Raw genomic sequence first — 230,686 nt, 5'->3', positions numbered from 1 at the left:
GGTTTATAAAGCTGGGTTTGCTGTGCATAAACCAGACAGATATACAGAATTTAGCACATTTAATAAATGCTTGCTGTATCTAGGCGGTAAACGATGAGTGACTGATTTTGAATAGCGTTCTTTAGCAATGGCGAGCTATAGTGTGATGATTGTAGTTAAAGGATCACGATTAGGAATTGGGCATCACCAACCGACAGGATCGACATCCAAAGTAAGCTTCAGATATTTGGCGCTTGGCAAGGCGAGTACCGGTTGCCACCATTGATTTAATACTTGATGTAACTGTCGTCGATCTTTGGCTAGCAGTAGCAATTGTGCATGGTAGCGGCTGTTCTTCTTGCTCATCGGTGCGTCGATAGGACCAAGCACAGCAAGATTATGGCCATTAGGTAGACTGGCAATCGCATCTTTCAATGCTTGCGTCGTAGCGGCAAGCGTTTTGCCTTCGCAGCGTATCAGGGCAGCATGGCTATGCGGCGGTAACCCCATCATTTTACGCTCTTGCAATAGCTCGCGAGCAAAGGACAGATAACCATCTTTTACTAGCTTTAATAACAGCTCATTATCTGGCTGCAAGGTTTGAATCAATACACGACCAGACTTATCACCGCGTCCAGCACGACCAGCCACCTGAATCATTAATTGCGCGGTATGTTCTGGCGAGCGAAAGTCAGCGGATAAAAAGCCACGATCAGCATTGGGCAAGCAGACCAAGGTAACATTGGGAAAGTGATGACCTTTGGCTACCATTTGCGTGCCGACTAAGATAGCAGGCTTGCCTTCATTAATACGCCGATAGATATTCTCCCAGCTGTCTTTCCGTCTGGTCGTATCGCGATCGATTTGGATAATGGGATACAACTCTTTACTGGTTTGCGGATTGGCAAAAATCGCATGCAGGTTTTCGCTGAGTCTTGTGGTACCCATCCCTTTGGCATCTAGGTTTTGACTGCCACAATCAGGGCAAACGGTGGGAATATAGGCTTGCCAATCGCAATGATGGCATTTTAAGTACGAGCTGCTTGAATAGGAATTGGGTTGCGATTGACTATTATAATGAACGGTTAAATGCGCGTCACAGCGTGGACAATCTGCCTGCCAACCACAAGCTTCGCATAACAAAACTGGCGCATAGCCGCGACGATTTAAAAATATCAATACTTGATCGCCCGCTTCGAGCGTTTGCCGTATCGCACCAATTAACGCATCGGTCAGCCCCGTATCATAGCGTGCACCATCATCTTGAGTCTGTTGATGGGTACTTTGCAGGCGCGCATCAATTAGTTGCATGGTTGCAGGCTTTGCGTTGCCAGGGCGAGTCTGTAGTTGGCATTCTACTAATTTGCCGTCATCGACCAGTTTTAAATGCTCAAGAGACGGGGTCGCGGTACCAAGTACGACAGGAATGTTGCATTGCAGGCCGCGATAAAGCGCGACGTCAGCGGCATGATAACGTAGAGTATCTTGTTGTTTATAAGAACCATCATGTGCTTCGTCGACGACGATAAGTCCTAAATCAGCAAAGGGATATAGCACTGCTGAGCGCGTCCCGATAATGATTTGAGCATGACCCGTGCGGCAATCTTGCCAGCCTTGTAGACGATGGGTGTTGGTCATGCCGGAGTGTAGCAAGACAATATGGGCAGCAAAACGACTGGCAAAGCGCGCGCGCGTCTGCGGGGTCAAACCAATCTCCGGTACTAAAATCAAAACCTGCTTGCCCGCTTCTAATACGGCTTGCATCGCTTGCAGATAAACTTCGGTCTTGCCACTACCAGTAATGCCGTTCAGTAAAAACCCCGTGTAGCGCTCAGCTTCGTGCGCCGCAACAATAGCCGCAACGGCAAGCGCTTGCTCATCATTGAGATCGAGTGGCATTTTTGCGAGTTTGACAGGAGCAGGTGCTTGTTTTGGCTCAATATAGCGCTCGATAAGGCCTTTATCTTCCAGCGTTTTTAAAAAACTGCGCTGCATACCTTCTAACAGCAGCACATCTTCGCTCGCACCGCGCTCTCCGTGTAATTTTAACATATCAAATTGTTGCTTCTGCTTTTTGGCATTGGCACGAAAATCGCCATCAGCGATATGCGGCAAAATTCGCCAGTGCGTAATCAGCAAGTCTAGCGGCTTGCCTTGACGAACGAGGCTGGGCAAGATGACGGCTAACACATCACCAAGCGGATAGTGGTAATAGCTTGCCAGCCAATAAGCCAGCTTTAGCATGCTGGTATCCAAAATCGGCTCAACATCTAAGCACTTATTAATAGGTTTGAGTTTTTTCATCGGTACGCTGCTATCCGCTTCAGCGATATGAGCGACCACGATACCGATTAAGGTTTGACGACCAAAGGACACCTCGACGCGGCTACCAATTGGTGGTATCCATGGTGAGTTATTATCTGGCAAAGCATTCATATCTGCCGGTAAGCTATAGTCAAACACCCGGTAAAGGGGCACGGGTAGAGCAACTTGTACCAACATAAAATACATCTCTATTGTTTGGGTATTTAAATAATGAGAATAATAGTAAGCCCAAATAGTGATATTTGGGCTTACGCTAACAACCGTTATTTTTACTCAATTACTTAAGAATTGAGTGTGATGAGGCTCAAGATTATTCAATATATAGAATAGACTCAATTTCGACCACACCGCCTTTTGGTAGAGCAGCGACTTGTACGGCTGCGCGGGCAGGGTATGGCTCAGATAGATTGGCCACGAAAACTTCGTTTAAAACGGCAAAATCACTTAAGTCTGTCAAAGATACATTGAATTTAACCACGTCATTTAGACTGCCGCCAGCTGCTTCACAGATAGCTTTGATGTTTTCGAACACTTGCTCAGCCTGTGCTTTAAAACCTTCTCTCAACTCCATGGTTTCAGGGTCGAAACCTAACTGTCCTGAAATATAAACGGTGTTACCGACTTTGACGGCTTGTGAGTAAGTGCCAACAGCGGCAGGGGCTTTATCAGTTTGAATGGTTTGACGAGTCATATTATATCCTTAAGGTGTTTTTTTCGTTTGATTGATTGGCTTTACTGACTAAAAACGAAGTAGCAAAGTTTATCATTGTTTTGGGTTGTTCTGAAAATTCGAGATTAAAAGTAAGGGTATTTAACACTTCTATCTACAGCTGATAGAGTCGCATGATATTGGGAAAGCCCAGCAGCGAGCGCAGTTCGCGAATGCCTTGTGCTAAATGATTGCGACTACGGACCACAATATGAATGATAGTGTCAGTATGGCGCACATCGACCGTTTCGACACCCATATTTAACTGGCGCAGATGATAGATAACCTCACTAATTTGTTCGTCGCTGAGGGCAAGAGACAGCTTCAAATAAGCCGAAAAACGGACTTTGCTAGCGTGCTCGCCGGATTCATTTTGTTTGATGGCCTTGTCATTGCGCCAGCGCAGCTGTATCACTTGATAAGGGTTGTCCTTACGAATATCATCGAGCGAGAAGCATTTATGGCGATGTACCACCAAGCCGTGACGGGATAAATGACCAACGATAGGGTCGCCGTAGATCGGATGGCAGCAATTGGCAAAATCAAGCTCTACCCCTGAGGCATTGACAATCAATTGTTGCGGTTGGGCATCATCATCATTTTGTTCTTTAGCCTGCAAGTCGCTGACTTCGTCGCTAAATAAGCGAGTGACCACCAGTTGTGGCAGTAGCGTGCCCGAGCTAATCTGTTCAAATAGCGCATTTTTTTCTGTTAGACCACGCCATTCTGTCAAGTTTTTCCAATCGCTGTCCGTTAAATCATCGAGGCTTTTTTGATAGGTCTTTAGCGCGCGATCCAAGGCTTGTTGACCATGATGCTGTTTATCAGCAGCAGATAAATCCTTAAACCAGCGTAAAATCTCTTCACGGGCTTTATTGGTCACGACAAACCCGAGCCATTCTGCCTTTGGCTCTGAGTGGCTATTTACTTCAATTTCGACCAATTGCCCGTTTTTGACCACCGTGCCCAGCTTGGCTTTGTTGCCATCGATATTGGCACCGACGGCCACATTACCAACCATAGGTCCAACAGCATAAGCAAAATCAAGCGCTGTGGCTCCTTGTGATAGCTCATAAGCGCGACCTTTGGGACTATAACAAATAATTTTGCTTGAATGTAGGTAATCCATCAGCTCGCTAATCGTCGAGACGGCAGCAGTAAAGTCAGGGCTGTTTTGATTTAAGCTGTCTTCATCGACCAAGTCTTTCATATTGCGTAGTGACGCCTGAATGACTGATTGACTGACATCGGAAGCGTGTTCTGCCCCGATAACGCCAAGCCTTGCCGCATTTTGCATTTGCTTGGTCAAAATAGTGACTTTTACAAAATCATTATCCCGCTCATAAATAAGGGTCAGGGATTGATTGCCACCCGGTAGTGGGCGACGAATATTGTCAGCGATATGGGTATCATCGATTTGATATTTTTTGATAAGGTAATAAGCCAGTTTGTCGCAAGCTTCAATATTGTCGAGCACAATCTCAAAAGCATAGTGACGAAGTAGCGCATTAATCTCACCGCGATTGCGGAAAAACTGTCGATATATCACCACGCGATTGTCTAATACTTTGACGAGGCCATTGAGCCCTAAATTGTTTAAGACAATAGTCAGATAGCTATGAATAGCCTCTCTTTGAAAATTACGTCCCAGCCCGTGTTGCAGCAGCTTATCTGAAATCTTGTTATACATACCAGAATCAAGATTGCGATAACACAGCACCTCAATATAATCAGCGATGTCATTGAGACCCATCAGACGGGCAAATGGCACATAAAAATCTAACGTCTCTTGCGCCGTCGTGCGCTGTTTTTCAGGACGTACTGCATCTAGCGTCGACATATTGTGTAAGCGGTCGGCAAGCTTAATGATTAACACCCTTGGATCAGCAAGGGTAGCCGTCAGGATTTTATGAAAAGTCGCCGCTTTATTTTGTTGCTTATTATGGGTTGAAGATTTTAATTTGGTGACGCCATCAACCAGTCTAGCAACCACTTTGCCGTAACGTTGCTCGATTTGCTCATCGCTAACGTCGGTATCTTCGACGGTATCATGTAAAATCGCTGCAATAATGGTATCTCGATCTAAACGAAAACCTGCCAATATTTCAGCGACTGCAATCGGATGAGTGATATAAGGCTCCCCTGATTTACGCTTGTCTTTAATATGCGCAATATCACCGAACTCACAAGCATCAACAATATCACGGCGTTCAGCAGCAGTCAGATAGCCAACTGAACGGAGCAAATTATATTGAGCATCATCGACTAGATGATGACTGAGTTTGGGAAGGGTTTGACTCATAAAGTGACGATCCTATTTTCCATTACCTATAATTGATTAAGCCCTGTTAAGGTAAATGGTGACTGAATGAATACTAATCTATCGTTAAAGCAAGATAATATCGATGTATGGATATATGGATAAAAAAGCAACCGGATGCAAGCTGTACCAGCGTATCGTTTACAGGGTCGATGCTGTCACGCTTTTAAATTGCAGCGACCATATTATAAAAGAAAACGATTATTGTAAAAAAGAGCAATAATTATAATAGAGAGCAGTAGAAAGGCGAGACCACTCTCTAATTAATCGTAAATCGTATTCAATGTCAACTGCTAAGCGCTGGTGCCAGAAAAAAACTTATAAATTTATACCCAGTGGTATGATTTTGGGCGCAAATGGCTTTCATGATAGCCAAAAGCATACAGTTGTAAACGAAAAACCACAGCATAAGCTGTGGTTTTTATCATCAATATGCATTTGCATGTCAAACAGCTTTTACTAGAAGCTATGATCGCCTGACAGTGCTAAATCCATTGAGCTAGTAGCAAAATTATGCTCTGGCTGATTTAGAATATCGCGAGTGATTTTGCCCGCGGCAATTTCACGTAGAGCCAATACCGTAGGCTTGTCGTTATCGACTTCAACCAACGGTTCAGCGATACCTTTGGCCAGCTGACGGGCGCGCTTACTTGCGACCAAAACCAGCTCAAAGCGATTATCAACATTATCCAAACAATCTTCAATCGTCACTCGTGCCATAAATAGCTACCTCGGTTGTTTTTATTAGTCACAGACATGGTCCGTCACTCAAATAAAAATAATATCAAAAATATAAAGGGGAATAGCTAGACATTGTAGCATTTTTTGCCTAGGTAGGTGGTTGCTTTTTATGTCTGCTTGCCAAATTAAACCCTACTGACAGGCAGTAATAACCTTACTCTTGTACTTTATTGCTTAGCAAGTTGCTAATCGTACGATGATAACGCTGCTGTTGGCGTTTTAGCGTCTGTCTATCAGCGACGATAATGGCTTTTAGCTCAGTCAAAGCGACTTCGAAATTGTCATTGATTATCACAAAATCAAAATTCACGTATTGCGCCATCTCAGTCACTGCGCCTGCTAAGCGCTGCTCTATGACTTCTATCGTGTCTTGCGCGCGAGTTGACAAGCGCTGGCGTAACGTGGCAATGCTTGGTGGTAGAATAAAAACCATCGTCGCGTCAGTAAATATTTTTTTGACTTGTAGCGCTCCTTGCCAATCAATCTCCAAAATCACATCGACACCGGCCTCTAATTGCGCACGTACGCTTTGTTCTGAGGTGCCATAATAATTACCAAACACTTCGGCGTGCTCCAAAAATTTATTGTCGCCGATGGCAGTCACAAATTTATCGACATCGGTAAAATGATAATGATGACCATCAATTTCACCCGGACGCGGGACGCGAGTCGTATGGGAGACACTGACGGTCAAGTCATTGGTGGTGGCAAGTAGCTGCTTCACCAGTGAGGTCTTGCCCGTACCAGAGGCGGCAGTAATAATAAATAATGAACCTGTCATACAAAGTGTCCTAATGGGGTGTGCCCTAATAAAGTGTGTGCTAATAAAAGGCGAAAAGATATGGTAGTGAACCGCCAAAGCATCAAAGGCTGGTAAAAATATAAAATGTCATCATGTAGGGTTAGAGAAACCATAACCACTGCCTAATTATAAACTGCTTTTGACACTTTTGTTTTTTTAAAGACCGACTGCATCTATAGCGACTGGAACGGTGGTATTTTAAAAGGCAATAAAAGCAAATTATGCTAAAGTAGCGTATTGAATGCATCCCAACTTTTGACGTTAAGCTTTTGACGTTAAGCGATAAATACAAATTATCTAATGATAGGCCATCTTATGCAAATTTATCTTGCCAATCCACGTGGGTTTTGCGCTGGTGTCGATCGCGCGATTGCGATAGTCAACGAAGCATTGACCCGCTTTGAGCCCCCTATTTATGTCCGTCATGAGGTCGTCCATAATAAATTTGTGGTCTCGGATTTGGCCAATCGTGGCGCGGTATTTGTCGAAGAGCTTCACGAAGTACCCGATGGCGCAATCGTTATTTTCTCTGCGCATGGGGTCTCAAAAGCGGTCGAAGATGAGGCAACTCGTCGTGATCTAACCGTCTTTGATGCCACTTGTCCGCTAGTTACTAAGGTACATATCGAAGTCGCTAAATTTGCGCAAGATGGTATGGATGCGGTATTGATTGGTCATGCTGGACATCCTGAAGTTGAGGGCACAATGGGGCGATTTAACCGTCGTCATGGTGGAGAGATTCATCTGGTCGAAAATGAAACCGATGTCGAAAAGCTGACTGTGCAGGATGGTGAGCGTTTGGCATTTGTTACTCAGACGACCTTGTCGATGGACGATACGGCACGCGTCATCGATGCACTGCGCGATAAATTCCCTAGTATCGAAGGACCGCGTAAAGATGACATCTGTTACGCCACCCAAAACCGCCAAGATGCGGTCAAAGATTTGGCCAGTCGCTGCGAGATAGTATTGGTGGTAGGCTCACCAAACTCATCAAACTCAAATCGTTTGCGTGAATTGGCAGAGCGGATGAATTGCCGTGCTTACTTGATAGACAACGCCAGCGAAATGGACAGTAGCTGGTTTGATGGCGTAGAGAATGTGGGTGTCACCGCGGGGGCTTCAGCGCCAGAAGTATTGATTCAAGAGGTGCTACAGCAGTTGCAAGATTGGGGCGGTGACTTGCCAAGTGAGCTGTCAGGTATCGAAGAGAATGTCATATTTAGTCTGCCCAAAGCCTTACGTATTCCGGTCACGCAAGTAGGTAAGTAACATGAAAAAGCACAAAAAAAAGTTCGTATTGGCCGAAGCCACAGTCGATGACATTAATAAGCAATTGAAAATTAATATGTTTGTGATTGTTATTTTGGTATTGATGCTTATGCTTAATACGGCACAATTTACGAAAGATTATAGTGTCCTATATGGTGCGCTCATTGCCATCATGGCTTTTTTCCTCTTTATAATGGCTAAGAGTCGCACGTTGCTCAATATGAGAAAGCAAGAGCTTACCAAATAAACAATAAAGGTAAGCCACGCCTGAAAATTACTAGGAAGTGATTAACACGCTCTAGTAACGCATAACTTTTTTATACAACCATAACCACTTCTCACAACAGTTAAAAAATACTGGATGAATGAGCAAGATTTGAGACAACATTAAGGATGGTTAATGTCAGCTTATTACAACTTTATCAAACGTGAACAGCAAGACGATGGTGTGATGATCGCACACTATCAGCCCACCAAGAATGCCCAAGGCGCTTGGAATGAGCACGAGCAGCATATGGCACCAGCGACAGGATTACTGACCGCTGAGCTTAGTAGATTTGCTCCACAAGAGAATATGAGAATTGCCCGTATTAGTCTCGATATTTTGGGACTCATACCGCTCGATGAGTTTACTGTTACTACCCGTTGTATTCGTCCGGGTAGAACCATCGAGCTGGTTGAGTCGGTGCTGAGCAGTCGTGGCCGTGATGCTATTATTGCTCGTGCATGGCGCCTGATGACTCAAGACACCAGTGAGATTGCAGGGCTAGAGGATCAAATAGCACAGTACCAACCTGAAGAATTGGCGGTCTGGGATGGTATGAAAGGTTGGCCAGGTGGTTTTATTAAAACAGTGCGCTTAGTCACTGATGCTGATCGTCGCGCTGGGCGTGGTATGGTTTGGATCACCAATGATGTTGAGATGGTCGAGGGCGAACCGACAAATGATTTGGTGCATTTATTGGGTATGGTCGATACTGCCAATGGCGTCGTGCCACGACTTGGTCTCGGACTCTCAACGTTGGAGTGGATGTTTCCCAATACTGATTTGCAGATTCATATGCATCGCGCACCGCAAGGACGTTGGCTCGGCATTGACGCGGTACAACAGTATGGCGCTGATGGGATTGGGGTGACCAGCGCAGTGTTGCACGATATATATGGGCCGTTTGGTCGCAGCGAGCAGATTTTGACCATTCGTCCGATGCCACGTTAAATGTTGAGTAATTTTATTGTTTTAAAAAACAAAACAAAAATATGTATTTAATATATTTTACAGAATTATAGTAATCGGTTGTAATGGTGTCTATCAAGACAATATTACTGCACTGAAGGTTACTATGAATAAGAACAATCGTTTTTCAAAAAAATTGACTACTATTTGGGATTTATTGATAGAAGCTTACTCAGAATAAAGTTTAATATAGTCAGTTCAATATAATTTCGATACAAGGAAACCGAGTGCAAGTTATACATTAGTATGCTTAGCGAGGATGACGATGTAGCGGATTTATATAGACTTGACTATATGCCTTTTTAAATGATTATGTGAGTATATGGCTCACAAAAAACACCGCCTTAGCAAACTAAGACGGTGTTTTTTATTGAATAACCCTTTTGCGCTTGAAATTTTCTTCTATGCCCCTATTAGTATAAACAGCTTAACGGTATCCAACAGGCTAGCTTTGATAATGCTATTAAAGCGGTCTTGGCAGGTTCATCGTTATTTTATAATAAGTACTTAATAGAATTCAAAGGAGTGTTTTATGAGTGAAGCAACTCAAGCTAAAGGTCTGAATCCAGAATTAAAAAAACATACGTTTGAAGCGGAAGTGGCACAGTTGCTGCATTTGGTGACGCATTCGCTATATTCTAATGCCGATATCTTTGTCCGCGAGCTAGTATCAAATGCCTCTGATGCCTGCGATAAACTGCGTTTTGAAGGGACTAATGATGACAGTCTTTATGAAAACGATGGTGAGTTAAAAATTCGCATCGCCGTCGATGAAGATGCTAAAACGATTACCTTTACCGATAATGGTATTGGTATGAATGAAGCGGATGCCATCGAAAACTTAGGTACGATTGCTAAGTCTGGCACCAAAGCATTCTTAGACAAGCTTTCTGAGTCACAAAAGCAAGAAGGTCAATTAATCGGACAGTTCGGTGTTGGTTTCTATTCAGGCTTTATCGTGGCAGATACGATTAGCGTAGAATCACGCAAAGCGGGCGAGCCTGCAGATAAAGGCGTACGTTGGGTATCTGATGGCACTGGTAGCTTTACCGTTGAGCCTATTACCAAAGACGCGCGCGGTACTGCCATCACGTTGCATCTAAAAGAAGAGTACGTTGAAAGCGAAGACAGCTATCTAGACCGCGCCAAAATCAAGCGCTTGGTGAATAAATACTCTGACCATATCAGCCTACCGATTCAAATGCGTAAAGAAGTTTGGCAAGAAGACGTAGTCGATGACGAAACTGACAGCGCTGATGCACAAGCCTCTGCTGGCGGCGAAATGGTATTGACTGATGAATGGGAAACCATCAACAAGGCCAGTGCTCTGTGGACTCGCTCAAGCTCTGAGATTGAAGACGAGGAATACGTCGATTTTTATAAAAACATCTCTTATGACATGGATGCACCGCTGACGTGGACGCATAACCGTGTCGAAGGCCGCGTTCAGTATACGCAGCTGCTATACATTCCTAAAAAAGCGCCTGTAGATTTATATACTCGTGAGCAGCAGCATGGTCTCAAGCTTTACGTCAAGCGCGTCTTTATTATGGACGAGGCCGAGCAGTTGCTACCGATGTATCTACGCTTTGTCAAAGGGGTTATCGATTCAGCCGACTTGCCATTGAACGTCAGTCGCGAGCTATTGCAAGAATCGCGTGATGTGAAGTCTATCCGTGATGGTAATGCGCGTCGTATTTTGACCTTGCTGGCAAGTTTGGCCAATAGCGAAGACAGTGATAAGCAAGAGAAGTTCGCGCAGTTCTACGCCGAGTTTGGTGATGTCATCAAAGAAGGTCTGGGCGAGGACATGGGCAATCAAGAACGTATTGCCAAATTGCTACGTTATGCGACCAGCACGCAAGACAGTGTGACGACCAGCTTTGAAGACTATAAAGCGCGCATGAAAGACGGTCAAAAGGCCATCTATTACATAACGGCTGATAATTTGGCAGCGGCAAAGAATAGCCCGCAGCTTGAGTTGTTCAAGAAGAAAGGCATCGAAGTTATCTTGATGACCAGCCGTGTCGATGAATGGGCGATGAACTTCTTAACCTCATTTGATGAGACACCGCTACAAAATATCGCCAAAGGCGCGGTTGATTTGGGTGATTTGCAAGACGAGGCCGAAAAAGCCGAAGCCGAAAAAGCCGAAGAAACCATGAAGCCTGTGGTTGGTAAGCTAAAAGCAGCGTTAGGCGAGCGTGCGAAAGACGTGAAAGTGTCTACGCGCTTGGTTGATAGCCCAGCCTGTTTGGTCGTTGGTGAAGGTGAGTTGTCGCCGCAAATGATTCAAATGCTTCAGCAAATGGGTCAAGATGTACCAGCGAGTAAGCCAACGCTTGAAGTTAACCCTGATCATCCATTGATTAAGAAGTTAGAGGGTAGCGAGCAATCTGATGTTGATTTTGACAAGCTGGCGCAAGTCATCTTTGATCAAGCATTGCTAGCGGATGGCGGTCAATTAGACGATCCAGCAGCTTACCTAAAACGCGTCAATGAGTTATTGATGAGATAGTATTGAGTCGTTGATACAGAAGGAGGTCTTGTATTCAAGGCCTCCTTTTTTTAATTGATTTTCGGTCAGATTTGAGCGATTTTTTACAAATCAGCCTTATCCTCTTGACCGACAATCCGTTACAATCGCGTTAGATTGGCGAGCCATACTATTGACTCATGCTATTCGTTTTTTTGCTTATTCTATAGTGAATCAAACATAACGTCGCTGTGTGTAAGCCGCGCAAAAAATGTAAATAAATAACATTGAACGGCTGCTGCATCAAAATACTTATCATTGATTCACTTTATTTCTTTCGACTGGCTAGAGGTCTAAGTCTTTGTCACTTACGTCGCTAAAAACCGTATCGCTTCAGCGCTTTTCACTCAATTTCGCTGCCAATATTATTGCAACTTTATGGATGCTAGTGGGGTCAACGCGCGCATTTTCTTGGGTTAAGCCCACCTTTATTCAGTTTGCGGTCTTCGCACTATTGGCACTTGGTAGTAACGTGCTTTTCTCATGGCTGGCTGCTGAAGGCGGCAGTATTTTTAATGAGCAAGGATTGGTCAGCTATCTCATTTGGCCGATGATTATTTTATTGAGTGGCATTATTTTGGCACGGCGAGCGGGCAATCAAGCGCTGGTTTTTGTGCCTGTGGTGCTATGGTTGGTTGCTGACACCTTGTCGGCATTGTTACAAAGTCTGGTGCAGTTTTTTGGCAGTTATGGTTGGCTGCCGGACTGGAGTTATTCATTTTTACCCATTCTGTTTTTAGTGCTGTTCTTATGGCAGACGCTTGCCTTATTGTGGATTTTTTCTCGTCGCATGCGCACGCCATGGTGGGAGCGTATTATTGTGCTCGTAGGCGCAGTGGCGCTGTTGACTATTTGGCAGCGTAATGTCGCTGACCAACCCATATTTAAGCAAATTCCTGTAGAGCCGGTGTTAGAAGAGGCTGCATTGTACGAGCAGCCACGTCTGTTGCAACAAGCGCTTGATGGCATTGATCCAAGTATCGATGGCAAGACTGACTGGTACTTTATGGGTGTGGCTGGGTTCTCTGATCAAAATGTTTTTCGCTCCGAGATTAATAAAGTACGTGAGCTGTTCGATGTGCGCTTTGGCACCAGCGGTCATTCGCTCTCACTCATTAATAATCAGTACAGCTGGCTCGATGAACCAATTGCGACTAAGACCAGTATTTTGCGCGGCTTAAAAAGAATTGGTCGGCAGATGAATGCCGATGAAGATGTGCTATTTCTCACGCTATCCTCACACGGTACTGAAGATATCGTGCAATTGGCGAATCCACCGCTTGCGATAGATAATTTAGATGCTACCTGGTTGCGTGAATCTTTGGATGCTTCAGGTATTCGCTGGCGTGTCATCGTCGTATCAGCGTGTTACTCAGGCTCGTTCATCGATGAATTGGCCTCACCGACCACAGTGGTGATTACTGCCTCAGCAGCTGATAAAGCTTCGTTTGGCTGCACCAATACGGCAGAAATGACTTATTTTGGGCAAGCGTTCTTTGCTGAAAGCCTGCGTGAAAATACCAGCTTCGAATCTGCCTTTAAGGATGCCCGCTTACGAGTGACTGAGCGCGAGAGTGTGATGGGTTTTGAGCCATCAGAGCCACAGATGGTGATTGGTAGCCTAATGGAGACGGCGCTACCTGCGTTTGAGCAAGTATTGTTTGATAAAACCCGTCCACCAGTCGCTAGCATTACGAATAATGCGGGCTCTACTACCGTTAATATTTTACCCAGTAATACTGCAAACATCGCTTCCAACAGTACCTCTAACTTGCCAGTGGATGCTACCAGTGATATTGATTAAAATTTGAGCGTTATTTGACTTGTTATCAATGTGCTTTTTGCCTTATAAAGCGCTTTTTATAAGTCATCGTTTATTTTACCTTGGACAAAGAGGAAGTTACTCATGAATAATACTTATAATAAAAGCTTGTCTGCTAACAGCCAGCTCACGCAAAAGAGTGTGAACCGCTGCTTTGATGGCGAGCAGCATTACTATAGTCATCAATCGACAGCGACGAAAACGCCGATGACGTTCAGTATTTATCTGCCTGATGAAGCGCTCGCAGGGCGGTTATGTCCTGCCGTTTTATATCTATCGGGTCTGACCTGTAATGCTGATAACGTCACCCATAAAGCGCATTTTCAACAAAAATGTAGCGAGCTTGGTATGATATTTATTGCTCCAGATACCTCTCCTAGAACTGGTAAAGGCAGTGACGGTGACAGTAGTGAAGTGCCGAACGATGAACGCTATTTTGTCGGTCAAGGCGCAAGCTACTATGTGGATGCGACACAACAGCCGTGGGCAGAGCATTTCAATATGCAAAGCTATATCGTCGATGAGCTATACGATTTGCTGCGCTCAGAATTTCCCATTCATAGCATGGGTATCACTGGACACTCCATGGGCGGTCACGGGGCGTTACTGTTGGGTTTTAAATTCCCAAGTAAGTTTGTCAGTGTCTCCGCCTTATCGCCCGTCTGTGCTGCCAGTGAGTCGGCATGGGGGCAAGCCGCCTATACTGAGTATTTCGGCGATGACCAATCACTATGGTCGCAAGCCGATGCATCGAAGATGATCGAAAAGGTCGGTCAACAGTATGCCAGTATCTTGGTCGATCAAGGCGCTGCGGATAATTTTTTAGCAGAAGGTCAGTTGCAAACAGTCAAACTTCAAGACGCTTGTACAAAAGCCAAGCAGCCTTTAACATTGCGTTATCAGGCAGGTCATGACCATAGTTATTATTTTATTCAGAGCGTTATCAACGACCATATCGAACATCATTGGCGCATGGCACAACTTAGCTAAGCGTCGATATCGAACTCTTTTCACTAAGCCGCTTAACACGCGCTAATGTTTAAAAGGTAAAATTATGGCAAGTTATCAAGATTTAACAGTATCTAATTCCGATGCGAACTCAATACGTGATACCCATTCAATAAATGACACCTATTCAGAGTCTAAAAATGCGCAATCAGCGCTGGCAACCATGCAAGCTGATATGGATGCGGCGCTAAAAAATAAGCAGCATAGTAACAGTGATCCAGTCTCTAAAGCTAACTCAGATGAGTTCATCGCAAAAAATATCAATGACGCTGGTGACAGAGTACTTGATGAGACCCAAGTCTCACGAGTGATAGAGATGGCATGGGAAGACAGAACACCATTTGGTGCTATCGAGCATAGCTACGGTCTTAATGAAGCTGGCGTGATTAAGCTCATGCGCCAAGAGCTAAAGCCGTCGTCTTTTCGATTATGGCGTCAGCGCGTGAGCAACCGCGCTACCAAACATCAAGCGAAACGAGATTTTGGCGTTGGTCGTGCTTATTGTAAAACCCAATATAAACAGCGCTAGTGGTTTGACTCCTTAAGATTATTGCTTTAAAGGCTTAAGTTTTTTAAGTCAGTTCTTAGTATTCTTTTATTCCAACAAAATTAGGTAGCTCAATTATGATCAGTCCTTCTAAACCATATCTTATTGCACCGTCGATACTCTCAGCTGATTTTGCACGTTTAGGCGAAGAAGTTGAAAAGGTATTAGAGTCAGGTGCCGATGTGATTCATTTTGATGTAATGGATAATCATTACGTACCCAATTTGACGTTTGGTAGTATGATTTGTAAGGCACTGCGTGACTATGGCATTGATGCACCTATCGACGTACATCTGATGGTGTCACCTGTCGATAGTATGATTGAGCAGTTTTTGGAAGCGGGTGCGAGTATTATTACTTTTCATCCAGAAGCCAGTGGACACATTGATCGTTCGTTGCAGCTCATTAAAGATGGTGGTGCTGAATGTGGTCTGGTATTGAACCCAGCAACGCCATTACATTATCTCGACTATGTCATGGATAAAGTGGATCAGATTTTACTGATGAGTGTCAATCCTGGCTATGGTGGTCAGTCGTTTATTGAAGGTACTTTGGACAAGGTGCGCCAAGTTCGTCAACGAATCATTACCAGTGGTCGTGATATTAGGTTAGAAGTCGATGGTGGTGTCAAAGCCAGTAATATCCGAGCCATCGCTGAAGCGGGCGCTGATATGTTTGTCGCTGGTTCTGCGATATTTAATCAAGAAGACTATAAGGCTGCTATCGATGCCATGCGTGTAGAGCTTGCATTGGCCAATAACAGTTAATGACTGCTAATAACTGCCGTATGACGTGATAGCAAAATTGACCCAATACCACTGGGGCAAAAAAGTATTAACATGTGCTGTATAACTTATAATGATGCCTAACAGCAAGTTCCGTAAAGGTAGGTGAAATATGGACACAAAAAATTCAATCAACTCGTCAGCATCACCTGAACCAGTGGCAAGCACAGCGCAGCAACGCAGTTTAGTACCAAAAGGTATTACCATTGGCTTGGCTATGTTTGCGCTTGTCTTAAGCTTGGCAGGTTACGGCTTTCGTCTCATGGTAGGTGATGATACTGGAGAAGTATTACGCCACGCTGCGGTCATCGTGCCTGCATTTATGCTGGGTATTCCGCTGTTATTCTGGATAGGGTCACGCATATTTAACAAGGTCAAAGGCACACATATAGAAGGCTGGAATGCGATTAGCTTGGGCTACTTAACCTCTTGTATATCGATACTATGGTTGATGGGCACTTATAGTTAATTTTTTAGTCGCCAAGATGAAGTTGCTGAATAGCTATAACCTTATGAATATAACGTGGCAATATTTTTTATAAGCGGTTTTTACACACTTTTTCATCATTAAGTCATGCTCTATAAGCATGACTGGAATTTTACATGCGAATCATACCGACCAAGATTGCTAACATTATTTATCCAAAAGACTTACCAAATGGTTTATTTACCAGCTTAATTATCGCGTGTCTGCTGTTAGGGCTGGCATCACTGCGTCATGGTACAGATTTTCAAGGCTGGCTAAATGTCATCGAAAACTGGCTGCTTATGCTGTTAATATTTCCGACTGCCACCGCCACCGTTGCCTTACCGTTCAAATATCGAGATCCAACGCTAGAGTTAAAGCTCATGTATTACCTTGGCATGTTTGTGGCTTTCTTATTCACCATCGCAAAACTACGCTATTGGCGTTAATTGGTTTGCAGCGTCAGCAGGCGAAAGTTGCATTGATATGTAAGACTTGCGTGACAGCCCTTGAATTCTAAGGTCAAAGCGTCCATTGTATGAGTAAGATAGTTTTACCCGCGTTACTGTCAAATGCTAGCTTTATTAAATGAATTATTAGGGTTTCTTTGCAGCGATAAACGGGATAATAAGGATAACGTGAATGCCATACGACATTGATAATGAAATAGAAGTAGACAACGAAAGTACCGATCAATTTGCAGGATTTGCCAAAGAGACCACACTCGAGCTAGTAGAGGCGGATGATGGTCGATTGTTATTGCGTGACGCTGAACAAGATGAAGCGCCGCTGATGACCATTGATTTTTCTGAAAAACTAAAAGAGTTGCTTGGTAGTGATACGCAAGCGATAGGTCAGCACATGATTCATGCAGCGATTCAGGTCATTATGCAAAAGCAGATGAGCCAATGGCATGCGCATGTCTATGATAAAGAGCCAACACACTACAGTTAATCTGCATGGCTGTTTCTGCATGGCTATTAATAATAGCGAGCAAGTTAGTAAAGCAAGTTAAGCACAAATAGTCAAAACGTCAACAATAAAAAAGGGTATATCAATTGATATACCCTTTTTTTGTTCAAATAACAGCAATTATTTGATTTTAGCTTCTTTAAAGATCACATGCTGGCGTACTTTTGGATCAAACTTTTTGATTTCCATTTTGCCAGGCATAGTGCGCTTGTTTTTGGTAGTGGTGTAGTAATACCCAGTACCAGCAGTTGATACTAACTTAATTTTATCTCTCATGATAGCTTTCCTGTAAATGAGGGGTCTTCAAACGATAGGTACGGATCTAAAGAATTAAGTGGCTACAATAAATGTAGCAGAATGGTAGCTTAAGTAACAAAGATAATCGATGTCCTTAAGCTACCAGTCGTCACTTATACTTTTTGACCTTGTGCGCGCATATCTGCTAACACTTTGTCGATACCAAGTTTGTCAATGGTGCGCATACCTTTGGTAGACACACGTAGACGTACAAAACGATTTTCAGACTCTACCCAAAAACGATGGTTATGAAGGTTTGGTAGAAAGCGACGACGGGTTTTGTTGTTTGCGTGCGAAACATTATTACCCACCATAGGGCGCTTTCCAGTCACTTGGCAAACTCTAGACATGGCGAACTCCTAATCTATGAGGTATGAGTTTTTCTCATACCAGTCTGGGCAAGTTGCACGTATTTGCGGCATGGACACAGCAAGCGGCAGCTTTGCACCAAACAAAACTATATGAAGGTTGAGCTGATATGACTGTCATCTAAAGGCAAATAACAGGCTAACCAATTCAGAAAATTTTAAAGCCGACATTTATACCATAAAAGTAATGAATACTCAAATATTTTTATGATAATTGTCTGCTTCAACGCGAGCTATTATACCTGAATTGAGGGAACTATGTGATTGATTATTTAACGGTAAAGGTTAATTTTTAGTTGTAAGTTATAACAAAAGTCAGTAAAGTTGCTGTTATAAAATTAATACAATCTGTTAATACAACTGGCTTTAATGTAAATCTATGTATCATTGCCAATCTATTAAGATTCTGTGTAATGTTATTTTACTTATTTGCTCGAAAAAATTACTGCTCATGCGGAGTTCAAAACATGTCATATAGCTCATTACCCCTTACATCTAAGTTGTTTCAGCTCACTTCTTTGACTTGCGCATTGGCACTAGCAGGTTGCGGCGGTGGCGGCGATAGTGACACAGTAGACTCTATTGCACCTGCACCTGATTTGGGTGTGACGCAACCTGGCACGGGTGATAATGGTAACAATGGTGGCGGTGAGCAAGTCCCAAGTGTTGAACCTGATTTCTTTTTACAAAAGCTCAGTACAGCGCCTACTATCATTGAGCTATCCAATGAGCAAACGAACTTTAGTGTCACTGTCAAAGCTGCCGAAGTGAGTTCTGGTGGCGCGATGGCTGGTAAAGCAGTGACCTTGCAAGTAGTCAATTCTGAAACTAATGGTATTACCATCGAGGGCCAGAGTACCCAAACGACTGATAATGACGGTAATGCTGTATATACGCTTAAGCTCAACCCGCAAGCTGTCGCTGATAAAGATAGGCTAATAGCAGAAGGCTTTACTTTAGTGGCGACTGCCAATAAAGCAGATGGTACAGCTATCGCACCGCAAGAGTTAAAAGTTTCGGTAAGTAGAGAAGGCAGTGGTGATGGTACTCAAGTTATCGAAAGTGAGCTTGATATAAGTACTTCGTTGACTACCAGTTCAGTCTCCAATAACGTCTTAAACGTATATGGTGACACAGCAACCCTTAGTGTGATTGCCAAAAATAGCAAGGGTGCTCGTGTCAAAGACGTAGCGGTTGGTTTGGGTATTGCCAACGTCAAAGGAGTTGCTATCGTTGGTGGTAGTACTACAGTTACTGATGCTAACGGTTTAGCTACTTTCACGATTCAAGTTGATGATAAATTATCAGTCGCTGATCGTACAGCGCTAGTAGGTAAAACCATCGCTTATGCTATCAATATTGCAGAAGAAAATGGTGCTACTAAAGAAACCAAAGGTGAGTTTAAAGCCGCGCTCCCCGTTTCTGATTATGCTTTAACAGTGATTGGTAGTTCTAGTCGTCTTAGTGCTTATGGTGACAGCCAAACTATTGCTATTACTGCTACTGCCAAAAATTCCAAAGTACCGACAGCTATCAATGGATCAACGGCTACCATCAAACTTAATAATGGATTGACCGGAGTAAGCCTAAGCACTAATAAAGTGACTTTAGACGCTCAAGGCCAAGCCAATGTGACTTTGAATGTTGATGCTACTGTGAGCGCGGCTGACCGCAAAACTCTTATCAAAGACGGCATTAGTTATACGGTTGTTTTAACTGAGCCTAATCGTTCGTCAACCTCAAAAACAGCTTCTAGCACAGTTTATCTACCTACTGCAGAATATAAAATCAACTTTAATGAAAGCAATAAGAAGGAACTATCAAGCTCAGGTGGTAGTGCCGTTATTAGCTTCCGTGTCAACAATGATCGCGGCGGCATCATTGCAGGTCAGAAAATTACAGCAAGCTTACCGAAAGGCTTAGCTGATGCTGGTCTACTAACGCTACAGAATAACTCTGAGCAAGTAACAGATAGTAAAGGTGAAGTTAGCTACACAGTACGAGTGCCTAACAACTTGACAGAAGATCAGAAACTGCAGTTAGAAAAGGCGACAACATTTGCTTTAACAGCAAGCATCATAGAGTCTTCAGGAGTACCTAGCTCTGTCAGTAGCGAAAAGATTCGTATTGGTTCAGACATAGGCCAGAGCGATATCCAATTGTCAGTACAAAGCTTGCCTGCAACGGTTAGCGCGCTAGCAGAGCAGTTCAAATTGCAGGTTGCTGGTAAACGTAAGAACGGTAGTGCAGCAGTGGGTCGTACAGTCAAAGTAGTGTTAGATCAAAGTACAAGTACTGGAATTACTATTATCGGTAATGAGCTGATTACTGATAGTAGTGGAATAGCAGAATTTAGTATTGGCATCAGCAAAAACTTAACGCCAACGCAACGTGAAAATTTGATAAAGTCGGGCATTGGTTATACAGCGGTAATAACGGACGAGGATGGCACTCAGTCTAGGTTGCCAGGAAATATCAAAGTTGAGCAGCCAGTAACCAGCATTCAGTTTGCTTCTATTGCGACACCATCTATCAGTGAGCTAGGTGGTAATGGTAATATCAATGTTAAGCTTACGACTAAAGGTAGCAATGTTAAGCCAGTTTCAGATAAAGAAATTACTATTCAATTGGGAGCCAAGGCACTTAGTTATGGAGTCACTGTCACTCAGTCGGCGATGACTGACTTTAATGGTGATGCCTTATTTGCGGTTAATATACCAAGTGATCTAACAGCCGCTGAACGTGCCGACCTTAAAAGTACTGGTATTAACTATCAATTGTCTTATGTCGAAAACGGTATTGTCTATAACTCTGCAGCCACAAAAGTCACCATTATCACTCCAGTGGTCACTCTAAATATTCTGAATGCTACCAATAATATTAACAGCCAAGCAGGCTATATCCTCAATAACGTTGGTAGTAATGCTAGCATACAAGCCCAGTTGAATGACCAGTCTTCTGGTGAGCAAATTGCCAATCAGCCTATTAAGTTAGTGTTTAATAATAGTGCATTAGCAGGATTGCTGACGGTCAACGGTCAAATCGGCTCTTCTAATATCACTGCAAATACGAATGAAAATGGTCTCGTTAGCTTCAATGTCGTGGTTTCAAACGATCTGACTACTGAGCAAAAAGCTGCGCTAAGTACAGAAGTTTTGACAGCGACTTTGACTGAGACACTGACAGGTAAAAAGCAGCAAGTTAATGTCAAAGTCCAGTCTATGGCTTCTGCTATTTCTTTGCTTGTTAATTCATTAAAAGCTTTAAACTTAAACGGTGGTGAAACACAGATTGAAGTAGTGGCAAAAGACAAAAAAGGTAACGTAGTTACTGGTCAAAAAGTTTTCCTTGCACTGCCAGCTTCTGTTGCTAGTAAAGGAGTTACCTTGGTATCTGACAGTCAAACGACTGACAGTTCGGGTAAAGCTGTATTCACTATCGCCGTGCCAAATAACTTAACTGATGATCAAAAAACGAAAATCCATAATAATGGTAAAGGGTTCGAAATTGGGTTGTCAGCAGTTGATGCTAATAACAATATAGTGGCTAAATCTAGCACAGTCGAAACAGTGACTCCAGAATTAGGAGTGAACGAAGAAGTCCTAGCAATCGGCGCAAACAAAGTCGTTAATACGAAGGGTGATACCTTCAAGGTATTTGTGCGTGTACAGAATAAAAAGGGCAGTATTGCCAATCGTGAAGTAAGTTTAAATGTTGATGATCCTCTAAGAACAGGCGTTAGCGTTTCCAATGGTACTGCTAATACTAACAGTGATGGTGTGGCGACATTTAACCTGACACTTGAAAGTGGTGCTAACGTTAATCAAGCGATTTTAGAAGCTGGCATTCGTTTGACGGCGACCACAACGACTGCTGAAAATGTTGAGTTAGAGCAAAACTACATTGTCGCAGTAGATACTGCAACAATTGAGAGCTATCAGCTATTGGCATCATCTGATAAGCCAACATTGACTACAGGCGGCGACCAAACGCAAGCCTCGTTTGTCGTAACAGACAGTCAGGGCGGCATACTCATAGGCGTACCAGTACAGCTAAGTATCGAAAACTTAGAGTCAAGCGGTGCCGCACTGACCACATCAAGTACAGTTACAAGCGATGAGGCTGGTAGGGTTGATGTCGGTGTATTGTTGGCAGCCAACAGTATCAATGCTCGCCTAAATCACAGTGTCGTTATCAATGCTAAGATCGTCACGCCGCAATATGATGCTAATGGTACTGTCAGTATGCAAGTACGTGAACAAAAATCCCTAAGCTTATCTGCAATAGGGACTACGCTCACACTAACGGCATCTGAAACAAACCTAAAAGATAATAGTACGACCACTTTGTCATCTATCTTAACGGATGGAGCAGGACGCGCGATTGCCAATGCCAAAGTAGAGCTTGTTGATAGCGAAGGTGAAGTCATTGCAGATGATATGACTACTGATACAGATGGTAAAGCCAGCTTTACTGTCAACGAAAGTGACTTGGTTTTTGATAATAACGGTAATTTACGTGTCTTCGTGAGAGCCTCGGGTGAGCGTGCATTAACGATCCAGCGCAGTACAAGTAGTGTTGATTTGGTCAAGGTATCGCAAGCAGGTATTAGCTTCATCAATATCGAAGACGTTTATGATGTCAATGTTGCCCAAAATATCAACATACAAATTCGTACTAACTCTACAGCCGAAGCGACTGCGTTGCTTGGTAAGCGTTTGGAAGTGCAGACGACGATTGGAACATTTGGCAATAATAGTGTCATCTCAACCAAAGCGATAACAGCTGCCAATATTCAAGGTAATATCATTACAGTTCCAGTCGTACTGACATCGACACTTGCTGGTACTGCAGTATTGCAAGCGACAGTGCTTGGTGAGATGAGCAATGGTCAGCTCAAGTATCAAACAACCGTAGATACGCGTTTTAGAGCCACCACGCCAGCTAAGATGTTGTTCCAAGCTGTCAAATCAGTCATCACGCCAGGCAGTAGCACTGAGCTTGTGGCAACGGTCAAAGATAAAAATGATGTGCCTGTTGAAGGGCAAACCGTGGTATTCAGTCGCGATGCTGATTCGTCAGCAGGACGTTTGTCTGCAGCCACTGCCATCACTGATAGCAAAGGTCAGGCACGTGTGGTGTATTTGGCAAACGCCAGCTCACCGATCAATGGGGTGACTATTAACGCTCGTCTACTGAGAGACCCTACCAATATTGGCAGTAAGCCTATTAATATTACCGTCTCAAAAGATGCGGTTTATACGACATTGACGTTCGCTAACAAGATATCCTCTGACGATATTTACTATACCGTACGTGGCTCGATATCGGTTATGGATGGCTCAGGAAAAGCGGTCGCTGACAAAGAGGTATCCATTAAATCTTATGCAGTTGAATATGCACAGGGTCGAGTGTGTTTACTTGATAGCAGTATCTTGTATCAAGAGGCTGATACTGTAGATGTAGATGGCAATGTCAATACGCCAGAACCTAAAACGTTCTCTGAGAAGACATCTGTCCTACTACAGTCTAACTGGATCACAAGTGAGGACAGCCCAGAATATAACTACATCTTAGATAACGATGATGATGTAAACAATAACACTGTACTTGATACTATTAATCCAGTCGCTATCATCGGCGGAACATTCGCTGACGACGGTTACTCGTTTGTGACGGATGAAGAAGGTCGTGCTGATTTCGAAATTCGCTATCCTATCCGCTATTCAAACTGGGTAAAAGTAAGGTTTGATGCCTCAACCTTCCTAAATGGGAGTGAGAATACTCAAAGTTTGAATTACTCGCTACCATATTTGGAAAGTGATTTAGATATCACTGGCGATACCTTATTCAGTCCTTGGATCGCTGATGCCAGTCCATTCGGTCCAGGCAACGCAACCTGTGTGAATAGCTTAAGTGTCAATATCAACGCTGAAAAAGATACCACGAAAGTTATACTTTCTCCATATCAGCCGAGCTATGCTGTATCGATAAATGGCATTAGCCCAGATGCACAGTCACAGGGTTATAACAGCTATATTGTAGACTTCAATCAAGCGTTCGAATTAGGCGCTACGTTAGGAATCGTTAGTAATGGCGCAGGTTTTACCAAAACCATCAAAGTCGAATAATACTAGCAATGAGTTGATAGGCTAAATGGCCCTATTACCAAAACCCCTAACCTCGCGTTGGGGGTTTTTACGTTATGAATCTTAATAACTAAAAACAACCAACTCAGTCAGCAAAATATCGTAAAAGCGACTAAAATAGCTGTTTTCTTATACTACGAATAGATTCTAAAACCAGTAGTAAATTTTGATTTATTTTTTAGATTGGGCGCACTATGTTAAGTAATAAGACATCAGATACCACAATAACAGCTTCATCTTCTAACAATACCTCTGTTAACCCTGCCATTGATACCGCTACTCTTTTGATTAAATGTAAAGATCAAGCCGGTATCGTACAAGCGGTATCCGAGTTTATTCATCGCTATGGTGGCAACATCATTACTCTTGATCAGTATTCAACCGCTCATGAAGGCGGACAGTATTTTATGCGCTTAGAGTTTGCGCTATCAGGGTTAAGCGACATCATTGATAATTTTGAAGCCAGCTTTGGGCATACGGTTGCCAAGCGTCACAATATGACTTGGCGCTTACACGATAATGCTATTCAAACCAAAGTCGGTATTTTGGTCTCCAAGTTTGATCACGCTTTATTAGATTTGTTATGGCGCCACCAGCGTGGATTGCTCGATTGCGAGATAACCTCTGTCGTTAGCAACCATGAAGATTTACGCCAAGCGGTAGAAAACTTTGGTATACCTTTTCATTATGTGCCAGTGACCAAGGACAATAAGGCAGAGGCAGAAGAGCAGATTCATGAGCTAATGGCAGGCAATGACTTGCTAGTATTGGCGCGCTATATGCAGATATTGTCGTCTGATTTTGTGAAGCGTTGGCCGATGCAAATTATCAATATCCATCATTCGTTCTTGCCAGCTTTCGTCGGTGCTGACCCGTATCGTCAAGCTTATGATAAAGGCGTCAAGCTTATCGGTGCGACTGCGCATTATGTCACTGCAGAATTGGATCAAGGGCCTATCATTGAGCAAGATGTGCACCGTGTCACGCATCGTCAAGGTGTGGTAGAGTTGCGGGCTATTGGTCGTGATATCGAGCGCAATGTGTTGGCACGTGCCGTCAACTGGCATGTGCAAAATCGCGTCATTGTGACCGGCAATAAAACAGTGGTTTTTAATTAGAGCGGTTTTAGAGTTAGAAGAAAGCATTAAAAATAGAGTTAATGAAAAGCCGCCAGTAGTATTATCTAATACTACTGGCGGCTCCGCTTGTAATCACATTACGGTTTTAAAGCTAAGTTTATAAAAGCATCTCTAACACAAATTTGCTGCCGACAAAGCCAATAGCCAGTAGGATAAAGGCATAAATGGTGATGTTAGCCGCACGTTTACCACGCCAGCCAGCGCGCCAATTACCGAACAGTAGCGCGCCAAATAACAACCAAGACAGCAGGCTAAACACGGTTTTATGCACGATATGCTGCGCCATCAAGTCTTCTACATAAATAAAGCCGATGCCCAGAGCAATACTAAGTAGGACAAAACCGACCAGCAGCATATCGAACAATAGACTCTCCATACTTTGCAGTGATGGCAGTTTATTGACCCAAAAGCGATGGATAGTTTGATGCTTCAGTTCACGGATTTGTAGCCGCAAAAATAGCGCTTGCAGCGCTGCCATCAGCAGCACACAATAGGCGGCCAGTGATAATAAGATATGCGCCTCAAGACCAACGCTAATATCCGTGAGCGGTTGATAAGGAGCGCGGCCGATATAGCCGATCGTCATGCCTATCAGGGCAGTCGGTGCTGCCAAAATGCCGAGGCTAAGAATGGGGCGATAAAGACAGAACAGCACATAAAAGAATAAGAAAAATAGACTGGTCAGGCTAAACACATTAAATAAATTAAAATTTAGCCCGTATAAGGTAACGACGTACGGATAGAGTAGCGTCGCGTGTGCGAGCATGCCGACCAATAGCAAGCCCAAACTGATGCTTTTATGGATAGGTTTATCCTGAATAAGCGCCCAGCCGATGTGGAAGCTGACGATGATATAAGCCATACTAGCAAGTAAGAATGCAAGGTGCACAGGTAAAAAGCCTCATCTCTTTATGAGCGTAAAATAGCCGCTCAATATAATGCTAAAGTGATCGTGTCAGAATGATTAGAATAATCGTCCAATTTATCATAAAATGGCAGCCAATTGAGTGTCATCTTATTTATTCCTCATAAATGCTGAGCGATGGCATGATAAATAAGATCTTGTATCGGTAACTGATGAGTTTACCCAGCAACTATTTTGCAAAACGTCTATAAGTTTTTAATCACCTTAATGCTATAGTATTGATAATATGCTGTTTTATTTGCTTAAATTGCGACCATTAACGTAAAAACACACCCTAATATTATTTATAAGCCATTGGCATGGTTTACCTAACAATTATTTTAATTGCGAATTATTTTAACTGAGAGTTATTTATGTTTGATACCTTAACAGAACGCTTATCGTCGAGCCTACGCAATATCGTAGGGACTGGGCAACTGACCGAAGACAATATCAAAGACACGCTGCGTGAAGTGCGCATGGCGCTGCTAGAAGCCGACGTGGCGCTACCAGTCACCCGTGACTTTGTAAAGCGCGTCAAAGAGCAAGCGCTTGGCGCAGAAGTGCTCAAAGAGTTGGCACCGGGGCAAGCCTTTGTCAAAATCGTCCACGATGAGCTGACGGAAATGATGGGCAGCGCCAATCAGCAGCTTGAAATGACAGGTAAGCCGCCAGTGGTTTATCTACTGGCTGGTTTGCAAGGTGCGGGTAAAACTACAACTGCCGGTAAATTGGCAAAGTTTTTACAAGAGCGTCATAAGAAAAAGGTGATGCTAGTCTCGGCTGACGTTTACCGTCCGGCAGCGATTGCCCAGCTTGAGCAAGTGGCTGGTCAAGTGAATGCTAAGTTTGTGAATTCAAGTACCGATGAAAACCCCATTGATATCGCACTACGCGCTATCGAAGAAGCCAAGATTCAATATCAAGATATTCTAATTATTGATACCGCTGGTCGTCTGCATATTGACGACAATATGATGGATGAGATCAAGGCGTTAACGGCAGCGGTCAATCCATCTGAGACCTTATTCGTCGTCGATGCGATGACCGGTCAAGATGCCGCCAATACTGCCAAAGCCTTTAACGATGCGTTGCCATTGACGGGTGTTATCTTAACCAAGACGGACGGCGATGCTCGCGGCGGTGCGGCGCTTTCTGTACGCGCCATTACTGGTAAGCCGATTAAGTTCTTAGGTCGTGGTGAAAAATTAGACGCGTTAGAGCTGTTCCATCCTGAACGTATTGCCCAGCGTATCCTTGGTATGGGTGACGTACTGAGTTTGGTTGAAGAAGTCGAGCAAAAAATCGACCGTGATAAAGCCGAAAAAATGGCGAAAAAGATGCAAAAGGGCGGTGATTTCGACCTTGAGGATCTTTTGACCCAGTTCCAACAAATGAAAAGCATGGGCGGCATGGCAGGTTTCTTAGATAAGATGCCAGGTATGGGCGGCTCAGACATGCAAAAAGCCGTTGAAGATGCCAAGCCAGAAGAAAAAGTGCGTGAAATGGAAGCGTTGATTAACTCGATGACGCCATTTGAGCGTAAAAACCCTGATAAGATTAACCCAAGCCGTAAGCGCCGTATCGCTGCTGGTTCTGGCCGCGAGATTCAAGACGTCAATCGTTTGCTCAAGCAGCACAAGCAAATGGCAAAAATGATGAAAATGATCTCCAAGCCTGAAGGCATCAGTAAAATGATGAAATCTATGCAAGGGTTGATGGGCGGCGGCGGTGCTGGTGGCGGCGGTGGCGGTCCTTTATTTGGTGGCGGTGGTCAGCAAGGCGGCGCTAAAGACGTCAACCCACAACAAATGGCGAAGCAAATGGGTCTGGATCCAAACAATATGCCAAGCACCGAAGAGATGCAAAAGCAAATGCAAGAAATGCAACATCAAGCACCAAAGGATTTCAAAAAGCGTTTTTAATTAATATCTGCTCGGATCAATAAGCCGTTTTAATGATAGCCCCATGGCAAAAATAGCCTTGGGGTTTTTTATGTCTGCTACATTCTGATGGATTAAGTATGAAAAACGCAGAAAGTCATAAAATTTGCTTATCCTAAATGCTATGATAGGCGCTGTTTTATAATGCTAAGCGAATAGGCTGAGGTGAAGATGTTTTTAGCAATGGATACCGTGTTTGATCAGTGTTCGATCGCGATTTTAGATGCCAGCGGTCAAGTGCTGTCGAGTCATACGGAGACGGGTAAACGCCAGCAAACCCAACAAATTCTGCCGATGATTGATGCCGCTTTGTCCGAGGCTAAGCTGAACCTTGCTGATTTGCAAGCCTTGATATTTAACCGTGGCCCTGGTGCCTTTAGCGGTATACGGATTAATACGGCAGTGGTACAAGCGTTGTCTGTCGCTCATGATATTCCTTGTGTGGGTGTCTCAAGCCTACAAGCGATTGCGCAAGCGGCGTATCAGAAATATGGTGTGACCAACGTGTATAGCGCCCTTGATGCCCGTATGCAGCAAGTTTACTTTGGGCAATATGTTGCAACAGGTAATCTGATGCAGGCAGTTAATCAAGAAAATGGTGAAGATACCGAGCAGCTGCTCGATTATGACAGCCAGACAGTGCTTAATATTCCTATTGCTGGTAATGGTGCATCGCTATTAGCATTACATGACGGTCAGATCATTCAGGCAGATATTCACCCTGATGCTACTGTGATAGGGCAGCTTGGTATTGCTCAGTTCGTGGCGACAGGTGGCACAGAAGCCTCGCAAGCTTTACCAAAGTACTTACGTAACCAAGCGTGGAAAACCCTTAAAGAGCAAGGTAAAGCATAGCCATTATTAGCGCTATATAAAATATAGTCAGTTCAATATAAAAAAGAAACAGTGTGACTGATATAAATTTTTTGTAGCCTCTGTCTGCGTAGGCACAGCAAGCAAGAAAAATTTGTACCAGTCACGCATTATAATGTCATGTATCTATTTTATTTAATATCGACTACATAACAACACGCTAAAAACGCTATTAACCAACCGGTCCATATTTAGGAAAGCCATCGTGGATATCATTTTATTAATTCAAGCTGTCATCATGGGTATCGTTGAAGGTATCACTGAATTTTTACCCATCTCTAGTACTGGCTACTTGATTTTATCAGCGGATTTGATGGGCTTTTGGACCAAAGAAAAAGTCGATTTGTTTGTGGTAGTGGTGCAGCTTGGTGCTATCTTAGCGGTCATTTATGATTACTGGGGCAGACTCTGGCAAGCGCTCATGGGTCTACTGACTGGTAAAGCTGAAGGCATGAGTAATCCACGCCAGCTTGGATTGAGCTTAATTGTTGCGACTATTCCGGTGATGATCGTTGGTTTTACCTTCGCTGACGAAATCAAAGCCTATTTATTTAATCCTATCGTCGTGGCGATTATGCTGATCATCGGTGGTCTACTGATATTCTATGTAGAAAATCGTCCTAAAGCGATTATTGCGCAAGAAGCAGAAGACGTTAGTCTAAAAACAGCATTGATGATTGGTCTGCTGCAATGTCTGGCATTGATACCAGGGACATCACGTTCAGGCGCGACGATTATTGGCGCGCTATGGTTGGGTGTCTCTCGTAAGGCTTCCGCAGAGTTTTCCTTCTTTTTGGGTATTCCGGTCATTATCGGTGCGGCATTATTGGATTTGCTCAAGCACCACGATGTGTTGACTAATAGTGCAGACTGGTTGGTTTTAGGCATAGGTACGATCGTATCATTTGTGGTGGCTTTACTTTGTATTCGCCTGCTGGTCGCTTGGGTCAGTCGTCGTGATTTCAAAATATTTGCATGGCTACGTATCATCACTGGCGTCATCGTTTTGGTCGCTGCTTGGGGTTTTGGCTATCAAATGGCTGGCTAGATTTTCACTATATTTTTTAGCCTTAGAAGCAGTAAATAGGGTGGAGCAGTTATGACCGTTTTACACCAAGAGTCTAAAAAAGCTAGTACCTTTATGCATTGCCAACTTCTCTACGTTAGAGAGTCTCAGCAAGCCCAAGCCGAGCGCATACAAGCGCTGATTGCGGTACATCAACTGTCAATTATTTTAGACATTGAGCTGTTTACTGATAAGCTCAATCAGAAACGTCGCCAGCAATTAAGCCAGACATCAACTCAACCTATTCTCTTGTTAGATGAGAAAAACAAGCTTGCATGGCTGAGTGATGGATTGAGCGTTGCGCCAGAATGGGATAAATTACAACGCCGTGTAGTGAGTGCGGGGCGTAAGTCTGAGCTATTATTGCAAGCGGCCAAAGTCACATCGGATAGTATAGTCATTGATGCGACGGCTGGTTTTGGTCATGATAGCCTGATATTGGCCAGCACGGGTGCACAGGTCATCATGCTAGAGCAGCAGCCCTTGATGGCATTGTTATTGTTAGTAGAACAGCAGCGTATGAGTGGGCTAGCAAATTGGCAAAAGCTGATGAGCCGTTTGCAGATTATCAATAACGATGCGCTCAGTTATTTTGACAGCTTGAATAATGTATCGGCAGCTGACTATAGTAAGCTGATCGATGTGGTTTATTTGGATCCTATGTTTCCAGAGAACAGCTATCAAGATAGCAAGACAGGTAAAGGCGCTAAAGTAGGCAAGCATATGCAAGCACTACACCAATTAGCGCTCCCGCCCACAGCAGACGAAGAGCTGCAATTGCTACAAAGTGCGCAAGCCGTCGTCCGTCAGAATGGGCGAAACACACAAGTACAGGGCCGTGTGGTTGTTAAGCGTCCACAACTTGCACCACAACTTGCGCATCAGCCAGCAAGTGAAAGCTGGCATAATGAAGCCGTACGTTTTGATGGCTATTTTGTTTGATGGGTTTTTGACGATGACAAGTCTACTTATTTAATAAGCTTAATGGACACGCGTAGAGATATTACGCTCAGATACTGAATATTTAGAGATGACACTGCAATGACTAACACTCACTCCGCTTTGAGTTTTAAAGAAAAGCTATATGCCTATATGCAGCTGACGCGCTTTGATAAGCCTGTGGGTATTGAGCTGTTACTGTGGCCGACGCTATGGGGTGTGCTACTGGCCGCCATGGGTCAGGCGCAGCAGAACGGAGCGACGGCAGGTCTGCCAAGTCTTAAAATATTTTTGCTTTTTGCCCTCGGCGCGATTTTTATGCGGGCGGCAGGTTGTGCGATTAATGACTTTGCCGATCGTAAGGTGGATGGTCATGTGACCCGCACCAAAGGACGTCCATTAGCTGATGGGCGTCTGTCTGCTAAAGAAGCAATCGCTGCTTTTTTTGTGTTGGTGTTATTAAGTGCCAGTTTGCTGTTTTTCCTGCCCGTTGAAGTGTTCTATTGGTCGCTTGGTGCGATCATACTGGCATTCATTTACCCATTTATGAAGCGTTTTACCCATTTGCCGCAAGTGTTTTTGGCAGCGGCTTTTGGCTGGGCGATACCCATGGCTTACGTGGCGGTACAAGGTGCTCCTGATATTTGGTGCTGGCTGTTGTTTATCGCCTATATGTGCTGGACAGTGGCCTATGATACTCAGTACGCTATGGCTGACCGCGAGGATGATTTGCAGATTGGGGTCAAATCAACGGCCATATTATTTGGGCGTTATGATGTGATTATCATCTCAATACTTCAAATGCTGTTTTTATTGATCATGGGCGGGGTCATGTGGCATTATTTTGCACCGACAACGTTAGGCATAACACCAGTATTTGGGCTCGCGTTAGTGGCGATGATGTTTTCCAAACAAAACAGCGCTTGTGCCAGTCGCAATGCTTTGGCTTGCTTTCAGGCGTTTTTAGCCAATATATGGGTGGGACGTTACGTCTTTGCTCTCATAGCAATCGCTTGTATATGGACGACTTTTAATGGATAACTTTAAGAAGCTCTCAAAGTCAAAAGCGAAAAAGGGCGCTGATATTAATGCGCCAGTTATCGATTATCAGGCAAAGCTAGCCGCACATGGTCTAACACGTGAGCAAGTCATCGCCACCGAGCGTAAACTGGCTAAGTTTGCTAATACGATGGATTCGCTCGTACGTGTGCCTTTTACCAAACAAGGAATGGGTGCCGATGCGGCGCTTTCGACCATTCCGTTGGCAGGAGATTTGGCAGGATTGGCATTAACCAGCTATGCCTTTATATTAGGTCGTCAACTGGGTGTGCCTGCGCACAAAATGACGCCAGCTGTCAGATTGGCACTCATCGATATGGTGGTTGGCATCGTGCCTGGTATTGGGACGCTGCTCGATATCTTTATTCGTCCCAGTCGCAAAACCTTAGGTATCGTGCATGAGCATCTACAAGACGAATATGGCATCACTGAAACCATGCATCTTGATCGGCCGTTTTTGCATCAATCACTAGAAGACAAGCAACAGCGCAGTCGCTTTGGTTTTTTTTGGCGCAATCCAGTCGTTGCTTGGTTGTATTTACATATCCCTGATATGCTTGGTTTAATGGTCATTGTAGTGATTGGCTGGGGACTGTGGGCAATGATTAGCTGGCTCGTAAGTCTGTTTGGCAAGACCACTGGTTTTGGCTAGAGGAAAGTAAAAAGACCAAAAAAGGCGGCACACGTTATTATCTAATATTAACGTGCGCCGCCTTTTTTATGACAAATTTTTATAAGTATTCAGTCTCAGATATTACTCAGTGATGACCTCTGCTTCAGCACTGATTGCATCGAAGCTGATGACTTTATTATTCCGAATAAGATCAATAGTGCCGCCACCCGCATGACTGACCAGCTGAATACTGCCGTCACTTGATCGATAAGTTGGGTTATTGCCTTGACCTTCAGGCGCGCTTAAAGTCATTTTCGGTTTGTTCGGTAAGGTGACGATAGCGTTGAGCACGCCCGCTGCCGAGGTTTCAAAAACGACAGAGAGTGATTCGCCAGCCGCATTTTTATAACGGACATCAGTGATTTGCGCGCCTTTAATGGCTTGTTCAGGGCTGGGTGCTATGCCAGCATTATTCACTGACGGCTCAGTTGCACCAAGGTCGTTTTCTAGCTCAGTTAAGCTTACATCTTGTTCTGAGTTTACTTCAGGCTTTGCGGTATCCTCACCATTATCAGCGGCCGTATCAACATTAATATTGGTAGTCACGGGTGTGGTTTGTACTGCTACGTCAGAGATTGTCTCGTTATCTGTCTCAGGCTCTGGTGTTTTTTGACAGGCACTCAATAGTGAGATACTCAAAAAAATAGCAGAAACAGCCTGAAAATAGAGGGTAGGTTTAGTTGGGTTAAATGTATGGGTTTTCATAAGGAGAGGAATATCCGTAAAGAGTGCTTTATTTAAGCACAGTAAATGGTCAGGAACAATCTACCATTTATTAAGTATTCACAGTAATAATGACTTTTCTATTGCCATTATATTTTTAAAGATAGTCTCGATGTTTACATAAATAAATGCCTTGCCACGTTCCTAGTCTTAGCGCTCTATTTACCAGCGGTACAGTCAAACTGACTCCAAACAGAATGCTTTAATGAACTGGCAGATCAGTTGGATTTTTCAAGTCAGCGGTGTTTGTAAACGCGTACGATTTGGTGACAGGCGCGCAAGCATCGCCATTGATAAGGGGGCAAATGCTCCTAACATCATATCTGTTAACGCTTCAGCACATATTGGTGCAATGGCATACCCTTTAGCACCCATCGCACTCATGACCCACATCCGTTTGCTTTGATCTAATTGTCCAACGATTGGATGATAATCAGGCGTTTGAGTGCGAATACCCGCCCGTCCTTGCCACAAACTGAGATCTGTTGGAATGACAGAGTCCATCTCAGGAATGGCAGTCACTAGTTTATCGCGGCTAATCTGATGTTCTTCTTTACGGATATCTATATCTGTGTCATTACGTATAAAGCTCGCGCCTAGTAATAAATAGGGCGCACTCACTATCACATTATTCAAAGTTTCATCGCCAGTTTTAGCAGTAAATAACGCACAGTAGCCACTATATTTAAGCGGTATTTTGGGTAGGCTTGTGAGCTGTGCGACTGTGGGCGTAAACCAAGAAAGCTGACCACGAATTTTACGGCAATCAAAAATACGCTTGTCCAGCTCATGACTCTCAAAAGCAGCGCAAATCACCACATTTTCTGCGCTAATGGATATCGTCTGCTTATCCTGATTATTGCCTTCGATACAGACACTTTCTTCTGTTTCGCTAATACTCTTAACGTCTAACTGCTGAAAGCGAATGAGTGGGTGCGCTAGTATGATGTCTTTCAATGCTTGTGGATTGACCAATCCAGACTGTGGTAAGTACAAATTCTCTGATAAATCTTGCGCTTTGAGGCCGCTCGCGTTTTGTGCCTGCTCGCAGGATAGTGTGGTTGCCATGTCGTCAGGATAATCAGCAATTTGCTTTGTACCGATATTGGCTTTGATCAATAAGTCGAGCGCGCCAGTTGGCTCTAGTATTGATGCCCCGCTTTCTTGCTCAGATTTTTTATTCAGCAAGCGATATAATCTGCTGCTATAAAGATAACCTATGGTATGCAGATGTTCGTCGACATGATGAATGGGCGTCATCTTGGGAGCGAGCAAGGCACGCGGGTTACCTGAAGCGCCTGCTAAGGGGGCTGATTTATCTAATAAGGTGACCTGAATACCGCGATTGGCCAGCGACCAAGCCACTGATAGCCCAGAGACACCAGCACCAATAACGATGGTATGGGCGGGCAGGTTGCTAGTGGGTTTGGCAGACTCGCTATCGCTATTATTGTCTGTGGCGGGCGCTACAGTGCTAGCATGATTGTAAAAGGGTATATCTTTACTATTATTAGCGTTTAAATCTATAGTATCTAGCATGATTGCCGTTAGCATTTCATTCTTACGACCAAAGCCTTTTACTTTTTTAATCTGAAAGCCACAGTTTTGCAGCCCACGTTTTACGATACCGGCACAGCTATATGTGGCAGCGGTGGTCATTGGTCGCGATAAACGCTGCATTTGTGCAAAAATACTATCTGTCCATAAGGTACTATTGCAGGAAGGTGCAAAACCATCTAAAAACCAAGCATCGACGTAGGGCGCAGGCTTAATAGACGTATTTACGGCTAATTTGGCTAAGCTATCGGCGGCATCACCCAACCATATATCGACGGTCAGATTGTCCTCAAAGAAGTTTAGACGATGACAGCCAGCGGTGAGAGGTGGGTATGCTGTTAGTAGTGGCTTAATGAATTCAGCAAGCTCAGGCGCACGCTGTCCCCATAGGGCAAGGATCTGCGTTAAATCTGCAAGCGGGATGGGATATTTTTCAGTCGTTATAAAATGCAAGCGAGCAGTCGCTAATTGAGGGTGCATATCCCGCAGCTGTCGCCATAGCTGCCAAGTCGCTAAGAGGTTCAACCCAGTACCAAAACCCAGTTCAGCGATCGTAAAGCACTGCTTTTCTGCAAGGTTTGCTAGTCGCTCTGGCAGTTGATTGTGCGATAAAAACACATGACGTGACTCTGCTAAACCATCAGCATTTGAAAAGTAAACATCACCAAACTCGCCCGATACAGGCACTTTATTACCCGTATCATCCATCTGCCAGTGAATCTTGGCAGGGGTAATGACGTTTGGCTGTTCAGCGTTATTTAGTTGAGCGTTAGACATGGCGAAGTTCTTAGGAGCGTTGCTAGCTACAGCCTGACCAAAATAAAATCACTACAGCGTCAACCTCGCTGACCATACTCATGTATGGCTTACACTCGGTTTTTGTTGTAGATGTTATTTTAGGTTGACTGTATATGTGAAGAGTCAGAAAAATCGAATTCCATCAAGTGCCGTTAAGCTAAGTGTCGTTAAGCCAAGTGCCGTTAAGTATAGACAGACAATCAAATAATTTTAATCAATAAAAACAGATATTACCAACGTTCGCGGCGTACAAACACCAACCAAGACACAAAAATACCCACCAATAAACTGATTAACACCGTGAACGCGCCATATAAAAACAGTTGACCTTTACTCTCATAGACCAAGACATTGGCTTGGGTTTGCAAGTCATTGACCTGTCGTTGGAGTTGGGCATTACGACTGAGTAACTCTTGATTGGCGGTATTTAGCGCCTTGTTAGAGGGTTGCAGCTGTGCCGCCAAGGTATTGTTAATATCAAGATTTGAATTTGGAGTCGTTACTGGCACGGTAGCCGCTTGTTCCGCCAACGGATCAGTCGTACCTGTATTCGCACTCGTATTGGTAACGGTGGGGGCAGCGTGCGCTGACATAGCCGCGATTAATATGACAGCAGCAAGGCTACATTGATAGTGGCGACTTTTTGACAAGGATGCGCACTGATTCACGACTGTGCTACTTTATCTGATACGCTGTCATCGGGCTTGGGTAAGGTATGGATAAAGGGTCTGATATCGACATGACTGTACACACCGTCACGCAAGTAAGGCTCAGCGTTCGCCCATGTCTGTGCTGCTTCAATAGAGTCAAAGTCAGCAATGATTAAGCTGCCTGACATCTCGCTTTTACCATGTTCAATAGGTGTCGGACCGGCGATAATTAACCGTTGTTCGCGATCTAATGCTTGCAGGCGCTCGACGTGCTCTGCACGAGTAGTCTGCCGTTGTACGCTACTATTAGCGACGTCGTGACCAATAATGGCAAATAAAGACATAATAATTCCTTAATAAATAGTAATAATAAATCGTATCATCATTAATGAGTAATCATTATCAATATTAGGATTTTGCAGTAATGAGTTATTATAAGACAGTAAACTTGCATACCGAATGGTGAATCATTCTAGCGGCTAATTATTTAGCGGCTACTTATCTAGCGGCTACTTATCTAGCGACTACTTATCTAGCGACTACTTATCTAGCGACTACTTATCTAGCGACTACTTATCTAGCGACTACTTATCTAGCGCTTATTTAGCCGTTTTATCGGTCAGCGCTGGATTGATATGTTTTTTTAGCAGCGCAAACTGAGCGACTACGAACACCAACATAATAGGAATCCAGCCATAAGTTTTGAAGTTGATCCAAGCCTCATCCGACATGGTAAATGCCGTGATATAATGCAGTACACCCATAAAGGCAAAAAACAGCGCCCAAGCGACGGTTAGTTTTTTCCAACCGCTAAGCGTCAAGGTAAAGACTTCTTTCATCGCTAGCTGCATCAACGGCTTATTGATAGCGGCACTGACAAGCAGTGTCAAAGCAAAAATGCCATTAATAATCGGTGATTTCCAACGCAAGTAAATGTCATCGCGTAGCAAAAGCGTACCGCCACAAAATACGATGGTCAATAATAAAACCACCCATTGCTGCTTATCAAATTTGCCTTTTTGGCGGATAAAATGAATGGCGTAGACAACAATAGTGGCAATCAGTAAAGCGCCTGCTGCCGCCAGAATACCTTGGGTACGGGCGACAATAAAAAAAGCGATCAAGGGAACAAAGTCTAATAGGGCTTTCATAGCGTGTGGCATGTCCAACGAAACGTATGGGGTAGTTTACACGTCTACTGCGCCAAAAAAAAGCAATCAACACGATAATCGTTTTATATGACATCCCTTAGCCATTTTTTGGCATTTTATTGATACCATACTCATAAGCGTTATCACATTCAAAACCTTAAGGCCACTTTATATGAAAATCGACTTACATTGTCACAGTACCTGCTCAGATGGCACTTATGCGCCAACAGAAGTGGTGCAACGCGCCCATGCGGCTGGCGTCGATGTATTGGCATTGACAGACCACGATACATTATTGGGTATCGATGACGCGAGAGCCACTGCCACTGCCTGTGGCATGACGCTTATCAATGGTGTTGAAATCAGTTGTGAACATACGCTGAATGGTGGTTACGGTAAAAATAAATCCACCAACAAGATTATTCATGTGCTGGGACTGGATTTTACTGACCGCGAAAAAATGCATGCAACGCTGCAGCAATTACAGGATAGCCGCGCCACGCGTGGTCAACGAATCACTGAAAAGCTCAGCGAGCTATTAGATATCAACTATGATGAGCTGTGGCAAGCCGTACTGGACAAAGCGAGTGGTAATCCACAAGCAGTTGGACGTGCACACATTGGTCAAGTGTTATTTGAGCGCGGCGAAGTGAAAACGGTACAAAAAGCCTTTGATAAATACTTGGCAGACAATAAACCCGCTTATGTGGCGATTGATGCACTGAGCATGGCTGACGGCATTGAGCTGATTCACGCGTGCGGCGGCAAAGCAGTACTGGCGCATCCAACGCGTTATCAGCTCTCAGCGACGCGAGTGCGTAAGCTTATCGAAGAGTTTGCTCAGCTGGGCGGTGACGCTTGTGAGCTGCCTGCGAATAGTGAGCCGATTAGCACTCGTAGAATGGTCGATCGCAGCATAGCCGAGCACGAGCTCGTTACCTCGATAGGGAGCGACTTTCATGGTAGTAATATGCCGTGGCGACGGATAGGGGATGTACCGACATTGCAGCCAGAACAACAAGGCATTTGGCAGTCTTTTACGGCATTGGCTTAGTCCAAAATAAGCTATTACTCAGACCCAATAGATAAGCTAAACTACCTTTATTTAATAATGCTTAAATGTTATTTAATATTTTCAAAGGGCCACTCTTGATTATATTAAGTCATGAACGATAATAATCGTTAAAATTTGACTCGCAATTATCAAGTAACGCGATGACGCAAAGCCACGCCGTAAAACAAGATGCCAGATATTGACGTATAAATCACTTAAACAGATTGATAGTTAAAGGAAAGATTGCCACACTAAATGCGACAATTTGGGTTTAATATAAGTTAGCCTTTTTATTTTCTTGTTTGGTTTTAGCTCAATCACTTTTATTATCTGCGGTAGCCCAATTATGGCTGTAAAGATATCTCATTTAGGCTATAAAAAACTCTCCCGAGTTATTTTTGAATGGCAGGCGGCCGATAGGGCGTCGCTGCTGGCCTTATTTGTGTTGATAGAAGTGTTTTCGCATTGGCTATGGTGCTTGATGGTCTGGTGGTGTCGAGATACGCTCAATGATTATGTCAATATTCAACTGTTATATCCACTATGGTTAGGGGTGACGGTAACAGGATTGTTTATTTGGTGGCTGATTGGCTGCTTATCTCGTAGCGGAGACAACGGTAAAGATTTGGATAAATGGCAAATAATGTTCATTGTGCCTTATACCATTTATATTGCCGTGATCATCGTGATGATAGGCTACAGCAGTTTGTTTGCAGGGGTATCGCTGGTTGGTGGTGCGATGCTAGGAATGGTGTTGATCAAGCGTCGTTATGCTTGGCGAGTATTTTTGCTGCAAGTTTTTCTGATTTTGTTGGCTATCGTATCGCCTTATTTTGGTATTGATTTGCCTAGCTTGCGTCAGCTAACGGTGATTTATCCCATGCTTGATACTCCAAGTTATTTGAATTACAACGAAGTCATGGCTATCGAAAATGCCGTTGCCGCCTCCGCTTTTGAAAGTGCGACATTGGACTGGGACAGCATGAGTGAATTACAGCTCTCTTCAACATTTTTTTGGCGATTAACCCATGTGTTTTTGGCACTGCCCAAAGCTATTTTTATCGTTTATATGTTTCGCACCTTGCTATTGATATTGGATGACAGCAAAAAAGAAGTGCTGCTACATGCCAATCAAGACGAATTGACCAAGCTAAAAAACCGCCGTTATGGTTTGACACAAATGAAGCAAGTGCTGAAGTCAGTAGAAGACCATCAAGATATCAGCGTTATTTTATTGGATTTGGATTGGTTTAAAGAGGTCAATGACAATTACGGTCATGAGATAGGAGACCGAGTTTTAGTGGAGGTCGCACAGACGCTCTTGCAGTCTTTAACTGATGAAACCATCATTAGTCGTTATGGCGGGGAAGAGTTTCTGATTGTATTGCCAGATACGAATCACGACACGGCTATGATCATTGCTGAACAACTACGATTAAGCATTGCCAAGCAAACCATCATTGTCGATGATAATATAAGTTTTAATGTGACTGCCAGCTTAGGGCTATATACGCTGACGCATGACGAGCGCAATTGCATAAAGCAAGCGTGCAAAACACCCATCCAAAAAGAAGCGTCGCAGTCGCTTGTAATACCGCGGATCATCAAATCGTACAGCAGTAAACGAGCGAATCGTCAAACTCCCACAGCGCAGCTACCGCATGATATTTGCCAACGTTTAATTTGTATGGCGGATAAAGCTTTATACGAAGCCAAAGGCTGTGGTCGCAATCAAGTGGTGAGTGCCAACGAGATGTTGGCGGCAGAAAATAATAATATTAAGGTGCTCTACGGCACATGACTAGCGACCATAGTCGAAGGACCGCATACGCTTTAGTGTATTAATTGTTTTGTTATGCTTGCCAAGACACTGGTGGCAAAGCTGCCTGTCGTTAAAGTGAAATTTAGCACCAAGGTTTGCGTCTCATCTTTATCCTGCCATTCCCAAGATAGCGCTTCAATAGGTAGGCGTAGCGCACGTCGTTGTGCTTTTACATCGCGCTGCTCTAAGCCATTTGCCAAGCGAGCCAATAGCGGATTTTGCTGAATCAGAGCATTCTCGATATCTGCCGCCACACCGCTGACTTTATCATTGCCTGCACCCCATAGCACAGCAGTGGGATGGATATCACCCGTCTCAAGGCGTGTACGCAACGTATCGTCTATGGCTTCGCTAGTAAATATTGACCCTGAACCATCTAAGTTAAACACTTCGCCTGCCAATCCAGTATTCCAGCTGCCATCACGCACTCGTGCTGCCAATATCTCGTTGAAAATCAAACTACGTGCAGCAGACAACTCCATGCTGTTTTGCTCTCGTGGTACGCGCTTACTTTTGCTCTTTTTGGATTGTGGTCTGCTTTGTTGCGGTGGACGCGCAAACAGCGATAATGCTTCTCTAATATTATTGCCATTACGTCCAAAACGCTGAGGACCAAAATAGTTGGGCACGCCAGTTGTGCTGATGTTTGCTAAATGCTGCTCGACACCTTGCTTTGCCAATACTAATTGCTCAGGCGTTGGCGATATCGTATCAAAATCAGTAAATTGGATATCACGCAAGGTAATGACAAATTGGTTGGCACGATGCGTGCCGCGATTGAGCTTTTTATTGTGCCATTGCTGGTCGATGATAGTGACCGATTCATTGGCTCCGATATCTATCGGTGCAAACTCAGCCGCTGGCAACTGCTTTTTAGGTATCCGTAAGCTGAACCACTGCGTTGTCAATGCATGGCGATCTTTCAGGCCTGAATAGCCAACATCGCGCAGAGGAACCTCTGCCCACTCTGACAGCAGTTTTGCCAGATAGGCGGTGTTCATCCCTGATTTTTGGATATGCAGCCATAAGTGCTCACCTTTACCTGTGAATTCGAGCGGCAATAGCTCATTAACGATGAAATCAGTTGCGCTGGCTTTATAGGTTGCTTGCTGTACAGGTGGTTGAATAGGCTGGGGTAACTGCGTAGTATCCGTCGCTGCGGTAATATCGATGCTTGCTATATCAAACTGCTCATTATCTTGAGTGCTTTCAAGAGCGGATTGAGGGCTAGCATTAATATCTGTGATGGCATTAGGAGAAGTCATAAAATCGTCTTTTATTTTGAGGATAAATTTTAGAGAAAAGTAATGGATAGATGGATTAAAGGTTAAAGATTACGTTTTGCAACGCAGTAAACATACAAAAAAACAGCGTGTGCGAAAGGGTCTGCTACTATCAATGCATAGCGTTTTAAAACAGCATTAAAAAAACAGAGAGAAAATAATGTTTTTCGTTGAGACTGACTGATGCGATAGGGTTATTTTCAACACGTTTGATTCAGGAAACCATTATAACTGTTAAGGAAGACTTATGACCAATGCAACGATTCACACAGTGACTATTAATAAGGCCGATATTGCCAGTGGCGGCATGAAATCGTACAAGCAAGATGATGATAGTATCATCTTAATTACCCGCGACGACGATGCGTTTCAGGCGTTCGATGGCAAATGCCCGCATGCAGGCGCAGATTTAGGCACAGGATTACGTTGTGGCAATCGCGTGGTCTGTCCTTGGCATCATGCGACGTTTGATAGCCGTGATGGGACGCTATTAGAGCCAATAGCGACAGAAGGCTTGACTCAATATGAAGTGACCGATAACGGTGATAGCTTGACGGTGAATACCTCAGCTAAGATAGATAAACAGATTGCAAATGACAAACTGACGGATACACATACCCTCATCGTGGGCGGTGGCGCGGCTGGTTTTATGACAGCGCATCAACTGCGTAACACTGGCTATGGTGGCAAAATCACCTTGATTAGTTCTGATGAGAAAGCCCCTTATAACCGTCCATTATTGTCCAAAGCATTTTTAGCGGGCAATATGCCTGAAGAAAAGCTGCTACTGGGCGGTGCAGATTGGGCGAGCAAACACGATATTAATTTGCGCCTAAATCAAACCGTCAGCGAAGTATTACCCAATGAACGTACGATTGTCATCAAAGATAAAAATAATCATAGCGATACACAAACCGCCGATTTTTTAGTGGTCGCAACAGGCGCTGAGCCAAAGATACCGCCTTTTAAAGGGGCTGAGCTTGATGGCGTTTATACACTGCGTAGTATGGATGATGCCAAATTGATTAAAGCGGCCAGTCACGATCAGCGTGTGGTGATTGTCGGTACTGGCTTTATCGGTATGGAGGTCGCTTCCGCATTGGCGCAAGCAGGCACGACGGCTTCTATTACGGTCATCGGACAAGATCATCGGGTGATGGGAAATATTGTCTCCGAAACGGTCAGTAATGCGCTGATTAAGCTGCATGAGGAAAAAGGTATTCAGTTTGTCTTTGATGCCAGTGTGACCGAAATCGTTGAGGTCGAAAAAGCAGATGAGACTAGCGACAGCAATTTTTCGCAAGTTGGCGGTATTAAATTAGCAAATGGTGAGCAAGTTGATGCAGACATCGTGATTTTAGGGACTGGTGTAGCACCACGTACAGAACTGTTCGAAGAAGTAAACGCGCCAGATGGCGTGCAAGTGGATGACCATTTGCAGCTACGCGATGGGGTTTATGCATTGGGCGATATTGCGAAAGCTTCTGGACAAATGGGACGCATGCGTATCGAACATTGGCGGGTGGCCTTACAGCATGGCTTGGTCACTGCTGCCACTATCTTAAACGACCCTAATGTCAACTCACTAGAAGAGCGCATTCCTTTCTTTTGGACGATGCAATATGGTAAGAGCCTACGCTATAGTGGTCATGCCGCGACACCTGACAATAATATCTTGTTTGGTTCACCAGATACGTTAGATTATATCGAATATTACTTTGATGATGACGGGGAAGACACACGTGCTAGTGCAGCTAGCACTTTAGGGCATGATAAAGAACTGATTGCCTTTTCTGAGCTACTTCGCCGTGGTCATGCGCCGACGCGTGCACAGATTAACGCTGGATTTAATATTATCGACCAAGCGCAGGCGTTATCGCCCTAGCACTCAAAATGTATACGTATTACTATTAAGGCTGGCCTATTAATTTGGGTCAGCTTTTTTAATACATATAGTCAGTTCAATATAAAAAATATATGACAAATACAAACATCCAGCTGGGATGAGTTTCTCTCACTTGCTGTGTGCTTTGCACTTCAGAGGTTTCGAAAAATTCACCCCAGCAGTAATGTATTCTTTTTAAAGTAAATCCACTATAGCTAATAAAAGGAAAAATTATAATATGAATAAAAACTCTATAAATAAAGATTACTTGAGCAAAGACTCGGTATTTTTGCGTCAGGCGGAAGCAAGTGATATTAGTGCACTGGAGCAGTTATTAAACTGCTGTTATCGGGAAACGGCAGGCTGGACCAATGAGGCAGATTTGGTCGGCGGTATTCGTATCACGCCAGATGAGCTGGCTAATACCATCGCAAATCCCAAACACTATCTGTTTGTGTATCCAAAAACAACCAGTGGTGAAGGTGAGGCAGAAGAAACGGGTGAGTTACTCGGTTGTATCGCGGTCGATATCAAAACCAATAATGACTCAAGCAAAAAAGCCTACATTGGTATGTTTGCGGTACATCCTGTGCTACAAGGGCAGGGCGTTGGCAATGTGATTTTGCAAGCAGCAGAAACTTTCGCTACTCGTCATTTATCGTCAGATGGGCAAGCAGATGATAAAAACCCTGCGCGTTTGACCATGTCTATCTTGAGCCATCGTCCTGAGCTGTTGGCTTACTATCAGCGCCGGGGCTATCAGTTAAATGGTAATAAAATGCCGTTTCCAAATGATGGCAATAATGGCGAGCCAAAGCGTGAGGATCTAGAGTTATTGGAGTTAGAGAAAATTGTTAGCTAACTAGTTTAGTAAAGAAACATTGAAAACTATACTGTCTCACTTATCCCCAAAAATGTCCAAAGGTCATAAACAGCCCAACACTTAGCAGTATAAATGCCACGATAATTAAGCGCTTAAACCAGTTAAATGCTGGCAAGCGCGTGGCATTGTCATCAGACATGAGATAAGCAAACAAAAACAACAAGCTTGCTGCCAATGTCATGATCCCAATACCAATCGGTAATATAAATAAGTACACCTGCCACACAGTCATCTCTCAACGGTCAGTATTAATTGCATCATAGCAGTATCGGGATTGTGCTGTCAGTATGCCTTGCTTTAAATTTTTCAAAGCAAATAATTCTTGGAAAATACAGTAATGATCAGTGCGATATAAAAGTAATGAGAGAGTTTTAGACATACGAAGATGTATGCTTGCATCAATATTAACAACAAAAAAGGATACACAAATGGCATCCTTTTTTATAGCAGCTCAGACTAAGAGTAATATTGCTTAATGAGCCTAGCGCATCGTCACAAACTCTTCTGAGCCAGTTGGATGAATGGCAACGGTATTATCAAAGTCCGCTTTAGTCGCGCCCATTTTGATCGCGACCGCAAAGCCTTGAATCATCTCATCGACACCAAAGCCAAGACCGTGTAGACCAATGACTTTTTCATCATCGCCCAAGCACACCAGTTTCATCATACATTTCTGACGATGCTGGGTTACCGCGCTATACATCGAGGTAAATGTTGAGTTATAGCATTTGATATTGTCTTTACCATAGCGCTCAACCGCGTCGATTTCAGACAAGCCAATGGTACCGATAGCAGGGTGGGTAAAGATAACCGTCGGTATCAACGTATAGTCTAAATGCTCATTAGGCTTGTTGTTAAACAAGCGCTCTGACAAGCGGCGACCTGCGGCAATCGCCACTGGGGTCAAATCCACACTATCTTCGATAATATCGCCGACCGCATAGATATTTGCAACATTGGTGTTCTGGAACTTATCGACTTTGATTTTGCCAATCTCGTTCGTCTCTACGCCTGTCACTTGCAGGTTGATATTGTCTGTCGATGGCGCACGACCAATCGCCCAAATCAAACAATCTGTCGCGTCTAAGCTGCCATTTTCAGTACATAAAGTCAGGCTGCCATCTTCATTTTTATTGACTTCCGTGAGCGTAGTATTGGTATGTAGTTGAATACCGTCTTGCTCCATCTCTATGAGCAATGCCTCTACCACACTGTGGTCAAACGAGCGCAGCGGCGAGTGCTGGCGTACATACAAATGCACCTCAGCGCCCAAACTGTTTAACACGCCTGCGATTTCAACAGCGATATATCCAGCCCCCACAATCGCCACACGTTTTGGCAAATGGTTCAACGCAAAAAACCCATCAGAATCGATGCCGTGTTCTGCGCCCTTGATATCTGGCTGAATCGGGTGACCGCCCGTGGCAATCAAAATATGGTCAGCGGTAATCAGCTCGCCATCTACTTCTACGGTATTGGTATCGACAAATTTGGCAAAGCCCTTGATGACCTCTACACCGTTTTTGGCCAAATTATTGTCATAAGAGCGGTGAATATTTTCGATATATTGTTGACGGCTCTGCACCAATTTTTGGAAGTCAAAACCTTTAACATCCACATCGAACCCATAGTCTGGCGCATATTTATGGATGGCTTCGGCAACTTGCGCGCCATACCACATTACCTTTTTGGGTACACAGCCCAAGTTCACACAAGTACCGCCCAATTGGTTGGCTTCGATAATGGCACATTTTTTGCCATAGCTCGCCGCACGGTTGATTGAAGCAATGCCACCGCTACCGCCGCCTATGGCGATATAGTCATAATGTTTGGTCATAATGAATCTCTTTATTAAGTTGTTATTGGTGCTATCTTGGACTCTACCGTAATGGGTCTTATCATCCATCTTACAAGTTTTTTGTGGTTAGGGTATGTTAAGTCGCTTCGATTTGGTTAGTTTTTCACTAGAAACAGCCTAACATTTAAATGTCTATACCTGCCTAAACCCACTTAAACCTATTTAAACAATGGCACGACGTCTATAAAATAGCAGCCCCGGAATGGACAAGCCTAGCACCAGTCCTGAGGTCACAAATAACGCTTCGAACAAGTACACCATCATTTGGCTAAATAACTCGTCTGAAAAACCAAAATAGCCAATCTGTACCATGCTCACCATCGCCTTATAGGCGGCGATACCAGGCATCATACAAATGACACTGGGCGAAATTAACGCTTTAGGCGGTAGGGTGTATTTCTTGGAAAAATACACACCCAAAAAACTGGCAAGCATCGCCCCAAAAAAGCTGGCAACCACGATATGTACATGTTGATAAACAAGAGCCGTCTTTAATCCAAAGCCAAACGCGGTCATCAGTAAGCAAGGCAAGATATAGCGTTTGGGTACGCCAAACATCAGCGTCCAACCAAGGGTAATAATACACGACAGCGCAACGGTCTCAATGAACCACATCTTAAAACCCCCAATGCTGTATGCGAAGTAAAACCAGTGCCATCACGATGCCAACGCACGCTGATAGGGTCAGCATATAAGTAAAAACTGCACGTCCAATCCCAATATTGACATAGCCTTTTAAGATATCTGAGAAAGAATTGATCAAAGGAAAGCTTGGTACTAATAAGAGCACACTAGAGGCAACCGCAATATCGGCATTATTACCAATATCAAAATAGTAGGTCGTCGCTCCAATTAAGGAAGCAATAAATGCTGTCACAATGACGGTGATAAAAGGATTAAAATGCTGCTTGGACAGGTAAATACGGGTGAACATCGCTACCATACCAGCGATAAATGTCACTGCGGTAATCGACCAACTGCCACCGTTTAGATAAGCAAACGCCGCACAAGATGCACCAACAAATATGCCCACCAGCCACGTTGGATAAACTGTTTTATCTAATTCATCAAACGCAAGAGTGGTGCGGTCAGTCAGCTCAGATTTCAGCTGATTGTTATCTGGCTTGTCGCTATCTGTGTCGGCTTCGGTTTTATTGATAATTTGCTGAATTTGTACCAGTAAATTGACGTTGATGCTTTGATTGATAGTGTCTCTGGTGGTGGTGATACAGCGCTCATCACAGATGGTGGTCAGGGTAATGGCATTAAAATTCAGCGAACATTCCACGCTGTTCATCCCCAACGCAAGCCCTAAGCGTTTGCATAAGTCCACCACCACGGCAGACTCAGCGCCATACTGCATAAGGAGTAATCCGCAGCGCACGCATAGTCGAGTAATGTGCTGTTGCTGTACGTAGCTGATAGAAGTCATGGATTAGATACGCATGTTGGCTATTGTGATATTTGTGAATGGCATAAGTATAAGTATGAGCATTGTGATTGGTTATGAGGTATCGATAAGGCAAGGTAACGATAGCATAACTTGCTGTGCTTATTTGCTACTATTATAAAGCGTAAACCACTGTCGTAAGGAGAATAAAATGCATATCGTCATTCTAACTTTGACCTTTTCTCTACCTGGCTGTAGCTCGTTAAAAGAAAAGCGCCAACGGATGGGCGGCTTGCATGCACGCTTTGGCAATACACCAAGTGTCGCGGTATGTGAGAGCGGCGAGCGTGATCGGCATGATGCTAGTGAATGGACGTTTGTGATCGTTGGATTGTCTAAACGTGAGGTCGAGTCTCAGTGCAGCCAAATTGAGGAGAAGATAGAGCGGACGGTAGATGCGCGGGTAATGAATGTTGAGAGGGAGTTTGTTTAGGTAGTAGGTAATTATCTTAAGTCTGAAAAATGTCTAACTTGTAGGTTGGGTGGAGGTTGCGACACCCAACATTTACTTTAAAAAAGAATATCCTCATCTGCCCCAATTGACAGGAAGCAAACCATCCGTCACAAATCGATGAAATGAGGAGTATTGCCAGTCTTTAACCTGTTTAACATACCCATGTTTAATAGGGTTCATATGAATATAATCAATATGTGCTCGATAGTCTGATTCATCGCGAATGCAATGCTCCCAAAATCGACGTTGCCAAATACCGCGCTCGCTTTTTTTAAGTCTGCTATTTGAGATATATTCTGTTTTAGTAATATGATAAGAAAAGTAATATTTGATTAGTTTGATACGTTTAGAGAAGTCTGCATCATTGTTTGGCATAGTACATAACATATGCAAATGGTCTGGCAAGATAACAATGGCATCAATATGAAAGGGATGTTTTTGTTTGACCGTTTGAAAAGCATGTCGAAGCGTTTCAACTTCTTTGATTAGTAAATCGCTAGATCTATCAGCTAGGTTGATAGTGAAAAAGTAGGTTGCTCCTTTTTGATAGTGCCTTCGATATTGCATGCTATTCTGCAAATTATAACTAATAGCTGATATTACTTAATTTTGTTGGGTGTCGCAAGCTCCACCCAACCTACGGATTGTAGGTGATTCCGCGTTTAGATTGTAGGTTGGTGTCGAAGGATGAGACCCAACGAGTTGGCTTTGATGAATATGAGACAGTTGGATTTCCTTCGTTAACCCAACCTACGAGTTGATTTTTCCTGTTAGCCCAACCATAGGCCACGATGAATCCAACATTGATAATAGTGAAAGTAAGATAAAGCAATGTCAAACTTGGAAACGATCAATTAACTTACGAATTATAAATTGCTTTTATAATTTTAGAGATCATAAATCAAAATTATTAATACGTTTGTTAATCTTCAAGATATCATGCTTTATAAGTGCTATTAGACAGTTGAATCTATCACTGTTTAATTCGATTAACTCTCCAATTATCAATGCCTTCAATTCATAGCTATGTTTATCAGTCTCGCTGATTTTGGAATGAAAGTCAGACTCTCGCTCTGTTATTCTATATTCTCTTTTTAGTAATTCAATAGCATCATCTATTCCATAAGCGTGAATCTGATAGCTACCCTGCAATAGCTCTTTAGATTCATGATGTATAAATGACTGCCAATCTAAATAAGCGCTTCCTAATTCAGGACTTAATATCAAGAAGTCATTCTGTATAGTTTTCTCAAATTTCAAATAACTTTCGTATATTTCTATATAATGCTTATGAATCAATGTCTTCTTAGTATTCTCATTAATGTCAGCACTTTCAACAGCTCCTGAATATGCTGTATCAAATTTAGAAAATTGGAAACCAATAGAGGCGAGTTCGTTATAAGTGTCTATTTTCCTCTCAAATAATTTTTGATACCCATTGCTTGATATTTGATTAAAGTTATCCTTTTTTCGATTATGCTCATCAACCCAAGATTTACCGAGAAAACCTATTAATGCTGTTAGTAACGGTAATATCATATTTTGAAGGTCTATCATTGCTTTCTCTCCTGTACTAAGCTTTAGTATAGAATATTTTTGTGCACATGTGCCTTATATATGGTACTTGAGCCATGCTGGTTAAGACTTGAGTGAAAAATTGAAATAGATGATATACCCTAACCAAAAAAAGGCCACCCCTAAAGAGTAGCCTTTCAATTACTATCTAACTATTAGCTAGCTCACTTCTCTCATACCTTGCTCAAGCATCGGCTTTAAGAATATACCCGTGTAGGACTCTTTAACTTCCGCCACTTCCTCAGGTGTACCTTCCGCGATGATCAGTCCGCCACCTTTACCGCCTTCAGGGCCAAGATCAATCACCCAATCCGCCGTTTTAATGACATCCAAGTTATGCTCGATGACCACGATAGTATTACCTTTATCTCGTAGCGCATGCAAGATATTGAGCAGCTTATCGATATCATGGAAATGCAAGCCAATGGCCAATGGTCGGCTCATCCAAGATATAGAGCGTCTGTCCGGTATCACGTTTGGCCAGCTCACGCGCCAGTTTGACACGTTGCGCTTCACCACCTGATAGCGTCGGTGCAGACTGACCCAAGCGAATATAGCTCAGACCAACATCCATGAGTGCTTGCAGGCGACGATAACAAAGATAGTTTCAAGAGTAATTATTTGGAAGGGTTTCAACTTCTTTAATTAATAAGTCGCTAGACCTATCAGCTAGGTTGACAGTGAAGAAGTAGGTTGCTCCTTTTTGATAGTGCCTTCGATACTGCATGCTATTCTGCAAGTTATAACTAATAGCTGATATTACTTAATTTTGTTGGGTGTCGCAAGCTCCACCCAACCTACGAGCTATTTTTGTCCTACGAGCTATGAAGCTTACTCAAGATTTAGCTATTTTTGAAGACCCAAGCATAATAAGTGTCAATGTCGTCGTAAGTATGCATTCTTAAGACAAATAATTAGTACATAAGTTGATCTGCGTTCAAAGTCGACGTTAAGAGTTAGCTGGTAGAACTTGTAGAAAAAGTAAGAGCTTCATTAAGAATAATGAAGCTCTTGATTATAAGTTAGCTTACTGAATAGATTTAATTCCTTATAGAAGGGTACACAAGTGCTGATGTTTTGTTTGCTACCGTTTTTAACCATTCATCAAACCCTTTCTGGTTAATATATCCAGATTGAGTTTCATTAGCATAACCTACTCCATATCTACGACCATGAGCTGGTACACCATTGTCGTTTAAAGTAATCGCTGTATTGTAAGATTTATCCGTCACACTATCAAAAGATAATGCTGGGAACAATAAAATTCTCTTACCATCAATCAGAGTTAAATATTCTGTGACTGCTTTACTTGGTCCAGTAGTATCAATATCTTTGGCACAGTTAGAGTCTAATGAATATAAGGTTGCTCCCAGCTGAGTACTATTAAATACAAGTCCCGTTCTACCGAAGCCTGACTCTGCTTTAAATGCGCAAACAACCTTTTCTGTCGTTGAATGAGCAGCGCGATAGGCTTCGATGTTTTGATAAGATGAATCATCATTTGATGTAGATGCTGCTTGTGACGAATAAACTTTGGCATCATCAAAATAGTAATATTCGCCCTCTGAGATTCCTGAATCAATTCTAAAGCTTTTAACAGAGCTGCTATAAGTTCCCGCATTAGGACGCTTGGGATCGATCAGAGTATTACTCAAGCTTTTGTCAGAAACACTGAATTTGTAAGTCGTATTATTTAAGTATTTAGCAGTAAATCCATCAGGAGTAGATGTCCAAATAGAATTTTCTGAATCGAATCTTTTAGTACTTAAGACGCTACCATCTGAGTAAAGATCACCATAACCCATAAAACCAAATATTCGTTGTCTAGGATTTATACTCAAAGAGCTCCACTTTTTATCGACAGGTAAATACACCCAAGCGTCTTGATGGATCTTGTTATTTGAGTCTATCCACACACGAATAAAGCTTGGACAAGCTGTATCACTAGAACTAGGGCAATTTACTTCATCACCAAGTAAATTAACAAGTCTTGGAAGATAAATACCGTTAGTAAGTGCAACCGCTCCTGAATTCGTATGTTTATACGGAAGCTCATTAGAATCTGATTCTACAAGATTGGGAATATTTACAGAAAGCGGTAGTTTAAAAGCTGGGGTCGGATCAGGTGTTGGTTTTGGATCAGGTGTTGGTTTTGGATCAGGTGTTGGTTTTGGATCAGGTGCTGGTTTTGGATCAGGTGTTGGTTTTGGATCAGGTGTTGGTTTTGGATCAGGCGTTGGTTTTGGATCAGGCATTGGTTCTGGATTAGGCGTTGGTTCTGGATTAGGCGTTGGTTCTGGATTAGGTGTTGGTTGTGAATCTGGTGCTGGATTCTGTGTAGTAGTCTGAGTAGGCGTTGATGAAGAATCATCACCTCCACATGCAGTCAATAATAGTGTGCATGAAATAGCACTAATAGCTAGTGATAAACGTTTTTTCGAATTCATTATTTAAATGCCTAAAGTGAGTTTTCGCGTAATATAATGTAAACATTATGTCTAAAAAGTAAACATATGTAAATATTATCACAGTACTTAATCACTAACCACCTTTTTAGGAATTGTATGAAAAAGTGTATCAATTCATATTCGTCTTGTTTTGTACTGTTAAGGATGAATTAAAGACTTTGAAAGAAGACACTGGTAGTGCTCCGCTTTATATATCTTTAAATCGTTCAAATAAAAGAGAGTCACTAAAAAAATTAGCTCGCATACCAGTGACGTGGATACAATCAAATAGTAAGTTTAGTCTAATAAACCTAAAACCCAACAAAAAAGGCCACTCCCTAAAGAGTAGCCTTTCATCAATAATTATCTAAATGCTATTAGCTGACTTCTTTCATCGCTTGCTCAAGCATCGGTTTTAAGAATATACCTGTATAGGATTCTTTAACTTCCGCCACTTCCTCAGGCGTACCTTCCGCGATGATCAGTCCACCACCTTTACCGCCTTCAGGCCCCAAATCAATTACCCAATCCGCCGTTTTGATGACGTCAAGATTGTGCTCGATGACGACGATGGTATTACCTTTATCTCGTAGCGCATGCAAGATATTGAGCAGCTTATCGATATCATGGAAATGCAAGCCAGTGGTTGGCTCATCCAAGATATAGAGCGTCTGTCCGGTATCACGTTTGGCTAGCTCACGCGCCAGTTTGACACGTTGCGCTTCACCACCTGATAGCGTCGGTGCAGACTGACCCAAGCGAATATAGCTTAGACCAACATCCATCAATGCTTGCAGACGACGATAAATCGCTGGAATGGCTGAGAAGAACTCAGTGGCATCTTCGACTGTCATATCGAGCACATCAGCGATGGTTTTGCCTTTATAGTGAATCTCTAAAGTCTCGCGGTTATAGCGCTTGCCTTCACAGGTATCACACGGCACATACATATCCGGTAAGAAATGCATCTCAACTTTGATAAGACCATCACCTTGACACATCTCACAGCGTCCGCCTTTGACATTGAAGCTAAAGCGACCGGCTTTATAACCACGGGCACGCGCTTCTTGCGTTTGTGCAAACATTTCACGTACTGGGGTAAAGACACCAGTATACGTTGCTGGGTTTGATCGCGGCGTACGACCAATCGGACTTTGATCGATATCGACCATTTTATCCAAATGCTCAAGACCGCTGATGCTGTCATGCTTATCCGCGATGAGCGTCGAAGCATTGTTTAACTGAGTCGCGGCAAGTGGCATTAAAGTACGGTTAATCAAGGTCGATTTACCAGAACCTGAAACACCCGTGATACAGGTCATGATACCGATTGGTAAAGACAAATCAACATCGTGTAAGTTGTTACCAGACGCACCTTTTAGTTCAATGGTCATCGGTACTTTTTTCGGTTTGGCTTTACCTTTTTCCTCAACCTCTATCGTTTTGGCTTTATGACGAATCGCTGGAATCTCGATTCTTTTCTTACCAGACATATATTGTCCAGTCAGTGATTCTTTATTGGCCATGATGTCATCGACCGTACCTTGAGCGATGATATGACCGCCATGTACGCCTGCACCGACACCGATATCAATTACATGATCCGCTTGACGAATCGCATCTTCATCATGCTCAACGACCAATACCGTATTGCCCAAATCACGCAAGCGCGTTAAGGTTTTTAATAGACGATCATTATCGCGTTGATGCAGACCGATTGATGGTTCATCGAGCACATACATCACGCCCATGAGACCCGCGCCAATTTGGCTAGCCAAACGAATACGTTGTGCTTCACCGCCCGATAGCGTTTCAGCAGAGCGGGCAAGGGATAAATAATCAAGTCCGACACTGACGAGGAAGTTTAGACGCTCGTTAATCTCTTTAAAGATTTTTTCCGCGACTTCACCTTTATGACCGCCAATTTTTAGCGTTTTATAATAGTCAGCCGCATCACCGATAGACATTTTGACGATTTCAGCAATGGTGTGCTCATCGACACGGACATTGCGTGAAATTTCATTGAGACGCGCGCCATCGCAGACGTTACAAGTCGTATCAGCTAAGTATTTGGCCAGCTCGTCACGGACGAGATTGCTTTGCGTCTTAGCATAACGACGCTCTAGATAAGGAAGCACGCCTTCAAATGGTACGGTCTTGTTAGTCTTGCGACCGCGCTCATCGGTAAAGTTAAAGGTTAGCTTCTCTTTACCAGAGCCATTCATAATGAGGTCTTGTTGCTCTTTTGGCAGATCTTGCCACGGTGCATCCATGTCAATTTTAAAGTGCTTGCAGACAGTAGAGAGCAAACCAAAGTAATAAGCGTGACGCTTATCCCAACCATTAATCGCACCTTGATTAAGCGATTTTTCATGATGGGTAATCAGTTTCTCAGCAGAGAAATACTGACGTTTACCGAGACCATCACAGCTTGGGCAAGCACCATAAGGATTGTTAAAACTGAACATGCGCGGCTCAAGCTCAGAGACGGCACGATCACAAACAGGGCAAGAATGCTTGGCTGACATGACTTGGTTTTCATCGCCGCCTTCTTTTGGATTGCCATCCATAAAGTGTAGCGTCACCAAACCTTGTCCTAGACGTAGTGCCGTCTCTAAACTTTCGGCAACGCGGTTACCTAAGTCATCACGAACTTTAAAGCGGTCAACGACGACTTCGATGGTATGCTTTTTCTTTTTATCGAGTGTTGGTAGCTCATCAGTATCGTAGACATCACCGTCGACGCGCACACGGACAAAGCCTTGACCAATCAGCTGCTCAAGCAATACCGTATGCTCGCCTTTACGCTCACGAATGACGGGTGCCAAAATCATAATCTTGGTGTCATCTGGTAGTGCCATGACTTGATCAACCATCTCAGTCACCGACTGCGCGACCATTGGCTCGCCATGCTCAGGGCAAAACGGCGTACCAATACGCGCATACAGCAGGCGCAGATAGTCATAAATTTCGGTAATCGTCCCGACCGTAGAGCGCGGGTTATGGTTGGTTGATTTCTGCTCGATAGCAATCGCAGGGGATAGACCCTCGATACTATCGACGTCAGGCTTCTCCATTTGCGAGAGGAACTGACGCGCATACGCCGACAAGCTCTCGACATAACGACGTTGCCCTTCGGCATACAAGGTATCGAATGCCAATGAAGATTTACCAGAACCTGATAAGCCGGTAATGACCACGAATTTATCTCGTGGAATGTCTAAGTCGACATTTTTTAAATTATGAGTACGTGCGCCGCGTATTGCGATATGGTCATGTGCCATCGGTGATAGGTTTCCTATTTGCTAAAATGGTATTTAAAAAAGATGGTCGTCGTTCAATAATAATATAGGTAACTAATATGAGTAACTAATGAATATGGGTAATTTAAGGTGAGTTCATGGGTTAAACAAAAGCGTGGATAGTTCTCAAATGCATATCGTTTGATAAAAGTTAAGCGTTGTATCGAACAATATGAATGACTGTTTTTATTTTGTGCTTTGTTTTGACTTTAATAAGCAAATCTAAATCAAATCAGTGTTAACTAATAGGGAGGGTTTGTTATAAATTTATCCAAGCTGTATCAGTTCAAGCTGTGTCACTTTAGGATATGCCTTTTTATAAGGACATGCGTCATAAGTGCTGTTTAGGCAACAATGTCTGCGCTGCCTTGCTTTATTGTCATGATGGAGGGATTATTCAAGGTATGGTGACCCATCAGATGCACTTGGTAACAAAATTATGGTGTCACTCCTACAGGTAAGTGCAGGAATGGTCAAAGGAAGCGTAAAAAGACAAAAGTCTCGGCAACCTGATGGCGAATGTCTTATACTAGTGGGCTTAATTTATAGCTAAAGCCTTGATAGAGTCACAATAGTATAAGCAGCGCAGCAGTGACAAATCAGCAATGACGAACCAGTGAGGCAAGTATGAATAGCGTAGAAAAACGGGCAATTCTCGGGGTCGGTGGTATATTTGCCTTGCGGATGATTGGTTTGTTTATGATTGTGCCCGTGTTTTCTGTGTATGGCGACAATTATGCGCATGCGACACCGTTTCTAATTGGCTTAGCGGTCGGTATTTATGGGCTAGGGCAGGCGATCTTTCAGATACCGATGAGTCTTGCTGCTGATAAGTTTCCGCGTAAACCGATTATCTTTTTGGGTCTGGTGCTATTTGCTCTTGGCGGTATCATCGCCGCCAATGCCACGGATATTTATGAAGTCATTATCGGTCGGGCGCTGGCAGGTAGTGGCGCGGTCTCTGCGGTATTGATGGCGCTACTCGCTGATGTGACGCGCGAAGAGATGCGCACCAAAGCGATGGCCACGATGGGTTTAACCATTGCGACTTCCATCATGTTGGCATTTGCTTTTGGTCCGCTATTGGTCGGTTCGCTTGGTATCTCTGGGCTGTTTTGGTTGACCTCAGGGTTTGCTATTCTAGCGATGCTGCTGCTTTTTTTCGTACCGACGCCGCTACGAGTGCTAAAGCATAATTTAGATAATAAATCGATTGGTCAGCAGTTGGCGACGGTACTAAAAATCGGCGATTTAAACCGCTTGCATATCGGTATCTTTGCCCTTCATCTGACCATGACGGCGATATTTGTCATATTGCCGCATCAGCTCAATGAGGTGATGGGTCTATCCGTACGTCAGCAGGGTTTGGTTTATTTGCCGTTATTATTTATCGGCTTTGCCGTCGCGATTCCTTTTATTATCATTGCCGAAAAGAAACGCAAAATGCGCCAAGTATTCTTGGGTGCGATTGCCTTGATGACCGTTGCCTTAGCAGTGCTAGCATTGGGTAGTCAGGTCGGCGTCGGTATTATTTTAGGCTTGCTGCTATACTTTATGGGCTTTAACCTGCTTGAAGCAACGATTCCTTCGTGGATATCCAAGCGCGCACCAGTTGCCAATAAAGCCACGGCTATGGGGCTGAATTCTTCCAGTCAGTTCTTTGGTGCATTTGTGGGCGGGGCAATGGGTGGCTTGTTATTGAGTCAGCCTAATCTGCTGGCGTGGGGGATATTGGCTATCATTATGGGCATTTCGTTGCTGCTTATTATCCCGATTGCTGATCCACCGTATTTATCAAGTACGACCGTTACGATTCCCAAAAACATCAACATACAAGATTGGTCGCGGCAAGTGTTAGCAGTAGACGGCGTTGATGAACTGGTGGTCATGGCAAAAGAACAAGTGGCTTATTTAAAGCTGGATAAGACCCAGTTGACAGAGGATTCACGGCAGCAGCTATCGAGCTTGGCGCAAAGTCCATTAGATCTTTAATAGATTAACTATACAACAATCTAAAGGTTATAGAAATAAGCCTAGATAGGCAAAACTGAGTAGGTAATAACCGCGTAGACAGACCCTAATAAGTGAAAACTAAAAATTCATCTCTGTTCAAAAGGAATTAATATGAGTCAGTTTAAAATGCTGTTGAATGGTGCTTTTTTTGGTAAAGATGTTGCTCCCCGAGCAATGGTCAAGCTGGCGATAGGTTTTGGGCTATCTGCCACGCTTTTGACCTCTGGCTGCGCTACCCAAAATATTCAGGCTTATCAAAACACCACACCAACGCTTGATATGCATGAATTTTTCTCCGGTCAGATTGGTGGCTGGGGCATGTTTCAAGGTCGCAATGGCGAGGTCAAAAAACGCTTTTACGTCGATATTGATGCCACTCACGAAGGTGATAACGTCATTGTATTGGATGAGAAGTTTGACTGGGCAGATGGCACAAAATCGCAGCGTATATGGCGACTGACCAAGCAAATGGATGGTAGTTGGAAAGGTACGGCAGGTGATGTTATTGGCGAGGCGACAGGGGAAGTGGTTGGCAATACCTTGCATTGGAATTACGTATTAGAGTTGCCCGTTGAGGACAAGACTTACAAAGTGAATTTTGATGACTGGATGTATCTTATTAATGACGATGTCATGCTCAATCGTTCAGTCATGAAAAAGTTTGGCGTAGAGCTGGGTAGCGTTACTCTCAGTATGCATCGTAATAATAAATAATCGTTGGCATTACTGATATTTTATGGTGTTTTTCAGGGCTCTAAGGAGTCCTTTCTACTTATAATCCTCGCTAAGATGTTGATACTTCAAAATAATGAATAGTATTGCACAGAGGGAAGCTGATTTTTAATAGTGATAAAGATAAAGCCTCAACACTGCACGACGTAGCATGTCGTTTGCTGTATACAGCGACTAGATATTTTAAAAGAAAATAGTTAAAGTAAAGCCATATTACTGATAGAATTAATGGTTTATATTAAAGACTCGATTAAAGCTCGTAATTAAATTATTCATAAGTAAGAGGACGGAACTATGCGCGGAGTTAATAAAGTTATCATCATCGGTAACCTTGGAGCAGACCCTGAGGCACGTCAATTTAGTAACGGCGGTAGCGTGACCAATATCTCGGTTGCGACGTCAGAGCAGTGGACAGACAAGCAAAGCGGTGAAAAGAAAGAAGCCACCGAATGGCATCGTATTTCACTCTTTAATCGTCTAGGCGAAATCGCCGCGCAGTATCTGCGTAAAGGCAGTAAGGTCTATATCGAAGGCAGTTTGCGTACCCGCAAATATCAAGATCCCAATGGTCAAGACCGCTATATTACTGAGATTCGCGCTGAGCAAATGCAAATGCTGGATGGCGCAACGGGTGGTCAGGATAATGGCGGCTTCAGTAATAATAACCAAGGTGGCCAAAATCAAGGCTACGGCAACCAAGGCGGTCAAAGTAACCAGAGTAATTTTGGTCAGCAAGCAAACAGTCAGCCTGCTCAGCAAGGTGGTTATAACCAATCTAGCGGTGGTCAAAACAGCTTTAACAATAATCAAGGTGTACCTGCTCAGCAGAATCAGTTTAATCAACCTGCTCAAAAGCCTGCACAATCAAAGCCGACAGCAATGCCAGATGGTCCTGTCGATGATGATATTCCATTCTAGGATATACCTTAGAGGAATACGTAAATAAAGAATGTTGATTAAGTTAGATAGAGCCTATACAAATAGGCTCTTTTTTTATGGAGAAAATAAAGTAAGCGTAAATAGTTAATGAAGAAAATACTTATAATTTAACAATTACTTTATTGCTCTCGATAATGTTATACAGCATAAAAAAGTGAATTTGAAATACGATAGAATAAGAAAAACTCCTCATTTCTGTTAGCTATTTATCTTCTTGTTTATCATATCAACCATATCTATAAACGAAATTATTCATGGTTATTTTTATATTTTTTTCGCTAGAAATTATTAAAATGACCACTTATATCCTATATCAACCGTTCATTCTATTAGATTTTGCTAATGCTAACGCTTCATTAAATGTGTTGATATAATAAAAAGTCGCCAATGATTTAGCAAAAATTACACCTTAAATCTTTTAAAAAAAATGGTTTTGAAAGAATTTATAAAAGTTCAAGGTAGGGTGGATTTATAGCCCAAAGTATCAAAAATTATTTAGGCAGCACCGTATTGTGGTCGTGTTTGCTTAAGTATCAGCGTTAGGTTTATCAGATGAATAATAGCGATGTATTTCGAAAAAGCGACTTGGGTCGAGAAGAAATTAAGACACAAAGTCTAGGTGTGTTACCGCGAGAGGCGAGAACATTGTTAATCATGATTGATGGCAAAAAGACTTATCAACAATATCTTGATTCGCTTGATAACAGTAAGATGTTCGCTGAGTTTGGCGGGATAGCACCTCTGTTTGAGTTGTTACAAGAGTTTCAGTGTATTGAGTTGATAGCAGATGATAATGCCAGCGTTGCAAGTCAATCGTATGTAACCTCGCAACCAGCGGCACCACGTACTGTCACTGAGCAGCAAGTGGCTGAAATACAGCCCACGACGCCAGCTAATGAAGACAGCAAAGCACTTCAGCCTCAATCCATTCAATTGCAGAGCAATAGTGCCGCTGAGTTTGATGCTACCTTTAACGATAAGCCAAAAAAGACAGCTTCTTTTACTGGCTATTTTAAGCGCAAAGCCGCTGATGTTAATTTTGAGACATTAAAGTCAGAATTGGCGACTTATATCGAAAAAAATGCACCATCTGAAGATGTATGGGGTTACCTGCTAAATCTGGAGCAGTGTACCGATGCCCCGCAATTATTGGCTCTCATACAAAAGATCCAGTGCTCTACCAGTGGTGGTTTATCGCAGGGTGTGGGTGAGTTTTCCAAAAGAATCAAACTCTAAATTTTACTCACTCATCGTAGCGATGCATTTGGCTATTGCTTACAAGAAAATCTAAATAATTTATCGGAGTGCGTTATGGACGTCGCTGAGCTGTCAGAAAAGAACCAGTCAAATATGCTACATGGCGAGCATATTATTACACGTTTGACCTATATTAGCCGTTATAACAAAGACAACCCTAATGGGGAGGTCACGCGTATCCTAGCGCAAGCGCAGCAGAATAATGAGCATAATGGCATTACAGGTGCATTGGTATTCAATCACAATTACTTTCTTCAAAGCATTGAAGGAGCGAGACCTGTCATTAATGAGCTATTACGCAAGCTTGTAAAAGACGAGCGGCATTTTTCCCTACAGATTATTGAATGTCGCGAGATTGAGCAGCGCCACTGGAATAAGTGGTCGATGAAATATCTCATCCCAAGTGATGAGAATAAAGGACTGGCGCTTAAATTTTCGACAAGCACTCAGTTCAATCCTTATCTGATGAGCGCCAACCAAATCATGATGCTGATTGATACATTGTCAGAACTTCAAGAGCAAGAAGAAAAAGAGGCTTCTGCCAAGAAGAAGTCTTGGTTTGCTATCAGTTAATTGACGTTTATAAAGGTGCCAACACCCTATCACATTGCATAAGAGACCAGAGATGACATCATCAACTTCAGATGCGCATATTTTAATGAGTATGACGTACGTGAGCCGTGCAAACCCAGACGTATCAGCGAAAGACTTTAATGAGATTTTGCAGCAAGCCCAAGCCAATAATGCGGCAAATGGCATCACGGGTATGTTGACCTTTAATAAAGACTATTTTTTACAAACGGTCGAAGGACCTAGAGCACAGATTAATCGTTTATTGTACGCTCTCATTGCCGATCAGCGTCATCACGATTTACAGGTGATTGAAACACGTGAGCTCAAGCATAGAAAATGGGCAAAATGGTCAATGAACTATGCTTCTCCAACCGAATCTAACGCCGCGATTTATCTCAAATACTCTACGACAGTTGATTTCAATCCGTATTTATTAAGTGCCGAATCCGCTCTTGATTTGATGACTGAGCTTAGCGCACAACGGGCTTAGTCTGTTGAATTAACATCGAATAATAAGCAGTATGGTACTTAAGTAATATGGCAATTAAGCAGTTCAAAATAAAAAAGGGACATTAAAAATGGCGTTCTGCTGATATAAATTTTTTTCGCCTCCCTAGGTCGTGTCCTCGATTTGAACAGAAGCGACTATCTGAAGGTTTATTGTTTATAGCATTAATACGCTTACCTGTATTGAGTGGATTGACTAATGTTGTTTAATTACTGCTTTTTATAATATTATTATTTACCGGCTTTATTCCTAAGTTGGTCCAAATAAAGGTTTTTTAAGTGGATAAAAGATATAGCATTAAATTAGGCTAATTATTGGCTATTTCGTATGATATAGTCCGATCACTATAAAGTTATTACGATGGTTATTTTGGTGACTGCGTTAACATAAAACTTATGATTGGTTTTATTGTATTGATATTGTTGCATATTGACTACAAAGTTCATTAATTCCCTATTGTTATGAATACTGTTTTTGTTTATATTGTCCCTACTTATTAATGCCACTGGTAATAGCTTATCAACGTCACTAATAATAACGTTTTGATAAGCAATGAATGAAATTGACTATTAAATTTCGTATTACTACTTATTATTTGTGAATTGGCACTCTTTAGCGCTTAATAAATAGTATTATATTTATTAGGTTTATATCCCTTATATAAAAGTTGGATTTATTATGAACAACAATACAGCCCTTGATTTAGACAGTTTAAACGTCGATGAGCTACGTGCGATCACTGAAAACGCCCAACAGTTAATTGCCAAAAAGCAACATCAGCGTTTGTATGATGCTTATATGCAGTTTGAAAAAATTGCCGAAGAGAGTAATAGCACCATCGAAGAGATTTTAAAGGCTGGTGAGACGTTAGAGAAAAAGCGTAACATCAAGTATCGCAACACCGATAATAATGAAGAGACGTGGACGGGTCGCGGTCGCAAGCCATTATGGTTGGTTGATGCGCTAGCAGCAGGTCGTGACATTGAAGATTTCGCTATTTAATCTGTCAAGATTCGAATAGCAATGCTAGGCATTACTTTGTCCTTATGACTTTCATAACGATTGAGTCAAAAGTGCATTAGTAGACAGAAGTCAGTATCTTTATTGCCAATATTTTGGTAAAAAGATACTGGCTTTTTTTCTGTCATCTGTATGCTATTGTTTGTTATGATAATGACGTTTTTACCTTATATAAGAGTTGTGTAACCGTGGCCCAAGTCTCTGCGTCGTCTCATAAGCGTCCCCGTAAGCTGTGGTGGCTATTTGGGTTTATATTATTTGCGCTATTTGCCTTATTGCAAATGCCCGCGTCGTGGCTACTTGAAAAATATGCACCTAATAATTCTTATGTGCAGCACGTGTCGGGCAACTTATGGCAAGGCTCAGCGATTTGGCAGCTGCCTTTGTCAGCAACGCCATTGACAGGTGCGGCGAATTGGTCGTGGCAGCCGTGGCAATTATTTTTGGGTAAGTTGGGTGCAGAAGTCGATATCACGACAGAGCAGACCAGATTAAACGGTCAAATAAAGCTGGGCACCAGCGCATGGCAGATTGATGATATGAGCGGCAAGATTGCGCCGGAAACATTGGCCAGTGTGGTCGATTGGCAGCTGCCCAACACACCGATTCAAGTCAATGCGGTATCGTTAAAACGGCAGATCGGTTCGGATAATGACTCCAATAAAAAGTCCTCTGGTTTCAGTGAGGCCGATGGTCAGTTGACTTGGGTTGGCGGTGAAGTAGGTTATCCGAGTGGTGGTAAGGTTTTTTATATCACTATGCCAGCGATGCATGCCGAGCTTAGTACGGAACAAAAAAATGATAAAAATTTGCTGCACGTCAATTTATTAAACAATCAAGATAAGCGCTTAGGGGATCTGTATGTCGATGGCGATAATATGCTAGATGTTAGCTTGACCCAGCGTTTATTAGAAAATATGCCTGAATACAAAGGACAAGCCCCGCAAGATACGCCCGTTGTCAGTGTGCGCCAGCCATTGTTAGCCGGTTTGGGGACGCGCTAGATGTCTACTGCTACCTTAAAACCCATCATCAATGTTCTCAATCGCTGCGCTGGTTGGCTGCTACTATTAGCAATTGCTTGGCTGTGCTGGACGGCGGCACGGCTATTGTGGTTGTTGCTAGCTGCGCCTTTGGCACCAGCTTTACCGCTAGCTCCTCTACAAAACGCTAATACATCTGGCGATGATTACAGTGGTCTGTTTGCCATTTTTGCTGACCCCGATCCTGTCGCTGCGGCGGTACAGCCACCCCCTAATATTGGCTTAAAAGGGGTTTTGTTAGCCGTGCCAGAGAGCATGTCGTCCGCCTTATTAGACGTCAATGGCGAGGTCAAAAACTATCGCATCGGTGACAGTCTAAAAGACAGTGACTATACTCTGATCGCTGTCGACTGGAATGCCGTCATCATCGCCGATGCCCGTGATCAGCAAACGGTCATTAGAATGGCAGAGGCGATGGCACTCGACCAAAGCGATATGCTAGCAGGTGCCGTCAGCAATCAGCGTTTGCCAAACAGTAACGCATTGCCCAGTGCTCCAATGCCAGCACAAGATAATACTGAGTCCACAGCAGAGACGACTCCTGAGAGCAGTCCGCAATCTGCTATCGATGAGGCCATCACGTCACTGAAAGAAAATCCAGCCAGTTATCTGAGCAGGATGGGTGTCATGGCCTCAGGCGAAAACTATCAGGTAACGGCGGCGATGCCTTCAAAACTACGCAATCGTCTAGGACTAGAGCCGGGTGATCAGGTCTTGACCGTTAATGGTCAAAGTGTGGGCAATAATCCTAGCCAAGATGCTGGTATCCTGCAACAAGTACAGCAAGCAGGCGAAGCACAAATAGAAGTCAAACGTGGCGAGCAAGTGATTACGATTCGCCAGCAATTTTAGGCAAGCAATGTTTTAGTAAGCTCTTTCTTATTAGGCCGTTTTAAGTAAATAATGACCATCTGGTTGGGGCTATGGTAGCAACACGCCAGCTGACAATATTCAGTACATACTAAGCGACATCACTGTAGGTAATTATCAATATGGTACGTTCTCATAAATTTTCAGTCACGCCTTTGCACCATACCTTACAGCGCTTGATGCGCCTATGCCGTCCTCTTTGCCTAGCCATACCGCTATGGGCGGCCAGTACAGGTCTTGTTAGTGCCGAGAGTTGGAAAGTCAACTTGCAAGATGCTGATATTAAAGCCTTTATTAATGAAGTGGCGACCATTACCGATCAAAACTTTGTTCTTGATCCACGTATCAATGGCAATGTGACGGTCATCTCCAATAAGGCTTTGTCTCGCGATGAGATTTATCAGCTGTTTTTGAGTGTGATGCAAGTCAATGGTATTGCCGCGATTGACTCAGGTACAACTGTTAAACTGGTGCCGGATAATGTCGCCAAGCAGTCTGGTGTGGCCGTCGATTTGCGCGGTGATAGTGTCGGTGAAGCACTGGCAACTCGGGTCATTTATTTAACCAATACTCAAGCGGCAGAGGTGTTGGGAGTCATACGACCACTCATGCCACAATCTGCCCATGCTGCTGCTGTGCCTGGTGTTAATGCGTTGGTATTGTCAGATCGCGCTGATAGCTTGAATCAATTAACTGCGCTCATCCGTGACTTAGACAGCAACGTTAATGACAGTTTGCAAGTGATACCGCTACGACATGTCGATGCAGAGCGCATGATGGAGTTGATCAGTGCTTTGGTGGCAAGTGCCGGTAGTGGGCAAGCACAAGGGGGCAATAATCAGCTGAAAGTCATTGCCGATACGTCCAGTGATAGGCTGCTGGTCAAAGGCAGCCCTGAGATGATCGCCAAAGTCCAAGAAATGGTCAATCAGCTGGATACCACACCTACAAGACGCCTGAGTGGTTTGCGGGTTTTTCGATTGAAGTATGCCAGTGCTGGTCATATTGCAGATATGCTACGTGGCTTGCTAGCCAATCAATCTATCAATAGCGCTGGCGCGACCTCGACATTAGAGGCTGCCTCGCTAAATGATGCAAGTACGACAGGTGCATCGATTAATGGTGCAGCCAGTGATAGCATTGGTAATAGCAGTACAGCAGTAGTGCCTGCTAGCAGCGCAAGTGGAACGAGTACGGGGGTGGGCGGTCGGCCGTTCAGTATCATCGCTGATGAAACGCAAAATGCTGTGATCGTCAATGCCGCACCCGAGCTGATGTTTGAGATTGAAGACGCGGTCAGCCAATTAGACAGTCGCCGCGCACAAGTATTGATTCAAGCCGCTATTGTCGAAGTATCGGGCGATGATGCGACCCAACTGGGTGTGCAGTGGGCGCTGGGTAATGCCAACAGTGGTTATGGGGTAGTAAACTTCAACAATGTTGGTGCTAGTGCGACAACCCTTGCGGCTGCCGCCTTAGCAGGTACTGGTACGGCAGGTATCAGCGCTGCTGCCAGCTCTATCGCTGGTGCTTTGATAGGGATTGGAGACAGTCGAAAAGACAGTCAGGGTAATACTGAGTTTTATGGTGCCATCTTACAAGCACTGGATTCTTCTACTAGTGCCAATCTACTGTCTATGCCGTCAATTTTGACATTGGACAATGAGAAGGCGAGTATTTTGGTTGGTCAAAACGTGCCTTTTGTGACTGGCTCTTTTACCACCAGTGGCAACAATTCAAACAATCCATTTCAAACGATTGATCGCCAAGATATTGGTATTAATCTCAATGTCATTCCGCATATTGGTGATAATGGCACAGTACGCTTGGAGGTATCGCAAGAAGTATCGTCAGTCGTGCCAGGTAGTACGGGTAATGCCAGTGGTTTGATTACCAATAAGAGCCTCATCAACACGACTATTCTAGCCGACGATCAACAGACCATCGCTCTAGGCGGTTTGATGCGCGATAACACCACGACGCGCCAACAAAAAGTGCCTGGTTTGGGTAATGTGCCTTTTATCGGTCGATTGTTCCGTTCTGACAATGACAACACGCAAAAGAGCAACTTGATCATATTTTTACAACCAACCATTTTACGCGATGGCGGTGCAGTGGCGAGTGTGACTGAACGCAAGTTTAACCAAATGCGTGTCCTACAGCTGGTCATTGACAAAAACGGGACGATTAAGCAATTGCCCCTAAGTGGGACAGAAGGCTGGGATGGCAATGTCGATGCAGATTACGAATTGATGCCACTCAATCCGCTCGTACCGAGGCGCAATCAAGCACCAAAAGCTACGTCACAAGGTTTTACTAAAGTAGATAGTCCAAGTAGTGGTATCACGACTTACCCTCTCAAGCGTTAAACGCAAGCTCAATCAGGCTATAGTCTCGTGCGGTTTTATTGAAAATATGACACCGTACATAAGCTTGCGTATTCATAACACAGATAAACACAGCCATTACTATATCCCAGTATACTAAGTAATTTAGATATACCGAATATTGATAAGATAATGTTTTAGTGCACTCTAAAAAACAAACAAGCTGTAAAGGGGTGGAGGTAATGGCACATCGTATTAGCAAAAAAAAATGGCTTATGTTAAGCGCAGTTGGTACGGCTTTATTACTAATACCGCGTCGTAGCAGCCACCAAACAGGTAACAGTCGACAATCAGACAGTCACCCACAAAGCGAGATTAAAAAACAAAACGCATTATGATCATTCAGATGCTAAGTGTGGACTTTTCTCATGGTGATTTTGCCTATTTAGGCACTTTCGTTCAGATTGAGGACATGCCCTAACAACGATTAAGTTTGGAACCTGTTAATGACTGCTCTTGACTCACCCTATATCGCGCCGCATTCATCGTCTGCTTTGCCACTGATTGACACGCATACACATTTTGACGCACCAGTATTTGATAATGATAGAGCGGTACAGGTAGAAAAAGCGTGTGAGCAAGGAATGCGCCACCTTATGTTGGTGGGTTATTTATATGAGCATTTCGATCGTCTGTATGAGACTAAACGCCTAATTAATGAAGATTTTCAATCGATTACAGCGCAAGCAACTATAGTGCAATCATCGATAATTAAGGTTGCTAACCAGCATAACTCGTCTCTAGATGCTCATATTGCGCTGGGTTTGCATCCTTTTTATATCAAGCAGCATACAGAAGCACATCTGGATAGTATGGCAAAGATGCTCGCTGACGAGCGCCCATTAGCAATCGGTGAGATTGGCTTAGATACTTTTACAGATGAGATGAAACAGCCTGATGTTCTAGCCAAGCAAGAGTATTTTTTTAAGGCACAATTGGATATGGCAGTGACCCATCAGCTGCCGGTGATGCTGCATATTCGAAAAGCTCATGCTGAAGCGTTAGCCATATTGAAAGCACATGATTATAATGCGCATAATTTGGGCGGGGTCGCGCATAGTTTTAGTGGTGGTGAGCAAGAGGCAAAGGCTTTTGTAAAACTAGGATTTAAGCTCGGCGTTACTGGACAAGTCACCAATCCAAATGCTAAAAAACTGCGTCGCGCGATTCAAGCAGCCGTTGATAGTTATGGTCTTGAGTGCTTGGTGATTGAAACTGACTGTCCGGATATGACACCCATTATGTGTCAGCATTCAAACAATAGCCAGTCAGCGCTTGGGCAAAATTCAGCCAATGAAGGGGATGATACTTCTGCTCATAATATAAACGTTCCCGCCAATTTGCCATGGGTGCTGCTGAGTCTGAGTGAGTTACTCAATGTACCGTCACATCGCCTTGCCGAGCAACTATGGCAAAATAGTTGCGATGCCCTACGTACTGACTGGCAGTATCCTATACCGTCAAAAGCGTAATGGCTACTAACAGTAAAAAGTAACGTGATAGAGAATAAAATAAAAGCAACTTGAGTTACCACCTTTAAAAAGAGCGTTTAATCTGTTATGAGTGAAGCACAATTATTTGACCAGTCGTTTGTAGAGCCTAATACCGTTGAGCATTCTGTCGCTCATGACGACAGTGATAGCGCAAGTGAGCAATATGAGCGGCGTTTCCAAGGAACGCAAACCCTCTATGGTCGCTCAGCCGTTGATACTTTTGCGGCAGCACATGTGTATGTGATTGGCGTCGGGGGCGTTGGTTCTTGGGCAGCAGAGGCCTTGGCTCGTACCGCAGTTGGCACTATTACTCTGATTGATTTGGATGTATTGGTGGCTTCTAATGTCAATCGGCAATTGCCAGCGTTAGACAGTACCTTTGGGCAAAGCAAAATTGCGGCGATGGGGCAACGCCTTGGTGAGATTAATCCCAAGGTCATCGTCAACTTAATTGATGATTTCCTGACAGTCGATAATGTTGCCGCACTCCTGCCGAGCCGTGAAGAAGCAAAGGCTGCCATTGCTCAAGGTCATCCTATTGTCATTCTAGATTGTGTCGATGATATGCAGGCCAAACTTGCTATCGCCCTACATTGTCGTTTCAATAAATTAAAATTGGTCTGTGCAGGCGGTGCGGGTGGTAAGATAGACCCTAGTAAAATTACGGTAAGTGATTTGCGCGATAGCTATCAAGATCCACTACTGGCCAAGCTTCGCAATAAATTACGTCACGAAAAAGGCATTAATAGCGCTCTAAAAGAAAAGTTCGGCATCAAATGCGTCTATTCTACAGAACCACCACGCGTCGATAAAATCTGTCAAACGGGCGGTTTACATTGCGGCGGTTATGGTTCAGCAGTAGTGGTGACATCGGTCGTGGCAATGCTGATGGTGAGTGAAGCGTTACAATTATTGATAAAGCAGACGAACGTCTGAGTCTAATGAATGGAGTCCACCTTGAGGATACCCAACTCACCTAAGCGCAGCTACCCAGTCGCCGCAGATGAAGTAGATCGTATTAGCAAGCTCAAAAAATATCAGGTGCTCAACCATAATGATGAGCCTGCTTTTTCTCGTCTGACTGAACTTGCTAAGTTGTTTTTTGACATGCCAGTTGTCACTATTACCTTTATGGATGAGGAGACTCAGTATCTAAAATCTGTGCATGGGCTTGTTGATATATGTACGACGGCGCGTGAAGTGGCTATCTGTAACTATACCTTGCTGTCGGATGGGGTGTTTGTGGTCGCAGATTTGTCAAAAGACAGTCGCTTTGATCAAAACCCATTGGTGACGGAGTCTACGCATTTACGATTTTATGCGGGTGCTCCCATTATCATGCATGAAGACAATAAGACGTATCGTCTAGGCTCTTTTTGTCTGATGGATACAGAGCCTTATCATGGCTTTGATGCCAAGCAAGAAAAATTATTGGCCCAGTTTGCGATGATGGCTGCCGATGCTTTACAACTACAAGATAAACAACGTGTCGCCAAGCATGCCAATGAGATGAAATCGGACTTTTTGGCCAACATGAGCCATGAAATACGGACACCGATGAATGGCATTATCGGCATGGTAGAGATGCTTAGCGAGACTAAGCTCAGCCAAGAACAACAAGAGTATGTGGACAATATAAAAGTCTCAAATGAGCATTTGCTAGCGATTATCAATGGTATTTTGGATTTATCGAAAGTTGAGTCTGGCAAAATGACCATTGATGCCATCCCGATGAACTTGTCCACCTTATGTAATGAAGTGGTCAGTCTCTTTGCTATCAAAGCTCGACAGCGCGGCTTGATTTTAGACTACCATTATATGGAATCGCTATCACCTTATGTGCAAGGGGATCCGGTACGTCTCAAACAAATCATGGTCAACCTTGTCAATAATGCCATCAAATTCACCCGTGAAGGTGGGCGAGTGAGTATCGATGTTAAGCACGTGCCCAATTGTTGCTATATCAATGACAAGTCTAAAAATGACAAGTCTAGAAATGATGAATCTGATGATGTTTTGACTGATGAGACCATTAGTGGTGACAGTATCATTGAAGAGAGCAATACCCAAGAAAACATGACCTTATATATTCAGGTCACCGATACAGGCGTCGGTATCAAGCCTGAATCAGTTGACGCGATATTTGATGCTTACAATCAAGCCGATAAATCGACCCATCGTCTGTATGGTGGTACAGGTCTTGGACTGTCTGTGTGTAAATCTCTGGTGGATCTAATGGGTGGGTGCATTAATGTAGATAGTGTGGTCGGGGTTGGGACTACCTTCACGGTATTATTACCGCTACCTACTATCGGTGAGGAGCAGTACGAGAGCTGGCAAGATTCAAACGACTTTACTATGATAGTGCCCACTCAGGAGCGTTCTGGTCATATATTGTTAGTTGAAGATGACAGTGTCAACGCGACGATAGCCAAAAAAGCCCTGAATAATAGTGGTCATACGGTTACGCATGTCACCGATGGGCAGCAAGCGATTGAGACTTTTGCGTTGTACCCTGAGCGTTATGACCTCATTTTGATGGATCATCATATGCCGATTATGGATGGCGTACAGGCAACCATTAAGTTACACGAACTTTATGATCCTCAAGTGCTGCCACCGATTATCGCTTTGACCGCTAATGCAATGGATGGCGAGCGCGAAAAATATCTCAATGTGGGCATGCAGGATTATTGCACCAAGCCCTTTAAACAAGAGCAGCTAAACGCCTTGGTACAATATTGGCTGATGCATAAGCAATCGTCAGCTGATTAAGAGAGTAAGGCAGACTTAATTTGCCAAGATAGATCTACTAAATCGCACAAATGCATTCTTTATTGTGCTGATATTTATTGTGCTGATTGTTAAAACCGTTTTAGTGCTTGTTTATGATGTTTTTTCGATGACTTTCTGACAAGTAATAAAAAAGCTTAACCATTTAATAATGGTTAAGCTTTTTTTATGCGTTACTAGGGCGTGTCCTCAATTCAATCGAGCATTCTCTAAATGCGCTAAAAATGGCTAAATTTTGCCAAACATCGTCAAATAGTTTATCAATATCTCGATATTATCTGCGCTATTTTCCTCGTTTGATGGCAATTTATCTCATTTTTATCGCCATTTTTGAAATGAGGACACCCCCTAAATCAAGTCGAGCGATTAGTTAACGCGAGTTTGGTAGTCACCAGTACGGGTATCGACACGGACGACTTCACCTTGCTGAACAAACAATGGTACACGCACAACCGCGCCTGTCTCTAACTTAGCAGGTTTGCCGCCACCACCTGAAGTATCACCACGTACGCCAGGATCTGTCTCCGTGATTTGTAACTCAACGAAGTTGGGTGGCGTGATCGACAATGGACTTCCATTAAATAGAGTGATGGTACATACGGCATTGCTGTTTTCTTTTAGCCATTGTACTGAGTCGCCCATTGCTGTTTTGTCAGCTTGGATTTGCTCAAAGCTTTCAGGATGCATGAAATGCCAAAACTCGCCATCGTTGTATAGATAGTTCATTTCAGTGTCCATGACATCAGCCGCCTCTAAGCTATCACCTGACTTGAAAGTTTGCTCCAATACTTTACCACTACGAAGATTGCGCAACTTGACACGGTTAAAGGCTTGACCTTTACCAGGTTTGACAAACTCATTTTCAAGAATGGCACAAGGATTGCCATCGAGCATGACTTTTAGACCGGCTTTAAATTCATTAGTAGAAAAACTTGCCACAAGAAACTCCTAAAGGTTGCGAATATATGATCAGTATTTGGGTGTGGAGATAACTGTGCTAAGCGCTGTCGTCACGCCAACTATTCATGGATGACTGGTATGCTTTGATAGGGTACTCACTAAGGGCGTATAATGACGCCTTTTAGGCACAGGTACTAGGTTGTCATGATAAACCATTTAATCACACAAAAAAACTGGCAAACGCAATTATCCGAAGGCATTACCAGCATTGATGAGCTGCTTAGTATCCTAAAACTGGAATCCTTGCGTGCTGACGTTTATGTGCCTGAGCATTTTGAGCTAAGAGTGCCGCGTGCTTTTGTCGCAAAAATGACCGTTGGCGATAGCCATGATCCTTTATTAAAGCAAGTGCTACCTGACCAACAAGAGCAAGCCACAGTGACTGGCTACGTGGCAGATCCTTTGGCCGAAAACGACCATAACCCGACCAAAGGCTTATTGCATAAATATAAATCAAGAGTGCTGTTAACGATTACAGGTGCTTGTGCGATTCACTGTCGTTACTGCTTCCGTCAGCATTTTGATTACAGTGCCAATATGCCCACTGCCGATGCCAAACAAAGCATCATCGACTATATTACTGCGCATCCTGAGATCAATGAGGTGATCTTGAGTGGCGGCGACCCTTTAAACGTGACCAATAGGCGGTTATTTGCTTGGTTAGATACCTTGGAAGCCATCCCACAACTGACCACCATTCGGCTACATACTCGTTTGCCAATAGTGATTCCAGCACGTTTGGATGCGCCATTATTAGAGAGGCTAGCACAAAGTCGCTGTCATATCGTCATGGTCATTCATTGTAATCATGCTAATGAGATTGATGTGCTCACAGCAGAGTATTTGCAGCGGGCGCGAGCAGCTGGCATAACTTTATTAAATCAGGCCGTACTTTTAAAAGGCATTAATGACAGCGTTGCTGCTCAAATCGCTTTAAGCCAACGCTTATTTGCCGCTGGCGTATTGCCTTATTATCTGCACGTGTTGGATAAAGTGGCAGGAGCTGCACATTTCGATAGCGACGAGCGGTCTGCAGTCGCGCTTTATTGGTCACTATTGGCAGCATTACCCGGTTATCTGGTACCTAAGCTGGTCAGGGAGCTGCCAGATAGACCGTTTAAGGTGCCGATTGACATTTACAATGGGGCTTAAAAGTTGCATGATGACGAGGCAATATTATTTATGGACAAATAATGACCAATAAGTGCATAAGCAGCTGTTATTACGACCTTCTATCGATAGCTAACGCTTACCCGCTTGCTAATAGTTTGTGCAGCTATCACTGCGTAATGACTAAGGATAGTAATGATAACTTTATCGGATTTTCAAGAGCATCTGGCTTCGACAGAGCCGTTACTGCCTGCTTCTAGCCACTCGACCAACGGTCAAGAGCAGCATTTGCGCAAGTGGGTGGCAGTTTTGCCATCGCAAACAGAAGCGCAGCAAGCGGAGCAATTGGAAAAAGTACTCACAGAGTTGAGAGTGGCTGACGTAGATGATCAGCAACGTTTCAAATTAATTCGCATCGTCCTTGATGCTGCCGATCGGCTGATTGCTGCTTTACGTCAGTCTTATGTCCATGAGACGGGAGCGCTGAGTGATGCTCAGTTGGACTGTGTTGCTCAAGTAAAATCTTTATATTATCTGGTTATTCTGGTCTGCGACGGTGTGATACGCCGCGAAATATCGTTGTTAGACAATCAAAAAACGCCGGCAAGTAGCGGCTGGCAGCGCCGTTTTACGGGCGAAAAATCTGCGCCAATGACGTTAGCCATCGTTATTTACCAGACGATGTTAACGTACCAAAAACTATTGATGGAAGAGGCTATTTGTTATCAAAAGCCACCGTCATATGTCTGGGCTGCACTCAATCGATTGTATTATCTTGCCTGTCAGCGCCATGCTGCAATGCTTGACTTAAGTGTTTATGTCGTTACCAACCGCGCGGACAGTATACATCGATTGTATTGTCAAATATGTTTGCACAGCTTGCTCAATGTGCGCGGATTGCGTCGTTCTAATATCTTGCTGGTCCATCGCTTATTACCGGAGTGGGCTGAACCAATCGTTGCGACCATAGAGCCGCAAACTGAGACACGCGTCTTTGTCAATTTGCATAGTGAGAATCCACCTACTTATTTGACCGCCCACTCTAGCATCAATCCCTATGAGAGCCAGTACGACTGTCTCTTCATTGAGCTAGCATCAGTGATAGAGCATCTAAAATCACGCCAGCAAGCATTAATCAATGAGGGTAGCGAAGGCGTTGAGTGCTGTTTGCTGAATAAGATAGCAATGGCGATAACCTATCGCTATATGCAGCCGCAATTAACCGTACCGAATAAGTATAGCGCTAAGCAAGATGCCACAATGGTGCTTGGATTTAACGATATTCATTATCATGCTAGTCATGCGCAAGGATTGATAAGCTTGATCGGCACCAAAGAGCTGCCGGATGGGGAGCGACCTCGCTATGATACCGTACCAAAAAAACCCGTGAACAGTAACTTATCAATCGTTGAAACCTTTGACAGCAAAAATGTCTTTTCGCCTTTTCGCACGTTGCAGCTGATGGTAAATCCTGTTGATGTTGATGTTGATGTTCGTCCTACCATTACCGCTCCGCCACCATTACAAATAATGAGTCTTTCTTTATTGTGCCGTTCTGAGACGACGACCGCTGACTGGTCGATTGGGGTTGTACGCTGGCTCAATCTTGATACTCATAATCCAGAGGTAGAGTGGCAAGTCCTTGGTCACAAGTTAATCACTTGCGGGCTGCGTCTAGAGGATAGGAAGTCACGCAGTCAGCATTTTGTGCCAGCCTTCATTGTCGCTGGCGATGATCAGCTACAGACGACTTGCAGCTTAATAGTGCCGACCTTTCATTTTCAGACCAATGATAGAGTGATCATGCGCTTGCATAATAAACAGAAATTGTTACGTTTATTACATCCCTTATTGGTGACCGATGAGTTTAGCCAGTATGAAGTGGTACAACTGTAGTTTACGCAAGTATTTATTTGGATAGTGATATAGTCAATCCTATATAAATCGGCTGCGGTGGCAGCCTCTCTAAGTCTACTATTTGCCATACTTCAGCATGTCCAAGTTAAGTTAATATGCAGTCGGTTAAATTATTGTCTATAATGAGAGAGACTGCGACTTACATTTTTATGGTCTAGAAATACCTACCTACCAAGTCAGTCATCCTAGACCGCATCAATAAACCAGTATTTTCAATACCCGCTGAGCCTAATACTTGTAGTGCTTGCTTATTTGCTGTGCTATTTTGATGTTAGAAAAAGCAGCAAGGTATCGAAATTAAGCGATAAAAATAAATACGATCATAAGATTCAAAAGGCCTCCTATGCGTACTCAGTCCGTCTTAAATCTACTAGTTATCGATGCCGATCAGCTCTATGCTGAGCGTCTGGTGGATTTGCTAGATTCTTATTATGACAGCATCAATCTAGGCTTTTTGGATGACAAGGAAGAGTTGCTCAAATCACTCCGCCAGCCATGGGATGTCTTAGTTTTTGGCCAAGCCTATGATATGAGCTTTACCGACATGGTGGGCATCGTGCAAGAGCAGAGTATTGATCTGCCGATGATCTGTCTGATGAGTGCAGAGACAGCTCCGACTGCTCATAATGAGGACGGTTTGCCTTCTGTGATGAATGGCACGATGGTTAAGGCGCTTAGGGCAGACCAAGAGACAGCAGTGGTGATGGCTATTTGCTTACAGCATGATAATTTGCGTAGCCGCCGCCAGCTAAAAGCTCTGCATCATGTACTGTCTGAGGCAGAGCAGCGCGCTAATATTTTAATCAAAAACTCCAAAAGTGCGGTTGCCTATCTTGACCAAGGTATTCATATCTTTGCCAATGACCCTTATCTTCAGCTATTTGGTTTTGAATCAATGAACGATATCATTGGTGTACCCGTTATTGATTTGATCGCAGGTGGCGACAACGTCAAAGCCTTTAAGCAGTTTTTGCGACAGTTTGATAAGGGTAGCCGTGAAGAGGTTGAGTTCAAATTCGAAAGCCTACGTAAGGATGGCAGTACCTTTGAGGCAAAACTACAGCTGGCAGCAGCCACCTTGGATAGTGAGCCAGTTACTCAAATTATTATCCAACAAAACAATAGTAATAGTGCTGAGGTTGCTAAGCGCTTGGCAGAAGCTGAGCGTAAGGATAGCTTGACAGGAATCAACAACCGCCACGGTTTTGAAGAGCAGTTGATGACGGTACACCAGCAAGCAATCGATGGCGTACTGACTGCAGGGCTAATGTATGTTCGGCTCGATAACATTGGTAAAATTAGAAGTAGCTTGGGTTTGCAGGGTGTCGATACGACGGTCAAGCAGGTAGCTTATACCCTAGACGAGCTGGTGCCAGAGGGTTATGTAAGCCGCTTTAGCGATACAGCATTTACGATACTAGTAGAGAATCAGACAGCCGCCGAGCTCAAACAGCTCGCCGAGCACATTGGCTCACGTATTAGTGAGATGCTCATTGAAGTCGATAAGCGTACGACAAGCACCACCGTTAGTATTGGTATTGTCAAAATCGAAAGAAATACCGCTGAGCCTAAGGTTGTATTAGAGCGAGCGATGGATGCCATTGCTCAGATTATGACTGAGACCTCCAATAAAGGTGGCACCTATCATTTATATGATCCAAGCGAGCATGCCAATAGTGATGACCATGCGCTCGCTGAGTCTTTAGTCGATGCCATTGCCAATAACCGCTTTGAGCTATCGTTTCAGGCGATATATGACATCAATAATGACCGTAGTGACTTTTTTGAAGTCTATCTGCGGCTGCCATTGGCAGATGCTGACAATACCGTGTTGACGCCTCAACAATTTATGGCGGTTGCTAAAGCGCATCAATTGCTAGAAAAAATAGATCGTTGGGTACTGATTAATGCCTGTAAAAAGATAAATGACGTCCGTAAGATCCATCCTGAAGCGCGATTATTGATACAATTGACCAGTGCTTCGCTGGTTGATAAAAAGCTGCCAAACGTTGCCAGTCAGCTGATTAATGCCGTTGGCGGTGCTGCAGGAGCATTGACACTACAATTTAATGAACAAGATATCGCTGATCATTTAACGGTTGCCAAATCTCAATTTGAAGCACTTGACCAAGTGGGCTGTCAGCTTGGTATTACTAACTTTGGCTCGTCTACTAAGTCTGTTGAGATTGCCAGCGTTGTCCAGCCAGATATCGTACGTTTGGCTCGTAGTTACGTGCAAGATATCGATTCTGCGGATAATTTAGAAGCCGTTAAGTCTCTTATCGTGCGTACCAACGCGGTTAAAATCGATGTGTTGATGCCTTACATTGAAGAAGCGGCAACCATGTCTGTCGCTTGGAGTGTAGGTGCGCGCTATCTGCAAGGGTATTATTTGGAAGAGCCAAGCAGTACAATAAAAGTGGCTAGTGGTACATAAGAGCACCTAATCTTGTGTGACCATACAGGTATAACCCTAGACGTTTCTTAAGCGTTATTTATTGGTTTAGATGCCGATAAATAACGCTCTATTTTTAAACAGCTATCTATGCGTGCCGACCGATTTTGCCTGATTTTGCCTTGCATTATTATCGATATCGTCTTATATAGCTGGTGCTCCTCAACTAAAGATTGTCAAAAATGTCTATTATCAGTAAGTCATCATTGAGCGGTATTTTTACCGCTGTTCTACTGCTCACCGCCTGCGGGGAAAGTATACCACCTGATCATCGCGCGCCTGTCACGCTGCCACTATATACTGGAGGTAACGCTGTCAATGGTGCCCTAATTTATAAAGAGGCTTGTGGTCAGTGTCATCAGCTCAATGCCGGTCTCAATAAAAAAGGCCCGCAGTTGATGAATATATATGGTGCGCCCGCCGCAGAGCTAGAAGATTACACCTATAGTGATGGGCTAAAAAAATCAGGTTGGATATGGGATGCAAAAACGCTCGATCCTTATATTGCGGATGCGGAAAAAGCCATGCTAGATTCAAAAATGCTATCAAACCCTATGCCTGATGCTAAAGAGCGTGCGGATGTGATCGCTTATCTGTCAACGCTTCGTGCCGCCGCGCCCCTAGTGGAAGATGAGGCAAAGTAATTCCTGATTTATACTCATTATCCAAAAAACGAGCCAATAATTACTATGACCCATACAGCCATCAACATGTCCCTTTCCTCTACACGCCAGTCAAAGTCAGAGATACTCAGTCAATCTGCGCCTAGTGCTAGCGACTATCGCCATAATCATCAAAAAATCGCCCAGCTTATGGCACAGTTAAACCAAATTGTGTTGGACAAACCTCAAGCCGTTAAGTTGGCGCTCAGTGGTATATTGGCAGGTGGTCATTTATTACTGCAAGATATACCGGGTATGGGCAAGACGACCTTGGCGCAGGGATTGGCACAGTTATTGGGCTTGAGCTTTAGCCGCGTGCAGTTTACTAACGACATGCTACCAGCAGATATTTTAGGCATGAGTATCTATGACCAAAGTAAACAGCAATTTGAGTTTCGTTCTGGGCCTATCTTTACTCAGCTGTTACTGGCAGATGAAATCAATCGCTCCAGCCCCAAGACGCAAAGCGCATTATTAGAAGCGATGGAAGAGCGGCAAGTCACCCAAGATGGGAAAACCTATTTTTTGCCGCAGCCGTTTTTTGTGATTGCAACCCAAAATCCTTTGCAGCAAGCAGGTGTCTATCCACTCCCTGAATCGCAGCTAGATCGATTCTTACTATGTTTGTCGCTCGGTTACCCATCACCTGCAGCAGAGCGTGAGCTCTTAAAAGGTCAGGATCGCCGCGAGCTATTAAAAGAGTTGGATGCTGTGCTAGATACGGATGCTGTTTTAGTAGCCCAGCAAGGGGTCAAGCAAGTTCATGTCGCGGATGTGGTTTTGGATTATCTACAAAGGCTGGTGGCAAAAACACGAGCAAGCCAAGAGTATCATGGCTTATCACCGCGTGGTGTGCTGTCACTACAGCGTGCTGCACAAGCTTATGCCTATGTATCGGGGCATATGGAGATGACACCTGAAGATATTCAAGCGGTGTTCGCTGCGGTCACTGATCATCGTCTCGGTCAGCGGTTTGTGCCTGCGTACGTGACGGGAGGGCAGGCGACACAAACCATCGCGCAACGCATTTTGGCAGACGTGGCTGTTATTATTTAACCGTTTGATTTTTCATAGCGTGCGTTTATGTCCAAAACTGCTATTCAATTGTGAATGAGAGTATTAATTTTATGGTAAGGATAGGGTAATCATGAGCTTTTTGCCAAAAGCCTTAACCGTACCAGCTACTTCAGCATTAAGCCGTTGGTTTGCCTCGCGTGCGCCTAAAAGTGATAGCGCCACGCTCAATTTGCGTAATGTCTATATCTTTTTTAGCCGTGAAGGGATGCTATTTGCGGTGTTATTGGTCATTACCTTTATCGCTGGCATCAACTATGGCAACAACTTAGTATTGGGCTTATGTTTTTATTTGGTCAGTGTCTGGCTGATCAGCTTTCATGTGACCTTTGCTCATATCTCAGGTCTAAAAGTACAATTAATAGAAGTGACCATGGCAGAAGCGGGTGCGCCTGTTTGGGTGACTTTGCAGCTGCGCAGTGAGAGCCGCCAACCAAGACGGCAGTTGTTATTCAGCTTTGAGCAGGTTGATAAAACAACCAATAAGAAGGCTAATAAGCAAATTAAGCATGACACGGATAGTCAAAACTCTGTGCTCGTTACACGGCTACAAGGTGAGCAAATTATTCGTTTGCCAGTACAGACGCATAGTCGTGGGCAGTTTGAATTACCACGATTAAAAATCAAAACCGTTTATCCTTTGGGCATTATGCGGGCATGGTCTTATGTCTATTTTGCGCGTACGGCGTGGGTCTATCCAAAACCTGAAGCCTTTGACTGGCAGGCGCAGTATTCGGTCGCAAGTCAGGAGGATTTAGCAACAGGCGGGCAATATCGGCAAGGTCAAGATGACTTTGAGCGGCTCGATAATTATATCGAAGGTGAGTCGCTGGCACGAGTTTCTTGGGGGCATGTGGCGCGCGGTCAAGGTATGTTTACCAAGCACTTTGCTGATCCAGTCGGTCATGAACAAAGCTTAGATTATGCCGATATGCCAGCGGTGCATCATGAGCAGAGGCTGGCTCAGATGACGTATGGGGCGATGAGGTTGGGTGAGCTAGGTGTGCCATTTAAGATGCGCTTGCCGAGTGATGCCTCTGCTGCTGCCCCGATGGGAGAAGGTGATAGTTTTGCGCAAGCGTGCTTGCTAAGGTTGGCAAAAACGCCATGACCAGTATCTCTAAAATAAATGACTCAAAGAAACCGGTAGAAGTATTTACTGGCTCTTCTAAATCAGACTTTATAAATTCTGCAAGCTTTGAGCAGTTGGCATTGGGTCAAAATATCGCTTCTCATACTGAGCAGGCTAGCGATACTAAATGGACTCGCAAGCTATTTGCCTTGCCAGCGTATTATTGGGTATTAATCGCCCAAATCATCGTCATTTTACCTCATGCCGCGCATCTGCCTTTATGGCTGATTGGCTTTGCTGTGGTTAGTATCGCGGCCCAACTACCACGCATCAAAGCTAAATTCAAAAAATTGCGTCGTTTAAAACGTGTCTATCAAGGCATGCAAATGCTCGGCTTCTTGCTAGGTCTTGTCGGTCTGTGGCTGACGTACAATACAGCGTTTGGACTGGATATGGGCGTGGCATTTTTGGTGCTATGTCTCATCAGTAAGCTGTGGGAATTGTATAAGCGGCGCGATGCTTATGTGGTCTTAAATTTATCACTGTTTGTCCTTGCCGCGCTGTTTTTGATGGATCAAGGTCTTGTTACGACTTTAGAAGTAATCATCGGTGCTGTCATTATCTTGTTAGCATTTATTGCGCTCAATGACGATGGTAATACTCGCGGTGATGGTCGTCTGCGCACTTTGGGTGTATTAGGTCTTGGGGCACTGCCATTATTGGTTGTATTGTTTTTATTCTTCCCGCGCTTACCACCGCTATGGTCAGTGCAGCTATCGGGTCAGCAAGCAACCACTGGCGTCTCCGATAGTATGTCGCCCGGTGACTTTGCTAATTTGGGACAATCGACTGAGCTGGCCTTTCGGGTAGAGTTTGCAGATAAGCGCCCACCGCAGCAGCAACTGTACTGGCGCGGCTTGGTATTTAGCGACTTTGATGGGGTTACATGGCGTCCTAGCCCTCAGCAACAACAATGGCGGCCTGCACCGCAAATGCCTGTTTGGATGGAGAACGCCTTCGCTACTATCCCTGATGAAGTGAAAGTTGCGCCTACTAGCTATGAGATTATTTTAGAACCCACACAACAAAACTGGCTATTTGGCCTCGATTATCCTTTTGCCCAGCGACAAGACATCAGTATTACTTCAAACTTTACCCTATTAAAAGACCAGCCCGTTACTCAGCAGTTCCGTTATGACGTATTACAGTTTGCGCCGATGCGCATTGACCCTGTTCTGTCTGAAGCATTACGGCGTCTGAACCTTGCTCTGCCAGCTGACGGCAACCCACAAGCACGCGCACTGGCAAAGCGATTATTTGCGCAATCTGGCTCAGATCCAGTGCGCTATATAGCGGCTATTGAACGCTGGATTAATCAAACAGAATTTCGTTATACACTATCGCCGCCACGGCTGAATAATAACCGTATTGACGAGTTTTTATTTGAGACTAAAGCGGGATTTTGTGAGCATTATTCTTCAAGTTTTACGTTTATGATGCGGGCAGCTGGTATACCTGCGCGGGTCGTGGCAGGCTATCAAGGTGGCGAGCTAAGCCGCGGCGGCAATGTTTGGGAAGTTCGGCAGAAAGATGCGCACGCTTGGACGGAAGTTTGGCTTGAGGGTCAAGGCTGGGTACGTGTCGATCCGACAGCTTTTGTTGCGCCTGAGCGCGTCGAGCAAGGCATGGATGCGCTGACGCAGTCGCAGGGAGCGGCAATGTTTGGTGATGGCGCTGGGGCACAAGTCAGCTATCAGCAGTATCAAATGCTACAAACCTTACGCCGCCTCTCAGATCAAGCCAGCTACTATTGGCAAAAAGACATCGTCGGTTACGATCAGGACAAACAAGCTGACTCGCTACTCAAATGGTTCAACATCCGCTCAGTGATGCAGCAAATTATTTGGTTGGCAGCGAGTGCTATTACTGTCATGGCTATTTTAATCTTTGTCATCTGGCAACGTCGCCGCAAACGCTGGCATCTAGCAGATCTGCCGCTTGCACAGCTATCAAGACGTATTGGTAAAGTGGATAAATCGCTGGCTCGTGACGACAGTGAAGGCCAACTAGCATGGCTTGAGCGCGTGGCACTGGCTATTGATTCAAATGCCGAAGGTGGTACTGATAGCCGTTTAACAGACAGCGGTCACTCAGAAATTGTCCAAACCAAAATCATGCAGATTCAACAAGATTATCGTCAGCTACGCTATGGACGTCTCAGTGCACTTGAAATCAGTGATAAAGAATATCAAATAGTGCTCAAACAGCTCAAAAAAAATGTCGGTGAGTTATTTTGATGACTGTTTGTGAAAGCGTGGTTTAGCGCATGATAAGATGTTAAGGGTAATAAAGGAGGCGGCTCTATGGCAATATATGTGGATTTTGTGCAGATAGAATTTAAAGGCTATAAATGGTGTCATATGTTGGCTGATACGCTGCAAGAGCTGCATGAGTTTGCCTTATTGATAGAAGTAGATCAGCGCTTATTCCACCGTCATGCCAGTTACCCGCATTATGATGTTACTGTACAAATGCGTGCGACAGCGATTGAATATGGCGCTATCCCTGCCGGTCGAAAAAAGATTATCGAATGTGCTAAGAAGTTAAAAATAGAGCTACACGAGCAAATAGCACAGTCTAAGAATGGCTAATAAGTTAATCTTTTAAAGATATAAAAAAGGTGGGTTATGCTTTTGCATCCCACCTTTTTTGTGTTCATATTTCCATTTATAGCTTATTTTGCAATAGCTGCCTTACTGACACCATCAAGCGCTTTTGCGATGTTAGCTATCTCGGTATCACAACCTTTGATGTTATGACGGTCTTTCAAATATTCAGGATTGTTGTAGGACAACCAGACTTTTTTATCCGCATCTTCACTGATAAGGATTTTTTGTGGTAAGTCGATGGCGACGCTTTGCTCGCAATTCATCAATGGTGTACCCGCTTTTGGGTTACCAAACATAATTACCTGCGTCGGTCTCAATGTTAAATTGGCACCTTGCGCATTTTTTTGATGATCGACGCGCGCAAATACTTTCATACCTTTACTTTCAATAATCGCTGCCAGCTTATCCGCAGTATCTTGAACGGAATGATTACTTTGCATCGTAACCAAACCCTTTTCAGCATTGATAGCAGTCATCGTTTCTGGTGTTGACGGCATTTTATCTGGCGCGTTTAAAATATTTTCAACGCTGGCACAAGAGGATAAAGCCAAAGCGAAGACAGCGATAGAGACAATCTTAATCATAAAAATTCCTTTTATTATGGTTTTTTATTTAGCGAGTGATGCTTGGTTGTGTTAAGCGATCTTCTTCTAATATTATAGATATTTCTTAATCATAGTGGATAATATTCATTTTAAGTAAAACCGAATGTTAAGTAAAACCGAATAGTGGCTTTGTATGTTCATGCTAAATGCTCCGATAGATAATCTACCAGTAATCGAATCTTTGGCGATAAATGACGGTTGTGCGGATAGATAGCCCAGATACTTTCTTCAGGCTCTCTATAGTCATCCAGCAAGCTGACCAGCTCACCTGATGCTAAGTACTGTTGCACATAATAATCCGGTAGCTGCACGATACCCAAACCTTTTAGCGCAGCATCAACTAGGCTATGACCACTGTTATATTGAACGCTGCCAGAAACGCGTAGATTCTTTTCTTTATCCGTATTTTTTCCAGAATCTATTTTGCCATCTTCTATAAAGTGCCAATAGTCACGTGTGCCTAGCAGACAATTATGTTTACTCAGCTCACTCAAAGAGTGCGGTGTACCGTGTCTCTCAAGATAAGCAGGCGCGGCACAGACGAAATTCGTACGACGGCTGAGTTTTTTTGCCATCATCGTGGAGTCGCTTAATTTGCCAATACGAATCGCCAAATCATAGCCACCGTCGATCAAGTCCATTTTTTGATTGCTCAAAAAAGCCGTTACTTCGATATCGCTGTATCGCACCATAAAATCATTGACCAGTGGTAATAATTGCTGCTCACCATAAGTGACAGGAGCGGTCAGTTTAATCCTGCCTTGTGGCTTTGACTGTAGGTGGCTCACTGCTTGTTCAGCGGCATCCAAGCCATCAAGCACACCGCGGCAATGCTGATAAAACACGCGGCCTTCTTCGGTCAGTGAGACCTTGCGCGTGGTTCGATATAGCAATTTTATATTCAAGCGCTTTTCTAACGCGCTGATCTGCCGACTGACTTGTGCAGTCGAGAGGCTCAATTCTTTTGCGGCGCGCGTGAAGCTCTCATATTCTGCCACACAAACGAATTCGCTAATACCATCCCAGCGCATGATTGTTACCACTGTGTAAAAGATATTTTCAAATATAGCATATTGTTATCATCTCAGAAACAACTATAATTATCGACATAGAATGAAATGTTTTACAGACTGCTACAACTGTAGCTTGCCTCCATTAGGTAAGCACTATAAGCTGAATAGGTCTGCGCTGAATAAGCGATAAAATTAATTAAAAAGAGAGACGACTATGTCAGATAAATTTATTAAATCGAAAGCCGCCATTGCTTGGGGTCCAAACCAGCCGCTATCTATCGAAGAAGTGGATGTGATGTTGCCGCGCAAAGGTGAAGTATTGGTAAAAATCATCGCTAGTGGCGTTTGTCATACCGATGCCTTTACCTTATCTGGTGAAGACCCAGAAGGCGTATTCCCAGCGATTTTGGGTCATGAAGGTGGTGGTATCGTTGAGCAAATTGGTGAAGGCGTGACCAGTGTCCAAGTCGGCGACCATGTCATTCCTCTATACACCGCAGAATGTGGCGTCTGTAAAATGTGCACCTCAGGCAAAACCAATTTGTGTTCAGCCGTGCGCGAGACCCAAGGTAAAGGTCTGATGCCAGACGGCACCACGCGTTTTTATAAAGATGGTGAGCCAATTTACCATTACATGGGTTGCTCAACCTTTTCTGAATATACTGTCTTGCCAGAGATTTCATTGGCTAAAGTCAATAAAGAAGCGCCATTAGAAGAAGTTTGCTTGCTAGGTTGTGGCGTCACGACTGGTATGGGCGCGGTCATGAACACTGCAAAAGTCGAAGAGGGTGCTACGGTTGCTATCTTTGGTATGGGCGGTATTGGTCTGTCAGCGGTCATCGGTGCTGCCATGGCAAAAGCCAGCCGTATCATTGCGATTGATATCAACGAAAGCAAATTTGAGCTGGCTAAAAAACTGGGCGCGACTGACTGCATCAATCCAAAAGATTATGACAAACCAATTCAAGAAGTCATCGTTGAGCTAACCGATGGCGGCGTTGATTATTCATTTGAATGTATCGGTAACGTCGATGTGATGCGTTCCGCGCTTGAGTGCTGCCATAAAGGCTGGGGCGAGTCGGTCATTATCGGTGTCGCTGGTGCTGGGCAAGAAATCTCAACCCGTCCGTTCCAATTAGTGACTGGTCGAGTCTGGAAAGGCTCAGCATTTGGTGGTGTAAAAGGTCGTTCAGAATTACCAGGCTATGTTGAGCGTTACCTAGCGGGCGAAATCCCACTACAAGACTTCATTACCCATACCATGCCATTAGAAGACATTAACGAAGCGTTTGACTTGATGCATAAAGGTGAGAGTATTCGTACGGTTATTCATTTTTAGAAGTTAATCTTGAGATATAGTCAAAATATTCCAAAAACGCTACGATACTGCTGATATCAGTTTTTTGTAGCCTCTGTCTGCACAGGCACAGCAAGCAAGAAAAATTGGTATCAGCAGTGCGTGATGTATCGATATTACCTTTCACTGACTATAGTAGTTTTAGAATGCATATCGTGTCATAGCATTCATAAAAATGCCGCTTCTATTAGTAGAAGCGGCATTTTTTGTTTTATTGCTAAAAAGTTTGATTGCTAAAAATCAGAAGGGTTATTTGCTCTGATTATTAAGAATAATCTGATCGGTAAGCATACCTAAATCTGATGCTACAAAATCAGGTGTGGGAACATTCGACGCTGATAGCAACGCATTATAAGGTCGCGTGAGAAACGCAGCGTGGCAGCCAGCCGCTTGCGCGCCGATGGTATCCCAAAGGTGACAGGCGACCAAACACAACTCTGACACTTCAACAGACAACTCTTTTGCTACCATCTGATAGGTTTCAGGTGCAGGCTTGAACTTGCCAACAGTCTCAACGCTGAAGTGCTGCTCAAAAAACTGACTTAGTCCTGCTTTTTCTAATGGTGTTGGAGATGGAGTGCTCGCTGAGTTGGTCAACGTCACCAGTCGAAACCCTGCTTCAGTTAGCTTGGTTAACGCTGGCACCGCATCAGGGTGAGCTGGCATTTTGCTCATACGCTCTTTTAACTCATCGATATCGCTTTTTGTGAGCGTGACATTATGAATATCAGCCGTCATCTGTAAGGCAGCGACGCCAAGTTCACCAAAAGGTGTATAGAGACCGGATAAGGTCATGGTTTGAGAATAAAGCACCAATTGGGCAAACCATTCTCTCAGTATTTTTTCATTGTCAAATAAGCGAGAAAATAAAGGCGCGAGGGTATCAATATCGAGTAGCGTCTCATTGACGTCAAATACGATGATCGAAGGGGAATGCTCAGAAGACATAAGAGATCCTTTTATTAAGAGTCAATGTAAGAGTCAATGTAAGAGCTAATAAAACCTAGTCTGGCATGTCAGCCAACTGCTGCAAGATACTCGTGAAGTTCTCCACGCCTTGAGCACCGCTAACCAAATGACGCTCATTGAATATCACCGCAGGTACGCTTTGGATACCTTGCTGCTGCCAATGTTGCTCAGCGGCACGTACTTCTTTAGCAAAACGTTGGTCTTCCAGTACTGCTAGCGCCTCGCTACGATCAAGTCCAGTCTCCGACGCAATATCCGCGAGCACGGAGTGATCAGAGATGTTTCTGCCATTGGTAAAGTGGGCGGTGAACAATGCTTGCTTTAACTCATGCATGCGACCTTGCTGATGCGCCCAATGTAAAAGCTGGTGCAAGTTAAAGGTGTTGTGCATACGCATGTCATCACTAAAGTTGAACTCAAAACCAACTTCACTACCAGCTTCCGTCATTCTTGCTCGGCTGGCGTCAGACTCTTGCTTGGTTGAGCCATATTTTTCGGCAATATGCTCCCGAAAATTTTGACCTTCGCTTGGCATATTAGGGTTTAGCTCGAACGGATGCCAATGAATTTCGTACTCGGTATTGGTTTGCTTGAGTGCTTCAGCCAACTGTCTATAACCAACGACGCACCAAGGACAAACGACATCTGATACGATATCTATGCGTAGGGGCTTCTCGATATTTTTCATATGACCTCTCGTTATTTACAAGTTTGTTATTCATGATTTTGGTATTTATGATGGTAATTATAGTCAGTGAAAAGTAATATCGATACATCACATACTGCTGACATCATTTTTCTTGCTTACTGTGCCTGCGCAGACAGAGGCGACAAAAAATTGATATCAGCAATACCGTCGCGTTTTTAGGATAATTTGACTATAACTACCGTCTTATTCAATAAGATTTTAACTGAAAAAACTGCTGCTCGATTGTTTTCGAACAGCAGTCTCTCTTACAGCAGTATAAAAACACCAGAGGGGTCATTACAACCCCAAATTGGCGGTTTCGTTAGTCTGCTTTGTGCCATTCAAATTTCTGGAATGGCTTGTCAATTGGCGTGTTAGCAAGATGGTTGGTGTAATTGCTCATCACTTTTTGCGCCGCAGCAAGGACTACTTCTAGGATTTGGCGTTTGGTAAAGCCAGCATCCAAGAATGCTTGTACAGCAGCATCATCTACGTTACCGCGACCACGGACTACAGAGAGTGTAAAGTCACGTAGCGCTTCTAATTTCTCAGTCGGTAGTGTAGTTTCATTGCGCAATGCTTCGGTAATAGCATCATCCACTTTCATGCTTTTGGCGATACCAGTATGTGCAGGTACGCAATAATGACAAGCATGCTCGACGTTGATGGTTTGCCAGACAACGGTGACTTCTTCGTCATCGAAACTGCTGTCCAAAAACAACTCATGTAGACGTTGATAGCCTTCAAGCAATCCAGGCGCTTCAGCCATCACAGCATGCAAGTTTGGAACCATGCCAAATGCTTTGATAGAAACATCTAGCAAGTCTTTGCTCTCTGCTGGTGCGCTTTCTTTGTCGTGTAATGTAAATTCGGTCATACAAAATCCTTAAGATAAATAGTTGTTAGGTCGTTTTTAAAGTGTTGTAGCTTATATTTCTTCGAGTAGATACCTGAAATCAGATCTCTTAAAAAGGGCAAGTCAATTTGAGTGAATACTCAATTTAACATGTCAATCTTCTCTAAGTGAATCAACTGCAACCACTATAAACAAATTTGAGCGATTGCTCAACAACGAATTGTGAAGATATATAGCCAATTTGTAACGGCCACCAAAAATGTAACTCATAAAAGGATAATGACTATATTGAAGATTTTACCGAACACATTTAAAACTTGTTTGATTGTCTACTGACGAATATAGAAGACTGACCAATGTTAAAAAGAGTCATTATTATAAATAAGATGCCCGTTAGCAGCATCACTCACGTCTCGACACTCTCTATGATTAAAAACTACCTATGATTAAAAACTACACTGTAATAACTACAAAGTAAAAACAAAACAACTTTTTTGATACGTCATAATAAATTTATCGATGCCGTCTTTTGAGGCGTATTTTACCATTTCATTATGTTCATCTGCCAGCGAGAAGCCAGCATGTCTACTTTGACCTTAACAATCAATAAACAGGATTATCAGCTCGATAATCTTGACGCCCGTACGACACTGCTCGACGTCTGTCGTCAGCACTTACGAATTACTGGACCTAAAAAAGGCTGTGACCACGGTCAATGCGGGGCTTGTACGATGCTCATCAATGGACGACGGGTTAATTCTTGTCTGACACTTGCCATCATGCATGATGGTGATGACATCACAACAATTGAAGGCATCGGGATGCCGGATTCGTTATCGGAATTGCAACAAGCCTTTAAAGACAACGACGCATTTCAGTGCGGATATTGCACCCCCGGTCAGATCTGCTCAGCGACCGCATTGATAGAAGAGATCAAACAAAATTGGCCAAGCCATGTGAGCACAGACTTGCAACATCCTGACGGTCTCCTTGTACAAGAAATCGCTGAGCGCATGAGCGGCAATATATGCCGTTGTTCTGCTTACCCAAATATTATCAAGGCCATCTCGCAAGTGCTGGAGAGTCAATTATCAGAGTCTAATATTCTAACAACGGACAATACTGCGCAACACTCAAACGTAACAGGTATCTGGTCACCACCGCCTAGCGAGGCGCAACTTGGTAAAGCCTCAGTGAATAATAAAATGGCAAGTAATAAAACAGCAACTGCTACGACAGGAGGCCACTCATGAAACGCTTTGAATATAGTCGTGCTGATGCACCAGAGCAAGCCGCGATATCTGCCAGTACCAAAGATGCGTCTTTTATCGCAGGTGGTACCAACTTATTAGACTTGATGAAATTGGAGATTGAGACGCCAATTAAACTGGTCGATATTACCCGCTTAGAATTAGAGCAAGTTGAAACCACTGCTGACGGTGGTTTGCGTATTGGTACGCTTGTGACCAATAGTGATTTGGCAGCGCATCCTGACATTATTGTAAATTATCCAGTATTGTCCCGAGCGATTTTGGCAGGGGCGACTGGTCAGTTGCGTAATAAGGCAACGACTGGCGGTAACTTCTTGCAGCGCACCCGTTGTTATTATTTTTATCAAACAGACAGTGCTTGCAACAAGCGTGAGCCGGGGACTGGTTGTCCTGCTATCAATGGTGAAAACCGTACGCTGGCTATTTTAGGCACGAGCGATGCCTGTATTGCTCAGCATCCCTCTGATATGGCGGTAGCAATGCGCTTGCTGGATGCTACTATCGAAACAGTTAAGGCGGACGGTTCGACTCGCGCTATTGATGTGAAAGATTTTTATTGCCTGCCAAAAAATACGCCGCATATCGAAAACGTATTAGAGGCAGGCGAGCTAATCACTCATGTTGTATTACCTGCACCTGTCAAGGGTATGCATACTTATGATAAAGTGCGAGATCGCGCTTCTTATGCCTTTGCACTTGTTTCCTGTGCCGCAGTGATAGACGCTGATGATAGCGGTAATCTAAAGACGGTACGTTTGGCATTTGGTGGTATCGGTACTGAGCCATGGCGTAACGAAGAAGTTGAGGCACTGTTAACGGGTACCGATGGTAATAGCGATGTTATCGCGCAAGCCGCCGATCTGTTATTGCATGATGCCAAAGGTAATGGTCAAAACGACTTTAAGATACCGTTGACGCGTCGCCTACTAAAACAAGTCATTCAGCGCGCACTAGCGGGCGAGGGAGCATAATCATGTCATTATTTGAATCAATCACTCAGTCAGAACCGACCAAAAAAATGACTATGGATGAGCCTGTCGAGTCTCTGTTTAGCAAAACGGCGAGCAAACTGGTCGGTAAGCCAATCAACCGTATCGATGGCTCGCTAAAGGTTAGCGGTCAAGCGCATTATAGTGCGGAAATCCACTTAGATAATAAAGCCTACGGTGTTTTGGTAGGTGCGACCATTGCCAAAGGTCAAGTCGAGAACATTGATAGCAGTTCTTTAGACGGCATTCCTAATATTATCAAGGTTGTCACAGACCCTAAGCATTTTTTGCGCAACTCTCAGCAAGGCGGTTTAAAAAAGGCACCAAAGCAGGGAGCAACTGAGATTTTTTATCATGGTCAACCTATCGCTGTGGTCATCGCTGAAACCTTTGAAGCAGCAACAGAAGGGGCGAAGGCGCTTAAAGTCAGTTATAAAGATGAGACTGACCAAGCGGCATTGAATTTTACTAAAGAGCTGTCTAACGCCCATGCAGTCGATGAAAAAAAAGGCTCTGACAAAAACTATGTCCAAGGCGATCCAGAACAAGGACTTATTGACTCTGATGTGACGCTCGATCGCTTTTACCATACGCCAAGTCAAAACAGCTCTGCTATGGAGCCACATGTGACATTGGCGCATTGGGAGGAAGACAAGCTAATTCTCTATACTGCCAATCAAATGCTCGCGTCTTGTAAGCAGCAAGTCATGGACGCCTTAAACTTAAACAAAGACCAAGTTCAGTTAATCGCGCATTATGTCGGTGGCGGGTTCGGTAGCAAGCTCGGTATTGCGCCTGAATCTATTGCTGCTGCAATTGCTTCAAAAGAGCTTGGTCGACCAGTATTGATAACCATGACGCGTCCACAAGTGATGGAAGCGACAGTCAGACGCTCAAACACTCGTCAGCGCATTGCGATTGGCTGTGACAAGGACGGCGTTATTGACACATTGATTCACGATACTGTTTCTAGCAATTTGCCCGGAGAGGCATTCTTTGAGCCAACTGCTCTGTCTACCCATTACTTGTACCGCGGTAAAAACCGCCGTGTGAACTATGAAATGGTAGACATGAACCAAGTGCTATCAGGCTCGATGCGGGCGCCTGGTGAGGCGGTTGGCATGATCGCCGTTGAATGTGCGATGGATGAGTTGGCTTCACAATTAGATATTGATCCTATCGAGCTGCGTCGCCGCAATGAACCCGAAAAAGACCCTAGTAAAGACATTCCGTTTTCGTCACGGCAGCTGATTGCTTGTATGGAGCAAGGTGCTGAACAGTTCGGTTGGAATCAGCGAAATGCCAAACCTGCCAGTCAATTAGAAGGCGACTGGTGGATAGGAACGGGCATGGCGGCGGCAGCACGTGGGAATCAATTACAGCCTTCTGAAGCGCGCGCAACCCTGCAAATCGATAAGTCAAAAGCGCTCGGTGTCAAAGCAGTTATCGAGACAGACATGACTGATATCGGTACAGGGTCTTATACTGTGTTCTCTCAAGTAGCCGCAGATTTACTAGGACTACCCATTGACCATATTGAGATGAAACTGGGTGATAGTGCATTTCCGCCCGCAGCAGGTTCAGGTGGTAGTTGGGGAGCGGCGAGTGCAGGTAGTGGCGTCTACCTCGCTTGTGAACAACTGCGTGAGATGCTAGCAGAAAAAGTGGGTTTATACCCTGATACGATTCAACTAGATAATGGTCAGATTAAGCAAGTGGGCAAGCACGATCTAACTGCAGTAGAGACAGCCAAAGAGAATGGTCAAGCGTTCGCTGATAGCACTATTGATAAAATATCTGAAACCACAGGGGTCTCATTTTCAGAGAATGTATTAGAAGAAAAAACGCTACTGGAATCAGAGAAATATGACTTTGATAATACAGAGTCATATGCACTTGCTGACGTGATCGCAGGCTATGAGGAGCAAAAAGTCAGTGCTAAAGGAAAGATAAAGCCAGGTAAAAATGGTAAGAAGTATCGTCAGTCTTCTTTTGGTGCAAACTTCGCTGAAGTGGCCGTGCATAAGGTCACTGGTGAAATTCGAGTCAAACGTATGACGGGTGCATTTGCCGCAGGTCGTATTCTTAACCATAAAACAGCGACTTCGCAATGCTATGGTGGCATGGTATTTGGTATTGGTTCAGCGTTGATGGAAGAGGTCATCCACGATAAACGTGACGGTCGTCTGTGTAATCATGACCTTGCTGAGTACCACGTTCCCGTCAATGCAGATGTACCGCAGTTGGATGTGATATTGGTCGAAGAGGATGACCCTTATACCAACCCAATGCATATCAAGGGTATTGGTGAGACTGCTATTGCTGGTGCTGCCGCTGCGATTGCTAACGCTGTCTACAATGCCGTCGGCGTACGTGTTTATGATTTTCCGATTACTCTTGATAAATTGCTTTATGAGATGCCAGAGTAAATTTTTAAGCCATATGTACGACAGGAACCCGCTTAATGAGCGGGTTTTTATAACTCAATCAGCAGTATATTTCGTCATTATCAAGAAAATAAATACCAAATAAGAGGTGTTATGAATCAGGTCGCTGACATTCTTAAGCTGGCAAGTACGGCTCAGCAGCAAGGCATTGATGCTGTATTGGCAACGGTCGTACGTACTGAGGGCTCAGCATATCGCCGCGCTGGCGCGATGATGCTAATCTGTGAAGATGGTCGCTCAGTTGGGATGATTAGTGGTGGTTGCTTGGAGCCGCACATTATCAAACGTGCCTTTTGGCTTACTCGTAACGGTGCCAATGTGCAAGTTTATCAGACGGGTGATGATATTAAATATGCTGACGATGGCCAAGCGCAAGCAGGTGCGAGGGAAGCTAAGTCTGATATATACGATGAGCCAGATAGCAATTTAAATAGCGGTTTAGACGACGGTTTAGACGACGATTTAGATGACGCAGACTTTGATGAGCTAAATTTTGGATTGGGCTGTAATGGGCGAGTGCATGTATTGTTTGAGCGACTAACGACAGCAACGCCATTGTTAGAGACCATCCGTAATGTTCGACGTACTCAGCAGCCGATTACTGTAGCGACTTTAATTCGTGTTAACGACTATCAGCATCAAGATTCTATAACGCAAAACAGTGATAATTTGCAGACTGGAATGCGTATTAATTTAGATGAGTACCGCAGTTTGGGAAGCATTTCTGCACAAGGGAAAACAACGTTTTCAAGCATACTTGCCAATACTGTAGAAGAGTTAGCACAATATAAGCTATCTGATAAAAATGCCGAATATGTGATAGTGGAAAACGGCAAGGTAACAACAGAATGGCTCGTGCAAAGCCTGCAACCACAATTGCGTCTCCTAATTTGCGGCGCAGGTAATGACGTGATGCCACTGGTGACCATGGCCAAGCTACAAGATTGGCATGTGACAGTTATAGATAGCCGCGCGCAATACGCGACTCGTATGCGTTTTCCTCAAGCAGACGTTGTGATGTCGCTATCTCTAAAGGATAGTGAGGCTTTGCTTGAGCTGAGTGATAACGCAGCGGTCGCTCTGATGTCACACAGCTTGAGTCAAGATCGTGCTCGCCTAGCGATACTGCTCGAGCATCCAGACAATTATAAATACTTAGGACAATTGGGGCCGCGCTATCGTACCGAACGGTTAATTGATGAAATCAGTATGAACGTTAGCAATCCTATTATCTTAGAAGCTGGTATCCATAAATTGTATTATCCGATTGGTTATAAGCTGGGTGGAAATGGCCCTGAGGCACTCGCGCTCGGTATCATGGCAGAGATAAATGCGGTCATGCATAATCAAATCGCTCCAGTAGGTTTTTCGAATAGTAATCTCTTGAATACATCAGTGGTGAGTAGTGATACGGATGCTGATATTATTCAGAGTATCGTATGAGCAAGAGTGCATTTACAGAAAGTACTGAGCGACAGAGCCAAAATCACGCGGTCATCATCCTGGCAAGTGGCCTCAGTCGGCGTCTCGGTCAACCCAAACAGATGCTTTTTAAGAATGGCGAGCCATTGATTACTTATATGACTCGACTAGTAATAACTACCAATCCGCAAGCCATTGTCATTGTCATTCCTGATAATCATCGTTTGATTGCTAGTGCGATTACAGAGTTGGCTGATCAATATCCAGCAGTTAAAATAGTAGTGAATTTACAACCTGACACAGGTATGGCTGATAGTTTACGTTTGGGTATTGAGACAATTGCTAATTTTGAATCTGCGTCAATCGATCGAGTGCTAATCATGGGAGTAGATCAGATATTGTTAGATGAGTTGCATTTAACTGCATTGCTGGCTGGCAAGCAGGCTGTGGTTGCGAGTAGTTACCATAGCTGGCAATCTTTAGAGAAATGCCAAATTTTGGATAAAGTGACATCGAATAAAACGCCTGCCGCAAATGAATCCTCAAGCGATATCATAGGTTTACCTTTAGCAATTAACTATAAATTGCTTAGACAGTGGCAGTCAGAATTGATAGGCGATAAAGGGCTTCGTAACCTAATCAGAGGATTGCCTGCCGATCAAATAGGTAGGGTCGATAATGATCAACTTAGCTATGACATTGATACGCCTGAGCAGCTAGCATATGCAAAACAACAAGGCTGGCTTGATGAGTAATCTCACTCATATAATTATTCCAAACAACGAAATGCGAGAGAATAAAATTATAAATACGATAGAAACAGAACGGTTGTACCTTAGACAATGGCAAGCGGGTGATTTTGCAACATTTGCCGACATGAACGCTGATCCAGAAGTAATGCAATACTTTCCTAAGCTATTAACCCCTAAAGTAAGTGATATTATCGCCAATAAGTGCCAGCAGCTTATTGCAGATAATGGCTGGGGGCTTTGGGCAGTTAGCCTAAAAGTTGATGAAGAAAATAGCGGTGGCTTTATCGGGTTTGTTGGATTAAACGATACGCATGCGGATATGTCCTTTGCCCCTGCGGTTGAGATTGCATGGCGTTTGCACAATGACTATTGGGGACAAGGTTACGCTACTGAAGCAGCTCGTGCGTCCTTGCATTTTGCCTTTACTGAGCTGGGGCTTGATGAAGTGGTTTCATTTACGGCGGTCATTAATAAGCGCTCGCAACTGATCATGCAGCGCATTGGTATGACGGGTACGCAAGACAATTTCTATCATCCTGCGCTCAAGGCTACTCACCCGCTTGCTGAGCATGTGTTGTACAAGATATCTCGTCAGCAGTGGCAAGATAGCGTATCCAGTTGAACTAATTGAATTTCATATACTCAAATTAATATATAATTATCAACTTATGTATATGGGTTGAGAAAGTTATGGAAGATATGCTGTTAGAATTCGAGAATGGTGTAGCAGATATATTAGAACTATTTAACAAATTTCGAGATGGTATCGGTGATAATCCAGTCTCTAAAAGTACTAAAAATTATATTGAAGGCTTTATAAAGGCTCTTGAGAATTATAAGGTTGTTTTAGATAAAGGAAGTATAGAAGAAATTGCCGAGGCTATTTTAGAGGTTTGCTCAAGTGTCGTTTACCTTAATTTGTTTGTTAAGGATTTAGATGAGCAAACTAAATCCTATATGAAAAAGCTATCAGGTAGTGCCGACGCACTTCAAAAGAAGATAGAAGGCTCATCAATCTTAAAAGTAACTTTGACAGAAAAAGCTAGTTCGAATGTTTCAAGCGATATGCAAGACTATAGATCTTTTAAGAAACAATTAAAAGATACGAATGAAAAACTTGAACAATTAAATCGTAAAGTAAAAAAATCACTTGATGAAAGTGAAGTTAAGGCTGATATTTTAACGAAAGAAATAGAGTCATTAGAAGAGACATACAAAAGTAAAATTGGTGCCATATCACTAGCATATGAAGAAGAGTTAAAAGCTATTAATGATAAGAATGCTCAGTTAGATACTCTTTTAGGTAACGCAGCAAGCAGAGTGATTGTTACTGAATATGCTGATAGTGCAGACCAAGAAAAAATAGCTGCTGATTGGTTGAGATTGGGATCACTGTTTTGTATGGCAGTTATTATTCTAATAGCTGGCTATTCTTTCTGGGAATCTATTCATCAAAGCTTTGATCTATCTAATTCGCTTCTACGATTGGCATTAGTGTTTTTACTGTCTGTACCAGCGGCATATTTAGCGCGTGAATCTACAAAGCACCGTCAGCAACAATATACCCATCTTCAAACATCTCTAGACTTAAAAGCTATCAATCCTTACATAGCGTCATTACCTGATGAAGAGCAACATAGGATAAAAGCCGAGATTGCTCAAAGAATATTTGCCCCTAAAGATTTTCAATCGATAAGTAATGAATCTTATCCAATTAATTCTCAAGAAGTTATCATGGCGCTTATTTCAAAGTTTGGTAACGATAAAGATAAGTCGGCCGATTAACCACTCCGCGAAAATGTCAAAATGTGTCCCTTAAAAGGCAAGTCTAGATAAGTAGTATTCTCGGGCTTGACATGCTTGCTGCTAAAGCCAAATTCAGTCATCTTGTTGGTCAGCTTGTTTTTGCGACCGCGCCCAGGATCGACCACGATGACCTCGCAGGTTGGCAGAGCATGACGGTCAATGAACTCAGCCAGTATATCAATATGTTGGTCTTCATAGAGTAAGTCACTGCCGATAATCATATCAAACTTGCCAAGATGGCTATTGTCTTCTGCCCAGTCTAAACGCTCAAAATTGATCTCTTTGTTATTATTCAGCGTGGTATTTCTATCAAGGAAATACTCAACCGTTGGATGATAGTCGGTCGCTGTGATGTCCGCATGTCTATGATTGAGTAGCAGACTAGAGAGAGCCATACCGCAGCCAACTTCCAAAATACGTTTGCCTGCAATATCGTAATCGAGCATGTGATTGGCCAGTACCAAGCTTGACGGCCATATCACCCCAAACATCGGCCAAGAAGCCGAGCAAATACCCAAATTTAACGCCTCATCATCAGGGTCGCTAAATTGTTGGTTGTCACGCAGGGTGCAAATATGGATATCGGTGTTGCCAATTTCAATCGTTTGATAACGCACGCGCACAGTGGTCAGCGAAGTCATAAACTGTCCTAAAAATAAGCAAGAATGCAAAGTTTGGCAGAGGTTGCCACTTTCAGTAAGGTAGGACGTTGGACGAGGTGATTTAAATCTTGGAGGCTTTATATTTTGTAGAAGCTAGGGTTTTATAGAAACTTAAACAGCGGTAAGAAAACATCTTACATGCGTGAGAGGAGTATGACCTAAACGTTGACAAGTTGTTGTTAATTCTGAGGGTATTCTTATTACTGTGTGAAATTGACTAGAATTAGAAAGCAGTAGAAAAATGAATGGCATGAGAGGAGTTGGTGTAAGAGAGGGCAGTGCGCTTAATTTTATATAAGCGCACTGAGTATTACTCTAGTGTGAAAGGTTGATATTAAGCAGTATATCAATTGGTTCAACTGAATTAATTCAGAAATCTCAATCCAGAGGTTTTTAGTGCCCATACCAGCTCTACAAAGGCGCGGCTATTGGTCAAAGGTTCGCCATCGATGATGAGAACGTAGCCAGCACTATCTATCCATAAAAACACAAAGCTGGTCTCAGGAATGAGCAGGTCAACTTGCTGAAAGAATGAGATAGCTTGGCTTTCTACTGCCCACCCACGTTGCTTTTGTCGTAGCATAAATCCTGAAAAATCAGCTGCCGCGACACTGAGCATATCTGCTTCTTCTTGGCTGTAGCCAATACGTGCCAAGCAAAATCCTTCATCAGAGCCAATGGCAGCGCGGCGTTTGCCCGATAAGCTGGCAACGACATAGGGCAAAAACTGATCTAGTGGCAGATTGGGTGCTGGCAATAGGAGAGACAGTTTCTCAATCCAGCCATGTTCTATAAAGCTCTGTAGCCATTCATCAGAATAACGCTGGAGCCAATCAGCAGCGAGCAATGTCTGATCATAAGACAATAAATCCTGTAATGCCAGCTGCTCAGCAGTCGGTTCGTTTTGTGAAAATGCTTCAAAAATACCGGCTGGGGTCAGAGTCAAATACGTTTTAGCAGCATTTAAATAAGAAGACATAGTAACTACCATTATGATGAAGGTTATAGAGTGGCGATAAATTAGTTTTTCATATCGTTGAGTTCAAATAATTTCGATACAAGGAAACCGAGCGCAAGTTATACATTAATATGCTTGGCGAGGATGACGATGTAGCGGATTTATATGGATTTGGCTATAGTTTGATCAAGGTGCTGTTGGCAATTATCCCAACGCGTATCGAACTGCCAATCACTTTTGCCCAAGCGAAACCATACCAAGGAAAACGCCAAACGATCATTGCGCGCGATACAGTGGGCAAAGAACTCATTTTCGATTTGCTCAATCGTACCCCAATCTTTGTCATCACGCGCTTGCATTAGCTCCGTCGTGATGTCTTTAGCGATTTCTTTGGCATCATCGCTACTGATACGTAACCGTTGTTTTTGCTCATTTAGAGAAGGTGATATCAAAACGCTCCAGCGGGTCGCGAGCATACTATTGCGTTGAATATATCTTTTCTTATCGATACAGTCGCGGAACCCTTGTTGAATGTGAGGGTGCAGGCGATCTTTGACACGAATAAACAAGTTGTTTACATCGTAAGGAATGTCATACCAACAGCCATAAAAGAAGTCTGCCACAGCACCTTGCAGTGGCTCTCTTTCAGTCAATAGTAGCGCCGCATTGATACGTTGTTCATGAAAATGACGGTTATTGGGTGCCAAAAATATTTTGCGCGAGTAAAACCGAAATGCTCGGTGCGCGACTTTCTCATTCTCTTTGATAAGGTCTACATCAGACATAATGGTGTTCCTCAGTCCAGCAAGGTCTGCATCAAATCAATCATAAATTCGGCGTCTTCTTCATTCATCGCCTCAAACCCTTGCGGCATACCAAGTTCAGCTAAGGCTTTTTTACCATCATCATCTTTGTGCAGATTGAGAATGGCCTCTATAAAGATTTGCGCACCAGGGAAGCCGTCTTTGATAAGTAGCACGTGGCTGATGTCAGCCAAGTCACTTTCGATGAGTACGGAGAGCTGGGTTTTGGTCAACCGCGAAAAGCTATGAAAAATTTCTGCCAAAAAGAACGCGGCTTGGGCGTCACCCTTAATGACTTTGCGGGCAGCTGCTTGATAGGTTTCAGTGACATCCCATGTCAGATCAGATTCTTCGATATCAACCGCTTCTAGCAATCTTAAGCCAATCAGTTTGACATCTCGGTTGTCTGCCATGGCGATGGTAGCGCCAGCCTGAATGTCTTCTAAGTGGTTAATGTCGCTATTTGCAGCAGCGGCAATGACCATTTCATCAGACTTTCCGATAGGGCGGGCGACGGCACGGTAGCCTTGCTCACGGATTAGGGTTGCGGCATCAAAAGGGTTGGCGTAAATGACCTGAATGTCACCCGCATTAATGACTTGCTCTTGCTCAGCATGTGATGCGGGGATGTTCAAGTGCATATTTAAGTTGGCACGTTTTTGGATCAACGTATTGAACATGTGCCAGCCTGCAAAACGCTCAGGCGAAAAATCTGGGGCGATTAACATATTGTGTGTCGTCATGATTTAGCCTTCCTCATTTTGTTTCATTTGGGCATATTGCGCCATTGCCGCTTCGATTTTGCTGCGTGATGGCTTGCGTCGTACGGATGTATAGCCTACAGTTTCGCCGTGACGAACGTTAGGTACGACGGTTGCATAGACCCAATAATGACTACCATCTTTGCATAAGTTTTTGACGTAGCCATGCCATTTTCGCCCTGCTTCGGCAGTGTCCCACAGGTCTTTATAAGCCGCTTTTGGCATGTCAGGATGGCGCAAAATATAATGCTGCTGGCCAATCAATTCATCGACATGGTAACCGCTAATCTGAACAAAAGCATCGTTGACATGTGTGAGTATGCCATCCAAATCGGTACGCGAGACAATCAATTTGCCATCTGGATAAGGGCGTTCGATGCCCGTGTCATAGACAGTCCGCGACGTGCCATCGTGGTAAGTCAAGGTAATCTGTTCGGCAGGCATATCAGGCTTGTGTGCATCAGGGATTGGAGAACCCATGGTCATCTCCTTCATTGATCGTTATGTAGTTAATCTTCTATAAATTGGATACGGTGTCAGCCTTGCTTAGCCTACTACTTGTAGTACTTTCACCCGGCTTCCTTGTATCCAAATTATATTGAACCGACTATGTTTATAGTAATTAAAAAGCGAATAAATTCGATAAGCAGTCGCCAATCAAATGAGCTTTGCAAGGGCTTCTGAGGCACGTTTGATATCTAAGAATATCAAACCAAGCTTGGCATTGGGTTTTGCCATAATAGTGAGTACCGCCTCATCTCCCGATGACGTCATAATAACGTAGCCTTTTTCACCTTGAATCATAATACGATCGATACTGCCACGTGCCAATTCACGACCTGCACGGTCACCCAACGATAATAATGCTGCTGACATAGCACCCACACGGTCTTCATCGATACCAGTTGGTAGAGCTGAAGCAATCATCAGACCATCGTTAGAGATTAGGGCAGATGCTTCAACATCTGCTGATGAGCTGTTTAGGTCTTCTAGTATCTGTTGAAATGAATCGGTACGCATATCGCTTTCTCTGTACTGGTGATTGGTTTGTATTTATGAACTAGCTAAATTAGCCAGAAATATCCTTGTTATAAGAAAGGTATTATAATTCCTTACTAATAATATTGATATATATTTGCTCAATAAAAAACGATATTTTTGGTATTTTTTACCGTTTATCATCAAATGTTTTCCTTTTGTCTTTATTTTTTAGAGAGAAATGACATTTTTCTATTATGTCTAGTCGATGAGCGGTTAAACGTAACAGCTCAAATTTAGCCAACAAAAATTGCTTATAGAGTTTTATGATGGAGATATTTACTAGACTTATCAGTCTTAAAGATGATATATAGTTGTAAGATGAAAAATGTTGTCACTTCTAAATTTGTCATATAAGCACAAATTCAGTCAGCTTTTTTAATCCCATTTGTCTCTATACAGACCCTTGTATAGGGGCGATTTCAGTTTTACGTCAGCGTCCGTAATCCTCTTATCCGTTTTGATATGACGTGACGTTGACGTAAGTAAATATGATCCCCAGTTTTATCCTAAGGAAGAGACGTATGAGTATCAGTCAGGCCATCGAAAAAATCGAAGCACGTTATGCGCATCAGCCAGAGTTTATTCAAGCAGTAAAAGAGGTGGCGATTACGATTCAACCTTTATACGATGCTCATCCTGAATATAGTGCATTGAAAGTATTTGAGCGTTTGGTGGAGCCTGATCGGGTATTTGGTTTTCGTGTTAATTGGGAAGATGATAAAGGCGACGTGCAAGTCAATCGTGGCTGGCGCGTGCAGTTCTGTAATGCTTTAGGCCCTTATAAAGGCGGTCTTAGATTCCATCCTACCGTCAATCAGTCGGTACTAAAGTTCTTAGGCTTTGAGCAAATTTTCAAAAATGCCCTAACTGGTTTGCCTATTGGTGGCGGTAAAGGCGGGTCAGATTTCGATCCTAAAGGTAAAACGGACAGTGAGATTCGCCGTTTTTGCTACGCTTTCATGCGTGAGCTACATCATTATGTGAGTAAAGACATGGATGTGCCTGCCGGTGACATCGGCGTCGGTGGTCGAGAAGTCAGCTACATGTTTGCGATGTATAAGAATTTAACACGTGAATCAACAGGGGTTATCACTGGAAAAGGCGTGGGCTTCGGTGGTAGCTTGATGCGTACGGAAGCGACTGGCTATGGTGCGGTTTATTTCTTAGAAAATATGCTTCTCGCCCAAAATGACACGCTCAAAGGTAAAAAGGTGCTGATATCAGGGGCAGGTAATGTCTCATTGCACGCTGCCGAAAAAGTGAATGCACTTGGTGGTATGGCAATAACGGTCTCTGACTCGCAAGGGACGTTGTATGATGAAAAAGGCCTTAATCAAGAAAAAATAGATTGGCTCAAAAAACAAAAACAACAGAACAAACCATTAGCAGATTATGTTGATGTTCATGGTGGAGAGTGGCTTGATAAACAAAAACCATGGCAGTTTAAGGCTGATATTGCGATTCCATGCGCCACTCAAAACGAAGTCAATGAAGCTGACGCCAAACTGTTCGTCGAAAATGGCGTGAAGTACGTGGTTGAAGGTGCGAATATGCCGCTCACTGCTGAAGCGATTGATCATATCCGTTTGCACCGAGTCCATTATGCACCTGGCAAAGCAGCCAATGCTGGCGGGGTTGCAGTATCTGCGCTTGAAATGTCGCAAAACTCTGTCCGTCAATATCAAACCTTTGAGCAAGTCGATGAGCGTCTAAAAGGTATTATGAAAGATATCCACGACAGTGCTGCGAACGCTTCAGAACAATATGGTCAAACTGACAATGGTTATGTCGACTATATGGCTGGTGCCAATATGGTTGGTTTCAAACGTGTGGCTGATGCGTTGGTTGCTTTTGGTATTTTGAACTAGTCTTACTTATAAGGGTTAAACAAGCCTTAGTAGCTGGTTAATACGGACAAATAGAGAAGCCCCAGTCATTGAATGACTGGGGCTTTTTTAATGGCGATAAACAAAGGTAGGTTGATTATATTGTGTCGCGCCATTTCCCTTGAATCATAATGCCTTGGATAGGATTTAACCCCATCTGATAAGCTAGGTCAGCAGGACGGGCGATATCCCATAGCGCCAAATCAGCATCATAGCCTACTTCTACTTTTCCTTTGTTAGATAATCCTAAAGCCTGTGCTGCATAAACGGTTGAGCCTGCTAATACTTCTTCAGGTGTCAGATAAAATAACGTACAGCCCATATTCATCGTTAATAAAAGCGACGTTAACGGTGAGGTGCCAGGATTACAGTCAGTTGAAATTGCTATAGGAACTTGGTGCTTACGTAATGCCTCAATGGGTGGCAGCTTGATATCACGTAACGTATAAAACGCCCCTGGCAATATCACGGCAACGGTGTTGCTAGCCGCCATTTTTTTGATATCTTCTTCTGACAAGTGCTCTAGATGGTCGCTCGATAGCCCTTTATATTCAGCGACCAAAGCACTTCCGCCGATATCAGACAGCTGCTCAGAGTGCAGTTTCACTGGTAGATCCAATGAGCGCGCTACTTCAAACACTCGTCTGATTTGCTCAGTACTAAAAGCGATATTTTCACAGAAACCATCGACTGCATCGACTAAACCTTCTGCATGCAGAATCGGCAGCCACTCGCAGACTTGCTCGATATAGTCATCCGCACGGTCCTGCATGTGAGACTTGTATTCAGGTGGTAGGGCATGCGCCGCTAGGTAAGTGGTGCTCACATGAATATCGTATTTTTCTCCTAGCTGACGAGCGACCGTGAGCATTTTGCGCTCAGTGTCCAAGTCCAAACCATAACCGGACTTGATTTCGATACTGGTAACGCCTTCTTTCATAAGCGCGAGTAGACGTTTTTCACTTTGTGCAAATAGCGATTCAATACTGGCGGCGCGGGTGGCAGTGACAGTCGCGACAATACCACCGCCTTGTGCTGCAATGTCTTGATAACTAGCACCTTGCAAGCGCGCTTCAAATTCATTGCTGCGGTTGCCGGCATAAACGATATGCGTGTGACAATCGATAAGCCCTGGGGTTAGCCATTTGCTATCGACGTCTGTGATTTGATGTTTTTGATAATGCGGCAAATGAGCAGTAATTTGCTCCTGTGCACCAATCCAAGCAATTTTGCCGTTTTTAATACCGATAGCCGCGTTAAGTAACTGGCCATATGGGATGCTATCAGCCTGCTCATTTGTATCACCACCTGTATTAATACCAAAACCATGCTGCGCTGAAAACGTCGCAAGATTGGCATTGATAATGACATGGTCAAATGATGTCATAGTAGATGCATTTAGCGTTTGTTCTATAGGATTTTTCGATACGGAGTTCTTTAATTCATTCATAATATGCTCCTAATTATTGTGAAGTCAGTGATCTTTGTTGGTAAGATCTAAGCGCTAAGTAAGTGCTGCTCTACAATAGTTGCTAGTAAGCGAGCAGCAACTTTGCAGCTACGACTGTCAATATCAAAGGTAGGATTGATCTCAGCAATGTCTGCCATTTTTACTTTGCCTGATGCCATGATAGTTTTGACCATACGCTCAACAAAACCTAGTTCAATGCCGTAAGCGGCAGGTGCGCTCACTCCCGGGACAATACTAGATGGTAGGCAATCCATATCGATGGTTAGATATATTATATCGACCTGATCTACAAAGTTTTTGACCCGCTCAGCAAGTGTGTCCCAAGGCTGATAATGACAGTCTTCATCACTGATAACCTGTACGCCCAATTGCTCAGCACGATCGAAAAGCGCCGCCGTATTAGAGAACCGACTGACGCCAATACAGCAATAGTAAAAAGGCTGATCGTGTGCGTCAAGATGCTCGGCAATTTGGCGAAACGGTGTACCAGAGGTCGCTACATCAGACTGACGAATATCAAGATGAGCATCGAAATTAATAATTCCGATAGTAGGCGCTGTGTTTGTGCTGATAGTTGCTTCGCTTATATTTTCTAAAGCCTGCCATAATCCCAAAAAGCTACCGTAAGCAATGGCATGACCACCGCCCAATCCGATGGGTAGGCCACCTTGCTTTACGATTGTACTCACTGCATCGGCATATTTAATCTGCGCTTGCTCAAGAGAACTGTCGGCAAAATCATCATCGTCGTGACAATGAATGTCGCCAGCATCACCCAATAAGGTTGATAATTGACCATCAAAACGTTGTTGCAATTCAGCGATGACTGGCAGCGTAGCAAAAGCTCGACGAATCAATGGTGGGGCAGCTCTAGCACCCACGCGGCCTTGATTACGTCTGACGCCTTGATCACAGGCAAAGCCAATTAGCCCAATATTTTGATCCTCATAAGGCTGAGCAAGCTGATACCAATAGCGGGCACGTGCAGTCTCAAATGGCTCTGCACGTCCTGTCCACTGGGTCATATCAGCAGGGTCGTGGCTAATGTGAGTGGTAGTCGTTGCTGTTCTCGCTATTGTCATCTCCGTTCTCCGCAAATTAATATTTATTTAGACTCATACCAGTTGCTGCGTAGTGACTGCCAGTGTTCAGCAAGCGTACCGTCTAATACTAACTGCTTGGCCGCTTCGATATCAGGGGCTAGGTAGCGATCTTTGTCATAGAAAGTCACTTGCTCACGTAGTTTCTGATGTGCCACAGTCAACGGCTCTGAAGTGTCTAGTCCGCGATGGAAATCGATACCTTGACCAGCAGCTAATAGTTCAATACCGATGATAGTCGCAGTGTTTTGTGCCATCTCGTATAGGCGACGTGCGCAATAAGTTGCCATAGACACATGGTCTTCTTGATTGGCAGAAGTCGGGATACTATCGACGCTACCAGGATGGGCTATAGATTTGTTCTCTGAAGCCAGCGCTGCTGCGGTCACATGCGCAATCATAAAGCCTGAATTCACCCCAGCGTTATCCACTAAGAATGGTGGTAAGCCACCTGACAAAGTTGCATCAATCAGCAAAGCGACACGGCGCTCAGACATAGACCCAATCTCGGCGATTGCCAAGGCTAAAATATCAGCGGCGAAAGCGACTGGCTCAGCATGGAAGTTACCACCTGATATGGCCACTGGGCCATCTTCGTTATTGAAAATTAGCGGGTTATCGGTTACGGCATTGGATTCGATTAATAATGTTTTACCTGCTTGGTTGATGATATCAAGACAGGCACCCATGACTTGCGGCTGACAGCGTAAGCAGTAAGGATCTTGCACTCTATCGTCTTGTTCGCCATCATGTGAGGCACGAATGGCGCTGCCTTTGATGAGTTGACGGTGTGCTTTAGCGATTTCAATTTGACCATGATGGCCACGTACTTCGTGAATACGCGCATCAAATGGTGAATCTGAGCCTTTGGCCGCATCAATCGACAGTGAGCCGACAATGGTGGCGGTCTCAAGTAAATCACGTGCTAAGAAATAACCACGTAATGCCAGCGCGGTTGAGACTTGCGTACCGTTGATAAGCGCAAGGCCTTCTTTGGCTGCAAGGGTAATTGGCTCAAGTCCATGCTGGGCTAGGGCGTCAGCAGCTGGTATTTTTTTGCCCGCAACAAAGACATCACCTTCACCCATCATCGCCAGCGTCATATGTGATAAAGGCGCTAAGTCACCAGAAGCACCGACCGACCCTTTGGCTGGAATATTTGGTGTGATTTGATTGTTGATTAAGGCCAGTAAACTATCTACTACCTCGCGACGTACGCCAGAGACACCTTGCGCCAAACTGGCGACTTTCATCACCATAATCAGTCGTACTACGCCGGCAGGAAGTGCTTCACCAGTGCCCACAGAGTGAGAAACGATTAGGTTGCGTTGAAGTAGCTCAAGCTGATCATCACTGATACGGGTTTTTGCTAACAGGCCAAAACCAGTATTGATACCATAAGCGCTTTTGTCGCGAGCAATGATGGTTCGTACATCTTCGTGTGAGGCATCGATTGCCTTATAAGCGCTCTCAGGCAATGTCAATATGATAGGTTGTTCGTAGATATCACGTAGCATTTTAAAGCTAAGCTGGCGAGGGTGTAGGGTTAATTGTTTGATGTCGTTCATAGGGGTAATCCTAGTTGCATAGTCATAGGGGTGATATTATTTTTGTTTCGTGTCTTTATTAAAATGCCGTTGCTGAAGAGTTTTTAGTTAACGCACACTATTGGATTTGAATTTTTTAGCCAATCCAGTTGAAGTACATGGCCAGTTGTCCGAATGCTGCAGCCAACAAAATACTGAGTACCACGCGCTCGAACCAAATGATGACCATTTTGCCAACAGAGATAGGAATTTCAGTGGCAAGCACGCATGGAATCATGGCTGAGAAGAACAGCACACTGCTAATGGAAATGACCCCTGCGACATAGCGTGTCAGAATATCTGCCTCACTTAGCAGTAATGCTGGCAAGAACATCTCAGCCAATCCTGCAGACATGCCTTTGGCAGCCACGAGAGGCTCTGGCAAACCGCCCAACCAGGTAAAGGGGTAAAGCAGTAAACCTAAAGCATCAAATACTGGCGTGTACTTGGCCAATAATAAACCAGTGAGTCCAACGGCGATAATAGAGGGCACAATAGCAGCTGCCATTGTCAAGCCATCACGAAAGTTAGACCATAATATTTGTTTGAGGTCAGTGGCACGGCGTGAAGTGGACAAGCCCAAGTCAAACGCAGCTGCTAGCCGTGTACCACCTTTATGGTCTAAAGCGGGACGTTCAACGCTATCATCAAAGAGACTGATAGGTGGAATACGAGCAGTAATCGCAGTAACAATAAAGGTAATTACTAGCGTAGACCAGAAGAACACATTCCAAAACTCCATCAGACCAAGTGTCTTGGCAACAATGACCATAAACGCCGCTGATACAGTCGAAAACCCAGTCGCAATGATAATGGCTTCACGCGCTGAATATTGCTTTTGCAAGTACACACGATTGGTGATGAGCAAACCAATAGAGTAGCTACCGACAAAGGAAGCAACGGCATCAATCGCTGATGAGCCTGGGGTTTTCCAAATAGGTTTCATAATCGGCTGCATTAGGACACCAACCATTTCTAGTAAGCCAAAACCAACCAAGAATGCCAATATCAGCGCCCCAAGCGGTACAATCATACCGACTGGTAAGGCCAGTTTTTCAAACAAAAACGGCAGCATGTCCTTTTCCATCATAAAGGCTGGCGCTACGTCAGCCACGTACATCACTGCCAATATCAGACCCATGATTTTAAAAGCAGTCATAATCATATGGGTGATATTTTTGCGCCATGAGCCATCGATAAATGGCTTACTCACTCCATAGAGCATGAGTGAAAATAATAGCGTCACGGACAAGGTATGCTGCTGAGTGACTAGATAGGTTGCGCCATGATCGAACAAAATCGTGCTTTTCTCGCCAATGGTAAATGGTACAAAAAACATCACCAAACCGATCGCACTGAATACGATCAGCTGTATTAATGCAATAGGGGTTGATAGTAGTTTTTTCGATGATGTCGTTGTACTTTCATCGTTCAGACTAGATGTCGTATTTTGCTCAATCATATTATCCTCCTTGATAAAACGCTGATTATGTCCTTATACCCAGCTACAGCGTATAAGAACAAGGGACAAACTATTTGATCATTGGCAAATTCAAACCATACTCTTTCGCTGTTTTAATCGCCAGCTCATAACCTGCATCAGCATGACGCATAACGCCAGATCCGCAATCGTTGACAAGTACTCGTGACAAGCGTTTGGCAGCCGCATCCGTACCATCTGCGACGATGACCATGCCAGAATGCTGTGAGTAGCCCATGCCAACACCGCCGCCATGATGCAGCGATACCCAAGTTGCGCCACCTGCGACATTGAGCATACCGTTTAATAGTGCCCAATCCGATACCGCATCTGAGCCATCTTTCATGCTTTCTGTTTCACGGTTTGGACTGGCAACAGAGCCTGTATCCAAGTGGTCACGACCAATGACGATTGGGCCTTTTAGCTCACCGTTTTTGACCATCTCATTGAACGCCAAACCTGCTTTGTCACGCTCACCAAGACCTAGCCAGCAGATACGGGCAGGCAAGCCTTGGAATTGAATGCGCTCTTTTGCCATATCTAACCAGCGATGAATATGTTGGTTTTCAGGGAACAGCTCTTTGATTTTTTGATCGGTCTTATAGATATCTTCTGGATCGCCTGATAGTGCTACCCAGCGGAAGGGGCCTTTGCCTTGGCAAAACAGCGGACGAATATACGCAGGGACAAAACCCGGGAAGTTAAAGGCATCTTTGACCCCTTCATCAAAAGCCACCTGACGGATATTATTACCATAATCGGTCGTTGGAATGTCCATTGCCTGCAAGTCTAGCATCGCCTGTACGTGTACGGCACAAGACTGAGCGGCAGCTTTGGTTAAGGTAGCATGTTGCTCTGGGTCTTCTTGTGCTGCTTTCCATTCTTCAACCGTCCAGCCACTTGGTAGATAGCCGTTAATCAAATCATGCGCCGAGGTTTGATCGGTCACCAAGTCAGGCTTCATGCCACCAGCGTTAGCGCGCTTGACCATTTCAGGCAGGATATCTGCGGCATTACCAAGTAGGGCGATGGAGACGGCTTCACCCGCATCGGTATGTTGTTTAATCAATTTATAAGCGTGGTCAAGGTTATCTGCTTGTTTATCAACATAACCAGTGCGCAAACGGAAATCAATACTAGACTGCTGACATTCGATATTTAGTGAGGTCGCACCTGCAAAGGTCGCGGCTAATGGCTGCGCGCCGCCCATACCGCCAAGACCAGCGGTCAGAATCCAACGTCCTGCCCAGCTACCGTCATAATGCTGACGACCCGCTTCCACGAAAGTCTCATACGTGCCTTGGACGATGCCTTGCGTGCCGATATAAATCCAGCTACCCGCGGTCATTTGGCCATACATCATTAAGTCTTTGCGATCCAACTCGTTAAAGTGCTCCCACGTTGCCCAGCGCGGTACAAGGTTCGAATTGGCAATCAACACGCGCGGTGCATTTTCATGCGTTTGAAACACTCCTACTGGTTTGCCAGATTGCACCAATAATGTCTCGTCATCTTCTAATTCTTTTAATGACTCTAAGATTTGATCATAGCTTTCCCAGTTGCGGGCTGCGCGTCCGATACCACCGTAGACGACGAGGCTTTTTGGATTTTCCGCCACATCAGGATGCAAGTTGTTTTGCAGCATGCGATAAGGAGCTTCAGTCAGCCAGCTTTTGCAATGTAGGGTACTGCCAGTAGGCGCAGCGATTTCGCGGCTTTCGTCACGGCGGGTCAGCTTAGTCTCTTTGTTGGTTCCATGGTCAGTCGTCATGATCATATCCTTGTGATAGCGAATAGGGCGATACAGTAATCAAAGTAAGTGTTTTACAGTCAGGCTATAAACGCAGCAAAATATCGAGTAGATAAAGCAGATTGTTTATGCTGCTGTAAAGTTGTATATACAAATTATCAAAGATACTTTTTTCATGCAAGAAGTTTTTATAAATAACTCAATTATTTTTGTGCACATTTTGATAGATAGGTAGGTGTCATGTGGTTTTGCTGACGTTCATGAGAGTATCTCGTGATATTATGACGCTATTATCATTGGTGAAACTGACGGTTAAAGGCGAACATGACAAAAATGATTCCGGCGTATCAACGTATAAAAAACGCCATATTAGACAACATTCATTCTGGTAAATGGCAAGCGGGTAATGCGATTTCGACAGAAATGGCACTGGCAGCCGAGTTTGGTGTGTCGCGGATGACGGTCAATCGCGCGCTAAAAGAGCTAAGCGAAGAGCGGGTATTAGAGCGTCGGCAGGGGTCGGGGACGTTTGTCGCGCAGCAGCAGTTCAATCATACGTTTGTAGAAGTGCGTAATATCGCGCAGGATTTAAAATCTGCCAATCGTGATTATCAGGCACAAGTAGTGAGTAAGCGCACACTAACTGCCGCTATGTTGGACGATGAATTACGGCGTAAATTTGGTATTGATAAGGATGATGACCGTAATGAACACGAAGTAGCTGTTTTATACGAGGTAAAAATCATTCACTTTGCCGATGGTCAGCCCATACAGTTCGAAGAACGTTGGGTAGATGCGAATAAAGTACCAGAGTTCATTGAGCAAGATTTTAGTGTGGTCAATACCAGCGATTATTTGATTGCCAAAAGTCCACTAGAGCGCGGCAACTATACTATTCGGGCCTTAGCGGCACTTGATGAAGTAGCCAGTGCACTACAAATTGCCCCGCAGTCACCGACGCTCGTATTGCGTCGCCAGACCTACTCGGCAGGCCAAGTCGTTACTTTTGTAAAAATGTGGCATGCTGGTGATCGCTATCAGTTTTCAGGTGAATTATAGCCAGCACCTTACGTATACTCACTGATTGTGTACGTTTTTTCTGTCTAAAGTGAGATACTATATCCATAAGCTGGTATTTAATGAGCAGCAATTACTATTTATTGAATAGTAATAGGATTTGCACAAGCGTTAAAAATTCAAAAATAAACTAGAAATAGCATTGAAAAATCGCCTAAATAACCTCAAATTGGGCAGTCAAAGCCGAATATTGCAGGACAGTTTATACTGTTCTCTTGTGCCGGCTTTCCCTACTTATTAGCTTTATGCGTTTTCACTTTATTCATTCACTCTTATAAGGACGTCTTATGAAACGTCGTACTCTTTTAGCCCTTGCCGCCAGCACTATGTTCCTTGCCGCTTGTGGTCAATCTACTACCAACGAAGCCGATACCACGGCAACTGACAGCGCTGCAACAGGCGGTTCTGACTTGCTACAGCGTATCAATAATGGCGGCACCATCAACGTCGGTACAGAGGGTACTTATCCTCCGTTCACGTATCATGACGAGAGTGGCAAACTAACGGGTTATGACGTCGAAGTGACGCGCGCAGTGGCGGAAAAACTGGGCGTAGAGGTTGAATTCAAAGAAACCCAGTGGGATGCGATGCTGGCAGGTTTGGATTCAAAACGCTTTGATATGGTGGCCAACCAAGTCAGCTTGACGACGCCTGAGCGCTTAGCTAAGTACGATAAGGCTCAAGCTTATAGCTGGTCGGGTGCGGTTGTATTGGCACCAACGGACGATAATCGTTATAGCTCGTGGGAAGGTCTAAAAGGTCTACGTACGGCGCAATCACTCAGCAGTAACTATGGTGAACTTGCAGAGCGTTACGGTGCAGAGATTGTCCCTGTGGATGGTATGGCGCAAGCGATTCAATTGGTCAAACAAGACCGTGCTGACTTTACGATGAATGATAACCTTGCAATATTAGATTATCTAAAAAAATTCCCAGACAGCGCGCTTGAGATTAAATTGGTTGCTCCTGCTAGTGAGCAGACTGGTTCAGGATTAGTCTTGATTAAAGGCGATGATGCTGTTGTAGCAAAATTAAATGAAGCAATGGCTGAGCTACAAGCTGATGGTACGTTGACCAAGCTTAGTCAAGATTTCTTCGGTGCTGATATAAGTCAACAAAAATAATGCTAGCTTCTATAACCTCATGGATAGCTGAATTGCTGGCATTGTTGCCATTCATGGATCCGGATCGGGCGCAGATTGTCATCAATTCATTTTGGCCAATGCTCAAAGGTGGTATCTATTATTCGATACCGCTAGCGTTGATCTCATTTGCGATTGGTATGGCGATTGCGCTGACAGTGGCGCTGATTCGTATCATTCCGCGTGCCAGCTGGTTCCATGAGATTGCCTACAGGCTTGCTCGTATTTATGTGTCTGCGATTCGCGGTACACCGATGCTGGTACAGTTGTTTATCATCTTTTACGGACTGCCTAGTGTTGGACTGAAACTTGATCCGTTTCCTTCCGCGATTATTGCCTTTTCGCTCAATATTGGTGCTTACGCGTCGGAGACGGTGCGTGCCTCTATTTTGTCCATCCCAAAAGGACAGTGGGAAGCAGGATCGACTGTTGGCTTGACATATCTACAGACTTTCCGTCATGTGATTTTGCCGCAAGCACTACGAGTGTCGGTGCCGCCGTTATCTAATACCTTTATCAGTTTGGTAAAAGACACGTCGCTTGCATCATTGGTGCTCGTCACTGAGCTGTTTAAACAAGCGCAGATTATCACGGCTCGTAACTATGAGTTTATGCTGGTCTACACAGAGGCAGCGGTGATTTATTGGGGTATTTGTTTATTCTTGACCTTTATCCAAGGCAAGCTTGAAACTAGGCTTGATCGTTACGTGGCGAAATAGCGCCAGATAGCAATAGTTTAGTATGACATTGCTTACTGACCTATTGCAGGATAGCTTTAGCATCATCAGCACAACAGGAACCTTTATGATTCAAGTCACCAATATTCACAAAGCCTTTGGTAGCAATCAAGTGCTCAAAGGCATTGATTTGACCATCGAAAAAGGCAAAGTGATCGTGATATTAGGACCATCTGGGTCAGGTAAAACGACTTTTTTACGTTGTCTTAATGCGCTGGAAATTCCAGATCAAGGCGTGATTGCTTTTGACGATGACAGTCTTACGGTCGATTTTGCCACTAAACCTAAGAAAAAAACCTTGCTCGCACTGCAACGTAAGTCAGGTATGGTTTTTCAGTCTTATAATTTGTTTCCACATAAGACAGCCATTGAGAATTTAATGCTTGGACCGACAGTGGTACAAGGACAAAGTAAAGCGCAAGCCCGCGAGCAGGCAGTGGTCTTGCTTGAGAAAGTTGGTCTGTCAGATAAAGCCGATCTGTATCCGTTTCAGCTATCTGGTGGTCAACAGCAGCGTATTGGGATTGCTCGTGCGCTGGCTATCGAACCGTCGTTATTGTTATTCGATGAGCCAACGTCCGCGCTTGATCCAGAGCTGGTACAAGACGTCCTTGAAACGATGAAACAACTGGCCTCCGAAGGCTGGACGATGGTCGTAGTCACGCATGAGATTAATTTTGCCCGTGATGTTGCCGATCATGTGGTTTTAATCGAAGATGGTGTTGTCGTCGAAGAAGGCAGTGCCAAGCAGTTGTTTGAGGACTCAAAGCATCCTCGTACGCAAGCATTTTTACAGCGTATTGATCAGAAGTAGGGTTGAGATAATTCAACAGACCCTAGTTCTTCTTATCGTAAAGTGTCCGTCTTTAAGCGATGAAACCAAGAAGCCCCAATCATGATGTCATGGTTGGGGCTTTTTTATAGAAACGGATAGAATGTATTTTAAATGAGCAAGCAAGAAAAATTGATATCAGCAGTCCTAATATTTGAATGTTCAACAGACCCTATATCTTTTGCCGTTGTTTTAACCAACGAGGTACGCGCGTAGCAGTACCGTTTAACACCGCATTCAATAAAGCCGCCAGCAAAATAAGCGCCACGCCCAAATACTGAATCCAAGACAAGGATTGATGTAGTAACAGCACTGCAAGGGCAATCGCAGTCAACGGTTCAAAAATCGTAAAGACTGATGCGCGAGTGGCGGGCAATTTTTCTAACGCTTTCATGTATAGCCCGAAAGGCACCACGGTACCCAATAATGACAACCCTAAAACATAACCCCAAGTCAGTAAAGGTAGAGTGAGTAGCTGCTCATAAGTATTATAGGTGTCGGGCAAGAATAGTAGTACGCCGGCACTAATGATAATGGAGGTAAAGAAGACCAAAGGGGCAGGGTGAGCATCGTGCATCGCGCGCTTGCCCAACACGCCATATAAGGAGTAGCACATTCCTGCTGACAAGCCGAGTAAAATACCCCAGTTGACTTGCGCTTGCTCGCCCAGCATCGTTAAGCCGACACCAAACACCGCCATTAATGCCAGCAAGACTGATTTGCGAGTAATGGACTCACTAAGCAAGAATTTCGAAAATAATAAGCTAAAAACCGGCGCAGTATATAGCAAGGCGACGGCGGGGCCAGCACCGACGTAAATCACCGCAAAAAAATAGCATAACGACATACCAAGCACACCTATCAAAGACTGGAGCGCCAGTCCGAGCCACTGCTTGGGTCGTAGTTTAATCAGATGTGGCCATAGTTTTGGGAGCATGGCTAAAATAATAAATGCCGCCGTGACAATACGCAATATCGTCACTTGCCAGCCACTAAAGCCAATTTGATTAAGGTAGGTAGAAAATATACCCAACGTGCCCCAGCAGACAGCTGCCGTAATGATTTGGATAGTGCCTATCCATGATTGCCGCGCTGACATGACGCTATCGGTGTTTGCCATATTATTTTCTTCTTATTATCTAAGTGACACAAGGTTTTGTAAGATTGCCAGCGACTTAAGTCAAGCGCCCGAGCACATACTGAAAGTCGCGCAAATAAGAAAAGACAACCTGATGAAAGGCTGTCTTTTGTTTGTTTTTTAGTCTATCACTAAAAGAGAAGAAATGGCTACTAGGGCGTACCCTAAATTTAATCAATCCACAAAAACCACGCTTGTTCTCGGGTATCATTTTGCTGAATAAAGCACACTTTTTCAGCTTGGGTTCTTGGTAGATGAGCGGCATCAGCACCGCAGTTTTTTGAGCGCTGCTTTATCCATTCTACTTGCTCTTGTCTTAAGCTGGATTCCATTTTCTTACTATATAAGCGTCTGACTTCATCTCGAATGCCGCGATAGCTATTATTCAGTTCTTCATCAGAGCTTTTATACCTATCATTAATAAGTCCGACTTGTGATGCTAACGGCAAATAAGTAGCATTTTCTTTGTAGGAGAAAGTACCGCTATCTGTTGTCCAGTTACTGGCTACGTATAGCTCATTATTTGATGGGTCTATAAATCCGTTGAAATCTTTCCCCTCAAAAGTATAACCCTGAAATCCACAAGGAGTCACGCCATCTTTGCATAAGCTATGCTTGGTTTTAGCAGGATAAAGCTTAATGGCATATGGTGATTTATCAAGTCTTTCATTGAGCAGTTTCGTTTGCAATAACCGTCCTAAATCTGGAGCGACCAATAGCATGTCATCGCAAGTCACATGCCCTTCTGTGCAGCCTTCATAGAGGTTCAAACGTTGACCTTGGATGTCCATACCTAATATAAATGTTGCTTCTAAAGGTGCTACGGCTGAGCTAAAAGAAGCGGCTAATATTAGGCCAGAGAACAATGTGATACGTCTGAGTGGGCAAGATGCAATTAAGGGCATGACAAACATAATGGGTTTATACCTGCATTAAAAAATTACTCAATAGACGCTTAGCACCTTCAGTGGCAAATGACTCAGGGTGAAACTGAACACCTTGAATAGGATAGTCTTTGTGCGCCAATCCCATAATCTCATCACCGGTCAGCGCTGACTCGTCAAAGCTCAAATCCGCACGGCTGTCATTGGCGACCACAGATGTGATCGTGAGGCAGCTTGGTATGGTATCGGCTTTTACGATTAGTGAATGATAGCGCATGATCTCAAGCTCTTGCGGCAGGCCTTGATAGATGCCTAAACCATTATGGCGAATCGAGGATACCTTGCCATGCATCGGCACGCTGGCACGCACCACATCGCCACCGAACACATGAGCGATACCTTGCATACCTAAGCACACACCCAGTAGTGGAACGGTCTTACCCAGTGTCTCGATGACTTCTGCACAGATACCAAAGTACGCTGGATCATCAGGGGAGCCAGGGCCGGGTGAAATGATGATTCTATCAAGATTCATCGCTTGCACATCTGCTAGGGTGATTTCGTTATTGCGTTTAACGATGACGCTGGCTTCTTTATCACTGTCTAAGGTTTGCAAAATCTCGCCCACATATTGGTAGAGATTGAAGGTAAACGAGTCGTAGTTGTCGATAATTAAAACATTCATGGGTCAAAAACTCTTTTGTAAAAATATAGCTAGGTAAAATATAGTCAATGTACGAATTAAGGCTGGTACAAATGTACAGCTACATAAAGCTGTCTAATACGACTTTCATCGCAGACAGTTTACGCTGAATCTCTAAGTACTCATCGGCTGGGTTTGAGTCATAAACGTTGCCACCACAAGTTTGGGCATAGGCAGACTCGCCATTGATGAATAGACTGCGAATAGGAATGGCAAAGATACAATCACCATTGAAATTAAACGAGCCTAATGCGCCGCCATAAGCACCGCGTCCGTCTGGCTCTAGCTCATTAATCACTTTGATGGCTTCTACTTTAGGCGCGCCTGACAATGTACCAGCAGGGAAGTTGCTGGCAAGGGCACTAAACATATCTTCATCAGGGTGCAAGATACCAACGATTTCAGAAGAAATATGCTGCACGTGAGAGAAGCGTTTGATATCCATCAAGCTACGGACTTTTACCGTACCAAATCGTGCCACACGGCCAATATCGTTACGATGTAAGTCGACTAGCATATTGTGCTCGGCAATTTCTTTGTCGTCGTTGAGTAGTGCGCGGGCAAGTTTACGGTCTTCGATCACATCAACCCCGCGCTTGGCAGTTCCTGCGAGTGGGTAGGTTTCCATTTCACCCTGACGTAAGCGAAATAATAGCTCAGGGGAGGCGCCAATGATGCACTGCTGAGCAAATTTCATAAAATACATATGCGGCGATGGATTGACGGCGCGCAGCTTTTCATAAATGGGCATCTTGTCACCGGCAATACGATACTTAGACTTAAAGCCTACCTCACACTGAAAAATACGCCCAGCGATGATGTCTTCTTTGACCTGCATGACGACATTGGCATGCTCCTCTTGGCTCATGCCATCACCTAAGAACTCGACTTTCGGCGCTTCATAGCTAGGCGTTGGCTCATTGAGTAGGGCCTTGATTTGCTCAATACGGTTTTCTTGCTGAGCGGTCGGGTAATAAAAATAGAAGATTTCCCCCGTCATTTTATCTAATGTCAATCCATCTAAATACACGCCAAACTTAAATGGCTCAAAATCTTCGCTGGCTTTTGCATTGAGGCTAGGCTCAAAGAAGTTCACGCAGTCATAACCCAAATAACCGACCAGACCGCCGCTTTGATCGCGGGCGATGACATGTTGTGGCGTGATGGTACGGAGCAGTTGATAAGGGTTGTCAGTTTGATAGTGGCTGGTTTCAGCGGTTTTATTATCGGTAATGGCAAGCGTGTTGCGGTCTAATGCCGCTATGGTCGTGACAGGATCAAAACCTATCGCATGATGGCGTGAGATATGGCTGTCTTCGCCCAATGATTCGAGCAAATAGCAGGTATCAAAAGCGCTCTCGATGCGTTTGAATAGCGCAAAGAAATCAATATCTTGCGTAAGCTTAATACGCTTTGGTTTGCTCGGAATATCAATAGGAGCAGGCTTGGTCTGTATGCGAGTAATAGAGGTCATAACAAAGTCCGAAATTCATCAAATGTGTGTCGATTAATAAGTAAGAAAGTAGCAATTAAAAAGGTGGATAGTGCTGAAATAAGTGGCTTAAGAGCGACTTCTATGAGTGGCCAGCAACGCGCTCACGTCATGGCTTTGCTTGGCCTTGGCACCGCGAGAGACAGTTGCGATACCAACGCCTAGCTGCTCAGAGATATCACGTTGCGTGATGCCGCGATCAAGCAAGTCAAAAATGCGAATACGGTTGGCGATGTCGTGCTGCTCTTTATCTGTCAGCAGTGCACTGAGCAGCTTGTCGATATCTGAGCTATCAGTACAGTTCGTCAAATGTTTCACTAAGCTCTGATAAGGATCGGTAGTCATAATAGGTAATCTTAGCCAAAGAAAATAGATAAGTCGCTCATCGAGTAATTTTTCGCTGAGAACTATCTTGTTTCAGTATTCTAGTACAGTAGTACAAAAAAAACAAGTGCTAGACCATATCGTTATTATTGATCAAGACACGCCCTAGTTGATCTTTCATCAATGCTAAATCAGCCGTGCTTATAGCCCTGCATACTCTTGTATTTGTAATTATCAAAGCATCTCATTGTATATTCGTGCTTGATCAGCATTATTCATGCGAATTTTTATATTAATTATTGCCAAATTGTTAATACTTCGTTATTATGCCTCTCAATAATTAATGCTAATCATTATCATTAACATTAATACTGTTATTCGCGTAGCGAGCTTGGATATATCAAACAAGTCGCTTAAAGGGCAGTTTTATAAAAGACCGTTTATCGACGGCTTTAAAAATTCTAATAGTAAATAAAGTGAGTGTGTTATGCGCGAAATTAAGTTATCTAGTCAGTTGACCGTATTGTCTATAGGGGTGGCAGCCGTATTGTGGTCACAAGCGGCCAGTGCAGCCACAGCAGAAGATATGCCAAATACAACGCTACAGACCATCACGGTGACGGCTAATAGCTCAGTCCGTAACAATGTACAAGAAGATTCTGTCTATATAGATGACTATACGCCAGCGGCTCAAGCAAGCCACTTGAACGACTTTTTGGATGTGGTGCCAGGAGTGAGTGTCGGCGGCACATCATCGGTCAACCAACGTATTCGTGTACGTGGGTTAGATGATACCAATCTGAAAGTAACGATTGATGGCGCCCGCCAAGAAGGTGCGCTGTTCTATCACATGGGTGATATCACTATCGATCCTGACTTACTAAAACAAGCAGAAGTTGCTGTTGGTAATAACTCGGTGACACTAGGTAATGATGCTCTTGGTGGCGCGGTTGCGTTTGAAACCGTTGATGCGGCAGACTTGCTCAAACCTAATCAAAAAATCGGTGCTAAAGTCAATTTGGGTTATGGTAGTAATAATGATGAACTATTGACTTCAGCCACCGTGTATGGCGCCCCAACAGAGAATATTGATCTGCTTGCTTACTATGGTAAGCGTGATACTAGCTCTGGTGAAGATGGTAGCGGTCGTGAGCTTTTTGAGGATAGTGAAAGCGAAAGCATCTTATTGAAGGCGGGTGCTAATATTACTGATGACCACCGCATTGGCGCTAGCTTTAGCCGTACTGAAAAAGACGGTATCTTTCCATTTCGCCCAGACTTTCCTAGTCTGTCTGATGAGCCAATACCGCAGAAAATAAGCCGAGATACCTATACACTTGATCATACTTATAATCCTGTAAACCAGCTGGTAGATGTTGATACCAACATCTACCACACAGAGACGCAAATATTGCGTGACTCTGATAATGTGGGCAACTTTGATTTTGATGCTCAAGTACAAACCACAGGCGGCAAAATTCAGAATACCAGTGTTATTGATAGTAATATCATTGAGGGTATCAAAGGCACTCATAAGCTGATTGCAGGTGTTGAGCACTATAAGAAAGAATCAGAAATGGTTCGTGACGGCACTGCGGCAGGCAGTGATGAGGCAACCAATACTTCTGTATATTTAGAAGACCAATGGCAAATGGGTAAACTGTCCTTAACGCCAGGTGTGCGCTATGATCGCTACGAATCTCCAGAGTTTGTCTCTGGTGGCAAAACGTATGACAACGTCGTCGGTGCACTGGCTGCCAGTTATGAGATTGCCCCACGCACCCAAGTATTTGCGAGCTATACGCAGCTATTTAACGGTCCAGACTTAAGCCAAACTGTTTTTAATGATGACGGAGCAGGGACTTATGCTAATAACGATCTAAAAGCGGAAGAAGGTTCTAACGCTGAGGTTGGTATTGCGACGACATTGCGTGGTTTAACGATCGCTGATGATGCTCTGCAATTGAGTGGTAAGTACTTCGTCACTGACATTGAAAACTATCAGCAGTTCATCAGAACAGGTGATCGCGCGGGTCGATATGGTCTCAACTGCGACACTGGTGCGCGCGGTTCATCGGGCAACTTACAAGATTGCCAAGGTACAATAAACAGCGACGAAGACTATGAAATCAAAGGGGTCGAACTGGCAGCCAATTATACGACTCGCAACTTTGGTATGGGTCTAAGCTATTCACGAGCACGTAGTGAAGGTGATGAAACAGGTGACAGTATTCCTTCGGTAAGTGGCGGCACGGCTGACTCGGGCGATCGCTACATGGTGAACTTAAATTATGCACCAACTGATATCGTTGATCTAGGTTGGCGCAGTACTTATGTGGCATCGGTTACAGATAATAATCAAGATACCAAGCCCAACTACGATGTTCACGATATCTTTATGACCTATACGCCAACTCAGATCGAAGGTATTCAAGCGACGCTAGGTGTGTATAATATTTTTGATGAAACGTATGCTAGCCACTCATCTCGACTAAATGCGACCAATGATGCTTCTACTGATTTTGACATGGGACGTAATATCAAAACGTCTTTAACCTACCAGTTCTAATTTTACGATGATAAGTCTTATAGCAAAAAGCCAGCTGTCTGAATAGAGAGCTGGCTTTTTATTGTAGATAGAGGTTTAAAAGTAGTATAGAGCACGATTCAACTTCATAAATGCTTTAGACAAGACTGGAATAGGATTAGAGCCCAACGGTATATTTTTCGCTATTGGAAGCTCGATAGAAGCAAAGATGAATATAAAGTGACTAAACGTCAAGATGCAGAATCTGACTCGTAGCGTTTATAACTGGGCAAGCTATCACTGAGGGTTTGTATGTAATGAGAAAGCTTGTATGCACTGAGAAATTTTGGATGTACTGAGGTTACACAGATGGCATCGTGAGGTATCTCTATTGTCACGTTGAGCACGGGTTTTGCATTCATTACAGACGATTAAGCGACGTGTTCAAAAATAAATGAGAATAATTATCATTAATGTTTGCATTATTATTTCTATTCCGTTAAAGTGTGTTTCGTTCATTGCAGAATAGTTAAGGGTTCTTTGCCCTATCTATTTTAGAGAACTTCTTGTGATCCATATTTTAAATAGCTGGCCTATGTCAGTTGTAGCGTCACCAAACTTTTAACCCTATTCATTACCTATCTTTACTAATTTGCCTTATCTCGATATTTAAGCCCTTTGCCCATGCTTTAGTCACATTTTTACGATACGCGTACTTCATAACATACTTGTATCGTTCCGCAGTCGTGTGTCTAGTATATGTGTTGAGAATGTGGATACATGATAAGCATTGCATGCAAAGTGGCTAAAAATATTCGCTGTCAGTGCAGTTGCAAGGTACTAATGAGCCTAAGTGCTTCAAGGAACGTTATTTATGTTAAACCAATCAGGTCGCTCTGATCATTCATACCTCACTTCTCCAAAGAACTCTCAACGCTTAGTGACGGGAAAAGTCCTGCTCAGTATCGCTGTGGCCTCTATTCTTAGCAGTACGGCTGTTGCTGCTGAGGGCGATAAGATGGTGACGCAAGCAGCAGCGACTGACCAAGAAGCAGTGCCTACGGCTACACTAGACACGATTGTGGTACGAGCGGCTAGAGAGGAGTTGGAACAAGCGGCGGGGCTGTCTATCATTAGTGAAGAGGCCATCGAAAAAGCATCGCTTTCTAATGACATCTCAGAGATTGTACGTAAAATGCCGGGTGTGAACCTTTCGGGTTCATCGACTTCAGGCCAACGTGGTAATCAGCGTCAAATTGATTTGCGTGGCATGGGTCCAAACAACACGCTTATCTTAATCGATGGTCGTCCTGTCACTTCTCGTAATTCCGCACGTCCTAGTCGTGGTAGCGAGCAAGACACTCGTGGTGACTCGCAGTGGGTACCACCAAGCGCTATCGAGAGCATCGAAGTATTGCGTGGCCCAGCCGCCGCTCGTTATGGCTCTGGTAGTATGGGCGGCGTGGTGAATATCATCACCAAGCGCCCGACTGACACAGAGTTTTCTGTTACTGGTCATTACGAGGCACCAGAAAGCGATCTAGAAGGCAGTAGCTGGCGTACCAACGTCAATATGTCTGGTCCGTTGACTGATAAGCTGTCCTCACGTACTACCCTTGGTTACCACGATAGTGAAGGGGACGATCCTTATATCAATGCTGAAGACGCACAGATTGTTGATGGGCGCAGTGGTCCGGCTGCCTCGGTCGCGGCAGGTACTGAAGGTGTCGAAAATATTGATGTGCGTCAGCTGTTTGAATACGCGATGGATGCGATGAATACGGTCGGTGTTGAGGTCAATTATAGCCGCCAAGAGAATCGCTGGGCAGGTGATTCATTGTTCCAAACCGTGAACGAAAATTTGTTAGATGAATTAGAAGGTGAAACAACGAGCAAAATGCAGCGTTATGGTGCGGCCATCACGCATCGGGGTGAGTATGATGACGCTAGGAGTAACAGCTTTGTAGAGTACACTCGGACAGTTAATGAGCGTTTGGGTGAAGGCAGTGCTGGACGTGGTGAAGGTCAAATTCAGATACCTGATGACGGAGAGGAGTTTGAGTGGACAGAAGCCACTTACGATACGTTGAATGCTAAATCAGAGTGGGATATCTATTTTGACCGTCATACCTTGACTGCTGGTGCTGAGTTCCGCGGTGAAAAGCTGGACAACCCTGTGGTATCTGATTTGGCATTTGCAGATGGTTTTGATTTTGGTGATGTAGAGACCGACCCTGAAAAGCGCGACCCGACATCAGATGCCTACCTCATTGGTGTTTATTTAGAAGACAACTACGAGATTACGCCCGATTGGTATATCACACCGGGCTTGCGTTTTGACTATCATAGTGAGGCGGGTAGTAACTGGTCACCTAGTATCAACAGCACTTGGTACTTTAGTCCTGATTGGTCAGTGAAGGGCGGTGTCAGTCGCGCATTTAAAGCGCCTTCGCTGTATCAGCTTGATCCAAATTATATTTACTATACTGGTGGTAATGGCTGCCCGTCTTGGGTACCTACTGACGAAAGAGGTTGTCATGTGCTGGGTAATCCTGACCTAGAAAATGAGACCTCGTGGAACAAAGAGATAACCTTTACTTATGATGATGGCACTGGGCTAAATGCTGGCTTGACTTACTACCATAACGCCTATGACAACCGTATCGGTGCTGGAGTTGACCGTGTGGCGGTAGATACGGCGACAGATCGCTCTATATTTTTATGGGAGAACCAAGGCGAAGCGATTATCGAAGGTCTAGAAGGGTTTGTCAAAGTCCCTGTTACCGATACAGTTTCATGGTCTTCTAACATAACAGGCATTCTCCGCTCAGAGCGCAAAGACAATGGTGAGCCATTATCATTGATTCCTAAATTTACTCTCAATACTGGTGTCGATTGGGACATTACGCCTCGCTGGAATGCTGACTTTGATGTGAGCTACTATGGCACGATTGAAGCGCCTGATATTTCGGTGACAACAGGGGATGAGCTTGATACGTTGTCGCTCGACCGTGATCCGTATGCCATTGCCAATATCGGTACTCGCTATGATCTGACAGACGGTATTACCGTTGGTGCTGGTGTCAAAAACTTATTTGATACGGGTGTTTATCGTGAAGGTACTAGTACCAATGCTGGTGCACGTACGTTCAATGAGCCGGGTCGTACTTATGTGTTCGACGTTAGCGTTGACTTTTAATAGGTAGACACAGGGTTTGTTCGATTAAAAAAGGTCTGAGCTATTGGTTCAGACCTTTTGTGTTGTCAGTAACTTTCTTTAAATGAGCTTATTTAAGCAAGCCTCTTTAAGTAGATTCTTTAATCAATAACTATCACAATATAACAGCAGATTTATTTATGTCATTCAATCTTCGCCTCAGCTGCCTTTGGATTCACCGTTATACTGGGCTTGCCATGGCAGCTTTTTTAATTATCGCCAGTATCACTGGTGCACTATTAGCTTTTCATCATGAGCTCGATGATGTGTTCAACCGTAAGCTGACCAGTATTGACGCACAAAACGCACCGCTACTCTCTATTGCTGAGCTGCATGACAAAGTCACTACAACGTATCCTGAGTATAAGTTTTCAAGTATGCCTACGTCTGTATCGCCCGATAAGTCAGTGATGTTTTCAGTCGATAGAAACCGAGATAAGGGCAAAAACCAACCAAAACCTTCTTTTCAAGAAGTCTATGTCGACCCCTATACCAGTCACATCATCGGTACGCGTGATAAGGAGGCATGGGCATGGCACAACACCATGTGGAAAGTGTTTTGGTTACATCGCGACTTATTGCTTGGCGACATTGGTAAATGGGTCTTGGGCATTGTCTCACTGGTCTGGACTATCAATTGCTTTATCGGCTTTTACTTAACGTTTCCGAGAGCAGTTAAAAAGAAAAACGCGCAAAAAAAATCCTCTTCTAAAAAACGCGCATCCTTTCTCAAGCGTTGGTTACCGGCATGGAAAATTCGCCGCAAAACCAATCTCTTTAAACTCAACTATGATTTGCACCATGCTTTTGGTTTATGGCTTTGGATTATGCTGTTTATCATTGCTTGGTCAAGCGTCGGATTTAATTTAAAACCCGTCTATCAGCCAGTGATGCAAGCGGTGGTCGGACTGACCCCAAGAGAGGGAAAACCTGCCAAACCTGAGCCGAATAAAATAGCAGAACAAAACAGGCGTGCAGATGGGAGTGTACATTCAAATACGGGGGTCAATAATCGCTCAAACGATGTGGATGTAATCACTCGTGTGGTGAATAAGACCAATAGCATTGCCTATTTAAGCGCACAAGCCGATAGTGCAGCGCAACAGAACGGCGTGTCTGTGCAGCAGCTGCTAGGTATTCGCTGGGTCGAAGAAGACAAGCAGTGGCAGATGCGCTTTCAAACGGATAAAGATATCGGTACGCACGGTGGCGCGTCATCTATTACTGTTGATGCGGCAACAGGTAACGTCGAGCGCGTCAATTTTGGCTATCAAAACTCATCATTTGGCAGCAAAGCTGATCAATGGCTATCGACCTTGCATATGGGGCAGATCGGTCAAGGTTGGGGACATCGGCTATATCAAATATTTTTAGCAATGATTGGTCTGGCCGTGGCGGTATTATCAGGGACGGGCGTCTACCTATGGTGGAAAAATCGACAGCAACGGCTTAAAGCGATGCAAAAGGGTAGGTAATATTGCCAGATTTCTAAGGTAGGCTTTTAATTCAGTGAATAGCTATGTACTGCATTAAAGGCATGCCCTAGTTATCACTTGAATTGCAAAAATATTGTGTATGCTATCAAGACAGTAAAAATACAGGAAGAAAATGTCTCACCTAGCATCACCCATTTATGCCATGTATTATTTTCATCGTAGTTCTTTGTGTAATCTACTGAAGAGATGTTTTGAGTAAAATCCATAGGAATAACGACCAATCTTAGAGCATATAAAGTTATTCCTAGCCAAAAAAAAGTATTTGCTATCTCTTTATTCACAGCATAATAAATGAACAGGCAAAAGCTAATCACTAAAATTAATAGAGATAGATTTTTATAGTTTATCCATCGATTATTTAATAGCGCTTTATGCATCGACAATTCCTTTTTTCGTTTGCAAAATTCTGTACTTAAAATGCATCAACAATCACTGGACGACCTTGATGACTTAGGACAGTCACATCGACGTTGTATAAATCTTTCATCGTTTCTTGGGTAATAACATCAGCAGGGCAACCTATAGCCATCACTTGTCCTTCTTTCATTGTGACCACCGTATCGGCGAATTGTGCGGCTTGATTGATATCATGTAAGACGATGACGACGGTCTTCTGCTGACTGTGGCTCAGCTCTCGTAGCTCACGCATTAGGCGACCAGCGTGATACATGTCTAAATTATTCAGCGGCTCATCAAGCAGTAGATAGGGCGTATCTTGGCAAACAATCATAGCAATCAGTACGCGCTGGCGCTGTCCACCGGACAATGTTGATAAGAAACGGTCGGCCAACAGCTCCAACTCAAATCGCTCAATAATCTCTTGTACCTTCTGCTGATCGTCAGCGGTTGGCTGCCCTTGATGATAGGGATAGCGCCCAAACATCAGCAGCTCATGTACACGCAGTCGCCCTTGCACTTGATTGTCTTGGCCAAGCATGGCCACTGTCTTGGACAACGTCCGAGCATGACAACTGACAATATCATGCTCACCAAAACATACTTGCCCTGACTGAAGCGGTTGCAGGCGTGACATAACTGAAAACAAGGTAGATTTACCCGCCCCATTGGGGCCAATCAGAGCAATAATCTGTGCGCTTGGCAAGGACAGCGTAATGTCATGCAAGATTTGTTGCTTGCCAATATGGTGCGAGATATTATTGAGTTGAATCATAATGAGTCTTATCTTAAAATTTTTTATGTGTATCTAAATTAATAGTGTCAGCTAAGTGGTCATAACGAACGGCGCTGAGACATAAAGATCAATGCTAAAAACATTAAACCGCCAGCTAGCTCTATCACTACTGACAATACGCCTGCCATATCTAGCACTTGCTCAAAGATAGTCTGACCGAGTACTAAGCAAATCATGGCGACTAGACTGACCAATATCAGCCGCTCGCTATGATACATATGACGAGCCATGCGATTAGTTAGCGCACAAACTAGCAAGCCAAAGAAGGTCACTGGACCGACCAACGCGGTGGCTGTAGCGACCAACACCGCAATGACCGTTAATAGCCCAAATGCGAGACGTTGATAATGGATACCAAGGTTAATAGCTTGGGACTTACCGAGCATCAACACATCACACTGATAACGCCAGCGCCACACAAATATCGCAGTGACGGCACAGATTAACAAACTGATACCCAGCAGCTGCGGGTTGACCGTATTAAACTGTGCATAGCTGGCAGATTGCACCACCACGAAATCATCAGGATTAATCAATCTGGCAATGAGTGCCGATAAGCTACGAAATAACACACCAAAGATAACACCGACCAATATTAGCCGCGTCAAATCCTGACTGCTTTTTGAGAATAGCAGCTTAAATAACAATAATGACGCGCCAAACATCAAGACAATTTCAAGGGTGAATTTGGCGATAGGATCGAGACTGGTAAAACTTATTGCGCCCAAAAAGAAAACCAACAGGCTTTGTAGTAAGATATATAGTGAATCAAAGCCCAACAAAGAGGGCGTGAGAATAGGGTTGTGCGTTAAGGTTTGAAACAGTAGTGTCGACACTCCGATAGCATAGCCGACCACCATTAATGCCAGCAGTTTTTTGCCACGTAATGGTAGGGCAAAGTCCCAATAGCCATTGACATTGAGTGTCAAAAATAAAGCCATCGAGATAAGTAGAATAATGGCTGCGATGGATTTTGGATGTTCAGCTATGAATGCCCAAAATTTTGCCAACTGACTTTGAATAGCAGAGGTGGAATATGGGCTGTCTGTTGAATATGAGCTATCTATCGCTGTGCTGGTTTTGGTAGCACCAGTCTTTGTGGCAGTAAGCTTAGTTGATGAGAACATACAAAAATCCTATGGTGCCAAGCTTATCTAATAAAGCAAAAAATGAACGACGGTAAATAAGTGCCGAAAGTGAATAAAGACCTTGCTACTGCTCAGCTGGAGCACGCAATAACAGCCATAAAAATAGCACCGTACCAACCACGCCAAAGACAGTAGCGACCGGCACTTCAAATGGATAGCGGATAGAGCGACCAATGATATCGCAGAGTAGGACAGCGGATGCACCGAGCAATGCGACTGCTGGCAAGCTACGACGTAACTTATCTCCCATCAATCGGCTGACAATGTTGGGCACGACTAAACCGATGAAAGGAATCATCCCAACGGTGACAACGACAACCGCACTCATCATGGCTACCATACCCACACCAAGCCAGGTTACCTGCCGTTTACTAATACCTAAGTTCAGTGCGATATTATCGCCCAATCCTACGATGGTGAGCTTATCAGCAATGATATAAGCCAACACACACAGGCCACCTGTTAGCCATAGCAACTCATATCGACCGGCTAACACGCCAGAAAAATCACCAAACTGCCAAACACTGAGCATCTGCAATGACTCAGTCTGATAAGCGATAAAGGTTGTCACTGCTTCGAGAATGCCACCAAAGACAATACCGATTAGTGGAATCATCAAAAAATCAGTCGGTGGAATCCGATGAATCAGCAGCATAAACAGCATCATGCCAAATACTGCTGCGACGGTCGCCACACCCATTTTAATAATGAGTGCACTTGCAGGAAACAGCAGACTAACCACCAGCAAGCCGAGCGCAGCACTTTGAGTTGCACCCACCATGGATGGCTCTACAAAGCGGTTTTTTAGCACCACTTGAATAATCATCCCAGCAACTGCCATCGAGATACCAGTCAAGATAATCGCAATAGTGCGGGGGAGTCGGCTGACTAAAAAAAGCGAGCTATCAGAGTTGGCGCTATGATTGATAAGGCTGTGTAGAAAACCGGACCATGAAAAGTCAGCCACACCAATCGATAAGCTCAATAACACCAAAAGCCCCATAATAATGAGGCTTGCTGTATTAATTAACCACGGTGGTATGACGGCACGTCGATGTTTAGAATTGAGACTGTTGCCAGTGCTTCTTTTCCAACTTGATGTTGCCGTTGGCAAAGAAGTATTAGCTTTAAAGCTGGCATGAGCGCGAGAGGAAAATAACGACATAACGTCTACTGGCTTATTAGTATTTGATTAAAAATATGGCTTGTATGGTCATCGCTTTTATTTCGCGTTAGCGAAGGCTGTCTTAATCGTCGTTAAATCCTGCATCCACTGATAATAACCGCCAAAGGCAAGATATGAGTCTGGGCTAAGGTAAACCACTTGGTCTTTTTTCCATGCAGTGGTTTGTGCCACTAGTGGATTGTCTAATACTGCTTTTGCACCGACACTGTCTTCGCCGATAGCCGCACTACGATCCACCACAAATAACCAGTCTGGATTTGTCTTTTGTAAGTACTCAAAAGATATTGGCTGACCATGACGGCCTTCTTTGATTTGATCATCAGCGATGGGTACGTTTGCGACATTATGAATAAAGCCGTAGCGTGATTCAGCACCATAGACAGACATTTTATTGCCATTGACCATGATCACTAGGCCAGTCCCGCTGTCTTTGGTGACGGCTTTGGTTTCTTCAATCAAACCATCAATGTCTTGTTGTAATTTAGCGGCTTGTTCACTTTTGCCAAACAATGCGCCTAAATCGGCCAAGCGGCGTTTACTTGACTCATAAATATTGGCCGTATCGATAGACATGTCTAACGTCGGGGCAATGCTAGAGAGCTCGTCATATTTTTCAGCCATGCGTGAGCCGACCAAAATCGCTTGCGGCTGCATCGCATTTAATGCTTCAAGATCTGGCTCAAATACGGTGCCGACTGTTTTTGGCTCAGGCTGTGTCTTGGACTGTAAATTGTCCAATTTTAGACCACTTGGCATGCCATCGACTGCCACATCTAACGCAGCCAAATCCTGCATCAACGTCATATCATAGACCACTAACGGCGATGGATTCATTGCCAAATCGACAGTGCCTTTTACCGTGTCGACCGTTATTTTCTCAACAGAGACAGCATCATTATTGGCGACATTCGCAGCATTATCCGCCGTTTGATTTTCAGTTTTAGCATCTGCAGGCTCAGAGTCGTTAGACTCAGGTGAGCTACAGCCTGCTACACTGACAGTCGCTACGAATGCGGTCATCATAGCAGTCAGTAAAGGACGTTTAAAAAAAGGGGCTGGAGAGCGGTTAGAAAGTAAAGCAATAGACATAAATAACTCGGTATATCAGCTGGTTGGACAACGTGTAAATAAAATGATTGGCCATATGAAAAGAAAAAGAGCTTATCTAGCGTGATGCTCCACGCTATACAATGCTCGACGGTATTACTTTAAAAGTCATGTTTTTTTATTGATTGTTTTTTACGCTTAAATATAGAGACGCTTATATTATTAAGATATGCCCTAATATCTTGAAAGTTTTTATATTATAAGATGGGCAATCAATCAGTGGCTATGATAAATTAATTGAGACTCATTATCAATACAAATGATAATGAGTTTTATTAACGTTTCTGAATTTATTGATTTTGACTGCCTCAATACAATAAGTTTCGATAGCGATAGCGATAGCGATAGCGATAGCGATAGCGATAGCGATAGCGATAGCGATAGCGATATTCGAGATAGGATAGCCGAATGACTAAGCAGATTTTTCTTTTCAAATAAGGCAAATTATTGGTTCAGCATTTGCCTGATAAGCAAATCATTATAAATTTATTATTGATAATAGTTATCGTTTGCATTATTATCTACGCCATTCTACCTCGGTTAATTAATATTAGGGTGTTATGAGTTCAACGGATTTAGACGCGCCACCACTCAAATTGATACTCGCGGCTATTATTATAGTGGTGGGCTTGCACGTGCTGACAGCAGTCGCATTAGTGGCGATCAAGACCCCTGAGATAAAAGTTGAACCAGAAAAAGACACGCCACCTATCGAGATCGAGATGGTGACGTTACCGGCTGAAACGAAAGAGCCAGAGGTTGCGATAGATACTGCTGAGCCTGTAAAACCTATACAGCCACAGCCACAGCCACAACCTAAGTCTGTCGCTACCACTAAACCTGAAATAGTGAAAGAATCTCAGCCGCTAGCGAAAACCAAGTCAGCTGTCAAACCAGTGGTAACATCAGAAAAGCCTAATTTGAAGCCTAAAACGAAGGCGCAACCTGATACAACCAAGGCTGTGGAAAAAGAACCTTTTAAACATGAAGTAAAACGGCAAGAGTCGATATCAGCAGCTCAAGCAGATACTTTAGCTGCTGATAACAACCGTAAGATATTGGCAGCACAAGCTGAAAAAGCCGCGCAAGAAGCTCAACAATTAGCCGATGCCAAAGCTGCCCGAGAGGCTCAAGCCGAAGCGGATGCCAAAAAAGCAGCAGAAGCAAAAACGGCTAAAGCGGCCGCAGAAGCCGCTGCTCGTGCAAAAGCACAGGCCGCTGCCGCCGCAAGTAATACTCCTGTGAACTTCACAGCGACCAATGCCAATTGGGCGTCACGACCGAATTTTAGTTTTCCGACTAGTGCTGCACGCAGAGCTAGGTCAGGTGATAAATTGACTGTCGTTTTAGTGTTGCGAGTAAATAAGCAGGGCGGGATTGATAATGTACGCGTTGCTCAATCTTCTGGTAATAGATTATTAGACCAAGCTGCACAAAAACAAGCTGACTCTGGCAAGTTTAAGCCCTTTACCGAAGCTGGTGTGCCAGTAGTAGGCAACGTGACCTTGCCGATTGAATATGTCGTTCCTTGACCATAAGAATTTTGACTCATTATTTATATATGGCACTAATGTCGTCGCTGTCATCTGCATAGATTTATTAGCTGCAGTGAGACTAGATAATAAAACAATACTCTAAGGAGTCTAATATGGACTTTATGCAATACTGGCAAATCAGCGACATGGTGACAAAAACTTTGTTCTTTTTGTTGCTGGCTTTATCCATCCTCTCTTGGGTGACTGGCATTATTCGTGTGCTACAAAGCCGCAAATTGGCCGTCAATGTTGCAGATGATTTGAGTCAACAGATTCAGATAAAACAGGCCGAGATGATAGCCGCAGATACCTCTACTCGCCGTGTGGTTACTGAGCAGACCCTGCTCAAGCATATTGGTCGTTATCGCTTTGCCAGCGAGCGCGGATTGCCTATCCTTGGGACGACGGCAGCGATTGCGCCGTTTATTGGCTTGTTTGGGACGGTATGGGGTATTTTCCATGCACTGCATAATATTGGTATGAGTGGGCAAGCGGGCTTGGGACAAGTGGCAGGACCAGTTGGTGAGGCGCTTATTATGACAGGTTTGGGGATTGCCGTAGCGATTCCAGCAGTGGTGTTTTATAACCTTGCAGTGCGTATCAACCGCCGTGTGATGTATCACGCCAACGACAGAGCGCATGACCTATTGGCACATTCTGCCGAGATGGTAGTCATACAGCAACCTTCAATAGACAGCAAGTCTACCGTTGCCCAAGATCCATTGGCAAAAAGTATGCACTCAAACGCAGCAGATGCTCAGCAAGTGACGCATTATCAGAGTTCAGCCGCGTCGCAGCCTTAACAATTATCCATTGATGAAACAGTCCGTTAGGCGAGAGCCAAGCGAGCTGTATTGCGAATAACCAAATGTATTGAGAGTGATTATGGCATTTCAATTGGGCGATGATGATAGTCAAAGTATGAATGAGATGAACCTCATTCCGCTTATCGACATCATGCTGGTATTGATGATTATATTTCTATTGACGGCGACCGTACTAAATCCGACGGTGCCATTAGAGTTGCCGAAGACCAGTGCCGAGGTCAATGAAACACCGCCAGAGGCTATTCAAATCAGCATTGATAAAGACGCAGGGATATTTTGGGACAGCGATGCGATTAGCATGGAAGAGCTAGAGGCACGGTTACAACAGCAAAGTGCCGCGGGTAAAGATCCTTCTGTACAATTGCGTGCTGACAAAGACAGTAAGTACGACACCGTTGCTCAAGTGCTCGCCGCTGCCAGTCAGGCTGGTCTTAGTAAAATAGCTTTTGTTAACGAATAAAGTAATTTGCCGTGCCTAATACCGTGCTTATATTAAGAAGCTTATCAGTAAAATTAGCAGGCTGAGCGATATAAACCTAGCTAAGGTCTCGACATTATCGTCGGTTTACGCCTGATTTGATAAAAGGTTTGATGCGATTTTAGCAATCAGCAGTCCTAATATTTGAATGTTCAACAGACCCCAAGATAATAATAAGAATAATTAAAATAATAAACTTTTTTCAACCTCGCTAGGGTAACCTTGCGAGGTTTCCTTTAATGCAAGATTTGTTTACTACACTGTCCCGTTTGCCACAATATCTCATTCAATTATCGCTATCTTGATTTCGATATGGTTTTTTGAAGGGATAAGAAGCTTTATATGGTTAGCAAGGATAACAATGTTTAGCAAAATTTAGCCATTTTAAGACCACTAAATATATAAATGTGCTAATTGATGACACGCCCTAGATTACCAGCCATAGACAAACGGACTATAACCATAACGACCAGCAGGTCCGTAGGCAAATGGATAGGGCGTGCGTAGATAATCAAGATCACGCTGGCGAATATAATAGTAGCGTCCTTGAGAGTAAGCTTCTTCCAACTTTTCGATGCCCTCAAGGGGACAGACAGGCTGCCAGTCATAGCCTTCGCGACCAATCTTGTAAGCATTGAGTTCAGTGCAGTAGGTCTTCAGACCTTGCTGTCGACCTTGTTCCCATTGAATGCGGTTGGGGCTAGCACCGCCGACGCTGGCGCATTGATTGGTATATTGACCAAAGTATGCGCCCGAGCGTCCACGGATGCCATCTGCGTAGCCGACTTCTTGCCAATTGCTGCTTTGGCACTGCTGCGGTGTGAGACTTTGGGTCGTGGCACAGCCTGACAGAGTGAATAATGCGGCGCTCATCAGCGAGAAGACGATACTGGTTTTACTCATGAATTTATTCGTCAGTTTGCTGGCTAAAAGAGCGGTTGATGAGTTTGACTCAATAAGATAATTCATAATAAACCTGCGCGCGTCTAAAATTATGGTTTATCATAGCACTTTTTGCTGCGTACAACTTTTTGTATCTTGTTATTAAACTTATTTTTTTCGTACTAACTGATTGATATGACAGTATAAATAGTAGAATTTCTGGGTGAAATGCATTTGCCAATCAAGTGCCAATTAAATGGCAATCACCTGATTATCGACTATTCCCTTTATGAGCCCTGCTTGATTTTTTATGGTTCGTGCTTATTATAAGGACGGGTATGACAAATCACTGGTCAGTCAGTTACTCGTTAATAGGTTTTATGATAGATCAGGTCAAATGTATTGCCTCAGCAGTATTTTAATTCAGCTAAAGGTCAGGTTGTTATGGGAATATGGATTGTCATCGCCATTGTACTATTTGTACTAGGGAGTATGATGGCGCTCAAACCGAGCGGTATCGATCAGCGCTTGGATCATTTACGCATGACCGCCCGTCGCTTACAGTTGAACCCAAAACTGATCGCTTGTCCGGATTGGATCAGGGGCAAAGACAATGAATATGGTCGCGGGATGCTTGGTCAGTATGGCTTGGTGCTAGATAATGTCAAACTGCCGCTAACCCGTTATCAGGTCATAGATGGATGCTGGCGACCAGATAGCAATGCAAACATCAATGCAAACAGCAACGCAAATCCTGCAGACAAAAATGCGAGTGGCAGTAGTAATGGCAATACGCCACCTCAAACCAATTTTAGCTTGGATAAAGTGCCGCTAGCATTGCCATCCAGTATTGAGCCGTTTGTAAAAGCCTTGTTAATCAAGTCCAATAGCATTGTTATTTACTGGGAAGATATCGCCTATGTGCGCCCAGTGACAAACCCTAATTATCAGCAAAAAATGATTGAGGCAGACTTACTAGTACTGAAAGCACAGCTTGAAGCGTGGGCGTTACAGATGCAAAAAAATCGCAAGAACTAGTAAATCGTTTTTTAGTCTCCATTAATGAGCAATAGGCAAGCAGTTTTGCGATGCCCCAGTTATTTACAGTTGACAGCTCAGCGCCTAGCAGTGTAACGTCTTTGTATCTTTATTGCTGTTTTATGACTCGTATCGGCGTCGTTGCTTGCTTTATACCTTTTTATATCGGCAGCTATTATTACAATAAATCGTTGATCTATGATGATCAGCTTCCATAAATTGCCATGCTGCTGAATTTAACCTTACTTTTAAACTACTTATATTATGGTGTCGTCAAATATGGCAAAAACCACAACTAAAAAAAGTCCAGCTCCTGTCTCTGACAGCTCCAAAGGTAAGTCTTTGGTGATTGTCGAGTCACCAGCCAAGGCAAAAACGATCAATAAATACCTCGGCAATGACTTCGTTGTTCGCTCGAGTATCGGACACGTACGCGATTTACCCGTCGGTGCGAGTAAAAGCGCGAAGAAGCCAGCGACTAGCAAAAAAGATGACAGTCTGAGCAAAGAAGAAAAAGCGCAGCAAGCATTGGTACGTCGCATGGGTATCGACCCTGAACATGACTGGGCAGCAGTGTACGAAGTACTGCCAAACAAAACTAAAGTCATCAAAGAGCTCAAAGCCTTAGCCAAAGACGCTGATAAAATCTATCTGGCAACGGATATGGATAGAGAAGGGGAAGCCATCGCTTGGCACCTCAAAGAAGTCATTGGTGGCGCTGATAGCAAGTATGAGCGCGTGGTCTTTAACGAGATTACCAAAACCGCCATTCAAAATGCCTTTAAACAACCCTCAAAACTGGATATCGATCGCGTCAATGCCCAGCAAGCACGCCGCTTTTTGGATCGCGTCGTTGGTTTTATGATATCGCCATTATTGTGGCAAAAGGTTGCTCGTGGTCTGTCAGCAGGGCGTGTACAGTCGGTCGCCATGCGTTTGGTGGTCGAGCGTGAGCATGAAATTCGCGCCTTTATCCCAGAAGAGTACTGGCAGATTCATGCTGATACTCATGTCGCCAGCAGTAAAAAAGACGCTGAACAAATTGCCATTCGTCTAGAAGCAACCAAGCAAGGTGGCAAAACGCTAAAGCTCGTCAATAAAGAGCAGACGGATAAAGTCTTAGAAGTGCTTAACGCCAACGACTTTATCGTCAAAGAGCGTGAAGAAAAGCCAACACAATCACGTCCGAGTGCGCCATTTATTACCTCGACATTGCAACAAGCAGCCAGTACGCGATTGGGATTTTCGGTTAAGAAAACCATGATTTTGGCGCAGCGTTTATACGAAGCCGGTCATATTACCTATATGCGTACCGACTCGACCTTTTTATCTGGCGATGCACTGGCAGCGGTACGTGGCTATATCGAAGACAGCTATGGCGCGAAGTATGTACCAGAAAAGCCTAACTTCTATGGCAATAAGCAAGGCGCACAAGAGGCGCATGAGGCGATTCGTCCGTCTAATGTCAATATGAAATCCACACAGCTGAAAGGCGTTGAACGTGATGCGATACGTCTGTATGAGCTGATTTGGCGTCAGTTTGTCGCCTGCCAAATGCTACCAGCGAAATATCTATCAGTGAACTTGTTTGTTGGCGCTGATGATGTCGAGCTAAAAGCGCGTGGTCGTACGCTAGTATTTGACGGCTATACCAAAGTCATGCCGCCGGCAAAGACCGATGATACCTTGTTACCTGATGTCAAAAAAGGCGATAAGTTAACGCTAGACAAGCTTGATCCAAGCCAACACTTTACCAAGCCTGCACCGCGCTATACCGAGGCAAGCTTAGTCAAAGAGCTTGAGAAAAAAGGCATCGGTCGTCCATCGACTTATGCTTCTATTATCTCGACCATTCAAGATCGCGGTTATGTGAAGCTTGAGAACAAGCGTTTATTTGCGGAAAAAATGGGCGATATCGTCACTGACAGACTGACGGCAAGTTTTCCAGATTTGATGGATTATACCTTTACCGCCGCGCTTGAAGACAAGCTTGATCATGTGGCAGAAGGTGATACAGACTGGAAAGATGTCCTCGATAATTTTTACGGTGACTTCAAAACCACGCTCGATCGTGCTAAAGAAAAAGACGGCATGCGTCCAAATGATCCAACCGATGTACCAGACGTCCACTGCGATATTTGTGATCGTCCGATGCAGTTACGTACAGGTTCTACGGGTGTCTTCTTAGGTTGTACGGGTTATAATTTACCACCGAAAGAGCGCTGTAAAGGCACTAAAAACTTAATGCCAGTTGAAGCTTTTGCCAATCTTGATGATGCCGAAGGTGAAGAAGACGAAGCAGCTGAAGTCAAAGATTTGATGGAGAAAAAACGCTGTCCGAAATGTGGCACAGCGATGAACGGCTATATCGTGGATGGTGGTCTCAAGCTTCACATCTGCGGTAACAACCCTGATTGCGACGGTTATATTCTAGAAGAAGGTAAGTTCGAAGTACCGGGTTCGGATGCACCGACCATCGATTGTAATAAGTGTGATGGGCAAATGGAGCTGAAGACGGGACGTTTCGGTCCTTACTTTGCTTGTCAAAAATGTGACAACACTCGTAAAGTACTAAAAACAGGCGAAGCAGCACCACCGCGCATGGATCCTATTCACTTGCCAGAGCTAAAATCGGTCAAGCATGAGGATTACTTCATTTTGCGTGAAGGCGCAGCTGGGATGTTCTTGGCAGCATCTAAGTTCCCGAAAGTAAGGGAGACACGTGCACCCAAGCTCGCTGAGCTAAGAGAAATCAAAGACAAAATGGAAGACAAGTTCCAATATCTGTTTGCAGGTCCAGACGAAGATCCTGAAGGCAATGCAACGATCCTACGTTGGTCACGTAAGAAAAAAGAGCAGTATATCGGCTCTGAGAAAAATGGCAAAGCCACGCGTTGGGGTGTGTACTGGCGCAAAGGCGAGTGGGTAGAAGAGTAATCCTTTTTTACCTTTAGGCTTGTATCTCCATCTTGCCATCGTAATATTTTAAGTCATAAAAAAACCTCTTAGATTATCTAAGAGGTTTTTTTTATGCTGTCAATAAGCTCTAAATGTTATTAGTTCTTTTCGATGATACCACAAGCGATACGGTCGCCTGCATTACCTGCTGGCTGACTAGTATAGTCATCAGTACCACCATGAACGATAAAGGCTAGGCGATTAACGCTATATTTACCTGCTTCTGTTGCCGCGATTTTTTTGTTCACATAATTAATAGTAGCAACACCATTTTCATTTGCCGTTAGGTTTGGCAAATCACCTGCATGACCATTCATATCATCAGGATTAGAATGTGGCTTGTTGTCTGGATTAAAGTGACCACCTGCCGCTTTACCCATAACATCACAGCTACCAGTTTCATGAATATGTAGGGCAACAGTCTGACCCGGTGTCAGATTCATTAGCTTACCGTAGACCTGTACACCACCATCGACTGGGCGTAAGAAAACTTGTCCAACTTCCGTTTTATTCGCGTCTGTTGTTTTAAGCGCTGATTTCAACACAGGTTGATTCAGTGGATTGCCAGTCTTTAATTGACCTTCTGTACTTTGGCAACCAGTCATAGCTAGAGCAGAACCACATAATAGAGCGCTTGCAAGAATTACTTTTTTCATCGTCTTCTCCGTTTATTTAAATAGTCTTTCAAATGTTTATATTTATAATCGTTACTGGTTTTGTTACAACATTCGTTGATGTCGCAATCAGTATAGCCAAGGGCTTGTCATAGATATTCACTAAAAGCGCAACAATCGGTTAATAAATGTAAGTATCGTATGGGTTTGAAAATTGGTTACGGTGTTTTCTTTACTTCGCTTTGCCAAACTAAGGTTTCGCCAGAATCTAGCGTTTGGGTGAGTAAGTAGTTTGGCTCTGACTGCTCTGTAGTTGTCTTTGCCTTATTATCCGCGTGCGTTAAGATCAGTCGACTCTTACTATGGGTCATCATACGTCGAAGCCGTGATTCGACATCATCAAGAGCATCGCCACAGCTCATCATAGTAGAAGGAAAGCTGCCAGTGAGTAAACTTTGATTGATAGAGAGGGCGTAAGGTCCACTAATGCCGTTGCAGCCAACAGATACACCAAAGCTTTGACCGTATATACCTGATTGAAAGCCATTTTGTTTGTCACTCTCATCGCCACTATAGTTATTCAAACTATAGGAAAGCATAATAGGCTCTTTTATTTGCGTAAATTCACTCAAGACTGCGCCTGCTTTGTCCGTCACTTGTACCAGCTGCCAGCGATAGCGCTCTAATAACTCATTGGTGAGTGGTATGCCTGCTACGGGGTGTTCAGGTTTGGGCGTGCCCGAAAAGATAAGGGTTTTCCCCTTACTGGTCTTTAAAGCGAGCTGTTTTTCTACGGTTTTGTTAACCTGTAAGGACTGAATTATCGCGGGATTAAATATAAAATTTGTTCCTGCGTAGCGCCCAAAAGTCATATTTAGTAGATATGCTGTATCGCTAGGGATGATTGTGTTACCACGCCAGTCTTGGGTGGTTGCTTGATATATCGAAGTGCAGTCAGCAGCCGTGACTGGTGATTTAGCTGTATCTTGTACTGATGCATCTGTATAAGGATAAGGTAAGGGCAACCACATATCAAAAGTCACGAGATATCGGTAACAGCCGTCATCGAAGGTTAATAGGTCTGGGCGAACGTGCATAGTTAGGGGTGGCTGAAGAGTGAGACCTATGAGTTTATCATCACCATCACTGAGATGCGTTAATTGCCAGTCGTAGTTGGTGATCGTTTGAAACAGTCTGGGTTTTAGTGTGGTCGCTGACCAGTTTTTATCGTCGATAACGGTACTGGTTTGTGCTGAATGATTAAGGCTGTTGGTCTGGCAGCCTAGTAAGGCGAGGGGTAGTAATGTGTTTATTACAACTAGAGGCACCCTTAAGGGATTTAACATTGTACTTTCCTAATTAATAAACATTTGTATAAAATATAGCATAGGATTTTAGAGAGATTGTTGTTTATTATTGTCAAAAAAAAGCCGCCCATCATTACGATGAGCGGCTCTTTAATTTGTAAGACTGGATTAGTAATTGATCAGATTAGCTATGCAGTGCTTTGCTTGAGGTTTTATCAACCGTCACTTTAGCAGGTTTAAGCGGCACTGGCATACTCACCAACGCAACTTTTAATATCTCATCAATCGTGGCAACTGGTTGAATAGTCAGGCCTTCTTTGACGTTATCAGGGATATCAGCCAAATCACGCTCATTGGTCGCTGGAATCAACACATGCTTGATACCACCGCGATGTGCCGCAAGTAGTTTCTCTTTGAGACCACCGATACGTAGGATTTTTCCTCGTAAAGTGATTTCACCTGTCATCGCAATATCTGGACGAATGGCGATACCTGTCAATGCAGATACGAGTGCTGTAGTTAATGCACCACCAGCTGATGGGCCATCTTTTGGCGTAGCGCCTTCAGGCATATGCACGTGGACATCCGTGGTTTTGAACGTCTCGTAATCAATCCCTAAGCTGTCACCGCGAGCACGAACCACACTCATGGCGGCACGAATCGACTCTTTCATGACATCGCCAAGTGAACCCGTAAAGCTAAGCTCGCCTTTGCCTTTCATGGCGACTGCTTCGATAGTGAGCAACTCACCACCGACTTGCGTCCATGCTAGACCAGTGATACGACCAATCTCAGGCTCTTCTTCAGCCAGACCATAGTCATATTGATGGACACCAAGATAGTCATCGATGTTTTTGTCATCGACCACGATTAGCTCACGTTCTGCTTTTTTCGGAGCACGCGCGCCATGGCTTTCAACCGAACCGCGAACGACTTTGCGGCAGATTTTATTCACTTCACGCTCAAGGTTACGGACACCTGCTTCACGTGTGTAGCTACGAACGATACTGTGCAGCGCCGCTTCGACGATCTCAATCTCACCCTCTTTGAGACCGTTATTCTTGATTGCTTTTGGCACGAGGTACTTCTGTGCGATATTTACTTTTTCTTCTTCGGTATAACCCGGTAAGCGAATAACTTCCATCCGATCAAGGAGCGCAGCTGGAATATCCATGCTGTTAGCCGTACAGATAAACATCACTTGCGACAAATCTAAGTCCATATCTAAATAATGGTCGTTAAACGTATCGTTCTGTGAGGGATCTAACACTTCAAGCAATGCTGATGCTGGATCACCGCGGAAGTCTTGCGCCATCTTATCGATTTCATCCAATAAGAACAGCGGATTTTTGACTTCTACCTTGGCCAGTGATTGAACGATTTTACCCGGCATCGCACCGATATAGGTACGGCGATGACCACGAATCTCTGCTTCATCACGCACGCCGCCAAGTGCCATACGCACAAACTTACGACCAGTAGCACGCGCAATCGACTCACCTAGTGAGGTTTTACCGACACCTGGAGGACCAACGAGACATAGAATCGGACCACGAAGTTTTTTCACGCGTGATTGCACGGCGAGGTATTCTAAGATGCGGTCTTTTACATCTTGTAATCCGTAATGATCTTCGTCTAGTACCGTTTTAGCTTTGTCTAAATTGATCGAAACTTTGGTCGTCGCATTCCACGGCGTGTCCAAAATCCATTCAATATAGTTGCGTACGACTGACGATTCACTCGATGCAGGTGGCATCATTTTGAGCTTTTTAAACTCTTGCTCTGCTTTTTTGCGTACATCTTCTGGCAGGTCAGCATCTTCTAAGCGCTGCTCTAGCTCAGCCACATCATCTTCACCATCGAACGCGCCGTCATTCATATCTGACAGCTCGTTTTTGATGGCTTTCATTTTTTCATTTAAGAAGTATTCGCGCTGATTCTCTTCCATTTGCTGACGGACAGCTTCTTGGATATCTTGTTCGATATTTTGCTCAGCACTTTGTTTGACCAAGTATTCAGTCAAGGTATTGATATGCGTCTTGATATCGTCTTTTTCTAAGAACGACTGTTTGATATCCAGATCCATCGACACACGAGTTGAGATAAAGTACACCAACTCAAGTAAGTCGTCGATGCGTTTCGCCACACGAGTTAGCTCACGCGCATTACGCAGACGCGCATCAGCATAGCTTTCAAATAGCGTGGTCAACGCTTGAATCGTGTTCTTTTGCTGACTCTCATCCATACTGACATCGAGGTCAGCACGCTCAAATCTCGCCATCAATAGCGTGTCGTGATCTTCTATATTGTCAACGCGCGCACGATACTGACCTTCGATCAATACCTTGATACAGTTTTCATCGCTGTCATGTGGCATGGTGCTGACGATGCGGCACACTGTACCGTATTGATATAAGTTGTCTTGATCAATGTCTTCGGTCAGTGAGTCTTTTTGAGCGACTACCAGTACTTTATTGCCATACTCAGCCTGTGCTAGTTCCACGGCTTTGACCGATGGTGCACGGCCTACGAACAAGGCAATTTGCATATGTGGATAGACGACCACATCACGCAGTGCCAATAGCGGTAAGTAGGTGTCGTCTTCAACGCTGTCTTTAGCATCGTCGTCTTCACTGGTACTGTTTTCACTATCGTCATCTTTGACAGTGGTTTCAGTATTGTCAGACGCTGTCTCTAACTCGCTTTCTGACGCATGACTAGACAACGTGTCTGGCTGGTTATCATCAGCAACAGTAGATGAAACGTCGACATCTATGTCGATATTGTCTTGGGCTATTTTATGTTCACTCATATATTTTTCCTCGTTCACCAGACTTGTAAAGTCAAGTTCGTGGTTCATGTTTAGATAAATGGTGCTCCCAGATAAAATTGCAAGGCTTGTACTCAAACTCACTTGCTTAACTGTGCAAAATATTTATATCTAACTGAATACAGAGCCTCATATGGTTATAAGCTTAATGTGTCACTGGTGATAATCAGTATATCGGAAGTAACCATACAAGAATCATAGAAAGCAGTCATAACAGATGCTTATAGATCACTTATAAATAGCATCTATCAAATATATATTGGGGTCTTCGCATAGGTTTTATAGGCAAAATAAGGTAAACTGTCGCGCGTCTTAAACGGTGTGTTTTAGAGTAGAACGCTTTAGAGACACATTCGAGAAAAAGCGTTTTTAAGACGATGGCGATATCCATACATTATGAGATATCAATAAGTTTAAATTGAACCAAAGCAAATAGAATACGAGGCAACACATGGCAATCAATGCGGTACTGCTGGCAGTCATCATCATGTTGGGGCTGTCACTTGCGCGAGTGCACGTGGTGCTCAGTTTATTAATTGGTGCGCTGGCTGGTGGATTAATAGCGGGTCTTGGTATTACTGATACGCTCAATGCGTTTCAAGAAGGTATTCGTAATGGGGCGCAGATTGCACTTTCATATGCGTTACTTGGGGCGTTTGCGGTTGCCATTGCTCATTCGGGTTTGCCGCAATCACTGGCAGGATCGGTCATCAAGCGCATTGATGCAGGTGGCACCAGTGGCATGATTAAGTACATGCTGTTTGCAGGCTTGATTACTATGAGCTGCTTTAGCCAAAACTTAATCCCTATTCATATTGCCTTTATTCCGCTACTTGTACCGCCATTATTGTTAGCATTTAATCGAATGCATATTGATAGACGTCTGATCGCTTGTCTGTTGACCTTTGGTTTGGTCACCACCTATATGTTTATCCCATATGGCTTTGGTGATATCTACCTCAATCAAATCATGCTAAAAAACGTCGGTGAGGCGGGCATTGATATCGCTAATATCTCTGTGGTCAAGGCCATGGCGATTCCCGCACTGGGGATGCTAATTGGTTTGCTGGTTGCCGTATTTATCAGCTACCGTAAGCCACGCGCATATCAGCAGATTGCGATAGATCAGCAAGCGCATGATGCCGTCGTAGAAGGCGATGCATTGAGTAAAACTGCGGCTGGCGCACAGTCGCAAAGCAAGCTAAAAACGCTGGTTGCGCTAGCTGCCATCGTGACTGCTTTTGTCGTACAACTTTATACCGATTCGCTATTGCTGGGTTCGATGTTTGGCTTTGGTGTGTTTATGGCCACGGGCGTGGTTAAGTGGCGTGATGCTGATGGCGTTTTTAATGACGGTATCAAATTGATGGCGATGATTGGCTTTATTATGATTACCGCGCAGGGTTTTGCAGAAGTCATGAAAGCGACGGGTGAGATTGCGCCACTGATTGATGGGGCAACCAACTTGTTTGCTGGTAATAAAGCCATTGCCGCTTTTGTCATGCTTGGCATTGGTTTGGTCGTAACGATGGGTATCGGCTCGTCGTTCTCAACCATTCCGATTATCGCTGCGATTTATGTGCCGCTCTGTATCTCTTTAGGTTTTTCGCCTTTGGCAACTGTTGCTATTATCGGTACGGCTGGCGCGCTGGGTGATGCGGGTTCGCCTGCGTCAGACTCAACATTGGGGCCAACGTCTGGTCTAAACATTGATGGACAGCATGACCATATCAAAGACAGTGTAATCCCTACTTTTATTCACTATAATATTCCGCTACTGGCCTTTGGTTGGATTGCGGCGATGGTGCTGTAAACGTACAGAGTACGGCCTTTAAATAACAGCAGATAAAATAAAACAAGACTTAGAAATAAGTCTTGTTTTATTTTAATAAGAGATACAGAGGGTAAGCGTTACTATGAAAGCACAGGCGACTCTTTATAAACTAAACCATTCTTCATTTCTGTTATGGTTTTAAGTAGAAAGTAGCAGAAAGCTAGCTGAAAAACTGGATCATAGACATGATCTAGCGCTAAATTACCATGCCTATAGTCTAGGAATGACAGACCAAACAAAAACATAAGTATCCCTGAGAAAACGTAAGATATGAGAATAAGAATACGTGAGAATGGTTTGTCGTTGCGCTGTTTTGTCCGTTGTATTTCCACATAAGCTATGAGTGCGAAAGTATAGAATCCCGCTAGAGTGAAGCCAAAGCTTTTAAGTTCGGCAAGCTCAAAACCACTATAGTCATATATATAAGCAACAGGCGTTAGCAGAAACATTATTACCCAAAGGTAAAAAATAACCTTGAGGGAAACTGGTGATATAAATTCTTTTTTTGTTTTGCTCTTCATGACGGACGATGCCTGCTTGGTAATGATAATTATTTCCAATAATTATAGTTTATAAGTAATTTATAAACAATAGTTTGATATAAAAATAAATATTTATCCGTTAAAGCATTTTATTATTGATATTTGGTTGGATTGTGATGTTGTAGGGTAACTTGTATTTTTAATAGGTATTAAAATCTCTATATTTATTGCTACGTTCTACGGAATACACAACGTGAAAAGAATGAGCAAGCCTGACAAAAGCAAATAACTAAAAACAGTAAAAATGATAAGAAAGTCCAAAAAATCATACAGCCTAGTGACGGCGGCGTATGCATTGCCACCATACCGAAGCAAAGTAAAAATAACGTGGTAATAATCAGCATGGTAAAAAACTTCCACTGGCTACGCATGTATACATCGATAGTAACGAGAAAGCTTAAATGAAAAAGCATCGCAACCACCAACATGACGATGAGCTCTATATCATATGAATGCGGCTCGGGAGCATCAAGCATCTCTAGCGCATAAGGATTTGGCTCAAAACCTGAAGTAATAATAAGACCGACAAACAGAGCCCATACACTAGCGAAAACTATTCGTAGTGGTTTTGAGCGGAAGTAGCTAGCGACTGTCTTTATGGTGATTTTTTTTGTGCTCATGTGTCATACCTGATCATCAAAATCTCTAATCTCACCATTCAAACTACTCAAAAACTCATCACTTTGCGCCAGTAATTCATTTAAGCGTCTCTCGTTAATTACCGCTGATAACTCATCAGTACTAAAAGCCTGTTCTTGACTGTAGTAACGTAGCTCTCTAGCGTCCTCATTGCCTAATGTCTGCAAATACTCATCCACATTATCAGCGCTAGAATTTTTTTCAGACTTTTTATCGTCATTTTTCATCAAAACCACCTTATGCCGCTTGGCGTGATTAGGCCATCTAATGGCACATCCCACGGCTGACGCGCTAATTGTTCAACCACCTGAAAGTCATAACACCAGCCAATTTTTAATGGCCTTGACGCGCCAGAGCGATAGCCTTTGCCTAATGTCGTATCATAAAAGCCGCCACCCATGCCCATACGATTGCCATCTTTATCAACCGCCACCAGCGGACAGATAATAACGTCCAATTCTCGCGCCCAAAGTAGACGGCGATGGTGATTTTGCTTCATACCTAACCGATGTATACGTGTCGGTATGTTGAGTAGCTTTGAGTGATAAGCAGGTACGAAGCGTAGATGTTTATCATCGTTGCCATTGCTATCACGGCCGAGCGAGCCGACGACTGGTAAATAAGGGGAATAGCCTAAGCGTTGACACCAGTCTAATATTGGCTGAGTATGTAGCTCGCCAAAGCCATCATAATATAAGCCAATACGCGCATTTTTTGGTAATCGCTGCTGTAGTTTAGTCAAATGCAAGCTCGCTGCTTGTCCCATATTCCTACGTGTACTGTCAGTTAATTGGCGACGCTGGCGAGTAAAGTGTCGTCTGGGCGGGTTGCTAACGGCTGATTCCTCTGACGCTGCGTTTTTTGGTTCAGGATGCATATCTATACTATCCGCTAGTTTGTGAGTTTGATGATGACAGCTGCTTTTAGACGTTAGCAATGGCTATTTGTCAATATTCAACACGCCTTAGTCATGCTATCATAACGCCACTTTACATCGTATTCTCCTTTATGTGCAGCAGCTGTTGCACTTTTTATCGTTCAGTTATTTAACAACAAACCAGTAAAGAGGGTAGTTATGTCGACACAGAATCAGGCAACTCGTACCGAAAAAGACACCATGGGCAATGTAGAAGTCCCAGCTGACGCTTATTGGGGTGCACAAACCCAGCGTAGCCGCGAAAACTTCAAAATCGGTGGCGAGACTTTGCCACGTCCGATGATTGAAGCAATGGCATTGGTTAAAAAAGCCGCTGCGATTACCAACGCTAGCCTTGAGCGTATCGAAGGCGACAAGCGTGATCTCATCGTGCAAGCTGCTGACGAAATCATCAATGGTGGTCTAACGGATCAGTTCCCATTGGTTGTATGGCAGACGGGTTCTGGTACGCAGTCAAACATGAACATGAACGAAGTATTGGCCAACCGTGCCAACGAAATCGCTGGTTCTGAGCGCGGCAGCTACACACCCATTCACCCAAATGACCATGTAAACCATGCACAGTCTACCAACGATAGCTTCCCAACAGCAATTCGTGTGGCTGCTGCTCGTCAAATCAATAGCTTATTGATTCCAGCGGTAAAAGCACTACGCGACACATTAGCGGCTAAAGCCAAAGAATTCGATAGCATCGTAAAAATCGGTCGTACGCATTTACAAGACGCTACGCCTTTGACGTTGGGTCAAGAGTTCAGCGGCTACGTGAGCCAACTTGATCACTCATTGGTACGTATTGATAATGCCTTGCAAGGTCTATATGAATTGCCACTAGGTGGTACGGCAGTTGGTACTGGTCTAAACGCCCATCCTGATTATGCAGTAACAGCGGCTGAGCAATTAGCTACATTGACTGGCTTGCCATTCGTTACGTCACCAAACAAATTCGAAGCACTAGCCGCTCGTGATGCAGAAGTATTTGCCTCAGGCGCACTAAAAACGCTAGCAGCTAGCTTGAACAAAATCGCTAACGACGTACGTTGGTTGGCATCTGGCCCTCGTTGTGGTCTAGGCGAATTGACGATTCCTGAAAATGAGCCAGGCTCATCTATCATGCCGGGTAAAGTTAACCCAACTCAGTCAGAAGCATTGACGATGGTTGTCGCTCAAGTCATGGGTAACGATGTGACGATCAGCATGGCTGGCGCATCAGGTAACTTTGAGCTAAACGTTTACAAGCCAGTTATCGCGTTTAACTTATTGCAATCTATCAAGCTATTGGGTGATGGCTGCAACAGCTTCAATGAAAACTGTGCCGTTGGTATTGAGCCAGTAAAAGACAAAATCGATGATTTCTTGCACAACTCATTAATGCTAGTGACTGCATTGAACCGTCATGTTGGTTATGAGAATGCTGCGAAAATCGCTAAGACTGCTTATAAAGAAAACAAAACCTTGAAGCAAGTTGCGGTTGAGCTAGAGCTATTAACTGAAGCACAGTTTGATGAGTGGGTTATTCCTGCTGATATGGTGAACCCTAAGTAAGTTATTTAATACTGTCTTGGAACAAAAAAGACCTTGCTGTGTGGCAAGGTCTTTTATATTTTCGGAGCTTATGTTGATTTTAGCTCCTCTCTTGCTCAGTCAATCGAAGATAGAGTGGGAATATCTTTAAATCTTAATGATGACTACCAAATTTGCCAATATAGAAATCTATTAAACCTATTAACAGGTATACTTCAAGAAAAGAGTTATTCAGTCTGATAAAGCATGCTGTATTTTTTTGTATTATATAACTGTAAGGAAATGTTTTTTGGAAATGCTATTTGGTGATTGGAAAAATAGAGAGTCGCACAAGGGTAAACTGTTCATAACAGATGGAGTAATTGACAAGGAGCTTTGGGATAAGTCTAAAAATAAAGTATTATTTTTGCTTAAAGAAGCTTATGACTCAAAAAGAGTTGAAGGATCATGGGATTTGCCAACATTGATACGTCGTGAGAAGGTTTCTGGCAGAACTTTCAAACCTATGGCGCAATGGGTATATGGTATTCATGGTCTTATGGAAAATAAAGAAATTATACCCTTTCAAGAAGATGGAGCCGATGTAAAGCTTGCTTTATTATCCTCATCTATTATCAATCTCAAAAAAAGTAGTGGTGCAAAAAAATCTAGTAGTAAAAACTTAGCAAGATATGTGGAAGAAGATTGGGATCTAATTTCTGAACAAATTGCAATAATTCAACCGAAAATAGTAATTTGTGGAAACACTTGGTCTCTAATAAGGACAAAAATTTCACACCATAAAATTTCTGATAGAGCTTACTTATCAGAAGGTGTTCTTTATATTGACTATTGGCATCCTGCAAACAGAGCTTCCAATAAAATGAATTACTATGCTTTGTGCGCTTTGGTTCAATTAGCCATTAATAAACTTGAAAATAATTCAATTAAGATCGCTACAGAGTTATAAGATAGGGCAGGTGATAACCTATCTCACCCGTTGAATAAACTGATTAGCCAAAAAAAGACCTTATCACATTGCGCGATAAGGTCTTTTTTATACCAAAAATCTAAACTCAACTAGAACTTATATAACAAACCAAGCGTCGTCGCGGCTTCAGTACGTGAGTCTACCATTGGGCTGTCGTATTGCTCAGTCGGCAGATAACTTAGGCTTTGACTGGCGAATCCTGCCCAACGCTCATTGAAATCGTAGTTGGCACTAATATTGATATAAGGATTTAAGCTCGAATTAGATTTATAAGCAGCAACGCCCGTTTCTGCTGATTCTTCTTCACTGACGCCATAATAGTATTCATTATAGTCAGCATCATAATACTCAAAGCCAATGCTTGGATAGACCGTTAGCTTGTCTTTGGTGATTCTGGCAAGGTAGGTCAAGCGCGCCGTGTTACCACCACTACGATCTAACACGTCAGCTCCTATTTGAGCACGGAAGCCGCCGACAGGTGTACGGCGCTGATAGCTAAGTCCTGCTTCTGCTGACGACTTACGTTCATCAAGACCTTGAAGCGCGCCATTGGCATCATCAGGATCAAACTCGCTGCCCGCGAGCTTGGCATAAGCAGACAACTGATTCACACCATCATTGATTAGGTATGCACCCGCTTGAGCACCGCGCACATAAAACTTATTATTGTCATAAAATGCACCCGGCAGCACCCGCACTTCGGTGCTGTCTTCTAGATCATAGGCTGACTTGACCGCCATGACGTTAACGCCAACGCTTAGCTCAGCATCTGGATCAGCAGGTAAGTTTTTATTGAAAAAGGCGGCATTTGACATGCTGGCAACACTGAATAGGGCAGTAGCTATTAAGGTGTTGAGCAAGGTGCGCGTAGAGATAGTGGGTAGCACTGAAGATTTAAACATAATCAAGTCTCGTAAGTAGGTAAAAATAGCCGGATAACAATAGAGGAATAAGGAAAGCCAAAATCAGATGTCTGTTTTTGTGAGCCGTTTAATGATCATAGATAAGTGTCAGCATTTACTCAACAGCTTTTAGCACTTGCACTATCTGCTGATGAATATCTTGCCACCACCAGACAAAGCCAATGCTTATGAGCAACATCACCAGCCATGGCAATAGTTGCCAAATGAAGGCGGGTTTGACCGCTGTTTTTTGCTCAATTGTTTCTTGGTCGATAATGTGGACACGATTAGCGTTCGTATTTATAGCTAAGTTTACACCAGTGTCGTCATCAAAATGAGCATTATTATCCAAATCAACGTTGCTTATCGTTGACTGATCGATATAGCTGGTTTGGTAATTGTTTTGAGTGGTGGTTTGGGTATTAGCTTGATAATGGCTCTGGTTGATAGCGACTGTCTGCATGATGGCTGCCATGCGCTGACGATGGACGATTCCGATTGCCAGTGCAATGATCAATCCAGTAACTGCACCGCCAATATGACCAGCATTGTCAATGCCCGGCACAGCAAAGCCATAGACGAGGTTGATGCCCATAATAAGTATCAAGCTCTTTAAATTGAGCACTAAGCCATTGACCGATATTTTAAATACAGCAGCTATTAATAATGCCGCACCGATACCCATGATACCGCCAGAGGCACCAGCCGATATTCCTGGCTGTCCGGTTCCTTCCAAAATGCCTTGCCACGTCACATAGCTGTTCAGTAAATTGCCACCGATGGCTGCCAATAAAAACAACGCCAAAAACTTAGCAGAGCCAAACATCGGCTCGGCAACTTGTCCAAAGAAATACATGGCAAAGCCATTAAACAATAAATGCATGAGGCCAATGTGCAAAAACGCACTGCTCACCAACCGCCATGGATCGTCGCCCATGGTAAAAGGTAAGGCATTAGCACCCCATTTAAGCAATGCCTCAGTCGATGGATTATTGGCATCGACGCCTGTCAGCACCTGCATGATGAATAGTCCAATAAAGCTGACTAAGAGCAGGGTAGTCACGGGTGCTGTTTTTAAAAGCTGTTGAATGGTCATAAAAGCTAACTATCAATTCAAAAGGTGGCGTAGAGTATAAAGGGTATGATCGGATCATGTCAGTCAATGGCATGTTATTAGCGATATCAAAAACCCATATGACGTTTTATAAGTAAATGCATCTTATAGGCTTTCAATATTAATGTCTTATGCCTTGTGCCTCATAAACATTGTAGTGTTGATGCGTCATGACGCAGTGTTACTTGATGACGGGATAGTAATTATCCTATGGCAGATACTATGACGCCAGCAGCTGCTGTAAGTCCATAACTGAAAACGGATAATCCAGACGCTGCGTCTTTGTCAGTAGCACGGGAATGCTAGTGGCAAATTCCATCATCAGCGATTCATCAAAGTCGGCGATATCGACATACTGGTAGGTAATTGGCTGCACGGCTTGAAACTGAGTCAGCAGCTGCGTCGCCACGTCACATAAGTGACAGCCGGTCGTTCCAAGTAACCACCATTGATCAATATTTTCAATGTTCCCAAGATCAGGGCGTGCTGCAACAACACGGTTCCGTAATGTTTTTATACTATTATCATTATGCATGTTTCTACTCTTATTGTATGCCTTCAAAATGCTTGTTTAGCGTTTTTAAGCCGACATATCAATGTGGCTTAGCGGTTATGACATGATAAAGAAATGGGGTAAATAATGACAGCGATTGTGAGATTAGGTAAGATGAGCTGCTGTTTATGATTATCAATTTTATCTTATTACTTCTTTAACCACTCGGATATCGCGCATGGCAAGTTTTGGCACATTCATTAAACGACTGTTATTGGCAATTATGTTATTGGTCGTCGCATTCCATATTTTAATAGTTGGGCTACTATTAATCTGGAAAACACAGCCGATTAATAACAGTATGTTTATGTTGACGCATCGCTTAACTGGTGGCACGGTCACTCAGACGTGGGCTGAATACGATGCTATCGCCAAGTCAGCCAAGCAAGCAGCGATTGTGAGTGAAGACTCGACGTTTAGTCAGCACAGTGGCTTTGATTTTAAAGGGATCAAAGCGGCGCAAAAGAAAAATGAAGAGACAGGTAAAATGTCTGCTGGTGGCTCGACCATCACTCAGCAGTTGGCCAAAAATCTATTTTTGACCTCGCATCGCTCTTATGTGCGTAAAGCGGAAGAAGCTGTAATCACCGTTATGATTGAAACGCTGTGGGACAAGCAACGTATCATGACCGCTTATCTTAATGTTGCCGAGTTTGGCAATGGCATCTATGGTATTGACGCAGCGGCGCATCACTATTTTGATAAGTCTGCGGCCAATCTGAATCGAGACGAATCAGCACTCCTCATTGCGATGCTCACCAATCCAAAGTATTACGAAGATAATCAAGGTGACAGACGCTTACGTAACAAGCAGCGTATTATTAAAAAACGTATGAAGAATGCAGTATTGCCGCAAGCGTCTTAATCGACATGTGCTAGTGGTTTGCTGAATGATAAATACAATTATAAATAGCACGATAAACGAATGACATGATCAATAGTCACGTGGCTGCAATGATAGGACGTCACTATTATTAAATTTACTATTATTAAATTCACTATTATGAATGCCACTATATACACTATAGATAAGTCAATATAAAAAGGATACAACGAGGCTGGGATAATTTTTTGCAGCCTCTGTCGGCGTAGGCACAGCAAGCAAGAAAAATTTGTACCAGCCTCATACGATAATATCGTGTATCTAATTTATTCAGTATCGACTATATATAGGTATCAAAATATATAAGCGTCAAAATACAGCTTTTCAAATAAGTTGGGAATAAAAAAGATAGCTGATGACAGTAAAGACAAATTACTCATTGATGATAAATTGATAACGACAGGGGAATAGCGGTATGGCAGATATGAATAATCAGAACGACAGTGTCATGACTAACGACAATACCGATGTTAACGACCTGAATATGCACCAAATGACCCAGCTTAACGTAGCCGATAGCGCAACAGAATCTAGAACAGAACAGCTTAGCCAGCAGCTGACTGACATTGCATGGCAGCGCTCAGAAGATGGCAGCTATTCGCCCAGTAGTTATATCAATCGTGATTTGTCCTTATTGCAGTTTCATCTGCGGGTCTTAGCGCAAGCCGCCAGTCCTCACCATCCGCTACTTGAGCGCTTGTTTTTCTTAATTATTTTTTCATCCAACCTCGACGAGTTTTTTGAGATTCGTGTCGCGGGTATCATGCAAAAGCTCAATATAGGTGACGTATCGACTAGTGCTCATGGGATGCGTCCGAGTGAAGTGCTAAACGAGATATCCGTTATCACGCATGATGCCATCGCTGAGCAGTATCGTATTCTTAATGAAGATATCTTGCCTGCGCTCGCCAAAGAAGACATTCGATATCTAAAACGCGATGAGCTGAATACTGAGCAATCGGCATGGATGAAGCGCTATTTTACAGAACAAGTCTCACCAGTGCTGACACCTATTAGCATTGATCCTGCGCATCCGTTTCCGAGATTGGTGAATAAAAGCCTCAACTTTATTGCCACTTTAGAGGGCAAAGATGCCTTTGGTCGCGATATCAATCTTGCGATTGTCCCAGCGCCACGTAGCCTGCCACGGGTCATTCGTCTGCCAGATGACCTGACTGGTGGTAAAGAGCACCATGTCATGCTGTCCGCCATCATTCACGAGCACATCGGTGAGCTGTTCCCAGGTATGCAAGTGACAGGCTGCCATCAGTTCCGCCTCACGCGCAATGCCGATTTGGACTTAGCAGATGATGTCGAGGATATTGCCAAGGCATTAGAAGGCGAGCTTGAAAATCGCCGCTTTGGCGACAAAGTACGGCTTGAGGTGACGACTGATTGCCCAACACCGATTAGCGATTATCTTCTCAATGAGTTTGAGCTACATGACAATCAGCTGTACCGTGTCAATGGTCCTGTGAACTTAACTCGCTTGCTGTTTGACTTTAATATACCCAAGCTGCGCTATGAGCCTTTTACCCATATTGTGCCAAAACCCTTTCGCCGTGAGCTGGACAAGCTTGATAAAAGCACCAGTATATTTTCTGCCATGCGCAAAGGCGATGTCTTGGTACATCATCCTTTTCATGCGTTTTCACCGATTATCAATCTACTTTGGGAAGCGGCCAGTGACCCCAAAGTATTGGCGATCAAACAAACCCTGTACCGATCAGGCACCAATTCAGAAATCGTCAAGGCGCTGGCTGCTGCTGCCCGCAATGGCAAAGAAGTCACGGCTGTCATCGAATTACGTGCCCGTTTTGATGAAGCGTCCAATATCGCTGTCGCCAATTTTTTACAAGAGGCTGGGGCAGTGGTGGTTTACGGGATTGTCGGCTACAAGACCCATGCCAAGCTGATGCTTATCGTGCGCCGCGAAGACGATCGCATTCGCCGTTATGTGCATCTCGGCACCGGTAATTATCACGCAGCCAATGCCAAAGTCTATACCGACTATGGCTTGTTCAGCGCTGACCCTGATATCTCAGAAGACGTACATAAAATCTTCCAAGAGCTGACAGGCATGGGCAAACCTGCCAATCTAAAAAAACTGTTGCACGCACCATTTACGTTGCACGAAAAGTTAATGAGCTTTATCGATGATGAAATTACTCATGCCAAGGCTGGCAAGCGCGCACATATTATTATCAAAGTGAATGCTTTGACCGAACGTCGTCTGATCGATAAGTTATATGATGCGTCGCAGGCAGGCGTCAAAATAGAATTGATTCTGCGCTCCATGTGCTGTCTGCGTCCACAAGTAAAAGGCCTATCTGAAAACATCACCGTACGCTCAGTCATCGGGCGCTTTTTGGAGCACACACGCGTTTATTACTTTTATAATGATGGTGATGAGCGCTTGTATTGCGGCAGTGCTGACTGGATGGATCGCAATCTATTCCATCGTGTCGAAGTCGCTTTTCCGATTGAAGACAAAAAACTGTTCAAGCAGGTTTATCAAGATGGGCTGCTCAATTATCTACAAGATAACGTCCAAGCATGGCTACTTAATGGCGATGGGGCATGGCAGCAAAGTCAACCAGCCGCCGATGAAGCACCACATATTGCCCAAGATCATTTGCTACGGGTGATCAATCACGTCGGTGAGCCAATATAGATAAAGCTTTCGCTTATCTTGTTTATTAATGCTGTCATTTAATGGCATTAGCCCTATAAAAGCCCTATAAAAGCCCTATAAAAGCCCTATAAAAGCCCTATAAAAGCCCTATAAAAGCCCTATAAAAGCCCTATAAAAGCCCTATAAAAGCCCTATAAAAGCCCTATAAAAGCCCTATGATTTATTTAACCAAGCGTTGGCTACGACCGACGCTTGGTTTTTTTGCGCTCGGATAAGTTACAAACTGTCTTGTAACCTCACATTTATTCACATATTGATACGGCAGTACACTGGTGCGCTGTTGGTTGGCTTAACTATAATTGATGACAGTTCTACCGCTATTGCACAGATATTTCTAATAAAAAATCATACTGAGATGCTTACCTTTGTAGAATGTTATTCGATTTTGCAAAGGTAAGTGTACAAAGGATGGCTGGTTTACTAAACAACGATAATAATAGGAATTGCACCATGAGTAACACTAACAACGATACTTCAGACATTAAAAAAGCAGCAGAGCAGGTTGATGATCATCAAATTGAGAAAAATTTAAATGAAGATAAAAAGGTAGATGCTCCTGAAGAACTGAGCAAAGAAGAGCAAACCTCTTTTATTGATGATGAGCTACGGACAGATAAGTAAGCAGCAGTTTGAACGATATCAATGACTATGTTAAATATTAAATAAAGAATTAACACCATAAACGCGAGGGACACGCTATGACAGTCAATACAAAACCAAATAACAAAGAGAAAGTATTGGTCGATGATCCCGTAGCATCAGAACCAAAAAATACCAACGAAAACACTAAAGACAGTTATGAAGGTCGTAAACACGAACCTAATATCGATGGACCACAGCAGGATTCACAGGAAACAGACGAGATATATTCCGACCCACGTGAAGAAGAGCACTTACCAGCAGGTGGAAAAAACGTGGCGGATCTCAATGCTCATGATTTGAGCAAAAATAACAACACCTAGTATTTGCATGACTGCTTGGTATTTTCTATTAATTAAAACGCTGACATCATTCGTTGGCCTCCTAACACGATAAGGACATGACTATGCAACCGCAAGATCCTGCGCTAAGTAGAACCGCAATTGATGATACTAATGCTGAGGCAATGCATAAAGAACCTGTCAATAACCATGACGTCGTCGAAAGCCATACCAATCAAAACAAAGGGACTGATACTTTAAAGGAAGAGATCGTTGATTCAGAGCATGTGAATGACAATGACAATCCTGCGCGTCAGCCTGATCGCCGAGATCAGCAGGGCAGTAGTCCGTTTGATGACAATATCAACGAAGACACCGTGGGCAGTGAAGCACCAAAAAGCGAAGGCATCACGGACATGAATAGATATGCCAATATTGACAATGCACAAACTCGTGTCTTAAACCCAGACGAAAAAGACTGATTTCTTAGCAATATATTTCTGAGTATTATTAATATGAGTATCCTCAAGTTATCGAATACTCGATGTGAAAAATAATTATTATAATAAGGATTAGTTATGAATAAGTCTAATGATACAGTTAACCATGATAACCATCAGCTCAAAGATGCAAATGATAATAATGGTATCGTCCCTGATGATGCATTACAAAAGGCAAATCCAGCTGCTGCAGAACAAGCGACTGACGATCATGATCCGCATAATGTCGCGAAAAATCACAAACAGTATGACAGTCCGCTTATGGAAGATAAGAAATAGTCATAACTGACCATTATATTCTGTACAGACAAATAAAAAACCTAACGCTAGGCATGGTTTATGAGACTAGGGTGTGTCCTCATTTTAAAAATGGTGATAAAAATGAGATAAATTGCCGTCAAACAAGGAAAGTAGCGCAAAAAATATCGAGATATTGATAAGCTATTTGACGATGTTTGGCAAAATTTAGCCATTTTTAGCCCATTTAGAGAGTAGTTGATTGAATTGAGGACACGCCCTAGTGTTGGCTTTTTTATGCGATCGATATGGGTGCTTTTATATAGCGCTTATTTAACAAAATCTGCCAGCTTAAACGCTAAGCAGGGGTGCCACTGTGAAAGCGCAATTCAGTATCAGGAATGGATATCAACTCTGCTTCTACTGCTTTGAAGAATGCGACACGCTCATCGATATTGTCATCAGATAGCGATTGTGCCAATGCCAAATAATCTTCGAAATGGCGGCTTTCTGACTTCAATAAGTAGCGATAGTATTTTGCCAAACGCTCATCGTCGATGACGTCAGAAAGCGCAGCAAATCGCTCGCAAGAGCGTGCTTCGATAAACGCACCAATGATTAGCACGTCGACCATCGCTGCTGGCTCATGAGTACGCTTGTGCTTGAGCAACCCTTTGGCATAACGCCCCGCACTCAGATATCTCCACTCTTGCCCGCGCTCATGCATGATGCCGAGCACTTGCTCATAGTGCAACATCTCTTCACGTATCAATTGTGCCAACTTGCGCTGCAAATCATACGAGAACTCATAGCGGAATAAAAGATTCATCGCCGTACCAGCCGCTTTTTTTTCGCAGTTGGCATGATCTTGAATGATTAATGGCACATCCGCAGTAGCCGCATCTACCCACGCCTGTGTGGTTCGCGAGCCCAAAAAGTCATAAACAGCGGATAGGTCAACCTTAATAGGGGTGCGCAGTTGTGCGATATCGGCACTCTCTTTTTCTATACGGTCTTTTTCTACACTGTTTTCTTCTATATTGTCTTTGTCTATAACGTCTTCTACACGGTTGTGGGAAGCAACGTCGTCTTTGCTGTTGCTGGGTTTCATACTTTCTTTATTCATAGTCTTTGCCATAGTGGAATGTTAAACACTTTTTAATCAAATGTTAAAAGTTAAATAGATAACCGTTGAGCATAAGTAGAGGCTGTAATGATTACTTACAGTTTATACTGAACGTATAACGGCCTAGCTCTAAAGTATGGATTAATGCCCCTAGAGTAGATGGCTCATAGAGTATCATTATTATACAGCCTAAGTATTTACTTAGTGAATGGCGTTTCCTTGTTTATTTTATTATTTGATAGTAGGATGAGATTTTGCTTTTCAGGCATTTTGTCTTACTATTGATTATCATTTAGTAGCGGCTAATGCGCATTATATCAACTGCCAATCCTGTATCAAAACACAAGATTTATAGACTAAGACTTCTTAAAGACGGTCCAAAAATTATAGATGCTACATTAACCAGATGTTGTATCTAACAGGTTTTGCACTAACCATATATCATATGAGCAGCTGCCCGATTATAGCTGACAGTACATATTGTTATGTTTGCTATTTATCCACTGTAAAGCAAACTAGGCATAAATGCTGCAAGGGCACACATTTTCCAACCATTAGAGTAGCAACCTAGCATTAACACACCTCACGAACAGATAAGGATAACAATATGAGCCAGTCTTCTAACGCCAACCGTGTTCAAAAAGGCATTCTTGCCATCGACCAGCAGATGTATGACTTTATTGAAAACGAAGTGCTGCCGAAAGTCGGTGTTGATTCAGAAAGTTATTGGTCAGGTTTTGAAAAAGTCATCAAAGAGTTTACTCCGCGTAATAAAGCACTGCTAGAAACTCGTGACAAGATTCAAGCGCAGATCGATCAGTGGCACCTGCAAAACCCTGCCAAAGACGGCGAAATTGATTACCCTACTTATAAAGCATTCTTAAAAGAGATTGGCTATCTGTTACCAGAAGGCGATGATTTTAAAGTTAGTACGCAAAACGTTGATGATGAGATTGCTCATATCGCAGGGCCACAGCTGGTCGTGCCAGTCCGAAATGCTCGCTACGCACTCAATGCGACGAATGCTCGTTGGGGTAGCTTATACGATGCTTTGTATGGTACTGATGTCATTAGTGATGATAATGGCCAAGAAGCGAAAGGCGGCTATAATCCGACTCGCGGTGCGGCAGTTGTCGCCTATGCCAAATCATTTTTGGACGAGCATTTTGCCTTAGCGTCAGGCTCGTATAACGATGTGGCCGGCTTTAAAGTGGTCGATGGCAAACTTGAAATCGTCCAAGGCGATAGCAGCACTGAGCTAAAAGATACCGCGAAATTTGTTGGTTTCGTTGGTGAGGCTGAATCTCCTACTGGTATTTTATTAAAAAATAACGGCTTACATGCTGAGATTCAAATCGATGCCAATCATCCGGTCGGTAAAGATGACCCAGCAAACATCAAAGATGTACTATTAGAATCAGCGATTACGGCGATTCAGGATTGTGAAGATTCAATCGCTGCTGTCGATGCAGAAGAAAAAGTAGAAGTATATCGCAACTGGCTGGGTCTAATGAATGGCGACTTGCAAGAAACCTTTGAAAAAGGGGGCAAGACCAGCACTCGTAAGCAAAACCCAGACCGCGAATATAACACCCCAGACGGTGGAAAGCTGATCTTACCTGGCCGTTCACTATTACTTATTCGTAATGTCGGTCACTTGATGCAAAACCCTGCAATCTTAGTAGATTTGGGTAATGGTCAAGAACAAATCTTTGAAGGTCTAATGGATGGCTTGATTACGCCACTATTGACGCTCAATGATTTGAAAGGTCAGAACGAGCTATCAAACTCACGTAAAGGCTCCATGTATATTGTGAAGCCAAAAATGCACGGCCCTGAAGAAGTCAAAATGGCCAATGACTTATTTAACGCTTCAGAAGATTTATTAGGGCTTGAGCGCAACAGCCTTAAAATCGGCATCATGGATGAAGAGCGTCGCATGACGGTCAATCTAAAAGAAGCCATTCGCCAAGCGAAAGAGCGTGTTATCTTTATCAACACCGGTTTCCTTGACCGTACTGGCGATGAGATGCATACCAGTATGAACGCAGGCCCATTTGTCCCTAAGGGTGACATGAAATCACAAGCATGGCAGCCAGCCTACGAGCAGTGGAACGTCGATATCGGTCTAGAGACAGGTCTACAGGGTGTCGCTCAGATTGGTAAAGGCATGTGGGCGAAGCCTGATGAGATGAAAGAGATGATGGATACCAAGGCCGCTCATCCTAAGTCTGGTGCGAGTACGGCGTGGGTACCATCGCCAACGGGTGCTACCTTACACAGCATGCACTATCATCAAGTCAACGTTGCTGATGTACAGGACAGCCTAAAATCACGTGAGCGTGCCAGTTTAGACGATATCTTGACCATTCCATTGGCGAAAGACACCAACTGGACAGACGAAGAGAAACAGCAAGAGCTTGAAAACAATGCTCAGGGCATCCTAGGTTACGTCGTACGCTGGGTAAACCAAGGCGTTGGTTGTTCTAAAGTCCCTGACATCAATGACGTTGGTCTCATGGAAGATCGTGCGACCTTGCGGATATCGAGCCAACACATTGCCAACTGGTTGCATCATAACGTCGTGAGCGAACAGCAAGTGATGGATACGATGAAGCGTATGGCAAAAGTCGTCGATGAGCAAAATGCAGGCGATAGTGACTATCAGCCAATGGCAGATAACTTTGAACACTCTTATGCGTTCAAAGCGGCTTGTGATTTGGTGTTTAAAGGTCGCGAGCAGCCAAGTGGCTATACTGAGCCACTATTGCATCAAGCGCGTCTTGACCTCAAAGCAAATGCCTAAAACGATAGGTTAAGTATCATGTTTGCTCATGTAACCTAAGTGCTATTTAAGCCTCTAGGCGTGATCAGGCATTGATGTATCTTACCCATTTGTGACTGTCATATGTGTCAGAAATATGACAAACAATTCTTTATGAGCGCTATTTATTTATCAATAAGTAGCGCTTTTTTTGGGTCAATGTATCGTATTTATTACCGCCAATTAATATTATCAGTAATGATATTAATTAATGGGTATCGTATCTATTTGAGTCGACAGGGGTTTTTTCGTAACGGTTCAAATATGACAAAGCATTTGTTATTCGATAGTAGATGTATCGAAAAAGCAAAAAAAAATGTTGCAAATTATGTCAAAGTTGTTATGCTTGTATTCGAAGTATGAGTTTGGTAACGGATGTTACGCAACGGAGTGATAAAGACCAAAGATTACATGGCAGTTACGTTCTAATCCCAGTCATGTGAGTCATGGTTTTTTTTGTCTTATTGTAGTAGAAATTCGCCACACTTGTTTTAGACCAATCTCGGTAGCCAGTTACACATTATATCTTTGAGGATTTGTGACGATACCATTATGGGCGCCAGCTAATCATAGCTTGCTCATTACTACAATTGTAAAGTGGAGATACCCCATGAAAAAACTACTTTTAGCTACAGCCATCGCAGCCCTATCTGTATCTGCAGCCAACGCAGCACCTACTGTTTATGGTAAAGCTTTCGTTACTGCTGACTATGTAAACGCTGAGCGTGATGGTAACGATGATCAATTCGACGTAGACAGTGATTCAGTACAAATCAACTCAAACATTTCACGCCTTGGTTTTAAAGGTTCTGAAGCAATGACTGCTAACACTGATGTTATCTATCAGTTAGAGTATGGCATTGCCATCGACGGTACTGATGACAATATTGGTTTTAAAAGCCGTGATACCTATCTTGGTCTAAATAACAAGCAATATGGTCAATTCCGCTTTGGTCGTAACTACTCAGTAACTGACTACATCAACAACGTTACTGTTACTGAAGGTTTTTGGGATAATTTAGGTGTTAGTAATCTTGATATGGAAGGCGATGTTCTTGATGCTGTAACTATGGCTGATGGCGGCCGTGTCAATGACTCTATCGTATGGATTGCCCCTAAATACAACGGCTTGCCTTTAGAGCTTGCTCTACAGTACGGTGCAGACGAGCGCTTTGTAACTGACAGTGACGACCGTGACAGTGGTTATGGTGCTTCATTGATGTTTGACCAAGGTACAGGCTTTACTGCTGGTGTTGCTTACGAAAAAGACATGAGCCAAGCTGGTGATCTTTTACGTGGTAGTGCTACCGTTGACCTAGGTAAATACATGGCTTATCCAGTTATGTTAGGTGCAATGTATCAAGTAGCTGATTTCGATGGCGGCGATGAAGATGAAAAAGGTCTAATTGTAAGCGCTGAAATGGGTCTAGCTAACTTTGCTCGTCCAGCATCTGTATATGTACAGTACAATGGTACTGAAAACTTGGCTGGTTTTGATAACCGTGATTCAGATCAAGTTGTTGTAGGTGGCAAATATAACTTTAAAGACAACATGATTGCTCATGCTTATGTTGGTAACAACTCTGCTGAAGACAAGAATAGTAATACTGATCTTGACGTATTCGCACTTGGTGGCGGTCTAGAATACTTATTCTAGTATCACACTCAAGTAGATAGTACAAAAAGACTCATCCTTCGGGATGAGTTTTTTTATGCGAAAAAAGAAAGTAGCCCTTCATTGTAATCAGTCTTAAAATAGATAGTTACAGGCATGTAAATTTTGTTCTTTCATCTTACTGTAATATTTGCTTGATAAAGTAGTGTCTAAGCCGTTCTGGTGGCTCGTTATATATCATGGTCTTGGGAGTTTGTAGCAATACCATTGTACATGCCAGTCAATCTTAGCCAATTTATCACTCAAATCGTCAAGTGGAGATACCCTTTGAAAAAATTACTTTTAGCCTCAGCAATTGCAACGCTATCAGTTTCTGCCGTTCAAGCCGCGCCAACGGTCTATGGCAAAGCATTCGTCACTGCTAACTATGTCAACGCTGAGCTTGATCGTCAGTCTATGGATCTGCCTAACGACACTATCAATATCAATGAAGACAGCAGCTCAGTACAAGTCAGCTCGCATTCTTCACGTCTAGGGTTCAAAGGGTCCGAAGCAATCACTGCTAATACTGATGTGATTTATCAATTAGAGTATGGCATCAAGATCGATGACAGCGGTAGCAGCAACATTGGTTTTAAAAGCCGTGACACCTATCTAGGTTTTAAAAACAAAGACTACGGTCAATTTCGCTTTGGTCGCAACTACTCAGTGTCAGATTACGTCAACAACGTAACCGTTAACGAAGGTTATTGGGATAATATAGGCTCAAGCTCTCTTGGTGGTGATGGTACGCTGAGTGAGGCGCTTACCTTGACTGATGGTGAGCGTATTAATAACTCAATCGTATGGATTGCACCCAAATACAATGGTCTACCATTAGAGCTTGCCTTACAATACGGTGCTGATGAGTCTTTTGTCTCTGATAGCGATGATCGTGACAGTGGCTTTGGTGCTTCATTGATGTTTGATCCAGGTACTGGCTTTACTGCAGGTGTTGGTTATGACAAAGACATGAGCGTCACAGGTGAGATTCTACGTGGTAGTGCCAGTGTCGATTTGGGCAAATACATGGCTTATCCAGTGAAGCTAGGCGCGCTATACCAGCAAGTTGATTTTGATAATTCAGATGATGAAGAGAAAGGGTTGGTCGTTAGTGCTGAGATGGGTCTAACTAACTTTGCTCGCCCAGCGTCTGTTTATCTTCAGTATGATAAGACTGAGAACTTGGCTGGCCTTGGTGGCAACGACTCAGACCAAATTGTATTGGGCGGTAAATATAAGTTCAAAGACAATATGATTGCTCATGCTTATATCGGTCAAAACTCTGCAGATTTAGAGAACGGTCTGCTCGTTGTCAGAAACAATGCTGATGACACCATTGACTCAGTTAAAGCTCGTGGTGATGCGGATGTATTTGCTATCGGTGGCGGTTTAGAATATAAATTCTAACTCAACATAGTCAGTTTAATATAAAAAAGAGACAGTGTGACGGATATGAATTTTTTGTAGCCTCTGTCTGCGCTTGCACAGCAAGCAAGAAAAATTTGTACCAGTCACGCATTATAATGTCGTGTATCTATTTTATTTAGTATCGACTATATGCTGCATAAATACTCTGCTAAAAAGCTCATCCTTCGGGGTGAGTTTTTTTATTATGCGGTTTTAATCAATAAACATTGAGCAAAAACCAAGAGTTTCGGATAGTTTGCGCTTTTGCCCTATATTTTTTGGCGTATCTTTAGTAAAATCCTTCTTTACCAATTACCGAAAGAGTACTATGACCAAGTTTATATTTGTGACCGGTGGGGTAGTGTCCTCACTAGGAAAAGGTATCACTGCTGCTTCTCTTGCTGCGATACTCGAAGCGCGCGGTGTGAACGTGACAATGACCAAGATGGATCCGTATATTAACGTCGATCCAGGTACCATGAGTCCGTTCCAGCATGGCGAAGTGTTCGTCACTGAAGATGGGGCGGAGACGGATTTAGATTTGGGTTATTATGAGCGTTTTTTACGCCACTCTAAGATGAGTAAGAGTAATAACTTTACCAGCGGTCGCATCTATCAGAATGTACTGAATAAAGAGCGCCGCGGCGAATACCTTGGCGGTACTGTGCAGGTTATCCCGCATATCACTGATGAGATTAAGAGCAAAATCCTTGCCAGTGGCGAGGGTTATGATATCGCTATTATTGAGATTGGTGGTACGGTCGGTGATATCGAGTCGCTGCCCTTTATGGAAGCGGTACGCCAGATGCAAGTAGAGCTAGGTCGCAATCGCGCCATGCTGATGCATTTGACCTTGGTACCTTATATTGCCAGTGCCGGCGAAACCAAAACCAAGCCTACCCAGCATTCGGTTAAAGAGCTTCGTTCTATTGGTTTACAGCCTGATGTCTTAATTTGCCGCTCTGATCATCATATCTCACAAGACAATCGCCGTAAGATTGCATTGTTTACCAATGTCGAAGAACGCGCGGTCATCATGTGTGAAGATGCGCAAAGTATTTATCAAATACCGCGTACCCTTTATGAGCAAGATCTTGATGATTTGATTTGTGAGCGCTTTGGTTTGGACGTACCTGAAGCAGATTTGAGCGATTGGGACAAAGTGGTTGAAGCCCAGCTCAATCCTGAATCAACGGTCACCGTAGCGATGGTCGGCAAATACGTCGAGCTGCCTGATGCGTACAAGTCAATTAACGAAGCATTATTACACGCTGGTATCACTCATAAAGTAGATGTGAAAATTGATTATATCGATGCCGAACGTTTGGAAGGCGACGATGTTTTATTTGCACAGCTTCATGATGCCGATGCTATCTTAGTGCCCGGTGGCTTTGGTGAGCGCGGTACCATGGGTAAAATGAAAGCCATTACTTATGCTCGCGAAAACAACGTGCCATATTTGGGTATTTGCCTTGGTATGCAGTTGGCCGTTATCGAATACGCACGTAATGTGATGAGTATCGATGCCAACTCTTCTGAGTTCGATCGCAAGACTGCTGAGCCAATTATTGGTCTGATCACTGAATGGTTAGATGAGCGCGGCGAGCTACAGATTCGCAGTGACGACTCGGACCTTGGTGGCACCATGCGTTTAGGCGCACAGCAAGCCGAGCTGGTCGCTGGTAGCAAGCTGAGCCAAATCTATGGCGCTAGCAATATCACGGAGCGTCATCGCCATCGTTATGAGATGAACAACCGTTATATCGAGCCATTAGAGCAAGCAGGCATGACGATATCGGGTTATTCTGCCAAGCAGCATTTGGTTGAGTCGGTTGAGATTAGCGAGCATCCATGGTTTGTCGCCGTACAGTTCCATCCTGAATTTACCAGCTCGCCACGTGGTGGTCATCCACTGTTTAACAGCTTTGTGAAAGCCGCAAAAAATCATAGCGAAACAAAGTAATCGTTAAAATGTGAAGTGTTGTGAAATATAGTGTGAAAGCGTTATTTTCACCAAAAAAGACTGATCTACGGATTGGTCTTTTTTTTGCTTAATTTGATGGGTGATAATGGTTGTTTAGATATTCTTTTAGTTAGCGATATCTAATTACGCTTGGATACTTTTTTTAATTGGGCTATCGGTTACAATATGGGATATACGTGTTGATAACAATAATGAGGACAAGGGTTTCATGGAAAATCTATTAACAGCGCAATCACATATTCAGCTTAAGACTCCGAATAATAATACCATTAATATCGGTAACGATCAGCCCTTTGTGCTGTTCGGTGGTATGAATGTCTTAGAGTCCAAAGAATTGGCGTTCGAAATTGCTGAGCAGTATGTCGAGATTTGTCAGCGTTTGGGCATCGGCTATGTGTTCAAGGCCAGTTTTGACAAGGCCAATCGCTCAAGCCTGCATTCGTATCGAGGTCCTGGATTAGAAAAAGGTATCGATTTGCTGGGACAAATTAAAGAAAAGTTCCAAGTGCCGATTATTACTGACGTGCATGAGCCGTATCAAGCAGCGCCCGTCGCTGAAGTTGCTGATATCATCCAATTGCCCGCGTTTTTATCGCGTCAGACTGACTTGGTGCATGCGATGGCGAAGACCGATGCGATTATTAATATCAAAAAAGCGCAGTTTTTAGCGCCGCATGAGATGCGCCATATCGTCAATAAATGCCTCGAAGGTGGTAATGACAAGCTGATACTTTGTGAGCGCGGTAGTGCTTTTGGTTATAATAATTTGGTCGTCGATATGCTGGGCTTTGACACCATGAAGCAGATGGACATACCGGTATTTTTTGATGTCACCCATAGTTTGCAGCAGCCGGGTGGTCGTAGTGATAGCGCTGGTGGACGACGTGAGCAAATCACGACACTTGCACGTGCAGGTATGGCAACTGGATTGGCAGGGTTGTTTTTGGAAGCGCATCCAAATCCAGAAACCGCAAAATGTGATGGTCCGTGCGCCTTGAGAATGAGTCAGTTAGAGCCATTTTTACGTCAGCTTAAGCAAATTGATGATCTCGTTAAAGGCTTTGAGATATTAGATACTCATTAATAGTATAGATTATAAGAGAGTAAGATAATGGCCATACAAGTTGCACAAGTCAGTATCGAAAATATCGATGACGCTGAAGGTCTTGATAGCTTGATGACAGCGCTTAAGAATATTACAGGAGTCACTGCGATTGAGCTTGATCCTGATAATGACGTTGCAACCGTGCGCTATGATGATACCAATACCAGTATTCACGCCCTAACTGCCGCGATTAGCATGGTCGATTATGTTACCCAACCGTTTCCTATCGATTCACCGCAAAATCCACATCATGATGATTAGCGTTGAGCAAAACATTCTTTGATGATAGGTCTTTTAATAAAGTAACAACCAAACAGTCTTGTTACTGAAGATGATAGCGCTTATGCTTGTTTAGTGTAGCTTTGATAAACTTTAAAAGGTAAATATTAAAGAACAGCTATCAAGGCTATTTTTCACTAATAAAAATAAGGAGCCTAACATGGCAAACCAAACACGTATTATTAAAATCGACGGCATGACTTGTGGTGGCTGTGTGGCTAGCGTCCATAACGCCACCGCCGATATTGATGGGCTAGATGATATCAGTATCGAGCTTGCAGACAATCAAGCAACGGTCACTTTTGATGATAGTAAAACCAGTGCAGAAGTCATTGCGTCAGCTATCGATGACGCTGGCTTTGATGCTACCGTTGCTAACGCTTAATCTTATCCATTTGTATAAAAAACCGGCTATCATGGCTGGTTTTTTAATGGTTAAAAATTATTGATAGTAGCGTCAAAATATAGAGCTATCCTTTTCAATACAGCTGAAGAAGTCAAAGAAATTAAAGAATTTGAATGGCTACCAATCATGACCATTTAGGATCATTATTTAGCATTATTGCCATTATTGCCATTATTGCCATTATTGCCATTACTGATGATAATAGCATGCTAATTATTCGATTCGATTACAGTAATATTCAATAGCAGAATATTTTACTTGCTTGACTTAGATGTCCCCTCCACTGGGTTGTTGTTTTAGCTCAGACGACTTTATAACGCCATAACGCATAAACGCATAAACGCCATACCGAGTTTTATTTATGAATGATTCTACCCAAACTGACAATCATAACGCCTACGATGTAGAAACTGACATTCAGTCCAATACGCCGCTCGCGCCGCAGCGTGCGCACTTGCAGTTGGCTATTGATGGCATGACGTGTCAGGCCTGTGCCTCGCGAATTGAAAAGGTGCTCAATAAAAAGCCGTCGGTATACGAGGTGAGTGTGAACTTCGCTGGCGAGACCGCGAATGTCGATTATGATCCGACCCAGACGACGCCTGAGCAAGTCACAGAATGGGTAAATAAAACAGGTTTCGTTGCCAACTTGCAGGCAGCTGATAGTTTGTTTGCCCAAACGGATAAAGATGCGGCGACTCAGTACCCGTGGCGCTTGATTGGCTTGTGGCTATGTTTGCTGCCGTTTTTAGTTGGTATGGCAGGTATGCTGACAGGTTTTGGTATGGCGTGGATGCCACCGGTTTGGATTCAGTTTGTCCTAGCGACGATTGTACAATTTGGCTTGGCATTACCGTTCTATAAGAGCGCTTGGGCATCCATCAAAGGTGGTCTTGCTAATATGGATGTGCTGGTCGTCATTGGTACGGTAACCATATGGGCGTATTCAACATATCTGTGGCTGACGCATGGCGATGGTACGTTAAACAGCCTGCTACAAAGTGGGCACGCTGGTGGTCATGGGACTGGCAATAGCCCTGCTGTGTATTTTGAAGCTGGGGTGATGGTTATTGCTTTTGTGCGAACGGGTAAATATTTAGAAGAGCGTACCAAAAAACACAGTCTTAACAGTATTGATTTATTATTGTCTTTAACGCCTGATGAAGTTGAACAGCAGCAGCCAAATGGTGATTTTCATAATGTAGCTCTTAAAGACGTGCAAATTGGTGATATTTTGCGTGCCAAACAAGGTAGCCGTGTGGCAACGGATGGGGTAGTCATAGAAGGTAGTGGCTGGTGTGTGGAGAGTCATTTAACGGGTGAGTCAGTACCGCTCAAAAAAGAAGAGGGTGATAGTCTACTAGCAGGCGCTTTAGTCGAAAACGGCAGCTTACTATATCGCGTCAGTGCTAAAGGCAGTGATACAAAGCTGGGTGATATGGTACAAGCCCTCAGCGATGCGCAAGGCTCAAAAGCCGACTTGGCGCGTCTAGCTGATCGAGTCACGGCTATTTTTGTGCCAGTGGTGGTAACGATTGCTCTAGTCACCTTTGGGGTCACATGGTGGCTGACCGGTATGGTTGATACTGCCCTAATGCATGCGGTATCGGTATTGGTCATTGCTTGTCCTTGTGCGCTTGGCTTAGCCACGCCAGCGGCTATTATGGCTGGTATGGGGGTCGCTGCGCGTCATGGCGTATGGTTTAAAGATGCCCAAAGCCTTGAGGCGGCAGGTAATATTGATACGGTTGTCTTAGATAAGACTGGCACATTGACCATTGGCAAACCGACTATCGTCGATCAGGTGATGGTTGATAAGTCGCTTGCTGTGGATGATGTATTGCAGATTGCCGCCAGCGTTGAGGCGCATGCCAGCCATCCGTTAGCCACCGCGTTAATAAATACTGCAAGAGACCGTAATCTGCCACTAATGAATGTTACGGATATTAGTGTCGTTAAAGGCGCTGGTATACAAGCGAACATTGAAGGTTTGGGTGTGGTAAAAGTCGGCACCGCAGAGTTTGCCAATTTAACGCTACCAAAGCTGATGCCAAAAGTATGGCAAATCGCCAGTACCGTTGCCATTAGTATTAACGATGAAGCCTTAGGTGCTTTTGCTTTAGCTGATGATTTAAAAGCCGATACCCCTCAGGCCATTACTGCGCTGCAAGATGCTGGTATCAATGTCATTTTGATGAGTGGTGATAAGCAGTCCGTCGTCGATCATGTCGCAGGGCAGCTGGGTATCAAGCAAGCTTATGGCAAGATGAGCCCACGCGATAAAGCGAGCCAAATCGCCTTGTTGCAAACGGCTGGTCACAAAGTCGCAATGGCAGGTGATGGCGTCAATGATGCGCCAGCGATGGCAACCGCCGATGCCAGTTTTGCGATGTTTGAAGGCACAGATGTTGCCCAGCATAGTGCTTCTGCCCGTTTGATGGGCGAGTCGCTGATGCATATCGATGCCGCGCAAAAAATTGCGCAAGCCACGCTACGTAATATTAAGCAGAATCTGTTTTTTGCCTTTATTTATAATTGTCTTGGCATTCCACTTGCCGCTTTTGGTTTTTTAAATCCTATGATTGCCGCCGCTGCGATGGCGCTTAGCTCTATTTCTGTATTAATGAATGCGCTACGTCTAACTCGATTTAAAACGGAGGTAGAACTTGATAACACGGTATCTGCCTCTCAGACTAAAGCGGAACGCCCAATAAAAGCATAAGAGTCATTTTACTTTTGATATCCTAGCTACTGAGACAAATTGATAATTAATATTTGGCTATCTATGTGTGGTTTTGTGACCGCCAGTCGATGTAAGATAAGGGAAGTTTGGTAAAATTTATGCTATGATGCCAACCACTATAGCTGACGGTTAAAGTACTAAACAAACCCTGAAGCCTGCTCAAAACTAGCCGAGTATATCAGTAGAAAAATCTGGTCTAGGTATAGGGCTATATGATATTTTGCTTTATCTTTTTTGTATTCTAGTTGCCGTTATTTATCCCACAAACTTGGCATGACCAAAGGAATTAACAGACATTATGTACGCTGAAGAAACCACCAACGTTGCCGCAATTAAAGACATTCGTGCTCGTGAGATTTTAGACTCGCGCGGTAACCCAACGATTGAAGTCGATGTTATCTTAGCTGACGGTACTGTAGGCCGTGCTGCTGCCCCAAGTGGCGCGTCTACTGGCTCACGTGAAGCACTTGAGCTACGTGATGGCGACAAAAACCGCTATATGGGCAAAGGCGTCAAAAAAGCCGTTGCCAACGTCAATAGCCAGATTCGCAGTGCGTTGATGGATAAAGAGGTCACCGAGCAGCAAGGTATCGATGATGCCATGATTGCGCTAGATGGTACAGAAAACAAAGACAGCCTTGGTGCCAATGCGATGCTAGCCGTGTCTCTTGCCACTGCAAAAGCCGCTGCCAAGTCACAGAGTTTGCCACTACATCAATACATCGCCAATTTGCGCAACCAGACGTCGCTGACCATGCCTGTACCCATGATGAACATCTTAAATGGTGGCGAGCATGCGGATAACACAATCGATATCCAAGAGTTTATGATTGAGCCAGTTGGTTTCACCAGCTTCTCAGAAGCGTTACGTGCTGGCACGGAAATTTTCCACAGTCTAAAGTCCGTCTTAAAATCACAAGGCTTGAGCACAGCGGTTGGTGATGAAGGTGGTTTTGCACCAAATTTACGTAGCAATGAAGAAGCTATCACCGTTATCATGCAAGCGATTGAGCAAGTCGGCTACAAAGCTGGCGAAGACATTCATCTTGCATTAGATTGTGCGGCTAGTGAATTTTATAAAGACGGTCAATATATCTTGGCAGGCGAGGGCAATAAAGCATTTGATAGCCAAGGATTCTCAGATTATTTAGTAGGGTTGGCGCGTCAATATCCTATTATCTCTATCGAAGACGGTCTTGATGAATCTGATTGGGATGGTTGGAAATACTTAACTGAGCAGATTGGTGATAAAGTCCAATTGGTTGGTGATGATTTGTTTGTGACCAATCCTGCTATCTTACAAGAAGGTATTGATAAGCATATTGCCAACGCGATTTTGATTAAATTCAACCAAATCGGTACCTTATCAGAAACGCTAGATGCGATTTATTTGGCGAAGAAAAATGGTTATGCGACGATTATCTCGCATCGTTCAGGTGAAACTGAAGACAGCACCATTGCAGATTTAGCCGTTGGTACTGCTGCTGGTCAGATCAAAACTGGCTCACTATGCCGTTCAGATCGCGTGGCGAAATACAATCAGCTGCTACGTATCGAGCAACAAGTACGTGCAAGCTACCGTGGTCGCGAAGAGTTTATCGGTCTACGTGGCTAATTAGCTAAGGTTAGGCAATATGTCATTTTTGATATATTGTCTAGCAAGCTTAGCTGGTATTTATTTTATTATCTCTCTATCGTTTGGCCTATCACATGAAATACTTTAGCCAATTTATACTACTTGCTTTAGCCGTTGCGGTGCTGTTAGGACTGCAATATCAGTATTGGCTGGGTGAAAATGGGCGCTTTGAGCATAATAAACTACTGACTCAGACTGAAGATCAGCAACGCTTAAATGACAATCAAGTGGCCGCAAATAACTTATTACGTACTGACGTCTATGATTTAAAAAATGGACTTGAGGCAGTAGAAGAGCATGCGCGTTTAGACTTAGGTTTGATTAAGCCAAATGAGACGTTTGTCCAAGTATCAACCGCACCAACGACGCACAGTCGCTACTAATTTTTAACGCCATCGTAATGAGTTTTTATTGATAACGATGGCTTTGCTTTTCTCGAAACCACTATTACTTCTCCTCTTAATACTCATGCCTTCCCAGCCATATCATCATGCAATCAAACCCTGATTACTACTTTATGAACGTCACCTCATGAATACCATACCTAATATACATGCCATGATCGTCGCTGCTGGTCGCGGTAATCGTTTTGGTGCCTCTATCGCCAAGCAATATACTATGCTGCAAGGGCAGACCTTACTACAGCACAGTGTGGCAAGGCTTGGATGTAGTGCTTATATTGATAAATGTTTATTGGTCGTCGCAGCAGATGACAGCAAAGCAGAGACGCTCAATTTTGCGCTACCTATTCATTATGCTATTGGCGGCGCTGAGCGCTGGCAGTCTGTACAGGCGGGGGTAGAGGCGATCGTTAGTACAGGTGTGGATGACTCAGACTTGGTGCTCATTCATGATGCTGCGCGTCCAGCAGTTCCCACTCATGATATTGAACAAGTCATTGAAGCGGCAATGTTTGAGCCTTATGGCGCTATCTTAGCGACCCCTGTTGCTGACACTCTAAAGAAATCCTACAAACAATCCAGCGCTCACTCTGAGCTTATGCGTGATTCTCTAAACGTAAACAAAGACACGTCTAGTGCTTATGTTAAACAAACGATTGATCGCAGTAATATGTGGCAAGCCCAAACGCCGCAAGTATTCCGTTTAGGACAGCTAAGACAAGCATTGAAGCATGTGGCTGAACACAAACTCGATATCACCGATGAAGCCAGTGCATTTGAATATCTAGCATTGCCTATTCGTCTAGTGACTGGCAGTCGCCAAAACATCAAGCTCACCTATCCTGATGATGCTATCTTGCTCGCAGCGATTCTTAAAGCCCAGTCTTAGGACATATCTTCAATTTGAAAGATCGCTATCTGATAGCCTAGTTATTTTGATAAATATCAAAAAACAATCTTCTCTTTATTGGCTTACCTTCACTACTTGTTATTAATCCAAATCATTACGCTGGCATATCGATGAGTTTACATAACGCGGCAAGTGATATTGTCATAAGTAGCATTCTGTATCACTCTACAATCTAAATGAGGGTTCTATCGTTAACTGATCACGTTTTTTATCATTATGAATGAATATATTATATTATTTAGTATTACTACTTAATGATGTAATATAAACATATATTGATTTGATGACTAAACTAGCCTATGATGTAACCAACTTAATACAATTAATATAAACATTTATAAAATCAATAATATACCAAGCCAATTCGATGTTTTCGAAAGTCTTGTCTCTATGTTTTTTCTAAAGTTAGTATGGTTGTCTTAGCTACATTTACCTGAAAATAGGGAGAAGCTGATTGTCAGTAGTCAATGATTCGACAAATCCAGTAACGACAGATCTCTGCCAACTTGTGTATTTGAGCCGCATCACGTCGACTGGTCTATCAAACGCCAGTACACTGAACGATATCGCAGAAGTCGCCAGCAAACATAACAAAGCTGATAATATTACGGGTATTCTTTGCTACGGCAATGGTTACTTTTTACAGTGTGTGGAAGGTAGTGAGCAAGCATTAACCAATCTCAAAAATCGCTTGATAATGGATGATCGACACAAAGACTTAACCATTTTAGATTTTTCAGCACTGGAAGATCGTCGTTTCGCTGGTTGGTCACTGCGCTCGATTACTCTTGAGCGCTGGATGATTAAAGAGCCTAAACTTAAGAAGTTTATACCGTTTAAGCCTTATGAGTGGAGCACTGACGAATGGACGGAGTTTTTAGATATCCTGCAAGGTTATTATGAAAAGCATGTCAGCACAGGCGAAACTGACAGTCAGCCGATACAATATAGCACCTTAGGTTTAACCTTAAGTAAAGTTGTCGGACAGCACCAAGCCTTTTTCTTGATTCAGACCATATTGGGCTCGCTGATTATATTAGCGCTACTGTGGTTCATGATATCGGATAAGATTTTTTAGGTCATAAAAAGTAGACCGTTTATACCGAAAATCCAGCAAAGATTGCTGGCTTTTTTTGTTATGAATTTTGATAGCTTTTGATAATTATAGTCAGGTCAATATAAAAAGAGACAACGTGACGGATATAAGTTTTTTGTCGCCTCTGTCTGCGTAGGTAGTAGGCACAGCAAGTAAGAAAAATTTGTACCAGTCACGCATCATAATGTCGTGTACCCATTTTATTTAGTATTGATTATAACTTTGATATCAGAGCAGGAGTGAAAAAACAGATAAAGGAGAGGGTTGGTAGGCGGATTTTTTATTTGTCGTGTTTTTTTATAGTGAACTGACTATAAATCCATGCTTGTCCATATTTGAAAGCTACAGTAGCAGTTAGTTGCAATACCAAGAAAATAAACCGGGAAAATGAACAGACATAAAAAAAGTCCAATCACGATATATTGTGATTGGACTTTTTGATGGTACATTTATCAGTCTTATCTGATGCCTTTCGGTAACAGTGCTGATAAGTGACGCCAAATAGTGGCGTCCCCAGGGGGATTCGAACCCCCGTTACCGCCGTGAAAGGGCGGTGTCCTAGGCCTCTAGACGATGGGGACTAGTAACACAACACCTCAGCTGCTTTCACCATTTATGCCGAAGTGGTGCGTATTTTAATGGCGTCTGCGCTTGCTGTCAAGCCTTTTTCTTCGTCTTTTTAATATTAAGTATCTTTTTTTGAGCGCACGGCGTGGATGTAAGTCATTACTCTTTAAATGATGGCGAATCCATAGAGACGTGCAAGCACTAATAGTTAAGGCGAGCAGCATATAGCCGATGATGGTGCCCCATAACTTAAGTTGTGGATCCATAATAAAGTCCCTCCTATTACGCCTTAACAGCAGCAGTGCTACTAATAGCAGTTATCAAGGCAGTGTGAGCAACTTAAACCATCTATAGGATATAACAGCGTCGTTTGGGAGTGAAATAGTGGCAAGTAAGTAAGCTATTAAGTCCCTTTAACAGTACTACATAAAGTCAGAAAGGTTTGTCAACTTACTGAAATTGGTATCAATCATATCCCTATTGATTGTCAAATCAAGATGTCCAAGATGTCAAAGTCATCAAGTATTATAAATAGCACTATTACGTATGGTTGGCAACATAGGATATGTGACTTATGTATTATCGCTACCGCCCGATTCTTCTTTAGTGTCCTCATTATGCATCGCATTGGCCAGCATAGGATAATGGTTAAGTATATGACAGAATAGCTCGGCTGTTTTTTGGGTGTCATATAGTGCGGAGTGGGCATTTTTACCGTCAAACTCAAGCCCTGCTGCTTTACAAGCGCGTGCCAGCACTGTCTGACCGAAGGCAAGCGCTGATAGGGTCACTGTGTCAAAGACTGAAAAATTATGGAATGGGTTGTGGCTTTTACTGTTGGTACGTAGCACGGCTGCATTTAAAAACCCTAAATCAAAATGCGCATTGTGCCCAATCAAGACACATTGACGGCAGTCTTCAGCACGGCGGACTTCTTTTAAGCCTTTAAAAATTCGGCGTAGTGCGGTTTTTTCATCTTCGGCAATGGCTTTACGCATCGGATTGTTGGGATCAATACCAGTAAAGGCAAGCGCGCTTGGCTCAAGATTCGCGCCTTCAAAGGGCTCGATATGAGCATTGAATGCCTCACCAGGATAAAACACACCCTGCTTATTGAGTAATACAGGAATGCAGGCCATTTCTAGCAAAGCATCCGTTTGCGCATTAAAACCTGCTGTCTCCACATCGACGACGACAGGCAGAAACTTGCGAAAACGGTCTTTCAAACCCATAGGCGCTTGCTCGTCTGCTGCGCTCTCTTCGATGTGAGTAGTTGACACGACATTGAGGCTAGCATCTACATTGCTTAATGAGTTGTCGTTCGGTAAGGCGGCATCGTTTTTAGTGGTCATATCAGGTTAAATCGCTTTTATCAGTCGTATTGTTATATTGAATTAGAAATGAGTATCCCATGAAATCAACCGCTCCTTCAGTACAAAGGCATTATTGATATCATAGGATAAAATAAAGAGGTTGCTTTATAAGTGCTATGTTTGGTAAATGCTATTTTTTAAAAGTACTGTTTTTTATAAGTGCTATGCTTTACAAGTACTATGCTTTGATAGACCAAGGCAGCGTCTCGCCCGCCATAAGCGGGGTCAATGATGAGCCATCAAAATAAGGGTAGCCTGCGGGTACTTGCATAGGCGTTTTGATTAGGGTAATCGTGCTTTCATTAACTGGCAAGCCATAGAATTGAGCACCAAAGCGACTCGCAAACCCTTCTAACTTGTCTATTTTACCAACACTATCAAAAGCGGTGGCGTACAAAGGCAAAGCAGTTGCCGCACTATAGCAGCCAGCGCAGCCGCAAGCCGCTTCTTTTTTATCCGTTGCATGTGGGGCAGAGTCAGTGCCCAAGAAGAACTTTGGATTGCCACTGGTGGCGACATCTAATAAGACTTTTTGATGACTTTCGCGCTTTAAGATAGGCAAGCAATAAAAGTGTGGTTTGATGCCACCAACCAACAGATGGTTGCGATTGAACATCAAATGCTGCGGGGTGATAGTAGCTGCAATGTGATTGCCTTGCGCCAAGACAAAGTCAGCCGCATCACTGGTAGTAATGTGCTCCATCACAATCTTTAACGTCGGGAATTTGATGATAATTTGTGCCAATACCTCATCTAAGAAGCGTTTTTCGCGGTCAAAAATGTCCACATGGTTTTGTGTCACTTCGCCATGCAACAGTAGTGGCAGGTTGTGCCTTTCTAACGCTTCAAAGACATCCACACAGGCGTTGATATCAGTGACACCATCTGCAGAGTTAGTGGTGGCGCCAGCAGGGTAGAGCTTGACTGCTTGGACGATACCTGACTGTGCTGCCATTTCGATATCTTGCGCCGTCGTCCGATCTGTTAAGTATAACGTCATGCGCGGGTCAAATGCTGCTTGGCGCTCTGCAGCCAAATCGCTAGCTTGTAGATGCTCCATGATCCGCGCACGATAGGCACGCGCATCGTCGACATTTTTGACAGGTGGTACTAGGTTTGGCATACAAATAACACGGTTAAAACTACTGGCTGCATGCGGTACGGTAGTGGCTAAGGCGCTGTCATCACGGAGGTGAATGTGCCAATCATCTGGCTGAAGGATGGTCAATTCGGTCATTGAATCAGTCATAGTGTCATCGCGCTCTATATCGTCATTTATGGGAATAAAAAGAAATGATGCTGTGTGGCTATAATAACAGATTTGCCTGCGCGACTAAATATGCGACTAAATATGCGACAAGATATCTATATATCATTTATGGGTCATTGTGCATTTACCAAGATGAATGAGAGTTTTATGCACATAATGGCGTGAGACGATAAGCAAATGAATACCAAAAGCTAGCACCTTGTGGCAGTTACACTTTTGCCGATAGTAAATATGATGTACACTGAGCAAGCAATGTATCTTTTGATTGATTCTTAGCGTCTTTTACCCTTAGCATAGTTCACACAGTCAATTCTCATAATAGGAGTTATTCATGGCTCAGCTTGATCCAAAAAATATTAATAAAATCGTACTGGCCTATTCAGGTGGTCTTGATACCTCAATCATCGCAAAATGGCTACAAGTAACCTATGATGCCGAAGTGATTACCTTCACTGCTGATATCGGTCAAGGCGAAGAAGTTGAGCCAGCACGAGCCAAAGCTAAAGCCATGGGCATCAAGCACATTCATATCGAAGACTTGCGTGAAGAGTTTGCCCGTGATTATGTATTCCCAATGTTCCGTGCCAACGCCATCTATGAAGGCGAGTATCTGCTAGGTACTTCTATTGCGCGCCCATTAATTGCCAAGCGTTTGGTTGAGATTGCCAAAGAGCACAACGCCGATGCGATCAGCCATGGTGCGACTGGTAAAGGTAATGACCAAGTACGTTTTGAGCTTGGTGCAGTTGCCTTGTCTCCAGACGTTGTGACCATTGCCCCTTGGCGTGAGTGGGATTTATCAAGCCGTGAGAGCTTGATGGAATATGCCAAAGAGCATGACATTGCCATCGACTATGCAGGTAATAAGAAAAAATCACCTTATTCTATGGATGCTAACTTACTGCACATCTCTTATGAAGGCGGTATCTTAGAAGATCCTTATGCCGAAGCAGAAGATGATATGTGGCGTTGGTCGGTCAGTCCAGAGCAAGCTCCTGATGAAGCACAGTATTTAGAGCTAGAATATGAAAAAGGCGACATCGTTGCTATCGATGGCGAGCGGCTCAAGCCTTATGAAGTGATGATTAAGCTCAACGAAATCGGTGGCAGTCATGGTATCGGACGTTTGGATATCGTAGAGAACCGTTATGTAGGCATGAAGTCACGTGGCTGCTATGAGACGCCAGCAGGTAACATTATGCTAAAAGCGCATCGCGGTATTGAGTCGCTAACGCTAGACCGTGAAGCTGCGCATCTAAAGGATGAGCTGATGCCGCGCTATGCAAAAATCATTTATAACGGCTATTGGTTCAGCCCTGAGCGTATGATGCTACAGGCGTTGATTGACAAATCACAAGAGTATGTCAACGGTACCGTTCGCGTGAAACTATATAAAGGTGCTGTGAGTGTCGTCGGTCGTAAATCAGACGATTCACTATTTGATGAAAAAATCGCTACCTTTGAAGATGATGCTGGTGCGTATGATCAAAAAGATGCCGAAGGTTTCATTCGTTTGAACGGATTACGTTTGGCGATCGAAGCCAGCCGTGGTCGTGATTTATCTAAGTAAGTTTGCTGGGCTATTTTTATAGCTAAGTGAAAATTTAAATCGCAAAAAAAGCAGAGGCCTATATTAATAGTGCCTCTGTTTTTTTACGGCTGATTTTTTATGGTTATTTTTGTCTACTCAGTTTTTGCAGTGTCTGCAATGACAGGCTCATCATCGTCTACTTTTACGATGGCCACATCTTGCTGCTGACGTTCTTCGAGGAGGCCTTGCTCTATGACCTCTTCTGTTGCAAGGATAGCACCATCAGATTTTTGGCTTTGATATTTGAGAGTGGCGAGCGCACCAAGAATACCGATGACGACAAGAATAATGAGAATAACGGGGTTTTTCCAAAGCGGTGTTGAGGTCTCATACTCAATCGGTTTTTCACTGATCGTTGCTGGTGTGTTGTCATTATTGCCACCGATTAGCCCCAAGCTAACCAATGGTGGTTTCGGGGGATTGGCAGGTTCAGAGTTTACGCGCAGACGGTTTCGGCTGAGATAGATATCCGAGATTTTAGCCAGCTGTAACAACCAGCGCTGGTGGGGTAACGCAATTGCCTGCATTTCTACAAACACCAACATGTCATTATGGCGGCCTTGCTGCAAATTATCAGGTGAGCGCCCGATGGCTTTTAGGTAGTTGCCAGTTGCCAATTGCATGTCTTGCACAGGATCATGATTTTCAGGTTTGAATGCTGTCAGCTCGTACCAGTAAGTATCAAAAGCTGGTGGGGCACTTGGCAGCTGTTCCATGTTTAATAAATGTGGTTCTGTGCTATCTTGTGCATTTGGGGCGTTTTCGGCTGCTAAAGTGTTTGTCTCAATTGCTGCAAAACGTGTTGCGGATAAAAACTGTGGTTGTAAGGCGAACCATTTATTAATTTCATCATTATCGAGTTGACTGTATTCTGCCAAGATAGCCAGCTCACGGAGTACAATCACACACAAAGCGGTGAGTAAAATTTGTGCTTGTTGCGTCGTTGCGTCAATTTTTTCTGCAATACGATCGCTTGCCTTTATGACACGGGCATTATCGCTAAATACAGCATCTGCTGCATCGTGACGATGGTACATTGTGGCGTTAATGGTTGCAAAGTTCATTGAGTTATACTGTCGTAACTCTTTAACAGCACTACGACTAAATAGCTTTTTGCTGACTGATTGTCCCTGATAACGCTGCTGATAGGCGAGCAGCGCACTTACGATGGCTTGTAGACTGGCATCCATCCCTAAGCGAGCTTGCGGTAGAGAGAGCTGTGCAGCATCGGCCAAAAGTGACAGCATCGGCTGGGTATCATGATATAAAAAATCATACATCGACACACGTGTCGGTGAAATAGTCGTCATAATCTGCTAGCATCAAAAAGTGTGCCCCTATATTACGGTGCCAAATGTCTTGATACAATCCCTTGATAATAGAAATTTTCAATCATTTTGCTAATAACCTTGATAGTAATCTGATGAATGACTGATAGTCGGAAGCATTTATGACCAATAATAAGACGCTTGATAAACAACTAGTTATTAATATCGCTGAGCAAACATTAACGATGTATCAGCAGCAAACTGTAGTTGTACAATATGTGGTCTCCACTGCAAAGAATGGCATAGGTAGTCAACAAGATAGTGGCTGTACGCCGCTAGGGAAGCACGTGGTGGCAGAAAAAATAGGCGGGAGTGAGCCTATAAATGCTGTGTTTATAGGGCGTGTTCCTACAGGAGAAGTGTATAGTGCGGATTTTGGCGTATTACATCCTGAGCGCGACTGGATACTGAGCCGTATTTTATGGTTAAGCGGTCTTGAGGAAGGCGTTAATAAAGGCAGAAACAGCAAAGGCAGCTGTGATACTTATCAGCGCTATATCTATATCCATGGCACACCAGATACTGAACTAATGAGTACTCCACTATCACATGGCTGTATACGTATGCGTAATAAAGATATTGTAGAATTATTTGAGCAAGTAGAAGAGGGCATGCCCGTTACGATCGTTGTTGATTAGGTCGTGTTGCGTACAAATTTAGCCATGGCGCTGATAGACACTATTTAAATACGATAAAAAAAGACAGCCAGTTATATAACAAGCTGTCTTTTTTATGGAGTGGTTTTACTTTATGAAAGCAGTATCCGTCTTAAAAATAATATTACTACTGCCAAAACGTTGAGCTGTCCGCAAATTTTGCTAAACGTGCGTCAATATGACTTTGGTCATCAGTCAGTATGGCTGCAAACCAACCCGCGCCATATAAAGCATTAGCATCTGTTGTTGATTTTAGATTGTAGAGCTGTTGATATTGATTATCATCGTTCAGTTGTTCTAACGCTTTTTGCGCTTTTATCAGCCGTTTTAGCCAACGTTTGGTTTTCTTCTTAGCTTTTTTCTTACTTAGTAAAGGTACGGAGAATTCACTGATGTAACGCAAATCTCTTAACTGATTGAGCAACTCGCTTTCAGGTTGGTCATTATGAGCGATGTCTTCGTCTACATCATCGCTCATAAGCTCAGTAACACTTACTTCGTCAGTTTTTTTATTGGTTTTAAGGCATTTTTTATATTGTTTGGAGAGGACTTTTCCCATCTTATCACGGGCAAGCTGATCAGTCTGAGGTTCAATGCTGGGATCGCTCATGGTAAAGGCAATCAGCTCTAATAGCGTTATTTGAAAGTCATTGGCTTGCAGCGTATTAATGGGTGTAATTTTAATATTCTCGATATCTGTCGTCCAGTCAACGGCAGGCGCGCCACATGCTTGTAGCTCAGGTTCGATCTGTGCATTGATATAAGAAAGCTGATAATAATCGCTAAGTAAGTTCGCAGTTTGATTAAGTATCGGCAGCCATTCAGGGTTAATTTCATCAGAGAAGTCGACAAATACTTTCAACGCAGTACGCAAGCGATCAATACCAATCCGTAATTGTAAAGTATGATTATCATCTATGCTGCCAGCGACGATAGCACTACTATTTGGTAGTATCTGCAATAAGCAATTGTGTACTACCGCACGTATAAAGGCAGGTGCACTGCTGTCTTTGTCTATTTGCAATTGACTTAGGTTTGCGTTGACTGCAGGACTGTGGCTCTGCTCATTAATAAGTAAGCCGCCATTTTCGGCTTTGGTGACGGTAGATAGACACAGCTTATAGCGCTTGCACCATGTTTTGGCAGTCGTAAATAGAAAATCTAAATCTCCTGACACCAATTCAAACTCTATTTCTCGAATGGCTTTGCGCCGAGTTTCATCAGTACCATGAATAATTTCTCCCTGATCATAAGCCATTTCGATACAATTATCGGTTTCATCCTCATTACTTTCTGTTAGCAACCGCGTAGTGCGCTCGACGTCAGTAACATAAAGTCGTGTTAGCGTCTTTGTTAGCTTTTTGAGTTTAAAATCAGCCAATGCCTCAGCGATTGGAGTGTCTTCATATATTGTCAAATCAGGCATGAGCTCATGATTATCGAGCATCGCTTGTACCTGTTCATTGTCCAATAAAACATTATGCTCTAAGCGCGCCGCAATCCCATCACCACCCGCTTTGATAGTCTGTACCCATGTATCGCCTTCTTTGCGAATGCGCAGGCCTATACTTGCTTGTGCAAGCTGCTGGTCAGGCGTATCGTAATAGTGTGCCGCCAGTTGCAGTACTTGTGACGATTTGACTTGGGCTTGACGCATCAAACCTTTTAACCGCGATTCTGGCACCAAAAACTTCAGCTCTATTTCTTGCATCGTATTTTCCTAGTCAGGTAATCAAATTTCGATAATCATAGTCAGGTATTAGTGGTTCGATAATTATAGTTCGAGAATCATAGTCAACTGACTAACATCGTATGAAAGCTGCCTCACAATGACAAGTGAAATTTTGACAGTTTGCATGCGTTTTATCCTTAGCAATATACTTTTGGCAAATAATCATTATAATCAAGGCAAGGAATTAAACAAAAGTAAGACAAAATGGAGTTACAGCGATGAAAACGAGACTAAAAAAGACAGGGGCTTTTTCTGTAAGACAAGCCCTCAAATCAAACACGTTAGCATCGGGTTACATTGACTCCATCTTCCAAACGGTGACTTGGGTTAAAGTATGTAGCGTTATAGCCTTGACTACTATTATCGCTAGTGGCTGCAGTCAACAAAATGAGGAATATGAATCTGAACAAAGTAGTGCTGAGACCGAATATGTGGCTACGGAACAAGCGATTGAAGAGATAGCGGATCAGGGTGCTGATATATCAGATACCAATAATGAAGACTTACCTAAATTACAATTACAAAACCTATCTAATGATAGTGAGCAAACCCTTAACAGCCAAGCGGCTGATATAAAAATAGCAGGTAAGACCTTACTTATCAACGCGGCAGCTGACTTTAAAGTAGAGGATGTGGTAGAGAGTAGTAGCGCTATTGAAGGTTTAACCTATCAGCAAAAGGGTTACGTTGCATCAAGTCATATTAGCAATCGGGAGCGTGATAGTCGTGGTTTTGTGCAAGGGGATAAGAACGTTGTTTTGACAACCTATTATCGACAAGCTGAGATGACCGTACGTATCCCTAGACAAAACGTGAACAAGTTCCTAAAACAAGTACAGCAGCAAGTGGCTTTTTTGAATGAACAGGAATTCTCAGCTCAAGACGTCACTTTGGATATATATCGTGAGCAACTGGCAAGTAAGCTCAATAGCGATATGGCAAAGGATCTCAGTCAAGAACGGCTTGATAGCAAAAATGATAAAGATCAAACCAGTAATGTCGATACGATCACCGCCACCTATGCGGCTCGGCAACAGCAGGAATATGCGCAGTTAGAGCAAATGAATATTGCGGATAGAGTGAAATACAGTACGATCAACTTAACCTTTACGCAACCGGATATCAGCTATAAAGAAACGACGCAAAATATAGATCTACTGATAGACGCTGAACGTCCAAGCTTTAACGCACAAGTGGGTCAGGCATTCAAAGAGGGTTGGGAGATGTTAAGAGAAGTCGCCATCACTTTGATTAGACTATGGTGGCTTGTCGTATTAGTAGGGGTGTTTTATATGGTTTATAGACTTATAAAAACACTGTATCGCACATTTCGTAGAAGTACTAGGCGTATGAACCACGCCAAGCTCAACGCAAAACTCAACGCAAAACGTAGGTCTGAGATGAAAGCTAAGGGCAATAGCCATACTGATGACCGTCATTCTAACGATTAAAGCGCGTTTTCTATCGAGAGTCAGTTTTTGAGATGCTTGTTATTCAACTGAGTTTTTGATTGTATTCTTTATAGTGGGTAACGTCTGCCCATAAAAAAGCCGCCCTACATGATGTAGGGCGGCTTTTTTTATAACTTTTACTGATAAAAATTACTTACAAAGTGTCGGTTATTAGAACTGGTTCATTGTGTTCTTGCCGCCACCAGCTTTCAGAGCATTATCGCCTGAGAAGATTTCTTTGTGATCATCGCCAAGGTCAGAACCTGCCATTGCTTGGTGCTTAACACAAGAGATGCCTTCACGGATTTCTTTACGTTGTACGCCAGCAGCATAAGCAAGCATACCTTCTTCACCGAAGTAGCCTTTAGCAAGTTCATGAACGCTAAGAGCAGTCGTATGGTAAGTCGGTAGAGTGATTAAGTGATGGAATACACCAGCTTCACGTGACGCGTCTTTTTGGAAGTTTTTAGCCGCTTCATCAGCCGCTGCATCCAATTCAGTACCGTCATAATCAGCGCTCATCAAGTCATTCTTGTTGTATGCTGAAACGTCTTTACCAGCTTCTTCCCACTCTGCAATAACTTGCTTACGGAAGTTTAGCGTCCAGTTGAACGATGGGCTGTTGTTATAAACAAGCTTCGCTTTTGGTTGCTCTTCTTTAATACGATCAACCATCATTTTGATGTGTTCAACGTTTGGCGTAGGCGTTTCGATCCATAGTAGATCAGCACCGTTTTCTAGAGCAGTTACGCAATCAAGTACAACGCGATCGATGTTGGTGTCTTCACGGAATTGATACAAGCCGTTTTGCAAGCGAACAGGGCGTACTAATTTACCGTTGTGTTTAAGCAGGCTGTCATTTTCTAGAGCATCTTCTAGCGTTACTTCTTCCATTTCGATAAAATCGATATATTTAGAAGCAAGATCGCCTGGCTCATTTGATACTGGGATTTTTTGCGTGAGTGACGCGCCTTCAGAGTCAGTACGAGCAACGATAACACCGTCTTCAACACCAAGCTCTAAGAATGCATAACGAATAGCATTTATCTTAGAGATGAAGTCTTCATGCGGTACAGTTACTTTACCAGCCTGATGACCACATTGCTTAGCATCAGATACTTGGTTTTCAACCTGAATAGCACAAGCACCAGCTTCAATCATTTGCTTAGTTAGCAAGTAAGTCGCTTCTTCGTTACCGAAACCAGCATCGATATCAGCAATGATTGGCACAACATGCGAATCAAAGTTTTCGATTTTTTCTAGAATGGCTGAGGTGTCTTGGCCGGCTTCTTCAGCAGCGTTTAGCTCACGGAAATAGTCATTCAATACTTTAGCATCAGCTTGACGTAAGAACGTATAGATCTCTGCGATTAGCTTAGGTACTGACGTTTTTTCGTGCATTGATTGGTCAGGTAGAGGACCAAACTCAGAGCGTAATGCTGCTACCATCCAACCTGATAGATAGATGTAAGTTTTAGCAGTAGTACCAAAGTATTTTTTCTTAGCATACATCGTTTGTTGTGCAACAAAACCATGCCAAGCACCTAGAGACTGAGTGTACTGAGACGTATCGTTGTCATAGTCTTCCATGTCTTGGCGCATGATTTTTGCAGTATACTTTGCAATATCTAAACCGGTTTTGAAGCGGTTTTGTGCCATCATACGTGCAGCATCAGTTTCGCTGATATTTTGCCAGTTACCGTGTTTTTGCTTTAATTCACGTACTAGATCGATCGCTGACTTATAAACAGTTGACATATATAGTCTCCTTGGTGGGGTGTAAAAACGATAAAAATTAAGTGATAAAAAATGATTACGACTGTCTGTTATTAAAAGAAATAGAATAAGATTTTATTAACGTTATCGACATCTAATAAGAATGGACATCACTAAAAAGGATGGATGGTTATATTCGCCAAAAATAAATGTCTATCAAACGTAGATCCACTTACCCTAAACAAACCTATCTATAAACACAAGGAATTTGCTGAACTCAGCAGTTGACAAATTGTCTGGTACAGGGCGATAACTTTGCGCTCATTCAGTATGTTTTATAGACTGCCAAAACAATTATAGAGTTGTGATTTCATAATTGGCGATGAGAGGTGTTACAATAATCAATGATGCTATCGTCCAAAAAATATAATCGTCTAAAAGTTAATTTAATAGTATTGATGGTCAATTCATTATGTTTTGCTATCGATATAGACCATTAAAATATAGTGTTGGTCAGTAAGGCTTATAATCAGCATCTCAACCGACAGTTTCTTGCTTACATGATGACTTGTCTGTGTCACTTACTATAACTGCCTTACCAAGATTTATCTAATTTATGATAGTTATCTTGGGTATTTTATTTAGTTATAATATATAAAAAACAATGTCTTATGATTGCTGGTTTGCGTTATAATTGGCAAATACTAGAAAATTTTAATCAAAAAAACAACGATATTGTGCGGTTCTAGAGAATAAATCTCTATGACAGCATTAAAAATACCAATATTTATAATGGTATTTATTCTAAGGCAAAGAGAAATATATATGAATTTGCAGCGGGTTGATTTAAATTTATTGGTACATTTAGATGTATTGTTACGAGAAAAAAACGTGACACGTGCTGCCGAGCAGCTTGGCATTACTCAACCTGCTATGAGCAATATTTTACGGCGTTTACGTAAACTATTTAACGATCCATTACTGGTACGTTCCTCAGAAGGCATGACACCAACTGAGCGCGCGCTTGAGCTACAGCCTCGTATCCGCGAGATATTGGCTGACTTGACCCAAGTTCTAGAGCCACGTACCGAATTTCGCCCCTACAGTACCTCACGTGTCTTTCGTATCATGACCTCAGACTATGCAGAGGCGACCTTAGTACCCAAACTGGTAAAAGCATTACGGTCTGAAGCGCCCAATGTTATCTTGGATTTCTTGACGCCATCTGATGTCTCTTATCGCGATATGGAGCAGGGGCGCGTGGATTTGGCCATCAACCGCTTTAATGAAATACCGCAAAGCTTTCATCAAGTGTTGGTCTGGCGTGATACTTTTAGCTGTTTGTTGTCTTCTGACAGCCCTTATGCCAACCGCTTCAATCTCAAAAATTATCTAAAAGCGCAACACGTTTGGGTGTCCAAAACTGGGATGGGTGTAGGGTTTGGGGTCAACCCAGAAAAATCTGGCGGGTTAGGTTCTATCGATCAAGCACTGCAACGTTTGGGACAAAAGCGCCAAATCAGCGTTTTTACCCGTCATTACCAAATGCCGGCTATGCTGGCAGCCAATAAAGATTTGATCGCGACATTGCCCACCCGTGTGGCAAAAATGCAGGCCAACAACGACAGTATAAAGATGGAAGAACCACCATTTTTTATCCCTGAGTTTGAGCTAACCATGGCGTGGTCACCTTTATTACAGCATCATCCAGCACATAGATGGTTGCGCCAGCTTATCATGCATGTGGCACGTCAAATCGTTGACGAAGAAGAAAATCCACCGCAAGATATTCCTATTATTAATCACTTGTTTTAGTTGATTTTTAGGCAACTATCCAATCAATACAATCAGATATTGAACTGCTCAGAATACCGTTATCGAGCTCGTATTTCGTCCAGACCATGAACCAGCCTTATAATTAGGCTGGTTTTTTTTGTTTAGTTTTTCTAAAAACGATTATTCAATATTTAATTATTTATTAATAAGATAGTCACACTATTAACATCTTCAACACACTTCACAATATATTGTAAAACTCTTCGCCGATTACCTTGTTATTATAGCTGCAGATGGAAGACGACTTACCGACATGTCGTTCTATCAGCGTGACAACTAAATAATTACAAGTCACGACTACACTGAAAGTCACGACTATACTAAATATATAAAATTCAAATATATAAAACCAAATAACAAGGGCAGCAATTATGTCAGACATCACTACTATCAACCCAACCACGGGCGAAGAGATCAAAGATTACGATTACATGAGCACGGATGAGGTCAACAAAATTGTTGATGCCTCACACAATGCGTTTTTAGAATGGCGCAAGGTGAGTCACGAAGAACGCGGTCGTGCTATCAAATCTATTGGCGATAAGCTGATGGAATATAAAGAAGAGCTATCTAAGCTAATGACCGAAGAGCGTGGCAAGCTTTATAGCCAGAGCTTACAAGAGTTGGACCTGTGTAAAGCAATCTGTGATTATACGGCTGAAAATGGTGTTGCTTCTTTAGCGGACGATGTACGTGATATCGAAGGTATGAAAAAAGGTATCGTATCGTATCAGCCTATCGGTATTATCTACGGTATGCAGCCTTGGAATTTCCCAGCATATCAGGTATTTCGTTACACCATTGCCAACTTGATGGCAGGTAACAGTATTCTACTAAAGCATGCGTCTAATGTGACGGGTTCAGGCTTACTAATAGAGAAAATACTTCACGAGTCTGACTTACCAAGCGATTTGTTCCGCACTATTATCATTGATCATGATCAATCAGAAGCGTTGATTGGACACGATAAAGTACGCGGTGTGACATTGACTGGTAGTGACTCAGCTGGTGCTATCGTTGGACAACAAGCTGCTAAAGCGATCAAAAAAGCCGTGTTAGAGCTTGGCTCAAATGATGCATTTATCGTATTAGAAGATGCTGATATAGAAGTGGCAGTAGAAACTTGTGCTCAAGCTCGCTTGATCAACAACGGTGAAACTTGTGTGGCTGCCAAACGCTTCATCGTAGTCGATAGCGTGTATGATGAATTCCGTAAGCGCATCGTCGAAAAATTTGAAGGCACAAAAGCTGGTGACCCAATGGATGACAGTTCAGACATCGGTCCTCTAGCACGTATAGATTTACGAGAGCAGCTCCACGATCAAGTAGAAAAGAGTGTGGCTAAAGGTGCAACCATCGCTGTTGGTGGTACAGTTCCTGAAGGTAAAGGCAGTTTCTACCCAGCAACCATTCTAGAAAATGTGCAAAAAGGTCAGCCTGCATATGACGACGAATTGTTTGGTCCTGTCGCGTCACTCATTCGTGCCAAAGACGAAGAAGATGCTATGCGTATTGCCAACGACAGTCGCTACGGTTTAGGTGGTGCTATTTTCTCTAAAGATGAAGAGAAAGCCATTCGTTTAGCACGTGAGCAATTCGACACAGGTATGATTTACATCAATGGTTACGGTCTTGCCAATCCTGCACTGCCTTTTGGCGGCGTGAAAAACTCAGGTTATGGTCGTGAGCACGGTGGCTTTGGTGTGAAAGAGTTTGTCAACATCAAAGGTGTTCATGTATTTTAAGAATACATACCAACATGCTTATGATTGTTTATATTTTTAAAATATAAATGGTCATTAAATAAAAAAAGCCCAGTTACTCGTTATGAGTGACTGGGCTTTTTATTGTGTTATGGTCAGTAAAAAGCAATATCGATACATCACGTACTGCTGATATCAATTTTTCTTGCTTGCTGTGCCTGTGCAGATAGAGGCTGCAAAAAATTAATATCAGCAGTAGCGTAGCGTTTTTGGGGTATTTTGACTATATATAAATTGCGTTATAAAAAAATGACTCAGAAAACTGAGTTTTTTATACGTCTATAAATAGTTGTAAAGGCAAAGCTGGCAAGTAAGTTGTAGCCTTTGACGAGATGTTGTCTACTTCTAGCGATAACACATTTTTTGCTAACAGTAAAATCGTCCACGGCAGTAGCTGGTGTTCAAGCTTCTGTACTCTTGACTGTAAGCTTTCTACTGTGTCGTTAATATTGACGTTCAATACCGCTTGGGTTAACACTTGACCTGCATCAAGCTCAGCGGTGACGACATGGATACTACAGCCATGATGACGTTCACCCGCTTGCAACACTCGTTGATGAGTATCTAACCCCTTATAAACAGGCAGCAGAGAAGGGTGAAGATTGATCATCGGTGCTGGTGCATTATCGATAAATGAGCCGCTCAGCACTCGCATAAATCCAGCCAAAACAATTAAGTCAGGTTGCCACGCCGTTAATTGGGCACTAGCATGGCTCTCAAAGGTTTTGATAGCCATGCGCTTACCGCTATCAGTGTGCGATAACACGGCGACAGGTATGTTGGCTTGCTCAGCACGCTTGATAGCGTAGGCATCTTCACGGTTGCTGATGATACCTACTATTTCAATCGGTAGCGTGCCTGCTTGCATCGCATCTATTAAGACTTGTAGATTGCTACCACTACCTGATACTAGCACGGCAATACGTAACGGCTTGATGGGTTTGCTTGATTGATCAAGGGACATTAACGGTATACCACCGCGTCGGCTTCACGATTGATCATCTCACCCAATTTCCAAGCATTCTCACCAGCATCATTTAATGTTTCAATTGCCTTGTCAGCGTGCTCTTTAGGCACGACAATCACAAAACCAACGCCACAGTTAAAGGTGCGGTACATCTCACTTTGCTCAATATTACCTTGGGTTTGCAACCAAGTGAACAGCTCTGAAAACTGCCAGCTATTGGTATCGATGCTAGCGGCTAGCGTTTCAGGCAATACACGCGGTAAGTTATCCGTTAAGCCACCACCAGTAATATGCGACATGGCATGAAGGGCTGAACTGCCAAGGGTATCTTGTAGGGCTTTAATGGCTTTGACATAGATGCGTGTCGGTGCCATCAGCGCGTCTTGAATAGATTGACCATCTAACTGCTCATTGCTGCTAGTGACGTCAATACCGCTGACTTCGATGACTTTACGTACTAGTGAGTAGCCATTAGAATGCGCGCCGCTTGAGGCAAGAGCGATTAAAACATCGCCTTCTGCGACATTTTCGCCAGTGATGACTTCCGCTTCTTCGACCACGCCCACACAAAATCCAGCAAGATCGTAATCATCGTCTTGATACATGCCTGGCATCTCAGCGGTTTCGCCACCGATAAGTGCACAATTAGCCAGCTTACAGCCTTCGCCAATACCAGTGACGACAGTTGCCGCTACGTCAACATCAAGCTTGCCTGTTGCATAGTAATCTAAAAAGAATAAAGGCTCAGCACCGCACACCAATAAATCGTTGACACACATCGCTACCAAGTCGATGCCGATCGTCTCATGACGATTCAGCTGTAAGGCAAGCTTGAGCTTAGTACCGACACCGTCAGTACCAGAGACCAATAAAGGTGAGGTGTAACCTGTTGGAATACGGCACAACGCGCCAAAACCACCCAACCCACCCACGACTTCAGGACGAGTCGTGGCTTTTGCTACGGACTTGATTCGTTGCACCAATGCATCGCCTGCATCGATATCAACGCCGGCATCTTTGTAGCTTAACGAAGGCTTGTCACTCATAGTCATCTCACAGTTGGGGAATATAATTAGAATTAAAAGGTAAAGTAATTGATTATGCAAAAATCAAGGTTATAAGGTTTGAAGATAGTGGGCGCATTATACCTAATAATAGACCTCACTCGCAAAGCAACTTGCCAATATTCGGCTAAGATTAGAGATAAGCAGTAAATTAAACGCTAAGAAACAAAAAATGACTGCTTTTTTTATCTACTCTGCGATAATAAAGTACTTAGAATCAAAGCACTTAGAATTTATAGACGTAAAGATAACCAGACAGTTATTTGGTAGCAATAAAATTGTCTTTTTAACGCTAAGTTATCGATATCAGCTTACTTGTAGGATAGCCCTTAATGATCAACCAATCGATTGACCCTTTTTTTCGGCGTTTATTTATCGTCGTCGCGCTTATCATCACCTTCGTTTTGCTGTATTTAATGCTACCAGTCATTCTGCCGTTCGTTTTTGCTTTTGTGCTCGCTTACTTATTCAATCCGCTGGTCAAGCGTCTCTCGAAATACATCAAACGCTGGATAGCCATTATTATTGTCTATTCTACCATTACCTTGGGGATGGTACTGCTGCTTTGGTGGTTGATACCAACATTATGGCATCAGCTACAAGCGGCTTGGGAATATTTGCCTAAAGTGTTGAGCTGGTACAATGAGGTAGTACGCCAGTGGTTGATCGCCAATACCAATATTCGCTTACCCCTACTAGAAGCGAAGGGCGTTTCTGAAACGTTGGTTGAATACCTGCAAACGCACTATAAGTTCTCTGATGCCAGCTCGATGATGAGTCAAGTGCTTGCTTCGAGTATGAGTTTTATCAATAATGCAGGATTGATTGTTTTAGTGCCCATTTTGACCTTTTATTTCTTGTTCAATTGGGACAAACGCCTGCAGATGTGGAAGATGGCGATTCCAGCACCATACTGCAAAAAAGTCATTGGTATTGCCCAAGAGTGTGATCGGGCATTGATGGCGTTTATCAAAGGTCAGTTGTTGGTGATGGTCTTATTGGGTGCCATTTATGCCGTACAGTTACAACTTATTGGGCTGGAGCTAGGTCTTATTATCGGGATGGTGGCTGGTATCGCCAGCTTCGTACCTTATCTGGGCTTTGGTATTGGTTTTATCGCGGCAATTATCGCTTGTTTGTTCCAGTTCGGCTTAAATTGGACATATCTGTCATTGATCGTTGGTGCATTTCTAGTAGGACAAGCCGCAGAGGGCTATATCCTACAGCCTTTATTATTAGGTGATAAGATTGGATTGTCACCATTATGGGTCATATTCGCGGTACTAGCTGGCGCTAGCCTATTGGGTTTCGTTGGTATGCTTATCGCGCTACCAGTATCCGCGGTCATTAACGTATTATTCCGCCATCTGTACAGTTATTATCTCTCCACGGACTTTTATAAAGGTCGGAAGCAGTTGGTGTTATTTAAAAAATAATGAACATTTTGTCATTGAAAGTTGATAAATTTACTAGATAATAAGCATGATGCTTGGGTTCAATAAATCATGACTGACAAAGCTTAGTAAGTAAAAGACTTGTCAGTCATTTTGCAAATATGTTATATATAGGCGCAGTAGTAGCGGTAATAGCCGTTACTATGATGGTTTTGAGAAGCGTCGTCAGTTTTGATAATTGTCAGGTTAGACTAAGCTTGATTGAAACTTCAAATCTGTTTAAGCGTTTTTGATTAAGCCTGTTTAAAAGTTACTGAACCTTTTTCCTTTTCTACCTATTGCGCTACGCAAACCGAGTTGATGATTCATGGCAGAAGCCCAGCTAAGTCTCAATCTGGACATTAAGCATGATGCGAGTCTCAGTGACTTTGCCGGTCCCGGTTGGATGTCGATTATTGATGCAGTGCGGCAGCTACATGTCGGCCTGATTGGTCAGTTGTACCTGTTTGGCAGCCCCGCTACTGGCAAATCCCATTTACTATCCGCTATTTGTGAGTCTTTCATTGAGATGGACAAATCTGCGATTTGTTTGTCACTCAACGAATTGATTCATGCCGATGTCCACGTGCTCTCATCTTTAGAGAACTTCGACCTTATCGCAATCGATGATTTGGAAGTGCTGGAGCAGAGCAGTCAATGGCAAGAAGCCTTATTTCATCTCATTAATCGCAGCCGTGAAGGTCAGCGCCAGTTATTATTTGCCGCCAATAAATCTGCCACTGACTTACCGTTTCAGCTGACAGACCTGCTCACTCGTTTGGCACAAGCGCCTACTTTTAAAGTACCAAATGGTCACGATCTCGCTGATCGTCAAGCCTTGTTGCAGTCTATCTTGCGTCGTCGCGGTTGGCAGTTTGATGAGCGTATTATTGATTATCTACTTACCGAAGGGCCGCATCGTATCGGTGCCATGATGGAGGTGCTCAATTACATCCAGCCGATGTTCTCAAACTTAGGGCGTAGTAATATCTCTAAGGCGGTAATCAGTGATGCCTTGCGTACGATTGATGAGCAAACGCTGGCGGCGGAGCTTGCAGATATTGCCCAAGAAACGCAAGTGGACAATGATGCCGCCAGTCAAGACCAACATACGATGCCACTCGATTTTTAATATTCAAAATGTAATTTATTTTATTCAAAATACCGCTGTTATCAATGCCTTTATTATCAATGGAACCACTTATGAAAACCAATGCTTCTTTACTAAAAAAACTGACCATTAGCACCTTACTAATTAGTGCAGGATCGGTGTCTATGCTCTCACATGCCGCTGTTACTTTGCTCGTCGATGACTATATCAAAGTGACCGCCATCAATGGTCAAGAAGTTCAACAGAGTGCCTTTCAGCCATTGACAAAAAAATTCACTTTGCAGCCTGGTCAGCACGCTATCACCGCGAAATATGACCGACTGTATCAGTTACCTCGTGACGAGCATGATTATCTGCGTTCAGGAAATATTAGCGTGACAGCAGAGTTGGCAGACAATCAGACATACCGCTTGACCATGCCCAATCAACCAGAAAAATATGAAGCAGCCAAAGAGTATGCGGATCAACCAACCCTCGCAGTGCAGCAGAACAATACTATTGTCGCTAGTCAAAAAAGCATTGCAAACAACGACGGTGGTTTATTTGCTGGATTGGGCAAAGCGATAGGCGGTGTATTTGGTGGTAGCACTGATGCAGAATTACAAAATCAGCGTGCGATTGCGGCTATTGGTCAGCCATCAGTCACTACCCAAAGCAACGTCAGCATAGCGCCAACGGCTCCTGTTAAACAGGCTACGAGTGTGAATACCTCTACCAACACGTTAGATGTATTTATGCAGGTTTGGCTACAAGCAACCCCTGCAGAGCGCGAAAAAATGCGTCAGTGGATTCAACAGTAAATCAATACTCTATAAAGCATTGATAATAAGAAAAAATTATTGATAATAAAAAAGCACCCATATCGGGTGCTTTTTATTGTTCTACATTTGACTATTATTTAAATTATCGTGATCTGATTGTTATTAACCCAAAAAAGCGTTGTACATCCAGATCAGCTTTTCTTGCTCTTGCACATAGGCATCTACGAGGTCGGCGGTGCCTTGATCTTCGCTTTCTGCTGCCAACGCTGATACTTGACGTTGCTCTGTAATTAAGGCTTGTAACCCAGTGACCACGCCTTTGACACAGCTTGTGCCATCTTTAACGTTTTTGTCTTCACTGATGCTAGTGTGCTGCGTAAAATCACTATAAGCGTGGAGTGGCGTACCACCCAAAGTTAGAATACGTTCAGCGATTTCATCAATTTGAAGTTGTAGTGACGTATATAGCTCTTCAAACTTTGGATGCAAGGTGAAGAAGTGCTCACCTTTTACGTTCCAATGGTAGCCACGTACGTTTAAATAAAACACGTGATACGTTGATAATAGATTATTTAATTGTGCGATGACTTCGCTCATGTCTGCTTTTTCTAGGCCGATTTGGTTAGTAGCGTTATTAGAGTTACTCATAATATTATCCTTATAGTGTGAGTGTGGTTATACGGGATTAAATAAAGAAGAGTAGTGGTTCTAGTCAATCAATATACAAAATATATCAATGTAAGCTCTATCTCTTCCTTTGATGCTTATAATAATAGCAAACTATTATTAATAAGTTAAATTTAATAAATGTAATTTTACGATTGGTTTTATAAAACCAACGTAACTCTCTCTACCATGCATACAAATGCTAAAGAGACCGGACTGTCATTATGCTGGTGGTTGTAGATTCTCAGGGTTTAATCCTTTAACGGGGATCACCTCTTGCAAATGCTGACGTACCGTATCAATAGGAAATTTTTGTGCTTGTAGACGTTTAGGGACAATCTGACTGCCTTGTTGACCTTTCATCTCAAACATCATAAAGATATAGTCGTCGGTCTCATCCCAGCTTTTGATCGCAGTCCAAGGTATAACGGCTTGTTGAGTGTTGCTCGCGCGCATTTGCATGCCACGCATTTGTGAGTTTTTCATCATATCAGGTTGATTGACGGGCATTGCCATCACTAAGCCATGCTTTTGTACACCCAACTTCATCTGGCGCATTTCATCTGGCATCTCTTGATCCGCCACTTGTTTTTCAAACTCTCTTTTAACGTACCATTTAAAACCTAAAGTGCGAACCAACAGATAGACCACTACTGAAACCAACATGACCCAAAAGATAATCGTGGAATAGCCGGTGACAAAGATTAACCCTGCAATGGCTAGTACCACCACCACCGCCATAATGATCCACTCTTTGGTCTTTAAACTTGATAGACCAAATGAAGGGCTGGCACTGGCAAACAGTTCATACTGTGCTTGGTGAAATTCAGCCTCAGTCAGGTTTAAGGCGACAGGTTGGAGCGTGTAAGGATACAGAGCCATAAAGGTTTCTCAAATACTTGTGTTAAAAGTGTTGGATTTAAATCGCCAAAGTGGAGCAGCTATGCGGTACTTGGCTGAAAATGTAAGAAAGGTATGCGCTTATCTTACCGAAAAGTATTCCTAAATGAAACATATAAGCAGGTCTGTTCGCTGATAGACGCAATATTAATGGCATTAATAGAGAGGGGCGAGGCTTATTGGGGTAAGCTGAACGTTAGGCCATGTATTTAAGACAAATGTGATTTTCTATAGATAATAAAAGTAATAGATGAGAACTTAGTCAAAAGTAGCCAAAACATGGTCAAATCTGCTGCGTCTTGGTATTATAGCGTCTACAAGATATATTGATGCAAAACATAGCGGCGCAAGCATTAAGCAATTATTATATTAATAATATTTTTAACCCTTTTACTCACCTTTAGTGTTACAGGCAACTATTATGATTGATCCGAAACTCTTACGCGGCGATTTAATCGACTTACAACAGCAGTTGGCCACTCGTGGTTATGCACTTGACATGGATTTTTGGCAAACGGTTGAGTCAGAACGTAAATCTTTGCAGATCAAAACTGAAGAGTTGCAGTCGCGCCGTAACGCAGGTGCTAAGCAAGTAGGCGCGCTGAAAAAATCAGGCGAAGATGCCAGTGAGCTCTTGGCTGAAATGCAAAGTGTCAGCGGTGAGATTAAAGCGGCTGAAGATGAATTGCGCACTTTGCAGGAACGCATCACCAAAGCTGGCATGCAAATTCCTAATATTCCAGCAGCCGATGTGCCAGTGGGTACCTCAGAAGACGACAATGTAGAAGTGCGCAAGTGGGGCACGCCGCGTACGTTTGATTTTGAGATTCAAGATCACACTTATATTGGAGAGACACTTGGTATGCTGGACTTTGAAGCCGCAACCAAGCTGACTGGTAGTCGTTTTAATGTGCTAAAAGGACAGTTGGCACAGATGCATCGCGCACTGATTCAATTTATGCTCAATACCCATACTATGAAGTACGGCTATCTTGAGACCTATGTGCCTTATATTGTGAATTCAGACAGCCTCAAAGGTACGGGACAGTTGCCAAAGTTTGAAGATGATTTGTTTAAATTGAAAAATCACACAAACAATGAAGACATGGACTTTTATTTGATTCCTACCGCCGAAGTACCAATGACCAACTTGGTACGTGGCGAGCGTTTGGACATTAGCGAGCTACCACTTAAGTTTACCGCGCACACGCCTTGTTTCCGTAGTGAGGCGGGCTCTCATGGTCGTGATACCCGTGGTTTGATTCGTCAGCATCAGTTTGAAAAAGTTGAGATGGTCAATATTGCCACGGCTGAGCAGTCTGATGAGTTGCTAGAAGCAATGACTGGACAAGCCGAATATATCTTGCAGCAGTTAAACCTACCATACCGCACGGTTCAGCTATGTACGGGTGATATGGGTTTTGCAGCACAAAAGACTTATGACATCGAAGTATGGTTACCGAGCCAAGATACTTACCGTGAAATCTCTAGCTGCTCTAACTGTGGTGACTTCCAAGCACGCCGCATGGGCACACGTGTCAAAGACGGCAAACAAACTAGCCTAGCACACACGCTAAATGGTTCAGGCTTGGCAGTTGGTCGTACGCTATTAGCCATCATGGAAAATCATCAAAACGCAGATGGCAGTATCACCATTCCAGAAGTATTACGTCCGTTTATGGGCGGTGCTGAAACCATCTTAGCTTAAATGATTATTTTGCTGTAATGATTTACAACGTATTACTATGGGTATTTTGACAAATTGATATAAATTACTGTGAAATACTCACCGCTAAGCCATGCCATTTTTTGGCGTGACTTGCATCAAATATGTTAATATTGCACTTTGATTTTATAGCCAACACGGTAAGGGCGCATTTTGCGTCCTTATTTTATTACCCTTTGAGTAAACTCTCCTCTTATCAGCCATACCCCTCATTTGAATATTAGGACACTCTATGCCAGCTCCAATTAGCGAACGTAAATTAGCCAATGCCATTCGTGTACTGTCGTTTGACGCGGTACAAAAAGCCAACTCTGGACATCCAGGTGCTCCGATGGGCATGGCTGATATTGCTGAAGTTCTGTGGCGCAAGTTTTTGAAGCACAACCCAACCGATCCACAGTGGCACAACCGTGACCGCTTTGTATTGTCGAACGGTCATGGCTCAATGCTTATTTACTCATTGCTACATTTATCTGGCTATGATTTGAGCATCGATGATCTGAAAGGTTTTCGCCAATTGCATTCAAAAACCCCAGGTCATCCTGAGCTTGGCTATACACCAGGTGTCGAGACAACTACTGGTCCACTAGGGCAAGGTATTGCCAATGCCGTTGGTTTTGCAATCGCTGAAAAAACCTTAGCCGCACAGTTCAATCGTGAAGGCCATAACATCGTTGACCATAACACCTACGCATTCTTAGGTGATGGTTGCTTGATGGAAGGTATCAGTCATGAAGTTTGTTCATTGGCTGGCACGTTAGGTCTTGGCAAGTTAGTATTCTTCTATGATGACAATGGCATCTCAATCGATGGTAATGTCGAAGGTTGGTTCACTGATGATACGCAAGCGCGTTTTGAGTCTTACGGCTGGCAAGTAATTAAAGTCGATGGTCATGATGCCGATGCAATCACGCAAGCAACTGAGCAAGCGCTAAAAGAGACTGCTAAACCAAGTCTTCTGATTTGCAAAACCACAATTGGTGCTGGTAGCCCGAACAAACAAGGTCTAGCAGCCAGTCATGGTGCACCACTTGGTGATGACGAAATTGCCTTAACTCGTGATGCACTGTCTTGGAAGCATGCGCCATTTGAATTAGATGATGAAATCTATGAAGCATGGAATGCTAAAGCCAAAGGCGACGTCCAACAGAAGAACTGGGATGCGGACTTTGACGCTTATAAGAAAGCCTATCCTGAACTGGCGTCTGAGTTGTTACGCCGTCTAAATGGTGATTTGCCTGCTGACTTTGATAGTCAAGCACAAGCCTATATTCAACAAACGCAAGAAGCGGGCGGCGATGTTGCTAGCCGTAAAGCCAGTCAAAATGCCATCAATACCTTACAGCCATTATTACCAGAATTGCTAGGCGGTTCAGCGGATCTGGCTGGCTCGAACTTGACGCTATTCAAAGGCGCTAAAGGCATCGAAAAAGACGCTGACGGCAACTATATCTATTATGGTGTGCGTGAGTTCGGCATGACTGCGATTGCCAATGGTATCGCGTTGCATGGCGGCTTTATCCCTTACGTAGCAACGTTCCTAATGTTTATGGAATACGCACGTAACGCGGTACGCATGGGCGCACTCATGAAGCAGCGCGTCATCCATGTCTATACGCATGACTCTATCGGTCTGGGTGAAGATGGCCCAACGCATCAGCCAGTTGAGCAGTTGACTAGCCTACGTACCACGCCAAACCTACGCACATGGCGTCCGTGTGATGCGACTGAATCTGCAAGTGCTTGGGTAGAAGCAATCAAGTCTGAAAACAACCCATCAGCATTGATCTTTAGCCGTCAAAGCTTGCCACATCAAGCACGTGATAGCGAGCAAGTAGCGAACATCACCAAAGGTGGTTATGTACTTGCGAAAGAGCAAGGCGAGCTACAAGCCATCATCATCGCTACTGGTTCAGAAGTTGGCCTAGCGATGGAAGCATATGAAGCGTTAAGCGCAAATGGTGTTGGTGTCCGTGTGGTGTCTATGCCATGTGCAGAGATTTTCGTAGAGCAAGATGCTAGCTATCGTGAAGCGGTATTACCAAGCAATATCCGTGCCCGCGTAGCAGTAGAAGCGGCACATGTAGATTACTGGTATAAGTTCGTTGGTCTAGATGGCAAAGTCATCGGTATGACCACTTATGGCGAATCTGCTCCTGCAGATCAGTTATACAAAGAGTTTGGTATTACGACTGACGCTGTGGTTGAAGCGGTGAATAGTTTGGTGTAATTTTGAACTAAAAACCTTTTTTAAGACAGCACATATAAGATAGACTGAATGCGTTCAGTCTATCTTTTTTTTGGATAAAATTATGAGTGTGGCTTTATATCTCGACTTAGAAAGTCATAAAGGGAAAGGTGTTTATCAAGAAGTGCTGGTTGCACATATTGAGGATATTAAACGCATAGTAAGAGAATACGAGCCTTTAAAAAAATATGGTGACAATTTAACTAAAGCAATCTCTATAGATGTAGAAAAACCTACAAGGAAGATAAAAGATAGTCTTTTTAAATCATTATTCACTAAGATGAGCATTAAAAATAATAATCTTAATTTCGCTTCAATAAAACAGCGCGTAGAAGAATGTAATGGGTTTAGCACTCATGAGGTGCTATCTTCAAACCGATTTGAAGAACTAAATTTTAAACTATGGGATTTGTTTGCTCTCAGTGTCTGTAATGATCATCTATTATGTTTATTGAATCGAGGCGAATTGACAGTAGCTGAATATAGTTCTTTTTTTACAAATATAGGGATGCAAGTTTCATCTATAGACCAATCTTACTATCACCCCTTTTACCATGAAGTATATTATGTTGATGAGATAACAAGAATGGGTGAGTATGAGCAAATAATTATCAAGGATCAGTTGTATCCGACTATTATGTTTGGTGAATTACAGTTTTCGAGGGGTGGAGTAAGTGTCTACAATCACCCATGCATAGATAAATACTTGGCTGAAAAAAGCGATATGTATTTCACCAATCGCCGAAATAACCGATTATGTCATGACTTATCTCATGGTTGGGGACATAATTCGCGCTGGCGAACAGACTTTGTCAGAAATTACGAGACAGAAAAAGAATGGAAATTCAACGTAGATGGAGAAGTAGATCTTTCAAGTGCTGAAAGCTACAAACAGCATTATCGGCAGTATAAAGATGAGATACCAGTATCTGTATCAGCTGCGAAAGAGTTATTAGTTAATCGGTGTTTTATACACAAAAATATTATTCCACAAGAAATACAATCAGACTTATTTCCTTATGATTGGTATATAGACATTGCTAAAGATAATTTTAATTATGTGCAATGGTATAAAACGCTTTTATAAGTGTGTTTATTATCTAATAAAGTAGGACTAACTATAATATGTCCCTAAAATCCAGCTTCAAAGGTTTCCTAGGTGAAACCGTCATCAATGTCGCCATGTGGTTAAAACTAGAAAAAAACGTCTACCACCGACTAAACGGTATTACCTTGCCACGAGCCAACGGTGGTAGTACCCAGATCGATCATGTCATCGTCTCCGTATACGGCATCTTTGTCATCGAAACCAAAAACTATAAAGGCTGGATATAGGGTAGCGAGAAGCAAAGACAGTGGACACAAGCTTTCCCGAATGGAAGTAAATTCAAATTCCAGAACCCACTGCGCCAAAATTATCTACATATCAAAACGCTCGCAGATTTATTAGGGTTGGAGCTGAGCTACTTTCATTCGATGATTGCTTTCATCGGTGAATGTGAGCTGAAAACCCGTGATGAGTTGCCCGAACATGTATTGACGAGTGGTATGGTCTCTTATGTGAAGAAGAAACAAGATGAGATACTCACTGAAGACGAGGTTAAGTCCATCGTTGAGCAGATTAACAGTAATAGATTTAGTAAATCTTGGCGCACTAACAGAGAGCATAAAGCTTATCTAAAAGACAAGCATAGCCCGTCAAATAATCAGCCTAGCGTTAACGCTACTGATAAACCAATTGTTAAAACTGCCAGTAAGCCAATACCTGAGCCGATAGTAAAAGAAACCGCTAAACGAGCCACGCTAAAAAGTAGAGAAGTACTGCGATGGTCTGGTCAGACTGAGATTGAATCTAGCGATTTACCAATTGATAGCTTGAGTACTCAGCAGACAATTACACCGCATAATATTGCCGATAAAGTGTTTCTTACGCCATTCGAAATTGTAGAGCCTGAACTAGTAGCGAGTTCCTCTGAGACAGATGTGGTGATAGACCATACAGCTGATTTGATTCAAACACCAACCTGTCCGAGATGTAACGGTGAGATGATCAAGCGTGTTGCCAAAAAAGGCGCACGCCAAGGACAGTCCTTTTATGGGTGCGCGCAGTTTCCTAAGTGTCGCGGCGTAGTAAATATTGACTAATCTTTAGTTACTTTAACCATATATTTCTTCCAAACGTAAACAAGCCACCAATCGGCCGTCCCATTCGCGCAGTTGTGGCTCTATTTCGCTGCATTGCTGCTTGGCATATGGACAGCGTTTATGCAGGGCACAGCCGCTTGGTGGATTGAGCGGGCTTGGTAACTCACCTTGCAGAGTTAAGTCATTTTTATGACCACTGACCGTTGGTGCAGCAGCCAGTAGCGCGATGGTATAAGGATGTTTTGGCGCGTTATAAATTGCTTCTTTCGGGCCGTGTTCGACCGCTTGACCTAAATACATCACCATCACATCATCAGCAACATGACGTACGACCGATAAGTTATGCGAGATAAAGACGTAAGCGGTACGATACTCATCCTGCAAATCCATAAATAGATTTAAGACTTGTGCCTGAATCGATACATCGAGCGCAGAAGTTGGCTCATCAGCGACGACAATCTTAGGGTTGAGCATCATCGCGCGAGCAAGGGCAATCCGTTGGCGCTGACCACCAGAAAACATATGCGGATAACGGCCAGCATGTTCAGGACGTAGACCAACATTTCTCATCATCTCGTTGATTTTGTCACGCTTCTCTTCTTTAGAGAGTTTGGTATGGATATCCAATGGTTCAGTCAATTGATAGCCAATAGTATGGCGCGGATTCAAGCTACCATAGGGGTTTTGGAATACCATTTGAATTTCGGTGCGCAGCTCTTTAAGCGCCTTTCTACTATAGTCAGTGGTGCCTTCATCGTTGATAAATAGCTGACCATGAGTGGGCTCTTCGATCAGCGTCAGCTGGCGGGCAAGCGTAGATTTACCGCAGCCTGACTCACCAACGACTGCCAGTGTCTTGCCAGCTTCAAGCTCGAATGAGATACCATTGAGGGCTTTAACATACGCTTTTGCCTTACCCAAGCCTTGAGATACGGGGTAATGCTTGTGTAGATTGTCTGCTTTTAGGACCACTTTATTACTCATACTTGTGACTCCAATGTAGCAGCGTGAGAGATAGGGTTGCGAGAAGAAGGATCCGCATGAATACAGCGCACCTTGCCAGTAGGCGTGTCTAATATGGGCGGTGGTACTTCGCAGGTGGACTCTTTGTACGGGCAGCGAGGAGATAGTAAGCAACCGCTTGGGCGATCGTATTGACTGGGCACAACTCCTGGTAAGCTATTCAGTCGGTCTTGACCAATAGCCAGCTCAGGGATAGCTTGGAGCAATGCCTCAGTATAAGGGTGCGCAGGATTTTGAAAAATCTCCGGTACGGTACTAGTTTCAACCACTTGTCCGGCATACATGACCGCGACATCACGCGAGTTTTGCGCGACCAAACCCAAGTCGTGGGTAATAAGTACCATCGCCATTTGTTTTTCGCGTTGTAATCGGCTCAGCAAGTCCATGATTTGTGCCTGTACGGTGACATCAAGAGCAGTGGTTGGTTCATCGGCGATAAGTAGTTTTGGCTCACAAGCAATAGCCATCGCAATCATGACGCGCTGACTCATACCGCCTGATAGTTGATGCGGATAGACCTTGAGTCGGTTTCTCGCATCGGGCATTTCCACTAACTCTAGCAATTCTAAGATGCGTGTTTGTACAGCTGACCCTCGCAAACCAAGATGCTTGCGTAGTACTTCACCCAGCTGCATCTCAACCGTAAAGCTTGGATTTAGGCAAGACATCGCATTTTGAAAAATCATAGAGATGTCTTTACCAATGATGCCGCGCTTTTCTTTGGCTGGCATGCTAAGCATGTCTTTGTTATCAAACATAACTCGCTGAGCACGCACGGTCGCAGAGGGTGGCAACAGTCCCATTAGTGCCATCATAGTGACGGATTTGCCTGAGCCAGATTCACCCACCACGGCGATAACCTCGCCTTGTGTTATTTTCAATGACACATCATCGACGGCACGAAAAGCACGTACCCCTTGTCCAAAAGTGACGGACAGGTTTTCGATGTCTAATAGTAAAGGTGATTCTTTTGCTGATGCACCATTCATAGAGGTATGGCTGGTTGGCGTTTTAATTAATGGATCAATCATCTTAGGTCACCTGCTTTAATTTGGGATCTAGCGCATCGCGTAAGCCATCACCAGTCAAGTTAATCGACAGGGCAGCCAAGAAAATAGCGACACCGGGCCAAATAGCCAGCCAAACATTACTTTGAATATATTGACGTGCTGTACCGAGCATCGCGCCCCATTCGGCATCAGGTGGCTGTACACCAAAGCCTAAGAAACCAATCGCGCCTGCTTCTAAAATTGCAGAGGAAAAAATCATCGTCGCTTGTACGATGAGCGGCGCCATGCAGTTGGGTAGAATGGTCACAAACAATAACCTGAGCACACCAGCACCCATCACTTGCGAGGCAACAAAGTACTCACGTTGTAGCTCTACCATCGCAGTGGCACGTGTCAGCCGAATAAAGGGCGGTGTACAGACCAGTGCGATTGTAATAATCGTGTTGGTCATAGAAGGGCCTAAGATAGCGGCAATGATGATCGCCAATAGTAAGCTAGGATAAGACATTAAGATATCATTGACCAGCATCACCGCCTTGCCCCAAACTTTGGGCCAAAACGCAGCACTCAGTCCTAATGAGACACCCACCAACATGGCAAGAGTCGTTGCACTTAGACCGATAAACAAGGAGTAACGCGCGCCATACATCACCCGAGATAGGGTATCTCGGCCAGCATCATCAGTACCGAGCCAAAACATTGTATTGCCACCATCCAGAAAGGCAGGAGGCAATTGCTCTTGACCAGTAAATAATTCATAAGGGTCATGAGGGGCAATAGCAGGCGCGAGTATGGCAATAAGCACCATCAATGCCAGTACAATAAAACCAAGTACCGCGCCTTTATTACGGCAGAACGTCGATAAAAATAGCTGCCAAGACGAGGGCGGTGTCATGGCTGTAAGGTCAACATCAGAGGGAAGAACAGAAGGCTTCATGAGCATTTCCTATAGTGGCTAGCGCATCGAGCGTGTTTAGATTGTTGTTCCTAACAATCATTAAGATAATAATCATTATGAATTTGCTAAAAAATCCTAAAACCATGCAAGCGCTAATCTTCACTATTTATAATATGAGTATTTATCAATGTGAAATTAAGAAGTATGTCGAATACGCGGATTGATCAGACCATACAAAATATCAATAAATAAACTGACTAAAATCAAGGCGGTGGCGACCAATAAAATACCGTTTTGCACAATAGGATAATCACGGGTAAAGAACCCATCGAGTAGCCAATTACCAACACCTGGCCAACTAAAGATAGTCTCGGTAATAATAGCGCCAGCGAGCAATGTTGCCATCTGTAAACCAACAACAGTGACTACGGTAATCAAGGCATTGCGCATCACGTGTATCAGTATCACTCGCCGTGGTGATAAGCCTTTGGCTCGTGCCGTACGCACATAATCTTCATCCAACACCTCTAACATCGCTGAGCGTGTCATCCGCGCGATCATCGCTAAGGGAATGGTCGATAAAGCAATGGAAGGTAAGATAAAGTGCTTGACCACATTCCAAAATGCGCCAGGTTCTCCCGAGCTTAGAGAGCCGAGCAGCCATGATCCATACAATGGCTGGACATCTAAAAACTGTGCCACAGATATCACCCCAGCAACGGGCAGTAGACCTAGGTAGTGGGCGAATATGCCTGTGAGAATTGGCCCTAATAAATAGATGGGCATAGAGTACCCTGCCAGCGCCCCTGACATTAATGTGTAATCAATCCACGTGCCACGGCGTAGCGCGGCAAAGATGCCTAAGCTCACACCAATGACGCTAGCAATGACGATGGCGCACAACGCCAACTCTAAAGTGGGTACAAAATGGGCAAAGAAATCTTGTAATACGGGGGTTCGAGTACGGAAGGACTCACCAAAATCACCTGTTAAGATACCGGTCAAGTAATCCCAATATTGGACGATGAGAGGTTTGTCTAATCCTAGCCTTTCTAGGGCACGCGCATGTAGCTCTGGATCAACCATACGCTCACCCATCATAATCTCGACGGCATCTCCAGGTACGAGACGAATGAGAGTAAAGGTTGATAGCGTTAAGCCAAGATAGACAGGAATGAGAATGGCAATACGACGCAGAATATAAAGTAGCATGGGCTGCTCAATAGTTGTGGTTCAATGATTAGAGTATTGGTAGTGATGAGAGTGTCGGTGACAGAACGCTTAACGAAGCGCTTAACTCATATGAGTTCGGCTGGAGCAGAGTATCTGACCCAGCCGAATATAAATGAATCAATCGTATGTGTCGTACCGAAATTAATCAGTTAAGATTATTCGACTTTCACACCATCGAAACGTATTGAGCCAAGCGGGCTAATCTTATAATCAACTACGTTTGGTGCGGTGAATACCGTCACGACTGAATGCGCCATCGTCGTCCAAGGTAGCTGCTCTTTGAATATTTGCTGAGCTTGCTCATACTCATTGATGCGTTCGTCTTGATTGTTGATCTGACGAGCGTTGGTCACTAAATTATCAAAGTCTTTATTACACCAGCGCGAATAGTTGTTTCCGCCGACAGCGTCACAAGACAATAATGAACCCAGCCAGTTGTCAGGATCACCATTGTCACCCGTCCAACCCGCTAGAATCACATCAGGCTCGCCTTTAGCAGCGCGCTTTAGATACTCACCCCATTCATAAGTCACAAGATTGGTATCAACACCAATCTTAGCCCAATCTGCTTGGAGCATTTCAGCCATGAGTTTGGCATTAGGGTTGTAAGGTCGTTGAACTGGCATATACCATAGATTGATAGACAGATTGTCTGCACCCGCTTCTTTGATAAGGGCTTTTGCTTTTTCAACGTCATAAGGCGCATCTTTGAGGGATTTGTCGTAGCCCCACTGCGTTGGCGGCATAGGGTTGGTCGCTTTGAGACCTTCGCTCTGATAGACCGCATTGATAATAGCGTCTTTATTGATGGCCATATCTAATGCTTGACGGACTTTCAGATCACTAAGCTTAGGTTTTTCCACGTTGTAGCCGACGTAGCCGACGTTGAAGCCAGGCTGATCAAGGACCGTGGCTTTGCCTGATTTTTTGACAGATTCAATTTCGGCAGGTTTTGGGTAAGCAGATACATGACACTCGCCCGCTTGCACTTTTTGAGCACGAACCGCTGAATCTTTGGTGATAACGAAGACCAGATTGTCGATATGGATGTCGTCTTTGTTCCAATAATCTGGATTCTTGGTATAACGAATTTGCGCATCTTTTTGATAGGAAGTAAAGACGAAAGGTCCAGTACCAACTGGTTTGGTATTAATATCAGCCGCATTGCCATCAGCCATCAATTTGTTGGCGTATTCAGCAGAGTTGATATAAGCAAAGGGCATCGCTAGGTTCTGTAAAAACGGTGCATTGGTCTCGCTGAGCGTAATTTTGACAGTATAATCATCCACCTTTTCGATATTGGAGATGATATCAGGCAGCCCCATACCGACAGAATATGGGAATTCAGCAGGATAGGCCTTGTTAAAGTCAAAGTCTGGGTTGGTTATGCGTTCTAGCGTGAAGAGAATGTCATCTGCATTAAAATCTCGGGTGGCAGTAAAGTAATCAGTCTTACCAAATTTGACGCCTTCGCGCAGATTGAAGGTGTAAGTCTTGCCATCTTCGCTGACATCCCAGCTTTCAGCCAGTCCTGGTTGAATTTCGGTACCCGCTCTTTTGAATTCTACCAAGCCGTTGTAGATGGGGAAGGCGCTCGCATCAAAATCAGTGCCTGAAGTATACTGTGCCGGATCGAAACCAGCGGGGCTACCTTCTGAGCAATAGAGCAACGTTTTAGCTGCTTTGGCATCTGAGCTGGCAGCAGAGTCATCGGTGGTTTTGTTGTCTCCACTACAGGCACTAATACCCAAGGCAAGCGTCGTCAACATCGTAAGTTTGAAGAGTGAGTTCTGCATTATTACATCCTATGTAATGATAAATAGCCGCCAATATAGTTATAGTTTCGCTTTCGAAACGTAAATATAACTGACGAGCTTCTAATTCCCTTTAGAATAGTATTTATATGATATTTTCAGTATGCAAAATAAAAAATGAATGAGGTTGTATTCGCCTGAATTCAGATTGCAAAAAATACCAATATAAATAAGTCGTTTAAATATACTCTTTCAAACAGTAGTAACGCAAGCCATCTCTAAGATAATTTTGATAGAAAATGTACCGTTTTAATATCTTTATTTCCGAATGTATTAGGGCTTGTCCTTGTTTTTAAAATGAGGACAAGCCCTAATACACTAATAGCCACTGAATTTAGCGATCTAGCGCAGCTTGTCGATTTTTTCGACAGTCTAAAGCTAGAAGATAGATTGTTAGGGTCTGTATTTGAATATTCAACAGACCCTAATATAGAATAGTCTAAATAAGTCCTAAAAATAGCGACGAAAAAACATGAGCCAGATTTTTATACAATCGGCTTATTCTCATTTTTTTGAATATAAAGTTTTTAGTAGATAAGGTTTTTAAAAAAGAGCACCCATAATAAGGTGCTCATCCTTCTGTATCTTATGAAATAGCTTGCTCAACATTTTCATGTTTAGCTTTGATAAGATCGGCCATTTTCTCAGCAATCATAATCGTTGGTGCATTGGTATTGGCGCTAATCAGCGTTGGCATCACTGAGGCATCAATCACGCGTAATCCACGCACACCGCGTACCTTTAACTCTAAGTCAACCACTGAGCTCTCATCTGAGCCCATGCGGCAAGTGCCCACCGGATGGTAGATAGTGTCCGACTTGTTGCGAATATAGCCAAGCATGCCGTCTTTTTCGATATAAGGGGCAGGGTAGTCTTCGGTAATATATTTGGCCATTGGCGACTCTTGCATAATGGCTCGCGTACGCTCAGCGCCTGCCACCATATACTCTACATCTTTGGGGTCAGAGAGATAGTTTGGATCAATCAATATCGCGTCTGAGGGATTGGCAGAGTCAAGCCTGACGGTACCGCGGCTTTCAGGGCGTAGATAACAGGTATGACAAGAAACGGCAAAGCCACGTCTAAGATCACGTCCATGTTCAATTACGCGAGAGATGACAAAATGCAGCTGAGTATTTGGCCACTCTTGTGGGTCGTCACCGACACTAAAGAACGCGCCTGCTTCTGCATAATTGGTAGATAACAGACCTGTGCCATCTTTTCTCCATTGACGAATGCTTTTGGTCAAGGTTGAAATAGTCGCCATACCAAGACCGATGACATCAGTGGTATTGACCTCGTAATCAAAAACGACGTCTAAATGATCTTGTAAGTTACCGCCAACGTCGGGTGCATCTACCACCACCTCGATGCCATGAGACTGCAAATGTTCAGCAGGACCAATGCCCGATAGCATCAAGACTTTAGGGGAGCCAAAGGCACCGCCTGATAGTATGACCTCTTGGTGCGCCATCACACTATGCTCGACACCGTCTTTTTCGTACGCCACCCCGACGGCTTGATTGTCTTTAATAATGACACGGTTGGCTTGCGCATGAGTAATGACCGTTAAGTTCGGGCGATTTTGGACGGGATGTAGATAGGCGGCTGCGGCAGAGCAGCGTTGCCCTTGTTTTTCTCCGTGGAAATGGGTGACTTGATAGAGACCTGCACCGTCTTGTTTTTTGCCGTTAAAGTCATCATTTTTATCTAAACCATTGGCAATGGCAGCTTCTACAAAGGCTTTTGAGATGTCACGTGGACTTAGTAAATCGCTGACATGAAGTGGTCCACTATCACCATGCAGCTCGTCGCTACCATGGATATTGTTTTCTGCTTTAATAAAGTAGGGCAGTACATCATCAAAACCCCAGCCTGTGCAACCTTGCTCGACCCAGCGTTCATAATCAAGCGCACTGCCACGGGTATAAATCATGGCATTGATAGCGGAGGAGCCACCCAAACATTGACCGCGCGGTTGAAAGCCGCGTCGGTTATTAAGGTGTTCTTGAGGGGTGGTATGAAAGCACCAATTATTTAATTTTAGTGGCTTGCCCGGTACCATTAAAATCAGTCCAGCAGGGACACGAACTGCCAAGTCTTTGCCGTCACCACCGTACTCTAATAAGCAAACACTGATATCTGGGTTTTCTGTGAGACGGCTGGCGAGCACACAGCCTGCTGAACCGCCACCAACGATGACGTAATCAAAATTTTTGTCAAATTCCATTTTATATTCCTTATAGCATCCATGCTAATTAAAACGCGCACATTAAAGTAGGGTACGCTTTACAATATCTATTATTTTGCTGAAATAATAAAATAAAAATGACTCTGCGGTATCTATTTGCGTAAGCACTATAGAACAGACTGGCTTAAGGATATTAAGCTCATCGTTTAGAGTTTACGCTGTCTGATTTTGTACCAAACGCCCTTATACCGCACAGACTTCTGAGCGTACGATAAAGCGTTTACCTTCAGGTATTTCTAGCGAAAAGCTGGCACCGCGTCCATTGACGACATCGATAGTCAAATCGGTATGTTGCCATAGGTTATATTGTGCTTTGCCCATATAAAATGGACAACCAACCAGCTCACTGACGAGGACGTCTTGTCCACCCACTTTAAATTCGCCCAATGGGTAGCACATGGGCGAGCTGCCATCACAGCAGCCACCCGATTGATGAAACATCAGCTCGCCATGCTTAGATTTTAGTAATTCAATTAATGCTTTGCAGGATTCTGTCGCCGTGACTTTCATAACTAACTCCTTGTAACTTATGAATGGCTCATTCTTATCGAGACTTTTCACTCTTATCGAGACTTTATTAAAGCAAAAATGCAACCTACCTTGCGACAGATTGCATTGATTTATTTAGAAAACAACCAAAGACTGATTTAAAAGAAACCCATCGCTTTAGGACTGTATGAAACCAGCATGTTTTTGGTCTGCTGATAATGATCGAGCATCATTAGATGGTTTTCACGACCAATACCAGACTGCTTATAACCGCCAAACGCTGAATGTGCAGGATAGAGGTGATAGCAATTCGTCCAAACGCGCCCGGCTTTGATGCCACGACCGAAACGATATGCACGAGTGCCGTTACGTGTCCAGACACCAGCACCTAGACCATATAAGGTATCATTGGCCAGCGCCATCGCTTCTTCATCATCTTTAAAGGTAGTGACAGCAAGCACAGGACCAAAGATTTCTTCTTGGAACACGCGCATGTCATTCGTACCTTCAAAGATAGTTGGCTGCACATAATAACCGTTTGCCATGTCGCCATCATGTTTGGCAAGTTCGCCACCGACTAAGACTTTGGCACCTTCTTTTTTACCGATATCGAGGTAAGAGAGGATTTTTTCTAGCTGATCTGAGCTGGCTTGAGCACCAATCATGGTATCGGTATCAAGCGGGTTACCCATTTTGATGGCTTTAACGCGGGCAATACAACGCTTCATAAATTCATCATAGATGCTTTCGTGTACGAGTGCGCGTGATGGGCAAGTACAAACTTCGCCTTGGTTTAGCGCAAACATCACCAAACCTTCGACGGCTTTGTCTAGGAAGTCATCGTCTTCGTCCATGATATCGGCAAAGAAGATGTTTGGACTTTTACCACCCAGCTCTAGCGTTACGGGAATGATATTTTCACTGGCGTATTGCATGATTAAGCGACCAGTGGTGGTCTCACCCGTAAAGGACACTTTATCGATACGTGGATTAGAAGCAATTGGTTTACCAGCTTCTACACCAAAGCCATTAATGACGTTCAGTACGCCTTTAGGCAGAATGTCCGCTGCACCTATTATGTCAAGCATAAATAAGACAGACGCAGGGGTTTGCTCGGCAGGCTTTAGGACGACGCAGTTACCCGCTGCAAGTGCAGGCGCAATTTTCCAGATCGCCATTAGAATAGGGAAGTTCCAAGGGATGATTTGACCGACGACACCAAGTGGCTCATGAAAATGATAGGCAACGGTATCTTCATCAATTTGGCTAATGCCGCCTTCTTGTGCGCGAATCACACCAGCGAAGTAACGCAAATGGTCGATGGCGATTGGAATATCTGCGGCGAGGGTTTCACGTACGGGTTTGCCGTTCTCATAGCTCTCGGCAATAGCGATAGCCTCTAAATTGGCTTCGATACCATCGGCAAGTTTGAGCAACATATTAGAGCGTTCAGTGACACTGGTTTTGCCCCACGCGTCTTTTGCTGCATGAGCGGCATCTAGGGCAGCTTCAACATCTGCTTCTTTAGAGCGTGCGATCTGACAGAAGGTTTTACCATCGATTGGACTTGAGTTGTCAAAATATTCGCCATCAATGGGGGCTACCCACTCACCATTGATAAAGTTGTCGTATTTTTCGCGGAACTGGACGGGACTGTTTTCAGTATTGGGATAAGCGTATAACATTAACCACTCCTTGTTGTGTATTATGGCTATTTAAAATAGGGTTACTTAAAGTATAGTCAGGTGAAGTGTATAGTCACATGAAGATAAATACTTGGTCTTCCTGAACAAGTTATCACCCTATCGTACTGAGCTTTGGTGCGGAACGATAATGACTTTTTATAATGATATATTTTGTATCACATAACTTTAAGTTATGTGATATGTGACGGTTAAAGTGGTTCGCAAAGCGAATGCAGCTGTTATAATTGTTGCCATCTATTTTGGCTTGCTATCTCGGCTTGCTAGGGTTCTTTACTTAGACGTGGCAGCTTTCTTTTTCTATACTTTATTTTTTATGCTTTTCTTCTTATTACTATTCATTTAATTGGTTTGGATCTATGCGTCAATCTTCTGCTCTTGATATCCTAAAAACAGGTCAAAACGTCTTTTTGACTGGCTCAGCAGGTTCAGGTAAAACCTATACTCTCAACCAGTACATCGACTATCTTCGTGCGCGACGTGTGCCGGTTGCCGTCACCGCGAGTACGGGCATTGCTGCCACTCATATGAATGGCACGACGATTCATAGTTGGTCGGGTATTGGTATCAAAGATGAGTTGTCTGATCGCGACTTGAGCAATTTAGCGCGTAAGCAATTTTTAGCAGACCGCTTAAAAGATACTGCGGTATTGGTCATCGATGAGATATCGATGCTGCACGCCAAGCAGATCAATTTGGTCAGCCAAGTACTCAAACATGTACGCAAAAATGACAAAGCTTTTGGTGGTATTCAGGTAGTGGTGGCGGGTGACTTTTTTCAGTTACCACCGATTGGTAGTAAAGGTGAGAGCAATCGTGAAAAGTTTGCTTTTATGTCGGAAGCTTGGCTCGATGCTAAGTTCCACATCTGCTATTTGTCTGAGCAGCATCGGCAGGTCAGCGACGCTGCGAATGGCGGGCTTGATTTAGACGATATTCTTAACCAAATCCGTCGTCAGGAAGTGACTTTTGAGGCGATTGCTGCCTTAGAAGCCACGTATGATCAAAGCGTCGATATCAAGCGCACTCGTCTCTATACACACAATCTCAACGTCAATAAAATTAATGACAAAGAGCTTGCCGCGCTAGATGGAGAGATGATGCGCTTTGAGGCGACTGCGACAGGCGATAGTAAGCTGGTTGAGACTCTAAAAAAGACGGTACGCACCCAAGATGAGCTGATTCTCAAAGTGGGCGCAAAGGTGATGTTTATCAAAAACAATGCCGAGCTTGGCGTCTCTAACGGTACGATGGGTGAGCTGATTGGTTTTGCTGCTGTTAAAATCGATGAGAGCAAGGACAGCAGTGAGGCGTTAATCGAAGATGATAGTAGTGACGATACTAATGAAGACAATGCAGATGATGCAGATGATGCTGTCGAAAACACCGCTAAAGGTAAAAAGAGTGCTGCCAAAAAAGATAAAGAAAAACCAAAAACCAAAAAACCAACCACGCAGAAGATGCCAGTCGTTAGGCTCAATTCAGGACGTGAAGTCATCGCTGAACCTGAAGAATGGATCATCGAAGATGAAACCGGTGATGTGCTGGCAAGCTATGAGCAAGTACCGCTCTGTCTAGCATGGGCGATTACGATTCACAAATCGCAAGGCATGACCCTCGATGCGGCAGAAATTGACTTATCACGTACCTTTGAGCTTGGGCAGGGCTATGTGGCACTGTCACGACTCAAATCGCTGTCTGGCTTGCAACTGCTGGGTATGAATGACATGAGCTTGCAACTTGATCCGTTGGCACGTGGGGCAGATAAGCGGTTTTTGATACTGTCTGACGAAGCCGATGCCAATTATGCGATGCTAGATGAAGAGAGCATGACACAGGCACATGAAAAATTCACCTTGAAGTCAGGAGGTACACTGAGTAAGTCTGTGATTGATGCCTATGCCACTCTACAAAAAAAGCGCCGCGAACAACAGCATGCGAAGCTCGATAAAAAACAGAAGCTTGGCAATCAGGTCTCTGATAAGTCAGACAGCACCTTACTTGCGACCAGAGTGCTGTTAGAAGAGAGCTTGACCATTGCAGAAATCTCGCAAGCGCGTCAGCTGTCACAATCAACCATCATGCGTCATATTGGCGATCTAAAGGCACAAGATCCAAGCCTTGCGTGCGACCATCTGCGTCCAGAGGATGAAGTGATGACAGCCGTTGGCAATGCTTATGTCGCCATCAAGGTTGCCAATAATCCAAACGACTTTAATGATGATGGTAGTATCAAACTGCGTCCGATATTTGATCATCTTAAACAAAGTATCGACTACAACACCATTCGCTTAGCGCTGATTTTTATCACGCCATAACGTCTATTAAGCTTTGATAGGTAGCAGCCATCAAAACAAAGCACGTTCAAGGTGACAGCGCGCCGATCCTACCGCCCTTTATAAAATAGCGATAACTTGTTATGCCTGATTTTTCTAGCGCCACTTATCAATTGACCTCTGACCCGATAGCAGCGAGCTATCGTACCACTGGTGAGCACGCGCAGCCACTGAGAGTCGCTATCAATGGCTTTGGTCGTATAGGGCGCAATGTACTTCGCGCTTTGCTAGAGCGCTTTGAAGTGTTAGGCCGTGCCATTCATGTGGTGGCGATTAATGATTTAGCGCCAGCCGACATACTCCTTCATTTGTTAAAATTTGACAGCACGCACGGTCGCCTCAGTCGACTGGGCGTCAATGCTGAGCTTGTAGAGAGTGGTGCAGATGATGCTAGCAAAACCCAGCTTTGCCTTACCAAGAACAATCTGACTTACTGCATCAATATGCTATCAGAGCCTGATCCACAAAACCTACCTTGGCAGGCGCTGGGTGTCGATGTGGTGCTAGAATGTACTGGACACTTTCGCTCTTATGAGCAAGCGACGTTACATATCGACGCTGGCGCGCAGCAAGTGATTATCGGTGCCGCGCCATTCGATGATGTGGATGCCTGTATCGTTATGGGTGTGAACACGGAGGCGTTAACGCTTGAGCTACCGATTATATCGAGCGTCTCTTGTACCACGCAGGCATTGGTGCCGCTTATTGATACCCTTGATAAGGCGTTTGGTGTGACGTCTGCCATGATGACGGAGATTCATGCGGTCACCGCTGATCAGACCGTGCTAGATCAGGCGCACCGTGATCCAAGACGGGCGCGCGCGTCCGGCTACAACATTATTCCGACCACCTCTAGCAGTATCGCTGCGACAGAGCGGGTGTTGCCAGCGATGGTGGGCAAGATAAATGGACATTCGATACGCGTGCCAACCATCGATGTGGCGGCGATAGATGTCACTTTTGTGTTTGATACACCAGACGTCAGTATTGAATCAATTCGTGAGGTACTCAAATCGGCCAGTCAGGCACATTTGCATGACATCATGGCTTATACCGAAGAACCACTGGTCTCCAGCGATTTTATCCATCAAACTGAATCGTTAATCATTGATGGGCAACAGCTGATGCAAGTGGGCGGGCAATACAAGGTTTTTGCGTGGTATGACAACGAATGGGGCTATGCCAATAGGCTGCTAGATATGTGTTTGCATCTAGCATCTCATAAAAAGCTTATCGTCAATCCTATATAAAAGAGTGACAGCGTTAACCTCGCTTGAAGTATGACTTATACCTCTGCACTCAGTTGCCTTAACTCTCTTTTAAACTGAATCAACGATAGCATCAAAATAATCTAAATTCGTTCAATTAATTGCTTGCATTCTCATGTTATATCGCTATAATATTGCACCAATGGAGACGTGGCAGAGTGGTTGAATGCACCGGTCTTGAAAACCGACAAGGGTTTGTAGCCCTTCGAGAGTTCGAATCTCTCCGTCTCCTCCAAATTTGAAAGCCGCAATTATTATTAATGATTGCGGCTTTTTTTGTTGCATTTTTATTTTATATCGTTATAATGATCCACCAATGGAGACGTGGCAGAGTGGTTGAATGCACCGGTCTTGAAAACCGACAAGGGTTTGTAGCCCTTCGAGAGTTCGAATCTCTCCGTCTCCTCCAAATTCGAAAAAAGCCCTAATCAGCAATGATTAGGGCTTTTTTTATGATGAATTTTATAACATCATTTTTATCAATTATCTGAATGACTGCTTTTACTTTATCAGCGACTCATCGAACTCAATTTCTTGCCCATTCTCCAATATCAATGTGCCTTTGCTGATCATAATAGTCATGTCTTTGGTGTTTTTAATGGCACGCATGACGTTAATGTCCTCAATACTACTTTCAATAATGATTTTGCCAGACTGTTCTGGTTTGATAGAGGGATTAAACTGGGTTAGTGGTACGTTAAAGCTTTTGCCTTGCGCCAGCTTAGTGTCTTGCATGGTCAGTGTTCCTTTAAAGCTTTTGATGGCTGCCTGACCGTGATTTGATAGCATAAACTGTAGTTTTACTTGGTTTAAGCTATCGTCGTCGCTGGTCTTGACTGGTAATAGAGCGACAGGGTAATTCTGTGCATTGGCACTATAAGTTGGCTGACTGCTGACAATAGGGCTTTTTTTACCCGTTGGATTGTTTGGATGTAGTCGTTCATATTCACGCTGTTGCACAAGGGCTTGTTTAATAGTGGTACGTGGCATCGCGCCTGATTCGTATGCGTCACTGAGTTTCATTCGCAGCATGTATCGGCTAAGTACTTGTTGATCGGCCTCAGATAACTGCTCAAAAGTTTGCCCCAATTTCTTTTGCCATTGGTCTGAATCTGTCGGTATGGTTGTTTTACTTGGGTCAGTCTGCGGCGATGAGCAGCCAGTCGCAATTACTAGTATTGCTACCGTCATGGTTGAAAACAAAGTTTTGTTGAAACGCTGATGTAAGCTCGTCATCGTACACCTCCTTGTAAATCTTTATTATGTTGAAACCCAATAAATAGTCGCGATTATTTTATTAATATACCTCGTTTAATGACAGCTTGTGTTTGATTATGGCTAAATACGGTAGCAAATTTAATACAGCGCTAAAAAGACGAGTGACTTTAAGTACGAAAGGGAAGCACATAACGAGAAGAGGATTTAAAAAATATCAATAATGCTTTAATCTTTATAACAGACAAAAAAAGACCAAGTTCGCTGTAGCAAACTTGGTCTTTTTTAATAAAAATCATTGTGAGGTTTTATACGACCGACCAGTGACTTTTTAAATGTACTCTTCTAATGGCATTTAATAGCAGTGCTATTAATCGTTGTTCTGTAGCTCAGACAAAGGATGAGAAATATTGTTATTGTGCGTTACCACAATAGCCTCATCGATGATATGTTGGCTCACACCGCGCTTACGGAGGGTTTCGATAAATACTTCATCATGGGCTAGGGTGTAATCCTGATGGTCACGATCGAGACCTTGACGAATATACAAGCGTATAAGACCTTGAATACGTTTGAAACCTAATTCAGACGAAGTCGCTTCTAGTAGCGAAATCATTTCTTCAGACAGACGAATGCTGACTGGCCGCATGATTTTTTGCGGATGATCAGAAAACTTATTTTTTATACGTACAGGTATCATAATAAACCATTACTTTTAGTGAGTAGGAGCAAAGCACTCAAACAAAAACAAACCCAATCAAGACTAACCTTACCATACAACAAAAATGTCTAAAAGAACACCGCAGCTGTGCTAATATTATTAGAAGTAAATATAAAAGGGGTAACAATAAAAAAACCTCCATCAAATTATGATGAAGGTTTTTAGTATATGGCTCTCCAACCTGGGCTCGAACCAGGGACACACGGATTAACAGTCCGTTGCTCTACCAACTGAGCTATTGGAGAATAGATGGTCATAACAGTAGATTATTCATGCTTTATATCAAAGCGATTACTTATCTTGTTTGCGTTATGTGGGGCACATTTTAGCCAAGTCGTTCGAGGCTGTCAACCTTATTATGACATTAATAATAAATATTGTCGTAACTTATCAAAAATAACCCGTAATCCCTTATTGAACGGGCTGTTTTGGTGAACCCCTATATCTGAAATCTTTATTGAGTGACTAGATTAGGTGACTAGGATTAAATAACTAGGAAAAGCCTTAATTGATAGGCCTTTACAGAAGGTTTTAGCTGTATTCATTCATCATTAAAATAAGCACTCATCAGTGTTAGTTATCAGTCTTTGCAATCATATTTGATTAGATGAATTGCCTATCTTTTTGAATACTAAGAGAATTTGCACATCGCCTAGAAATATAAAATTGTAAAATTACCTTCACATTGCTGGTTTATTTCTATAGAATACCGACCGTATGGTTTCTTTTGTATACGGTGCTTTGCTGCTATGTGCCATAAATTGTTATGGATGTTCTAAATATGAGTCCTACCACTATTGCTTATGGATATTTGGCCATTGCCATCATTTGTGAAGTGATCGGCACCACCTTCTTGATGAAGTCAGAGCAGTTTACGCGTTTGGTACCGACGCTCATTATGGGTTTGCTTTATGTCATCTCGTTTTACTTGTTGACGCAGACCCTTAAAACCATACCGCTTGGTATTGCCTACGCGCTGTGGGGCGGACTCGGAATCGTACTGACATCACTCGTGGGCTTGGTGTTTTTTAAGCAAAGCCTCGATACAGCAGCAGCAGTTGGTATCGCTATGATTGTGGGTGGTGTGATGGTGATGAACTTATTCTCTAATTCTGTGGTGCATTGATATGGAAGTGGAAAACGCTTACAAACGTAAAAAACAGCCAGAAGTTGTGCGTCGGGCGCTGCTCGATCAGGCAGCACGAATAACGCTAGAGCAAGGGTTGTCTAAAGTGACCTTTCAAGCAGTCGCTGATGCTGTTGGGGTAACTAAAGGTGGCGTTATGCATCATTTCGCCACTAAAAACGCGCTTATTTTGGAAGTGTTTCATGACGCGATGGCGAAGTTTGAGGCAGAAGTAGATACAGCAATGGCTAAAGACCCCGTGCGTTATGGCTCTTTTACCCGCGCTTATATCGATGCCACGATTAGCCTAGGCGAAAAGGGACAGGCAGAATTTCATAGCCAAGCAACGCTGTATGTATTGATGCTAGGCGATAGTGAGCTGCGCGAATTATGGGCTGAGTGGTCAAATCAGCAATTGAAAAAGCATGAGCCAACTGATAATACCGAGACCTTATGTATGGCACGTTTGGTCGCTGATGGGATTTGGCTCTCAGATTTTTCCGGCATTGACATAGTAGATAAACAGTCATTACGTGATCGTTTGATAAAAATGACGCAACGTGGCTTTGATGCATAAAGATGGTGCAGCACGTTTATTAAAACGCTGCGCTCAAATAATTTATTAAAGAACAATTGATAAGTACATAACGATTTTTAGCCATATAACAAATTTTAGTCACACAACGACTTGTAATCACATAACGATATAACTTTTATTTTTACAACTTAAACCATGACGACATTATTCGGTACTAGCTTAGTTATAAGGCTTTTGCCAGTCGTCGATAGGAGCACTGCATGACAGCTACTAATACAAACTCAAATAACTTAACAGATATTATCGACTTAGAACAAATACAAACGGCTTATATTAACGGCCGTTACTTGGCGGTAGATGAAACGCTGACGACTTTTGAAGATATCAATCCAGCGACGGGTGAAGTGCTGGCGACCATCCAACAAACGACCAATGAGCAAATTGATGAGGCTGTTAAAGCAGCACAAAAAGGTCAAAAAGTTTGGGCAGCATTGACAGCGGTTGAGCGTGGTCGAATCCTATCAAAGGCCGTTGAGATATTACGCGAGAGCAATGACGTACTGGCATTGCTCGAAACCAAAGACACAGGTAAAGCGTACTCTGAAACCAAGTATGTCGATATCGTCACCGGTGCGGATGTCGTTGAATATTATGCGGGTCTGGCACCGATGATTGAAGGTCGTCAGATCCCATTGCGTGATACTAGCTTTGTCTACACTCGCCGCGAGCCACTTGGCGTAGTCGCTGGTATTGGTGCATGGAACTATCCGATTCAAATTGCGATGTGGAAGGCAGCACCAGCACTAGCTGCTGGTAACGCGATGATCTTCAAGCCGTCAGAAGTGACACCGTTAACTGCATTGAAACTGGCAGAAATTTTGACAGAAGCAGGCTTGCCAGATGGCGTGTTCAACGTCGTGCAAGGCAATTATAAAGTGGGTGAGGCATTAACTCAGCATCCTGATATCGCCAAAGTATCGTTTACCGGTGGCGTACCGACGGGTAAAAAAGTCATGTCGAGCGCGGCATCATCGTCTCTTAAAGATGTGACATTAGAGCTGGGTGGTAAATCGCCATTGATTATCTTCGATGATGCGGACATCGATACAGCTGCGGACATCGCAATGATGGCGAACTTCTATAGCAGTGGTCAGGTATGTACCAATGGTACGCGCGTGTTCATTCCTAAAGCGATGCAAGCTAAGTTTGAGCAGGCTATCTTAACGCGTGTTGAGCGTATTAAGTTAGGTGATCCAATGGATGAAAACATCAACATGGGCCCACTAGTCAGCTTCCCGCATATGGAAAGAGTGCTTGGTTATATCAAGCAAGGTAAGGCTAGCGGTGCACGCTTATTAACAGGCGGTGACCGTGTGACCACAGGCGAATTGGCAAATGGCGCATTCGTTGCCCCAACGGTATTCACTGACTGTACTGATGAAATGACTATCGTACGTGAAGAAATATTTGGCCCAGTGATGTCGATATTGACTTATGAGACCGAAGAAGAAGTCATTCGCCGTGCCAATGATACTGAGTATGGATTGGCAGCTGGCGTCGTGACTGCTGATTTGACCCGAGCACATCGAGTCATTGCTCAAATTGAAGCGGGTATCTGCTGGTTAAATACATGGGGCGAATCAGCCGCTCAAATGCCAGTCGGTGGTTATAAGCATTCAGGTGTTGGCCGCGAAAACGGCATTGAAGCCCTTGAGCATTATACGCAGACCAAATCTATCCAAGTAGAATTGGGTAAGTTTGAATCTGTATTTTAATCAATCTTATTGAGAAAATTCTTAATCAGTAAAGTGGTTCAGTAGAGCTAATTTGTTCTTTGTTCGACTTTACTGATAGTAAATGATTTATTTTTCAATATTATGGAGCGTTTTATGACATCGACCACACCTGAGTATGACTACATTATCGTTGGTGCAGGATCAGCAGGCAATGTGCTGGCCACGCGTTTGACCGAAGATGCCAACATTAAGGTGCTGCTGCTAGAAGCGGGTCGTCCAGACCACCGCTTAGATTTTCGTACGCAGATGCCAGCAGCGCTTGCCATGCCGTTGCAAGGAACGACTTATAACTGGGGCTACAAAACCGATCCTGAACCGAATATGAATAATCGCGTGATGGACTGCGGTCGCGGTAAAGGACTTGGCGGCTCGTCATTGATTAACGGTATGTGTTATATCCGTGGTAATGCACTGGATTTTGATGATTGGTCTGAGATTAAAGGCTTAGAAGATTGGACGTATTTGGACTGCCTGCCTTATTTTAAAAAGTTAGAAAATCGCGATGCTGGTGAGAATGACTATCATGGTGTGGGTGGTCCTGTTGAGATGACCACTTCAAAACCAGGGGTCAATCCGCTGTTTCAAGCGATGATTGAAGCAGGCGTGCAAGCTGGCTATCCAAGTACCGACGATTTAAACGGCTATCAGCAAGAAGGCTTTGGGCCAATGGATCGTTTCGTGACGCCTAATGGTCGCCGTGCTTCAACGTCCCGTGGCTATCTGGACCGTGCTAAACCGCGCAGCAATATTACGATTTTGACGGGTGCATTGACCGATGTAATCTTGTTCGATGGTAAGCGTGCCATCGGTGTCAAAGTCGAGCATCAAGGTCAAGCCAAGAACTTTCATGCCTCTCGTGAAGTGATTGTCTCATCAGGTGCGATTGCTTCGCCACAATTATTGCAGCGTTCTGGTATTGGCCCTGGTCAATGGTTAAAAGATCTAGGTGTTAATGAGATTATAGATTTGCCAGGCGTCGGTAATAACCTGCAAGATCATTTAGAGCTGTATATGCAGTATGAATGTAAGCTGCCAGTGTCGATTGCACCTGCCAATAAATGGTGGAACAAGCCAGCCATCGGTGCTGAGTGGTTATTCAATGGTACTGGGCTGGGCGCGTCAAATCAGTTCGAAGGTGGCGGTTTTATTCGTACCGATGAGAAGTTCACGCATCCTAATATTCAGTACCATTTCTTGCCATTGGCTGTACGCTACGATGGTCGTAGTGCGGTTAAATCGCATAGCTTCCAAGCACACGTGGGCTCATTACGCTCGCCAAGTCGTGGTCGTGTCAAGCTGACGTCGAAAGACCCAAGTGCTCATCCAAGTATCTTGTTTAACTATATGTCTCATGATCAAGATTGGCAAGAGTTCCGTGCTGCCATGCGCATCACTCGTGAGATTATGCATCAGCCAGCGCTTGACCCTTATCGTGGTCGCTCGATTGCACCAACGGATGATCTAGTGACTGATGCGCAGTTGGACGAATATGTCCGTAATCACAGCGAGACGGCTTATCATCCGTCTTGTACTTGTGCGATGGGCGAAGACAATGATTCGGTCGTCAATGGCGAAGGGCTGGTACATGGTGTCGATGGCTTGCGCGTCGTTGATGCATCGATTATGCCCAATATCATCAGTGGCAATCTCAACGCGACGACTATTATGTTGGCAGAAAAAATCGTCGATAAAATGCGCGGCGTACAATTACCACGTTCGACGGTAGATTATTTTACGGCTAATGGTGCGCCATTGAGAGCTGAGCCGATGCGTGCTTATGGCTCTGTTTAAATTAAATATTAATAAGAAGGCCTTTTTATAAAGGTCTTTTTTATCCGTGCTACTGTTTTAGAAAACGAACACCATTAAAATTGATTTTTTAATGACTTACCTTGTTGCTTAAGTAATTACTGAAGTAGCCATTATGGAAGTGGTCATTACTTGAGCAACAAATTTTTATTTATTGGTACTGCTTTGTGCGTCATGCAGTTATTTGTATGTTACGCGGTTATCAGTCATAAAGTTATGACGGACAAAGCAATATCAGACCCTGTTTAATTTACCTATTGAGGTCTTTTATGTACAGCTCGCCATCAAAGGATGCGACGAAACCCCTGACTCTAAATAAGACGGTTTTTTTAGGCTCAGCTATTATTTCTATTTTATTGATAATCTGGACGATTGCGTTTCCAGATTATAGTGAGGCACTATTAAGTTCAAGTATGGCATGGGTATCAGAGAGCTTTGGCTGGTATTACATGCTGGTGGTTGCCGCTTATAGTATATTTGCCTTGTTTGTTGGCTTTTCTAAGTATGGCGATATCAAGCTTGGTCAAGATCACGAAAAAGCACAATTTCCCTTTTTAGCGTGGGCCGCGATGCTGTTCTCCGCTGGTATCGGTATTGACCTATTGTTCTTTGGTGCATCTGAGCCGTTGATGCATTACCTGACGCCGCATACGGGGTTAGAGCCTGCCAGTGAGGCGGCCATGCGTGAAGCACTTGCGCAGACCTTTTTACATTGGGGTCTACATGGCTGGGGCATTTATGCTTTAATCGGGATGGCATTGGCGTACTTTGCTTATCGTAAAAACATGCCACTCGCGTTACGTTCACCACTGACGCCTATCTTTGGCGAGCGCTTAATTAAAGGCTGGCTTGGTGATGGTATTGATACCTTTGGTGTGGTTTGTACCTTGATGGGTATCGCTACCAGTTTGGGTATTGGTGTATTGCAAGCCAATGCGGGTTTGACTCATGTGTTTGGGATTGAATCTAGCAAAATGGTTCAAACCTTTATCATCATAGGTGTGGTCGCTGCTGCGGCGATCTCTGCGATGACTGGTGTGGAAAGAGGCGTCCGCCGTTTATCCGAATTCAACATGCTGTCTTCGATATTGCTATTAATCGCGATATTGGTAATGGGTAACACGGTTTATTTGCTGAATACCTTTACCCAAAATATTGGTCAATACTTCCAAACCATCGTTTTCAAAACTTTTGATGTTTATGCTTATGATGGTCAAGCTGGCGCTGACTGGAAGTCAGGTTGGACGATATTTTTCTGGGCATGGTGGGTCGCTTGGGCACCGTTTGTAGGCCTATTCATTGCGCGTATTAGCCGTGGTCGTACCCTGCGTGAGTTCGTATTTGGTGTGATGTTTATCCCACTTGGCTTCATCTTTGCTTGGTTCTCTATCTTTGGTAATTCAGCGATAGATTTGGTTGCCAATGGTGCCACTGAGCTTGGTGAAATTGCAGTTAATGATGCGGCAATGGGCATGTTTGCCTTGTTTGAGTATTTTCCTTACAGCGAAGTGCTATCATTTGCAGGTGTTGTGATTGGGTTAGTATTCTTTGTGACTTCAGCTGACTCAGGCGCGTTAGTATTAGCGAACCTAAGCTCAAGAGGTATGACCAATGATACCGACGCACCAGTTTGGTTGCGCCTGTTTTGGGCAGCGGCAACAGGTCTTATTACCTTAGGCTTATTGTTTGCTGGTGGTTTTGCCTCATTACAGTCAGTATCTGTGATTGCCGGTTTGCCATTCTCACTCATTCTTGTGCTCTATATGGTGGCGATGTGGAGATCATTAAAAGAAGAGGGCAATAAGCGCAAGGCCAGTACGATTGGTACGGCTAACGTGCTAGATAGCGGTAAGAGCTGGAAAGCTCGCTTGCAACGTATTGTTAGCTTCCCTAAACATGCACAAGTTGAACGGTTTTTACAAAATGTGGTCAGACCTGCCATGACGGAAGTTGAAAAAGAATTTGCGGCAGGCGGTTTAAAGACGTCTTTGGATATCCGTAACCCTGAACATATCGGACAAGATATAGATGAGGGTATGGACGAGAGTAGCGGTCAAATAGATGGTCTCAAATTGCGTGTTGGACATGGCGATGAAGATGACTTTATTTATGAGGTTAACTTGATTAAAGCTGAGCGTCCTAACTTTACATTGAGCACTTCAACTAAGAACGCAGAGTACTATTATCGTGCGGAAGTGTTCTTAAGCGAAGGCTCACAAGAGTATGACTTGGTTGGCTACTCCAAAGAGCAAGTATTGGTCGATATTTTAAACCAGTACGAGCGTCATTTGCAGTATCTACATCTAGAGCGTTAATAGCTAAGTAATATACTCGACTTTACACTGACCCCATAAGTTGGATTCAACTTATGGGGTTTATTTATGAACCAATGATAGGCAAATAGTAGATATAGGGTAAAATCTATACAGACAAAATTTGAAGTACCAGCAAAGGATAAATTTGTGACCACATTAAAGTACATCGCTCATTATTCTGAGCAAGTTCAAACACAAGCCGCGTTACTCATTAGCGAAGGTAAACTGGGCGCTTATCTAGAAAAAAAGTATCCCAGTCAGCATCAGGTGCAAAGCGATAAGGTGCTTTATCAATATATCAATGACATTAAAAACCAGTATATGCGCAAAGTTGGCCCGTTATCGAATGTCAGTTATAGCAGTAAATTAAAAGTCTTAAAACATGCGCTGGGTATTCATACCACTCAGTCTCGCGTACAGGGCAGTAAGCTGAAATCACACAATAGCATCACCGTGGCGAGCTTATTTCAAGAAGCACCGCCTGAGTTTTTACGCATGATTGTCGTGCATGAGTTGGCACATTTTAAAGAGCATGACCATAACAAAGCTTTTTATCAATTATGCTGTCATATGGAGCCTGAATATCATCAGTTTGAGTTAGATACGCGGCTTTGGTTGCACTGGCGAGAGTTGTGATTGCTACTACATAGTCAGTTCAATATAAGAAATACACTCATGTCATCAAACTGTTGAAGTAAACTACTTTGCATTCCTCTCTATCTTAAAAATTCAACTTGCCCCCATACTTTCAATCGCGCAAAGCTTTCCTCTTGTACTCCAGTGAAGCAGTGCTTTGCTATATCCTCGTTCATGTCTTATGTCCTGCACAAACACACATTTGGTTTCAAGACTGAAGGTTAACGTGTGTTTGCACCAATCATAGAATATCTCATTAGGGCGTATCCTTAATCAGCACATTGATACATTCAGTGCTTTTAAAATGTCTAAATTTTGCCAAACATCATCAGAAATCTTGTCAAGATGGTCATATTTACGGTAATTGCTTTCTTGTTTGGCTGCAATTTTCCTTATTTTAAGCCTCACAATTTAAATGATGATACGCCCTAATATTCTTCTAAAAATAATCAGACATCAAAACTATCTTTTCATACATAACATCAATCCCATTGTTACATTTTTTATTGTAATTACAAAAACATACTGATCTAAATCTGCATGTTCTTTACTTCTTAAGATTTTTTAGGACTAGAAAAATATAAAGCCAATGACAACCTTTAATTTCGCCCATCATTAGCAGAAAAGCTAATAACTCATACAGAATTTTAATATTTTTTCTAGTATTTTATGATGAACGGTCGTAAATATGGTACGAAAGACATAGTATAAGTGGCACTACACTATGTGGCAATGTATACTAAAGAGCAAAGTTAGTATTAAATATGTTACATAAGCTATTTTTATATTTCTGCATATAACCTGAGTCTTAGTTGATTCTATCTTAATTTTATAAGCCCTAGTGTTGTATGCCAGCCCAAATGTTTTTCTAAAGGAGAGTACCAGTATGAATCGTAACTACAAGGTTATTTGGAATCGATCTTTAGGATGTTTTACAGCTGTGGCTGAGTATGCGAAAAGCCGTGGTAAGTCGTCGAGCGGGGCAGTAAGTTCGAGTGATCCTACACAAAATGATTCGGCGACAGGAGCTATGCGCACCTTATACCTAAATGCTGTATATTCAGGCATATTGATGGTAGGCATTGCCAGTTTAATATTTGGAATACCTTCTCAGGCCTTGGCTGCCAGTGGTATAGGTGGCGGTGAAGGATCGGGTACAGCTATCTCTGCTTGTCTCCCAGACCCTTTAAATGCGCTACCAGGTGGAAACGAAGCAAATTCAGGTTCAGGTTCAGCCACTACTGATACTGGTATTGACTTACCCTATAACAATAATATTGCTATTGGCTGTGACTCTTCTGCGACTAATGAGGGTGCAATAATAGCTGATCGTAGCAATCCCTACTATACTAATAATGCCACTGCTGCTGGTACTGTTCCAGCAGCTGACACACAGAGTTTTGCACCGGAATCACAAAGTGCGGGCTCCGTAGCAATCGGTACGGGAGCAAGCACAAGTGATGCATTTGCATTAGCACTAGGCGAGTATGCAAAAGCTACTAATGTAGCTAGTGTGGCTATTGGAGTTGGCTCTTTATCAACCGGTAATACTGCTTTAGCCTTGGGAAGACAGTCGGTTGCTACTGGTGATTTTGCACAAGCAATGGGCAATGTATCTGCCGCCATTGGCGAACGTTCATTGGCTATCGGGCACTCGGCAACTGCAACAGGCAGTCGCTCCATTGCTATTGGTGCAGCAGATGGGTCAGGAGTAAACTATACAAACGACAGGACAAACACAAGCAACGGCCGACGGTGCAATTGCTCTTGGTACTAGCTCAATATCTTCAGGTGTTGATTCGCTTGCCATAGGTACAGGCAGTGAGGCGACAGGCTCGTCTAGTATTAGTATCGGTACAGGAAACATCGTTTCCGGTAATAACTCAGGCGCTATCGGTGATCCTAGTATTATCACAGGCACAGGCAGCTACTCATTAGGTAATGATAATACCATTGGTGCCAATAATGCCTTTGCCGTCGGTAATAATATCAGTATTGCAGCAGGACTTAATGGTGCAGTCGGTATCGGTAACAATACTACTGTAACCGCCTCTAGCGTCCCAAGTTTCGCTCCTACTGGCACAACCGTCGTAGGAACAACGACAGGGAGTAATGTTGTTAGTATCGGTAGTGCAAGCAATGAGCGTCGGTTAACTAACGTTGCTGCAGGCGGTGCTGATACTGATGCTGTCAATGTATCGCAGCTAAAAGCGGTTGACACTAATGTTGCGGGTAACACGACTAATATCACCAACTTAACCAATGGTACGACAGGTATCGTGCGTCAAGCCAGTGATACCGCACCAATCACAGTCGGTACCGCTTCAAACGGTACCAGCGTCAACTTTACTAATGTCTCTGGTGTCAATCGCACACTCACTGGTGTTGCAGCTGGCGCTAATACCACCGACGCAGTCAATGTCGGTCAGCTAACAGCAGCCTCAGCAGCAGCGACAGCCGCCAAGACAGTGGTTGCGGCGGGTACCAATATTACAGGCGTGACCAAAACAACGAACGCTACGACAAATCAAGATACTTACACCATCAATGCTAAAGGTGCCAGTACAACGGCAGGCTCAGGCGCAGTGACAACCGCATCAACAACTGACAATACAACCAACGTCACGACAACCGCCATCGATCTCAGTGCGGCTAGTAAAGCAAGCTTA

192 protein-coding genes, 4 tRNA genes and 3 pseudogenes are annotated in these 230,686 nt (G+C 43.6%); 114 read left to right on the top strand and 85 right to left on the bottom strand.

Annotation, left to right across the window (positions count from 1 at the left end; all coding sequences use genetic code 11):
* Positions 1-183: 183 nt before the first annotated feature.
* The 5 genes from J5X94_RS04655 to gmk all read right to left on the bottom strand — a co-directional run bounded on the left by J5X94_RS04655 (position 184) and on the right by gmk (position 6,855).
* Positions 184-2,481, bottom strand: coding sequence for a primosomal protein N' (locus tag J5X94_RS04655; RefSeq protein ID WP_210540406.1), 2,298 nt, complete (start codon positions 2,479-2,481; stop codon positions 184-186).
* A 133-nt stretch (positions 2,482-2,614) separates the two neighbouring features.
* Complete coding sequence (locus tag J5X94_RS04650; protein ID WP_010201437.1) at positions 2,615-2,995, bottom strand: RidA family protein; 381 nt, start codon at positions 2,993-2,995, stop codon at positions 2,615-2,617.
* 133 nt (positions 2,996-3,128) lie between these two features.
* Entirely contained in the window at positions 3,129-5,315 is a 2,187-nt protein-coding gene (locus tag J5X94_RS04645) for a RelA/SpoT family protein (protein ID WP_010201436.1), read from the bottom strand.
* A gap of 477 nt (positions 5,316-5,792) precedes the next feature.
* On the bottom strand, positions 5,793-6,053 hold the full coding sequence (gene rpoZ, locus J5X94_RS04640) for a DNA-directed RNA polymerase subunit omega (RefSeq protein WP_010201435.1): 261 nt from the start codon (positions 6,051-6,053) through the stop codon (positions 5,793-5,795).
* A 175-nt stretch (positions 6,054-6,228) separates the two neighbouring features.
* Positions 6,229-6,855 carry a guanylate kinase gene (gmk, locus tag J5X94_RS04635; protein ID WP_189585402.1) on the bottom strand — a complete coding sequence of 209 codons (627 nt, stop codon included), beginning with the start codon at positions 6,853-6,855 and terminating at the stop codon, positions 6,229-6,231.
* Between the two features lie 336 nt (positions 6,856-7,191).
* On the opposite strand from gmk, the gene ispH reads away from it, so the two are divergent.
* From ispH to J5X94_RS04580, 11 genes are all read left to right on the top strand, one after another.
* Positions 7,192-8,148, top strand: a complete 957-nt coding sequence (gene ispH / locus J5X94_RS04630) for a 4-hydroxy-3-methylbut-2-enyl diphosphate reductase (RefSeq protein ID WP_210540404.1) — start codon at positions 7,192-7,194, stop codon at positions 8,146-8,148.
* Between the two features lies 1 nt (position 8,149).
* A complete protein-coding gene (locus J5X94_RS04625) occupies positions 8,150-8,395 on the top strand; it encodes a hypothetical protein (protein ID WP_194619318.1) in 246 nt (81 codons plus the stop codon).
* Between the two features lie 153 nt (positions 8,396-8,548).
* A complete protein-coding gene (locus J5X94_RS04620; RefSeq protein WP_210540402.1) occupies positions 8,549-9,364 on the top strand; it encodes a thioesterase family protein in 816 nt (271 codons plus the stop codon).
* A 550-nt stretch (positions 9,365-9,914) separates the two neighbouring features.
* Complete coding sequence (gene htpG / locus J5X94_RS04615; protein WP_210540400.1) at positions 9,915-11,900, top strand: molecular chaperone HtpG; 1,986 nt, start codon at positions 9,915-9,917, stop codon at positions 11,898-11,900.
* Between the two features lie 319 nt (positions 11,901-12,219).
* Positions 12,220-13,722: a C13 family peptidase gene (locus tag J5X94_RS04610; RefSeq protein WP_210540397.1), complete on the top strand. Its 1,503-nt coding sequence runs from the start codon at positions 12,220-12,222 to the stop codon at positions 13,720-13,722.
* Between the two features lie 102 nt (positions 13,723-13,824).
* Positions 13,825-14,730, top strand: coding sequence for an S-formylglutathione hydrolase (gene fghA / locus J5X94_RS04605; RefSeq protein WP_210540395.1), 906 nt, complete (start codon positions 13,825-13,827; stop codon positions 14,728-14,730).
* Positions 14,731-15,007: 277 nt separating this feature from the next.
* Entirely contained in the window at positions 15,008-15,277 is a 270-nt protein-coding gene (locus J5X94_RS14035; RefSeq protein ID WP_323128896.1) for a TIGR03643 family protein, read from the top strand.
* A gap of 95 nt (positions 15,278-15,372) precedes the next feature.
* Positions 15,373-16,062: a ribulose-phosphate 3-epimerase gene (gene rpe / locus J5X94_RS04595; RefSeq protein ID WP_189585381.1), complete on the top strand. Its 690-nt coding sequence runs from the start codon at positions 15,373-15,375 to the stop codon at positions 16,060-16,062.
* 130 nt (positions 16,063-16,192) lie between these two features.
* A complete protein-coding gene (locus J5X94_RS04590) occupies positions 16,193-16,549 on the top strand; it encodes a hypothetical protein (RefSeq protein WP_189585377.1) in 357 nt (118 codons plus the stop codon).
* A gap of 134 nt (positions 16,550-16,683) precedes the next feature.
* A complete protein-coding gene (locus tag J5X94_RS04585) occupies positions 16,684-16,995 on the top strand; it encodes a hypothetical protein (protein WP_010201409.1) in 312 nt (103 codons plus the stop codon).
* Between the two features lie 193 nt (positions 16,996-17,188).
* A complete protein-coding gene (locus J5X94_RS04580; RefSeq protein ID WP_010201404.1) occupies positions 17,189-17,500 on the top strand; it encodes a hypothetical protein in 312 nt (103 codons plus the stop codon).
* Positions 17,501-17,638: 138 nt separating this feature from the next.
* On the opposite strand, the gene rpmG is transcribed toward J5X94_RS04580, so the two are convergent.
* The gene (rpmG, locus tag J5X94_RS04575; protein WP_010201403.1) at positions 17,639-17,794 is read right to left on the bottom strand and encodes a 50S ribosomal protein L33; all 156 of its coding nucleotides are present in this window, start codon (positions 17,792-17,794) and stop codon (positions 17,639-17,641) included.
* Between the two features lie 134 nt (positions 17,795-17,928).
* Positions 17,929-18,165: a 50S ribosomal protein L28 gene (gene rpmB, locus J5X94_RS04570; protein ID WP_010201401.1), complete on the bottom strand. Its 237-nt coding sequence runs from the start codon at positions 18,163-18,165 to the stop codon at positions 17,929-17,931.
* A gap of 485 nt (positions 18,166-18,650) precedes the next feature.
* Between rpmB and J5X94_RS04565 the strand changes: the two genes are divergently transcribed.
* Both J5X94_RS04565 and purU read left to right on the top strand, forming a co-directional pair.
* Positions 18,651-24,314: a beta strand repeat-containing protein gene (locus J5X94_RS04565; RefSeq protein ID WP_210540390.1), complete on the top strand. Its 5,664-nt coding sequence runs from the start codon at positions 18,651-18,653 to the stop codon at positions 24,312-24,314.
* A 212-nt stretch (positions 24,315-24,526) separates the two neighbouring features.
* On the top strand, positions 24,527-25,450 hold the full coding sequence (gene purU / locus J5X94_RS04560; RefSeq protein ID WP_010201397.1) for a formyltetrahydrofolate deformylase: 924 nt from the start codon (positions 24,527-24,529) through the stop codon (positions 25,448-25,450).
* A gap of 118 nt (positions 25,451-25,568) precedes the next feature.
* Here purU and J5X94_RS04555 read toward each other — a convergent pair whose 3' ends face one another.
* Positions 25,569-26,360, bottom strand: a complete 792-nt coding sequence (locus J5X94_RS04555; protein WP_010201396.1) for a cytochrome C assembly family protein — start codon at positions 26,358-26,360, stop codon at positions 25,569-25,571.
* A 389-nt stretch (positions 26,361-26,749) separates the two neighbouring features.
* On the opposite strand from J5X94_RS04555, the gene ffh reads away from it, so the two are divergent.
* The 6 genes from ffh (at position 26,750) to J5X94_RS04525 (ending at position 32,907) form a co-directional block, all read left to right on the top strand.
* Positions 26,750-28,300 carry a signal recognition particle protein gene (ffh, locus tag J5X94_RS04550; RefSeq protein ID WP_189585371.1) on the top strand — a complete coding sequence of 517 codons (1,551 nt, stop codon included), beginning with the start codon at positions 26,750-26,752 and terminating at the stop codon, positions 28,298-28,300.
* A 189-nt stretch (positions 28,301-28,489) separates the two neighbouring features.
* Positions 28,490-29,173 carry a tRNA (adenosine(37)-N6)-threonylcarbamoyltransferase complex dimerization subunit type 1 TsaB gene (tsaB, locus tag J5X94_RS04545; protein ID WP_210540388.1) on the top strand — a complete coding sequence of 228 codons (684 nt, stop codon included), beginning with the start codon at positions 28,490-28,492 and terminating at the stop codon, positions 29,171-29,173.
* A gap of 223 nt (positions 29,174-29,396) precedes the next feature.
* Positions 29,397-30,239 (top strand): undecaprenyl-diphosphate phosphatase, encoded by an 843-nt coding sequence (locus tag J5X94_RS04540; protein WP_201592223.1) that lies wholly within the window; start codon positions 29,397-29,399, stop codon positions 30,237-30,239.
* A 51-nt stretch (positions 30,240-30,290) separates the two neighbouring features.
* The gene (locus J5X94_RS04535; protein ID WP_210540386.1) at positions 30,291-31,199 is read left to right on the top strand and encodes a class I SAM-dependent methyltransferase; all 909 of its coding nucleotides are present in this window, start codon (positions 30,291-30,293) and stop codon (positions 31,197-31,199) included.
* A gap of 99 nt (positions 31,200-31,298) precedes the next feature.
* Complete coding sequence (gene ubiA / locus J5X94_RS04530) at positions 31,299-32,237, top strand: 4-hydroxybenzoate octaprenyltransferase (protein ID WP_210540383.1); 939 nt, start codon at positions 31,299-31,301, stop codon at positions 32,235-32,237.
* Positions 32,230-32,907 (top strand): DUF4112 domain-containing protein, encoded by a 678-nt coding sequence (locus J5X94_RS04525; protein WP_210540381.1) that lies wholly within the window; start codon positions 32,230-32,232, stop codon positions 32,905-32,907. Before ubiA ends, J5X94_RS04525 begins: the two co-directional genes overlap by 8 nt.
* A gap of 102 nt (positions 32,908-33,009) precedes the next feature.
* On the opposite strand, the gene J5X94_RS04520 is transcribed toward J5X94_RS04525, so the two are convergent.
* From J5X94_RS04520 to ispZ, 6 genes are all read right to left on the bottom strand, one after another.
* Positions 33,010-33,633, bottom strand: a complete 624-nt coding sequence (locus J5X94_RS04520; RefSeq protein WP_210540379.1) for a hypothetical protein — start codon at positions 33,631-33,633, stop codon at positions 33,010-33,012.
* Positions 33,634-33,748: 115 nt separating this feature from the next.
* A complete protein-coding gene (locus tag J5X94_RS14080) occupies positions 33,749-33,847 on the bottom strand; it encodes a YjbQ family protein (protein ID WP_416346164.1) in 99 nt (32 codons plus the stop codon).
* 35 nt (positions 33,848-33,882) lie between these two features.
* Positions 33,883-35,985 (bottom strand): tRNA (5-methylaminomethyl-2-thiouridine)(34)-methyltransferase MnmD, encoded by a 2,103-nt coding sequence (mnmD, locus tag J5X94_RS04510; RefSeq protein ID WP_210540376.1) that lies wholly within the window; start codon positions 35,983-35,985, stop codon positions 33,883-33,885.
* A gap of 251 nt (positions 35,986-36,236) precedes the next feature.
* Positions 36,237-36,656 carry a hypothetical protein gene (locus tag J5X94_RS04505; RefSeq protein ID WP_228293155.1) on the bottom strand — a complete coding sequence of 140 codons (420 nt, stop codon included), beginning with the start codon at positions 36,654-36,656 and terminating at the stop codon, positions 36,237-36,239.
* 14 nt (positions 36,657-36,670) lie between these two features.
* Positions 36,671-37,000, bottom strand: coding sequence for a YciI family protein (locus tag J5X94_RS04500; protein WP_210540372.1), 330 nt, complete (start codon positions 36,998-37,000; stop codon positions 36,671-36,673).
* Positions 37,001-37,255: 255 nt separating this feature from the next.
* Entirely contained in the window at positions 37,256-37,807 is a 552-nt protein-coding gene (gene ispZ / locus J5X94_RS04495) for a septation protein IspZ (protein ID WP_010201375.1), read from the bottom strand.
* A gap of 172 nt (positions 37,808-37,979) precedes the next feature.
* Here ispZ and J5X94_RS04490 point away from each other — a divergent pair, with 172 nt between their 5' ends.
* Together J5X94_RS04490 and J5X94_RS04485 are read left to right on the top strand one after the other, a co-directional pair.
* Positions 37,980-38,861 (top strand): PHP domain-containing protein, encoded by an 882-nt coding sequence (locus J5X94_RS04490; RefSeq protein WP_210540369.1) that lies wholly within the window; start codon positions 37,980-37,982, stop codon positions 38,859-38,861.
* A 346-nt stretch (positions 38,862-39,207) separates the two neighbouring features.
* Complete coding sequence (locus J5X94_RS04485) at positions 39,208-40,662, top strand: sensor domain-containing diguanylate cyclase (RefSeq protein ID WP_228293154.1); 1,455 nt, start codon at positions 39,208-39,210, stop codon at positions 40,660-40,662.
* 32 nt (positions 40,663-40,694) lie between these two features.
* Here J5X94_RS04485 and truD read toward each other — a convergent pair whose 3' ends face one another.
* Positions 40,695-41,948 carry a tRNA pseudouridine(13) synthase TruD gene (gene truD / locus J5X94_RS04480; RefSeq protein ID WP_228293153.1) on the bottom strand — a complete coding sequence of 418 codons (1,254 nt, stop codon included), beginning with the start codon at positions 41,946-41,948 and terminating at the stop codon, positions 40,695-40,697.
* Between the two features lie 265 nt (positions 41,949-42,213).
* Between truD and J5X94_RS04475 the strand changes: the two genes are divergently transcribed.
* Positions 42,214-43,851, top strand: coding sequence for an FAD-dependent oxidoreductase (locus tag J5X94_RS04475; protein ID WP_210540367.1), 1,638 nt, complete (start codon positions 42,214-42,216; stop codon positions 43,849-43,851).
* Positions 43,852-44,089: 238 nt separating this feature from the next.
* Positions 44,090-44,713 (top strand): GNAT family N-acetyltransferase, encoded by a 624-nt coding sequence (locus tag J5X94_RS04470; RefSeq protein WP_210540365.1) that lies wholly within the window; start codon positions 44,090-44,092, stop codon positions 44,711-44,713.
* A 40-nt stretch (positions 44,714-44,753) separates the two neighbouring features.
* Here J5X94_RS04470 and J5X94_RS04465 read toward each other — a convergent pair whose 3' ends face one another.
* The 4 genes from J5X94_RS04465 to J5X94_RS04450 form a co-directional block, all read right to left on the bottom strand.
* Positions 44,754-44,966: a hypothetical protein gene (locus J5X94_RS04465; RefSeq protein WP_010201362.1), complete on the bottom strand. Its 213-nt coding sequence runs from the start codon at positions 44,964-44,966 to the stop codon at positions 44,754-44,756.
* Positions 44,967-45,215: 249 nt separating this feature from the next.
* Entirely contained in the window at positions 45,216-46,571 is a 1,356-nt protein-coding gene (gene gorA / locus J5X94_RS04460; RefSeq protein ID WP_210540364.1) for a glutathione-disulfide reductase, read from the bottom strand.
* Between the two features lie 183 nt (positions 46,572-46,754).
* Positions 46,755-47,207, bottom strand: coding sequence for a threonine/serine exporter family protein (locus tag J5X94_RS04455; RefSeq protein ID WP_210540362.1), 453 nt, complete (start codon positions 47,205-47,207; stop codon positions 46,755-46,757).
* Between the two features lies 1 nt (position 47,208).
* Entirely contained in the window at positions 47,209-48,024 is an 816-nt protein-coding gene (locus J5X94_RS04450) for a threonine/serine ThrE exporter family protein (RefSeq protein WP_210540360.1), read from the bottom strand.
* A gap of 169 nt (positions 48,025-48,193) precedes the next feature.
* Between J5X94_RS04450 and J5X94_RS04445 the strand changes: the two genes are divergently transcribed.
* Positions 48,194-48,475: a DUF503 domain-containing protein gene (locus J5X94_RS04445; protein ID WP_173238862.1), complete on the top strand. Its 282-nt coding sequence runs from the start codon at positions 48,194-48,196 to the stop codon at positions 48,473-48,475.
* Positions 48,476-48,568: 93 nt separating this feature from the next.
* Here the strand turns inward: J5X94_RS04445 and J5X94_RS04440 are convergent, their stop codons facing one another.
* From J5X94_RS04440 to uvrA, 5 genes and pseudogenes are all read right to left on the bottom strand, one after another.
* The gene (locus tag J5X94_RS04440; protein WP_210540358.1) at positions 48,569-49,063 is read right to left on the bottom strand and encodes an REP-associated tyrosine transposase; all 495 of its coding nucleotides are present in this window, start codon (positions 49,061-49,063) and stop codon (positions 48,569-48,571) included.
* A 327-nt stretch (positions 49,064-49,390) separates the two neighbouring features.
* Positions 49,391-50,053 (bottom strand): hypothetical protein, encoded by a 663-nt coding sequence (locus J5X94_RS04435; protein WP_210540357.1) that lies wholly within the window; start codon positions 50,051-50,053, stop codon positions 49,391-49,393.
* 177 nt (positions 50,054-50,230) lie between these two features.
* Positions 50,231-50,666, bottom strand: a pseudogene (locus tag J5X94_RS04430) (ATP-binding cassette domain-containing protein); the annotation flags it as partial.
* A 445-nt stretch (positions 50,667-51,111) separates the two neighbouring features.
* Positions 51,112-52,518, bottom strand: coding sequence for a hypothetical protein (locus J5X94_RS04425; RefSeq protein WP_210540354.1), 1,407 nt, complete (start codon positions 52,516-52,518; stop codon positions 51,112-51,114).
* Positions 52,519-52,895: 377 nt separating this feature from the next.
* Positions 52,896-55,802, bottom strand: coding sequence for an excinuclease ABC subunit UvrA (gene uvrA, locus J5X94_RS04420; RefSeq protein WP_210540352.1), 2,907 nt, complete (start codon positions 55,800-55,802; stop codon positions 52,896-52,898).
* Between the two features lie 645 nt (positions 55,803-56,447).
* Between uvrA and J5X94_RS04415 the strand changes: the two genes are divergently transcribed.
* From J5X94_RS04415 to J5X94_RS04355, 13 genes are all read left to right on the top strand, one after another.
* A complete protein-coding gene (locus J5X94_RS04415) occupies positions 56,448-57,812 on the top strand; it encodes an MFS transporter (protein ID WP_201592260.1) in 1,365 nt (454 codons plus the stop codon).
* Positions 57,813-57,944: 132 nt separating this feature from the next.
* Positions 57,945-58,547, top strand: coding sequence for a DUF3833 domain-containing protein (locus tag J5X94_RS04410; protein WP_228293152.1), 603 nt, complete (start codon positions 57,945-57,947; stop codon positions 58,545-58,547).
* A 312-nt stretch (positions 58,548-58,859) separates the two neighbouring features.
* A complete protein-coding gene (gene ssb / locus J5X94_RS04405; protein WP_210540350.1) occupies positions 58,860-59,483 on the top strand; it encodes a single-stranded DNA-binding protein in 624 nt (207 codons plus the stop codon).
* A 573-nt stretch (positions 59,484-60,056) separates the two neighbouring features.
* A complete protein-coding gene (locus J5X94_RS04400; RefSeq protein WP_210540349.1) occupies positions 60,057-60,740 on the top strand; it encodes a hypothetical protein in 684 nt (227 codons plus the stop codon).
* 75 nt (positions 60,741-60,815) lie between these two features.
* Entirely contained in the window at positions 60,816-61,334 is a 519-nt protein-coding gene (locus J5X94_RS04395; protein ID WP_194619255.1) for a BLUF domain-containing protein, read from the top strand.
* A gap of 52 nt (positions 61,335-61,386) precedes the next feature.
* Complete coding sequence (locus tag J5X94_RS04390; RefSeq protein WP_189579874.1) at positions 61,387-61,824, top strand: BLUF domain-containing protein; 438 nt, start codon at positions 61,387-61,389, stop codon at positions 61,822-61,824.
* A gap of 696 nt (positions 61,825-62,520) precedes the next feature.
* Positions 62,521-62,844: an H-NS family nucleoid-associated regulatory protein gene (locus J5X94_RS04385; protein WP_189579877.1), complete on the top strand. Its 324-nt coding sequence runs from the start codon at positions 62,521-62,523 to the stop codon at positions 62,842-62,844.
* A gap of 206 nt (positions 62,845-63,050) precedes the next feature.
* Positions 63,051-63,866 carry a type II secretion system protein N gene (gene gspN, locus J5X94_RS04380; RefSeq protein ID WP_210540348.1) on the top strand — a complete coding sequence of 272 codons (816 nt, stop codon included), beginning with the start codon at positions 63,051-63,053 and terminating at the stop codon, positions 63,864-63,866.
* Entirely contained in the window at positions 63,867-64,757 is an 891-nt protein-coding gene (locus J5X94_RS04375; RefSeq protein ID WP_189579882.1) for a type II secretion system protein N, read from the top strand.
* Between the two features lie 140 nt (positions 64,758-64,897).
* On the top strand, positions 64,898-67,144 hold the full coding sequence (gspD, locus tag J5X94_RS04370; RefSeq protein ID WP_210540347.1) for a type II secretion system secretin GspD: 2,247 nt from the start codon (positions 64,898-64,900) through the stop codon (positions 67,142-67,144).
* 464 nt (positions 67,145-67,608) lie between these two features.
* Positions 67,609-68,634, top strand: coding sequence for a TatD family hydrolase (locus J5X94_RS04365; RefSeq protein ID WP_210540346.1), 1,026 nt, complete (start codon positions 67,609-67,611; stop codon positions 68,632-68,634).
* Between the two features lie 87 nt (positions 68,635-68,721).
* The gene (locus J5X94_RS04360) at positions 68,722-69,591 is read left to right on the top strand and encodes a ThiF family adenylyltransferase (RefSeq protein WP_210540345.1); all 870 of its coding nucleotides are present in this window, start codon (positions 68,722-68,724) and stop codon (positions 69,589-69,591) included.
* A 21-nt stretch (positions 69,592-69,612) separates the two neighbouring features.
* Positions 69,613-71,430 (top strand): GAF domain-containing hybrid sensor histidine kinase/response regulator, encoded by a 1,818-nt coding sequence (locus tag J5X94_RS04355; protein WP_228293151.1) that lies wholly within the window; start codon positions 69,613-69,615, stop codon positions 71,428-71,430.
* Positions 71,431-71,814: 384 nt separating this feature from the next.
* Here the strand turns inward: J5X94_RS04355 and efp are convergent, their stop codons facing one another.
* Positions 71,815-72,387: an elongation factor P gene (gene efp, locus J5X94_RS04350; RefSeq protein WP_189579898.1), complete on the bottom strand. Its 573-nt coding sequence runs from the start codon at positions 72,385-72,387 to the stop codon at positions 71,815-71,817.
* A gap of 165 nt (positions 72,388-72,552) precedes the next feature.
* Here efp and epmB point away from each other — a divergent pair, with 165 nt between their 5' ends.
* From epmB to J5X94_RS04310, 8 genes are all read left to right on the top strand, one after another.
* Entirely contained in the window at positions 72,553-73,560 is a 1,008-nt protein-coding gene (gene epmB, locus J5X94_RS04345) for an EF-P beta-lysylation protein EpmB (protein ID WP_210540343.1), read from the top strand.
* Positions 73,561-73,713: 153 nt separating this feature from the next.
* Entirely contained in the window at positions 73,714-75,414 is a 1,701-nt protein-coding gene (locus tag J5X94_RS04340; RefSeq protein ID WP_210540342.1) for a hypothetical protein, read from the top strand.
* A 364-nt stretch (positions 75,415-75,778) separates the two neighbouring features.
* Entirely contained in the window at positions 75,779-77,872 is a 2,094-nt protein-coding gene (locus tag J5X94_RS04335; protein WP_210540341.1) for an EAL domain-containing protein, read from the top strand.
* A gap of 200 nt (positions 77,873-78,072) precedes the next feature.
* Positions 78,073-78,534: a c-type cytochrome gene (locus tag J5X94_RS04330; protein ID WP_189579910.1), complete on the top strand. Its 462-nt coding sequence runs from the start codon at positions 78,073-78,075 to the stop codon at positions 78,532-78,534.
* A gap of 66 nt (positions 78,535-78,600) precedes the next feature.
* Positions 78,601-79,608 (top strand): AAA family ATPase, encoded by a 1,008-nt coding sequence (locus J5X94_RS04325; protein WP_210540340.1) that lies wholly within the window; start codon positions 78,601-78,603, stop codon positions 79,606-79,608.
* A gap of 91 nt (positions 79,609-79,699) precedes the next feature.
* Positions 79,700-80,737 (top strand): hypothetical protein, encoded by a 1,038-nt coding sequence (locus tag J5X94_RS04320; protein WP_210540339.1) that lies wholly within the window; start codon positions 79,700-79,702, stop codon positions 80,735-80,737.
* On the top strand, positions 80,734-82,995 hold the full coding sequence (locus J5X94_RS04315; RefSeq protein WP_210540338.1) for a transglutaminaseTgpA domain-containing protein: 2,262 nt from the start codon (positions 80,734-80,736) through the stop codon (positions 82,993-82,995). The genes J5X94_RS04320 and J5X94_RS04315 overlap by 4 nt, the downstream gene beginning before the upstream one ends.
* Before the next feature lie 66 nt (positions 82,996-83,061).
* On the top strand, positions 83,062-83,349 hold the full coding sequence (locus tag J5X94_RS04310; RefSeq protein ID WP_010201315.1) for a DUF4031 domain-containing protein: 288 nt from the start codon (positions 83,062-83,064) through the stop codon (positions 83,347-83,349).
* Between the two features lie 83 nt (positions 83,350-83,432).
* Here the strand turns inward: J5X94_RS04310 and J5X94_RS04305 are convergent, their stop codons facing one another.
* Positions 83,433-83,951: a DUF302 domain-containing protein gene (locus J5X94_RS04305; protein ID WP_210540336.1), complete on the bottom strand. Its 519-nt coding sequence runs from the start codon at positions 83,949-83,951 to the stop codon at positions 83,433-83,435.
* A 158-nt stretch (positions 83,952-84,109) separates the two neighbouring features.
* Positions 84,110-85,003, bottom strand: a complete 894-nt coding sequence (locus tag J5X94_RS04300; protein ID WP_228293150.1) for a LysR family transcriptional regulator — start codon at positions 85,001-85,003, stop codon at positions 84,110-84,112.
* A 196-nt stretch (positions 85,004-85,199) separates the two neighbouring features.
* Between J5X94_RS04300 and J5X94_RS04295 the strand changes: the two genes are divergently transcribed.
* Positions 85,200-86,324: an S-(hydroxymethyl)glutathione dehydrogenase/class III alcohol dehydrogenase gene (locus J5X94_RS04295; protein ID WP_201592303.1), complete on the top strand. Its 1,125-nt coding sequence runs from the start codon at positions 85,200-85,202 to the stop codon at positions 86,322-86,324.
* Positions 86,325-86,591: 267 nt separating this feature from the next.
* Here the strand turns inward: J5X94_RS04295 and J5X94_RS04290 are convergent, their stop codons facing one another.
* The 3 genes from J5X94_RS04290 to J5X94_RS04280 form a co-directional block, all read right to left on the bottom strand.
* A complete protein-coding gene (locus J5X94_RS04290; protein WP_210540334.1) occupies positions 86,592-87,290 on the bottom strand; it encodes a haloacid dehalogenase type II in 699 nt (232 codons plus the stop codon).
* A 55-nt stretch (positions 87,291-87,345) separates the two neighbouring features.
* Positions 87,346-87,999 carry a DsbA family oxidoreductase gene (locus tag J5X94_RS04285; protein WP_010201018.1) on the bottom strand — a complete coding sequence of 218 codons (654 nt, stop codon included), beginning with the start codon at positions 87,997-87,999 and terminating at the stop codon, positions 87,346-87,348.
* A 322-nt stretch (positions 88,000-88,321) separates the two neighbouring features.
* Positions 88,322-88,876 (bottom strand): carboxymuconolactone decarboxylase family protein, encoded by a 555-nt coding sequence (locus J5X94_RS04280; protein ID WP_210540332.1) that lies wholly within the window; start codon positions 88,874-88,876, stop codon positions 88,322-88,324.
* 560 nt (positions 88,877-89,436) lie between these two features.
* Here J5X94_RS04280 and J5X94_RS04275 point away from each other — a divergent pair.
* The 7 genes from J5X94_RS04275 (at position 89,437) to J5X94_RS04245 (ending at position 97,521) form a co-directional block, all read left to right on the top strand.
* Positions 89,437-90,108: a 2Fe-2S iron-sulfur cluster-binding protein gene (locus J5X94_RS04275; protein WP_210540330.1), complete on the top strand. Its 672-nt coding sequence runs from the start codon at positions 89,437-89,439 to the stop codon at positions 90,106-90,108.
* The gene (locus J5X94_RS04270) at positions 90,105-91,097 is read left to right on the top strand and encodes an FAD binding domain-containing protein (protein WP_210540329.1); all 993 of its coding nucleotides are present in this window, start codon (positions 90,105-90,107) and stop codon (positions 91,095-91,097) included. The genes J5X94_RS04275 and J5X94_RS04270 overlap by 4 nt, the downstream gene beginning before the upstream one ends.
* Before the next feature lie 2 nt (positions 91,098-91,099).
* On the top strand, positions 91,100-93,544 hold the full coding sequence (locus J5X94_RS04265) for a xanthine dehydrogenase family protein molybdopterin-binding subunit (RefSeq protein ID WP_210540327.1): 2,445 nt from the start codon (positions 91,100-91,102) through the stop codon (positions 93,542-93,544).
* Between the two features lie 111 nt (positions 93,545-93,655).
* Complete coding sequence (locus J5X94_RS04260) at positions 93,656-95,005, top strand: XdhC family protein (protein ID WP_210540324.1); 1,350 nt, start codon at positions 93,656-93,658, stop codon at positions 95,003-95,005.
* Positions 95,002-95,739 (top strand): nucleotidyltransferase family protein, encoded by a 738-nt coding sequence (locus J5X94_RS04255; RefSeq protein ID WP_210540323.1) that lies wholly within the window; start codon positions 95,002-95,004, stop codon positions 95,737-95,739. Before J5X94_RS04260 ends, J5X94_RS04255 begins: the two co-directional genes overlap by 4 nt.
* 31 nt (positions 95,740-95,770) lie before the next feature.
* Positions 95,771-96,358: a GNAT family N-acetyltransferase gene (locus J5X94_RS04250; protein ID WP_210540534.1), complete on the top strand. Its 588-nt coding sequence runs from the start codon at positions 95,771-95,773 to the stop codon at positions 96,356-96,358.
* A 68-nt stretch (positions 96,359-96,426) separates the two neighbouring features.
* A complete protein-coding gene (locus J5X94_RS04245; protein ID WP_210540320.1) occupies positions 96,427-97,521 on the top strand; it encodes a hypothetical protein in 1,095 nt (364 codons plus the stop codon).
* On the opposite strand, the gene J5X94_RS04240 is transcribed toward J5X94_RS04245, so the two are convergent.
* From J5X94_RS04240 to J5X94_RS04215, 6 genes are all read right to left on the bottom strand, one after another.
* Positions 97,518-98,183 (bottom strand): class I SAM-dependent methyltransferase, encoded by a 666-nt coding sequence (locus tag J5X94_RS04240; RefSeq protein WP_210540318.1) that lies wholly within the window; start codon positions 98,181-98,183, stop codon positions 97,518-97,520. The two genes, J5X94_RS04245 and J5X94_RS04240, sit on opposite strands and share 4 nt — an antisense overlap.
* 385 nt (positions 98,184-98,568) lie before the next feature.
* Positions 98,569-99,183, bottom strand: a complete 615-nt coding sequence (locus tag J5X94_RS04235) for a hypothetical protein (protein WP_194619215.1) — start codon at positions 99,181-99,183, stop codon at positions 98,569-98,571.
* 140 nt (positions 99,184-99,323) lie between these two features.
* Positions 99,324-99,947: a hypothetical protein gene (locus J5X94_RS04230; protein WP_210540316.1), complete on the bottom strand. Its 624-nt coding sequence runs from the start codon at positions 99,945-99,947 to the stop codon at positions 99,324-99,326.
* A gap of 11 nt (positions 99,948-99,958) precedes the next feature.
* A complete protein-coding gene (locus J5X94_RS04225) occupies positions 99,959-100,708 on the bottom strand; it encodes a PhnD/SsuA/transferrin family substrate-binding protein (protein ID WP_210540314.1) in 750 nt (249 codons plus the stop codon).
* Between the two features lie 3 nt (positions 100,709-100,711).
* A complete protein-coding gene (locus tag J5X94_RS04220) occupies positions 100,712-101,206 on the bottom strand; it encodes a PAS domain-containing protein (RefSeq protein ID WP_210540312.1) in 495 nt (164 codons plus the stop codon).
* A gap of 177 nt (positions 101,207-101,383) precedes the next feature.
* The gene (locus J5X94_RS04215; RefSeq protein WP_189579969.1) at positions 101,384-101,746 is read right to left on the bottom strand and encodes a roadblock/LC7 domain-containing protein; all 363 of its coding nucleotides are present in this window, start codon (positions 101,744-101,746) and stop codon (positions 101,384-101,386) included.
* A 542-nt stretch (positions 101,747-102,288) separates the two neighbouring features.
* On the opposite strand from J5X94_RS04215, the gene gdhA reads away from it, so the two are divergent.
* Positions 102,289-103,635: an NADP-specific glutamate dehydrogenase gene (gdhA, locus tag J5X94_RS04210; protein WP_210540310.1), complete on the top strand. Its 1,347-nt coding sequence runs from the start codon at positions 102,289-102,291 to the stop codon at positions 103,633-103,635.
* 115 nt (positions 103,636-103,750) lie between these two features.
* Here gdhA and hutI read toward each other — a convergent pair whose 3' ends face one another.
* The 5 genes from hutI to hutU all read right to left on the bottom strand — a co-directional run bounded on the left by hutI (position 103,751) and on the right by hutU (position 111,061).
* The gene (hutI, locus tag J5X94_RS04205; protein WP_210540308.1) at positions 103,751-105,103 is read right to left on the bottom strand and encodes an imidazolonepropionase; all 1,353 of its coding nucleotides are present in this window, start codon (positions 105,101-105,103) and stop codon (positions 103,751-103,753) included.
* Positions 105,104-105,150: 47 nt separating this feature from the next.
* Entirely contained in the window at positions 105,151-106,206 is a 1,056-nt protein-coding gene (hutG, locus tag J5X94_RS04200; protein ID WP_210540306.1) for a formimidoylglutamase, read from the bottom strand.
* Positions 106,207-106,229: 23 nt separating this feature from the next.
* Complete coding sequence (gene hutH, locus J5X94_RS04195) at positions 106,230-107,792, bottom strand: histidine ammonia-lyase (protein ID WP_210540304.1); 1,563 nt, start codon at positions 107,790-107,792, stop codon at positions 106,230-106,232.
* A 115-nt stretch (positions 107,793-107,907) separates the two neighbouring features.
* Positions 107,908-109,272, bottom strand: a complete 1,365-nt coding sequence (locus J5X94_RS04190; RefSeq protein ID WP_210540302.1) for a YjiH family protein — start codon at positions 109,270-109,272, stop codon at positions 107,908-107,910.
* A gap of 70 nt (positions 109,273-109,342) precedes the next feature.
* Positions 109,343-111,061, bottom strand: coding sequence for a urocanate hydratase (gene hutU, locus J5X94_RS04185; RefSeq protein WP_210540300.1), 1,719 nt, complete (start codon positions 111,059-111,061; stop codon positions 109,343-109,345).
* Between the two features lie 312 nt (positions 111,062-111,373).
* On the opposite strand from hutU, the gene J5X94_RS04180 reads away from it, so the two are divergent.
* From J5X94_RS04180 to J5X94_RS04165, 4 genes are all read left to right on the top strand, one after another.
* Positions 111,374-112,099, top strand: coding sequence for a UTRA domain-containing protein (locus tag J5X94_RS04180; RefSeq protein ID WP_210540533.1), 726 nt, complete (start codon positions 111,374-111,376; stop codon positions 112,097-112,099).
* Between the two features lie 305 nt (positions 112,100-112,404).
* Positions 112,405-113,241 (top strand): amino acid ABC transporter substrate-binding protein, encoded by an 837-nt coding sequence (locus J5X94_RS04175; RefSeq protein ID WP_010201058.1) that lies wholly within the window; start codon positions 112,405-112,407, stop codon positions 113,239-113,241.
* A gap of 53 nt (positions 113,242-113,294) precedes the next feature.
* Positions 113,295-113,978 carry an amino acid ABC transporter permease gene (locus J5X94_RS04170; RefSeq protein ID WP_210540532.1) on the top strand — a complete coding sequence of 228 codons (684 nt, stop codon included), beginning with the start codon at positions 113,295-113,297 and terminating at the stop codon, positions 113,976-113,978.
* Between the two features lie 85 nt (positions 113,979-114,063).
* Complete coding sequence (locus J5X94_RS04165; RefSeq protein ID WP_210540298.1) at positions 114,064-114,810, top strand: amino acid ABC transporter ATP-binding protein; 747 nt, start codon at positions 114,064-114,066, stop codon at positions 114,808-114,810.
* Between the two features lie 190 nt (positions 114,811-115,000).
* Here the strand turns inward: J5X94_RS04165 and J5X94_RS04160 are convergent, their stop codons facing one another.
* The 5 genes from J5X94_RS04160 to J5X94_RS04140 form a co-directional block, all read right to left on the bottom strand.
* The gene (locus tag J5X94_RS04160) at positions 115,001-115,948 is read right to left on the bottom strand and encodes a DMT family transporter (protein WP_189579991.1); all 948 of its coding nucleotides are present in this window, start codon (positions 115,946-115,948) and stop codon (positions 115,001-115,003) included.
* 188 nt (positions 115,949-116,136) lie between these two features.
* Positions 116,137-116,871, bottom strand: a complete 735-nt coding sequence (locus tag J5X94_RS04155; protein ID WP_210540297.1) for a lysozyme inhibitor LprI family protein — start codon at positions 116,869-116,871, stop codon at positions 116,137-116,139.
* Between the two features lie 16 nt (positions 116,872-116,887).
* Complete coding sequence (locus J5X94_RS04150; protein ID WP_210540295.1) at positions 116,888-117,535, bottom strand: anthranilate synthase component II; 648 nt, start codon at positions 117,533-117,535, stop codon at positions 116,888-116,890.
* 79 nt (positions 117,536-117,614) lie between these two features.
* Entirely contained in the window at positions 117,615-119,027 is a 1,413-nt protein-coding gene (locus J5X94_RS04145; RefSeq protein WP_210540293.1) for an anthranilate synthase component I family protein, read from the bottom strand.
* Positions 119,028-119,114: 87 nt separating this feature from the next.
* Positions 119,115-119,390: a Trp family transcriptional regulator gene (locus tag J5X94_RS04140; protein WP_210540290.1), complete on the bottom strand. Its 276-nt coding sequence runs from the start codon at positions 119,388-119,390 to the stop codon at positions 119,115-119,117.
* Between the two features lie 466 nt (positions 119,391-119,856).
* On the opposite strand from J5X94_RS04140, the gene J5X94_RS04135 reads away from it, so the two are divergent.
* The 3 genes from J5X94_RS04135 (at position 119,857) to J5X94_RS04125 (ending at position 126,588) form a co-directional block, all read left to right on the top strand.
* The gene (locus J5X94_RS04135) at positions 119,857-121,938 is read left to right on the top strand and encodes a TonB-dependent receptor domain-containing protein (RefSeq protein ID WP_210540289.1); all 2,082 of its coding nucleotides are present in this window, start codon (positions 119,857-119,859) and stop codon (positions 121,936-121,938) included.
* 832 nt (positions 121,939-122,770) lie between these two features.
* Positions 122,771-125,095 (top strand): FepA family TonB-dependent siderophore receptor, encoded by a 2,325-nt coding sequence (locus tag J5X94_RS04130; protein WP_210540286.1) that lies wholly within the window; start codon positions 122,771-122,773, stop codon positions 125,093-125,095.
* A 158-nt stretch (positions 125,096-125,253) separates the two neighbouring features.
* Positions 125,254-126,588 (top strand): PepSY-associated TM helix domain-containing protein, encoded by a 1,335-nt coding sequence (locus tag J5X94_RS04125; protein ID WP_210540284.1) that lies wholly within the window; start codon positions 125,254-125,256, stop codon positions 126,586-126,588.
* A 433-nt stretch (positions 126,589-127,021) separates the two neighbouring features.
* Here J5X94_RS04125 and J5X94_RS04120 read toward each other — a convergent pair whose 3' ends face one another.
* From J5X94_RS04120 to J5X94_RS04105, 4 genes are all read right to left on the bottom strand, one after another.
* On the bottom strand, positions 127,022-127,780 hold the full coding sequence (locus tag J5X94_RS04120; protein ID WP_210540281.1) for an ABC transporter ATP-binding protein: 759 nt from the start codon (positions 127,778-127,780) through the stop codon (positions 127,022-127,024).
* 59 nt (positions 127,781-127,839) lie between these two features.
* Positions 127,840-128,928: an iron chelate uptake ABC transporter family permease subunit gene (locus J5X94_RS04115; RefSeq protein ID WP_210540279.1), complete on the bottom strand. Its 1,089-nt coding sequence runs from the start codon at positions 128,926-128,928 to the stop codon at positions 127,840-127,842.
* A gap of 85 nt (positions 128,929-129,013) precedes the next feature.
* A complete protein-coding gene (locus tag J5X94_RS04110) occupies positions 129,014-130,114 on the bottom strand; it encodes an ABC transporter permease (RefSeq protein ID WP_210540277.1) in 1,101 nt (366 codons plus the stop codon).
* Positions 130,115-130,171: 57 nt separating this feature from the next.
* A complete protein-coding gene (locus J5X94_RS04105; RefSeq protein WP_210540275.1) occupies positions 130,172-131,224 on the bottom strand; it encodes a siderophore ABC transporter substrate-binding protein in 1,053 nt (350 codons plus the stop codon).
* Positions 131,225-131,507: 283 nt separating this feature from the next.
* Here J5X94_RS04105 and J5X94_RS04100 point away from each other — a divergent pair, with 283 nt between their 5' ends.
* The 4 genes from J5X94_RS04100 to J5X94_RS04085 all read left to right on the top strand — a co-directional run bounded on the left by J5X94_RS04100 (position 131,508) and on the right by J5X94_RS04085 (position 134,064).
* Complete coding sequence (locus J5X94_RS04100; protein WP_210540273.1) at positions 131,508-131,654, top strand: hypothetical protein; 147 nt, start codon at positions 131,508-131,510, stop codon at positions 131,652-131,654.
* A gap of 148 nt (positions 131,655-131,802) precedes the next feature.
* A complete protein-coding gene (locus tag J5X94_RS04095) occupies positions 131,803-132,774 on the top strand; it encodes an energy transducer TonB (RefSeq protein WP_210540272.1) in 972 nt (323 codons plus the stop codon).
* Between the two features lie 116 nt (positions 132,775-132,890).
* Positions 132,891-133,580, top strand: coding sequence for a MotA/TolQ/ExbB proton channel family protein (locus tag J5X94_RS04090; RefSeq protein ID WP_210540269.1), 690 nt, complete (start codon positions 132,891-132,893; stop codon positions 133,578-133,580).
* Positions 133,581-133,662: 82 nt separating this feature from the next.
* On the top strand, positions 133,663-134,064 hold the full coding sequence (locus J5X94_RS04085) for an ExbD/TolR family protein (RefSeq protein WP_210540267.1): 402 nt from the start codon (positions 133,663-133,665) through the stop codon (positions 134,062-134,064).
* Positions 134,065-134,514: 450 nt separating this feature from the next.
* Here the strand turns inward: J5X94_RS04085 and J5X94_RS04080 are convergent, their stop codons facing one another.
* Positions 134,515-135,051 carry a DUF2799 domain-containing protein gene (locus J5X94_RS04080; protein ID WP_010196273.1) on the bottom strand — a complete coding sequence of 179 codons (537 nt, stop codon included), beginning with the start codon at positions 135,049-135,051 and terminating at the stop codon, positions 134,515-134,517.
* 357 nt (positions 135,052-135,408) lie between these two features.
* Between J5X94_RS04080 and J5X94_RS04075 the strand changes: the two genes are divergently transcribed.
* Positions 135,409-136,002 carry a hypothetical protein gene (locus tag J5X94_RS04075; protein ID WP_210540265.1) on the top strand — a complete coding sequence of 198 codons (594 nt, stop codon included), beginning with the start codon at positions 135,409-135,411 and terminating at the stop codon, positions 136,000-136,002.
* 279 nt (positions 136,003-136,281) lie between these two features.
* The gene (gene topA / locus J5X94_RS04070; RefSeq protein WP_210540264.1) at positions 136,282-138,939 is read left to right on the top strand and encodes a type I DNA topoisomerase; all 2,658 of its coding nucleotides are present in this window, start codon (positions 136,282-136,284) and stop codon (positions 138,937-138,939) included.
* A 119-nt stretch (positions 138,940-139,058) separates the two neighbouring features.
* Here the strand turns inward: topA and J5X94_RS04065 are convergent, their stop codons facing one another.
* The 3 genes from J5X94_RS04065 to lon all read right to left on the bottom strand — a co-directional run bounded on the left by J5X94_RS04065 (position 139,059) and on the right by lon (position 143,693).
* Entirely contained in the window at positions 139,059-139,616 is a 558-nt protein-coding gene (locus J5X94_RS04065; RefSeq protein ID WP_210540262.1) for a superoxide dismutase family protein, read from the bottom strand.
* Positions 139,617-139,792: 176 nt separating this feature from the next.
* Complete coding sequence (locus J5X94_RS04060) at positions 139,793-140,920, bottom strand: META domain-containing protein (RefSeq protein WP_210540260.1); 1,128 nt, start codon at positions 140,918-140,920, stop codon at positions 139,793-139,795.
* Between the two features lie 145 nt (positions 140,921-141,065).
* Complete coding sequence (gene lon / locus J5X94_RS04055; RefSeq protein WP_210540258.1) at positions 141,066-143,693, bottom strand: endopeptidase La; 2,628 nt, start codon at positions 143,691-143,693, stop codon at positions 141,066-141,068.
* Positions 143,694-144,162: 469 nt separating this feature from the next.
* Between lon and J5X94_RS04050 the strand changes: the two genes are divergently transcribed.
* The gene (locus tag J5X94_RS04050; RefSeq protein WP_210540256.1) at positions 144,163-145,524 is read left to right on the top strand and encodes a Na+/H+ antiporter family protein; all 1,362 of its coding nucleotides are present in this window, start codon (positions 144,163-144,165) and stop codon (positions 145,522-145,524) included.
* A 101-nt stretch (positions 145,525-145,625) separates the two neighbouring features.
* Here the strand turns inward: J5X94_RS04050 and J5X94_RS04045 are convergent, their stop codons facing one another.
* The 4 genes from J5X94_RS04045 to J5X94_RS04030 form a co-directional block, all read right to left on the bottom strand.
* On the bottom strand, positions 145,626-146,066 hold the full coding sequence (locus tag J5X94_RS04045; RefSeq protein ID WP_210540254.1) for a hypothetical protein: 441 nt from the start codon (positions 146,064-146,066) through the stop codon (positions 145,626-145,628).
* Positions 146,067-146,257: 191 nt separating this feature from the next.
* Positions 146,258-146,707, bottom strand: coding sequence for a hypothetical protein (locus J5X94_RS04040; RefSeq protein WP_210540252.1), 450 nt, complete (start codon positions 146,705-146,707; stop codon positions 146,258-146,260).
* 3 nt (positions 146,708-146,710) lie between these two features.
* Complete coding sequence (locus J5X94_RS04035; RefSeq protein ID WP_210540250.1) at positions 146,711-146,953, bottom strand: hypothetical protein; 243 nt, start codon at positions 146,951-146,953, stop codon at positions 146,711-146,713.
* Positions 146,953-147,603 carry a 5-formyltetrahydrofolate cyclo-ligase gene (locus tag J5X94_RS04030; protein WP_210540248.1) on the bottom strand — a complete coding sequence of 217 codons (651 nt, stop codon included), beginning with the start codon at positions 147,601-147,603 and terminating at the stop codon, positions 146,953-146,955. Before J5X94_RS04030 ends, J5X94_RS04035 begins: the two co-directional genes overlap by 1 nt.
* Before the next feature lie 198 nt (positions 147,604-147,801).
* Here J5X94_RS04030 and fumC point away from each other — a divergent pair, with 198 nt between their 5' ends.
* On the top strand, positions 147,802-149,205 hold the full coding sequence (gene fumC, locus J5X94_RS04025) for a class II fumarate hydratase (RefSeq protein ID WP_189580056.1): 1,404 nt from the start codon (positions 147,802-147,804) through the stop codon (positions 149,203-149,205).
* A 268-nt stretch (positions 149,206-149,473) separates the two neighbouring features.
* The gene (locus J5X94_RS04020) at positions 149,474-150,133 is read left to right on the top strand and encodes a hypothetical protein (RefSeq protein ID WP_189580059.1); all 660 of its coding nucleotides are present in this window, start codon (positions 149,474-149,476) and stop codon (positions 150,131-150,133) included.
* Positions 150,134-150,243: 110 nt separating this feature from the next.
* Here J5X94_RS04020 and J5X94_RS04015 read toward each other — a convergent pair whose 3' ends face one another.
* The 3 genes from J5X94_RS04015 to J5X94_RS04005 all read right to left on the bottom strand — a co-directional run bounded on the left by J5X94_RS04015 (position 150,244) and on the right by J5X94_RS04005 (position 152,705).
* Positions 150,244-151,056, bottom strand: a complete 813-nt coding sequence (locus tag J5X94_RS04015) for a MipA/OmpV family protein (protein ID WP_210540246.1) — start codon at positions 151,054-151,056, stop codon at positions 150,244-150,246.
* Between the two features lie 115 nt (positions 151,057-151,171).
* Entirely contained in the window at positions 151,172-152,152 is a 981-nt protein-coding gene (locus tag J5X94_RS04010; protein WP_210540243.1) for a rhomboid family intramembrane serine protease, read from the bottom strand.
* 238 nt (positions 152,153-152,390) lie between these two features.
* On the bottom strand, positions 152,391-152,705 hold the full coding sequence (locus tag J5X94_RS04005; RefSeq protein ID WP_194619154.1) for a glutaredoxin family protein: 315 nt from the start codon (positions 152,703-152,705) through the stop codon (positions 152,391-152,393).
* A gap of 196 nt (positions 152,706-152,901) precedes the next feature.
* Here J5X94_RS04005 and mtgA point away from each other — a divergent pair, with 196 nt between their 5' ends.
* From mtgA to J5X94_RS03975, 6 genes are all read left to right on the top strand, one after another.
* A complete protein-coding gene (mtgA, locus tag J5X94_RS04000; RefSeq protein WP_194619152.1) occupies positions 152,902-153,588 on the top strand; it encodes a monofunctional biosynthetic peptidoglycan transglycosylase in 687 nt (228 codons plus the stop codon).
* A gap of 502 nt (positions 153,589-154,090) precedes the next feature.
* On the top strand, positions 154,091-156,280 hold the full coding sequence (gene ppk1, locus J5X94_RS03995) for a polyphosphate kinase 1 (RefSeq protein WP_194619647.1): 2,190 nt from the start codon (positions 154,091-154,093) through the stop codon (positions 156,278-156,280).
* Between the two features lie 471 nt (positions 156,281-156,751).
* Positions 156,752-156,922: a hypothetical protein gene (locus J5X94_RS03990; RefSeq protein ID WP_194619151.1), complete on the top strand. Its 171-nt coding sequence runs from the start codon at positions 156,752-156,754 to the stop codon at positions 156,920-156,922.
* Positions 156,923-156,999: 77 nt separating this feature from the next.
* Positions 157,000-157,263 carry a hypothetical protein gene (locus J5X94_RS03985; RefSeq protein ID WP_194619149.1) on the top strand — a complete coding sequence of 88 codons (264 nt, stop codon included), beginning with the start codon at positions 157,000-157,002 and terminating at the stop codon, positions 157,261-157,263.
* Between the two features lie 83 nt (positions 157,264-157,346).
* The gene (locus J5X94_RS03980) at positions 157,347-157,703 is read left to right on the top strand and encodes a hypothetical protein (RefSeq protein WP_194619147.1); all 357 of its coding nucleotides are present in this window, start codon (positions 157,347-157,349) and stop codon (positions 157,701-157,703) included.
* A 96-nt stretch (positions 157,704-157,799) separates the two neighbouring features.
* The gene (locus J5X94_RS03975) at positions 157,800-158,000 is read left to right on the top strand and encodes a hypothetical protein (RefSeq protein WP_194619145.1); all 201 of its coding nucleotides are present in this window, start codon (positions 157,800-157,802) and stop codon (positions 157,998-158,000) included.
* A 316-nt stretch (positions 158,001-158,316) separates the two neighbouring features.
* Here J5X94_RS03975 and J5X94_RS03970 read toward each other — a convergent pair whose 3' ends face one another.
* Positions 158,317-159,084: a tRNA-(ms[2]io[6]A)-hydroxylase gene (locus tag J5X94_RS03970; RefSeq protein ID WP_210540242.1), complete on the bottom strand. Its 768-nt coding sequence runs from the start codon at positions 159,082-159,084 to the stop codon at positions 158,317-158,319.
* 607 nt (positions 159,085-159,691) lie between these two features.
* On the opposite strand from J5X94_RS03970, the gene J5X94_RS03965 reads away from it, so the two are divergent.
* The 13 genes from J5X94_RS03965 to J5X94_RS03910 all read left to right on the top strand — a co-directional run bounded on the left by J5X94_RS03965 (position 159,692) and on the right by J5X94_RS03910 (position 175,514).
* Positions 159,692-161,890 carry a malate synthase G gene (locus J5X94_RS03965; RefSeq protein ID WP_210540240.1) on the top strand — a complete coding sequence of 733 codons (2,199 nt, stop codon included), beginning with the start codon at positions 159,692-159,694 and terminating at the stop codon, positions 161,888-161,890.
* 628 nt (positions 161,891-162,518) lie between these two features.
* Positions 162,519-163,565 carry a porin gene (locus J5X94_RS03960; RefSeq protein ID WP_210540238.1) on the top strand — a complete coding sequence of 349 codons (1,047 nt, stop codon included), beginning with the start codon at positions 162,519-162,521 and terminating at the stop codon, positions 163,563-163,565.
* A gap of 285 nt (positions 163,566-163,850) precedes the next feature.
* Positions 163,851-164,972: a porin gene (locus J5X94_RS03955; protein ID WP_210540236.1), complete on the top strand. Its 1,122-nt coding sequence runs from the start codon at positions 163,851-163,853 to the stop codon at positions 164,970-164,972.
* 328 nt (positions 164,973-165,300) lie between these two features.
* The gene (locus J5X94_RS03950) at positions 165,301-166,935 is read left to right on the top strand and encodes a CTP synthase (RefSeq protein WP_210540234.1); all 1,635 of its coding nucleotides are present in this window, start codon (positions 165,301-165,303) and stop codon (positions 166,933-166,935) included.
* A gap of 229 nt (positions 166,936-167,164) precedes the next feature.
* The gene (gene kdsA / locus J5X94_RS03945) at positions 167,165-168,040 is read left to right on the top strand and encodes a 3-deoxy-8-phosphooctulonate synthase (protein WP_210540232.1); all 876 of its coding nucleotides are present in this window, start codon (positions 167,165-167,167) and stop codon (positions 168,038-168,040) included.
* A 27-nt stretch (positions 168,041-168,067) separates the two neighbouring features.
* The gene (locus J5X94_RS03940; protein WP_210540230.1) at positions 168,068-168,322 is read left to right on the top strand and encodes a cation transporter; all 255 of its coding nucleotides are present in this window, start codon (positions 168,068-168,070) and stop codon (positions 168,320-168,322) included.
* A gap of 178 nt (positions 168,323-168,500) precedes the next feature.
* Positions 168,501-168,725 (top strand): heavy-metal-associated domain-containing protein, encoded by a 225-nt coding sequence (locus tag J5X94_RS03935; protein WP_010196358.1) that lies wholly within the window; start codon positions 168,501-168,503, stop codon positions 168,723-168,725.
* Positions 168,726-168,859: 134 nt separating this feature from the next.
* Positions 168,860-168,991, top strand: coding sequence for a hypothetical protein (locus tag J5X94_RS14005; RefSeq protein ID WP_266097130.1), 132 nt, complete (start codon positions 168,860-168,862; stop codon positions 168,989-168,991).
* Between the two features lie 116 nt (positions 168,992-169,107).
* Positions 169,108-171,468, top strand: coding sequence for a heavy metal translocating P-type ATPase (locus J5X94_RS03930; protein ID WP_210540228.1), 2,361 nt, complete (start codon positions 169,108-169,110; stop codon positions 171,466-171,468).
* A gap of 319 nt (positions 171,469-171,787) precedes the next feature.
* Positions 171,788-173,104 carry a phosphopyruvate hydratase gene (eno, locus tag J5X94_RS03925; protein ID WP_194619129.1) on the top strand — a complete coding sequence of 439 codons (1,317 nt, stop codon included), beginning with the start codon at positions 171,788-171,790 and terminating at the stop codon, positions 173,102-173,104.
* 95 nt (positions 173,105-173,199) lie between these two features.
* Entirely contained in the window at positions 173,200-173,508 is a 309-nt protein-coding gene (locus J5X94_RS03920; protein WP_010196361.1) for an FtsB family cell division protein, read from the top strand.
* Between the two features lie 148 nt (positions 173,509-173,656).
* The gene (locus J5X94_RS03915; protein WP_210540226.1) at positions 173,657-174,415 is read left to right on the top strand and encodes an IspD/TarI family cytidylyltransferase; all 759 of its coding nucleotides are present in this window, start codon (positions 173,657-173,659) and stop codon (positions 174,413-174,415) included.
* Positions 174,416-174,890: 475 nt separating this feature from the next.
* Positions 174,891-175,514, top strand: coding sequence for a BLUF domain-containing protein (locus J5X94_RS03910; protein WP_210540224.1), 624 nt, complete (start codon positions 174,891-174,893; stop codon positions 175,512-175,514).
* A 523-nt stretch (positions 175,515-176,037) separates the two neighbouring features.
* Here the strand turns inward: J5X94_RS03910 and J5X94_RS03905 are convergent.
* The 4 genes from J5X94_RS03905 to pyrC all read right to left on the bottom strand — a co-directional run bounded on the left by J5X94_RS03905 (position 176,038) and on the right by pyrC (position 178,721).
* A tRNA-Glu gene (locus tag J5X94_RS03905) sits at positions 176,038-176,113 on the bottom strand.
* 54 nt (positions 176,114-176,167) lie between these two features.
* A complete protein-coding gene (locus J5X94_RS03900) occupies positions 176,168-176,365 on the bottom strand; it encodes a hypothetical protein (protein WP_141629673.1) in 198 nt (65 codons plus the stop codon).
* A gap of 306 nt (positions 176,366-176,671) precedes the next feature.
* Positions 176,672-177,331, bottom strand: coding sequence for a ribonuclease T (gene rnt, locus J5X94_RS03895; protein ID WP_210540531.1), 660 nt, complete (start codon positions 177,329-177,331; stop codon positions 176,672-176,674).
* A 319-nt stretch (positions 177,332-177,650) separates the two neighbouring features.
* On the bottom strand, positions 177,651-178,721 hold the full coding sequence (pyrC, locus tag J5X94_RS03890; RefSeq protein ID WP_026037065.1) for a dihydroorotase: 1,071 nt from the start codon (positions 178,719-178,721) through the stop codon (positions 177,651-177,653).
* A gap of 352 nt (positions 178,722-179,073) precedes the next feature.
* On the opposite strand from pyrC, the gene J5X94_RS03885 reads away from it, so the two are divergent.
* Complete coding sequence (locus J5X94_RS03885; RefSeq protein WP_010196371.1) at positions 179,074-180,312, top strand: argininosuccinate synthase; 1,239 nt, start codon at positions 179,074-179,076, stop codon at positions 180,310-180,312.
* A 113-nt stretch (positions 180,313-180,425) separates the two neighbouring features.
* Here the strand turns inward: J5X94_RS03885 and J5X94_RS03880 are convergent, their stop codons facing one another.
* Positions 180,426-181,643, bottom strand: coding sequence for a hypothetical protein (locus J5X94_RS03880; RefSeq protein WP_210540222.1), 1,218 nt, complete (start codon positions 181,641-181,643; stop codon positions 180,426-180,428).
* Positions 181,644-181,783: 140 nt separating this feature from the next.
* Here J5X94_RS03880 and J5X94_RS03875 point away from each other — a divergent pair, with 140 nt between their 5' ends.
* Positions 181,784-182,299, top strand: coding sequence for a L,D-transpeptidase (locus J5X94_RS03875; RefSeq protein WP_210540220.1), 516 nt, complete (start codon positions 181,784-181,786; stop codon positions 182,297-182,299).
* A 145-nt stretch (positions 182,300-182,444) separates the two neighbouring features.
* On the opposite strand, the gene J5X94_RS03870 is transcribed toward J5X94_RS03875, so the two are convergent.
* Entirely contained in the window at positions 182,445-184,028 is a 1,584-nt protein-coding gene (locus J5X94_RS03870; RefSeq protein ID WP_210540218.1) for a CYTH and CHAD domain-containing protein, read from the bottom strand.
* Positions 184,029-184,267: 239 nt separating this feature from the next.
* Between J5X94_RS03870 and J5X94_RS03865 the strand changes: the two genes are divergently transcribed.
* Complete coding sequence (locus J5X94_RS03865) at positions 184,268-185,500, top strand: DUF4349 domain-containing protein (RefSeq protein ID WP_210540216.1); 1,233 nt, start codon at positions 184,268-184,270, stop codon at positions 185,498-185,500.
* Positions 185,501-185,671: 171 nt separating this feature from the next.
* On the opposite strand, the gene J5X94_RS03860 is transcribed toward J5X94_RS03865, so the two are convergent.
* Positions 185,672-187,258, bottom strand: coding sequence for an isocitrate lyase (locus tag J5X94_RS03860; RefSeq protein WP_189580155.1), 1,587 nt, complete (start codon positions 187,256-187,258; stop codon positions 185,672-185,674).
* A 783-nt stretch (positions 187,259-188,041) separates the two neighbouring features.
* Here J5X94_RS03860 and J5X94_RS03855 point away from each other — a divergent pair.
* Positions 188,042-189,031 carry a LysR family transcriptional regulator gene (locus tag J5X94_RS03855; protein WP_010196381.1) on the top strand — a complete coding sequence of 330 codons (990 nt, stop codon included), beginning with the start codon at positions 188,042-188,044 and terminating at the stop codon, positions 189,029-189,031.
* Positions 189,032-189,423: 392 nt separating this feature from the next.
* Positions 189,424-190,797 carry an NAD-dependent succinate-semialdehyde dehydrogenase gene (locus tag J5X94_RS03850; protein ID WP_210540214.1) on the top strand — a complete coding sequence of 458 codons (1,374 nt, stop codon included), beginning with the start codon at positions 189,424-189,426 and terminating at the stop codon, positions 190,795-190,797.
* A 289-nt stretch (positions 190,798-191,086) separates the two neighbouring features.
* On the opposite strand, the gene purN is transcribed toward J5X94_RS03850, so the two are convergent.
* A complete protein-coding gene (purN, locus tag J5X94_RS03845; protein ID WP_210540212.1) occupies positions 191,087-191,779 on the bottom strand; it encodes a phosphoribosylglycinamide formyltransferase in 693 nt (230 codons plus the stop codon).
* On the bottom strand, positions 191,779-192,828 hold the full coding sequence (purM, locus tag J5X94_RS03840; RefSeq protein WP_210540210.1) for a phosphoribosylformylglycinamidine cyclo-ligase: 1,050 nt from the start codon (positions 192,826-192,828) through the stop codon (positions 191,779-191,781). The genes purN and purM overlap by 1 nt, the downstream gene beginning before the upstream one ends.
* A gap of 350 nt (positions 192,829-193,178) precedes the next feature.
* Between purM and J5X94_RS03835 the strand changes: the two genes are divergently transcribed.
* From J5X94_RS03835 to J5X94_RS03825, 3 genes are all read left to right on the top strand, one after another.
* Positions 193,179-194,282: an AI-2E family transporter gene (locus tag J5X94_RS03835; protein WP_010196390.1), complete on the top strand. Its 1,104-nt coding sequence runs from the start codon at positions 193,179-193,181 to the stop codon at positions 194,280-194,282.
* 325 nt (positions 194,283-194,607) lie between these two features.
* The gene (hda, locus tag J5X94_RS03830) at positions 194,608-195,411 is read left to right on the top strand and encodes a DnaA regulatory inactivator Hda (protein WP_010196392.1); all 804 of its coding nucleotides are present in this window, start codon (positions 194,608-194,610) and stop codon (positions 195,409-195,411) included.
* Positions 195,412-195,482: 71 nt separating this feature from the next.
* Positions 195,483-196,190 (top strand): DUF2057 family protein, encoded by a 708-nt coding sequence (locus tag J5X94_RS03825; RefSeq protein WP_201593682.1) that lies wholly within the window; start codon positions 195,483-195,485, stop codon positions 196,188-196,190.
* Positions 196,191-196,313: 123 nt separating this feature from the next.
* On the opposite strand, the gene J5X94_RS03820 is transcribed toward J5X94_RS03825, so the two are convergent.
* The gene (locus tag J5X94_RS03820; RefSeq protein WP_210540207.1) at positions 196,314-196,799 is read right to left on the bottom strand and encodes a Dps family protein; all 486 of its coding nucleotides are present in this window, start codon (positions 196,797-196,799) and stop codon (positions 196,314-196,316) included.
* 240 nt (positions 196,800-197,039) lie between these two features.
* Positions 197,040-197,699 (bottom strand): YcxB family protein, encoded by a 660-nt coding sequence (locus tag J5X94_RS03815; protein WP_010196398.1) that lies wholly within the window; start codon positions 197,697-197,699, stop codon positions 197,040-197,042.
* A gap of 439 nt (positions 197,700-198,138) precedes the next feature.
* Between J5X94_RS03815 and serS the strand changes: the two genes are divergently transcribed.
* The 5 genes and pseudogenes from serS to J5X94_RS03795 all read left to right on the top strand — a co-directional run bounded on the left by serS (position 198,139) and on the right by J5X94_RS03795 (position 203,836).
* Complete coding sequence (serS, locus tag J5X94_RS03810) at positions 198,139-199,425, top strand: serine--tRNA ligase (protein ID WP_210540206.1); 1,287 nt, start codon at positions 198,139-198,141, stop codon at positions 199,423-199,425.
* A 250-nt stretch (positions 199,426-199,675) separates the two neighbouring features.
* Positions 199,676-201,673, top strand: coding sequence for a transketolase (gene tkt, locus J5X94_RS03805; RefSeq protein ID WP_210540204.1), 1,998 nt, complete (start codon positions 199,676-199,678; stop codon positions 201,671-201,673).
* 82 nt (positions 201,674-201,755) lie between these two features.
* On the top strand, positions 201,756-202,778 hold the full coding sequence (locus tag J5X94_RS03800) for a hypothetical protein (protein WP_210540201.1): 1,023 nt from the start codon (positions 201,756-201,758) through the stop codon (positions 202,776-202,778).
* 38 nt (positions 202,779-202,816) lie between these two features.
* A pseudogene (locus J5X94_RS14030) lies at positions 202,817-203,167 on the top strand (nuclease-related domain-containing protein); the annotation flags it as partial.
* The gene (locus J5X94_RS03795) at positions 203,168-203,836 is read left to right on the top strand and encodes a topoisomerase DNA-binding C4 zinc finger domain-containing protein (protein WP_228293147.1); all 669 of its coding nucleotides are present in this window, start codon (positions 203,168-203,170) and stop codon (positions 203,834-203,836) included.
* A 12-nt stretch (positions 203,837-203,848) separates the two neighbouring features.
* On the opposite strand, the gene J5X94_RS03790 is transcribed toward J5X94_RS03795, so the two are convergent.
* From J5X94_RS03790 to J5X94_RS03755, 8 genes are all read right to left on the bottom strand, one after another.
* Positions 203,849-204,820, bottom strand: coding sequence for a peptide ABC transporter ATP-binding protein (locus J5X94_RS03790; protein ID WP_210540199.1), 972 nt, complete (start codon positions 204,818-204,820; stop codon positions 203,849-203,851).
* Positions 204,817-205,890 carry an ABC transporter ATP-binding protein gene (locus J5X94_RS03785; RefSeq protein ID WP_228293146.1) on the bottom strand — a complete coding sequence of 358 codons (1,074 nt, stop codon included), beginning with the start codon at positions 205,888-205,890 and terminating at the stop codon, positions 204,817-204,819. Before J5X94_RS03785 ends, J5X94_RS03790 begins: the two co-directional genes overlap by 4 nt.
* Before the next feature lies 1 nt (position 205,891).
* Positions 205,892-206,806, bottom strand: coding sequence for an ABC transporter permease (locus tag J5X94_RS03780; protein ID WP_189580195.1), 915 nt, complete (start codon positions 206,804-206,806; stop codon positions 205,892-205,894).
* A gap of 156 nt (positions 206,807-206,962) precedes the next feature.
* Positions 206,963-207,979, bottom strand: a complete 1,017-nt coding sequence (locus tag J5X94_RS03775) for an ABC transporter permease (protein ID WP_189580197.1) — start codon at positions 207,977-207,979, stop codon at positions 206,963-206,965.
* 176 nt (positions 207,980-208,155) lie between these two features.
* Positions 208,156-209,796 (bottom strand): ABC transporter substrate-binding protein, encoded by a 1,641-nt coding sequence (locus tag J5X94_RS03770; RefSeq protein ID WP_210540197.1) that lies wholly within the window; start codon positions 209,794-209,796, stop codon positions 208,156-208,158.
* 604 nt (positions 209,797-210,400) lie between these two features.
* On the bottom strand, positions 210,401-212,044 hold the full coding sequence (locus J5X94_RS03765; RefSeq protein WP_210540195.1) for a GMC family oxidoreductase: 1,644 nt from the start codon (positions 212,042-212,044) through the stop codon (positions 210,401-210,403).
* A gap of 204 nt (positions 212,045-212,248) precedes the next feature.
* Entirely contained in the window at positions 212,249-212,575 is a 327-nt protein-coding gene (locus tag J5X94_RS03760; RefSeq protein ID WP_194619101.1) for a DUF779 domain-containing protein, read from the bottom strand.
* Between the two features lie 137 nt (positions 212,576-212,712).
* Positions 212,713-214,239, bottom strand: a complete 1,527-nt coding sequence (locus J5X94_RS03755; protein WP_210540193.1) for an aldehyde dehydrogenase family protein — start codon at positions 214,237-214,239, stop codon at positions 212,713-212,715.
* A gap of 377 nt (positions 214,240-214,616) precedes the next feature.
* Between J5X94_RS03755 and J5X94_RS03750 the strand changes: the two genes are divergently transcribed.
* From J5X94_RS03750 to J5X94_RS03735, 4 genes are all read left to right on the top strand, one after another.
* Positions 214,617-216,575, top strand: a complete 1,959-nt coding sequence (locus J5X94_RS03750; RefSeq protein ID WP_210540191.1) for an AAA family ATPase — start codon at positions 214,617-214,619, stop codon at positions 216,573-216,575.
* A gap of 101 nt (positions 216,576-216,676) precedes the next feature.
* On the top strand, positions 216,677-217,843 hold the full coding sequence (locus J5X94_RS03745; RefSeq protein ID WP_228293145.1) for a type I glyceraldehyde-3-phosphate dehydrogenase: 1,167 nt from the start codon (positions 216,677-216,679) through the stop codon (positions 217,841-217,843).
* A 162-nt stretch (positions 217,844-218,005) separates the two neighbouring features.
* Positions 218,006-218,096 (top strand) — tRNA-Ser (locus tag J5X94_RS03740).
* 83 nt (positions 218,097-218,179) lie between these two features.
* Positions 218,180-218,270: transfer RNA gene (locus tag J5X94_RS03735), tRNA-Ser, on the top strand.
* A gap of 92 nt (positions 218,271-218,362) precedes the next feature.
* Here the strand turns inward: J5X94_RS03735 and J5X94_RS03730 are convergent.
* The 3 genes from J5X94_RS03730 to J5X94_RS03720 all read right to left on the bottom strand — a co-directional run bounded on the left by J5X94_RS03730 (position 218,363) and on the right by J5X94_RS03720 (position 220,042).
* Positions 218,363-219,097, bottom strand: a complete 735-nt coding sequence (locus J5X94_RS03730) for a hypothetical protein (RefSeq protein ID WP_210540189.1) — start codon at positions 219,095-219,097, stop codon at positions 218,363-218,365.
* 349 nt (positions 219,098-219,446) lie between these two features.
* Positions 219,447-219,776 carry a CopG family transcriptional regulator gene (locus tag J5X94_RS03725; protein ID WP_189580346.1) on the bottom strand — a complete coding sequence of 110 codons (330 nt, stop codon included), beginning with the start codon at positions 219,774-219,776 and terminating at the stop codon, positions 219,447-219,449.
* Between the two features lie 190 nt (positions 219,777-219,966).
* A tRNA-Asn gene (locus tag J5X94_RS03720) sits at positions 219,967-220,042 on the bottom strand.
* Positions 220,043-220,578: 536 nt separating this feature from the next.
* Between J5X94_RS03720 and J5X94_RS03715 the strand changes: the two genes are divergently transcribed.
* The 7 genes from J5X94_RS03715 (at position 220,579) to J5X94_RS03685 (ending at position 229,794) form a co-directional block, all read left to right on the top strand.
* On the top strand, positions 220,579-220,923 hold the full coding sequence (locus J5X94_RS03715) for a DMT family transporter (RefSeq protein ID WP_010196452.1): 345 nt from the start codon (positions 220,579-220,581) through the stop codon (positions 220,921-220,923).
* Position 220,924: 1 nt separating this feature from the next.
* The gene (locus J5X94_RS03710; RefSeq protein WP_189580347.1) at positions 220,925-221,500 is read left to right on the top strand and encodes a TetR/AcrR family transcriptional regulator; all 576 of its coding nucleotides are present in this window, start codon (positions 220,925-220,927) and stop codon (positions 221,498-221,500) included.
* A gap of 221 nt (positions 221,501-221,721) precedes the next feature.
* Positions 221,722-223,236, top strand: a complete 1,515-nt coding sequence (gene betB / locus J5X94_RS03705; protein WP_210540187.1) for a betaine-aldehyde dehydrogenase — start codon at positions 221,722-221,724, stop codon at positions 223,234-223,236.
* 114 nt (positions 223,237-223,350) lie between these two features.
* A complete protein-coding gene (gene betA, locus J5X94_RS03700) occupies positions 223,351-225,048 on the top strand; it encodes a choline dehydrogenase (protein ID WP_210540185.1) in 1,698 nt (565 codons plus the stop codon).
* A 287-nt stretch (positions 225,049-225,335) separates the two neighbouring features.
* Positions 225,336-227,381: a choline BCCT transporter BetT gene (gene betT / locus J5X94_RS03695; protein WP_194619092.1), complete on the top strand. Its 2,046-nt coding sequence runs from the start codon at positions 225,336-225,338 to the stop codon at positions 227,379-227,381.
* A gap of 147 nt (positions 227,382-227,528) precedes the next feature.
* Entirely contained in the window at positions 227,529-228,017 is a 489-nt protein-coding gene (locus tag J5X94_RS03690) for a M48 family metallopeptidase (RefSeq protein ID WP_189580369.1), read from the top strand.
* Positions 228,018-228,903: 886 nt separating this feature from the next.
* Positions 228,904-229,794, top strand: a complete 891-nt coding sequence (locus tag J5X94_RS03685; RefSeq protein WP_210540183.1) for an ESPR-type extended signal peptide-containing protein — start codon at positions 228,904-228,906, stop codon at positions 229,792-229,794.
* Positions 229,795-229,944: 150 nt separating this feature from the next.
* Here the strand turns inward: J5X94_RS03685 and J5X94_RS13890 are convergent, their stop codons facing one another.
* Positions 229,945-230,256 (bottom strand): hypothetical protein, encoded by a 312-nt coding sequence (locus J5X94_RS13890; protein WP_228293144.1) that lies wholly within the window; start codon positions 230,254-230,256, stop codon positions 229,945-229,947.
* Between J5X94_RS13890 and J5X94_RS03675 the strand changes: the two are divergent.
* Positions 230,141-230,686, top strand: a pseudogene (locus J5X94_RS03675) (hypothetical protein); the annotation flags it as partial. The gene J5X94_RS13890 and the pseudogene J5X94_RS03675 sit on opposite strands and share 116 nt — an antisense overlap.

It is taken from the genome of Psychrobacter sp. K31L (assembly GCF_017942195.1).
Taxonomy (GTDB): Bacteria; Pseudomonadota; Gammaproteobacteria; order Pseudomonadales; family Moraxellaceae; genus Psychrobacter; species Psychrobacter glaciei.
This window is presented reverse-complemented; position numbering and strand designations above follow the sequence as displayed.

Bases quoted from the DNA above. Each gene is read 5' to 3' on its own strand.
- J5X94_RS03760 (WP_194619101.1), bottom strand. From the start codon at position 212,575: ATGAAAGTCACGGCGACAGAATCCTGCAAAGCATTAATTGAATTACTA.
- J5X94_RS04360 (WP_210540345.1), top strand. From the start codon at position 68,722: ATGAGTGAAGCACAATTATTTGACCAGTCGTTTGTAGAGCCTAATACC.
- J5X94_RS04100 (WP_210540273.1), top strand. From the start codon at position 131,508: ATGAGTTTTATTAACGTTTCTGAATTTATTGATTTTGACTGCCTCAAT.
- J5X94_RS03780 (WP_189580195.1), bottom strand. From the start codon at position 206,806: ATGAAGCCTTCTGTTCTTCCCTCTGATGTTGACCTTACAGCCATGACA.
- J5X94_RS03960 (WP_210540238.1), top strand. From the start codon at position 162,519: ATGAAAAAACTACTTTTAGCTACAGCCATCGCAGCCCTATCTGTATCT.
- J5X94_RS04240 (WP_210540318.1), bottom strand. From the start codon at position 98,183: ATGACTTCGCTGACCACTGTGCGCGTGCGTTATCAAACGATTGAAATT.
- J5X94_RS04645 (WP_010201436.1), bottom strand. From the start codon at position 5,315: ATGAGTCAAACCCTTCCCAAACTCAGTCATCATCTAGTCGATGATGCT.
- J5X94_RS03785 (WP_228293146.1), bottom strand. From the start codon at position 205,890: ATGATTGATCCATTAATTAAAACGCCAACCAGCCATACCTCTATGAAT.
- J5X94_RS04245 (WP_210540320.1), top strand. From the start codon at position 96,427: ATGGAAGATATGCTGTTAGAATTCGAGAATGGTGTAGCAGATATATTA.
- J5X94_RS04470 (WP_210540365.1), top strand. From the start codon at position 44,090: ATGAATAAAAACTCTATAAATAAAGATTACTTGAGCAAAGACTCGGTA.
- J5X94_RS04565 (WP_210540390.1), top strand. From the start codon at position 18,651: ATGTCATATAGCTCATTACCCCTTACATCTAAGTTGTTTCAGCTCACT.
- J5X94_RS03715 (WP_010196452.1), top strand. From the start codon at position 220,579: ATGAGTCCTACCACTATTGCTTATGGATATTTGGCCATTGCCATCATT.
- J5X94_RS04220 (WP_210540312.1), bottom strand. From the start codon at position 101,206: ATGGGTTCTCCAATCCCTGATGCACACAAGCCTGATATGCCTGCCGAA.
- rpe (WP_189585381.1), top strand. From the start codon at position 15,373: ATGATCAGTCCTTCTAAACCATATCTTATTGCACCGTCGATACTCTCA.
- J5X94_RS04525 (WP_210540381.1), top strand. From the start codon at position 32,230: ATGGATAACTTTAAGAAGCTCTCAAAGTCAAAAGCGAAAAAGGGCGCT.
- ssb (WP_210540350.1), top strand. From the start codon at position 58,860: ATGCGCGGAGTTAATAAAGTTATCATCATCGGTAACCTTGGAGCAGAC.
- purM (WP_210540210.1), bottom strand. From the start codon at position 192,828: ATGAGTGACAAGCCTTCGTTAAGCTACAAAGATGCCGGCGTTGATATC.
- hda (WP_010196392.1), top strand. From the start codon at position 194,608: ATGGCAGAAGCCCAGCTAAGTCTCAATCTGGACATTAAGCATGATGCG.
- J5X94_RS04320 (WP_210540339.1), top strand. From the start codon at position 79,700: ATGAGCTTTTTGCCAAAAGCCTTAACCGTACCAGCTACTTCAGCATTA.
- J5X94_RS04365 (WP_210540346.1), top strand. From the start codon at position 67,609: ATGACTGCTCTTGACTCACCCTATATCGCGCCGCATTCATCGTCTGCT.
- J5X94_RS04175 (WP_010201058.1), top strand. From the start codon at position 112,405: ATGAAACGTCGTACTCTTTTAGCCCTTGCCGCCAGCACTATGTTCCTT.
- J5X94_RS03685 (WP_210540183.1), top strand. From the start codon at position 228,904: ATGAATCGTAACTACAAGGTTATTTGGAATCGATCTTTAGGATGTTTT.
- J5X94_RS04300 (WP_228293150.1), bottom strand. From the start codon at position 85,003: ATGCGCTGGGATGGTATTAGCGAATTCGTTTGTGTGGCAGAATATGAG.
- J5X94_RS03730 (WP_210540189.1), bottom strand. From the start codon at position 219,097: ATGACGAGCTTACATCAGCGTTTCAACAAAACTTTGTTTTCAACCATG.
- J5X94_RS14005 (WP_266097130.1), top strand. From the start codon at position 168,860: ATGGCTACCAATCATGACCATTTAGGATCATTATTTAGCATTATTGCC.
- J5X94_RS04315 (WP_210540338.1), top strand. From the start codon at position 80,734: ATGACCAGTATCTCTAAAATAAATGACTCAAAGAAACCGGTAGAAGTA.
- ubiA (WP_210540383.1), top strand. From the start codon at position 31,299: ATGACTAACACTCACTCCGCTTTGAGTTTTAAAGAAAAGCTATATGCC.
- epmB (WP_210540343.1), top strand. From the start codon at position 72,553: ATGATAAACCATTTAATCACACAAAAAAACTGGCAAACGCAATTATCC.
- J5X94_RS04030 (WP_210540248.1), bottom strand. From the start codon at position 147,603: ATGCATCCTGAACCAAAAAACGCAGCGTCAGAGGAATCAGCCGTTAGC.
- J5X94_RS03860 (WP_189580155.1), bottom strand. From the start codon at position 187,258: ATGTCAACTGTTTATAAGTCAGCGATCGATCTAGTACGTGAATTAAAG.
- lon (WP_210540258.1), bottom strand. From the start codon at position 143,693: ATGAGTGAACATAAAATAGCCCAAGACAATATCGACATAGATGTCGAC.
- J5X94_RS04465 (WP_010201362.1), bottom strand. From the start codon at position 44,966: ATGACTGTGTGGCAGGTGTACTTATTTATATTACCGATTGGTATTGGG.
- J5X94_RS03980 (WP_194619147.1), top strand. From the start codon at position 157,347: ATGCAACCGCAAGATCCTGCGCTAAGTAGAACCGCAATTGATGATACT.
- J5X94_RS04620 (WP_210540402.1), top strand. From the start codon at position 8,549: ATGTCAGCTTATTACAACTTTATCAAACGTGAACAGCAAGACGATGGT.
- J5X94_RS04035 (WP_210540250.1), bottom strand. From the start codon at position 146,953: ATGAAAAATGACGATAAAAAGTCTGAAAAAAATTCTAGCGCTGATAAT.
- rpmG (WP_010201403.1), bottom strand. From the start codon at position 17,794: ATGAGAGATAAAATTAAGTTAGTATCAACTGCTGGTACTGGGTATTAC.
- J5X94_RS04455 (WP_210540362.1), bottom strand. From the start codon at position 47,207: ATGTGGTTCATTGAGACCGTTGCGCTGTCGTGTATTATTACCCTTGGT.
- J5X94_RS04265 (WP_210540327.1), top strand. From the start codon at position 91,100: ATGTCATTATTTGAATCAATCACTCAGTCAGAACCGACCAAAAAAATG.
- J5X94_RS04330 (WP_189579910.1), top strand. From the start codon at position 78,073: ATGTCTATTATCAGTAAGTCATCATTGAGCGGTATTTTTACCGCTGTT.
- J5X94_RS04285 (WP_010201018.1), bottom strand. From the start codon at position 87,999: ATGAAAAATATCGAGAAGCCCCTACGCATAGATATCGTATCAGATGTC.
- J5X94_RS04190 (WP_210540302.1), bottom strand. From the start codon at position 109,272: ATGATTGAGCAAAATACGACATCTAGTCTGAACGATGAAAGTACAACG.
- purU (WP_010201397.1), top strand. From the start codon at position 24,527: ATGTTAAGTAATAAGACATCAGATACCACAATAACAGCTTCATCTTCT.
- J5X94_RS04145 (WP_210540293.1), bottom strand. From the start codon at position 119,027: ATGACCTCTATTACTCGCATACAGACCAAGCCTGCTCCTATTGATATT.
- uvrA (WP_210540352.1), bottom strand. From the start codon at position 55,802: ATGGCACATGACCATATCGCAATACGCGGCGCACGTACTCATAATTTA.
- J5X94_RS04075 (WP_210540265.1), top strand. From the start codon at position 135,409: ATGGGAATATGGATTGTCATCGCCATTGTACTATTTGTACTAGGGAGT.
- J5X94_RS04585 (WP_010201409.1), top strand. From the start codon at position 16,684: ATGCGAATCATACCGACCAAGATTGCTAACATTATTTATCCAAAAGAC.
- J5X94_RS03915 (WP_210540226.1), top strand. From the start codon at position 173,657: ATGAATACCATACCTAATATACATGCCATGATCGTCGCTGCTGGTCGC.
- J5X94_RS04290 (WP_210540334.1), bottom strand. From the start codon at position 87,290: ATGTCTTCTGAGCATTCCCCTTCGATCATCGTATTTGACGTCAATGAG.
- J5X94_RS04005 (WP_194619154.1), bottom strand. From the start codon at position 152,705: ATGCATAATGATAATAGTATAAAAACATTACGGAACCGTGTTGTTGCA.
- J5X94_RS04390 (WP_189579874.1), top strand. From the start codon at position 61,387: ATGACATCATCAACTTCAGATGCGCATATTTTAATGAGTATGACGTAC.
- betT (WP_194619092.1), top strand. From the start codon at position 225,336: ATGTACAGCTCGCCATCAAAGGATGCGACGAAACCCCTGACTCTAAAT.
- J5X94_RS03755 (WP_210540193.1), bottom strand. From the start codon at position 214,239: ATGTTATACGCTTATCCCAATACTGAAAACAGTCCCGTCCAGTTCCGC.
- tkt (WP_210540204.1), top strand. From the start codon at position 199,676: ATGCCAGCTCCAATTAGCGAACGTAAATTAGCCAATGCCATTCGTGTA.
- J5X94_RS04135 (WP_210540289.1), top strand. From the start codon at position 119,857: ATGCGCGAAATTAAGTTATCTAGTCAGTTGACCGTATTGTCTATAGGG.
- J5X94_RS03820 (WP_210540207.1), bottom strand. From the start codon at position 196,799: ATGAGTAACTCTAATAACGCTACTAACCAAATCGGCCTAGAAAAAGCA.
- J5X94_RS03870 (WP_210540218.1), bottom strand. From the start codon at position 184,028: ATGCAAGAAATAGAGCTGAAGTTTTTGGTGCCAGAATCGCGGTTAAAA.
- J5X94_RS04235 (WP_194619215.1), bottom strand. From the start codon at position 99,183: ATGTCTTCTTATTTAAATGCTGCTAAAACGTATTTGACTCTGACCCCA.
- J5X94_RS04335 (WP_210540341.1), top strand. From the start codon at position 75,779: ATGCGTACTCAGTCCGTCTTAAATCTACTAGTTATCGATGCCGATCAG.
- mnmD (WP_210540376.1), bottom strand. From the start codon at position 35,985: ATGTCTAACGCTCAACTAAATAACGCTGAACAGCCAAACGTCATTACC.
- J5X94_RS04015 (WP_210540246.1), bottom strand. From the start codon at position 151,056: ATGTTTAAATCTTCAGTGCTACCCACTATCTCTACGCGCACCTTGCTC.
- J5X94_RS04095 (WP_210540272.1), top strand. From the start codon at position 131,803: ATGAGTTCAACGGATTTAGACGCGCCACCACTCAAATTGATACTCGCG.
- topA (WP_210540264.1), top strand. From the start codon at position 136,282: ATGGCAAAAACCACAACTAAAAAAAGTCCAGCTCCTGTCTCTGACAGC.
- fumC (WP_189580056.1), top strand. From the start codon at position 147,802: ATGTCGACACAGAATCAGGCAACTCGTACCGAAAAAGACACCATGGGC.
- J5X94_RS03725 (WP_189580346.1), bottom strand. From the start codon at position 219,776: ATGATACCTGTACGTATAAAAAATAAGTTTTCTGATCATCCGCAAAAA.
- J5X94_RS04180 (WP_210540533.1), top strand. From the start codon at position 111,374: ATGATTCCGGCGTATCAACGTATAAAAAACGCCATATTAGACAACATT.
- betA (WP_210540185.1), top strand. From the start codon at position 223,351: ATGACATCGACCACACCTGAGTATGACTACATTATCGTTGGTGCAGGA.
- pyrC (WP_026037065.1), bottom strand. From the start codon at position 178,721: ATGACTGATTCAATGACCGAATTGACCATCCTTCAGCCAGATGATTGG.
- rpoZ (WP_010201435.1), bottom strand. From the start codon at position 6,053: ATGGCACGAGTGACGATTGAAGATTGTTTGGATAATGTTGATAATCGC.
- J5X94_RS04520 (WP_210540379.1), bottom strand. From the start codon at position 33,633: ATGAAAACCCATACATTTAACCCAACTAAACCTACCCTCTATTTTCAG.
- J5X94_RS03775 (WP_189580197.1), bottom strand. From the start codon at position 207,979: ATGCTACTTTATATTCTGCGTCGTATTGCCATTCTCATTCCTGTCTAT.
- J5X94_RS04375 (WP_189579882.1), top strand. From the start codon at position 63,867: ATGTCTACTGCTACCTTAAAACCCATCATCAATGTTCTCAATCGCTGC.
- J5X94_RS04590 (WP_189585377.1), top strand. From the start codon at position 16,193: ATGGACACAAAAAATTCAATCAACTCGTCAGCATCACCTGAACCAGTG.
- mtgA (WP_194619152.1), top strand. From the start codon at position 152,902: ATGGCAAGTTTTGGCACATTCATTAAACGACTGTTATTGGCAATTATG.
- ispH (WP_210540404.1), top strand. From the start codon at position 7,192: ATGCAAATTTATCTTGCCAATCCACGTGGGTTTTGCGCTGGTGTCGAT.
- J5X94_RS03885 (WP_010196371.1), top strand. From the start codon at position 179,074: ATGGCTCAGCTTGATCCAAAAAATATTAATAAAATCGTACTGGCCTAT.
- J5X94_RS04165 (WP_210540298.1), top strand. From the start codon at position 114,064: ATGATTCAAGTCACCAATATTCACAAAGCCTTTGGTAGCAATCAAGTG.
- J5X94_RS04215 (WP_189579969.1), bottom strand. From the start codon at position 101,746: ATGCGTACCGATTCATTTCAACAGATACTAGAAGACCTAAACAGCTCA.
- J5X94_RS04105 (WP_210540275.1), bottom strand. From the start codon at position 131,224: ATGTCTATTGCTTTACTTTCTAACCGCTCTCCAGCCCCTTTTTTTAAA.
- J5X94_RS04395 (WP_194619255.1), top strand. From the start codon at position 60,816: ATGGACGTCGCTGAGCTGTCAGAAAAGAACCAGTCAAATATGCTACAT.
- J5X94_RS04090 (WP_210540269.1), top strand. From the start codon at position 132,891: ATGGACTTTATGCAATACTGGCAAATCAGCGACATGGTGACAAAAACT.
- J5X94_RS04110 (WP_210540277.1), bottom strand. From the start codon at position 130,114: ATGTCGTTATTTTCCTCTCGCGCTCATGCCAGCTTTAAAGCTAATACT.
- J5X94_RS04230 (WP_210540316.1), bottom strand. From the start codon at position 99,947: ATGTCTGATGTAGACCTTATCAAAGAGAATGAGAAAGTCGCGCACCGA.
- J5X94_RS04040 (WP_210540252.1), bottom strand. From the start codon at position 146,707: ATGAGCACAAAAAAAATCACCATAAAGACAGTCGCTAGCTACTTCCGC.
- J5X94_RS03900 (WP_141629673.1), bottom strand. From the start codon at position 176,365: ATGGATCCACAACTTAAGTTATGGGGCACCATCATCGGCTATATGCTG.
- J5X94_RS04045 (WP_210540254.1), bottom strand. From the start codon at position 146,066: ATGAAGAGCAAAACAAAAAAAGAATTTATATCACCAGTTTCCCTCAAG.
- J5X94_RS03825 (WP_201593682.1), top strand. From the start codon at position 195,483: ATGAAAACCAATGCTTCTTTACTAAAAAAACTGACCATTAGCACCTTA.
- J5X94_RS03850 (WP_210540214.1), top strand. From the start codon at position 189,424: ATGTCAGACATCACTACTATCAACCCAACCACGGGCGAAGAGATCAAA.
- J5X94_RS04085 (WP_210540267.1), top strand. From the start codon at position 133,663: ATGGCATTTCAATTGGGCGATGATGATAGTCAAAGTATGAATGAGATG.
- J5X94_RS04065 (WP_210540262.1), bottom strand. From the start codon at position 139,616: ATGAAAAAAGTAATTCTTGCAAGCGCTCTATTATGTGGTTCTGCTCTA.
- J5X94_RS04255 (WP_210540323.1), top strand. From the start codon at position 95,002: ATGAGCAAGAGTGCATTTACAGAAAGTACTGAGCGACAGAGCCAAAAT.
- J5X94_RS03975 (WP_194619145.1), top strand. From the start codon at position 157,800: ATGAATAAGTCTAATGATACAGTTAACCATGATAACCATCAGCTCAAA.
- J5X94_RS04625 (WP_194619318.1), top strand. From the start codon at position 8,150: ATGAAAAAGCACAAAAAAAAGTTCGTATTGGCCGAAGCCACAGTCGAT.
- J5X94_RS03865 (WP_210540216.1), top strand. From the start codon at position 184,268: ATGAAAACGAGACTAAAAAAGACAGGGGCTTTTTCTGTAAGACAAGCC.
- J5X94_RS03985 (WP_194619149.1), top strand. From the start codon at position 157,000: ATGACAGTCAATACAAAACCAAATAACAAAGAGAAAGTATTGGTCGAT.
- J5X94_RS04400 (WP_210540349.1), top strand. From the start codon at position 60,057: ATGAATAATAGCGATGTATTTCGAAAAAGCGACTTGGGTCGAGAAGAA.
- htpG (WP_210540400.1), top strand. From the start codon at position 9,915: ATGAGTGAAGCAACTCAAGCTAAAGGTCTGAATCCAGAATTAAAAAAA.
- J5X94_RS04275 (WP_210540330.1), top strand. From the start codon at position 89,437: ATGTCTACTTTGACCTTAACAATCAATAAACAGGATTATCAGCTCGAT.
- J5X94_RS04650 (WP_010201437.1), bottom strand. From the start codon at position 2,995: ATGACTCGTCAAACCATTCAAACTGATAAAGCCCCTGCCGCTGTTGGC.
- J5X94_RS04535 (WP_210540386.1), top strand. From the start codon at position 30,291: ATGACCGTTTTACACCAAGAGTCTAAAAAAGCTAGTACCTTTATGCAT.
- gspD (WP_210540347.1), top strand. From the start codon at position 64,898: ATGGTACGTTCTCATAAATTTTCAGTCACGCCTTTGCACCATACCTTA.
- J5X94_RS04490 (WP_210540369.1), top strand. From the start codon at position 37,980: ATGAAAATCGACTTACATTGTCACAGTACCTGCTCAGATGGCACTTAT.
- J5X94_RS03990 (WP_194619151.1), top strand. From the start codon at position 156,752: ATGAGTAACACTAACAACGATACTTCAGACATTAAAAAAGCAGCAGAG.
- J5X94_RS04155 (WP_210540297.1), bottom strand. From the start codon at position 116,871: ATGCCCTTAATTGCATCTTGCCCACTCAGACGTATCACATTGTTCTCT.
- kdsA (WP_210540232.1), top strand. From the start codon at position 167,165: ATGGAAAATCTATTAACAGCGCAATCACATATTCAGCTTAAGACTCCG.
- J5X94_RS04385 (WP_189579877.1), top strand. From the start codon at position 62,521: ATGAACAACAATACAGCCCTTGATTTAGACAGTTTAAACGTCGATGAG.
- hutI (WP_210540308.1), bottom strand. From the start codon at position 105,103: ATGAATGAATTAAAGAACTCCGTATCGAAAAATCCTATAGAACAAACG.
- J5X94_RS04415 (WP_201592260.1), top strand. From the start codon at position 56,448: ATGAATAGCGTAGAAAAACGGGCAATTCTCGGGGTCGGTGGTATATTT.
- J5X94_RS04440 (WP_210540358.1), bottom strand. From the start codon at position 49,063: ATGCAATATCGAAGGCACTATCAAAAAGGAGCAACCTACTTTTTCACT.
- J5X94_RS03800 (WP_210540201.1), top strand. From the start codon at position 201,756: ATGAGTGTGGCTTTATATCTCGACTTAGAAAGTCATAAAGGGAAAGGT.
- J5X94_RS04655 (WP_210540406.1), bottom strand. From the start codon at position 2,481: ATGTTGGTACAAGTTGCTCTACCCGTGCCCCTTTACCGGGTGTTTGAC.
- J5X94_RS03970 (WP_210540242.1), bottom strand. From the start codon at position 159,084: ATGAATAAAGAAAGTATGAAACCCAGCAACAGCAAAGACGACGTTGCT.
- rnt (WP_210540531.1), bottom strand. From the start codon at position 177,331: ATGGGTTTGAAAGACCGTTTTCGCAAGTTTCTGCCTGTCGTCGTCGAT.
- J5X94_RS03935 (WP_010196358.1), top strand. From the start codon at position 168,501: ATGGCAAACCAAACACGTATTATTAAAATCGACGGCATGACTTGTGGT.
- J5X94_RS04010 (WP_210540243.1), bottom strand. From the start codon at position 152,152: ATGACCATTCAACAGCTTTTAAAAACAGCACCCGTGACTACCCTGCTC.
- J5X94_RS03815 (WP_010196398.1), bottom strand. From the start codon at position 197,699: ATGGCTCTGTATCCTTACACGCTCCAACCTGTCGCCTTAAACCTGACT.
- J5X94_RS04115 (WP_210540279.1), bottom strand. From the start codon at position 128,928: ATGTTCTCATCAACTAAGCTTACTGCCACAAAGACTGGTGCTACCAAA.
- J5X94_RS03795 (WP_228293147.1), top strand. From the start codon at position 203,168: ATGATTGCTTTCATCGGTGAATGTGAGCTGAAAACCCGTGATGAGTTG.
- J5X94_RS04170 (WP_210540532.1), top strand. From the start codon at position 113,295: ATGGATCCGGATCGGGCGCAGATTGTCATCAATTCATTTTGGCCAATG.
- fghA (WP_210540395.1), top strand. From the start codon at position 13,825: ATGAATAATACTTATAATAAAAGCTTGTCTGCTAACAGCCAGCTCACG.
- serS (WP_210540206.1), top strand. From the start codon at position 198,139: ATGATTGATCCGAAACTCTTACGCGGCGATTTAATCGACTTACAACAG.
- hutH (WP_210540304.1), bottom strand. From the start codon at position 107,792: ATGAACGACATCAAACAATTAACCCTACACCCTCGCCAGCTTAGCTTT.
- J5X94_RS04150 (WP_210540295.1), bottom strand. From the start codon at position 117,535: ATGAATGTTTTAATTATCGACAACTACGACTCGTTTACCTTCAATCTC.
- J5X94_RS04225 (WP_210540314.1), bottom strand. From the start codon at position 100,708: ATGACGACACACAATATGTTAATCGCCCCAGATTTTTCGCCTGAGCGT.
- J5X94_RS04130 (WP_210540286.1), top strand. From the start codon at position 122,771: ATGTTAAACCAATCAGGTCGCTCTGATCATTCATACCTCACTTCTCCA.
- J5X94_RS03930 (WP_210540228.1), top strand. From the start codon at position 169,108: ATGAATGATTCTACCCAAACTGACAATCATAACGCCTACGATGTAGAA.
- hutU (WP_210540300.1), bottom strand. From the start codon at position 111,061: ATGACGACTGACCATGGAACCAACAAAGAGACTAAGCTGACCCGCCGT.
- J5X94_RS03790 (WP_210540199.1), bottom strand. From the start codon at position 204,820: ATGAGTAATAAAGTGGTCCTAAAAGCAGACAATCTACACAAGCATTAC.
- rpmB (WP_010201401.1), bottom strand. From the start codon at position 18,165: ATGTCTAGAGTTTGCCAAGTGACTGGAAAGCGCCCTATGGTGGGTAAT.
- J5X94_RS04260 (WP_210540324.1), top strand. From the start codon at position 93,656: ATGAATCAGGTCGCTGACATTCTTAAGCTGGCAAGTACGGCTCAGCAG.
- ispZ (WP_010201375.1), bottom strand. From the start codon at position 37,807: ATGAAAGCCCTATTAGACTTTGTTCCCTTGATCGCTTTTTTTATTGTC.
- J5X94_RS04445 (WP_173238862.1), top strand. From the start codon at position 48,194: ATGCATATCGTCATTCTAACTTTGACCTTTTCTCTACCTGGCTGTAGC.
- J5X94_RS04060 (WP_210540260.1), bottom strand. From the start codon at position 140,920: ATGTTAAATCCCTTAAGGGTGCCTCTAGTTGTAATAAACACATTACTA.
- J5X94_RS03710 (WP_189580347.1), top strand. From the start codon at position 220,925: ATGGAAGTGGAAAACGCTTACAAACGTAAAAAACAGCCAGAAGTTGTG.
- J5X94_RS04280 (WP_210540332.1), bottom strand. From the start codon at position 88,876: ATGACCGAATTTACATTACACGACAAAGAAAGCGCACCAGCAGAGAGC.
- J5X94_RS04160 (WP_189579991.1), bottom strand. From the start codon at position 115,948: ATGGCAAACACCGATAGCGTCATGTCAGCGCGGCAATCATGGATAGGC.
- gdhA (WP_210540310.1), top strand. From the start codon at position 102,289: ATGAGTATCAGTCAGGCCATCGAAAAAATCGAAGCACGTTATGCGCAT.
- J5X94_RS04120 (WP_210540281.1), bottom strand. From the start codon at position 127,780: ATGATTCAACTCAATAATATCTCGCACCATATTGGCAAGCAACAAATC.
- J5X94_RS04410 (WP_228293152.1), top strand. From the start codon at position 57,945: ATGAGTCAGTTTAAAATGCTGTTGAATGGTGCTTTTTTTGGTAAAGAT.
- J5X94_RS04325 (WP_210540340.1), top strand. From the start codon at position 78,601: ATGTCCCTTTCCTCTACACGCCAGTCAAAGTCAGAGATACTCAGTCAA.
- J5X94_RS04580 (WP_010201404.1), top strand. From the start codon at position 17,189: ATGCCATACGACATTGATAATGAAATAGAAGTAGACAACGAAAGTACC.
- gmk (WP_189585402.1), bottom strand. From the start codon at position 6,855: ATGACAGGTTCATTATTTATTATTACTGCCGCCTCTGGTACGGGCAAG.
- purN (WP_210540212.1), bottom strand. From the start codon at position 191,779: ATGTCCCTTGATCAATCAAGCAAACCCATCAAGCCGTTACGTATTGCC.
- J5X94_RS04340 (WP_210540342.1), top strand. From the start codon at position 73,714: ATGATAACTTTATCGGATTTTCAAGAGCATCTGGCTTCGACAGAGCCG.
- hutG (WP_210540306.1), bottom strand. From the start codon at position 106,206: ATGACAATAGCGAGAACAGCAACGACTACCACTCACATTAGCCACGAC.
- J5X94_RS04450 (WP_210540360.1), bottom strand. From the start codon at position 48,024: ATGACTTCTATCAGCTACGTACAGCAACAGCACATTACTCGACTATGC.
- J5X94_RS03765 (WP_210540195.1), bottom strand. From the start codon at position 212,044: ATGGAATTTGACAAAAATTTTGATTACGTCATCGTTGGTGGCGGTTCA.
- J5X94_RS03950 (WP_210540234.1), top strand. From the start codon at position 165,301: ATGACCAAGTTTATATTTGTGACCGGTGGGGTAGTGTCCTCACTAGGA.
- J5X94_RS03940 (WP_210540230.1), top strand. From the start codon at position 168,068: ATGGCCATACAAGTTGCACAAGTCAGTATCGAAAATATCGATGACGCT.
- J5X94_RS04485 (WP_228293154.1), top strand. From the start codon at position 39,208: ATGGCTGTAAAGATATCTCATTTAGGCTATAAAAAACTCTCCCGAGTT.
- ffh (WP_189585371.1), top strand. From the start codon at position 26,750: ATGTTTGATACCTTAACAGAACGCTTATCGTCGAGCCTACGCAATATC.
- truD (WP_228293153.1), bottom strand. From the start codon at position 41,948: ATGACTTCTCCTAATGCCATCACAGATATTAATGCTAGCCCTCAATCC.
- ppk1 (WP_194619647.1), top strand. From the start codon at position 154,091: ATGCACCAAATGACCCAGCTTAACGTAGCCGATAGCGCAACAGAATCT.
- J5X94_RS04125 (WP_210540284.1), top strand. From the start codon at position 125,254: ATGTCATTCAATCTTCGCCTCAGCTGCCTTTGGATTCACCGTTATACT.
- eno (WP_194619129.1), top strand. From the start codon at position 171,788: ATGTACGCTGAAGAAACCACCAACGTTGCCGCAATTAAAGACATTCGT.
- J5X94_RS03855 (WP_010196381.1), top strand. From the start codon at position 188,042: ATGAATTTGCAGCGGGTTGATTTAAATTTATTGGTACATTTAGATGTA.
- J5X94_RS03770 (WP_210540197.1), bottom strand. From the start codon at position 209,796: ATGCAGAACTCACTCTTCAAACTTACGATGTTGACGACGCTTGCCTTG.
- gorA (WP_210540364.1), bottom strand. From the start codon at position 46,571: ATGACCAAACATTATGACTATATCGCCATAGGCGGCGGTAGCGGTGGC.
- J5X94_RS03880 (WP_210540222.1), bottom strand. From the start codon at position 181,643: ATGACGACTATTTCACCGACACGTGTGTCGATGTATGATTTTTTATAT.
- betB (WP_210540187.1), top strand. From the start codon at position 221,722: ATGACAGCTACTAATACAAACTCAAATAACTTAACAGATATTATCGAC.
- J5X94_RS04140 (WP_210540290.1), bottom strand. From the start codon at position 119,390: ATGACTACCGATCCTTATCAGAGCTTAGTGAAACATTTGACGAACTGT.
- J5X94_RS04305 (WP_210540336.1), bottom strand. From the start codon at position 83,951: ATGATTAAGATTGTCTCTATCGCTGTCTTCGCTTTGGCTTTATCCTCT.
- J5X94_RS03835 (WP_010196390.1), top strand. From the start codon at position 193,179: ATGATCAACCAATCGATTGACCCTTTTTTTCGGCGTTTATTTATCGTC.
- J5X94_RS04475 (WP_210540367.1), top strand. From the start codon at position 42,214: ATGACCAATGCAACGATTCACACAGTGACTATTAATAAGGCCGATATT.
- J5X94_RS03920 (WP_010196361.1), top strand. From the start codon at position 173,200: ATGAAATACTTTAGCCAATTTATACTACTTGCTTTAGCCGTTGCGGTG.
- J5X94_RS04080 (WP_010196273.1), bottom strand. From the start codon at position 135,051: ATGAATTATCTTATTGAGTCAAACTCATCAACCGCTCTTTTAGCCAGC.
- J5X94_RS04435 (WP_210540357.1), bottom strand. From the start codon at position 50,053: ATGATAGACCTTCAAAATATGATATTACCGTTACTAACAGCATTAATA.
- J5X94_RS03875 (WP_210540220.1), top strand. From the start codon at position 181,784: ATGACCAATAATAAGACGCTTGATAAACAACTAGTTATTAATATCGCT.
- J5X94_RS03965 (WP_210540240.1), top strand. From the start codon at position 159,692: ATGAGCCAGTCTTCTAACGCCAACCGTGTTCAAAAAGGCATTCTTGCC.
- J5X94_RS04050 (WP_210540256.1), top strand. From the start codon at position 144,163: ATGGCAATCAATGCGGTACTGCTGGCAGTCATCATCATGTTGGGGCTG.
- J5X94_RS04500 (WP_210540372.1), bottom strand. From the start codon at position 37,000: ATGTCTTTATTTGCCATTATTGGTCACGACGTCGCTAATAGTAGCGTA.
- J5X94_RS03750 (WP_210540191.1), top strand. From the start codon at position 214,617: ATGCGTCAATCTTCTGCTCTTGATATCCTAAAAACAGGTCAAAACGTC.
- J5X94_RS04250 (WP_210540534.1), top strand. From the start codon at position 95,771: ATGCGAGAGAATAAAATTATAAATACGATAGAAACAGAACGGTTGTAC.
- J5X94_RS04310 (WP_010201315.1), top strand. From the start codon at position 83,062: ATGGCAATATATGTGGATTTTGTGCAGATAGAATTTAAAGGCTATAAA.
- J5X94_RS04270 (WP_210540329.1), top strand. From the start codon at position 90,105: ATGAAACGCTTTGAATATAGTCGTGCTGATGCACCAGAGCAAGCCGCG.
- J5X94_RS03745 (WP_228293145.1), top strand. From the start codon at position 216,677: ATGCCTGATTTTTCTAGCGCCACTTATCAATTGACCTCTGACCCGATA.
- J5X94_RS04425 (WP_210540354.1), bottom strand. From the start codon at position 52,518: ATGAATTCGAAAAAACGTTTATCACTAGCTATTAGTGCTATTTCATGC.
- J5X94_RS04295 (WP_201592303.1), top strand. From the start codon at position 85,200: ATGTCAGATAAATTTATTAAATCGAAAGCCGCCATTGCTTGGGGTCCA.
- tsaB (WP_210540388.1), top strand. From the start codon at position 28,490: ATGTTTTTAGCAATGGATACCGTGTTTGATCAGTGTTCGATCGCGATT.